The sequence below is a fragment of the Mesorhizobium sp. W067 genome (assembly GCF_054719525.1).
Genome location: NZ_JBTTII010000001.1, coordinates 4042008 through 4263691 on the forward strand (window position 1 = coordinate 4042008; position 221684 = coordinate 4263691).

General features: G+C 62.9%; 226 protein-coding genes, 4 tRNA genes, 3 pseudogenes and 1 riboswitch (1 of these 234 only partly in view). Of the genes and pseudogenes, 109 read left to right on the forward strand and 124 right to left on the reverse strand.

Annotation, left to right across the window (positions count from 1 at the left end; genetic code table 11):
• Both ACYG97_RS19620 and ACYG97_RS19625 read left to right on the forward strand, forming a co-directional pair.
• Positions 1–190, forward strand: the final stretch of a protein-coding gene (locus ACYG97_RS19620) for an ImmA/IrrE family metallo-endopeptidase (protein ID WP_198029743.1). 863 nt of this gene lie to the left of the window's left edge; 190 of the gene's 1053 nt are visible here — the last part of the coding sequence; its start codon lies off the left edge, out of view; its stop codon occupies positions 188–190.
• A gap of 2 nt (positions 191–192) precedes the next feature.
• Complete coding sequence (locus ACYG97_RS19625; protein ID WP_023734592.1) at positions 193–648, forward strand: hypothetical protein; 456 nt, start codon at positions 193–195, stop codon at positions 646–648.
• A 94-nt stretch (positions 649–742) separates the two neighbouring features.
• Here ACYG97_RS19625 and ACYG97_RS19630 read toward each other — a convergent pair whose 3' ends face one another.
• The 3 genes from ACYG97_RS19630 to ACYG97_RS19640 form a co-directional block, all read right to left on the reverse strand.
• A complete protein-coding gene (locus ACYG97_RS19630) occupies positions 743–1294 on the reverse strand; it encodes a hypothetical protein (RefSeq protein ID WP_023734593.1) in 552 nt (183 codons plus the stop codon).
• A gap of 176 nt (positions 1295–1470) precedes the next feature.
• Positions 1471–2862, reverse strand: a complete 1392-nt coding sequence (locus ACYG97_RS19635; RefSeq protein ID WP_023734594.1) for a tyrosine-type recombinase/integrase — start codon at positions 2860–2862, stop codon at positions 1471–1473.
• Positions 2863–2955: 93 nt separating this feature from the next.
• Positions 2956–3040: transfer RNA gene (locus ACYG97_RS19640), tRNA-Leu, on the reverse strand.
• A 206-nt stretch (positions 3041–3246) separates the two neighbouring features.
• On the opposite strand from ACYG97_RS19640, the gene ACYG97_RS19645 reads away from it, so the two are divergent.
• Together ACYG97_RS19645 and ACYG97_RS19650 are read left to right on the forward strand one after the other, a co-directional pair.
• Positions 3247–3831, forward strand: coding sequence for a YqaA family protein (locus ACYG97_RS19645; RefSeq protein WP_023673756.1), 585 nt, complete (start codon positions 3247–3249; stop codon positions 3829–3831).
• A 62-nt stretch (positions 3832–3893) separates the two neighbouring features.
• Positions 3894–4412: a disulfide bond formation protein B gene (locus ACYG97_RS19650; protein ID WP_023686688.1), complete on the forward strand. Its 519-nt coding sequence runs from the start codon at positions 3894–3896 to the stop codon at positions 4410–4412.
• Between the two features lie 265 nt (positions 4413–4677).
• Here the strand turns inward: ACYG97_RS19650 and ACYG97_RS19655 are convergent, their stop codons facing one another.
• Positions 4678–5235, reverse strand: coding sequence for an HNH endonuclease (locus ACYG97_RS19655; protein ID WP_023734595.1), 558 nt, complete (start codon positions 5233–5235; stop codon positions 4678–4680).
• A 128-nt stretch (positions 5236–5363) separates the two neighbouring features.
• Positions 5364–6005 carry a DNA-3-methyladenine glycosylase family protein gene (locus tag ACYG97_RS19660; RefSeq protein ID WP_023685318.1) on the reverse strand — a complete coding sequence of 214 codons (642 nt, stop codon included), beginning with the start codon at positions 6003–6005 and terminating at the stop codon, positions 5364–5366.
• Positions 6006–6079: 74 nt separating this feature from the next.
• Between ACYG97_RS19660 and gluQRS the strand changes: the two genes are divergently transcribed.
• Positions 6080–6955, forward strand: a complete 876-nt coding sequence (gene gluQRS / locus ACYG97_RS19665; protein ID WP_023734596.1) for a tRNA glutamyl-Q(34) synthetase GluQRS — start codon at positions 6080–6082, stop codon at positions 6953–6955.
• Here the strand turns inward: gluQRS and ACYG97_RS19670 are convergent, their stop codons facing one another.
• Positions 6956–7243 (reverse strand): hypothetical protein, encoded by a 288-nt coding sequence (locus ACYG97_RS19670; RefSeq protein ID WP_023671677.1) that lies wholly within the window; start codon positions 7241–7243, stop codon positions 6956–6958.
• Between the two features lie 218 nt (positions 7244–7461).
• Here ACYG97_RS19670 and ACYG97_RS19675 point away from each other — a divergent pair, with 218 nt between their 5' ends.
• Positions 7462–8337 (forward strand): DMT family transporter, encoded by an 876-nt coding sequence (locus ACYG97_RS19675; RefSeq protein WP_031202754.1) that lies wholly within the window; start codon positions 7462–7464, stop codon positions 8335–8337.
• Here the strand turns inward: ACYG97_RS19675 and ACYG97_RS19680 are convergent.
• Positions 8334–9185 (reverse strand): YihY/virulence factor BrkB family protein, encoded by an 852-nt coding sequence (locus tag ACYG97_RS19680; protein ID WP_023671675.1) that lies wholly within the window; start codon positions 9183–9185, stop codon positions 8334–8336. The genes ACYG97_RS19675 and ACYG97_RS19680 overlap by 4 nt on opposite strands.
• Positions 9186–9245: 60 nt before the next feature.
• Between ACYG97_RS19680 and ACYG97_RS19685 the strand changes: the two genes are divergently transcribed.
• The 7 genes from ACYG97_RS19685 (at position 9246) to ACYG97_RS19715 (ending at position 14668) form a co-directional block, all read left to right on the forward strand.
• Positions 9246–10112, forward strand: coding sequence for an SDR family oxidoreductase (locus ACYG97_RS19685; protein ID WP_084023796.1), 867 nt, complete (start codon positions 9246–9248; stop codon positions 10110–10112).
• Between the two features lie 24 nt (positions 10113–10136).
• Positions 10137–10328: a twin transmembrane helix small protein gene (locus tag ACYG97_RS19690; RefSeq protein ID WP_023671673.1), complete on the forward strand. Its 192-nt coding sequence runs from the start codon at positions 10137–10139 to the stop codon at positions 10326–10328.
• A 19-nt stretch (positions 10329–10347) separates the two neighbouring features.
• Positions 10348–10929, forward strand: coding sequence for a cob(I)yrinic acid a,c-diamide adenosyltransferase (locus ACYG97_RS19695; protein WP_023671672.1), 582 nt, complete (start codon positions 10348–10350; stop codon positions 10927–10929).
• A gap of 28 nt (positions 10930–10957) precedes the next feature.
• The gene (locus ACYG97_RS19700; RefSeq protein ID WP_023734598.1) at positions 10958–11758 is read left to right on the forward strand and encodes a rhomboid family intramembrane serine protease; all 801 of its coding nucleotides are present in this window, start codon (positions 10958–10960) and stop codon (positions 11756–11758) included.
• A gap of 211 nt (positions 11759–11969) precedes the next feature.
• Positions 11970–12719: an electron transfer flavoprotein subunit beta/FixA family protein gene (locus tag ACYG97_RS19705; RefSeq protein WP_023686691.1), complete on the forward strand. Its 750-nt coding sequence runs from the start codon at positions 11970–11972 to the stop codon at positions 12717–12719.
• Positions 12720–12739: 20 nt separating this feature from the next.
• Positions 12740–13669 carry an electron transfer flavoprotein subunit alpha/FixB family protein gene (locus ACYG97_RS19710; protein ID WP_023734599.1) on the forward strand — a complete coding sequence of 310 codons (930 nt, stop codon included), beginning with the start codon at positions 12740–12742 and terminating at the stop codon, positions 13667–13669.
• A 120-nt stretch (positions 13670–13789) separates the two neighbouring features.
• Complete coding sequence (locus ACYG97_RS19715; RefSeq protein ID WP_023671668.1) at positions 13790–14668, forward strand: 3-hydroxybutyryl-CoA dehydrogenase; 879 nt, start codon at positions 13790–13792, stop codon at positions 14666–14668.
• A 27-nt stretch (positions 14669–14695) separates the two neighbouring features.
• On the opposite strand, the gene ACYG97_RS19720 is transcribed toward ACYG97_RS19715, so the two are convergent.
• The 3 genes from ACYG97_RS19720 to ACYG97_RS19730 all read right to left on the reverse strand — a co-directional run bounded on the left by ACYG97_RS19720 (position 14696) and on the right by ACYG97_RS19730 (position 18024).
• Positions 14696–16630 carry a PAS domain S-box protein gene (locus ACYG97_RS19720; RefSeq protein WP_050587141.1) on the reverse strand — a complete coding sequence of 645 codons (1935 nt, stop codon included), beginning with the start codon at positions 16628–16630 and terminating at the stop codon, positions 14696–14698.
• 202 nt (positions 16631–16832) lie between these two features.
• Positions 16833–17471, reverse strand: a complete 639-nt coding sequence (locus tag ACYG97_RS19725; protein ID WP_023671666.1) for an NrsF family protein — start codon at positions 17469–17471, stop codon at positions 16833–16835.
• A 1-nt stretch (position 17472) separates the two neighbouring features.
• Positions 17473–18024, reverse strand: a complete 552-nt coding sequence (locus ACYG97_RS19730) for a sigma-70 family RNA polymerase sigma factor (protein WP_023671665.1) — start codon at positions 18022–18024, stop codon at positions 17473–17475.
• 204 nt (positions 18025–18228) lie between these two features.
• Here ACYG97_RS19730 and ACYG97_RS19735 point away from each other — a divergent pair, with 204 nt between their 5' ends.
• From ACYG97_RS19735 to ACYG97_RS19745, 3 genes are all read left to right on the forward strand, one after another.
• Positions 18229–19236: an iron ABC transporter substrate-binding protein gene (locus ACYG97_RS19735; protein WP_023685327.1), complete on the forward strand. Its 1008-nt coding sequence runs from the start codon at positions 18229–18231 to the stop codon at positions 19234–19236.
• A 154-nt stretch (positions 19237–19390) separates the two neighbouring features.
• On the forward strand, positions 19391–20965 hold the full coding sequence (locus tag ACYG97_RS19740) for an ABC transporter permease (RefSeq protein WP_023734600.1): 1575 nt from the start codon (positions 19391–19393) through the stop codon (positions 20963–20965).
• Positions 20962–22044, forward strand: coding sequence for an ABC transporter ATP-binding protein (locus ACYG97_RS19745; protein ID WP_023704309.1), 1083 nt, complete (start codon positions 20962–20964; stop codon positions 22042–22044). The genes ACYG97_RS19740 and ACYG97_RS19745 overlap by 4 nt, the downstream gene beginning before the upstream one ends.
• A 35-nt stretch (positions 22045–22079) precedes the next feature.
• On the opposite strand, the gene ACYG97_RS19750 is transcribed toward ACYG97_RS19745, so the two are convergent.
• From ACYG97_RS19750 to ugpB, 4 genes are all read right to left on the reverse strand, one after another.
• Positions 22080–23141: a sn-glycerol-3-phosphate import ATP-binding protein UgpC gene (locus tag ACYG97_RS19750; protein WP_023673333.1), complete on the reverse strand. Its 1062-nt coding sequence runs from the start codon at positions 23139–23141 to the stop codon at positions 22080–22082.
• A gap of 7 nt (positions 23142–23148) precedes the next feature.
• Positions 23149–23997: a sn-glycerol-3-phosphate ABC transporter permease UgpE gene (ugpE, locus tag ACYG97_RS19755; RefSeq protein ID WP_023694018.1), complete on the reverse strand. Its 849-nt coding sequence runs from the start codon at positions 23995–23997 to the stop codon at positions 23149–23151.
• 9 nt (positions 23998–24006) lie between these two features.
• Positions 24007–24891, reverse strand: a complete 885-nt coding sequence (gene ugpA / locus ACYG97_RS19760) for a sn-glycerol-3-phosphate ABC transporter permease UgpA (RefSeq protein WP_023685330.1) — start codon at positions 24889–24891, stop codon at positions 24007–24009.
• A 70-nt stretch (positions 24892–24961) separates the two neighbouring features.
• On the reverse strand, positions 24962–26272 hold the full coding sequence (gene ugpB, locus ACYG97_RS19765; protein WP_023734601.1) for a sn-glycerol-3-phosphate ABC transporter substrate-binding protein UgpB: 1311 nt from the start codon (positions 26270–26272) through the stop codon (positions 24962–24964).
• Positions 26273–26457: 185 nt separating this feature from the next.
• On the opposite strand from ugpB, the gene ACYG97_RS19770 reads away from it, so the two are divergent.
• Together ACYG97_RS19770 and ACYG97_RS19775 are read left to right on the forward strand one after the other, a co-directional pair.
• Positions 26458–26604 carry a hypothetical protein gene (locus tag ACYG97_RS19770; protein ID WP_023734602.1) on the forward strand — a complete coding sequence of 49 codons (147 nt, stop codon included), beginning with the start codon at positions 26458–26460 and terminating at the stop codon, positions 26602–26604.
• A gap of 147 nt (positions 26605–26751) precedes the next feature.
• The gene (locus ACYG97_RS19775; RefSeq protein WP_023734603.1) at positions 26752–29199 is read left to right on the forward strand and encodes a bifunctional diguanylate cyclase/phosphodiesterase; all 2448 of its coding nucleotides are present in this window, start codon (positions 26752–26754) and stop codon (positions 29197–29199) included.
• Between the two features lie 99 nt (positions 29200–29298).
• Here ACYG97_RS19775 and tlpA read toward each other — a convergent pair whose 3' ends face one another.
• Positions 29299–29991, reverse strand: a complete 693-nt coding sequence (gene tlpA, locus ACYG97_RS19780) for a thiol:disulfide interchange protein TlpA (protein WP_023734604.1) — start codon at positions 29989–29991, stop codon at positions 29299–29301.
• A gap of 35 nt (positions 29992–30026) precedes the next feature.
• On the opposite strand from tlpA, the gene argH reads away from it, so the two are divergent.
• The 3 genes from argH to lysA all read left to right on the forward strand — a co-directional run bounded on the left by argH (position 30027) and on the right by lysA (position 33035).
• On the forward strand, positions 30027–31427 hold the full coding sequence (gene argH / locus ACYG97_RS19785; protein ID WP_023734605.1) for an argininosuccinate lyase: 1401 nt from the start codon (positions 30027–30029) through the stop codon (positions 31425–31427).
• Positions 31428–31495: 68 nt separating this feature from the next.
• Positions 31496–31702, forward strand: a complete 207-nt coding sequence (locus ACYG97_RS19790; protein WP_023673325.1) for a hypothetical protein — start codon at positions 31496–31498, stop codon at positions 31700–31702.
• 64 nt (positions 31703–31766) lie between these two features.
• Positions 31767–33035: a diaminopimelate decarboxylase gene (gene lysA, locus ACYG97_RS19795; protein ID WP_023711723.1), complete on the forward strand. Its 1269-nt coding sequence runs from the start codon at positions 31767–31769 to the stop codon at positions 33033–33035.
• 20 nt (positions 33036–33055) lie between these two features.
• Here lysA and ACYG97_RS19800 read toward each other — a convergent pair whose 3' ends face one another.
• Positions 33056–33358: an ArsR/SmtB family transcription factor gene (locus tag ACYG97_RS19800; protein WP_023748498.1), complete on the reverse strand. Its 303-nt coding sequence runs from the start codon at positions 33356–33358 to the stop codon at positions 33056–33058.
• Positions 33359–33408: 50 nt separating this feature from the next.
• On the opposite strand from ACYG97_RS19800, the gene ACYG97_RS19805 reads away from it, so the two are divergent.
• The 3 genes from ACYG97_RS19805 to ACYG97_RS19815 all read left to right on the forward strand — a co-directional run bounded on the left by ACYG97_RS19805 (position 33409) and on the right by ACYG97_RS19815 (position 37488).
• Entirely contained in the window at positions 33409–34350 is a 942-nt protein-coding gene (locus ACYG97_RS19805; RefSeq protein ID WP_023734607.1) for a threonine/serine dehydratase, read from the forward strand.
• Between the two features lie 136 nt (positions 34351–34486).
• A complete protein-coding gene (locus tag ACYG97_RS19810) occupies positions 34487–37075 on the forward strand; it encodes a TIGR02302 family protein (protein WP_023734608.1) in 2589 nt (862 codons plus the stop codon).
• 41 nt (positions 37076–37116) lie between these two features.
• Positions 37117–37488: a glyoxalase superfamily protein gene (locus ACYG97_RS19815; protein ID WP_023685340.1), complete on the forward strand. Its 372-nt coding sequence runs from the start codon at positions 37117–37119 to the stop codon at positions 37486–37488.
• Here ACYG97_RS19815 and ACYG97_RS19820 read toward each other — a convergent pair.
• Positions 37485–38348, reverse strand: coding sequence for a LysR substrate-binding domain-containing protein (locus ACYG97_RS19820; RefSeq protein WP_023734609.1), 864 nt, complete (start codon positions 38346–38348; stop codon positions 37485–37487). The two genes, ACYG97_RS19815 and ACYG97_RS19820, sit on opposite strands and share 4 nt — an antisense overlap.
• Positions 38349–38574: 226 nt before the next feature.
• Here ACYG97_RS19820 and ACYG97_RS19825 point away from each other — a divergent pair, with 226 nt between their 5' ends.
• Positions 38575–39525, forward strand: a complete 951-nt coding sequence (locus tag ACYG97_RS19825) for a DMT family transporter (protein ID WP_023673317.1) — start codon at positions 38575–38577, stop codon at positions 39523–39525.
• Between the two features lie 6 nt (positions 39526–39531).
• Here ACYG97_RS19825 and ACYG97_RS19830 read toward each other — a convergent pair whose 3' ends face one another.
• The 3 genes from ACYG97_RS19830 to ACYG97_RS19840 form a co-directional block, all read right to left on the reverse strand.
• Entirely contained in the window at positions 39532–39903 is a 372-nt protein-coding gene (locus ACYG97_RS19830) for a response regulator (RefSeq protein ID WP_023734610.1), read from the reverse strand.
• A 64-nt stretch (positions 39904–39967) separates the two neighbouring features.
• The gene (hpt, locus tag ACYG97_RS19835) at positions 39968–40510 is read right to left on the reverse strand and encodes a hypoxanthine phosphoribosyltransferase (RefSeq protein WP_023673315.1); all 543 of its coding nucleotides are present in this window, start codon (positions 40508–40510) and stop codon (positions 39968–39970) included.
• A complete protein-coding gene (locus tag ACYG97_RS19840) occupies positions 40510–41124 on the reverse strand; it encodes a hypothetical protein (RefSeq protein WP_245260887.1) in 615 nt (204 codons plus the stop codon). The genes hpt and ACYG97_RS19840 overlap by 1 nt, the downstream gene beginning before the upstream one ends.
• A 225-nt stretch (positions 41125–41349) precedes the next feature.
• Here ACYG97_RS19840 and ftsE point away from each other — a divergent pair, with 225 nt between their 5' ends.
• The 3 genes from ftsE to ACYG97_RS19855 all read left to right on the forward strand — a co-directional run bounded on the left by ftsE (position 41350) and on the right by ACYG97_RS19855 (position 43844).
• On the forward strand, positions 41350–42009 hold the full coding sequence (gene ftsE / locus ACYG97_RS19845; protein ID WP_023685344.1) for a cell division ATP-binding protein FtsE: 660 nt from the start codon (positions 41350–41352) through the stop codon (positions 42007–42009).
• A complete protein-coding gene (locus ACYG97_RS19850; RefSeq protein ID WP_023704319.1) occupies positions 42002–42991 on the forward strand; it encodes a cell division protein FtsX in 990 nt (329 codons plus the stop codon). Before ftsE ends, ACYG97_RS19850 begins: the two co-directional genes overlap by 8 nt.
• Positions 42992–43124: 133 nt before the next feature.
• On the forward strand, positions 43125–43844 hold the full coding sequence (locus ACYG97_RS19855) for a YdcF family protein (RefSeq protein ID WP_023673311.1): 720 nt from the start codon (positions 43125–43127) through the stop codon (positions 43842–43844).
• A 98-nt stretch (positions 43845–43942) separates the two neighbouring features.
• On the opposite strand, the gene ACYG97_RS19860 is transcribed toward ACYG97_RS19855, so the two are convergent.
• On the reverse strand, positions 43943–44575 hold the full coding sequence (locus tag ACYG97_RS19860; protein ID WP_023673310.1) for a pyridoxamine 5'-phosphate oxidase family protein: 633 nt from the start codon (positions 44573–44575) through the stop codon (positions 43943–43945).
• Between the two features lie 114 nt (positions 44576–44689).
• Between ACYG97_RS19860 and ACYG97_RS19865 the strand changes: the two genes are divergently transcribed.
• Together ACYG97_RS19865 and ACYG97_RS19870 are read left to right on the forward strand one after the other, a co-directional pair.
• Positions 44690–45595, forward strand: coding sequence for a LysR family transcriptional regulator (locus ACYG97_RS19865; RefSeq protein WP_023685345.1), 906 nt, complete (start codon positions 44690–44692; stop codon positions 45593–45595).
• A 115-nt stretch (positions 45596–45710) separates the two neighbouring features.
• Positions 45711–46520, forward strand: coding sequence for a lysophospholipid acyltransferase family protein (locus ACYG97_RS19870; RefSeq protein WP_023673308.1), 810 nt, complete (start codon positions 45711–45713; stop codon positions 46518–46520).
• A 69-nt stretch (positions 46521–46589) separates the two neighbouring features.
• Here ACYG97_RS19870 and ACYG97_RS19875 read toward each other — a convergent pair.
• From ACYG97_RS19875 to ACYG97_RS19885, 3 genes and pseudogenes are all read right to left on the reverse strand, one after another.
• Positions 46590–47203: pseudogene (locus tag ACYG97_RS19875) on the reverse strand (LysE family translocator).
• Between the two features lie 83 nt (positions 47204–47286).
• Complete coding sequence (locus ACYG97_RS19880) at positions 47287–48234, reverse strand: aldo/keto reductase (protein ID WP_023685347.1); 948 nt, start codon at positions 48232–48234, stop codon at positions 47287–47289.
• A 163-nt stretch (positions 48235–48397) separates the two neighbouring features.
• Positions 48398–48931: a gamma-glutamylcyclotransferase gene (locus tag ACYG97_RS19885; protein WP_023673305.1), complete on the reverse strand. Its 534-nt coding sequence runs from the start codon at positions 48929–48931 to the stop codon at positions 48398–48400.
• A 123-nt stretch (positions 48932–49054) separates the two neighbouring features.
• On the opposite strand from ACYG97_RS19885, the gene ACYG97_RS19890 reads away from it, so the two are divergent.
• Entirely contained in the window at positions 49055–50053 is a 999-nt protein-coding gene (locus tag ACYG97_RS19890) for a DUF2125 domain-containing protein (protein WP_023734611.1), read from the forward strand.
• Between the two features lie 124 nt (positions 50054–50177).
• Positions 50178–51101, forward strand: a complete 924-nt coding sequence (locus ACYG97_RS19895; RefSeq protein ID WP_023685349.1) for a sugar kinase — start codon at positions 50178–50180, stop codon at positions 51099–51101.
• A 7-nt stretch (positions 51102–51108) separates the two neighbouring features.
• On the opposite strand, the gene ACYG97_RS19900 is transcribed toward ACYG97_RS19895, so the two are convergent.
• Both ACYG97_RS19900 and hisC read right to left on the reverse strand, forming a co-directional pair.
• On the reverse strand, positions 51109–52044 hold the full coding sequence (locus tag ACYG97_RS19900; RefSeq protein ID WP_023685350.1) for a prephenate/arogenate dehydrogenase family protein: 936 nt from the start codon (positions 52042–52044) through the stop codon (positions 51109–51111).
• A gap of 4 nt (positions 52045–52048) precedes the next feature.
• Positions 52049–53158, reverse strand: a complete 1110-nt coding sequence (gene hisC / locus ACYG97_RS19905) for a histidinol-phosphate transaminase (protein ID WP_023734612.1) — start codon at positions 53156–53158, stop codon at positions 52049–52051.
• Positions 53159–53284: 126 nt separating this feature from the next.
• Positions 53285–53362, forward strand: a riboswitch (SAM riboswitch).
• A 60-nt stretch (positions 53363–53422) separates the two neighbouring features.
• Here hisC and metX point away from each other — a divergent pair.
• Together metX and metW are read left to right on the forward strand one after the other, a co-directional pair.
• Positions 53423–54592, forward strand: a complete 1170-nt coding sequence (gene metX, locus ACYG97_RS19910; RefSeq protein ID WP_023734613.1) for a homoserine O-acetyltransferase MetX — start codon at positions 53423–53425, stop codon at positions 54590–54592.
• The gene (gene metW, locus ACYG97_RS19915; protein WP_023685353.1) at positions 54589–55203 is read left to right on the forward strand and encodes a methionine biosynthesis protein MetW; all 615 of its coding nucleotides are present in this window, start codon (positions 54589–54591) and stop codon (positions 55201–55203) included. Before metX ends, metW begins: the two co-directional genes overlap by 4 nt.
• 7 nt (positions 55204–55210) lie before the next feature.
• On the opposite strand, the gene ACYG97_RS19920 is transcribed toward metW, so the two are convergent.
• Complete coding sequence (locus ACYG97_RS19920; RefSeq protein ID WP_023694041.1) at positions 55211–55531, reverse strand: DUF1330 domain-containing protein; 321 nt, start codon at positions 55529–55531, stop codon at positions 55211–55213.
• Positions 55532–55779: 248 nt separating this feature from the next.
• On the opposite strand from ACYG97_RS19920, the gene ACYG97_RS19925 reads away from it, so the two are divergent.
• On the forward strand, positions 55780–56715 hold the full coding sequence (locus tag ACYG97_RS19925; RefSeq protein ID WP_023673297.1) for a glycosyltransferase family 2 protein: 936 nt from the start codon (positions 55780–55782) through the stop codon (positions 56713–56715).
• Between the two features lie 51 nt (positions 56716–56766).
• On the opposite strand, the gene ACYG97_RS19930 is transcribed toward ACYG97_RS19925, so the two are convergent.
• The 3 genes from ACYG97_RS19930 to ACYG97_RS19940 form a co-directional block, all read right to left on the reverse strand.
• Entirely contained in the window at positions 56767–57555 is a 789-nt protein-coding gene (locus tag ACYG97_RS19930) for a DUF1194 domain-containing protein (RefSeq protein WP_023714977.1), read from the reverse strand.
• 64 nt (positions 57556–57619) lie between these two features.
• Positions 57620–59440: an ABC transporter ATP-binding protein/permease gene (locus ACYG97_RS19935; protein WP_023734614.1), complete on the reverse strand. Its 1821-nt coding sequence runs from the start codon at positions 59438–59440 to the stop codon at positions 57620–57622.
• A 137-nt stretch (positions 59441–59577) separates the two neighbouring features.
• A complete protein-coding gene (locus ACYG97_RS19940; protein ID WP_023670688.1) occupies positions 59578–60360 on the reverse strand; it encodes a class I SAM-dependent methyltransferase in 783 nt (260 codons plus the stop codon).
• Positions 60361–60477: 117 nt separating this feature from the next.
• On the opposite strand from ACYG97_RS19940, the gene gloB reads away from it, so the two are divergent.
• Positions 60478–61245, forward strand: coding sequence for a hydroxyacylglutathione hydrolase (gene gloB / locus ACYG97_RS19945; RefSeq protein WP_023734615.1), 768 nt, complete (start codon positions 60478–60480; stop codon positions 61243–61245).
• 20 nt (positions 61246–61265) lie between these two features.
• A complete protein-coding gene (locus tag ACYG97_RS19950; protein WP_023706325.1) occupies positions 61266–61691 on the forward strand; it encodes a cupin domain-containing protein in 426 nt (141 codons plus the stop codon).
• On the opposite strand, the gene ACYG97_RS19955 is transcribed toward ACYG97_RS19950, so the two are convergent.
• The 3 genes from ACYG97_RS19955 to ACYG97_RS19965 are packed head-to-tail and all read right to left on the reverse strand — an operon-like array spanning position 61688 to position 64092.
• The gene (locus ACYG97_RS19955) at positions 61688–62362 is read right to left on the reverse strand and encodes a lysoplasmalogenase family protein (RefSeq protein WP_023734616.1); all 675 of its coding nucleotides are present in this window, start codon (positions 62360–62362) and stop codon (positions 61688–61690) included. The two genes, ACYG97_RS19950 and ACYG97_RS19955, sit on opposite strands and share 4 nt — an antisense overlap.
• On the reverse strand, positions 62359–63246 hold the full coding sequence (yddG, locus tag ACYG97_RS19960; RefSeq protein ID WP_023670684.1) for an aromatic amino acid exporter YddG: 888 nt from the start codon (positions 63244–63246) through the stop codon (positions 62359–62361). Before yddG ends, ACYG97_RS19955 begins: the two co-directional genes overlap by 4 nt.
• A gap of 45 nt (positions 63247–63291) precedes the next feature.
• Complete coding sequence (locus ACYG97_RS19965) at positions 63292–64092, reverse strand: DUF3108 domain-containing protein (protein ID WP_023711708.1); 801 nt, start codon at positions 64090–64092, stop codon at positions 63292–63294.
• Between the two features lie 259 nt (positions 64093–64351).
• On the opposite strand from ACYG97_RS19965, the gene rpmB reads away from it, so the two are divergent.
• The 3 genes from rpmB (at position 64352) to ACYG97_RS19980 (ending at position 66166) form a co-directional block, all read left to right on the forward strand.
• Entirely contained in the window at positions 64352–64648 is a 297-nt protein-coding gene (gene rpmB, locus ACYG97_RS19970; protein WP_023670682.1) for a 50S ribosomal protein L28, read from the forward strand.
• A gap of 162 nt (positions 64649–64810) precedes the next feature.
• A complete protein-coding gene (locus tag ACYG97_RS19975; protein ID WP_023734617.1) occupies positions 64811–65491 on the forward strand; it encodes a queuosine precursor transporter in 681 nt (226 codons plus the stop codon).
• 3 nt (positions 65492–65494) lie between these two features.
• Positions 65495–66166 carry a polyamine aminopropyltransferase gene (locus ACYG97_RS19980; protein ID WP_023734618.1) on the forward strand — a complete coding sequence of 224 codons (672 nt, stop codon included), beginning with the start codon at positions 65495–65497 and terminating at the stop codon, positions 66164–66166.
• 5 nt (positions 66167–66171) lie between these two features.
• Here the strand turns inward: ACYG97_RS19980 and ACYG97_RS19985 are convergent, their stop codons facing one another.
• The 4 genes from ACYG97_RS19985 to ACYG97_RS20000 all read right to left on the reverse strand — a co-directional run bounded on the left by ACYG97_RS19985 (position 66172) and on the right by ACYG97_RS20000 (position 70843).
• Positions 66172–67197: an esterase-like activity of phytase family protein gene (locus ACYG97_RS19985; RefSeq protein ID WP_023734619.1), complete on the reverse strand. Its 1026-nt coding sequence runs from the start codon at positions 67195–67197 to the stop codon at positions 66172–66174.
• Positions 67194–69092, reverse strand: a complete 1899-nt coding sequence (gene cobT / locus ACYG97_RS19990; protein WP_023699107.1) for a cobaltochelatase subunit CobT — start codon at positions 69090–69092, stop codon at positions 67194–67196. The genes ACYG97_RS19985 and cobT overlap by 4 nt, the downstream gene beginning before the upstream one ends.
• An 11-nt stretch (positions 69093–69103) precedes the next feature.
• Positions 69104–70090, reverse strand: a complete 987-nt coding sequence (gene cobS, locus ACYG97_RS19995) for a cobaltochelatase subunit CobS (protein WP_023670677.1) — start codon at positions 70088–70090, stop codon at positions 69104–69106.
• A 123-nt stretch (positions 70091–70213) separates the two neighbouring features.
• Positions 70214–70843 carry a J domain-containing protein gene (locus ACYG97_RS20000; RefSeq protein WP_032887126.1) on the reverse strand — a complete coding sequence of 210 codons (630 nt, stop codon included), beginning with the start codon at positions 70841–70843 and terminating at the stop codon, positions 70214–70216.
• A gap of 169 nt (positions 70844–71012) precedes the next feature.
• On the opposite strand from ACYG97_RS20000, the gene ACYG97_RS20005 reads away from it, so the two are divergent.
• Complete coding sequence (locus tag ACYG97_RS20005) at positions 71013–71315, forward strand: BolA family protein (protein ID WP_023670675.1); 303 nt, start codon at positions 71013–71015, stop codon at positions 71313–71315.
• 11 nt (positions 71316–71326) lie between these two features.
• On the opposite strand, the gene ACYG97_RS20010 is transcribed toward ACYG97_RS20005, so the two are convergent.
• Both ACYG97_RS20010 and ACYG97_RS20015 read right to left on the reverse strand, forming a co-directional pair.
• Entirely contained in the window at positions 71327–72880 is a 1554-nt protein-coding gene (locus ACYG97_RS20010; RefSeq protein WP_023734620.1) for an acetolactate synthase large subunit, read from the reverse strand.
• Entirely contained in the window at positions 72837–73265 is a 429-nt protein-coding gene (locus ACYG97_RS20015; protein WP_245260888.1) for a hypothetical protein, read from the reverse strand. Before ACYG97_RS20015 ends, ACYG97_RS20010 begins: the two co-directional genes overlap by 44 nt.
• A gap of 152 nt (positions 73266–73417) precedes the next feature.
• On the opposite strand from ACYG97_RS20015, the gene ACYG97_RS20020 reads away from it, so the two are divergent.
• From ACYG97_RS20020 to ACYG97_RS20030, 3 genes are read left to right on the forward strand one after another with little or no spacing between them, the layout of a single operon-like run.
• Complete coding sequence (locus ACYG97_RS20020) at positions 73418–75367, forward strand: PrkA family serine protein kinase (RefSeq protein WP_023714986.1); 1950 nt, start codon at positions 73418–73420, stop codon at positions 75365–75367.
• 17 nt (positions 75368–75384) lie between these two features.
• A complete protein-coding gene (locus ACYG97_RS20025) occupies positions 75385–76692 on the forward strand; it encodes a YeaH/YhbH family protein (protein ID WP_023734621.1) in 1308 nt (435 codons plus the stop codon).
• Positions 76693–76699: 7 nt separating this feature from the next.
• Positions 76700–78250: a SpoVR family protein gene (locus ACYG97_RS20030; RefSeq protein ID WP_023734622.1), complete on the forward strand. Its 1551-nt coding sequence runs from the start codon at positions 76700–76702 to the stop codon at positions 78248–78250.
• A gap of 41 nt (positions 78251–78291) precedes the next feature.
• Here ACYG97_RS20030 and ACYG97_RS20035 read toward each other — a convergent pair whose 3' ends face one another.
• From ACYG97_RS20035 to ACYG97_RS20045, 3 genes are read right to left on the reverse strand one after another with little or no spacing between them, the layout of a single operon-like run.
• Complete coding sequence (locus tag ACYG97_RS20035) at positions 78292–79188, reverse strand: HlyC/CorC family transporter (RefSeq protein ID WP_023670669.1); 897 nt, start codon at positions 79186–79188, stop codon at positions 78292–78294.
• Entirely contained in the window at positions 79185–80318 is a 1134-nt protein-coding gene (aroB, locus tag ACYG97_RS20040; protein ID WP_023734623.1) for a 3-dehydroquinate synthase, read from the reverse strand. Before aroB ends, ACYG97_RS20035 begins: the two co-directional genes overlap by 4 nt.
• Positions 80315–80926 carry a shikimate kinase gene (locus tag ACYG97_RS20045; protein WP_023670667.1) on the reverse strand — a complete coding sequence of 204 codons (612 nt, stop codon included), beginning with the start codon at positions 80924–80926 and terminating at the stop codon, positions 80315–80317. Before ACYG97_RS20045 ends, aroB begins: the two co-directional genes overlap by 4 nt.
• Positions 80927–81097: 171 nt before the next feature.
• Here ACYG97_RS20045 and ACYG97_RS20050 point away from each other — a divergent pair, with 171 nt between their 5' ends.
• The 5 genes from ACYG97_RS20050 (at position 81098) to ACYG97_RS20070 (ending at position 85060) form a co-directional block, all read left to right on the forward strand.
• Positions 81098–81250 (forward strand): hypothetical protein, encoded by a 153-nt coding sequence (locus tag ACYG97_RS20050; RefSeq protein WP_023670666.1) that lies wholly within the window; start codon positions 81098–81100, stop codon positions 81248–81250.
• Positions 81251–81270: 20 nt separating this feature from the next.
• Positions 81271–82182: a site-specific tyrosine recombinase XerD gene (locus tag ACYG97_RS20055; protein WP_460221605.1), complete on the forward strand. Its 912-nt coding sequence runs from the start codon at positions 81271–81273 to the stop codon at positions 82180–82182.
• A gap of 88 nt (positions 82183–82270) precedes the next feature.
• Positions 82271–83221, forward strand: coding sequence for an acetyl-CoA carboxylase carboxyltransferase subunit alpha (locus ACYG97_RS20060; protein ID WP_023685389.1), 951 nt, complete (start codon positions 82271–82273; stop codon positions 83219–83221).
• A 234-nt stretch (positions 83222–83455) separates the two neighbouring features.
• Entirely contained in the window at positions 83456–84751 is a 1296-nt protein-coding gene (locus ACYG97_RS20065; RefSeq protein ID WP_023714988.1) for a L,D-transpeptidase family protein, read from the forward strand.
• 60 nt (positions 84752–84811) lie between these two features.
• Positions 84812–85060 carry a sulfurtransferase TusA family protein gene (locus ACYG97_RS20070; protein WP_027050749.1) on the forward strand — a complete coding sequence of 83 codons (249 nt, stop codon included), beginning with the start codon at positions 84812–84814 and terminating at the stop codon, positions 85058–85060.
• A 12-nt stretch (positions 85061–85072) separates the two neighbouring features.
• On the opposite strand, the gene ACYG97_RS20075 is transcribed toward ACYG97_RS20070, so the two are convergent.
• Positions 85073–86176: a CobW family GTP-binding protein gene (locus ACYG97_RS20075; RefSeq protein ID WP_023734624.1), complete on the reverse strand. Its 1104-nt coding sequence runs from the start codon at positions 86174–86176 to the stop codon at positions 85073–85075.
• Between the two features lie 3 nt (positions 86177–86179).
• Positions 86180–87358, reverse strand: a complete 1179-nt coding sequence (locus ACYG97_RS20080; RefSeq protein WP_023694057.1) for a D-alanyl-D-alanine carboxypeptidase family protein — start codon at positions 87356–87358, stop codon at positions 86180–86182.
• A 233-nt stretch (positions 87359–87591) separates the two neighbouring features.
• On the opposite strand from ACYG97_RS20080, the gene ACYG97_RS20085 reads away from it, so the two are divergent.
• Both ACYG97_RS20085 and ACYG97_RS20090 read left to right on the forward strand, forming a co-directional pair.
• On the forward strand, positions 87592–88755 hold the full coding sequence (locus ACYG97_RS20085) for a M20 aminoacylase family protein (RefSeq protein WP_023734625.1): 1164 nt from the start codon (positions 87592–87594) through the stop codon (positions 88753–88755).
• Between the two features lie 106 nt (positions 88756–88861).
• Positions 88862–88938: transfer RNA gene (locus tag ACYG97_RS20090), tRNA-Arg, on the forward strand.
• Positions 88939–89216: 278 nt separating this feature from the next.
• Here ACYG97_RS20090 and ACYG97_RS20095 read toward each other — a convergent pair.
• From ACYG97_RS20095 to ACYG97_RS20135, 9 genes are all read right to left on the reverse strand, one after another.
• Complete coding sequence (locus tag ACYG97_RS20095) at positions 89217–89627, reverse strand: TadE/TadG family type IV pilus assembly protein (protein ID WP_023708223.1); 411 nt, start codon at positions 89625–89627, stop codon at positions 89217–89219.
• Positions 89617–90042 (reverse strand): TadE/TadG family type IV pilus assembly protein, encoded by a 426-nt coding sequence (locus ACYG97_RS20100; RefSeq protein ID WP_245260130.1) that lies wholly within the window; start codon positions 90040–90042, stop codon positions 89617–89619. Before ACYG97_RS20100 ends, ACYG97_RS20095 begins: the two co-directional genes overlap by 11 nt.
• 19 nt (positions 90043–90061) lie before the next feature.
• The gene (locus ACYG97_RS20105; protein WP_460221606.1) at positions 90062–91267 is read right to left on the reverse strand and encodes a pilus assembly protein TadG-related protein; all 1206 of its coding nucleotides are present in this window, start codon (positions 91265–91267) and stop codon (positions 90062–90064) included.
• A 379-nt stretch (positions 91268–91646) separates the two neighbouring features.
• A complete protein-coding gene (locus tag ACYG97_RS20110; RefSeq protein ID WP_245260889.1) occupies positions 91647–92225 on the reverse strand; it encodes a methyltransferase in 579 nt (192 codons plus the stop codon).
• The gene (locus tag ACYG97_RS20115; RefSeq protein WP_245260890.1) at positions 92204–92632 is read right to left on the reverse strand and encodes a methyltransferase family protein; all 429 of its coding nucleotides are present in this window, start codon (positions 92630–92632) and stop codon (positions 92204–92206) included. Before ACYG97_RS20115 ends, ACYG97_RS20110 begins: the two co-directional genes overlap by 22 nt.
• 237 nt (positions 92633–92869) lie before the next feature.
• On the reverse strand, positions 92870–94261 hold the full coding sequence (gene chrA, locus ACYG97_RS20120; protein ID WP_023734627.1) for a chromate efflux transporter: 1392 nt from the start codon (positions 94259–94261) through the stop codon (positions 92870–92872).
• On the reverse strand, positions 94258–95076 hold the full coding sequence (locus ACYG97_RS20125; RefSeq protein ID WP_023683941.1) for a chromate resistance protein ChrB domain-containing protein: 819 nt from the start codon (positions 95074–95076) through the stop codon (positions 94258–94260). The genes chrA and ACYG97_RS20125 overlap by 4 nt, the downstream gene beginning before the upstream one ends.
• Positions 95077–95215: 139 nt before the next feature.
• Positions 95216–96004, reverse strand: a complete 789-nt coding sequence (locus ACYG97_RS20130) for a 3-hydroxybutyrate dehydrogenase (protein ID WP_023734628.1) — start codon at positions 96002–96004, stop codon at positions 95216–95218.
• A 348-nt stretch (positions 96005–96352) separates the two neighbouring features.
• Positions 96353–96889, reverse strand: a complete 537-nt coding sequence (locus ACYG97_RS20135; RefSeq protein ID WP_023670057.1) for a TetR/AcrR family transcriptional regulator — start codon at positions 96887–96889, stop codon at positions 96353–96355.
• 149 nt (positions 96890–97038) lie between these two features.
• On the opposite strand from ACYG97_RS20135, the gene ACYG97_RS20140 reads away from it, so the two are divergent.
• Together ACYG97_RS20140 and ACYG97_RS20145 are read left to right on the forward strand one after the other, a co-directional pair.
• Entirely contained in the window at positions 97039–98343 is a 1305-nt protein-coding gene (locus ACYG97_RS20140; RefSeq protein ID WP_023670058.1) for an efflux RND transporter periplasmic adaptor subunit, read from the forward strand.
• Positions 98340–101423: an efflux RND transporter permease subunit gene (locus tag ACYG97_RS20145; RefSeq protein WP_023696405.1), complete on the forward strand. Its 3084-nt coding sequence runs from the start codon at positions 98340–98342 to the stop codon at positions 101421–101423. Before ACYG97_RS20140 ends, ACYG97_RS20145 begins: the two co-directional genes overlap by 4 nt.
• Positions 101424–101587: 164 nt before the next feature.
• On the opposite strand, the gene ACYG97_RS20150 is transcribed toward ACYG97_RS20145, so the two are convergent.
• Positions 101588–102049 (reverse strand): L,D-transpeptidase, encoded by a 462-nt coding sequence (locus ACYG97_RS20150; RefSeq protein WP_023670060.1) that lies wholly within the window; start codon positions 102047–102049, stop codon positions 101588–101590.
• 333 nt (positions 102050–102382) lie between these two features.
• Here ACYG97_RS20150 and ACYG97_RS20155 point away from each other — a divergent pair, with 333 nt between their 5' ends.
• Together ACYG97_RS20155 and ACYG97_RS20160 are read left to right on the forward strand one after the other, a co-directional pair.
• A complete protein-coding gene (locus ACYG97_RS20155; RefSeq protein WP_023713277.1) occupies positions 102383–102715 on the forward strand; it encodes a hypothetical protein in 333 nt (110 codons plus the stop codon).
• A gap of 33 nt (positions 102716–102748) precedes the next feature.
• Positions 102749–102919 (forward strand): hypothetical protein, encoded by a 171-nt coding sequence (locus ACYG97_RS20160; RefSeq protein WP_023670062.1) that lies wholly within the window; start codon positions 102749–102751, stop codon positions 102917–102919.
• 71 nt (positions 102920–102990) lie between these two features.
• Here ACYG97_RS20160 and ACYG97_RS20165 read toward each other — a convergent pair whose 3' ends face one another.
• Complete coding sequence (locus ACYG97_RS20165; protein WP_023670063.1) at positions 102991–103695, reverse strand: response regulator transcription factor; 705 nt, start codon at positions 103693–103695, stop codon at positions 102991–102993.
• A gap of 94 nt (positions 103696–103789) precedes the next feature.
• On the opposite strand from ACYG97_RS20165, the gene ACYG97_RS20170 reads away from it, so the two are divergent.
• A complete protein-coding gene (locus ACYG97_RS20170) occupies positions 103790–104518 on the forward strand; it encodes a response regulator (protein ID WP_023690130.1) in 729 nt (242 codons plus the stop codon).
• A 222-nt stretch (positions 104519–104740) separates the two neighbouring features.
• A complete protein-coding gene (locus tag ACYG97_RS20175; RefSeq protein ID WP_023714997.1) occupies positions 104741–106828 on the forward strand; it encodes a hybrid sensor histidine kinase/response regulator in 2088 nt (695 codons plus the stop codon).
• Positions 106829–107063: 235 nt separating this feature from the next.
• Here ACYG97_RS20175 and ACYG97_RS20180 read toward each other — a convergent pair whose 3' ends face one another.
• The gene (locus ACYG97_RS20180; protein WP_023714998.1) at positions 107064–107444 is read right to left on the reverse strand and encodes a hypothetical protein; all 381 of its coding nucleotides are present in this window, start codon (positions 107442–107444) and stop codon (positions 107064–107066) included.
• A gap of 503 nt (positions 107445–107947) precedes the next feature.
• On the opposite strand from ACYG97_RS20180, the gene ACYG97_RS20185 reads away from it, so the two are divergent.
• Complete coding sequence (locus ACYG97_RS20185; RefSeq protein ID WP_023696407.1) at positions 107948–109150, forward strand: aromatic ring-hydroxylating oxygenase subunit alpha; 1203 nt, start codon at positions 107948–107950, stop codon at positions 109148–109150.
• A gap of 15 nt (positions 109151–109165) precedes the next feature.
• On the opposite strand, the gene ACYG97_RS20190 is transcribed toward ACYG97_RS20185, so the two are convergent.
• Positions 109166–110578 carry an aminotransferase gene (locus ACYG97_RS20190; RefSeq protein WP_023734629.1) on the reverse strand — a complete coding sequence of 471 codons (1413 nt, stop codon included), beginning with the start codon at positions 110576–110578 and terminating at the stop codon, positions 109166–109168.
• A 292-nt stretch (positions 110579–110870) separates the two neighbouring features.
• Here ACYG97_RS20190 and ACYG97_RS20195 point away from each other — a divergent pair, with 292 nt between their 5' ends.
• The 3 genes from ACYG97_RS20195 (at position 110871) to ACYG97_RS20205 (ending at position 113774) form a co-directional block, all read left to right on the forward strand.
• Complete coding sequence (locus ACYG97_RS20195) at positions 110871–111788, forward strand: ABC transporter permease (protein WP_023701363.1); 918 nt, start codon at positions 110871–110873, stop codon at positions 111786–111788.
• Positions 111785–112609, forward strand: a complete 825-nt coding sequence (locus ACYG97_RS20200; protein WP_023715002.1) for an ABC transporter permease — start codon at positions 111785–111787, stop codon at positions 112607–112609. Before ACYG97_RS20195 ends, ACYG97_RS20200 begins: the two co-directional genes overlap by 4 nt.
• A gap of 91 nt (positions 112610–112700) precedes the next feature.
• Positions 112701–113774, forward strand: coding sequence for an ABC transporter ATP-binding protein (locus tag ACYG97_RS20205; protein ID WP_023715003.1), 1074 nt, complete (start codon positions 112701–112703; stop codon positions 113772–113774).
• A 40-nt stretch (positions 113775–113814) separates the two neighbouring features.
• Here ACYG97_RS20205 and ACYG97_RS20210 read toward each other — a convergent pair whose 3' ends face one another.
• The 5 genes from ACYG97_RS20210 to ACYG97_RS20230 form a co-directional block, all read right to left on the reverse strand.
• Positions 113815–115110 (reverse strand): flavin monoamine oxidase family protein, encoded by a 1296-nt coding sequence (locus ACYG97_RS20210; RefSeq protein ID WP_023734630.1) that lies wholly within the window; start codon positions 115108–115110, stop codon positions 113815–113817.
• On the reverse strand, positions 115107–116183 hold the full coding sequence (locus ACYG97_RS20215) for an extracellular solute-binding protein (RefSeq protein ID WP_023734631.1): 1077 nt from the start codon (positions 116181–116183) through the stop codon (positions 115107–115109). Before ACYG97_RS20215 ends, ACYG97_RS20210 begins: the two co-directional genes overlap by 4 nt.
• A gap of 116 nt (positions 116184–116299) precedes the next feature.
• Complete coding sequence (locus ACYG97_RS20220) at positions 116300–117382, reverse strand: ABC transporter substrate-binding protein (protein ID WP_023734632.1); 1083 nt, start codon at positions 117380–117382, stop codon at positions 116300–116302.
• 53 nt (positions 117383–117435) lie between these two features.
• A complete protein-coding gene (gene betI, locus ACYG97_RS20225; RefSeq protein ID WP_023711681.1) occupies positions 117436–118098 on the reverse strand; it encodes a transcriptional regulator BetI in 663 nt (220 codons plus the stop codon).
• Positions 118099–118125: 27 nt separating this feature from the next.
• A complete protein-coding gene (locus tag ACYG97_RS20230) occupies positions 118126–118926 on the reverse strand; it encodes a class I SAM-dependent methyltransferase (RefSeq protein WP_023734633.1) in 801 nt (266 codons plus the stop codon).
• A 202-nt stretch (positions 118927–119128) separates the two neighbouring features.
• On the opposite strand from ACYG97_RS20230, the gene ACYG97_RS20235 reads away from it, so the two are divergent.
• From ACYG97_RS20235 to ACYG97_RS20250, 4 genes are read left to right on the forward strand one after another with little or no spacing between them, the layout of a single operon-like run.
• Entirely contained in the window at positions 119129–120748 is a 1620-nt protein-coding gene (locus ACYG97_RS20235; RefSeq protein ID WP_023711679.1) for a phytoene desaturase family protein, read from the forward strand.
• A complete protein-coding gene (locus ACYG97_RS20240; protein ID WP_023734634.1) occupies positions 120735–122300 on the forward strand; it encodes a phytoene desaturase family protein in 1566 nt (521 codons plus the stop codon). Before ACYG97_RS20235 ends, ACYG97_RS20240 begins: the two co-directional genes overlap by 14 nt.
• Positions 122301–122351: 51 nt before the next feature.
• Positions 122352–123578 carry an aminomethyltransferase family protein gene (locus tag ACYG97_RS20245; protein WP_023734635.1) on the forward strand — a complete coding sequence of 409 codons (1227 nt, stop codon included), beginning with the start codon at positions 122352–122354 and terminating at the stop codon, positions 123576–123578.
• Between the two features lie 2 nt (positions 123579–123580).
• A complete protein-coding gene (locus ACYG97_RS20250) occupies positions 123581–123826 on the forward strand; it encodes a hypothetical protein (protein WP_023670081.1) in 246 nt (81 codons plus the stop codon).
• Positions 123827–123829: 3 nt separating this feature from the next.
• On the opposite strand, the gene ACYG97_RS20255 is transcribed toward ACYG97_RS20250, so the two are convergent.
• The 4 genes from ACYG97_RS20255 to ACYG97_RS20270 form a co-directional block, all read right to left on the reverse strand.
• Positions 123830–124888 carry a dipeptidase gene (locus ACYG97_RS20255; protein ID WP_023715013.1) on the reverse strand — a complete coding sequence of 353 codons (1059 nt, stop codon included), beginning with the start codon at positions 124886–124888 and terminating at the stop codon, positions 123830–123832.
• Between the two features lie 249 nt (positions 124889–125137).
• On the reverse strand, positions 125138–125437 hold the full coding sequence (locus ACYG97_RS20260) for a GNAT family N-acetyltransferase (RefSeq protein WP_023683956.1): 300 nt from the start codon (positions 125435–125437) through the stop codon (positions 125138–125140).
• On the reverse strand, positions 125430–126062 hold the full coding sequence (locus ACYG97_RS20265; protein ID WP_023734636.1) for an alpha/beta hydrolase: 633 nt from the start codon (positions 126060–126062) through the stop codon (positions 125430–125432). The genes ACYG97_RS20260 and ACYG97_RS20265 overlap by 8 nt, the downstream gene beginning before the upstream one ends.
• Before the next feature lie 4 nt (positions 126063–126066).
• Positions 126067–126999: a VOC family protein gene (locus tag ACYG97_RS20270; RefSeq protein WP_023670085.1), complete on the reverse strand. Its 933-nt coding sequence runs from the start codon at positions 126997–126999 to the stop codon at positions 126067–126069.
• A 217-nt stretch (positions 127000–127216) separates the two neighbouring features.
• Between ACYG97_RS20270 and ACYG97_RS20275 the strand changes: the two genes are divergently transcribed.
• Positions 127217–128791 carry an alkaline phosphatase family protein gene (locus ACYG97_RS20275; protein ID WP_023734637.1) on the forward strand — a complete coding sequence of 525 codons (1575 nt, stop codon included), beginning with the start codon at positions 127217–127219 and terminating at the stop codon, positions 128789–128791.
• A 44-nt stretch (positions 128792–128835) separates the two neighbouring features.
• On the opposite strand, the gene ACYG97_RS20280 is transcribed toward ACYG97_RS20275, so the two are convergent.
• A complete protein-coding gene (locus ACYG97_RS20280; protein WP_023708587.1) occupies positions 128836–130140 on the reverse strand; it encodes a PRC-barrel domain-containing protein in 1305 nt (434 codons plus the stop codon).
• Positions 130141–130397: 257 nt separating this feature from the next.
• On the opposite strand from ACYG97_RS20280, the gene ACYG97_RS20285 reads away from it, so the two are divergent.
• Entirely contained in the window at positions 130398–131318 is a 921-nt protein-coding gene (locus tag ACYG97_RS20285; protein ID WP_023734638.1) for a diacylglycerol/lipid kinase family protein, read from the forward strand.
• A gap of 26 nt (positions 131319–131344) precedes the next feature.
• Here ACYG97_RS20285 and ACYG97_RS20290 read toward each other — a convergent pair whose 3' ends face one another.
• Positions 131345–131572: a hypothetical protein gene (locus ACYG97_RS20290; RefSeq protein ID WP_023693688.1), complete on the reverse strand. Its 228-nt coding sequence runs from the start codon at positions 131570–131572 to the stop codon at positions 131345–131347.
• Between the two features lie 112 nt (positions 131573–131684).
• Here ACYG97_RS20290 and ACYG97_RS20295 point away from each other — a divergent pair, with 112 nt between their 5' ends.
• Entirely contained in the window at positions 131685–133259 is a 1575-nt protein-coding gene (locus ACYG97_RS20295) for an HWE histidine kinase domain-containing protein (protein ID WP_081731358.1), read from the forward strand.
• Positions 133260–133317: 58 nt separating this feature from the next.
• On the opposite strand, the gene ACYG97_RS20300 is transcribed toward ACYG97_RS20295, so the two are convergent.
• From ACYG97_RS20300 to ACYG97_RS20310, 3 genes are all read right to left on the reverse strand, one after another.
• Complete coding sequence (locus tag ACYG97_RS20300; RefSeq protein ID WP_023683962.1) at positions 133318–133779, reverse strand: hypothetical protein; 462 nt, start codon at positions 133777–133779, stop codon at positions 133318–133320.
• Between the two features lie 11 nt (positions 133780–133790).
• Positions 133791–134117: an ElaB/YgaM/YqjD family protein gene (locus ACYG97_RS20305; RefSeq protein ID WP_023670092.1), complete on the reverse strand. Its 327-nt coding sequence runs from the start codon at positions 134115–134117 to the stop codon at positions 133791–133793.
• Positions 134118–134241: 124 nt separating this feature from the next.
• Positions 134242–135003, reverse strand: a complete 762-nt coding sequence (locus ACYG97_RS20310; RefSeq protein ID WP_023734640.1) for a Crp/Fnr family transcriptional regulator — start codon at positions 135001–135003, stop codon at positions 134242–134244.
• Positions 135004–135342: 339 nt separating this feature from the next.
• Here ACYG97_RS20310 and ACYG97_RS20315 point away from each other — a divergent pair, with 339 nt between their 5' ends.
• Positions 135343–135660, forward strand: coding sequence for a response regulator (locus ACYG97_RS20315; protein WP_050485906.1), 318 nt, complete (start codon positions 135343–135345; stop codon positions 135658–135660).
• Positions 135661–135716: 56 nt separating this feature from the next.
• Here the strand turns inward: ACYG97_RS20315 and ACYG97_RS20320 are convergent, their stop codons facing one another.
• Positions 135717–136268, reverse strand: a complete 552-nt coding sequence (locus ACYG97_RS20320) for a sigma-70 family RNA polymerase sigma factor (protein ID WP_023670095.1) — start codon at positions 136266–136268, stop codon at positions 135717–135719.
• Between the two features lie 3 nt (positions 136269–136271).
• Positions 136272–136475 (reverse strand): NepR family anti-sigma factor, encoded by a 204-nt coding sequence (locus tag ACYG97_RS20325; protein ID WP_023670096.1) that lies wholly within the window; start codon positions 136473–136475, stop codon positions 136272–136274.
• A gap of 212 nt (positions 136476–136687) precedes the next feature.
• On the opposite strand from ACYG97_RS20325, the gene ACYG97_RS20330 reads away from it, so the two are divergent.
• The 6 genes from ACYG97_RS20330 to ACYG97_RS20355 all read left to right on the forward strand — a co-directional run bounded on the left by ACYG97_RS20330 (position 136688) and on the right by ACYG97_RS20355 (position 140165).
• Entirely contained in the window at positions 136688–137482 is a 795-nt protein-coding gene (locus ACYG97_RS20330) for a response regulator (protein ID WP_023670097.1), read from the forward strand.
• A gap of 219 nt (positions 137483–137701) precedes the next feature.
• Positions 137702–137869 carry a DUF1328 domain-containing protein gene (locus tag ACYG97_RS20335; protein WP_023670098.1) on the forward strand — a complete coding sequence of 56 codons (168 nt, stop codon included), beginning with the start codon at positions 137702–137704 and terminating at the stop codon, positions 137867–137869.
• A gap of 160 nt (positions 137870–138029) precedes the next feature.
• Positions 138030–139064 carry a sensor histidine kinase gene (locus ACYG97_RS20340; protein WP_023734641.1) on the forward strand — a complete coding sequence of 345 codons (1035 nt, stop codon included), beginning with the start codon at positions 138030–138032 and terminating at the stop codon, positions 139062–139064.
• A gap of 129 nt (positions 139065–139193) precedes the next feature.
• On the forward strand, positions 139194–139370 hold the full coding sequence (locus tag ACYG97_RS20345; RefSeq protein WP_023690108.1) for a hypothetical protein: 177 nt from the start codon (positions 139194–139196) through the stop codon (positions 139368–139370).
• Between the two features lie 142 nt (positions 139371–139512).
• On the forward strand, positions 139513–139839 hold the full coding sequence (locus ACYG97_RS20350; RefSeq protein WP_023734642.1) for a hypothetical protein: 327 nt from the start codon (positions 139513–139515) through the stop codon (positions 139837–139839).
• Between the two features lie 83 nt (positions 139840–139922).
• Positions 139923–140165 (forward strand): YMGG-like glycine zipper-containing protein, encoded by a 243-nt coding sequence (locus ACYG97_RS20355; protein WP_023670102.1) that lies wholly within the window; start codon positions 139923–139925, stop codon positions 140163–140165.
• A 39-nt stretch (positions 140166–140204) separates the two neighbouring features.
• Here the strand turns inward: ACYG97_RS20355 and ACYG97_RS20360 are convergent, their stop codons facing one another.
• From ACYG97_RS20360 to xylF, 4 genes are all read right to left on the reverse strand, one after another.
• Positions 140205–141851, reverse strand: coding sequence for a CHASE domain-containing protein (locus ACYG97_RS20360; protein ID WP_023734643.1), 1647 nt, complete (start codon positions 141849–141851; stop codon positions 140205–140207).
• A 156-nt stretch (positions 141852–142007) separates the two neighbouring features.
• The gene (locus ACYG97_RS20365) at positions 142008–142805 is read right to left on the reverse strand and encodes an ATP-binding cassette domain-containing protein (protein WP_023734644.1); all 798 of its coding nucleotides are present in this window, start codon (positions 142803–142805) and stop codon (positions 142008–142010) included.
• A gap of 12 nt (positions 142806–142817) precedes the next feature.
• On the reverse strand, positions 142818–144134 hold the full coding sequence (locus tag ACYG97_RS20370) for a sugar ABC transporter permease (protein WP_023734645.1): 1317 nt from the start codon (positions 144132–144134) through the stop codon (positions 142818–142820).
• 144 nt (positions 144135–144278) lie between these two features.
• Positions 144279–145319 carry a D-xylose ABC transporter substrate-binding protein gene (gene xylF, locus ACYG97_RS20375; protein ID WP_023683968.1) on the reverse strand — a complete coding sequence of 347 codons (1041 nt, stop codon included), beginning with the start codon at positions 145317–145319 and terminating at the stop codon, positions 144279–144281.
• 266 nt (positions 145320–145585) lie between these two features.
• Here xylF and ACYG97_RS20380 point away from each other — a divergent pair, with 266 nt between their 5' ends.
• Positions 145586–146821: an ROK family protein gene (locus ACYG97_RS20380; protein WP_023734646.1), complete on the forward strand. Its 1236-nt coding sequence runs from the start codon at positions 145586–145588 to the stop codon at positions 146819–146821.
• A gap of 30 nt (positions 146822–146851) precedes the next feature.
• Here the strand turns inward: ACYG97_RS20380 and phoB are convergent, their stop codons facing one another.
• The 7 genes from phoB to ACYG97_RS20415 all read right to left on the reverse strand — a co-directional run bounded on the left by phoB (position 146852) and on the right by ACYG97_RS20415 (position 158048).
• Complete coding sequence (gene phoB, locus ACYG97_RS20385; protein WP_031193203.1) at positions 146852–147541, reverse strand: phosphate regulon transcriptional regulator PhoB; 690 nt, start codon at positions 147539–147541, stop codon at positions 146852–146854.
• A 16-nt stretch (positions 147542–147557) separates the two neighbouring features.
• Positions 147558–148262, reverse strand: coding sequence for a phosphate signaling complex protein PhoU (gene phoU / locus ACYG97_RS20390; protein ID WP_023670109.1), 705 nt, complete (start codon positions 148260–148262; stop codon positions 147558–147560).
• 41 nt (positions 148263–148303) lie between these two features.
• On the reverse strand, positions 148304–149128 hold the full coding sequence (pstB, locus tag ACYG97_RS20395) for a phosphate ABC transporter ATP-binding protein PstB (protein ID WP_023670110.1): 825 nt from the start codon (positions 149126–149128) through the stop codon (positions 148304–148306).
• A gap of 17 nt (positions 149129–149145) precedes the next feature.
• Positions 149146–150462 carry a phosphate ABC transporter permease PstA gene (gene pstA / locus ACYG97_RS20400; protein WP_023734647.1) on the reverse strand — a complete coding sequence of 439 codons (1317 nt, stop codon included), beginning with the start codon at positions 150460–150462 and terminating at the stop codon, positions 149146–149148.
• Positions 150459–151919 (reverse strand): phosphate ABC transporter permease subunit PstC, encoded by a 1461-nt coding sequence (gene pstC, locus ACYG97_RS20405; RefSeq protein ID WP_023715022.1) that lies wholly within the window; start codon positions 151917–151919, stop codon positions 150459–150461. Before pstC ends, pstA begins: the two co-directional genes overlap by 4 nt.
• Before the next feature lie 96 nt (positions 151920–152015).
• Positions 152016–153044, reverse strand: a complete 1029-nt coding sequence (locus tag ACYG97_RS20410; RefSeq protein WP_023670113.1) for a substrate-binding domain-containing protein — start codon at positions 153042–153044, stop codon at positions 152016–152018.
• A gap of 495 nt (positions 153045–153539) precedes the next feature.
• On the reverse strand, positions 153540–158048 hold the full coding sequence (locus ACYG97_RS20415; protein ID WP_023734648.1) for a PAS domain-containing hybrid sensor histidine kinase/response regulator: 4509 nt from the start codon (positions 158046–158048) through the stop codon (positions 153540–153542).
• Positions 158049–158289: 241 nt separating this feature from the next.
• Here ACYG97_RS20415 and ACYG97_RS20420 point away from each other — a divergent pair, with 241 nt between their 5' ends.
• Positions 158290–158646: a hypothetical protein gene (locus tag ACYG97_RS20420; protein WP_023693676.1), complete on the forward strand. Its 357-nt coding sequence runs from the start codon at positions 158290–158292 to the stop codon at positions 158644–158646.
• 118 nt (positions 158647–158764) lie between these two features.
• Here the strand turns inward: ACYG97_RS20420 and ACYG97_RS20425 are convergent.
• Positions 158765–159406 (reverse strand): annotated as a pseudogene (locus tag ACYG97_RS20425) (DUF2865 domain-containing protein); the annotation flags it as partial.
• Positions 159407–159577: 171 nt separating this feature from the next.
• Between ACYG97_RS20425 and ACYG97_RS20430 the strand changes: the two are divergent.
• Positions 159578–159793 carry a hypothetical protein gene (locus ACYG97_RS20430; RefSeq protein WP_023670117.1) on the forward strand — a complete coding sequence of 72 codons (216 nt, stop codon included), beginning with the start codon at positions 159578–159580 and terminating at the stop codon, positions 159791–159793.
• Positions 159794–159927: 134 nt separating this feature from the next.
• Here the strand turns inward: ACYG97_RS20430 and ACYG97_RS20435 are convergent, their stop codons facing one another.
• The 3 genes from ACYG97_RS20435 to ACYG97_RS20445 form a co-directional block, all read right to left on the reverse strand.
• A complete protein-coding gene (locus tag ACYG97_RS20435) occupies positions 159928–160296 on the reverse strand; it encodes a hypothetical protein (RefSeq protein ID WP_023734650.1) in 369 nt (122 codons plus the stop codon).
• A gap of 215 nt (positions 160297–160511) precedes the next feature.
• A complete protein-coding gene (locus ACYG97_RS20440) occupies positions 160512–161393 on the reverse strand; it encodes a glutathione S-transferase family protein (RefSeq protein WP_023734651.1) in 882 nt (293 codons plus the stop codon).
• A 25-nt stretch (positions 161394–161418) separates the two neighbouring features.
• On the reverse strand, positions 161419–162000 hold the full coding sequence (locus ACYG97_RS20445; RefSeq protein WP_023734652.1) for a VOC family protein: 582 nt from the start codon (positions 161998–162000) through the stop codon (positions 161419–161421).
• 290 nt (positions 162001–162290) lie between these two features.
• Here ACYG97_RS20445 and ACYG97_RS20450 point away from each other — a divergent pair, with 290 nt between their 5' ends.
• Entirely contained in the window at positions 162291–162917 is a 627-nt protein-coding gene (locus tag ACYG97_RS20450; RefSeq protein ID WP_031262495.1) for a DUF5343 domain-containing protein, read from the forward strand.
• Positions 162918–162948: 31 nt separating this feature from the next.
• On the forward strand, positions 162949–163503 hold the full coding sequence (locus ACYG97_RS20455; RefSeq protein ID WP_198029749.1) for a Swt1 family HEPN domain-containing protein: 555 nt from the start codon (positions 162949–162951) through the stop codon (positions 163501–163503).
• 32 nt (positions 163504–163535) lie between these two features.
• On the opposite strand, the gene ACYG97_RS20460 is transcribed toward ACYG97_RS20455, so the two are convergent.
• From ACYG97_RS20460 to ACYG97_RS20485, 6 genes are all read right to left on the reverse strand, one after another.
• Positions 163536–164210, reverse strand: coding sequence for a hypothetical protein (locus ACYG97_RS20460; protein ID WP_023734655.1), 675 nt, complete (start codon positions 164208–164210; stop codon positions 163536–163538).
• A 204-nt stretch (positions 164211–164414) separates the two neighbouring features.
• Positions 164415–164954 (reverse strand): NYN domain-containing protein, encoded by a 540-nt coding sequence (locus ACYG97_RS20465; RefSeq protein ID WP_023734656.1) that lies wholly within the window; start codon positions 164952–164954, stop codon positions 164415–164417.
• A gap of 107 nt (positions 164955–165061) precedes the next feature.
• Positions 165062–165135: transfer RNA gene (locus ACYG97_RS20470), tRNA-Glu, on the reverse strand.
• A gap of 542 nt (positions 165136–165677) precedes the next feature.
• Positions 165678–165752: transfer RNA gene (locus ACYG97_RS20475), tRNA-Glu, on the reverse strand.
• A gap of 92 nt (positions 165753–165844) precedes the next feature.
• On the reverse strand, positions 165845–166252 hold the full coding sequence (locus ACYG97_RS20480; RefSeq protein WP_023734657.1) for a VOC family protein: 408 nt from the start codon (positions 166250–166252) through the stop codon (positions 165845–165847).
• Positions 166253–166265: 13 nt separating this feature from the next.
• Positions 166266–166646, reverse strand: coding sequence for a hypothetical protein (locus ACYG97_RS20485; RefSeq protein ID WP_023734658.1), 381 nt, complete (start codon positions 166644–166646; stop codon positions 166266–166268).
• A 25-nt stretch (positions 166647–166671) separates the two neighbouring features.
• Here ACYG97_RS20485 and ACYG97_RS20490 point away from each other — a divergent pair, with 25 nt between their 5' ends.
• Positions 166672–167730, forward strand: a complete 1059-nt coding sequence (locus ACYG97_RS20490; protein WP_023734659.1) for an RluA family pseudouridine synthase — start codon at positions 166672–166674, stop codon at positions 167728–167730.
• Between the two features lie 244 nt (positions 167731–167974).
• Positions 167975–168886 (forward strand): RNA polymerase sigma factor RpoH, encoded by a 912-nt coding sequence (gene rpoH / locus ACYG97_RS20495; RefSeq protein WP_023670124.1) that lies wholly within the window; start codon positions 167975–167977, stop codon positions 168884–168886.
• A gap of 146 nt (positions 168887–169032) precedes the next feature.
• Here the strand turns inward: rpoH and ACYG97_RS20500 are convergent, their stop codons facing one another.
• The 4 genes from ACYG97_RS20500 to ACYG97_RS20515 form a co-directional block, all read right to left on the reverse strand.
• Positions 169033–169905 (reverse strand): MBL fold metallo-hydrolase, encoded by an 873-nt coding sequence (locus ACYG97_RS20500; RefSeq protein WP_023690091.1) that lies wholly within the window; start codon positions 169903–169905, stop codon positions 169033–169035.
• Between the two features lie 145 nt (positions 169906–170050).
• Positions 170051–170710, reverse strand: coding sequence for a peroxiredoxin (locus ACYG97_RS20505; protein WP_023711663.1), 660 nt, complete (start codon positions 170708–170710; stop codon positions 170051–170053).
• A gap of 190 nt (positions 170711–170900) precedes the next feature.
• Positions 170901–171266, reverse strand: a complete 366-nt coding sequence (locus tag ACYG97_RS20510; protein ID WP_023670127.1) for a cell division protein ZapA — start codon at positions 171264–171266, stop codon at positions 170901–170903.
• Between the two features lie 12 nt (positions 171267–171278).
• Positions 171279–171551: a DUF4164 domain-containing protein gene (locus ACYG97_RS20515; RefSeq protein ID WP_023670128.1), complete on the reverse strand. Its 273-nt coding sequence runs from the start codon at positions 171549–171551 to the stop codon at positions 171279–171281.
• A 273-nt stretch (positions 171552–171824) separates the two neighbouring features.
• Between ACYG97_RS20515 and tkt the strand changes: the two genes are divergently transcribed.
• The 8 genes from tkt (at position 171825) to ACYG97_RS20555 (ending at position 181605) form a co-directional block, all read left to right on the forward strand.
• Positions 171825–173816, forward strand: a complete 1992-nt coding sequence (gene tkt, locus ACYG97_RS20520) for a transketolase (protein ID WP_023734661.1) — start codon at positions 171825–171827, stop codon at positions 173814–173816.
• A gap of 154 nt (positions 173817–173970) precedes the next feature.
• Positions 173971–174981: a type I glyceraldehyde-3-phosphate dehydrogenase gene (gene gap, locus ACYG97_RS20525; RefSeq protein ID WP_023683984.1), complete on the forward strand. Its 1011-nt coding sequence runs from the start codon at positions 173971–173973 to the stop codon at positions 174979–174981.
• 206 nt (positions 174982–175187) lie between these two features.
• Complete coding sequence (locus tag ACYG97_RS20530; RefSeq protein WP_023734662.1) at positions 175188–177074, forward strand: potassium/proton antiporter; 1887 nt, start codon at positions 175188–175190, stop codon at positions 177072–177074.
• Between the two features lie 145 nt (positions 177075–177219).
• On the forward strand, positions 177220–178422 hold the full coding sequence (locus tag ACYG97_RS20535) for a phosphoglycerate kinase (protein ID WP_023670132.1): 1203 nt from the start codon (positions 177220–177222) through the stop codon (positions 178420–178422).
• 121 nt (positions 178423–178543) lie between these two features.
• Positions 178544–179569 (forward strand): class I fructose-bisphosphate aldolase, encoded by a 1026-nt coding sequence (locus ACYG97_RS20540; RefSeq protein ID WP_023734663.1) that lies wholly within the window; start codon positions 178544–178546, stop codon positions 179567–179569.
• A 172-nt stretch (positions 179570–179741) separates the two neighbouring features.
• The gene (locus ACYG97_RS20545) at positions 179742–180482 is read left to right on the forward strand and encodes a DUF899 domain-containing protein (protein ID WP_023734664.1); all 741 of its coding nucleotides are present in this window, start codon (positions 179742–179744) and stop codon (positions 180480–180482) included.
• Between the two features lie 63 nt (positions 180483–180545).
• Positions 180546–181259 (forward strand): SGNH/GDSL hydrolase family protein, encoded by a 714-nt coding sequence (locus ACYG97_RS20550; RefSeq protein ID WP_023734665.1) that lies wholly within the window; start codon positions 180546–180548, stop codon positions 181257–181259.
• A 25-nt stretch (positions 181260–181284) separates the two neighbouring features.
• Positions 181285–181605: a hypothetical protein gene (locus ACYG97_RS20555; RefSeq protein ID WP_155922469.1), complete on the forward strand. Its 321-nt coding sequence runs from the start codon at positions 181285–181287 to the stop codon at positions 181603–181605.
• 9 nt (positions 181606–181614) lie between these two features.
• Here ACYG97_RS20555 and ACYG97_RS20560 read toward each other — a convergent pair whose 3' ends face one another.
• A complete protein-coding gene (locus tag ACYG97_RS20560) occupies positions 181615–181776 on the reverse strand; it encodes a hypothetical protein (protein ID WP_023683991.1) in 162 nt (53 codons plus the stop codon).
• Between the two features lie 204 nt (positions 181777–181980).
• Between ACYG97_RS20560 and ACYG97_RS20565 the strand changes: the two genes are divergently transcribed.
• The 4 genes and pseudogenes from ACYG97_RS20565 (at position 181981) to ACYG97_RS20580 (ending at position 185023) form a co-directional block, all read left to right on the forward strand.
• Positions 181981–182151 carry a hypothetical protein gene (locus tag ACYG97_RS20565; protein ID WP_023670139.1) on the forward strand — a complete coding sequence of 57 codons (171 nt, stop codon included), beginning with the start codon at positions 181981–181983 and terminating at the stop codon, positions 182149–182151.
• A 182-nt stretch (positions 182152–182333) separates the two neighbouring features.
• Positions 182334–182744 (forward strand): hypothetical protein, encoded by a 411-nt coding sequence (locus tag ACYG97_RS20570; RefSeq protein WP_031193200.1) that lies wholly within the window; start codon positions 182334–182336, stop codon positions 182742–182744.
• Between the two features lie 126 nt (positions 182745–182870).
• Entirely contained in the window at positions 182871–183590 is a 720-nt protein-coding gene (locus tag ACYG97_RS20575; RefSeq protein ID WP_023683994.1) for a helix-turn-helix transcriptional regulator, read from the forward strand.
• Between the two features lie 76 nt (positions 183591–183666).
• A pseudogene (locus tag ACYG97_RS20580) lies at positions 183667–185023 on the forward strand (IS3 family transposase).
• A gap of 63 nt (positions 185024–185086) precedes the next feature.
• On the opposite strand, the gene ACYG97_RS20585 reads toward ACYG97_RS20580, so the two are convergent.
• From ACYG97_RS20585 to ACYG97_RS20595, 3 genes are all read right to left on the reverse strand, one after another.
• On the reverse strand, positions 185087–185779 hold the full coding sequence (locus ACYG97_RS20585) for a DUF1013 domain-containing protein (protein WP_023670142.1): 693 nt from the start codon (positions 185777–185779) through the stop codon (positions 185087–185089).
• A gap of 326 nt (positions 185780–186105) precedes the next feature.
• Complete coding sequence (locus ACYG97_RS20590) at positions 186106–186246, reverse strand: DUF1127 domain-containing protein (protein WP_023670143.1); 141 nt, start codon at positions 186244–186246, stop codon at positions 186106–186108.
• Positions 186247–186665: 419 nt separating this feature from the next.
• Complete coding sequence (locus ACYG97_RS20595; protein WP_032887144.1) at positions 186666–187676, reverse strand: NAD(P)H-quinone oxidoreductase; 1011 nt, start codon at positions 187674–187676, stop codon at positions 186666–186668.
• Positions 187677–187822: 146 nt separating this feature from the next.
• On the opposite strand from ACYG97_RS20595, the gene ACYG97_RS20600 reads away from it, so the two are divergent.
• The 3 genes from ACYG97_RS20600 (at position 187823) to ACYG97_RS20610 (ending at position 189648) form a co-directional block, all read left to right on the forward strand.
• On the forward strand, positions 187823–188017 hold the full coding sequence (locus ACYG97_RS20600; protein WP_023670145.1) for a DUF1192 domain-containing protein: 195 nt from the start codon (positions 187823–187825) through the stop codon (positions 188015–188017).
• 96 nt (positions 188018–188113) lie between these two features.
• Positions 188114–189352: an MFS transporter gene (locus ACYG97_RS20605; protein ID WP_023670146.1), complete on the forward strand. Its 1239-nt coding sequence runs from the start codon at positions 188114–188116 to the stop codon at positions 189350–189352.
• A 32-nt stretch (positions 189353–189384) separates the two neighbouring features.
• Positions 189385–189648: an ArsR/SmtB family transcription factor gene (locus ACYG97_RS20610; RefSeq protein ID WP_023670147.1), complete on the forward strand. Its 264-nt coding sequence runs from the start codon at positions 189385–189387 to the stop codon at positions 189646–189648.
• A gap of 29 nt (positions 189649–189677) precedes the next feature.
• Here the strand turns inward: ACYG97_RS20610 and ACYG97_RS20615 are convergent, their stop codons facing one another.
• The 5 genes from ACYG97_RS20615 to ACYG97_RS20635 form a co-directional block, all read right to left on the reverse strand.
• The gene (locus tag ACYG97_RS20615; RefSeq protein WP_023715031.1) at positions 189678–190142 is read right to left on the reverse strand and encodes an SRPBCC family protein; all 465 of its coding nucleotides are present in this window, start codon (positions 190140–190142) and stop codon (positions 189678–189680) included.
• Positions 190143–190157: 15 nt separating this feature from the next.
• Positions 190158–190532 (reverse strand): nuclear transport factor 2 family protein, encoded by a 375-nt coding sequence (locus ACYG97_RS20620; RefSeq protein WP_032887163.1) that lies wholly within the window; start codon positions 190530–190532, stop codon positions 190158–190160.
• Between the two features lie 23 nt (positions 190533–190555).
• Positions 190556–190882, reverse strand: a complete 327-nt coding sequence (locus tag ACYG97_RS20625) for an ArsR/SmtB family transcription factor (RefSeq protein ID WP_023699361.1) — start codon at positions 190880–190882, stop codon at positions 190556–190558.
• 5 nt (positions 190883–190887) lie between these two features.
• A complete protein-coding gene (locus ACYG97_RS20630; RefSeq protein WP_023733049.1) occupies positions 190888–191544 on the reverse strand; it encodes a glutathione S-transferase family protein in 657 nt (218 codons plus the stop codon).
• A 116-nt stretch (positions 191545–191660) separates the two neighbouring features.
• Complete coding sequence (locus tag ACYG97_RS20635; RefSeq protein ID WP_023733048.1) at positions 191661–192494, reverse strand: alpha/beta fold hydrolase; 834 nt, start codon at positions 192492–192494, stop codon at positions 191661–191663.
• A 115-nt stretch (positions 192495–192609) separates the two neighbouring features.
• Here ACYG97_RS20635 and ACYG97_RS20640 point away from each other — a divergent pair, with 115 nt between their 5' ends.
• The 3 genes from ACYG97_RS20640 (at position 192610) to ACYG97_RS20650 (ending at position 194057) form a co-directional block, all read left to right on the forward strand.
• Positions 192610–193137: a winged helix-turn-helix transcriptional regulator gene (locus tag ACYG97_RS20640; protein ID WP_023733047.1), complete on the forward strand. Its 528-nt coding sequence runs from the start codon at positions 192610–192612 to the stop codon at positions 193135–193137.
• 79 nt (positions 193138–193216) lie between these two features.
• On the forward strand, positions 193217–193450 hold the full coding sequence (locus ACYG97_RS20645; RefSeq protein ID WP_023670152.1) for a hypothetical protein: 234 nt from the start codon (positions 193217–193219) through the stop codon (positions 193448–193450).
• A gap of 175 nt (positions 193451–193625) precedes the next feature.
• On the forward strand, positions 193626–194057 hold the full coding sequence (locus ACYG97_RS20650) for a GlcG/HbpS family heme-binding protein (RefSeq protein WP_023733046.1): 432 nt from the start codon (positions 193626–193628) through the stop codon (positions 194055–194057).
• Positions 194058–194179: 122 nt separating this feature from the next.
• On the opposite strand, the gene ACYG97_RS20655 is transcribed toward ACYG97_RS20650, so the two are convergent.
• From ACYG97_RS20655 to ACYG97_RS20670, 4 genes are all read right to left on the reverse strand, one after another.
• Entirely contained in the window at positions 194180–194581 is a 402-nt protein-coding gene (locus ACYG97_RS20655; RefSeq protein ID WP_023670154.1) for a hypothetical protein, read from the reverse strand.
• 193 nt (positions 194582–194774) lie between these two features.
• Positions 194775–195722, reverse strand: a complete 948-nt coding sequence (locus tag ACYG97_RS20660; protein WP_023733045.1) for an agmatinase — start codon at positions 195720–195722, stop codon at positions 194775–194777.
• Positions 195723–195918: 196 nt separating this feature from the next.
• Entirely contained in the window at positions 195919–196101 is a 183-nt protein-coding gene (gene rpmF / locus ACYG97_RS20665) for a 50S ribosomal protein L32 (RefSeq protein WP_008834724.1), read from the reverse strand.
• A gap of 153 nt (positions 196102–196254) precedes the next feature.
• Entirely contained in the window at positions 196255–196962 is a 708-nt protein-coding gene (locus ACYG97_RS20670) for a transglycosylase domain-containing protein (protein ID WP_050588540.1), read from the reverse strand.
• 131 nt (positions 196963–197093) lie between these two features.
• Between ACYG97_RS20670 and ACYG97_RS20675 the strand changes: the two genes are divergently transcribed.
• Positions 197094–198011 (forward strand): polyprenyl synthetase family protein, encoded by a 918-nt coding sequence (locus tag ACYG97_RS20675; RefSeq protein ID WP_023733044.1) that lies wholly within the window; start codon positions 197094–197096, stop codon positions 198009–198011.
• A 97-nt stretch (positions 198012–198108) separates the two neighbouring features.
• Here ACYG97_RS20675 and ACYG97_RS20680 read toward each other — a convergent pair whose 3' ends face one another.
• On the reverse strand, positions 198109–199110 hold the full coding sequence (locus ACYG97_RS20680) for an NADP-dependent oxidoreductase (RefSeq protein WP_023733043.1): 1002 nt from the start codon (positions 199108–199110) through the stop codon (positions 198109–198111).
• Between the two features lie 68 nt (positions 199111–199178).
• The gene (locus ACYG97_RS20685; protein ID WP_023690069.1) at positions 199179–199994 is read right to left on the reverse strand and encodes an oxidoreductase; all 816 of its coding nucleotides are present in this window, start codon (positions 199992–199994) and stop codon (positions 199179–199181) included.
• 102 nt (positions 199995–200096) lie between these two features.
• On the opposite strand from ACYG97_RS20685, the gene ACYG97_RS20690 reads away from it, so the two are divergent.
• Entirely contained in the window at positions 200097–200684 is a 588-nt protein-coding gene (locus tag ACYG97_RS20690; protein WP_023733042.1) for a TetR/AcrR family transcriptional regulator, read from the forward strand.
• A 215-nt stretch (positions 200685–200899) separates the two neighbouring features.
• Here the strand turns inward: ACYG97_RS20690 and ACYG97_RS20695 are convergent, their stop codons facing one another.
• Entirely contained in the window at positions 200900–201790 is an 891-nt protein-coding gene (locus tag ACYG97_RS20695; protein WP_023733041.1) for a LysR family transcriptional regulator, read from the reverse strand.
• Positions 201791–201944: 154 nt separating this feature from the next.
• Here ACYG97_RS20695 and ACYG97_RS20700 point away from each other — a divergent pair, with 154 nt between their 5' ends.
• The 4 genes from ACYG97_RS20700 (at position 201945) to ACYG97_RS20715 (ending at position 206876) form a co-directional block, all read left to right on the forward strand.
• Positions 201945–202778, forward strand: a complete 834-nt coding sequence (locus ACYG97_RS20700; protein WP_023733040.1) for an SDR family oxidoreductase — start codon at positions 201945–201947, stop codon at positions 202776–202778.
• Positions 202779–203017: 239 nt separating this feature from the next.
• Positions 203018–203509 (forward strand): (2Fe-2S)-binding protein, encoded by a 492-nt coding sequence (locus ACYG97_RS20705; RefSeq protein ID WP_023730815.1) that lies wholly within the window; start codon positions 203018–203020, stop codon positions 203507–203509.
• Entirely contained in the window at positions 203506–204498 is a 993-nt protein-coding gene (locus tag ACYG97_RS20710; RefSeq protein ID WP_023733039.1) for an FAD binding domain-containing protein, read from the forward strand. Before ACYG97_RS20705 ends, ACYG97_RS20710 begins: the two co-directional genes overlap by 4 nt.
• Entirely contained in the window at positions 204495–206876 is a 2382-nt protein-coding gene (locus tag ACYG97_RS20715) for a xanthine dehydrogenase family protein molybdopterin-binding subunit (RefSeq protein ID WP_023733038.1), read from the forward strand. The genes ACYG97_RS20710 and ACYG97_RS20715 overlap by 4 nt, the downstream gene beginning before the upstream one ends.
• A gap of 165 nt (positions 206877–207041) precedes the next feature.
• Here the strand turns inward: ACYG97_RS20715 and ACYG97_RS20720 are convergent, their stop codons facing one another.
• From ACYG97_RS20720 to ACYG97_RS20735, 4 genes are all read right to left on the reverse strand, one after another.
• The gene (locus ACYG97_RS20720; protein WP_050590378.1) at positions 207042–208142 is read right to left on the reverse strand and encodes an ABC transporter ATP-binding protein; all 1101 of its coding nucleotides are present in this window, start codon (positions 208140–208142) and stop codon (positions 207042–207044) included.
• A 14-nt stretch (positions 208143–208156) separates the two neighbouring features.
• Positions 208157–210361 carry an ABC transporter permease gene (locus ACYG97_RS20725; protein WP_023733036.1) on the reverse strand — a complete coding sequence of 735 codons (2205 nt, stop codon included), beginning with the start codon at positions 210359–210361 and terminating at the stop codon, positions 208157–208159.
• Positions 210362–210451: 90 nt separating this feature from the next.
• Positions 210452–211504 carry an ABC transporter substrate-binding protein gene (locus tag ACYG97_RS20730; RefSeq protein ID WP_084023702.1) on the reverse strand — a complete coding sequence of 351 codons (1053 nt, stop codon included), beginning with the start codon at positions 211502–211504 and terminating at the stop codon, positions 210452–210454.
• A gap of 34 nt (positions 211505–211538) precedes the next feature.
• Positions 211539–212372 carry an inositol monophosphatase family protein gene (locus tag ACYG97_RS20735; RefSeq protein ID WP_050587494.1) on the reverse strand — a complete coding sequence of 278 codons (834 nt, stop codon included), beginning with the start codon at positions 212370–212372 and terminating at the stop codon, positions 211539–211541.
• 218 nt (positions 212373–212590) lie between these two features.
• Here ACYG97_RS20735 and ACYG97_RS20740 point away from each other — a divergent pair, with 218 nt between their 5' ends.
• The 3 genes from ACYG97_RS20740 to ACYG97_RS20750 all read left to right on the forward strand — a co-directional run bounded on the left by ACYG97_RS20740 (position 212591) and on the right by ACYG97_RS20750 (position 216261).
• A complete protein-coding gene (locus ACYG97_RS20740; RefSeq protein ID WP_031195645.1) occupies positions 212591–213610 on the forward strand; it encodes a LacI family DNA-binding transcriptional regulator in 1020 nt (339 codons plus the stop codon).
• A gap of 37 nt (positions 213611–213647) precedes the next feature.
• Positions 213648–213833, forward strand: coding sequence for a hypothetical protein (locus tag ACYG97_RS20745; protein ID WP_023684018.1), 186 nt, complete (start codon positions 213648–213650; stop codon positions 213831–213833).
• Between the two features lie 85 nt (positions 213834–213918).
• Positions 213919–216261: a response regulator gene (locus ACYG97_RS20750; protein WP_352498104.1), complete on the forward strand. Its 2343-nt coding sequence runs from the start codon at positions 213919–213921 to the stop codon at positions 216259–216261.
• On the opposite strand, the gene ACYG97_RS20755 is transcribed toward ACYG97_RS20750, so the two are convergent.
• The 6 genes from ACYG97_RS20755 to ACYG97_RS20780 all read right to left on the reverse strand — a co-directional run bounded on the left by ACYG97_RS20755 (position 216262) and on the right by ACYG97_RS20780 (position 221548).
• Complete coding sequence (locus ACYG97_RS20755) at positions 216262–217014, reverse strand: Stf0 family sulfotransferase (RefSeq protein WP_023733035.1); 753 nt, start codon at positions 217012–217014, stop codon at positions 216262–216264.
• A gap of 79 nt (positions 217015–217093) precedes the next feature.
• Positions 217094–218224 (reverse strand): sterol desaturase family protein, encoded by a 1131-nt coding sequence (locus ACYG97_RS20760; protein ID WP_023733034.1) that lies wholly within the window; start codon positions 218222–218224, stop codon positions 217094–217096.
• 176 nt (positions 218225–218400) lie between these two features.
• The gene (locus ACYG97_RS20765) at positions 218401–218952 is read right to left on the reverse strand and encodes a chloramphenicol phosphotransferase CPT family protein (protein ID WP_023684021.1); all 552 of its coding nucleotides are present in this window, start codon (positions 218950–218952) and stop codon (positions 218401–218403) included.
• Between the two features lie 14 nt (positions 218953–218966).
• On the reverse strand, positions 218967–219824 hold the full coding sequence (locus ACYG97_RS20770) for a lytic transglycosylase domain-containing protein (protein ID WP_023733033.1): 858 nt from the start codon (positions 219822–219824) through the stop codon (positions 218967–218969).
• 3 nt (positions 219825–219827) lie between these two features.
• The gene (gene ispG / locus ACYG97_RS20775) at positions 219828–221081 is read right to left on the reverse strand and encodes a flavodoxin-dependent (E)-4-hydroxy-3-methylbut-2-enyl-diphosphate synthase (RefSeq protein WP_023684023.1); all 1254 of its coding nucleotides are present in this window, start codon (positions 221079–221081) and stop codon (positions 219828–219830) included.
• Between the two features lie 287 nt (positions 221082–221368).
• Positions 221369–221548, reverse strand: coding sequence for a YdcH family protein (locus ACYG97_RS20780; protein WP_023684024.1), 180 nt, complete (start codon positions 221546–221548; stop codon positions 221369–221371).
• Positions 221549–221684 lie beyond the last annotated feature (136 nt).

Genomic DNA, 221684 nt, shown 5'->3' on the forward strand with positions numbered 1-221684 from the left:
GACCGGTAACGGGAAAGGCGGAGGCATTCCCGCCCAAATCAGCCGCTTTGGCTACTTGCTCCCGAAAGTTTTGGGAGGCGCGGTAAACAGGAAGACGATCTCTAATCTCGATGCCTACCGGTTGACAAATTTGAAGCCGCAGACCTTCGAAGAGCTTTCAAGGATCGGTAAGCGCCGGTTGGAGAGCTGACGTTGGCCGTCTACCTGGGGGTTAAGTTCGTTCTTGATCTGGAGGCGTGCCTATATTTCGCGTCTTGCAAGAAAGTCCAGAAGACCGCCCTCTATAAGAAGGCGAGCGCGGAAAGAGTGGCAACAATAACAGAGGTGTTTTTTCAACTTCAACAAATCAACAAGGTATTCGCGGCAGAATTGAAGAAATCTGGGATAGAGATACTGGACTGCGATGAAGCCGTCTATCTGCGAACGGAGGCACTTTCAGCGCTTCTATTGGCGTCGTCCAATGCACCGCTGGGACGAGTTGAGCAAGACAAATTGGTTTTGATCGCGCTGGTAAGCTGCGCTCAAAATGGTCAACTACCCAAGTGTGTTTTGGTTACAGGCGATCCCGGCACGCACCGTGCCTCAATGAATAGTCTCTGCAATGCTCTCCAAATGAATGCTATTCAGGTCGATGGCGCTTTCGCATAGGCTAGACCGCTATGCCGTCTTCAGGGTCTTGCGTCCCTTTGGCGCTTCGGTGTTATCGCACGCGGTGCTGATCCCCTTGCGGCCCCGCTGTGCTCTAGTGCCCGAAGAGTGCTACACGGAAAGTGCTTACCCTGTCCTCCAGCGCGGCGAACTGTTCCGCCAGCCTCTTCAATTCAACGGACGAGTAAAAGTACTCCGTCATCCTCGGCTCGCCCGGCGCAAAGCGTCGTGGGTCATAGAAGCTGGGACCAAGGGCGTACTGCGTCAACGACGGTTGGTCTTTGCCGCCGAAAACGGTCAAGCGCACAACGCCGTGGGCGATGTCATTGCGGCGAGCCGAAAATCCCTCGCATGCAGTGATCAGACGGCAGAAGTTCCCTTCGTTTGTTTGTGATGGACTGGCGCGGAAATAGGTCTCTGCCTTGCTCTGCAGGATGGCTTTTCGGGCATTGAATATCGCACCGCTCCCATATTCGCGCAGGACGGAGATATCGTCGCCCTGGCCCTTGAACGCTGCATATAAGTAACAAAGCTCAAGTTCGACCTCTTCCCATCTGGACATGACGAGACCAACGGCGGCATAGGTAGTTTCTATGTCAGGGTCGCCGGTCTGTGGACCGGGCGGACGATCCCAGGGGTTCGACATGGTTGGAAGCTCCGAAGACAAAGACAGCTACGGTGACAATGAAGCGAAGCTCGTTTTAGGAGTTACCAAGGTCCGCCGTGAACACTCCGCCCGCTCCGGTTAAGAGCGTGGCCCCTACAAGGGCCTACCCGCGAAACAGAAGCGCGGCACAGTTGCATCACCAATTGCTCGCCCTATCAAGAGCTGGAAAGCGCCTTCGCCATGGCCTCCATCGCCACCCTAAGCCGCGCCTCATCGCTCCCATAGGTCTCTCCCACGCCGCCACTTGCATGCCCGAGGATCATGTCTTGGGTGACCTTAGGTACTCCCACCACCCGAAGGCGGTCCTTCATGTTGTGCCGAAGGGAATGAACCGTTGCCTTGCGGTCTGTAACGACGGCCCGAACGTGCTTCATAAGGGCCGCAGACGCGCTTGTTGGGCCACTATCGCCGCCGTAGCGAGGGAACAGCAAGGCACCCTCTCCGGCCGCCTCCAGCGCGACCTTAGCCGCCTTTAGGGCCTCTCCCACCAATGGGACCCTGCGGCGCGACGAGTGGGTCTTGAGACGCCGCCCCTCGTGCCACTGGACGCTGATATGGGGAAGCTCTCCGTCAACCATCACGTCAACAGTCCGTGCGCCCGTCACCTCTGCAAGCCGGCACCCGGTGCCCTCAAGGATGCGCCAGAGGTGCTTAAGGTCGTCGGCGCGAGATAGCGTATCGATCCGTACGCGGATGGCGGCAAGCTCCGCGTCCTTTAGGGACCGCCGCCGATCCTTCGCCGTTTCTGCTTCGTTGGCACTGACGACCACTAGGCCCATAAAGGGGTTCGCAATGTGCCTGAGGTCCATTTCTTTGAGAGCGTGGTTGATGACTGCTCGCGTGTCATTGAGGTAGCGCTCGACCGTGTTTGGGCTGTTGATGACCCGGAGCATGTGGTCCTGTACCGCGCGGGCGTCAGCTCTTCGGAGTTCGGTTAGAAGAGGGTTCTTGCCAAGGGCGTCTCTCACATAGCCCACCACCCGCTCTACTCGCTGCTCGTCCTTCTTTCTTGCCAGTTCGCTTGAGTTGGAGCGTTTGGCGCGGTCCTTCAGATAGAGCCGCTTGGCATCCTCCAGCGTCGGAAGGGGGGCCGGGCCAAGACCCGAATGCAGGGCGGCGATAAGCGCGGTCTCGGCCGGGGCAACGTCGAGAGGATGGCCTGTTTCCGGGTCAACCGGGCGGCCAACGGTCAATCTTTCTGCCACCGAGGAACGGGCGAACCACTCGGCCTCACTTATGCTGGGCGGGTCCGGGTCGAAGCCATAAGCCTTGATTGCGTCACGCGTTTTGGCGAAGTGGTCGAGCGGGGTCTCAATGCGCGCAGCGATTTGGCCTTGGGCCTCGGCGAGCCGGCGTTTCGCGTCAGTCAACGTCTGCTCTGCAAGACCATGCACTCGGCCATACCGCTTAATCGCCTCTGGCTCGCTGTCGCCTAACGGCGCTACCAGTTCACCCTTGCCGAGTATTTCGCGGAGCGGAGCGGGGACCTTGCGCCTATAGCGCCACGTCTGGCCGCGTTTCTGGACGTGCTTCAAGACCAGTCTCATTCGATTTGTACCCCTTGGTGTACCTAGAAGTGTACCTCGGGGAAAGCGAAAGCCCTTGCATTCCTTGGTTTTCAAAGGGTCTCGGGTGGGAAGTGGTGCCCCTAGCCGGAATCGAACCAGCACTCCTTGCGGAACTCGATTTTGAGTCGAGCGCGTCTACCAATTCCGCCATAGGGGCTCAGGCCCAAAGGCCTGGATGGGCGCGGACTATACGGTTGGAGGCCTGTTCGTCAACTGGCCAAATGCGCCGCCGTGCCCTGCTTGCGGCAAAAGCCCGCCTTTCTGTTTCGTGAAGCTCCTGCCATTGTGCGGCGCGGAAAATCTTTCTAGACAGACGCGCATCAAAGCGCGTTGCGTCTGGGCAACCTGCATCCAGGAGAGCCGATGCTTCGCGGACTTTACGACTGGACCTTGTCGCTGGCGGCCCGCAAATCCGCCGAATGGTGGCTGGCCTTCATCGCCTTCGTCGAAAGCTCGGTGTTTTTCATACCTGCCGACGTCTTGTACCTGCCCATGGCTTTGGCGCGGCCCGAACGCGCCTATCGCTACGCGCTGACCGCTACTGTCGCGTCGGTGCTGGGCGGCATTGCCGGCTGGCTGATCGGCTACTATGCCTACGACACGATAGCACGGCCGATGCTGGAGCACTTTGGCGGCCTTGACGCGTTCGAGAGGTGGCAGTCGGCCGGCACCGGGCTGATGCTGGTGCTGCTCGTCACATCGGGTGCCGCCCACCTGCCGCCGATCAAGGTGGTCACCATTCTGGCAGGCGCCCTCCACGTCAATCTTTTCGTCTTCATCGTCTCCGCCATCCTGGCGCGTGGCGCTCGTTTCCTGCTTCTTGCCTGGCTGCTGCGCCGCTATGGCGAGGAGATCAAGGAATTCATCGAGAAGCGTTTGGGATTGATCGTCGGCGCCGGCGCCGCCGCCCTGATTTTGCTCTATATCGTCGTCAAATACGCCTTCTGACCGCCCAAGGCGGGCGGTGGGTCAGGACTATGCCGGCGGACGGCGAATTCAACGGACGAAACATGACAGCCACGATGACAGCCGATACCGGACGCCAGCGGACGCGCACCGCTTTGTTTCTCGCCGTGGCCATGGCCGCCACGGTCGGCTCCGCGCTCGCCTTCCAGCACATAGGCGGCTACATCCCCTGCCATCTCTGCCTGGAACAGCGCACGCCCTATTATATCGGCGCCCCGCTGATGCTGCTGGCGGTGATCGCCTCGATGTTCAGCGCACCCGCATGGCTGACGCGCGGCCTGCTTGCCGTCGGCGGCCTGCTGATGCTCTACGGGCTCTATCTCGGCGTCTATCATTCGGGCGTCGAATGGGCCTGGTGGCAGGGTCCGGCCGATTGCACGGCCGGCGCCGGCCCGGTCGATACCGGCGGCAAAGGCGTGCTCGACGCGCTCGACAAATTCGTGCCGCCATCCTGCGACAAGGCAGCCCTTCGTATCCTCGGCCTGTCGCTGGCCGGCTGGAACGCCATCGCCAGCTTCATCCTCGCCGCCGTCGCCTTTCGCGGCGCGCTGGCCCGCGATTAATCAAGTGCGAGGTCGCGCCATACGGCCAGTCTCTAAATGTTGGCACCGCCCCTCATTGCCCTGCCGGGCATTTCTCCCCGTATAGTGACGGGGAGAAAGACGCAGTCATCAATGGTTTCGCCAATCCCGAACGCTGAAAGAAGGGCGCCAGATTTGCAGACAATTCCCTTCTCCCCGTCACTATACGGGGGAAGGTGGCGGCAGCCGGATGAGGGGCAGCACCTGACATCGGCGATTGCCCTGGCAAGGCCGATCGCGCCAATCCCTACGGCTCCAACTCCACATCCCAGTAGAGATAATCCATCCAGCTTTCATGCAGATGGTTAGGCGGGAACAGCCGGCCATTGTTGTGCAGGTCGTGCACGGTCGGCTGGTAGGGCTTCTGCAGCGGCCACATCTTGGCGTGCGCCGGCATCATGCCGCCCTTCCTCAGATTGCAGGGTGAACAGGCGGCCACGACATTCTCCCACGTCGTCGCCCCGCCGCGATGGCGCGGGATGACGTGGTCAAAGGTCAGTTCCTCGGGCGTGCCGCAATACTGGCACTGGAAGCGGTCGCGCAGGAACACGTTGAAGCGGGTGAATGCCGGGTGCCTCGACGGCTTCACATAGGCCTTCAGGCTGACGACGCTGGGCAGCTTCATCGAAAAGGTCGGCGAAGACACCGCATGCTCGTATTCGGCGACGATGTTGACCCGGTCGAGGAACACCGCCTTGATGGCATCCTGCCAGGACCAGAGCGACAAGGGGTAATAGCTGAGCGGACGGTAATCCGCATTCAGCACCAGCGCAGGAAGCCCATCCGGAGATACGGCAACCGTCACCTTGTTGACCTCCTCGTTTTAAAACCGATCGGCGTGGATACTGTAAGCCCGACATGACAGGGATGTGAAGCGGATTGTCATCAGCCAAACGCGGCAAAAATGCAGGGTTTTCATGCTTTTTTGCGGTTTCAGGCCGGAGGTGCTGCGTCCCGGCCCCTGGTTTCGCGATAATAGGACCAGAAAAGCCGCGATGCGACGCCTCGCCACGGGCTCCATGATTCGGCCAGAGCGATCAGCGTTTTCTCCGGCGGACGCGGCTCGATGCCGAGCGCGTGGCCGACCGCGCTCTGCAGCGCGACGTCGCGCGCGGGGAAAATATCGGGGTGGCCGGCGGCAAACAGGAGATAGACTTCCGCCGTCCACGGGCCGATGCCCGGCACCGCGATCATAGCCGCGATCGCCTCTTCGGCGTCGAGCGAACAGAGGTGATGCAGGTCGAGCCCCTCAACCACGGCCTGCGCAACCGCGATCAGACCGCGCTGCTTCGGCCGCGACAGCCCAGCCTCACGAAACATGTCCTCGCCGGCGGCAAGGATCGCCTGCGGCGTTAGCGGATCGACCAGTTTCACCAGCCGGCCGAAAATGGCATCGGCGCTCGCACGGGATACTTGTTGCGAAACGATAATGGAGGCCAGGCTTCGAAAGCCGGGCTCCGACAGCCGCAGCGGCACCTCGCCGGCCATGCCGCGCACCTTTTCCAGGCGCGGATCGATTGCGCAAAGCGCATCCAGCCCGCGCGCAATATCGTCCAGTGTCGCGATGCGTTGCATGTTTTCTTGTTCCTGAACCGACCTCACGGTAGCAATTGGCAAAACCGCTGCACAACCCGATTGCCGCTTGTGAGATGACGCTCCTGACATTCCGCTTCGCGCCGAGCCCGAATGGCGAACTGCATCTCGGCCATGCCTATTCGGCACTGCTCAACCAGCAACTGGCGCGTGCGGCCGGCGGCCGCCTGCTGCTGCGCATCGAGGACATCGACACGATCCGCTGCACGCCTGAATTCGAGGCCGGCATCTTTCGCGACCTCGAATGGTTAGATCTCGAATGGGAACAGCCGGTGCGGCGCCAGGCCGAGCATTTCTCCGACTATCAGGCCGTGCTCGACCGGCTGGTCCGCGAAGAACTCGTCTACCCTGCCTTTATGAGCCGTGGCGAGATCAGGGCCTTCATCGCCGACAGCGAAAAGCGCGGCCGCGGCTGGCCGCGCGACCCGGACGGCGTGCCGCTTTATCCCGCCGCCGACAAGGCGCTGCCGGTCAGCGAACGCAACCGCCGCATCGCCGAAAATGCGCCCTTCGCCTGGCGCCTCGACATTGATGCAGCGCTGGCGCGCGTCGGCACGGATTTGTCCTGGCGCGAATTCACCAACGAGACGCTTTCGGCGACGCAGCGTGTCGAGGCGCGTCCGCAGGACTGGGGCGACGTCATTCTGGCGCGCCGCGACATCCCGACCAGCTATCACCTGGCCGTCGTCGTCGACGACGCTCTGCAAGGCGTCAGCCATGTCGTGCGTGGCCGCGACCTCTATTCCGCGACCGGCATCCAGCGCCTGCTGCAGGAATTGCTCGGCCTCGGCCAGCCGCAGTATTTCCACCACCGTCTCATACTCGGTCCGGATGGGCGCAAACTGTCGAAGAGTTTTGCTGATACCGGCCTTGCCGCGCTGAGGCAGGCAGGCATGTCGCCGGACGAAGTCAGGCGGCTGGCCGGGCTATGACTAAAGCCGGGCCAGCCCCGCCTTGAGCAGCGCCAACGCGCCGATAAACGCGAAGGCGCCGCCCAGTCCCCAGGCAACCGCGAGCTTCAGATCTCTCAGGACGATGCCATGTTCGTTCGCGGCCATGACCGCGGCGAAAAAGCCGAGCGTGAACAGCAATGTGTTGCCGGTCGACCCAAAACCGTCCTCCTGCATGATGGCGTCGAGCGCTGAGCCGAAGAAGAAGCCGAACACGGCCACACTGGCCACCGTCATCAACAGCCAGCTTGTATCGAGATGCAACAGCATGCGCGCTCCCTGTCGAAGCCAAAACGCCATGTCGCCGGATCGATCGACAGAAGTCGATTGCCCTGACGCCGCCTTTTGAATTCGGCCACCTCCTACATCAGGATGAGCTTATGTACCGATTGTTTCACTTTGCTTGCCGGATTGAACCGCATTAGAGCAATTGCCGTATTTGTCTCTTCACCGAATCGGACCTCTCCACCGGAAACGGCTTCCCCGAAATGCACAGTCTCAAGCGGTTCATCCCCGCCTCGTTTGTCGTCCTGTGGGCGACAGGTTTCATCGGCGCGCGCTACGCCATGCCCTGGGCGGAGCCCTTCACCTTTCTGGCAGCCCGCTTTGTCATCGCCGCCTTGCTGCTTGCCGGGCTGATGCTCGTGCTTGGCTCGAAGCGAGCCACAAGGGCAGAAGCGCTTCACGCCACGGTCGCCGGCATCCTCATGCATGGCATCTATCTCGGCGCCGTGTTCTGGGCGATCCACAGGGGCATGCCCGCCGGGCTTTCGGCGCTGATCGTCGGCCTGCAACCGCTGATCACCGCCGTGCTTGCCGGCCGGTTCCTCGGCGAGGACATCCTGCCGCGCCACTGGGCCGGCCTTGCCGTCGGCCTTGTGGGAGTGATCATCGTGCTGTGGCCGAAGCTCGGCGCTCTCGGCGGCGGCGTTACGCCCGAAACCCTGACGGCGTCGCTGGTCTCGGTGCTGGGCATGAGCGCCGGGACCATCTGGCAGAAGCGCTATGCCTCGGGTGGCGACCTGGTGGCGGCGACGATGTGGCAATATATCGGCGGCGGCTCGCTGATGATCCTGGCTTCGCTGGCACTGGAGACCCACACGGTGATCATCAACGGCGAACTGATCTTCGCCATGGCCTGGCTGGTCCTGGTGCTGTCGATCGGCGCCATCTTCCTGCTGATGGTGATGATCCGCGACGGCGAGATGTCGAAGGTCGCGTCGCTGTTCTACCTGGTGCCGGCCGTCACCGCTGTCATCGCCTGGGCGCTGTTCGGCGAACGGCTCAGCCTCGTGCAGATCGTCGGCATGGCAATCGCGACGCTCGGCGTCGGGCTGGCCACGGCTCGGCCAGCCAAAACCTAGCTGCCGACACGTGCGCGCGCTTCGAGAAAGCGGCTGATCGCCGCATTGAGTTCGCCGCCGAGGATGAAGATCGCCGACAGCATATAGAGGAAAACCACGGCGATCATGATCGAGGCGAGGCCGGCATAGGTCGTCACATAGGACGAGAAATGGTCGAGGTAGGTCGCGAACATCGTCGAGCCGACAAGCCACGCAGCCAGAGTGAAGATGATGCCAGGCACCAGCGAGACAAAGCGGCGCTTGCCCGCCGGCAGCCAGTAGTGGACGGCAAACAAGCCACCAATGATGACGGTTGAGGCGATGACGTAGCGCCACAGCGTGATCGTGCCCGTATAGGGTTTGATCCACTCGAAATGAGCTTCCGCCAGCCGCGCCAGCAAAGGCGCAAAGACCAGGAGCACGCTGATCGCCAGGAAACCGGCCGTCGCGATCAGCACGAAGAAAATGCTCTGCACCCGGCGGTAGATGATGCCGCGCGTTTCGGCGACGCGGTAGGCGCGGTTGAGCGAGGTGCGCAGCGCCTCGATGCCGTTGGAGGCGAAATAGGCCGCCAGAAGCACGCCGTAGGTCAAAAGATCGGTGCGCCGCACGGTCAGCACGTTGAGCACCTCGCGCGCGATAGGCTTGGCGATCTGTTCGGGCCAGGTGTCGAAGACCAGGTGCACGGCAGTATCGGCGAACGCCTGCGCACCGAGGAAGCTCGCCAGCGTGGTGGCGAAGATCAGGAACGGGAACAGCGCCATGAGCGAAGTGATCGCCAGATGGCTGGCCATGGCCCAGCCGTCATCGGTGTTGAAATGGCCAAGCGCGTCATAGAGCACGCGGCGCAGCACGACGATATTCCGCATCAAGAGCCGCGTTCCCTTCGATTGTCTCGACGCCGCGAATATGGGAAGGGATTGTGGCAAATGGCAACCCTTGCTCAAACCACGATGCCGCCTGCCAAAGAGTTGCGCACCATCATCGTCACCGGCGCCTCGTCCGGGATAGGCGCCCACTGCGCCCGTGCACTGAAGGCGGATGGCTGGCGCGTGTTTGCAACGGCGCGCAAGCCGGATGACATAGCCGCACTTGAAGCCGATGGCATCGAGGCCTTTTATCTCGACTACCGTGAGCCGGATTCCATCGCAGCACTTGCGGCATCGGTGCTGGAGCGGACAGGCGGACGCCTCGACGCCCTGTTCAACAACGGCGCCCATGCACAGCCCGGCGCCGTGGAAGACCTGCCGGTTGCGGCATTGCGCGAGCAGTTCGAGGCCAATTTCATCGGCTGGCACGACCTCACCCGACGCATCGTACCGGTAATGCGTCGCCAGGGACATGGCCGCCTCCTTCATTGTTCCTCGATCCTTGGGCTAGCGCCGGTGCCTTTTCGCGGCGCCTACTCAGCCTCCAAGCACGCGCTCGAAGGCCTGATGCTGTGCATGCAGCAGGAACTCAGGGGCAGCGGCATCCATGTCTCGCTGATCGAACCGGGGCCGGTGACCTCGAAAATCGCCAGCAACGGGCTGTTCTGGTTCCTGAAAAACATCGACCACGAGAATTCCGTCCACCACGTCGCCTATGCCACGCAGCTGGCGCGGCTTCGGGCCGGCGGCAGCTCATCACGGCTGAAAAAGGGGCCGGAGGTGGTCTATGCGGCCTTGCGCCATGCACTTCTGTCGCGGCGCCCGCGCCCGCACTATGTGGTAACAGTGCCGGCCAGGATTGGCGTGATGCTCAAGCGCATCCTGCCGGCATCGATGCTCTACCGCGTTCTGGCCGGACGCGCCTGATCGCAACAGAACTGGGAACAGATCATGGCAACCGTCATCAAAGTCCTCCTCGTCCTCGTCATGGTCGCCGTGGTGATCGTGCTTGTCCGCGGCCTCATCAACATGATGCGCGGCGGCTCCGGTGTGAGCTCGAACAAGCTGATGCAGGCACGCGTGCTGCTGCAGGCGCTGGCGTTGGCACTGATCCTGCTGGTGGTGTATTTCACCCGCAAGTGACGGCCGTTCGGGAGGCGACGTGGTCAAGCTCAACAAGATCTACACCCGCACCGGCGATGACGGCACCACTGGCCTCGGCACCGGTGAACGCAGGCTGAAATCCGACCTGCGCGTCGATGCCTACGGCACCGTCGATGAAGCCAATGCCTGCATCGGCATCGCCCGCCTGCACACAGCGGCAAGTTATCCCGCCATCGACGCCATGCTGTCCCGCATCCAGAACGATTTGTTCGACCTCGGCGCCGATCTCGCCGTGCCCGACGACGGCAAGCCGCTGGGCTACGAGCCGCTGCGCATCATCGCCTCGCAGACCGACCGCGTCGAAAAGGATATCGACCTTCTCAACAAGGATCTGCAGCCGCTCAAATCCTTCGTGCTCAATGGCGGCACGCCGGCGGCGGCAGCACTTCATCTTGCCCGCACCGTGGCGCGACGGGCCGAGCGGATCATGGTGGCGCTGGCGCAGGACCCGGCCGAACATGTCAATCGCGAGGGGCTGAAATACATAAACCGCGTCTCCGACTTTCTGTTCGTCGCCGCCCGTGCGGTCAATGACAACGGAAATGCCGACGTGTTATGGGTGCCCGGCAAGAACCGCTGAATTTCGAAGGCGGGAAAGGGCTTGGGGCATGTTCATCCCGCTTTACGACTCCAACAGGTTGCGCCACATCCGGCTGCAATATGTGACGATCGGCCTGATCGCGGCCAACGTGTTGGTCTTTCTCATCACCACGATCGGCGGCGAAAATTTCAACAACGCAGCCGTGCTCGGCTTCGGCTTCATTCCTTCGGTTGTCCACGACACGGCAGAACTCTCGCCCCAATTCGTCGTCATTCCGGAGAGCCTGAGTTACCTCACCTATGCCTTCCTACATGCCGATATCTTTCATCTCGGCGGCAACATGCTGTTCCTGTGGGTGTTCGGCGATAATGTCGAGGACGCACTCGGCCACATCCGCTACCTCATCTTCTATCTGCTTTGCGCCATCGCCGGCGCCTTCTTGCAGGGGCTCGTCGCCTGGAGTTCGGAGGTTCCGCTGATCGGCGCCTCCGGCGCCATTGCCGGCGTCGTCGCCGCCTATCTGGTCCTCTACCCCCGGGTGAAAGTGTGGGTGCTGGTCTTTGCCCGGATTCCGCTGCGTATCCCAGCCTTCATCCCACTGATCCTGTGGATCGGCTTCCAGGTGGTGATGTTTGCCGCCGGCGGCGAAAACCAGATATCCTGGGCCTGCCATATTGGCGGCATCATTGCCGGTGGCGTGCTGGTGCTCATTATGCGCAGCCGCGGCGTGCCGCTGCTCGCCGGTGGCGACGGCGAGCCGCAACCCGCCGATCAGCCAGCCGCTTCTACTGGGCCGGCGCCAGCCGGTCCCGCTCCCGTGCAACCTGAGACGCGTTGGGGCCGGGGTGGCGCTTCCGGTCACAAGTGAACCGATTTGGGTTTGGCCGCTGCCGTGGCATATTGACGTGTTGCGTCGCCACAACTACGGAGAGCGCCACCGCTAGGCGGCAGAAGACCAGAATTCGTCCGGCCAGGATTCCGTTTGGCCGGAATTCAGTCAGGAATGTCGGCTTTCGACAACTCTGCGGAGGCGCACGCTGCTATAGCGCGCCCGGATATCTCAGGAGAGGTGACAGACAATGAAGATCCTTGTGCCCGTGAAGCGGGTTGTGGATGCGAACGTCAAGGTTCGCGTCAAGGCCGATGGTTCGGCGGTGGAACTCGCCAACGTCAAGATGGCGATGAACCCGTTCGACGAGATCGCGGTGGAAGAGGCGCTCCGGCTGAAGGAAGCCGGCAAGGCCGAAGAGATCATCGTCGTTTCGGTCGGCCCGCAGCAGGCGCAGGAAACGCTCCGCACCGCGCTCGCCATGGGCGCCGACCGCGCCATCCTGGTCAAGACCGACGAGCAGACCGAGCCGCTCGGCGTCGCCAAGGTGCTGAAGGGCGTCGTTGACGCCGAACAGCCCGGTCTCGTGATCCTCGGCAAGCAGGCGATCGATGATGACTCGAACCAGACCGGCCAGATGCTGGCCGCCCTGCTCGGCTGGGCACAGGGCACTTTCGCCTCCAAGGTCGTGATCGACGGCGACAAGGCCAAGGTGACGCGCGAAGTCGACGGCGGCCTGCAGACGGTGGAACTGAAGATGCCGGCGATCATCACCGCCGATCTTCGCCTCAACCAGCCGCGCTATGCCTCGCTGCCCAACATCATGAAGGCCAAGAAGAAGCCGCTCGACGAAAAGAGCCCGGCCGATTACGGCGCCGACGTCAAGCCGCGCCTGAAGGTGCTCAAGACCGAGGAGCCCAGCGGCCGCAAGGCGGGCGTGAAGGTCAAGAGCGTCGCCGAACTGGTCGACAAGCTGAAGAACGAAGCCGGCGTGCTCTGAGACTGGAAGGAACAGATAAAATGACCATTCTCCTCATCGCAGAACACGACAACGCAACTCTTTCCGACCAGACCGCCAAAGCGCTCTCGGCGGCGCTGCAGATCGGTTCGGACGTGCATGTGCTGGTGGCCGGCAAAGGCGCCAAAGGCGCTGCCGACGCCGCCGCCAAGCTCAAGGGCGTGAGCAAGGTGCTGCTGGCCGAGGCCGACGAACTGGCCGAGCGCCTCGCCGAACCGCTCGCCGCACTCGTTGTCTCACTGGCCGGCGCCTACGACACCATAATCGGGCCGGCGACCTCGTCGGGCAAGAACGTCTCGCCGCGCGTGGCGGCCCTGCTCGATGTCGCGCAGGTCTCCGAGATCATCGAAGTGGTTTCACCAGACACGTTCAAGCGGCCGATCTATGCTGGCAATGCGATCCAGACGGTGCAGTCTACCGACGCCAAGAGAGTCATCACTGTGCGCACCGCCTCCTTCCAGGCTGCCCCCGAGGGCGGCTCGGCAGCTGTCGAGACGGTGAAGGCCGCGGCCAATCCCGGCCTCTCCACTTTCGTCGAGAACAAACTCTCGGAAACCGACCGTCCGGAACTGACCTCGGCCAAGATCATCATTTCGGGCGGCCGCGCGCTCGGCTCCTCGGAAAAGTTCCAGGAAGTCATCCTGCCGGTCGCCGACAAGCTCGGTGCAGCCGTCGGCGCCTCGCGCGCTGCCGTCGACGCCGGCTACGCCCCGAATGATTGGCAGGTCGGCCAGACCGGCAAGGTCGTGGCGCCTGACCTCTATATTGCCGTCGGTATTTCCGGCGCCATCCAGCACCTTGCCGGCATGAAGGATTCGAAGGTCATCGTCGCCATCAACAAGGACGAGGAGGCGCCGATCTTCCAGGTTGCCGATTATGGCCTGGTCGGCGACCTGTTCGTCATCCTGCCGGAACTGCAAAAGGCGCTTTGACGCTTTCTGCCAAAGCGTATTAAATTGTGAAAGGGTGGGGTAGACGAAGCTGCCCCACCCTTTTAGTTTGCACTGCACAAAAAGCAGGCCGCAAAGGCCTTTTCGACGGGATCGCTGCAAATGGCCAAGATCGAGACGATCGGCATCATCGGCGCCGGCCAGATGGGCGGCGGCATCGCGCATGTATCAGCACTTTCGGGTTTCAAGGTGCTGATCTACGACGTCTCGCCCGACCGTATCGAGAAGGGCATTGCCACGGTCAGCGGCAACATGGCCCGCCAGGTCGGCTCCGGCAAGCTTGAGGAAAAGCTGCGTAACGAAGCGATGGCGCGCATTTCCGCAGCCCCCACCATGGCTGATCTCGCCGGTGCCGATCTGGTTATCGAGGCGGCGACCGAGGACGAGACGGTCAAGCGCAAGATTTACGCGCAGCTCTGTCCCCAGCTCAACCCGGAAGCCATTCTGGCGACCAACACCTCGTCGATTTCGATCACCCGGCTTGCCGCGCAGACCGACCGTCCTGAGCGTTTCATCGGCATACATTTCATGAACCCCGTGCCGCTGATGAAGCTGGTCGAACTGGTGCGCGGCATCGCTACCGAGGATCAGACCTTCGAGGCGGCCAAGGCCTATGTGAAACAGCTCGACAAGACCATCACCGTCTCTGAAGATTTTCCGGCCTTCATCGTCAACCGCATTCTGTTGCCGATGATCAACGAGGCGATCTACACGCTCTATGAGGGGGTCGGCTCGGTCGATGCCATCGACACCGCCATGCGGCTCGGCGCCAACCATCCGATGGGACCGCTGCAGCTCGCCGATTTCATCGGCCTCGACACCTGCCTGTCGATTATGCAGGTGCTGCATGACGGCCTGTCGGATTCGAAATATCGCCCCTGCCCGCTGCTGGTGAAATATGTCGAGGCCGGCTGGCTCGGCCGCAAGACCGGGCGCGGCTTCTACGACTATCGCGGCGAGCATCCGGTTCCGACGCGCTAACCACCAGAACGAAAGTTCCGTGCTCCCTCAGGACGCCGCTGCAAGCGGCGGCTCTGCTTGGCCTCTTGACCCGGTATCGTCAGGCGCCACGGAAACACAGCCGCGGCCGGCGGCCTTGGCCGCATAGCAGGCAGCATCGGCCCGGGCGATGATCTCGTCGACTTCACCGCTGTTGCTGTGGATTGGCGCCAGCCCGATGCTGGCATCGATCGCATGCGGCCGGCCGTCCCAGCTGAACTGCAGGCCGCGGATGGCGTCGATGACAGAGCGTGCGGCAATCCTGGCGCCGGCGCTCGGCCCGGCTTTCAGGATGACCGCGAATTCGTCGCCGCCGAGGCGGGCCACGATATCCTCCGGCCCAAGCGCACCGCGAATGGCCTCGGCAACCCGCTTCAGCAAGGCGTCGCCGGCGGCGTGCCCGCCAGTGTCGTTGACCAGCTTGAAATGGTCCAGATCGATGAACATGAAATGATGTTCGCCCGCCGACCTGGCTGTGCCGGCCTTGCGGCTCCGGTCGACCAGTTCCTCCATGGTGCGGATAAAGCTCGAACGGTTGGCAAGGCCGGTCAGCGCATCATGCGCGGCGGCATAGGCGAGCTGGCGCTGCAAGGCGCGCGCATCGGTGAAGTCCTGGAAGACGATGACAAGACCGCAGAACTCCTGGCGGTCGTTCATGATCGGCGACACCACCTGGCGGATGCTGCAGCGTGTGTCGTCGCGACGGATGAGGACGGCGCGACTGTTCTGGTCGGCAGGGCTGGCGCTGCCGAGCGCCGGCCGCGTCATGCCGATCCTTTGCCCGGTTTCTTCGTCCACCGCCCAGTAGACATGGCCAAGCGTCTTGCCGAGCGCCTCCGCGCCAACAACGCCGGTGAGCTTTTCGGCGACCGGGTTCATGAAGGTGATGCGGTTGGCGGCATCGGTGCAGATGACGGCGTCGCCGATCGACTGCAGCGTCACCCTCAGCCGCTCCTTCTCGTCGGCCAGCATTGCCGCCGATACGATGAGGCTTTCCTCGGTTTGCTTGCGCTGGGTGATGTCGGTCAGGCTGCCGATGGCCCTGACCAGCCGTCCGTCCTTGTCGCGTTCGAGCGTCTTGCCGCGGTCGAGGATCCAGACCCAGTGGCCATCCTTGTGGCGCATCCGGAACTCGGCTTCGAAGAACGGTGTCCTGCCCTCCAGATGGGCACGATCGGCTTCGGCGACGTTTTCGCGATCGTCGGGGTGGATCATCGCCAGCCAGCGGTCGGGGTCGCCGTCCAGTTCGCCATCGGCATAGCCCAGCATCTTCACCCAGGTGGCGGAGTAGGTGGTGCCGCCCTTCCGCATATCAAGATCCCAGACGCCTTGTCCGGCGCTGGCCAGGGCAAAATTCCAGCGCGTTTCGGCTTCGGCTATGCGCGCCTCGGATTGCTTGCGCGCATCGATATCCTCGATCTGGGAGACCAGGTAGAGCGGGCTCCCGCTCTTCTCGTCGCGAATGACGGAACCGGCAAGATGGGCCCATACCGGCGTGCCGTCCTTCCTGAGGTAGCGCTTTTCGAAGTGGAAGGCGTTGACGGTGCCCGCCCGCATGCCGTCCATCGTCTCACGGCCGATCTGCACATCGTCGGGATGGGTGATCTGGAAGAAGGTCAGCGCCTCGATCTCCTGCTTGCTGTAGCCGAGCATGGCGGCGAAGGCCGGGTTGGTTTCATGGATGCGGCCGTCGAGGCCGACAATGGCGATGCCGATCGCCGAATCCTCCATGGCGCGGCGGAAACGCTGCTCGCTTTCGGCGATCTGCCGGCGGTCGTCCAGTATCCGGTAAATGAACAGGGCGGCGAGAATCAGCGCAACGGCGGCGACCGGCACCGATATCTGCAAGCATAGCTTCAGCACTTCGGCGCTGACATCGAGCCGCGACAGCAGGAGCGCGACCACGGCAGCGCAAAGCCCTCCGGCCGCAAGCACCAAAGCCACGTGACTGTCAGCCCGCAGGCTTTTTCGCTCTCGCCGCATCACTGTGCATGCCACCCCATGCGCAACACATTTCTGCAAAAAACACTGGATGATCGATTTTAAGGAAAGGTTGCGCCGGAGCCACCGGCAACACGGTGAACCCGCAAACAATTGCCGGCATGATTAAGGATCGGTGATTATTGGGCGATCTTGAACGGCCCGGTCACCAGCGCACGAAGAACCGTCCCCCGAGCGCGCCCAGACCGGCGAGGACGGCGATGGCGAGCGTGTACCAGGTGGCGACGAAAAGCGGCGAATCGTCGAAGCAGTGCGCGGCGTAGAAGGTCGCCGCCAGGCCGCCGGCGAGCAGTCCCGCGACCGCCCCGGCCAACACCGGCCGCGTCGGCGCGCCATAGCGCAGCATCCACAGGAAGACGGCAAGCGGGCCGATGCCGATCAGCGGGATGAAGCCCATGCAGATCATCATGTTGGAGCCGACCATGCGCGTGCTCCACATCGGCTCCGGCACCATGAACAGTTCGAGAGCCACCGCCACGGCCACCAGCAGCGGCGCCGCCAGCATCCAGGCCGCGGCTCTTGCCGTCGAAGCGCCCGGCGTCGACAACGCCCGGACCAGGCCAAAGGCGGTGACGGCGAGCACGATGGTGAACACGAACTTCGCCAGGAACCGCATCGTGTGCATGGCGGTCATGATGTCGGGACGCGGGCCGATGGTGAGAAAGAAGACCAGAGCCGCGATCACCGCCGCGGCTGCGGCCGCCATCAACCAGGCCGAGCGCAGCGGCATCGCCTTGCTGCTTGTGTCGGCGTCGAGTGCCTTGATGAGATCCTCCGTCCTCATGTCACTGCCGCCCGAAGCGCCCCTGCCCAAATCGCTTGGCGATCGCGGCAAGCCCGCGATGCAGCGACACCCGCACCGCCGTCTCGCTGACGCCGAGCCTGGCCGCCGTCTCGCCGATGGAGCGGCCGTCGACCGAGATCGAAGAAACGACGGAACGCTGCGCAGCCGGCAGTCCGTCCAGCGCCCGGTTGATGTCGCGTTCGCTGACGGTCTCGGTTTCCGGCTCGGCAAAGGTCTCGGCGATCTCGTCGATCTCGATTTCGATGCGCCGTCCGCGCCGCCGGAAAGCATCGATCAGCTTGAAGCGGGCTATCGCATAGATCCATGGCAACACCGGCGCGTCCTGGCGCCAGGTATGCCGTTTCACATGAATGGCCAGCAAGGTTTCCTGCACGACATCCTCGGGATCGACCCCGCCCTGTACGATCTTGCGCCTCGCAAAGCCGCGAACCAGCGCGGCGATCCGGTGCAAAAAGTCGGCGTAGGCCCTTTCATCTCCCGCGATCGCGGCCCGCATCAGCCGGGAAAGCTCGGCCTCATCCTTGCCGCTCACAAGAGTTCACTCCCCGATCTTCGCGCCTCGGCATCGATTTGTTACGTGTCCGGCGAAATGATGTCCAAGCCAAAGTGCCGCAAAATCACGAAAGTTTGCGGGAGCGGCGACCGATTGAAGCAGCCGAGCAATGTTGACTACTGCTGTCAGGTATCGATAGGTGCAGCCTGCGAAACCAGAACCACCGAGATTGAGGATGACGCCATGAGATACACGCTCTCCACCCTAGCGGGGGCCACAGCGCTGGCCGTGAGCATGATCGCCGGGCCGGCGATGGCCGCGGATGCCGGCATCATCGTCTACAACGCCCAGCATGAGAGCCTGGCCAAGGAATGGGTCGAAGGTTTCACCAAGGAAACCGGCATCAAGGTCACGCTGCGCAATGGCGGCGACAGCGATTTCTCCAACCAGATCGTCGCCGAGGGCGCTTCTTCGCCGGCCGACGTGTTCCTGACCGAAAACTCGCCGGCGATGACCCTGGTCGAAGCGGCGGGCCTTTTCGCGCCGGTCGACGCCGACACGCTGGCGCAAGTCCCGGCCGAATTCCAGCCGAGCAGCGGCAGATGGGTGGGTGTCGCGGCGCGCAGCACCGTCTTTGCCTACAACAAAACCAAGCTCACGGCCGAAAAGCTGCCCAAATCGATGCTCGATCTCGCCGATCCGAGCTGGAAAGGCCGCTGGGCAGCCTCGCCTTCCGGCGCCGATTTTCAGGCCATCGTCAGCGCGCTGCTCGAGCTCAAGGGCGAAGCCGCAACCGCCGACTGGCTGAAGGCCATGAAGGAGAATTTCACCGCCTACAAGGGCAACGGCACGGTGATGAAGGCGGTCAATGCCGGCGAGATCGAAGGCGGAATCATCTACCACTATTACTATTTCGGCGATCAGGCAAAGACCGGCGAAAACAGCAAGAACGTCGAACTGCATTATTTCAAGAACCAGGATCCCGGCGCTTTCGTCTCGATCTCCGGCGGCGGCGTGCTCGCCTCGAGCAAACACCCGAAGGAAGCCCAGGCGTTCCTCAAATGGGTGACCGGGAAAGGCGGCCAGGACGTGCTGAAGACCGGCACGTCCTTCGAATACGCTATCGGCAAGGACGCGCAGTCCAATCCCAAGCTGGTGCCGCTGGCCGACCTGCAGGCGCCGAAGGTCGATCCGGCGACACTGAACTCCAAAAAGGTGACGGACCTGATGACGGCAGCCGGCTTGCTTTAGGCTGGGTTCGTCCTAAAAGGGCAACGATTGCGCTCCTGCCGGACTTTCCGCAGGAGCGCTCTGTTTTCGAGATGGCATTGTCCATGACAACACATTGCGTTTCCGGCCGCGCCTGCGGCGCCCCCGCCCCGGCGGCAGTGGCGCGGTCGAGCTGATGCAAACTGCGGTCGATCTCGCACGTTCAGGCCAGACAGTCGGGCGGTCCCGCCGGAAGCCCATGTCATCCTGGATCGCGCTTGCCGCCATAATCGTCTCGCTGCTGTCGCTGCTGCCGCTGGCGTTCATCATCTGGATCGGTGTGCAGATCGGCTGGGACACTGCTTCGGCCCTGGTCTTCCGGCCGCGCGTCGGCGAACTTCTGGTCAACACCGTGCTTCTGGTGGCGCTCACCGTGCCGATCGCCACCGTGCTGTCGGTGACGCTGGCATGGCTGACCGAGCGCAGCGACCTGCCCGGCGCCCGCCTGTGGGCTTGGCTGTCGGTGGCGCCGCTCGCCATCCCCGCCTTCGTGCATTCCTACGCCTGGATCACCATGGTGCCGACCTTGCACGGCCTGTGGGCCGGCGTGCTGGTCTCGGTTCTCGCCTATTTCCCGTTCCTCTATCTGCCGCTGGCGGCGGCTCTGCGCCGGCTCGATCCTGCTTTGGAGGACGCAGCCGCAGCACTCGGCCTTGGACCATGGCGGGTGTTTTGGCGTGTCGTGCTGCCGCAGCTGAGACTGGCCATTTGCGGCGGCGCGCTGCTGGTCGGCCTGCATCTGCTGGCCGAATACGGCCTCTACGTCTTCATCCGCTTCGACACTTTCACCACCGCGATCGTCGACCAGTTCCAGTCGACCTTCAACGGCCCCGCCGCCAACATGCTGGCCGGCGTCCTGGTGACATGCTGCTTCGTGCTGCTCGCTCTGGAGGTGCTGGTGCGCGGCGAAGAGCGCTATGCCCGCGTCGGCTCAGGCGCGGCGCGCCACCGGCAGCGCTCGAGGCTCGGGCGCGCCACGCTGGCTTGCCTGGCTCTGCCTGCCGTCACCACGCTGCTCGCCTTCGGCGTGCCCTTCGTCACCATCGGCCGCTGGCTGGTCGCCGGCGGCGCCGATGTCTGGCGTTTGGACGAGATCGGCCTGGCGCTTGGCCAGACACTGTTCCTGGCGCTGGCCGGCGCCTTGCTTGCGACCATCGCCGCCATGCCGATGGCCTGGATCTCGATCCGCGCGCCGGGACCGCTGCAGCGGCTGCTCGAAGGCTGCAACTACATTGTCGGTTCGCTGCCCGGCGTGGTCATCGCGCTGGCCTTGGTCACCATTACCGTGCGCATCGCCATGCCGCTCTACCAGACGCTGTTCACAATCCTGGTCGCCTATGCCCTGATGTTCCTGCCGCGCGCCTTGATCAGCCTCAGAGCCTCGATCGCACAGGCGCCGGTCGAGCTCGAACGCGCCGCCGCCAGCCTTGGCCGGCCGCCGCTGAAGGCGCTTTGGTCGACAACGATTCGCCTGTCGGCGCCGGGGGCTGCGGCCGGCATGGCGCTGGTCGCGCTCGGCATCATGAACGAGCTGACCGCCACCCAGATGCTGGCGCCCAACGGCACGCGCACGCTGGCCATGGCGTTCTGGTCCTATAGCGGCGAGATCGACTATGCCTCCGCCGCCCCTTACGCCTTCATCATGGTGGCGATGTCGCTGCCGCTGACCTGGCTGCTCTATGTCCAGTCGAAACGGATGGCCGGGCGATGAGCTTTCTCGAAATCAGTGGCCTCACCAAGCACTACGGCCCGGTCGCAGCCCTTGCCGGCATCGAGCTCAGCGCCGCAAGCGGCAGTCGCACCGCGATCGTCGGCCCGTCCGGCTGCGGCAAGACGACGTTGCTGCGGCTGATCGCCGGCTTCGAGGCGCCCGACCAGGGCCGCGTCGTGCTCGACGGCGAGGTGCTGGCCAATGGCGGCCATGCGGTGCCGGCGCACCGCCGCGGCATCGGCCTGGTGGCGCAGGATGGCGCCCTGTTCCCGCATCTCAGCATCGGCGACAATATCGGCTTTGGCATGGCCCGCGGCGAGGACCAGCGCGCCGAGCGCATCGCCGAGCTCGCCTATACCGTCGGGCTGGACAAGGCGATCCTCAAGCGCCGCCCGCACCAGCTCTCCGGCGGCCAGCAGCAGCGCGTGGCGCTGGCCCGCGCCATGGCGATGAAGCCCAGGCTGATGCTTCTCGACGAACCGTTCTCGGCGCTCGACACCGGTCTGCGCGCCTCGATGCGCAAGGCGGTCGCCGAACTACTCGAAGCCGCCGGCATCACCACCATCCTGGTCACCCACGACCAGGCCGAGGCGCTGTCCTTCGCCAGCCAGGTGGCGGTCATGCGCGACGGAAGGTTCTCTCAGATCGGCACACCGCGAGAACTCTATCTGCAGCCGAAAGACCGCATGGTTGCCGAGTTTCTTGGCGACGCCATCATCTTGCCGGCAAAGATTTCAGGCGGCTTCGCCACCTCCTCGCTTGGTCGCATAGCCGTCGACTCGAAGGAGCGGCGCGACATCGCCCGCATCATGCTGCGACCGGAGCAGGTGCAGGTAAAGCGCACGTCGCGCGAAGGCATGTCGGGTCCTGCGGGCACGATATTCGCCGAGGTGACGGACTCGGAATTCGCAGGCTCGATGTGCACCATTGCCGTGCGGCTGTTGAACAACCCCGATCCGCCGGACGCCGCGGCGATCGGCAGCACACCGCTGACCTTACGCAAGCCGGGAATCGACGCACCTGCCGTCGGCGAGATCGTGCGTCTGACAGTTTCCGGCAAGGCGCATGTCTTCGCCTGAACTGCCGATGCGTCGGATTGGCGCGAGCGGCTGCGTCAATCGACTCGTTTCCCAGCATTGTCGAACCAATGCAGCTTCTCGGCCCTGGCCACGACGCGCAGTTGATCGCCGGGTTTGGCCGTGGCGCGGCCGGCCACACGCACGACGATGCGGTTGCCGCCGGCGGCACAGTGAAGAAAGCTTTCGGCTCCCACAGGTTCGACCGCCTCGACCGCCGCAGGCAGAATAAGCGCGCCGGATGATGCCTCGGCACTGAAGGTGACGTCGGCATCCTCAGGGCGGAAGCCAAGCGTGGCGGCGTTCGTAGGCGCGAAGTCAACCGTCTTGCCGTCGGTCAGCGCCGGACCAGCCGGTCCTTGCGAAAGAGGCAGAAGGTTCATCGGCGGCGCTCCGATGAAGGAGGCGACGAAGGTCGATGCCGGCTTCTCGTAGATGTCGAGCGGCGCGCCCGTCTGCTCGACCAACCCGCCATTCATGACGACGAGAATATCGGCCAGCGTCATCGCCTCAAGCTGGTCGTGGGTGACGTAGACCGAGGTGACACCGAGCGAGCGCTGCAAATTCTTGATTTCGACCCGCATCTGGCCGCGCAGTTTGGCGTCGAGGTTGGAAAGCGGTTCGTCGAACAGGAAGACTTTTGGATTGCGCACGATTGCGCGACCCATGGCCACGCGCTGGCGCTGGCCGCCGGAAAGCTCGCGCGGGCGCCGGTCGAGCAGCGCCGTGAGCTCCAGCACCTTGGCGGTCGAGCGAACCCTGCTGTCGATCTCGTCCTTGGGAGTACCCCGGTTGCGCAACCCGTAGGCCATGTTGTCGTAGACCTTCATATGTGGATAGAGCGCATAGTTCTGGAACACCATGGCGATGTCGCGCTCGGTCGGACCGATCGTGTTGACGATCTTGCCGTCGATGGCGACGGTGCCGGAAGAAATGGTCTCAAGCCCGGCGATCATCCGCAGCAGCGTGGACTTGCCGCAGCCGGACGGCCCAACCAGCACGCAAAGCTCCTTGTCGGGAATGGCGATCGAGACACCCCTCACCGCCTCGACGCCGCCGGGATAGACTTTCTTCACATCCTTCAGATCGATGGTCGCCATCAGCTTCTCACTTTTCGGTATCGACCAGTCCGCGCACGAACCAGCGTTGCATCAGCACCACGATCAGGATCGGCGGCAGTATGGCCAGCATCGCGGTGACCATGACCAGATGCCATTGGGTATCGGCATCGGCGAAGGAGACCATTTTTCTAAGTGCGATGACGATGGTGTTCATGTCATTGCTGTTGGTGACGAGCAGCGGCCACAGGTACTGCGTCCAGCCATAAATGAAGAGGATGACGAACAGCGCCGCGATGTTGGTGCGCGACAGCGGCAGCAGGATGTCGAAAAAGAATCGCCATGGTCCGGCGCCGTCGACACGCGCCGCTTCCACCAACTCACCTGGGATGGTCATGAAGAACTGGCGAAACAGAAGCGTGGCGGTGGCCGAGGCGATCAGCGGAATGATCAGGCCGGCATAGGTGTCGATCATGCCGAGATCGACCATCACCTTGTAGGTCGGCAGGATGCGCACCTCGACGGGAAGCATCAGCGTGATGAAGATCAGCCAGAAGAAGACCATCCGAAGCGGAAAACGGAAGAACACGATCGCATAGGCCGAAAGGATCGAGATGAAAATCTTCCCCACCGCGATGCCGAGCGCCATGATCGTGGTGTTGAGCAGCAATCGGCCGACACTGACGCCGCCGATGCGGCCGACACCGCCGAACAGCGCCTCGCTGTAATTGTTCCAGACCTGGTCGCCGGGCAAAAGAGGCAATGGCGGCTTGAGGATGGTCTGCAGCGTCTGCGTGGAGGCAACGAAGGTGTAGTAGATCGGGAAAGCGACGATCAGGATGCCCAGGATGAGCACGGCGTGGGCGATGAGGGCGCGAAGCGGGGACTGACCAATCATCGCTCGCGCTCAACCGTAGTGGACTTTGCGTTCCACATAGCGGAACTGGATGGCCGTGAGTGAGATGACGATGACCATCAGGATGACCGACTGCGCGGCCGAATCGCCGAGGATCAAATTGACGAAACCGTCATTGTAGACCTTGTAGACCAGCGTCTCGGTGGCCTTGCCTGGCCCGCCGCCGGTGACGGCATGAACGATACCGAAAGTGTCGAACAGCGCATAGACAGTGTTGACGACCAGCAGGAAGAAGGTCGTCGGTGCGAGCAGCGGGAAGACGATGGTCCAGAAGCGCTTCGTCTCCCCGGCGCCGTCCATGGCCGCCGCCTCTATCAACGTCTTCGGCACCGCCTGCAGCCCGGCGACGAAGAACAGGAAATTGTAGCTGATCTGCTTCCAGGCAGCCGCAGATACCAGCAGGATCATGGCTTGGTTTCCGTTAAGCAAGGGATCCCAGGCGATGCCGAGACCTCTCAAGGCGTAGGCCAGCGAACCGATCGAGGGGTTGAACAGAAACAGCCACAACATGCCGGCAATCGCCGGCGCCACCGCATACGGCCAGATCAGCAGCGTGCGATAAAGGCCTTTGCCGCGCACCACCTTCTCGGCCATGACGGCAAGCAACAGGGCCACACCCATGGCGACCATCGCGGTCGCCAGAGAGAACACCAGCGTAACTTTGATCGAGTTGAGGTAGGCCGGGTCGGCCAGCACCTTGCGAAAATTGGCGAGCCCGACGAACTTGCTCTTCAGCCCGAACGGGTCTTCCCTAAGCATCGACTGGTAGAGCGCCTGCCCGGTCGGCCAGTAGAAAAAGATCAGCGTAATGGCGAGTTGCGGCGCCACCAGCAGGTAAGGCAGGGTCTTGTTGGGAAAGACGACGCGTGGAGACAGGGTGATTCCCTCGCTATTCAGGAAATCGTCCACGCGGGTCCGCGTGGACGAGGTTCAACTGACAATCGCTTCAGTTTCCGATCGCTTCCTGAATCGCCTTGTTGCCGCGTGCGACCGCGTTGTCGAGCGCCTGCTGCGCAGTCTGCTGGCCGGCCAGCATCTTCTCGAACTCCTCATTCTCGATGTCGCGCACCTGCGGCAGGTTGACGAGGCGCACGCCCTTCGAGTTCTCGGTCGGCGCCTTGCCCAGCATCTGCAGGATCGGCGTCTCACGGCCCGGGTTCTTGTCATAGAAGCCGGACTTCTTGGTCGCCTCATAGGCAGCGAGCGTCACCGGCAGATAACCCGACTTCTGGTGCAGATACTCCTGCACTTCGGTCTTGGACAGGTAGGAGAAGAACGCCGCGACGCCCTTGTATTCCTCGTCCGATTTGTTGCCGAATACCCACAGGCTGGCGCCGCCCGGCGTGGTGTTCTGGGGCGCGCCCTTGGCGTCACTATCATAGGGAAGCTGGCCGATGCCGTAGTTCATGCCCGATTTGACGATGTCACCGAGACCCCCCGACGATTCGGTGAAGATGCCGCATTCTCCGGCAAGAAAGATCTGCTTGGCTTCGGATGTACGGCCGCCATATTTGAAGGTGCCGTCCTTGGCCAGGTCGGCGAGCGCCTGGAAATGATTGACGAAGATCGGCGCATTGATCTTGAGCTCGACGTCGGTTCCGGCAAGTCCGTTCTGGTTGGTGCCATAGGAAACGTCGTTCCAGGCGGCGAAGGCCTCAAGGTGGATCCAGGTCAACCACGTCGAGGTATAGCCGCAGGAAGCGGCGCCGCTCGCCTTGATCTTCTTGGCGGCTTCCCACACCTCGTTCCAGGTCTTTGGCGGATTGTTCACGTCAAGCCCGGCCTTCTGGAAGATATCCTTGTTGTAATAGAGGATGGGCGACGAGGAATTATAGGGGAAGGACAGCATGGTCCCGTCCGGCTTCGAATAGTAGCCGACGATGCCGGGCAAATACTCGCTCTTGTCGAAGGTCACGCCGGCGCTGGTCAGCACATCGGCCACCGGCTTGATCGCACCTTCGGCGGCCATCATGACGCCGGTACCCACGTCGAACACCTGGATGATGTCGGGCGCTTGCCCCGCACGAAAGGCAGCGATGCCGGCATTCAGCGTTTCGGGATAGGTGCCCTTGAAAACAGGGAGAATTTCATAGTCGCTCTGGCTGGCATTGAAATCCTTGGCGATCTTGTCGACCACCTCGGCATTGGCGCCGGTCATTGCATGCCACCAACTGATCTGGGTGGCGGCGAAGGCGGAGGTGGTGGAAAGCAGGGTCAAGGTGGCGGCAACACCGGCCGCAAAGCCGAACAACTTCATGTTTCATCTCCCGTTTGTCATTGGCGAAAGGGGCGCTCCCGCGAACGCAATATGTGTCGCTGATGACAATCGGACAACGGATTTGTTGCTGTTTCGTGAATTTCATACCCGGCTAACTTCGCGCCCCCTCGCCTTGCAACGAGGACAGAGAGAAATGCCAAGCCGGCTCAGCGATAGAATGGGGCATGGTGGGCCTGCAAGGATCGCCGACCGCCCAGCAATGCGTGAAGGGCCCGCGTGACAGCGCCACGCACCTGCACCGTGCGGCCGCCAAACCGGCGCTCGGCCAGATCGAGATCGGCCGAGCGGCATCGCGCCAGGCGCTGCTGTAACCGTGCGTCTGGAATGAGACAGGATCGCCGCAACGTACAACCCGAAAAACCCGCTGTAGTTGTAGTTCGCATAACCGATTCTTCGTCAAGCGTGGCATACTAATCAAGTGGACGGCTTGATTGCTGTGGGAGAGCAGGTGGGGCGAGATGCTGACGGTCTATAATTGTATCGTGCATGAGCACGATCTGAGACTGGTCGCACTGGCAGCGCTCATTTGCGGTATTTCTTCCTTCTCGGCGGTCAACCTGCTTCGCCATGTCGACCGCTCGAGCGAGCGCAACCGCTATACCTGGCTGATGATAGCAGCCACTTCCACCGGCTTCGGTATCTGGGCGACGCACTTCATCGCAATGCTTGCCTTTTCTCCCGGAATCCCCAACGCCTACAATACGGAAATGTCGGCGCTTTCGCTCGCCGGTTCCGTCGCCCTGACCGCTGCGGGCATGTGGATCGCCACCTTGCGCCGGGGCATCGACTACCCTCTGGTCGGCGGCGCGGTCCTCGGCGCTGGTATCGCCGCCATGCACTATATCGGCATGGCCGCCTTCGAGGTCGAAGGGCGCATCGTCTGGAACCCGCTGCTGGTCGGCGTCTCGGTGCTGACAGGCGTCACCCTCGCCGCGCTGGCGCTGCTGGTCGTGTTGCGACGGCCGTCCATGCAGGCCACAATCGCCGCCGCCATCCTGTTGACGCTGGCGATCTGCAGCCTGCACTTCATCGCCATGGGCGCGGTGTCGATCTTCCCGGACTCCTCCATCGAGATATCGCAGTTCACGGTCGAACCGGTGTCGCAGGCCTTCGCCGCCGCTGCAGTCAGCATGGCTATCCTGGTGCTTTCAGCCGCAGCATTGTGGATCGACCTTCGCTTCCGGCGTCACAAGCTCGAGGCCGAGCGCATGCACGGCCTCGCCAACGCCGCCGTCGAGGGGCTGATCGTCTGCGACGGCGCCCGCATCGTCAGCGCCAATGACAGCATCGCGGCACTCACCGGCATTGCGCCGGAAGTGCTGAACGCGATGCTGCTTGGCGACCTCTTCGGCGAACGCACCGCGGCCGGCATGTCCGACTGCAGCGGACAGGCACAGGAAGCCGAACTCAGAGCCCATGACGGCGCCACCATCCCCGTCGAACTTATCGCCAGAAGCATCGACTATTGCGGCAAGCGGCACAGCGTGGTCGCCGTGCGCGACATCCGCGAACGCAGGAAGGCCGAGCAGGAGATACTGCGCCTCGCCCATTTCGACCCGCTGACCGGGCTCCCCAACCGCCGCAGTTTCTCCGGCCGGCTCGAGGCCGAAATTGCCGCAATGGACCGCGGCGGCAAGGGCGGGCATCTTGCGCTGCTGCTGCTAGACCTCGACCGCTTCAAGGAAGTGAACGACCTGTTCGGGCACGGCGCCGGCGATGCCATGCTGCAGAAGGTGGCGCTATGCGCCTCCGCCGTGCTCCGCCACGGACAGATGCTGGCGCGTCTCGGCGGCGACGAGTTCGCCATCATCGCTCCGAACCTTCCCGATCCGCAGGCGGCCGGCCGCATCGCCGAGGCGGTGCTGGCGGCCATGCGCGAGGAAAACCGGCTGTCGGTCGGTGGCGGGCTGGTGTCGGCCAGCATCGGCATTGCACTTTATCCGCTCGACGCCGATGAGCCGACACTCCTGGTCAGCCACGCCGACACCGCGCTCTACCGCGCCAAGGCCGAGGGCAAGGACACCTACCGTTACTTCGAGGCCTCGATGGGCGCCGAGGCGCGAGACCGGCGCGTGATGGAGCACGAACTGCGCCAGGCCATGGCGCGCGATGAGTTTCGCCTCGTTTACCAGCCACAAAAGGAGATCAGCAGCGGGCGGATGGTCGGGTTCGAAGCGCTGATCCGCTGGCGCCATCCGCAGCGCGGCGACGTGTCGCCGGCGACCTTCATCCCGGTGGCCGAAGACAGCGGCGTCATCATCCAGATCGGCGAATGGGTGCTGGCGACGGCCTGCGCCGAGGCTGCGCGCTGGAAGAACCCTCTCACCGTCGCGGTCAATGTCTCGGCGGTGCAGCTCCACAATCCGAATTTCAGCCGCAAGGTGCATGAAGTCCTGCTCGGCTCCGGCCTGACGCCCGGCAGGCTCGAACTCGAGATCACCGAAACGGCGCTGGTCAAGGACATGCCGCGCGCGCTGGCGACCTTGCGCCAGGTGAAGGCGCTTGGCGTGCGTGTGGCGATGGACGATTTCGGCACCGGCTACTCCTCGCTGTCCAATCTCCGCGCCTTCCCCTTCGACAAGATCAAGATCGACGGCTCATTCATCAAATCAGTCGACAGCAACGGCCAGGTGGCAGCCATCGTGCGCGCCGTTCTGGGGCTTGGCCGCGGTCTCGGCCTGCCGGTTCTGGCCGAGGGCGTCGAGACGCTGGGCGAGCTGAAATTCCTCGACGCCGAGGCCTGCGAGATCGGCCAGGGCTATTATCTAGGCCGGCCGAGCCCGATCGAGGCGTTCAGCGAACTGACCGGCGTCGCGGCGCCGGCGGCACAAGAGGACGCCAGCGTCAAACAACGCGGCGGCAGCATCTTGATGCTGCCGCCGGCGGCGGCCCTGCGCTCAGCCTAGAGCAATTTCAGGAAAAGTGTGAAACGGTTTTCCGTCCGAAATTGCGTCGAAACAAAAAAGTTAGCGCGGGTAGCCGTTTCGACGAAACGGTGAACCGCTCTAAGGGGCGAGTGCGGCCTCGACCAGGCGCTTGGCATCCGGTCCTGACCATTCGGCCGGTCCGTTCATATGCGCGATCAGGCAGCCTTCGCCATCGATCAGCATGGTGACGGGGAGGCCTAGCGCCAAGCCACGCGTCTTGACGTCGTTGAACAGCGCCAGCGTCGAATCGCGGTAGTAGCCGAGCGACCCGATGCCGATATCGGCGAGGAACTTCTTGGGCTTCACATCGTCGCCGGCATCGACATTGACCGCGACCACTTCGAAGGCATCGCTGCCCTTTTCCTTCTGCAAGGCGTCGAGCGCCGGCATTTCGGCGCGGCAGGGCGCGCACCACGTTGCCCACAGATTGAGCAGCACGGTCTTGCCGGCATGATCGGCGAGCGTCATCGGCTTGCCGTCGGGACCGTTGAAGGCGAGACTTTCCAGCGATTGCGGCGGATCGGCGGGCAGCAATGCCGCAACCTGGCCGGTGGCCGCGGCGGCAACTTTTTTGGCGCGGTCGCTCTTGGCGGCGCAGGCGACGTCGTCCTTGCTGTTGCCCGCGCCGGCCGCAGGTGCGCTGCCGGTGGCTGCGTTGTTGCCAGACCCGCTCTCGCTGACATATACCGCGACCGCGCCGGCCAGCACGCCCGCCAGCAAAGCGGCGAGGATCAGGCGCGGGGCCGGGAAGTATCTGTTACCGTCTGCCATTTTTCTAAGACTGCTCCGGAGCACGGGTTATAGCGATGAGCGACAAGAAGGCCAGCAACCAGATGTGGGGCGGACGTTTTGCCTCGGGTCCGGCCGCGATCATGGAAGCGATCAACGCGTCGATTTCGTTCGACCGCAAACTCTATGCCCAAGACATAAGAGGTTCGATCGCCCACAGCGAGATGTTGGCTGAAACGGGCATTATTTCGGCGGCCGATCAAGAAAAAATCGCTCACGGGCTGAACACGATCCTGAAAGAGATCGAGGCCGGCACGTTCGAGTTCTCGACCCGGCTGGAAGACATTCACATGAACATCGAGGCCCGCCTTGCCGACCTGATCGGCCCGGCCGCCGGCCGCCTGCACACGGCGCGGTCACGCAACGACCAGGTGGCGGTGGATCTCCGGCTCTGGGTCAAGGACGAGTGCTTTCGCGTCGCCGAGGCGCTGAAGGGGCTGATCTCAGCCTTGCTCGACCGCGCCGAGGAGCATGCGGCGACCGTGATGCCCGGCTTCACCCACATGCAGGCGGCGCAGCCGGTGACCTTCGGCCACCATTGCATGGCCTATGTCGAGATGTTATCGCGCGACCTGTCGCGCGTCCGCGACGCCATCGAGCGGATGGATGAAAGCCCGCTCGGCGCGGCAGCGCTTGCCGGCACCAGTTTTCCGATCGATCGCCACAAGACCGCCAAGGCGCTCGGCTTCCGCGAGCCGATGCGCAATTCCCTGGACAGCGTCTCCGACCGCGATTTCGCGCTGGAGTTTTTGAGCCTGGTGGCGATCTCCGCCACGCATCTATCGCGGCTCGCCGAAGAAATCATCATCTGGTCGACGCCGCAATTCGGCTTTGTCAGACTGTCGGACAGTTTCTCCACCGGCTCCTCAATCATGCCGCAGAAGAAGAACCCGGACGCCGCCGAACTGGTGCGCGGCAAGACCGGCCGCGTCACCGGCCATCTCGTCGGGCTGCTGACGGTGATGAAGGGCATGCCGCTGACCTATGGCAAGGACATGCAGGAAGACAAGGAATCGGTCTTCGACGCCGCCGAGACGCTCGATCTGATGCTGGCGGCGATGACCGGCATGGTGCGCGACATGACGGTCAATGCCGCCGCCATGAAGAAGGCCGCCAGCTCGGGCCACGCGACCGCGACCGACCTCGCCGACTGGCTGGTGCGAACGCTGGGCCTGCCCTTCCGTGAGGCACACCATGTCACCGGCCGCGCGGTGGCGGTGGCCGAAGAGAAGAAGGTGAGCCTTGAAAAGCTGTCGCTGGAAGATCTGCAGTCGATCAACCCCGGCATCACGGCAGACATCTTCTCGGTTCTGGCGGTGCAGAATTCGGTGAAGAGCCGCACCAGTTTCGGCGGCACGGCGCCGTCGGAGGTCAGGAAGCAGATCCGCAGCTGGAAAAAGCGCATCGCCAAGGCATGATGCCGGGGTGCAATGCGCCTAAAACTCGGTTAAAAGCGCAGCACATAAAGTTTCGGACGGATGGATCGATGACCGCAAGCAGGATTTTGGTGACGCTGACGCTGCTGACGGCGATGGCTGCCGTGACCGCTTGCGGCCGTAAGGCCGGTCTCGACACGCCCTATGAAGCGGCCGTCCAGGCCCGCAAGGACGCCGAGCGCGCCAAACAGCCGGTGCCGCCGGAGCCGGAAAAACCGGTCGTGGACAAGAAGTTCATCCTCGACCCGCTGATCTAGAGCCGATGAGACCGGCTTGGTCTTTCTGGCCAGGTCTCGTGCTCCAACTTCCGGAAACACTCTCGTGAACCATTTCGATTACCGCGACGGCGTGCTCCATGCCGAGAACGTGGCGATACCAGACATCGCCGCAAGCGTCGGCACGCCGTTCTATTGTTATTCGACGGCAACCTTGACGAGGCACTACCGGGTGTTCGCCGGGGCCTTTGCCGGGCTCGACACGCTGGTCTGTTATGCCTTGAAGGCGAATTCCAACCAGGCGGTGCTGCGAACGCTGGCAAAGCTCGGCGCCGGCGCCGACACCGTCTCGGAAGGCGAAATGCGCCGCGCGCTCGCCGCCGGCATCCCGGCCAGCAAGATCGTATTCTCGGGCGTCGGCAAGACCGCGCGCGAGATGGATTTTGCGCTCGAGGCCGGCATTCTCTGCTTCAATGTCGAATCCGAGCCGGAGCTGGAGTTGCTGTCGGCCCGCGCCACCGCGCTCGGCAAGGTGGCGCCGGTCTCGCTGCGCATCAACCCGGATGTCGACGCCAGGACGCACAGGAAGATCTCCACCGGAAAGGCCGAGAACAAGTTCGGCATTCCATGGCAAAGGGCGCGCCAGGTCTATGCCCGCGCGGCCGGTTTGCCGGGCACCAAGCCCATCGGCATCGATACCCATATCGGCAGCCAGATCACCGAGTTGCAGCCCTTTGACGATGCTTTCGCGCTTCTGGCGGAACTGGTCGGCGCGCTGCGCGCCGATGGCCACGCCGTCGAGCATGTCGATCTCGGCGGCGGCCTCGGCATCCCCTACCGCACCGACAACAGCCCGCCGCCTCTGCCCGATGCCTATGCCGAGATCGTCAGGAAGCACCTGACAAAGCTTGGAGTGAAGGTGATGTTCGAGCCGGGCCGGCTGATCGTCGGCAATGCCGGCATCCTGGTCTCGGAAGTGATATTCGTGAAGGAAGGCGACGCCAAGAACTTCCTCGTCGTCGACGCCGCCATGAACGATCTGATCCGGCCGACGCTCTACGATGCCTTCCACGACATCAAGCCGGTGGTGCAGCCGCCGGCCGACACGCCGCGCATGGCGGTCGACGTCGTCGGCCCGGTCTGCGAGACCGGCGACTATCTCGGCCTCGACCGTGACCTGCCCCGGCTCAAGTCTGGCGACCTCATTGCCGTCACCACCGCCGGCGCCTATGGCGCGGTGCAATCCGGCACCTACAACACCCGCCTACTTGTGCCTGAGGTTCTGGTCGACGGCGACCGTTTCCACGTCGTGCGCCGGCGCCAGACCTATGACGAGCTGATCGGCCTGGATTCGGTGCCCGACTGGCTTGCATAGGAGCCGCAGCGCCGGCTGCGCTACAGCCGGTTCTGGATGAGCAACCTTGCGTCGGCGATGCTGTCCTCGTCGCGGCGGTAGAACGTCCATTGCTTGATGCGCTTGGGCCGCAGCAGGCCGGCCTGGGTAAGCACGCGCATATGTTCGGAGAGCGTCGCCTGCGTAATGCCGAGCTTCTCCGCGATCAGCAGCGCGCAAACGCCATCCTCGACCAGATCGCCGTCTGCCTGGGCCGGGAAATGCGCCTGCGGATCCTTCAGCCAGTCGAGGATCTGCAGCCTGCGTTCATTGGCGATCGCCTTGAAGATTTCAACCTCTTGCATTTAGCCATTTTGCCAAGTTACTAATTGCTGTCAATCCCAAGGAGATGGTCATGACGAACGGCAACACCGTCACGCGCGAACGCATTGCCGCGATGGAATCGCGCATCCGCCGCTATATCAGGCGCACGCCGGTGCTGCGCGTCGACATGGCCGATTTCGACCGGCCGCCGCTGGCGGTCGACCTCAAGCTCGAATGCCTGCAGCATTCCGGTTCGTTCAAGGCGCGCGGCGCCTTCACCAATCTGCTCGAACGGCCGGTGCCTGCGGCCGGCGTGGTTGCGGCTTCGGGCGGCAATCATGGCGCCGCAGTCGCCTATGCCGCCATGCGGCTTGGCCACAAGGCGACGATCTTCGTTCCCGAAGTCAGCCCGGCGGCCAAGCTGCAGCGCATCCGCGGCTACGGCGCCGAACTGATCGTCGGCGGCGCCCGCTATGCCGAGGCGCTGGCCGCCAGCGAGGCTTTTGCCGAAAAGACCGGCGCGCTGCAGATCCATGCCTTCAACCAGGAGGAAACATTGGTCGGCCAAGGCACGCTCGGCCTCGAAATCGAAACCGATCTGCCAGACATCGACACGCTGCTGGTCGCTGTCGGCGGCGGCGGCCTGATCGGCGGCATCGCCGCCTGGTTTGCCGGCCGCATCAGGATCATCGCCATAGAGCCCGAAGGCGCGCCGACGCTGCATCGCGCCTTCGAAGCCGGCCACCCCGTCGATGCGCCCGCCGAAGGCGTTGCCGCCGATTCGCTGGCGCCCAAGCGCGTCGGCGAGATGATGTTCCCGATCGCCGAGGCTTTTGTCGAGCGCTCCATTCTGGTCACCGACGACGCCATCATTGCCGCGCAGAAGGCGCTGTGGGAGCGGGTGCGTATCATCGCCGAGCCGGGTGGGGCCGCTGCCTTTGCGGCTCTCTTGTCCGGCCGCTACACCCCGGCGCCGGGCGAACGGATCGCGGTCCTGGTATGCGGCTCGAACACCGATCCCACGAAATTCTAAACCTTGCTGCGACTGAAGTGGGACGCAAACCCGCCAAAGCTTTTCAAGTTTTCCGGAACCGCCTCGCCTTTGCCGTGTTTGCTGGTAAACTTCTGCTTGTTGAGTCCGGGCTATCCCGCCCGGGCAGGAAGGGCCAATGACGGAACGCCCCATTCCCAGTGGCGATCGCAGCCTGGCCGGGTGGCTTGCCCTGAGCCGGCTGGCGACACGGGTCTCGATGACGGTCGAGCGCGGCTGGCCGCTGCTTCTGCCGCTGCTCATCGTCGCCAGCCTGTTTCTCAGCCTCTCCTGGCTCGGCCTTTTCCCCCGGCTGCCTGACATTGCGCGCATTATCCTGGTCACGGCGTTCGGTATTGCCACGCTGGCGGCGCTCTACCCGCTGCGTTTCTTCAAGCTTCCATCCGCCGCTGAAATCGACCGCCGTATCGAGGCCGCCAACCAGCTGCAGCACAGCCCGGTGCTGGTGCAGACCGACCGTCCCAGCGGCAAGGAAAGCATCTTTTCCCAGGCGTTGTGGCGCGAACACCAAAAGCGCATGGCCGACAAGCTCGGCAGCCTTGGCGCCGACCTGCCGCGTACCCGCGTGCCGGAGCGCGATCCGTGGGCATTGCGTGCCGTGGCGGCGCTGCTGTTGGTCACCGCTTTTGCCTTTTCCTTCGGACCGTCCGGCGGCAGGCTGTCTGATGGTTTCAGTGCCCATGCGGCGCGCGACATCGTACCGCCGCGCATCGATGCCTGGGTGACCCCGCCGGCCTATACCGGCAAGCCGCCCATCTTCTTGACCGCGCCAGTCATCGATGGCAACGCCAAGCAGGCGGTTGCCACCTTCACCGTGCCGCAAGGCAGCGACGTCTCGCTGCGCGTGACCGGCGGCTCCGGCGAGGAAACGCTAAGCTTTGCCGACAAGGGCGGCAATGCTCGCGCCATCGACCCGTCGGGACCACAGGTGGCGGCCGTCAAGGCAGCGGCGGTCAACCCCGCGACCCCCAAGCTGCGCCAGTTCACCGTCAAGCTGACCGCCGACGGCACGCTGACGCTGAAGTCGGGCGAAGCCGATCTCGGTCGCTGGGCCTTCGCGGTGATCCCCGACAAGCCGCCGACGATCCGCTTCGTCGGCGAGCCCAAGCGCGCCGTCAACGGCGCCTTCGAGCTCAACTACCAGATCGACGACGACTATGGCGCGGCCACCGCCAAGGCGGTTTTCGCGCTGGCCGATCCGGCGGCGCCCGATGCGCATCCGCTCTACGGTCCGCCTGACCTGCCGCTGGCGCTGCCGCGCCGCGGCGGCAAGGCGAACGCCGCCAAGACCACCAAGGACCTCACCGAGCACGTCTGGGCCGGCGCCAGCATCAAGCTGTCGCTTGTCGCCACCGACGATGCCGGACACACCACGACCAGCGAAACCAAGACTATTGTGATGCCGGAGCGGCCCTTCGCCAACCCGCTGGCGCGGGCGGTGGTCGAGCAGCGCCGCCTACTGGCGCTCGACGCCAATGCCAAGCCGCGCGTGCTCGACCTGATGGACGCCATCACGCTGCGGCCCGAGGACACGTTCGACAACATGTCGCATTACCTCGCCATCATGAGCGCCCGCAGCCGGCTGAAGATGTCGGACAGCGACGATCAGTTGCGCAACGAGGTTGCCTATCTCTGGGAAATCGCGCTCGGCATCGAGGAAGGCAATCTCTCGTCCGCCGAAAAGCGGCTCCGCCAAGCCCAGCAGGCGCTGCAGGACGCCATCAAGCGCGGCGCCAGCGACGAAGAGATCGAAAAGGCGATGAAGGAACTGCGCGAGGCGATGAACGAATTCCTGCAGGAATTCGCCGAGCGCGCCAAGCAGAACCCGAACGCGCCGCAGATGCAACAGAATGGTCGCGAGCTGCGTCAGAGTGATATCGACCGCATGATGGACCAGATCGAGAACCTGGCGAAGTCGGGCGACCGCGACAAGGCGCAGGAGCTGCTGTCGCAGCTGGAAAACATGATGAACAACCTGCAGGCCGGCCGTCAGCAGGAGGGCGGCGAGCAGGACAGCGAGATGCGCCAGCAGATGGACAAGCTGGGCGAGATCATGCGCCGCCAGCAGGAGATGATGAACGACACCTACCGCATGGACCAGATGCAGCGCGGAGATAATCAGCAGCCCGGCGAAGGCAATGGCGACGACCCGGACCAGCCGGGCGTCGGCAAGGATCGCGATCCTCTCGCCCGGCCGAAGTCGATGACACCGCAGGAATTCGCCGATGCGATGAAGCAGCTGCAGGAAGGCCAGGGCCAGTTGCAGAGCGAACTCGACAAGCTGAAGAAGGGCCTGGAAGGCATGGGCATGCAACCCAATGAGGGGTTTGGCGACGCTGGCAAATCCATGGGCAATGCCGAAAAGTCGCTTGGCGAAGGCGAAGGCGACCAGGCAGTCGGCCACCAGGGTCGCGCGCTGGAAGCGCTGCGCAAGGGCGCCAAGGAGATGATGAAGCAGCTGCAGGCGATGCAGGGCGACCAGGGCGGCAGCCAGGAAGGCGGCCGCCAACAGGACGCCGGCCGCGATCCGCTGGGCCGACCGCGCGCCAGCCGCGGACCCGATTTCGGCGATTCGGTGAAGGTGCCCGACGAGATCGACGTGCAGCGCGCCCGCCAGATTCTCGAGGCGATTCGCAAGCGGCTCGGCAACGCGCTCAGCCCCGACATCGAGCGCAGCTACCTCGAGCGGCTGCTGGAGCTGAAGTAGCCTCCAAGGCAACATCCGTCGAACTGAATGGTATCAGCGCCATGCCGAAACTCGGTGCCGTCACGCCCATCCTGCGCATCTTCGACATCGCCAAGGCACGCGAATTCTATGTCGACTTTCTCGGCTTCAAGGTCGAGTTCGAGCACCGCTTCGACGACAATGCGCCGCTCTACATGGGTGTAATCCGCGACGGCTGTGTCCTGCATCTGAGCGAACATCATGGCGACGGCGCGCCGGGTATAGCCATGCGCATCAAGGTCGAGGACATCGCGGCATTGCACCGCGAACTGATCGGCAAGAGATACCGCTACGCCCGGCCGGGCCTCGAAACCACGTCGTGGCAGACCCGTGAAGTGTCGGTCGGCGACCCCTTCGGCAATCGGCTGCATTTCTACGAGGATGCAACAGACTAAGCCGGCCGGTTGACGAACGCCTCGCGTATTGCTTCCTGCATGCTGTCGATCGCCTCGCCTGAGGCATTGGGGTTGCGATGCATCACCACATTCGAGGAATCGATGTGGCCGAACCCGTCCGCGGCGGTGAGCTCGCGGCAGCCATCCGGAATGTTGCTGTGCGAGATCGGCGCGATCGCCAGGCCAGAGGTGACGGCGAGCTTCAGGCCGCCGGTGGTGTCGCTGGTATAGGCGACACGGTAGGCCAGCCCACGCTGCTCAAGCGATTTGATAGCAAAGTCCTTGCACCAGCCGGCCCGGTTGTAGAGCGCGATCGGCACCGGCCGCTCCTCATGCATGTGATGCAGGCTCGATGTCACCCACACGGTCGGATCATGCATCAGCACCTCGCCGCCGCCAGGATCCTGCCATTCGAACACCACGGCGAGGTCGAGTTCACCGGCCGCCAACGCTGCCAGCTGGGCGCCCGAATGTGCATAGCGCACGGTGACCTCGACCTTGGTGTGACGCTTCGAGAAGGCGCCGAGCGCGCGCGACAGGATGGCGTGACCATATTCCTCGGGAATGCCGATGCGCACCGGCCCGCCAAGAGGTGCCGCCGCCATCGATGCCGCCGTCTCGTCGAGCAGCGAGACGATGCGGCGGGCATTGACGATCAGCTCGCCGCCACGGCGCGTCAGCGCCACGCCGCGCGAGCCGCGTTCGAACAGGCTGTCGCCGACCAGCTCCTCGAGCTTCTTCATCTGCATCGACACCGCCGACTGGGTGCGCCCGGCCTGCTCCGCCGCCCGGGTGAAATTGCCCGCTTCGGCAATGGCGACGAAGGTGCGCAGGAGATCGCTGTCGAGGGTTGGCCGCATCAAGTCCGTCATAAGCAAATTTGATCTCTGGCATCATTCCAATTCGTTTGCAACATGTCAAACGCCGCAGCATAGTCCGCTCACCCATTGGATATGCCGCCGCGAAACCGGCTGCGGACCAATCAAAGAGTCCTCACTCATACCCGCTGCCCAAAACGGTGGCGGGTTCTTTTTACCCCATGGCCGGGCGGCTGCGGGCAGTTAAGGCAAGGGCCGGCAGAACAATATGCGCAACCGGATCGTTCTCGGCATCATCAGCCTGTGCCTTGGCGTGCTGGTGTTCTCGCTCCAGGACCCGCTGGTCAAGGCGGTGTCGGCCGGCTATCCCGTGACCGAGGTGATGTGGATCCGCTCGATCGTCGCTTTGCCGATCCTGGTCGTTCTCGTTCGCGCCGATGTCGGCCTGCGGGCCATTGTCTCGAAGCGGTTCGGCCTGCTGACGATACGCGCCTTCGTCCAGTTCTCCTCCTATACGGTCTACTATCTGGCGATCGCTGCCTTGCCGCTCGCCGACGCGGTGGCGCTCTATTTCATGGCGCCCCTGTTCATCATGGCGATAGCCGGGCCCTATCTCGGCGAGCGGGTATCCTGGCAGGCTCTCGCCACCGTGCTGATCGGCATGCTGGGCGTGGTCGTGATGCTGCGCCCGGGCGCCGGCCTGTTCGACTGGGCGGCGCTGCTTTCGTTGGGCTCGGCTTTGCTCTACGGCTTTTCACAGCTGATGGCGCGCAAGATCGGCGACACCGAATCCTCCACCGTCATGGCCTTCTACCAGAACGGCGCCTATCTGGTCGGCGCCGCTGCGGTTGCCGGCACATTCTGGCTTGCCGGCATAACCCATGCTGTCCACCCCAGCCTCGAATTCCTGGTGCGGCCGTGGGTCTGGCCGACGACCCCGGATTTCCTCAAGATGGCGGCCTGCGGCTTCGTCGCTTCGGCCGGCATGATTCTGCTGTCGCAGGCCTACAGGCTGGCGCCCGCCAACCGCGTCGCCACCTTCGAATACACCGGGATTATCTGGTCGCCGCTGTGGGGCTTCCTGTTCTTCGACGAGGTGCCGCGCTCGACCACCGCCATCGGTGCGGCGCTGATCATCGGCGCCGGTCTGCTGGCGCTCAACACCGAACGGCGCCGGAGTGCTGCGCCTGTCCTCGCCGCGTCTCAGGATGCCGCCTGAAGCGTGTCAGGCGAAGCAGGCGAGCGCCTGGTCGACCCGCGAGCGGATTTCGGCCAGCGTGAAAGGCTTTTGCACGACGTCGATAATGGCGCCGTTCAATTCCTCGGCGCGCTCGCGCTGGTCGGCATAGCCGGTCATCAGCAGGATCTTCATGTCAGGGAAAAGCCTGGCTGCGGCGATCGCCATCTCGATGCCGTCCATTTCCGGCATGCGGATATCGGAGACGACGAGGTCGTAACCGCCGCCTGCAGCACTGACCATCGCCAGCCCCTGCGCGCCGTCGGCGGCGATATCGATCGAGTGCCCGGCGCGTTCGAGCGCGCGGGCGGCGAGGGTGCGGACGGACTCATCGTCCTCGACGATCAGAAGCTTTGCCATGGGCCGGAATTTGGCGGGCAAAAGTTGACTTTTTCTGAAAATTTGAAGCGTCGTGGGCCTTTTCTCAGGCATCGCCTTTGACGACACCGACAAACGGCAGTTCGCGAAAAGCGTGAGCGACGTCCATGCCGTAGCCGACGACGAAGTAATCGGGACAGTCGAAGCCGACATAGTCGGCGTTCAGCTCGGTCTGGCGGCGCATGCGCTTGTCCAACAGCACCGCGATGGCGCAGCTTTTGGCGCCGCGCGACAGCATCAGGTTGCGGGTGAAGGAGAGCGTCTTGCCGGATTCCAGGATATCGTCGATCAGCAGCACGTCGCGGCCGGCGACCTCATTGTCGATGTCGCGCAGCACCCTCACCTCGCCGCTGGTGGTGCCGGCGCCATAGCTGGAAATGAAGATGAACTCGACCTCGGGCGACAGCCCGACATCGTGCATGGCGCGGATCAGATCGGCGGCGAAGATGAACGAGCCCTTCAGCACCGAAATCACCAGCAGGTCGTGATAGTCGTGCTCGGCGATCTCCTTGGCGAGTTCGAGATTGCGCCGCGCGATCGCGGACGCCGAAAACAGGACCTCGATGTCCTTGCCGCGCACAACTGGCATCAACGACCTTTCCAGAGAAACCGACTAGCCGGCGAAGGTGACCGCCACGGCCTTGACGCCGTTTCTAGGCACATCGAGGCGGCCGGAAAAGCCGAATCTTTCGCCGGGCGCCAGAGAACGGTTGGATGTCCCCAGAGTATAGCGGGTGATGCGGCTGTCATTGCCGGTGACACGTATCTCCACGGCGGCAATTGTCCCGCCTTCAAACCGTCATTGACGGCCTCGCCATCCACGAACAGCACCGGGGTGGGTCCTGACGCGTCGACACGCGTGGTGACGCCGGCAATGCTGAGTACGGTGCCCTCCGGCTGTTCGACTGACCAGAACGGCGTCTGGCGCACCAGCGCGTGGCCACCCGAGACCCAGAAGGCGGCAAGGGCCGCACCGATGCCGGCAATCCAGAAGATCGGCCCGCCACGCGATGCCGGCCGCCCGGCTGACGCATCTGATTTGCGCAGCATCTCCATGCCTTCGATCGACGGCGTCGCGATGTCGCGCGCCGGCGTCGGCATGGCTTCTATCAGTGGGATCAGCTGCGGCAGCACCTCATAATCCGCATCGACGATGTCGGTCGCCACAGGCCGCGATTCCGGTGCGACACTTGTCCCGGTCATGATTTCGCCGGAAACCGGGCGCGCGGTTCGTTGCTCAGCCATCATGGCCCCGCTGTTGCCTCTTCGTTTCTTTTGCGTAAATGGAAATGGTTAACGCTTCCCCACCGGAACCCTTGTGACGCACTCAAAAACAGCGAAAATTAACCGACGGTTAACCATGGCGGCCGATGGTCGTTGGACAGAAAGGGCTGGCACGCCGCCGCCACACACCTCAGGTCGTCGCACGTGATCCGCTTCGAAAATGTCGGCCTCCGCTATGGCATGGGTCCGGAAATCCTCCGCGACATCTCCCTGCACATTCCGGAGAGCTCCTTCCAGTTCCTGAGCGGGCCCTCCGGCGCCGGCAAGACGACGCTGCTGCGCCTTCTGTTCATGTCGCTGAAGCCGACACGCGGGCTGATCACCATCTTCGGCAAGGACCGCTCGCGCATCTCGCGCGCTGAACTGCCGCATCTCAGGCGCCGCATCGGCGTGGTGTTCCAGGATTTCCGCCTGCTCGACCACATGACCACCTATGAGAATGTCGCTCTGCCGCTGCGCGTGCGCGGCCGCGAGGAAGCGAGCTACCGCACCGACGTCACCGAACTTTTGAAATGGGTTGGCCTGGGCGAGCGCATGCATGTGCTGCCGCCGGTCCTTTCGGGTGGCGAAAAGCAGCGCGCGGCAATCGCCCGGGCCTTGATCGAACAGCCCGAAATCCTGCTTGCCGACGAGCCGACCGGCAATGTCGACCCGCCGCTGGCGCGCCGGTTGCTCAGGCTGTTCATTGAGCTCAACCGGCTCGGCACCGCGGTGGTGATCGCCACTCACGATCTCGGCCTGATGGAGCAGGTCGACGCGCGCCGCATGATCCTGGCCGGCGGAAGGCTGGATATTTATGACTGAGCTATCGGCCGAACAGCTGCATGAAGACGCCGCCGAGCCCGCGACGACGACGCAGCGCGTCCACCGCCGCATGGCGCCGATCGTGCCGGCGCAGAATATTGCCGGCCGCGCCCTGGTGCTGGTCATCGCCATCATGACCTTCCTGTCCTGCCTGACTTTCGGCGCCGTCACGCTGGTGCGCGACACTGCCTCGGTCTGGGAAAACCAGATCTCGCGCGAGGCGACGATTCAGATCAAACCGGTCGACGGCCTCGACATGGAGGCAGCCCTTGCCCAGGCCTCGCAGATCGTCGGCGAATTCCCCGGCGTGAAGGAAACCCGGATCATCGATCGCGACGCCACCGCGCGTCTGTTGGAGCCATGGCTGGGCTCGGGCCTGAATATCGACGAATTGCCGGTGCCGCGCCTGATCATCGTCACCATCGACGAGACCAGTCCGCCCGACTTTAGCGCCATCCGTGCGGCGCTCACGCCCAAGCTGCCGAGTGCTTCGCTCGACGATCACCGTACATGGGTCGACCGGCTGGTCGCCATGGCCCGCACCACGGTCACCATCGGCATCGCCGTGCTGGTCCTGATGCTGTCGGCGACGGTGCTGACCGTAGTGTTTGCGACGCGCGGCGCTATGGCGGGTAACGGCCATATCATCGAAGTGCTGCATTTCGTCGGCGCCGAGGCGCGCTTCATCGCGCGCGAATTCCGCTGGCATTTCCTGGTCACCGGCATGAAGGGCGCGGCCGCCGGCGGCGCAGCCGCGATCCTGGTTTTCATCGTCTTTTCCTGGTGGTCGTCGCGCAACATGGCAACGCCGCAGGCCGACCAGGCCACCGCTTTGTTCGGCAATTTCGCCATCGGATCGGCAGGCTATCTCGGCGTCGGCCTGATGGTGCTGGTGATCGGCGGACTGACGGCGGCGACCTCGCACGCCACCGTCGTCGCCTATCTCAGCGACATCGATGTCCGCCAGCCGGATGCGGGGTGAACCGTGAGGGCAGAAGCGAAAACAGTTCGGGGGCAAGGACAGGAATGGAAGGGACGATCACGGATCGAAAACCGACGTAACGCAATGTGCGCTTTTTTCCTTACCAAAAAGGCATTTCAGGATTAACCATAGGATGATGAACGCGCGGGAGTCGACCGGAACGGCTGGACAGATGCCAGTGGTGCGTTTGCGTGTGCGTACCGGGCTGGGCCGTTTGCGCACCGCCCTGCGTCTCGCCTCCCTCTGTCTACTGCTGCTGGTGGCCCTGTTTGCCGGTGGCTTCGGCTGGTTCGCCAGCAAGGTCAGCCACATGACGACCCCGACCAACCCAGCCAAGGCCGATGCGATCATCGTCTTGACCGGCGGTCAGGCCCGCCTCGACGCAGCACTCGATCTGCTTGCCTCCGGCAAGGGCGAGCGGCTGCTGATCTCAGGCGTGCATCCCTCTGCCAGCCGCCGCCAATTGCAGGCTGCTACCGGCGGCGACAAGGCGCTGTTTTCCTGCTGTGTCGACATCGACCGCGCCGCGCTCGACACGATCGGCAATGCCGAGGAAAGCGCTAAATGGGTGGAGAGCCACGCCTATGGCAGCGTCATCCTCGTCACCAACAATTACCACATGCCGCGCAGCCTGCTCGAGATGGGCCGCCTGCTGCATGGCGCCAGGCTTGAACCCTATCCGGTGGTCAACACCAATCTGGACAATGGCGACTGGCTGACCAAGCCGGAAGCGCTACGCGTGCTTCTGACCGAATACAGCAAATACCTGCTGGCGCTTGCGCGCGGCGTCGTCCCGGTCCGCCAGACTGCCGACAGCGTCGCACTGGCCGAGGTTTCGACCGCCAAGGACTAAAGCAATTCCAGGAAAAGTGTGTAGCGGTTTCCCCGGGAAAAGCACGTACGCTTTCCCTTGGGAATTGCGTCCAGACAGACGACTCTGACGGCGCTCGATTACCCCTTGGCCGTGCCGTCTTCCGCGCCACGCAGCCGCGCAATCTCCTGTTCGAGGCTTTCAATCCGCTTGTCGCGTTCGGCGAGTGCGGCCGCGACATCGGCGGCCTCGAATCGCTGCGGAATGTGTTGCGGGCAATTGGCATCCCAGGCCGAGACGGTGAACAAGATGACCTGCTCGGGGCGCGCCTTGTAGTCCTGCGGCATCAGCCTTGCCAGAAGCTCGGCATCGTCCTCGACGACGCGCGCCGTGCCCCAGATCTTGACGCGCTGGCGATGCGCATAGTCGATCAGGAACAGGAATGCCTGGTTGTTGTCGGCGAGATTCCCCTGCGTGATGAACTGCCTGTTCCCGGAGAAATCGGCAAAGCCGATGGTCTTCTCGTCCAGCACCTTGAGGAAGCCGGCTGGCCCGCCGCGATGCTGGATGTAGGGCTGACCCTCGCCATTTGCCGTCGACAGGAAGACGCTGGTCTGCGCCGCGATGAAGTCGGCGAGGTCGGGCGTCATATGGGCGCGCCATCCGCCGCGCTCCTCGGCGCTGGCATAGCCCTTGCGCGAACCTTTGCGGGTCTGGATCGCCTTGACCGTCGGCGTGAAGGCGACATCGCTGGTGAAAGTGTGAGCATTCATGGAAGCCTCCGCGAGGCCGAAACACGGCCATTGTACGCGAAGAGGTAGATCCTTCCATGTTTTGGATGTAGATGGCATAGTTGCAAGCTATCCTTCCAATTTCCGGAAGAAAGTATGGATCGTCTCGAAGCCATGTCGCTGTTCGTCGCCGCGGTGGAAGCGGGCAGCCTTTCCGCTGCCGGCCGCCATTTCGGCATTCCACTGGCAACGGTCAGCCGCAAGGTTTCCGACCTCGAAAAGCACCTTCAGGCGCGCCTGCTGAACCGTTCGACCCGGCAGCTCACGCTGACCGATGCCGGCCAGGCCTATCTCGCCGCCTGCCGCCGCATCCTCGGCGAGGTCGGCGAAGCCGAACGCACCGCTGCCGGCGAATACAGCACGCCGACCGGCGACCTGTTCATCACCGCGCCGGTCGTTTTTGGTCGCCTGCACGTGCTGCCTGTCGTCACCGAATTCCTGGCGGCTTATCCTCAAGTCAACATTCGCCTGACGCTGGCTGACCGGATAACCCAACTGGCGGAGGAACATCTCGACCTTGCCATCCGCATCGGCGAGCTTGCGCCTTCGAGCCTCATTGCCATCCGCGTCGGCGCGATCCGTCGCGTCGTGTGCGCCAGCCCCGCCTATATCGCCGCGCATGGCATGCCGCGGACGCCGGACGATCTGGCCGCGCATGAATGCATCAGTTTCGAAGGGCCTGCAGCGCTCGCCAGCTGGAGCTTTGCCGGCGACAAGGGCGAACTGATCGTGCCGATCCACTCACGGCTGCGCGTCAACACGGCGGAAGCTGCAATCGATGCCGCGATTGCAGGCGCCGGGATGACGCGGGTGCTCTCCTACCAGATCGCGGACGCAGTACGTTCCGGCGTGCTCGTCCCGGTCTTGCGACCCTTCGAGCCGCAGCCGTGGCCGGTGAGCCTCGTCCATGCCGGCCAAGGCCTGCTGGCGGTGAAACTAAGGGCGTTCCTCGATTTCGCCGCTCCGCGGCTGAAGCAGCGGCTGTTGCAGGCGACGTGGTGAGTTGAGACTGGCTTGAGTCAGTGGCGAGCCGGCCTATGTCAGGCCATTGCGGCGTTTCCTTTTTGCCCGCGCTTGGTGTAACCAACGCACACCTCCTCAACGGGCCCTTCCCCGCATGCTCTATATCCGCTCGCTGGCGTTCAACTTCGTCTTCTATGTCAATCTGATCGTCCAGATGGTCCTCTGGACCCCTTACTACTTCCTCTCGCCACGCCATCGCGCCTGGTTCGTGCCGAAATTCTGGTCGCGCACCAGCCTGTGGCTCTACGACAAGATCGCCGGCACCAGGAGCGACATCACCGGCGTCGAGAACCTGCCGGAGGGCTCTTTCATCCTGGCGCCGAAACACCAGTCGTTTTGGGACGCGATCGCTTTCTTTCCCTTCCTCCACGATCCGCTTTATATCCTGAAGCGCGAGCTGACCTGGATCCCCTTCTTCGGCTGGTACATCCTGAAGATGCGGATGATCCCGGTTCACCGCGGCAGCCGCTCCAAGGCGTTGAAGCAGGTCGTTGCATCGACAAAGCAGGAGATGGGGCGCAATCCGCGCCAGCTGATTATCTACCCCGAAGGCACGCGCCGAGCGCCAGGCGACGAGCCGGCTTACAAATACGGCATTGTCGAGCTCTATACGCAGCTTGGCGTCCCGGTGGTACCGGTCGCCCATGTCGCCGGCCTCTATTGGCCTCGCCGCAAATTTTTGCGCTTTCCCGGCACCATCAAGGCCCGCTTCCTGCCGCCGATCCCGCCCGGGCTCGGCAAGGACGAATTCATGGACCGGCTGATCGGCGATACGGAAGCCGCCTGCGACCAGCTGCTGATCGAGGCATCGCAGGCTCCTAACCCGCCGCAAATGCCGCCGACGGCGGTCAAGCGGCTGGCCGAACTCGCCGCGGCCGCCAAAGCAATTCCAGGAAAAGTGTGAGCGGTTTTTTCCGTCCTGAATCGCGCCAAAACAAAAAAGACCAAAGCTTGATCTCTTCTGCGGGCCGGCTCAAGGCCACGCCGCCAGCGCCGTGGTCAGCACCAGCGTCGCCGCGAAGGCCAGATTGATGATCCGCGACGTCAGCGGCTGGCGCAGGGTGCGGGCGAAGGCCGCGCCGGCCAGCAGCCACAGCACATGGATGGCTACGATCATCAGGGTGAGAACCGCCAGCCTGGCCGGGATGCCGAGAGCTGCGGTCGCGGAGCCAGCAAGGACCGCAGCAATCGCCAGATAGGCTTTCGGGTTGGCAACGGCGAGCAGGAAGCCGCCGAGGAAGGTCGGCAGAACCGCGCTGCTGTCACGCGCGGCCAGCGGCGGCGCTGTCGCTATTCTGTAGGCGAGGTAGAGAATATAGGCGGCTGAAGCGACCGCCAGCACTGGCGCTACGCCCGGCATCGAGGTGAGGATAGCCTTGATGCCGGTGGCCACGACCAGCAGCACCGCGACCGTGCCTAAAATGATCCCCGATGTGTAGTGAAGCGAATTGCGCAGGCCGAAGGCGGCCCCTATCGCCGTGACGCTGATCGTCGCCGGGCCAGGACTGCCCATACGACGGTTGCCGCCAGCACCAGCGCCAGCAATTGCTGCCAGGGCTGCGCCTGCGAAAGAATGTCTGCGGCCATGCTGCCTCTTCTCCACAATAATGGAGAACAGTGTGGCAAGGCGGACAGCCGTCGTCTTGAACGATCGTGCCGAACCTGCGCGGCTAGGCGCTGGCCTTGTCCAGCGCCACGAGATCCTCCGCGCTGAGCTTCAGCGATGCGGCGCGCACCAGGCTGTCGACCTGGTCCAGCGTCGTGGCGCTGGCGATCGGCGCAGTGATGCCGGGCTGCGCCATCACCCATGCGAGTGCTACTTCCGCCTGCTTGGCCGAATGGCGCGCCGCCACAGTGTCGAGTGCGGCCAGAATGCGCATGCCGCGCGCATTGAGATAAGCCTTCACGCCGCCGCCGCGTTCACTTTTGCCGAGATCGGCCTCGCTACGGTATTTGCCGCTCAAAAACCCCTTGGCGAGACTGAAATAGGTGATGACGCCGATATCCTCGGCCACGCACACATCATGCAGCGGCCCGTCGAAGGATGAGCGATCGTAGAGATTGTATTCCGGCTGCAGCACGCTGTAGCGCGGCAGCCCGCGCAGGCTGGCAACATCGAGCGCGGCGCGCAGCTGGCCGGCGTCGAGATTCGAGGCGCCGATATGGCGGACCTTGCCGGCAGCGAGCAGCTTCTGGTAGGCGCCGAGCGTCTCTTCATAAGGCGTGGTCGGGTCCGGCCAGTGCGACAAATAGAGGTCGATGACATCGGTCTGCAGTCGCTTGAGCGACGCCTCGACTGCCCTTTCGATATGGGCAGCGGACAGATCCTTCTTGCCTTGTCCCATATCCGAGCCGACTTTGGTGATGACGATGATCTTGTCACGGTTGCCGCGGCTTTTCATCCATTTGCCGATGATGGTCTCGGACTCGCCGCCCGCGTGGCCGGGCACCCAGCGCGAATAGGCATCGGCCGTATCGATAGCGTTGAGGCCGGCGCCGCCGAACCGGTCGAGCAGGTCGAAGGAGGTCTTCTCGTCCGCGGTCCAGCCGAAGACATTGCCGCCCAGGACCAGCGGCGCGATGGAAAGGTCGGTTTGACCGAGACGGCGTTTTTGCAAGACGGGGCTCCGTGGGCTGGCGGCGGGCGACCCGAATGCTTCGGGCCGCAGCTAAGCTAGGTCTCGCCGCGCCGAGGTCAAAGGCCTCAGCCAATTTTCCAGCGGGCCAGCGCTTCACAAAGGCGCGAGCGCTTCGCCTGCAGGCTCGCCGTGGTCCACTGGCTCACGAGGCGATCCGCTTCGCCACCTCTTCCAGCCAGTGGTCGCTGATACCCAGCGCCGCGAGATGCTGCAGCGTGTTGAGCACATAGTCCTCGTTGTTTCCGGACTGGCCGACGGCGCCACGGATAACACCTGCCGCATGCGCGGGGTCGAGCCCGCCGGCATACTGCTCATGCTGGCGGTCGACGATATAGGCAACCGCTTTCACTCTCTCTCCCGCGGCCGCCCCATTCCCGTCGAGGCTGATATCGAGCACACGCTCGAGGTAGACGCTGGTCACCAATTCGCGCTCGCGCAGATAGGTCAGCACCTCATCGCGCAGCTCGCCGGGCACGCGAAAGGCCAGCCCGATGCAGGAGCCGCCACGGTCGAGGCCTAGCACCAGGCCCGGCCGCTGGCGCGTGCCGCGATGCACGAAGGAATAGACGCAGAGCGACCGGCGGTAGCCGTAAAGCCGCGCGCGCCGTGTCTCGACATGGGCGAATCCCGGTCGCCAGATCAGCGAGCCGTAGCCAAAAACCCAAAAATCGCCCATATCGCCAAGCCTGATTGTACGAGAGTGACGCCGCCGCATCGGAATCGGTGCTCTTCTGTTCTTTTTGCTTTTGCGTAAGCCACAGTCCACCCGCAACACGCCCGCGTTAATGAAAGCCGCAGCATGACGTCAAGTGACGAGCGTCCGTCGAAGTTTCGCCGCCGGCTGATGTGGCTCGCTGCCTTGCTCGTTATGCTGTTCGGCGTCTACAGCGCAGTCTGGTTCTATGTCGCCGGTCGCGTCAGCAGCGAAGCCGACAAGGCGGTGGCCTCGCTCAAGGACAAAGGCATCGAGGCCGGCTGCGCCAACCTCACCGTCAGCGGCTACCCCCTGAGTTTTGCCATCTCCTGTGACAATCTGGCTTACGAGGACGACGCCAGGAACGTTGCCGCCTCGGCAGGCAGCTTCAACTTCGTTGCAGAGCTCATCCGGCCTTTGTCGCCTGCCGCCGAGTTGCGTGGGCCGCTGCGCACCTCGGTGCCGGGGATGGCGCCGCTATGGATCGACTGGGACAATCTGCAGGCCAATGCCAAGCTCTCCTGGCCCCTGCCCCGGAGCATTTCGCTGCAGGCGGAGAGCTTGTCCGGCCAGACGGATCCGGCCGACGACACTGATCCGGTTTCACTGTTCAGCGCCGGAACCGCGGCGGGCGAGTTGCGGCCCGACGGCCAGGACATCGGCTACGTCGGCAGCTTCACCGATCTTGAGATCGACGCCGACGCGATCGGCGGGCGCGTGCTGCCGCCGCTCGACGGCAGCGGCGACGCGACGCTGAAGAACGGCGTCGCGCTGATGAAGACGCAGGCCAGGAGCCTGCGCGGCCAGGCGGCCGACATCCACAAGCTCGATCTGTCGTCGGGAACCGCGCGCATCACCGTCTCCGGCCCGGTGTCGGTCGACGCCAACGGCCTGGTCAATGCCGACCTGACGATCAAGCTGCAGGATCCCAAAGCCGTGGCGGCAATCCTCGCCACCGCAATCCCCGAGCAGAAGAGCCAGATCGAGCAAGGCTTTGCCGGTCTGGCGCTGCTCGGCAACGAACCGTCGATGCCGCTCAAGGTGGTGAAGGGCAAGGTCTCGCTCGGCTTCATTCCGCTGGGCAAGATCAAGCCGCTCGATTAGAGCAATTCCAAGAAAAGTGTGAGCGGTTTTCCGTCCGGAATTCCGTTAAAACAAAGAGATAGAGCATGATCGCAAAGAGCGGGAACGGCTTTTGGGGAGAGATCATGCTCGAGCAAGCCGACGCATGAACCGACCGGTGAAACTGCTGAGCGTTGGCGCGCTGACGCTGGATACCATCCTGCGCGTCGAAACCCTGCCCACGCATCAGGGCAAGTTCATCGCCTCGGACGGCATCCAGATCGCCTCGGGCATGGCGACAAGTGCTGCCTGCGCCGCCCGCCGTCTCGGCGCCGAGGTGTTCCTGTGGGCAAGTGCAGGTGACGATGCCGTCGGCGACCAATTGCTGGCCGGCATCGAGGCCGAGGGCGTCGATTGCGGCTTTGTCCGCCGCGTCGAAGGCGCCCGCTCGGCGCTGGCCGCGATCCTGGTCGACGCTCATGGCGAGCGCATCATCGTGCCCTTCTACGACCCAAAGGCGCAGGCCGACCCCGAGGCGGTGCCTGTCGCCGATCTTTCCGGCTTCGATGCCGTGCTGGTCGATGTGCGCTGGCCGGGCGCCGCCGCTCTTGCCTTGACCGCCGCGCGCGACGCCGGTTGCCCGGCAATCCTCGACGCCGACACGGCGCCGCTGGAGGTGCTGGAGCATCTGTTGCCGCTGGCGTCGCACATCGTCGCTTCGGAGACGGCTGCACGCATTGTCTGCGGCCACGCGCTGGATCCCGAAACCGCCTGCGCCGACCTCGCCAGCCGCACAGACGCCTTCGTGGCGGTGACCGGCGGCGCCTCGGGAAGCTGGTGGCATGACCGGTCCGCCGGATGCGTGCGCCACATCGCGGCGCCGAAGGTCAAGGCGGTCGACACGCTGGCCGCCGGCGACGTTTTCCACGGCGCCTTTGCCGTTGGACTTGCTGAGGCCATGTCGGTCGAGCACGCGTTGCGCTTTGCCAGCGCGGCGGCCGCGCTCAAATGCCAGCGCTTCGGCGGCCGGCTGGGCGCGCCGGACCGGGCCGAGACAATGGCCATGGTCGCGGCGACCTGGCCCGTCTGAAACAGATTTAACTTTTCACCGGGTGCTCGACCGCCTGCCGGCCGAAATCCGGCACGTCGATATCCTGGCCGGCCTCGATGATCGAACGGCGAACGGCCCGGGTGCGGGTGAACAGGTCGAACAGCTTGTCGCCGTCGCCCCAGCGGATCGCCCGCTGCAGCGAGGCGAGGTCCTCCGAAAAGCGCGCCAGCATTTCCAGGATGGCATCCTTGTTGTGCAGGCACACGTCGCGCCACATGGTCGGGTCGGAGGCGGCCAGACGGGTGAAGTCGCGGAAACCGGAAGCCGAATATTTGATCACTTCCGACTTGGTCACCGATTCCAGATCGTCGGCCGTGCCGACGATGTTGTAGGCAATGATGTGCGGAAGATGCGAAACGATGGCCAGCGTCATGTCATGATGCTGCGGGTCCATCGAGTCGATGTTGGAGCCGCAGCGCCGCCAGAATTCCGACAGCTTTTCCAGCGCGGCCGGATCGGTTCCCGGCAGCGGCGTGAAGATGCACCAGCGGTTTTCGAACAGGTCGGCGAAACCCGCATCCGGGCCCGATTTCTCCGTACCTGCCAGCGGGTGCCCCGGAATAAAGTGCACGCCGTCCGGTACATAGGGCTGCATTTGCGCAATGACGGAGGCCTTGGTCGAACCGACATCGGTGAGGATGGCGCCCTTTTTCAGCCCCGGCGCGATCTCTTGCGCCACCTCGCCCGACGATCCCACAGGCACCGAGACGATGATCAGGTCGGCGTCGCGGACCGCTTCCCTGGCGCCGGTGGTGTAGCTCTCGCCAAGACCGAGCTCCTTCGCCCGCGCCAGCGTGGCCGGGCTGCGCGTCGCGATGGCGACATGGCGGGCCAGGCCCTCGCGGCGGATAACGCGGGCCAGCGACGAGCCGATCAGGCCGATGCCGACCAGCGCGATCTTTTCAAACATCGGTGATGTCATTGTTTCAGCTTTTCAGGAACGTCGTGAGGGCGTCGATAACGCCGCGATTGGCTTCTTCGGTGCCGACGCTCATGCGCAGCGCATTGGGAAAGCCATAGCCGGTAACGCGCCGCAATATATAGCCGCGCTGGGTGAGGTAGTCGTCCGCCGCCTCAGCCGAATGCTTCTTGTCGTCGGGAAAGTGGATGAGGACGAAATTGCCGACGCTGGGCGTCACGCGCAGCCCAAGCTTCGTCAGCTCTTCATTCAGCCAGGTAAGCCAGGTTTCGTTGTGCAACGAACTGCGCTCGACATGGGCGCGGTCGCGGATGGCGGCAATGCCGGCCTCGATCGCTGTTGCGTTAACGTTGAAAGGGCCGCGGATACGGTTGATGGCATCGACGATGTGCAGTGGGCCATACATCCAGCCGATGCGCGCGCCGCCAAGGCCGAGCTTGGAGAAGGTGCGGGTCATGACCACATTCTGTGCGCTGCCCGCCAGCTCGATGCCGGCCTCGTAGTCATTGCGCCTGACATATTCGGCATAGGCCGCGTCGAGCACCAGAAGCACGTTGCCCGGGAGCGCGGAATGCAGGCGGCGGACCTCCTGGAACGGCAGATAGGTGCCGGTCGGGTTGTTGGGATTGGCGAGGAAGATGATTTTGGTCCGCGGCGTCACCGCGGCCAGGATCGCGTCGACGTCGGCGCGCTCCTCGGTTTCCTTCACAGCAACCGGCTTGGCCCCCGCCGACTGAATGTAGATCTTGTAGACCATGAAGGCATGTTCGGTAAAAATCGCCTCATCGCCTGGCGCAAGATAGGTCTGCGCCAGCAGGCCAAGTATCTCGTCGGAACCGTTGGAGCAGATGATGTTTGCCGGGTTGAGGCCGTGCACCTCGGCGATCGCCTCGCGCAGCCGGCGGGCGGTGCCGTCGGGATAGACATCAAGCTTGCTGGCCACTTCGCGCGCGGCCTCGATCGCCTTCGGCGACGGGCCGAGCGGGTTCTCGTTCGACGACAATTTATGGACCTTGGCGACGCCGGCCGGTGCCGTGCTCTTGCCCGGTACATAGGCGTCGATGTCCATGATGCCCGCGCGGGGCGTCGGCCGTGCCTTGCCCGCTGTCTTGTCCATGTCGCAAATCCATCCAGAATGCCTCCGTCCGGAGGCCGCAGCGGAAATACAAGCCGTAGCCGCGAATGTCGAGAGGCGGGCAATAGCTGGCCGTTGACGCCGGGCCGCACGAGTTCTAGAAGAACGCAACAGTTCCGTGGTGATTTGGCCGGTCGGCTTGCAGCCACGTTAAACAACTCGCTAAAGGGCCGTTTGCGTGACGTAACCGGCTTTGCGATCGCATTGCCGGTTTTTTATTGCCTGACGGCGGGCAAGGAGAGTCACATGGCCGCGCTCCGCGCTACAAAAACCAACAACGAGGCCGACAGCCCGTCGAGCCCGGTGTTGCGTTTTGGCCCTGACAAGCCGCTGAAGCTCGACGCCGGCACGCTTTTGTCGCCGTTCCAGATCGCCTACCAGACCTATGGCACCCTCAACGATGCCCGCACCAACGCCATCCTGGTCTGCCACGCGCTGACCGGCGACCAGCATGTCGCCAACACCAATCCGGTGACCGGCAAGCCCGGCTGGTGGGAAGTGCTGATCGGTCCCGGCAAGATCATCGACACCAACCGCTTCTTCGTCATCTGCTCCAACGTCATCGGCGGGTGCCTGGGCTCCACCGGTCCGGCCTCGACCAATCCCGCCACCGGCAAGCCCTACGGCCTCGACCTGCCAATCATCACCATCCGCGACATGGTGCGGGCGCAATTGATGCTGGTCGACCATTTCGGCATCGAAAAGCTGTTTTGCGTGCTCGGCGGCTCGATGGGCGGCATGCAGGTGCTGGAATGGGCATCGTGCTATTCCGAGCGCGTCTTCTCGGCCCTGCCGATCGCCACAGGCGCACGCCATTCCTCGCAGAACATCGCCTTCCACGAGGTCGGCCGCCAGGCCGTCATGGCCGATCCGGACTGGCATGGCGGCAAATATTTCGAGCAAGGCAAGCGCCCCGAAAAGGGGCTGGCGGTGGCGCGCATGGCCGCCCACATCACCTATCTGTCGGAAGCCGCCCTGCACCGCAAATTCGGCCGCAATCTGCAGGACCGCGAAGCGCTGACCTTCGGTTTCGACGCCGACTTCCAGATCGAAAGCTATCTGCGCCACCAGGGCATGACATTCGTCGACCGCTTCGACGCCAACTCCTACCTCTACATGACCCGTTCGATGGATTATTTCGACCTCGCCGCCGACCATGGCGGCCGGTTGGCCGATGCCTTTGCCGGGACCAAGACCCGCTTCTGCCTGGTGTCCTTCACCTCGGACTGGTTGTTCCCGACCGAGGAGAGCCGCTCGATCGTGCATGCGCTCAACGCCGCCGGCGCCTCCGTCTCCTTTGTCGAGATCGACACCGACCGCGGCCATGATGCCTTCCTGCTCGATGAACCCGAACTGTTTGCCGCCATCAAGGGCTTCATCGGCTCGGCGGCCCGCGCAAGGGGGCTCGCCTCATGAGCGTCAATGGCAGCCAGCGCGTCGACCTCGAAGTCGTGGCCAACCTGATACCGCCGCAGTCGCGGGTGCTCGATGTCGGCTCCGGCGACGGCCTGCTGCTCGAACTCCTGCAGGAGACCAAGCAGGTCGACGGCCGCGGGCTGGAGCTGTCACAGCGAGGCGTCAATGAATGCGTTGCGCGCGGCCTCTCGGTCATCCAGGGCGATGCCGACACCGACCTCGAATTCTATCCGGACAAGGGTTTTGACTTCGTCGTCCTGTCACAGACGCTGCAGGCGACCCGCAACCCGAAGCTGGTGCTCGACGAGCTGCTACGAATCGGCAACCGCGCCATCGTCTCCTTCCCCAATTTCGGCCACTGGCGGGTGCGGCTGTCGCTGTTCGTCAAGGGCCGGATGCCGGTGACCGCGGACCTGCCCTATTCCTGGTACGACACGCCCAACATCCATTTCTGCACCATCCGTGACTTCGTCAATCTGGTCGAGGAACTCGGCGCTTCGGTCGAGAAAGCCACCGCGCTCGACGGCAACGGCCAGAAGATCGGCCTGTCGATGCCATGGTGGTTCTGGAATTTCTTCGGCCAGCAAGCGGTGTTCTTGCTGAAGCGGTAGTTTGCCCCTATTCCAGCACGTCCGTCGCCTTGTGCGGGTGCTGAACGCCATCGGCGATGATCACATCGGCGTGGGAGTTGTCGGTGCGCAAGGCCAGAATCTCCCGATAGGCTGATGAATCGTACCAGCCCCACGCATGCGCCCTGTCCGGAAACTCGATGACGATCAGATGCCCGGGCCATTCGTTTTCGACCACGTCCATGTCGCCGCCGTGGACAAGGAAGCGGCCGCCGAACGGCTCCAATGTGGCGTCGATCCTCTGCAGATACTCGACAATCTGCGGGCCCATTGTGACTTGACGCATATGGGCGACGGCGTAGGCGGCCATGGCTGAACTCCCTGTGAGATCGAAGCCCGACGACCGGCTTCGTTGGCGCAATCTGCAGACATGATGGCCATCGGTCGATTACGTCTGGGGTAATCGGCCGGCTTACCGGCGTCCTGGCTCAACAGTTTGTGATGACATTGCCGCTGGTTTTTTGTAGCGTCGAATCGAATGCCATCCCGGGGTAAGGCTTGGACGGCGACCATCAAAACCTCCGGCCTCCAGGCATTTCGGGGCACAATCGAAGCAACATGTCCAAGGCAACCGACCTCGCTCCGCTGATCTCGGTGATCACACCGACGCACAATCGCCGCAGCAAGGTGGTGCGCGCCGTGGAGAGCGTGCTGGCGCAGAATTTTCCCCGGTTCGAACACATTGTCGTCGATGACGGCTCGACCGACGGTACGGCAGCCGCACTTGCCGAAATCCGCGATCCACGGCTGATCTATGTTGGCTCGAAATGGCGCGGCGCCAATGCCGCCCGCAATGCCGGCATCGAGCGGGCGCAGGCGCCGGTGGTGACATTCCTCGATTCCGACGACGTCTATTTGCCGGATCGCCTGGCGCGGACGCTGGAGCAGTTCGACAACAATCCCTCGCTCGAAGTGCTGATCAGTTCCTTCGTGTCGCTGAAGGGCAATCGCCGCACCAACTGCGTCAACCGCGAAGCGCTGCTGAGCCGCGACTCGCTGGAGCGGGCCCTTGTCGCGCAGACCATCTTCATTGCCGGGTCGGCAATCACCGCCCGGCGCGAGTCGCTGCTGGCCATCGGCGGCTACGACAGTGACGTCACGCGCATGCAGGATCGCGAATTGTTGCTGCGCTTTGCCCGTCGCAGCGGCGCGCAGCTGTCCGAAGTGATCGACTGGAAAAAGTACAACTCGGAGAATTCGATCTCCGGTCGCCGGGACGGCTATGTCGAAGCCTATGCGAGCTTGATCGACAAGCACCCCTATATCGCCGACCGCTACCCCTACATTCCGCCTTACATGATCGCCCGGCAGCTCATCGCCGATGCACTCAAGGGCAGGGTTTCGCAGGCGTTCTCCGGCTATATGGCCAACCGGTCGTCGAAGGCGCTTGGCTATTCGCTGCCGCAGCTGTTGCGTGGCTATGTCGGCGGCCGGCGCTGGCGCCGCGATCTCTATGCCGAATTTCGCGACAAATACGGTGCACGGCCGGCCTGAAGTTTGCCGACAAGCCGCGCAGCGGCTTTCCCCTCCGAACTGCCTCAAACCTCATTTGTCGAGTTCCGGCAGATATGGGTCGGAATATAGCCGCCGGTCGCGTTCGCCCTGCAGGCAGTCCATGGGTGCGGCGGCATCGATCGGGACCACGGTCGCATCTGCGATGCCGCTCACCTCCAGGATCAACTTGCGGCGTATGGCGGTGGCGAATTCCGAGGCCGCATAGATCGGCAACACGAAGGAGCCGGGCCCACCGGTGACGCAGTCGTCATAATACTGGTCGAGATGGCTGAAGGTCGGCGACGGGCTGATCAGGATCGGCAGGCCGTTGATGACGATGCCCTTGGCCACCGCCGCATCGCGTGTCGTGGCGACGGGCAGCCCGGTGTTGTTGGGACCGTCGCCGGAAATGTCGATGACGCTGCGTGGCGCATCGAACCCCGTGCCCTCGAACAGCCCGGCGCCGAAGGCAAGCGCGCCCGAAATCGAGGTGCCGCGAAAGCTGCGGAACGGCCGCGCTTCTATTCTGTCGGCGAAGGCGTTGGCGCTCTCTGCGCTGTCGATCACCTGCCAGGCGATGACGCCATCCTCGCGCACGACGCCCGCCCATTCGAAATAGGCAAGCGCGATGCGCCCGGTGGTTCCCGAGCGCACGGCCTTGATGAAATCGGGATGCCTGAGCGCCTCGACATAGCCCGCGCGCTGCAGCGCGAACTCCCTCTCGTCCATCGACTGTGAGATGTCGACGGCCAGCACCAGTTCGACATCCACGGCAACGGCCGGGGCAGCCACGGGCGTGGTGCAGGCAAGGCAGGCAAGCAGGCTGAGCGCATCGAGCATGGCCGCACCACGGACGTTTGGACCCGTGAATCTTCGCCGCGATCGCGGCGAAATAAAGCCCCTTCTACTTCTTTCGCCGCACGGCCGCTTTCGGCGGCGGGTCGATGGCGCCGGTCCTGACTCGGGCGGGTTTCAGTGGCGCAGCACCCGTATCCTTCACGATGTTCAATGCGCGTGGAAAGAAATGACCATTGTGCAGTCCGCGCCCGATGTTGAGGATCGCGGTTTCCGGCAGGCGTTTCTCCAGCATGGACAGTACCCTTCGCAGCGAAGGACCATCGAACGCGTCCATCGCTTCGTCGATGATCACCCATTTCGGCTGCCGCAAGGCCAGTCTGGCGAAGGCCAGCGACCGCTGTTCGTCATCGTTGAGTTCACGCTCCCAGCGTGCGGAACGGTCGAGCGAGGATGACAGCCGCTCGAGGCCGACCTCGGCCAGCACCGCCCCAAAATCAGCATCGCCAGCCGGCGCCGAGCCATTCGGATGCAGCACTTCGCGTAACGTGCCGGCAGGAAAATACGGAACACGCGGCACGAAAATCGGCGTTTCTCCGGCCGGCAAGCCGATCCGCCCGCTGCCCCAGGGCCAAAGGCCGGCAATGGCGCGGAAGAACAATGTCTTGCCGGCGCCTGGGTCGCCGGTGATCATGACGCGCTCACCGGGATGGATCTCGACATGGCTGTCTGAAAGTTTGGTGCAGCCCTCCGGCGAGGCCACTTGGAGCTTCTCGAAGGTCAGGCTGCCATTGGCGTTATCGCCGAATTCGATGCGCTTTTCCTTGTCGTGCAACACATCGGTTTCATCGAGCGCAATGCGGAAGTCGGCAACGCGCATCAGCGTGGCGCGCCAGTCGGCGATGCCGCCGATATTGTTGATGAACCAGCGCAGCGACGAGTGCACCTGGTTGAAGGCGCCGACCGCCATCATCAACCCGCCAAAGCTGATATCGCCTGAAAAATAGACCGGCGATGCCACAAGGATCGGCGCCACCACGGTGATCCAGCCATAGGTATCGGTCACCCAGGAAAGGTTGATCTGCGCTTTGTAGATGTTTCGCATCGCGCCCAGCACCGTGCCAAGGTCGATTTCGAGCCGTCTCTTGGCATCGGCTTCGCCGTGATAGAGCGCGATGGCGTCGACATTCTCGTTGACGCGCACCATCCCGGAACGCAGCTCGGCCTCGCGGGTGTAGCGGTCGCTGTTGAGGCGGATCAGCGGCCGCCCGACCAGCCAGCTCAGCCAGGAGGCGATGCCGGCATAGAGGAACGCGGCCCAGACCATGTAGCCCGGTATCGCCAGCGACCAGCCGTTGATGTGGAAGACGAAGCCCGACGAGAGTTGCCAAAGCACGCCGACGAACGACACCAGCAGGATGAAGGATTGCAGCAGGCCGACGCCGAGGTCCGTCGACAGATCGGACAGATGCGCGGCATCCTGCTGCATGCGCTGGTCGGGATTGACGCCGATGGCGCCGGCATTGGCGAGCCGGAAGGCCCGCGCCGGCCGCATCCATTGGTCGATCAGGTCGAGCGTCAGCGCCTCGCGCAGCTTCAGCCGGATCATCTGGTTGAGCCAGGTCTGAGCGATGTTGAGCAGCAGCAGCGTGCCGGCAATCACGGCAAAGATCATCAGCTGGTGCAGGAAGGCCGCCATGTCGCGACGCGCCAGCGCATCGTAGAAGGGCTGGTTCCAGCGGTTGAGCAGAACCTGGCCGATCGACGTCGCGACGATGACCGCCATAATGCCGACCGACGTCCAGACCAGCCACTTGCGCACCGGTGAGCCTATCAGCGCCCGTTTGATCGTCGCCACCTGATCGCGCAGGCTGCTGGCATCGACGGTTACCGGCTGAGCGGCGGCGGACTTGTCCGGTTGATCAGCCATGCACGAGGTCCTTGCGTTCAGAAGCGTTGCTGAAACCAGATGGAGAGACTTGAAGGCATCCGCCGCTCAAACGGACCGCGAATGCATCTGCGACAGATAGGTGGGAAAAACCCACGCAACACCAGTTTTCATGATGATCACGAAGGTGTCACCTGACGCGTCGTCGATGTCACCCCTTCCGCCCGGCGGCCAAGCCGCGTCGCACCGTGCGGTGACAGTACCGGCACGAAGACACGGCGCGAAGCGCGCTGCGCGACCGGCACGCCCTGATAGAGCCGCTTCTGCGCCTCGACCACGATGACGCCGGAAAAGATCGGCCAGAACCGCCGGCCGGCGCGCTCCAGCACATTGTGGAACCGCATCATGAAGCGCCGCGGCGATGGCGGGAAGAACAGCGCGTCGGACCAGGAAGCCGGCGTGAAATTCGCCTCGCGCAGCAATTCTGTCAGCTGGCCGCGCGAGAACGGCCGGCCATTGCCGAACGGCGTGTGCTCGAACCGCGCCCAGACACCGCGCCGGTTGGGCACGACGATGACGACGCGCCCTGCCGGCGACAGCACCCGCCAGATCTCGTTCAGCGTCTCGCGCGGGTTTTCGACATGTTCGAGCGAATGCACGAGCAGCATGCGGTCGATGCAGGAATCGACCAGCGGCAATTCCTCGTCGAAGACCAGCGCCGTAGCCGTCGGCCCGTTCGCCGGCCAGACGACGGCGCCTTGCGTAGCAGGCATGAAGGCAAACACCCGCTCGGCATCGGTGCCGAACCGCTCCAGCCACGGCAAGGTATAGCCGAGCCCGACCAGCCGCTCATTCGGCACTGTTGCCCATATTGAGGACAGCGCCATGGTGATCGAGCGTTCAGCCAGGCGGCCGAGCGTGGTCGAATAGAAGGAGCGGAGATCGACGATATCGGAATGCATGCGCGGGACGGTAGCTGCGATGCCGCCGAAGTTCAACAAAGCCGCCAGGCTCTGCAAAGCTAGATGACATCAGCGGCCAAGCGCCCTATGTCTGCGCCAACAGATGGAGAGATGCCAATGCCGGTCGAAATCGAACAATTCATGTGCCGCAGCGACAATTTCGGTGTGCTGGTGCATGACCCGAAAAGCGGCGAGACCGCCATTATCGACGCACCCGAAGAAGCGCCGATCATTGCCGCTATCGAGCGTACCGGCTGGAAGCCGACGATGATCCTGACCACCCACCACCATGTCGACCATGTCGAGGCCAATCTGGCGCTGAAGGAGCGCTTCAAGCTGCGCATCGTCGGACCGGAGGCGGAAAAGGAAAAGATCCCCGGCATCGACGAGACCGTCGGGCAAGGCTCGGTCGTCCATCTCGGCGGTGAGCGGATCGATGTCATCGCCACGCCCGGCCACACTGCGGGCCATGTCTCCTATCATTTTCCGGCCTCGAAAGTGGCGTTCACCGCCGACACTTTGTTCGCGCTCGGCTGCGGCCGGCTGTTCGAATGCAAGCCGCCGGTGATGTATGAGTCGCTGAAGAAGCTCGTCGCACTCCCGGCCGACACGGTCATCTATTGCGGCCATGAGTATACGCTTTCGAACGCCCGCTTTGCGTTGACCGTCGACCCGACCAATTCGGCGCTGAAAGAACGCGCCGCCAAGATCGAGACCCTGCGCGCCGACAACAAGGCGACGCTGCCGACCACGATCGGCGAGGAATTGTCGACCAATCCGTTCCTGCGCTGGCACGACCCGGCGATCCGCAAGCATCTCGGTATGGAGGCGGCCTCCGACGCCGAAGTGTTCGCGGAAATCCGCAAGCGCAAGGACAATTTCTGAGCATCATTCCGGGATCAGCCATGACCAGCGCCGCTGAAATCATCGCCACGCTCGGCCTCAAGCCGCATCCGGAAGGCGGCTGGTATGCCGAGACCTTTCGCGACGGCGCCGGGCGCGGCCATTCGACGGCGATCTATTTCCTCCTTGAACAGGACCAGATTTCGGCCTGGCACCGGGTCAAGGACGCGGCCGAGGTCTGGCACTTCCATGCCGGAGCGCCGCTGGCGCTGTCGATGTGCGAGGAAGGTAGTCCAATGCTTAACCAGGTGATCGAGCAGGTGCTCGGCATTGAGCTTGCGGCGGGCGAGCGGCCGCAGATCGTCGTGCCGGCCGGCTGGTGGCAATCGGCGCGCAGCCTCGGCGAATGGACGTTGGTCGGCTGCACCGTGGCGCCGGGCTTCGACTTCGCCGCGTTTGAAATGGCCGAGCCGGGCTGGCAGCCTTAGGCCAGAAGAAAACCAAGAGTTATGCAGAGCTGGGCGGCATAGTAGAGCACCCAGACCGCATAACGGATGCCGGCGCGATAGGGTGCTATTGCCGGAAGCAGGAATTTCTCCGCGGCAAGCAGCCCGTCCGATGCCATGAACATAACAGCGCCGCCGATGACCCACGGATTGGCGAGCGTCAACGCCGAGATGCCCATCGCCAGAATGGCCGCGATATAGATGGCGATCGGCACCCGCAGGCCGGGACTGACACGGCGCCAGAGCGCCGCCAGCATGACGACTGCGAAGGCCGCCATGGCAAGCGCGATGGCGCCGCGCCATGTCTCGGTGCTGAGCACATCCAGCCCGCCGCCGCCGAGCAGGAAGAGCGGCACATAGAGGACATGCGCCGCAAGGAAGCTGGCCAGCCCGCCGAGGAAGGCCTTTTCGCCGTCACGCGACAGGAAGGCATCGCCGACGGCGCTGAGCGCCAGCGCAGAGACGAGCAACAGCGGCCCACCTTGCATGAAGGCCAGCGCCGCAAGCATGGCCACGGCCAGCGTCTTTGCCGCCGAGCGGGCCAGCGTCGGCCGCATATCCAGGGTGAAGGCGTAGATCACCGCCGCCACCAGCGAAAAAATCAATGTTGCATTTGCGTTGGCGTCGATGCCGCCGGCAAACGGCATCGTCATGCGCTTGCCCCGCCAGTTGCCGCCTTGCGCAGGAACAACGATTTCGCCGCCAGCGCCGCGCCGCCGGTGATCAGTACGCAGGCCGCCAGGATACGCAGCGACGGCTCGGCAACGCCCGCCGCGATCAGCACCAATGTCGACAGCAGTGGCGCCGCATAGCTTGCCGCGCCGAGCACCTGGATGTTGCCTCGTTTGACGCCGATATCCCAGGCGTAGAAGGCGGCACCCACCGGCATCAACCCCAAACCAACCACCGCCAGCCACTGGCCGGGGCCATCGGGCAGCACCGTCTTTTCCAGCAGAAGATGGCAGATGAGGGACAGGGCTGCCGTGGCGGCGCAGAACCAGGTGACGATTGAGGTCGGCACCGCCGGAAAGCGCCGCGACAGCAGCGAATAGGACGACCACAGCAGCGCACAGACGGCCGCCATCGCATAGCCGAAGGTGTAGCGAGCATCGAAGGCGAGGCCGCCACCCTTGGTGACGATCAGCACGGTCCCGGCGAGCCCGAGCAGCGCGCCGACGACATGGTTCCAGGCCAGCTTCTCGCCCGGCATCAGCGCTGATCCCAGCACGATCAGCAGCGGCCACAGATAGGCGATCAGGCTTGCCTCCACCGCCGGCGCGTTGCGCAGCGCGGTGAAATAGAAGAAATGGTAGCCGAACAGTCCGGCAATGCCGATCACCCAGACCTGGCGTGGGATCTTCAGGCTTTTATCGGTCGCCGGCATGAACAGCCGGGCAACCAGCCCGACCGCGGTGCCGATGGTGAAGGTGATGGCCGAGAGCAAGAATGGCGGCACGGCGCCCGACGCATCGGTGAGCAACGCCAGCAGCGCCCACATGGCGACCGCCGAGAAACCGATCAGTGTTGCGCGCCCCATGCCCGTCTCCGGCGACTCGCCCCATTTCTATTCGGGTGGGCGCGTCTATTCAGTAGCTTCGAACCGCCCCGCGCTGACAGTCAAGGTGCCGATCTGCGTCCCGACCGTGGCGTGGATCGGCGCATATATGCCGGTTTGGCCGAGCGGTGCAAACGTCACCATCATCTGGCTCTTCTTCTTCAGGTAATTCAGCGCCTTGCGGCCCTTGCGGTAGCCTGCCACCGGCTCGAAGCTCATCTTGCAGGTAACGGTGTCGCCCTTGTAGCCCTTGACCGAGATCGATCCTTTCGAGGCGTAGGTCAGCGTCAGGTCGGCGCGCATCTCGCCGTCATAGAATTTCACCTTGCGCCCACAGACCTGGTCGAGGCTGTCAGCATGGATGACGGTAGCCGCCATCGGATCGAGCACCGATGCCAGATCGTTGCTGCCCAGCGGTATCCAGTTTTTGGGATTGCGCTTTTTCGGCTCGGGAATGACCTGGGTGGCGGTCACCGCGCCATTGGCAAAGCGGATATCGACCATGGAAGCCTTCTTGCCGGACTTATAATCGGCGCGAAATACCTGCGGCTGCATCTGCTTGCCCAGGATCTTGCCCTTTGACGAGATCGTGCCGCTCGTGTCGTCGAACAAGGTGGCGAGACCCGCGCTGGAGACGGTGCCGTCTATGGAATAGCTATCGCCTTCGTAGTGGCTGGAAAATGTCGCCTTGGCCACGGAAAGGCCCAGGAACGACACCGTGTATTCGCCCTTGAAGGACTGTGCGGTGGCTGCGGGCGCGGCGGCAAGGGTTGATGTTGGCAAGGCGGCGACAAGTATGGCGACAACGGCATGTGACGGGCGAAGCATGGCGGGCTCGGTCCTTGATTTTTTTAACCGGAGGCGGGCGACTCCGGCTTGAAATGTCCCTGTCCGACCGCTTATAGGCTGAATTCCGGCCTTTATGTGAAACGCCCGTCACAGTCGTGGGCAAGCCGGAGCTTGACGCATTGGCGAAATGCAACTAAGGAACGCCAACTTTTCCATAAGGCCGCCTGACTGAAACCGCGCGCCACCCGGCGCGGGCGAACAAGGTTTGGCAGGCTAGACAGAACTGAAGGTTAGAACCATGTCCCGCACCTGCGAACTCACTGCCAAGGCAGTCCAGACCGGCAACAATGTGAGCCACGCCAACAACAAGACCAAGCGCCGCTTCCTGCCGAACCTCGTCAATGTGACGCTGATTTCGGAAGCGCTGAACCAGAATGTGCGCCTGCGCATTTCGGCCAACGCGCTGCGTTCGGTCGAGCATCGCGGCGGCCTCGACGCCTTCCTGGCCAAGGCCGACGCCAAGGAATTGTCGCAGCGCGCGCGCCTGTTGAAGAAGCAGATCGCCAAGAAGCTGGCCGACCAGCCCGCCGCTTAACGATATCAAGGCGGGGGACGACCGCCCTGAGCATCGGAGCAATCCGATGCTCAAAACTTCTAAGGCAGCAGCATCGGAGCAATCCGATGCTCAAAACTTGCAAGGCAGCGCGACCCGAACTTCGGCTAGCGCCTGGCTGGTTCCATTACCCAGGATAAAAAAATGACTTCCTTCTCGCGATATCTGCCCTTTGTGGCCGCCATGGCGCTTGTCGTCGTGGCATCGAACATCCTCGTGCAGTTCCCGATGCAGGGCCAGGCCGGCGGTCTGTCGCTGGGCGACATCCTGACCTGGGGCGCCTTCACCTATCCCTTCTCCTTCCTGGTCACCGACCTTGCCAACCGCCGCTACGGGCCGACCGTGGCGCGCCGCATCGTCCTTGTCGGCTTCATGACCGCTGTGGTCTGCTCGATCCTCGTCCCGCCCTTCCTGTTTCGCCACGGCCTGATCGAGTTCGAGACATCAGCCGACCGGCTGGTGCGCATCGCCACAGCTTCCGGCGCGACCTTCCTTTGCGCGCAATTGCTCGACGTCACCGTGTTCAACCGGTTGCGCCGGCAGAGCTGGTGGCGCGCGCCGATCGTCGGCACGCTGGTCGGCTCGGTGTTCGACACCCTGGTGTTCTTCAGCATCGCCTTTTCGGCCGCCTTCGCTTTTGCCGGCCCGAACGACAGCTTTGCGCTGGAGACGGCGCCGCTGATGGGCGTGCTGCCGGTCGAGACCATGCGCTGGGTCTCCTGGGCCCTGGGCGACCTCTCGGTGAAGCTGATCATCGCTGTTGTGGCCCTGATCCCCTACCGGCTGCTCGCCGCCCACTGGAGCCAGCCGGCCGTGGCTGTCTAGGCCGTGATCCCTTGGGTCCAGCTCGGCTCGGCCAAAACGCCTGACGGCGGACAGGAACTGCGGTTAAAGCAGCGCGGCAGCGAATTCTCGATCATGCTCGGCACCAATGAGCTGATGAACAGCCGCCTCGGCGGCTCCGAGGAAGCGCTGGCCAAGCTCTCCTGTGAAAAGATCGGCGGCCGCGCCCAACCGAAAATCCTGATCGGCGGCCTGGGCATGGGTTTTACGCTGCGCGCTGCGCTTGCCCAATTGGGCGCCGACGCAGGGATCACCGTTGCCGAGCTTGTCCCCGCCGTCATCGCCTGGGCGCGCGGCCCCATGGAAGCGGTCTTCGCCGGCTGTCTCGACGATCCCCGTGTGACGGTTCGCAAAGCCGACGTCGGGCACATCATAAGATCCGACAAGGCAGCCTGGGACGCCATCCTGCTCGATGTCGACAATGGCCCCGAAGGCATCGTCTACAAGGGCAACGACGCCCTCTATGGCGCTGCCGGCCTCGGCGCGGCGCGTGCAGCGCTCAGGCCCGGGGGCGTGCTGGCTGTTTGGTCGCAAGGCCCCGATGCCGGCTTCACACTTAGGCTCAAGCAGGCGGGCTTTGTCGTGGACGAGGTGAAGACGCGCGCCAATGGCAAGCGCGGCGCGCGCCACGTCATCTGGATCGCCACCAAGCCTTAGGGCTCTCAATCCTGGTGCAGGATGAATTCCAGATAGAGGTTGCGCTGCAGGATCGAATGGTTGTCATCCGAGATCAGCGACACCATCAGCGCTCTGTCATCGCGGGTCCAGACGTCGAGTCCTTCCATATTGTCGATCTGGTAGCCCATGTCGGCTTCCATCAGCACCGGCCCGTCGGCAACCGCGCCCTTCTCGACGCTTTCGCCATAGATGCGCCTTAGCCGCATCCTGACACCGCCGGCCATCGAGAAACTGCGCTCCAAAAGCAGCAGGTCGCCATCCGGCAGGAAGGCGCCGTCAGTGATGTCGAAATCACCGTTGCGCTTGACCGTGAAGACGCCCTTGTGCGGCCCTTCGATGATGGCGGCATAGATGTTGCCAGCCTTGTCCAAGCTCTTTTCCGAGACCACGACGAGGCCGCCCTCGTGCTGGCCGTTGGGATTGGCGTGGGTGACGGTCTCGAAACCGCGGTTCTGTCGCAGTTCGCGGGCTGGAACCAGAAAGTTCAGTTGCTTGAACGGCGCCGTCATGTTGCTGGGGTCGATCTTGAACTGGGCGACGCGGTGATCGCGCTCGAAGCCGACGGTGGCGATGCCGTCCTTGACTGCAAGGCCCTCGGCATCGACTTCCCATTTCCTGTCGATCGGCCGGCCCTTCTCATCGACCATCTGCTGCATGCGGAAATTCTGGATGCCGGACGGCCGCTTGTCGGCATCATGGGTGATAGAGCCGAAGAACCAGAAGCCCGTATCGGCGACGCCGATGAAATCGCTGCCGGGTTTGACGAACCGAAATGCCGACAGCGCGCCGAAATCGCGCGTCGTCGAGTTCATCTCAAGACCGCCGACGAATTCCAGCGGCCCAAACTGCTTGTCGGCGCTGCCGATATGGAAGGTGGTGATCGGTCGCGCCGAGACTTCGACCGGCTCGACCGCGCTTGGGCCGGCGGCGATGGCCGGCGCAAACGCCATGCCGGACAACGCAGTGACCGCGAAGAGCATCTGCCGAAACCCGCCGCGCAAAAAAATCATCCGGCGCGCCGGTAGCCGCCGCGGCGTGTATCGCGCACGTTTTCCTCGGCGAACAGCGAGGCCAGCTGCTCGGTCATGGCGCCGGCCAGTTCCTCGGCATCAACGATGGTGACGGCGCGCCTGTAATAGCGGGTGACGTCGTGGCCGATGCCGATGGCCAGAAGCTCGACCGGCGAGCGCGTCTCGATCAGCTCGATGACGGCGCGCAGGTGCCGCTCGAGATAGTTGCCAGGATTGACCGACAGCGTCGAATCGTCGACCGGCGCGCCGTCCGAGATCATCATCAGGATCTTGCGCTGTTCGGGCCGGGCGATCAGCCGGTTGTGCGCCCATAACAACGCCTCGCCGTCGATGTTTTCCTTGAGCAGGCCCTCGCGCATCATCAGGCCGAGATTGCGCCGGGCGCGACGCCACGGATGATCGGCGGATTTGTAGATGATGTGGCGCAGATCGTTGAGCCGGCCGGGGTTCGGCGGCTTGCCGTCCTTCAGCCACTTCTCGCGCGCCTGTCCGCCCTTCCACGCCCGCGTGGTGAAGCCGAGGATCTCGACCGAGACGCCGCAGCGCTCCAGCGTGCGCGCCAGAATGTCGGCACAGGTGGCGGCAACCGTGATCGGCCGACCGCGCATCGAGCCCGAATTGTCGAGCACCAGCGTCACCACCGTGTCGCGGAATTTGGTGTCGCGCTCCTGCTTGAACGACAAGGGCTGCATCGGGTCGATGACGACACGAACCAGGCGTGCCGGATCGAGATAACCCTCTTCGAGGTCGAAATCCCAGGAACGGTTCTGCTGCGCCATCAGGCGGCGCTGCAGCCGGTTGGCGAGCCGTCCGACGACGCCGGAGAGATTGGCCAACTGCTTGTCGAGGAAGGCGCGCAGCCGGTCGAGTTCTTCCTCCTCGCACAGGTCTTCCGCACCGACCGTCTCGTCGAAGGCGGTGGTGAAAACCTTGTAGTCGATCTCTTTCGGCAGGTTGGCGAAGGGGTTGTCGTTACGGCGCGCCTCGCCCGGCGTTTCGGCGTCCGCATCGTCATCGTCGGAAAGATCGTCGGCAGTGGCGTCGGAGGCCTCAGTCTCGGACGACTGTTCGTCGTCAGCCGAGGCCTCGGCATCCTCTGACTGCGACTGCTCGGAGCCGGAATCCTCTTCACCGCCCTCCTCGCTCTGCTCCTCGCCTTGCGGCTGGTTGTCGTCATTGTCCTCGGAGTCTTCGGTTTCCTGGTCGTCGCCGAGTTCCTCGGCCATCTCCATGGACGCAAGCATCTCGCGCACGACGCGGGCAAAGGCCTGCTGGTCGCCAAGCTTGGCCGACAGTCCGTCGAGATCGGCCTTGGCTTTTTCCTCGACCCAGGGCCGCCAGAGGTCGACCAGCCGTTCGCCGCTCTTCGGGATCGGCCGTCCGGTCAGCTTTTCGCGCACCATAAGCGCCAGCGCCTCCTCGATCGGCGCGTCGGCCTTGTCCTTGACGTCGACAAGGTTGGCCTTGGCGTATTTGTCCTCCAGCATCGAGCCGATATTGTCGGCGACGCCTTGCATGGCGCGGCTGCCGATCGCCTCGACGCGGGCCTGTTCCACGGCGTCATAGATCGAGCGCGCCAGCTTGCCTTCCGGCGCCAGTTTGGTGTGGATGCGCTGATCGTGGCAGGCGCGCTTCAGCGCCATGGAATCGCCCAGGCCACGAGTAATCGCGATGTCTGTCTTGGACGCTTTCTTCGGCAGTTCGGGCAGTCGGGCGCGGCTGCCGGCGAGCGCCGGGCGGTCCTTGGCGAAACCGACTTCGAGCTCCTTGTCGCCGGCGATGGCGCGCATGCAGACGGTGACGGCACGCTTGAAGCTGTCGGCTTCAGACCCCGTCTTCGACTTGTTGCGCGTATTGTCGCCCGGACCCGCCATCGAGGCTCAGCTTACCCCAGCACCACGTTGGCGGCGCTCTCGGGCAAATCTTCGCCGAAGGCGCGCTGGTAGAACTCGGCCACCACCGAACGCTCCAGCTCGTCGCACTTGTTGAGGAAGGTCAGCCGGAACGCCATGCCGATATTGCCGAAGATCTCGGCATTTTCGGCCCAGGTGATGACGGTACGCGGGCTCATCACGGTCGACAGATCGCCATTGATGAAGGCCGAGCGCGTCATGTCGGCGACCCGCACCATCTTGTTGACGATGTCCTTGCCCTTGCCGTCGCGATAGTGCTTGGCCTTGGCCAGCACTATGTTCACCTCATTGTCGTGCGGCAGGTAGTTCAGCGTGGTGACGATCGACCAGCGATCCATCTGCGCCTGGTTGATCTGCTGCGTGCCGTGATAGAGGCCGGTAGTGTCGCCGAGGCCGACCGTGTTGGCGGTCGAAAACAGCCGGAACGCCGGATGCGGGCGGATGACCCGGCTCTGGTCGAGCAGCGTCAGGCGGCCCGACGATTCCAGCACGCGCTGGATGACGAACATCACGTCCGGACGGCCTGCATCGTACTCGTCGAAGCAGAGCGCGACATTGTGCTGGTAGGCCCAGGGCAGGATGCCGTCGCGGAATTCGGTGATCTGCAGGCCATCCTTGACGACGATGGCGTCCTTGCCGACGAGGTCGATACGGCTGACATGGCTGTCGAGGTTGACTCGCACGCAGGGCCAGTTAAGGCGGGCGGCGACCTGTTCGATATGGGTCGATTTGCCGGTGCCGTGATAGCCAGACACCATGACGCGGCGATTGTAGGCAAAGCCGGCAAGGATCGCCAGCGTCGTCGCCTTGTCGAACAGATAGTCCGGATCGATGTCCGGCACATGTTCCGAGGTCACCGAATAGGCCGGCACCACCATCTTGGACTCGAAGCCGAATTTGTCTTTCACCGACACCGTCGTGTCGGGCAAATTGGCGATGTCGCGATCGACCTTGTTCATCTCTATCCAAGTCTCCACGGGCGAAATGCCTGATTTCGCCGGCAATCGATTTTGTCCGGGGGCGGTCTTAGAGCCTTTTCCACCCTTATGAAAGTTGGAAAACGACACGAACCGTTAGGTTGCTCAGCACAAACCCGCCTGCTTGAGCACGCGATAGGCCTGCAGCACATCGCGGAACCGGTCTTCCGAACCTCTATCGCCGCCATTCGCATCCGGATGGTGGCGCTTCACAAGTTCCTTATAGCGCGCCTTGATGTCCTTGCCAGTCGCCTTTGTATCAAGGCCAAGCGTTTCCAGCGCCTTGGCCTCAAGCGGCTTGGCCTTGCGTTCGCGCGCCTCGCGCGGGTCCTTCGGCCCTTTGAACAGATCGAAGGGATCGCGCATGCGGTTGTAATAGCCGGCGCGACCGGAACGCTGCTGGGCGAAATCGGGCGAGGAGCGCGTCGAGGCGCCGGCGACGCCCATCTTCCATGTCGGCCGGTGGCCGGTCATCGCTTCCTTCTGGAAGCGGGCTATCTCGGTGTCCGGCACGCCGGAGAAGTAGTTGAAACCCTTGTTGTATTCGCGCACATGATCGAAGCAGAACTGAAAATACTCGCCTTCCTTCATGCGTCCGACCGGCGCCCGGTGTGTACCGGCCTCCTTGCAGCCGTCCCACTGGCAGATCGGCGAGTGCGACTTCAGCTCCGCATCCTTGTCGGGACGGACCCGAATTTTCTCGAAATATTTGGGGTACGGTTTCATCTCACCCATTTATGGGCTGTTCGCACGTGCGAAACAAGAATTGACATTTTCGCGATCATCGCCCTAACCGCTGAATCGCTGCATAAAGCAGGGCGAATGGCAGATTTTTGAGGCGGCCCGGCGGGATCGATCCCGATTTCCCGATCACGCCTTGCAGATATGGTGAAGGGAGATGGCGATGTCCATACAGGCGACGATGGAAGACAAGCTGAACAAGGCGTTTTCGCCGGAGCGGCTGGCGATCGTCAATGAAAGCCACCTTCATGCCGGTCATCACCACCACGGCTCCGACGATCACGGTGCCTATGACGGCACCGGCGAGACGCATTTTCGCGTCCGCATCGTCTCATCCGTCTTTGCCGGCATGAGCCGCATCGACCGCCACCGCGCCGTCAACGAATTGCTCGCAGCGGAGCTGCAAGCCGGCGTCCATGCGCTGGCAATCGAACCGGCTGCACCCGGCGAAAAGACCCGTTGGTAAGTCTCTCCGCCTCAGATCACCGCTTCGATGAGAAACGGTCCCGGACGCGACAGGGCACTGTCGAGCAGCGCGTCGAACCGCTCGCACGTGTCGGCGCGGGCCGCCTCGACGCCCATGCCTTTGGCCAGCGCAACCCAGTCCAGCGCCGGATGGTCGAGATCGAGCATGCGCCTAGCGTTCTCGCCGATCTCATTGACCCCGACATTCTTCATTTCGCCATGCAGGATGGCGTAGGTCCGGTTGGAAAAGATGATGGTCACGACGTCAAGCTTTTCCCTGGCCTGGGTCCACAGTCCCTGCACCGTGTACATGCCACTGCCGTCGGCTTCGAGATTGATCACCTTGCGGTCCGGGCAGGCGATCGCCGCGCCGGTAGCCATGGGAATGCCGCCGCCGATCGATCCGCCCGTACCCATCATGTAGTCGTGAGGCGCCGCAAAGGCGGATAGCGCGAAGAACCGTCTCGCCGAGGTGACCGCTTCGTCGCAGACGATGGCATTGGCCGGAAGTTTGCGCGCTACCGACAGCGCGATGGCATCGTCCGTCAGTCTCCCGCTCAGCGTCGTTTCGTCTGGAAAGGCGGTTGCGGCGACGAATTGCTGCGTCGGCTTGATGCCGAGCTCGTCGGCCAGCGCCTCCAGCGCCGCTTTCAGATCCTGGCCATGCGCCGCCAGCGAAAGCACCTTGCAATCGTCCCGAACCAGCCGCCCGGGCTTGCCGGGATAAGCGAAGAAGGCAACCGGCTCCTTGGCGCCGACCAGCACCAGCAAATCGATATCCCGGAGCGTGGCCGTCGCCGCATCGACCGGATAGGGAATGCGGGTCGGGGCGAACCGCCCGCGGCCGCGCTGCATGCGGGCGATCAGAACCTCACTGAACAGCCTGACATCGCTTCCCGATGACATTCTCCCTGCGATTTCAAGTCCATCGGCGCGCGCCGCCTGCCCACGCACCACCATGCCGACACGGCCCGGCGCGGCGCGGATTGCTTCGGCGATCGTGCGCACAACGGCCATGTCGACGGCAGGCGGCGGCTCCAGCTCCACCTTGCCAGGTGAAATCGCAGCAACTTCGCCCCAGGCGGCATCCGCAGGCAGGATCAGCGTCGTGACGCCAGGCGGCGTGAGTGAGGCGCGGAAAGCCGCCTCTGCGGCCGGCACAATATCGGCCGGCCCCTTGACGCGGCCAACCCAGTTCGACATCGGCGACGCCAGGCCTTCTATGTCGCTGGTCAGCGGGGCATCGAGCGGCAGATGGTAGGAAGCATGGTCGCCGACAATGTTGATCATCGGGCTGCGCGCACGCCTTGCGTTGTGCATGTTGGCCAAACCGTTGGCGAGACCCGGTCCGGTATGCAGCAACGTTGCTGCCGGGCGGTCGGTCATGCGCGCATAGCCGTCGGCGGCGCCGGTCACCACGCCCTCGAACAGGCCGAGCACGCAACGCATCTGAAGTTTGCGGTCCAGTGCGGCAACGAAATGCATTTCGGATGTGCCAGGATTGGCGAAGCAGACCGTGACGTCATTGGCCAGGAGCACGTCGCATAGCAGATCGGCGCCATTCATGATTTTCTTTCCCAATCGACAATTCAGGAACAATTGCACCTGTAGGCGCCGGGTCGGCAATGTCCCGCCGGGGCTTTTGGTCTGATCCAGGACGCCTCGCGGGGATCCGGCGATCAACCGACGGTCCATTCAGGAAGGCCAGCATCGCGGCGGTCAACGCGTCGCGGTCCTCGCCGAAGTCGTGATTGATCGACATATGCGTGTAGGCGTTGCCGTCGAACAGCGTCACTTCAGTGCCGATGGCGCGCAGGCGTTTGGCAAAGCCTTCGATTGGTCGTCGCGGCCTTCGGCGCGCGAATAGGCGATGAAGGTCGGCGGATGCTTGTGTCCATCGAGATAGCTGGCCGGCGACAACGCCGCCCATCAGCGCCGCAGCGACGGGCAACCCGCCATTCCAGCCACTCCGAATGTTTCCTCCCAAGCCTTCTACCCGGATTGCAGCCACTCTCCTTCATGTGAAGGGAACCAACAATGCTTTCCGACAGTTGAAGGTGATGAGGCGATTGGAATCCAGATCGGCTCCGAGGGCAGAACATCATGCGTGCAACCCAATCCGACGTCTTCGATCTTTTTTCGGAAATTTATGCCAATGCGGCGGACGAAGAGGTCAGCATCCAACAGTATCTTCTTGCCTGTCGGGAAGACAAATCGATGTACGCTTCGGCTCCCGAAAGGATGGTCGACGCAATCGGCGAACCAAAACTGGTTGACACCAGCAAAGACGAACGGCTCGGCCGCATTTTCTCGAATCGGACCCTCAAGGTCTACCCTCATTTTTCCGACTTCTATGGAATGGAGGATACGATCGAGCGCATAGCCGGGTATTTCCGCTATGCCTCGCAGGGGCTCGAAGAACGCAAGCAGATCCTCTATCTCCTCGGCCCGGTCGGCGGCGGCAAATCCTCTCTGGCCGAGCGCCTGAAGAAACTGATGGAGCAGCGCCCGATCTACACGCTGAAGGTCGGCAACCAGATCAGCCCGGTTTTCGAGTCGCCGCTTGGGCTGTTCCATCCCGATCACATGGGTGATCTGCTAGAGGATAAATACGGCATAGCCCGGCGCCGGCTGAACGGATTGATTTCGCCATGGGCGGCCAAGCGCCTCGACGAATTGTCTGGCGACATTTCCAAATTCAGCGTTGTCAAGCTGATGCCTTCGCGGCTGCGCCAGATCGGCATTGCCAAGACCGAACCTGGCGATGAGAACAATCAGGATGTCTCGGCCCTGGTCGGCAAGGTCGACATCAGGCAATTGGAAAATTTTAGCCAGTCCGACCCCGATGCCTATTCCTATAGCGGTGGCCTGAACCGGACCACGCAAGGTCTGCTTGAATTCGTCGAGATGTTCAAGGCACCCATCAAGGTTCTGCATCCGCTGCTGACCGCGACACAGGAAGGCAGCTACAACGGCACTGAAAATTTCGGCGCCTTTCCCTACCAGGGGATCATCGTCGCCCATTCCAACGAGTCGGAATGGCAACAGTTCAAGAGCAACAAGAACAACGAGGCGTTTCTCGATCGCATCCTGGTGGTCAAGGTACCCTATTGCCTGCGGATCACCGAAGAGAGGCAGATCTATGAGAAATTGCTGCGTGAGAGCGAGTTGGCCGCCAGCCCCTGTGCCCCTGAAGTTTTGGACATCCTCAGCCGCTTTGCAGTTTCGACGCGCTTGGCCGAGCACGACAACTCGCCGCTTTACACCAAGATGCGCGCCTATGACGGCGAAAATCTGAAGGAAGTCGATCCCAGGGCAAAGTCGGTCCAAGAATATCGCGACGCCGCCGGCGTCGATGAAGGCATGACGGGCGTCAGCACGCGCTTTGCCTTTAAGATCCTTTCGCAGACATTCAACTTCGATAATGAGGAGGTGGCCGCCGATCCTGTGCATCTGATGTACATTCTGGAGGAGGCGATCAAGCGGGAGCAGTTCCCGAAGGAAACGGAAGCGGCCTATCTTGAATTCATCAAGTCGGAGCTTGCGGCGCGCTACGCCGAGTTCATCGGCCACGAAATCCAGAAGGCCTATCTGGAGTCCTATAGCGAATACGGCCAGAACCTCTTCGACCGCTACATCGCCTATGCGGATGCCTGGATTGAGGACCAGGACTACAAGGACCCCGACACCGGCCAGATCCTCAACCGGGAGATCCTGGACAACGAACTTTCGCAGGTCGAGAAACCGGCAGGCATCGCCAATCCCAAGGACTTCCGTAACGAGGTGGTGAAGTTCACTCTGCGCGCTCGCGCAAGAAACCACGGCCGCAACCCGTCATGGACCAGCTATGAAAAACTGCGCGAGGTCATCGAGAAGCGGATGTTCGGACAGGTCGAGGACCTCTTGCCGGTGATCAGCTTCGGCTCCAAGCAAGACAGCGTTACGGAAAAGCGCCATAACGAATTCGTACAGCGCATGATCGAGCGTGGCTACACAGAACGGCAGGTACGCCGGCTGGTGGACTGGTACATGCGGGTGAACAAGGCGGGTTGACAGAGCCGGATGGTTCCATGCCGATCTTCATCGACCGTCGCCTGAACCCCAAGGACAAGAGCCTTGGCAATCGACAGCGCTTCCTCAGGCGTGCTCGCGAGGAGTTGAAGCGGAGTATTCGCGATCAAATCCGCACTGGCAGGATCGCCGACGTCGATACCGAGCACGCCGTGCCCATGCCTGAAAGGAAAACGGCCGAGCCGAGCTTCAACGATGACAGGGCCAGCGGACGGCGCCGACACATCCTTCCGGGCAACAGGCATTTTTCCCCTGGAGACCTGCTCCCGAAGCCGCATGGGGCCGGCGCGGCGTCGTCGGCAGGAAACACGGCGTCGGAAGACGATTTTCGTTTCGTGCTGTCACGCGAGGAGGTGCTCGAACTCTTTTTTGAGGATCTCGAACTGCCCGACCTGGTTAAGCTCAATCTCAAGGAAATCCTTGCCTTCAAGCCGCGCCGGGCCGGCTTCGCGGCAACCGGTTCCCCGACCAACATCAATGCCGGCCGCACCATGCGCAACAGCCTAGGCCGGCGCATTGCGCTGAGGCGCCCCACGCAGCAGGAACTGGAGGCGATCCTCCGGGAAATCGTCACGCTTGAGTCGGCCCCGGCCGGCGCGGCGGTGCGCCAGCGCATCGCGGAATTACGCGACGAGCTTGACCGGCTGGAGCGACGGCGCAGGCGAATTGCCTTTGTCGATCCGGTCGATATCCGATTCAACCGCTTCGACGCCCGGCCGGTGCCGAATGCCAATGCCGTCATGTTCTGCCTTATGGACGTGTCCGGATCGATGGGCCAACGCGAAAAGGACTTGGCCAAACGCTTCTTCGTGCTGCTGCACCTGTTCTTGAAACGGCGCTACGAACGCACGGAGATCGTCTTCATCCGCCATACCCATGAGGCGCACGAAGTGGATGAGGACACGTTCTTCTACAACACGCAGAGCGGCGGTACGATCGTCTCCACCGCGCTCGACGAAATGCACCGCATTATCGGCCAGCGCTATCCTGCCAGCGAGTGGAACATTTACGCCGCGCAGGCCTCTGACGGGGACAATTTCACCACCGATTCCGAGCGGTGCATAGAGCTCATGAATGGCAAGCTCATGCGCCTGTGCCAGTATTTCGCCTATGTCGAGATCATCGACGAACGCGAGAGCCACATATTTGGTGCTACCGAAAACGGGACGTCGCTTTGGCGCGCCTACAGTACGATTGAGCTGAAATGGCCCAACTTCCAGATGAGCCGCATCGCTGCTCCCGCGGATATTTACCCGGTCTTCCACCGGCTCTTCGCCAGGCAGCCGGCGGCCATCAAGAGCGCTTGAGAGAGAGATGGTCAGGCGAGCCAACGAAACGAACTTGTTGTTTTCCGGTTCCGACTGGAATTTCGAGAAATTATCGCGGGCTTTTGAAGAGATCGAGGCGATCGCGGTCGACGAGTTGCATCTCGATACTTACCCGGTCCAGATGGAGATAATCTCCTCCCAGCAGATGCTCGACGCCTACTCATCTATCGGCATGCCACTGATGTATCGGCATTGGTCGTTCGGCAAACATTTCCTTCACCAGGAGCTTCTTTACCGTAAGGGTGGTCGGGGGCTGGCCTATGAACTGGTCATCAACTCCAATCCCTGCATCGTCTACCTCATGGAGGAAAACACCATGGCGTTGCAGGCCCTTGTGACGGCCCACGCGGCGCTTGGCCACAATCATTTCTTCAAGAACAATCATCTGTTTCAGCAATGGACCGACGCCGGGGCAATCCTGGGTTATCTGGACTTCGCCAAGGGCTACATCGCCCGGTGCGAGGAGCGGCACGGCCTTGCAGCAGTGGAGGCCATTCTCGATTCGGCCCATGCGCTGATGGAACAGGGGGTGTTCCGCTACCACCGGCCGCCAAAGCTCTCGTCGGAGCGACAGCGCGAAGGGCTTCGCGAGCGCCTCGAATACGAAGAGCGCTCCTACAACGATCTGTGGCGCACGCTGCCGCCGTCGCAGAACAAAATCAAGTCCGGCAATGAGGATCAAGGGATGGCGGAGCGCAAGAGATCGCTCAACCTGCCCGAGGAAAACCTCCTGTATTTCCTCGAGAAGAACAGCCTGATCCTGGAACCCTGGCAGCGCGAGATCATCAGGATCGTCCGCGTCATCGCGCAATATTTCTACCCGCAGCGACAGACTCAAGTGATGAATGAAGGCTGCGCCACCTTCGTGCATTATACCCTCATGAACATGCTATTCGATCGTGGCCGGATCAGCGAAGGTGCCATGCTCGAAATCCTGCGCAACCATTCGAACGTGATCTTCCAGCCGGCCTTTGACGATCCCCGGTTTTCAGGCATCAATCCCTATGCCCTCGGCCTCGACATGATGCAGGACATACAGCGCATTTCGACCGAGCCGACGGCGGAGGACCGCGACTGGTTCCCGGACATTGCAGGACATGGCAACTGGCGCGAGGTCCTGCTTGAGGCCTGGGCCAACCACCGCGACGAATCCTTTATCCGCCAGTACCTCAGCCCGAGCTTGATCCGAAAATGGCGGTTCTTCGTGCTTGGCGATGGAGCCGACAAACCGCATTTCGAAGTCGCGTCGATCCACAACGAACGTGGCTATCACAAGATACGCGCCCAGCTTGCCCACAGTTACGACCTTGGAGCGAATCGGCCGGACATCCAGGTGATTGATGTCGACCTGCTCGGCGACCGGCAGTTGCGGCTGCAACACAGGGTAAAGGATGGTGTTGTGCTCGAAGGGGCCAGCCGTGACGCGACGCTCCGCCATGTCCGCAGCCTCTGGGGCTACGAGGTCAGCCTGGTCGCAGTTGACGCTCAAACCGGTGCGACAATCCACGAACGGTCTACGAGCCAGATCGCGGCATAAGCTCGGCAAAGAGCGTCATGTGGCGGACCTGCTCGGTACCTTTAGGATTCGCCCGCCGGCCTGATCCTGATCCTGGCGATCCGGTTCTTGTCGCGTTTCATCACCACGAAGCGCTTGCCGTGGAAGGTGAAAGCCTGCTTTTCCTCGGGGATCGACTGCGTCTCGTGGATGACCAGCCCGGCAATGGTGGTCGCTTCCTCGTCAGGCAGGTTCCAGTCGAGCGCCCGGTTGAGATCGCGGATCGGCACGGTGCCGTCGACGACCACGGAACCGTCCGCCTCCTGCTTGACGCCCTGAATGTCGACGTCGTGCTCGTCGGCGATCTCGCCAACGATCTCCTCGATGATGTCCTCCAGCGTCACCAGCCCTTCGACCTCGCCATATTCGTCGACGACGATAGCGAAATGCGCCTTGGCACGCAGGAAGGCGTTGAGCTGTTCCTGCAGCGTGGTGGTGTCGGGCACGAACCAAGGCTTCGACGCGATCTTCATCACGTCGATCCGGGAAAAGTCGTTGCCGACCTCGTTCAGCGCTCGCAGCAGGTCCTTGGCGTGCAGCACGCCGACAATGTTGTCGAGAGAGCCTTTCCACAACGGCATGCGGGTGTGCGGGCTCTGCAGGATCTCGCGCACCACGGCTTCCGGCCCATTGTCGGCATTGACTGAGCGCATATTGGTACGGTGGACCATGATGTCGGAGACTTCGAGCTCGGCGAGATCGAACAGCCCGCCGACACGGTCGCGGTCCTCACGCACCATCTGGCCGTCGCGGCGGAAATCGTCGACCGCGCCGCGCAACTCGTCCTGTGTCGAGCGCTGCGGCTCGATGCGCGACAACTCATAGCCGAACATGGCAAGCAGGCGCGTGCGCACGGCCAGGACCAGCAGGATGAGGATGGCAAGGACGGCGACGACGGTCCAGCCGGGCTCGTTGATCATCGCTGCCGGCTTTCCTGGCCCGGGTGGTTCTCCCTGAGGAACGAAAGCACTTCCGACGCCGGTACATCCTTGGCAATAAAAGCCTGGCCAACGCCGCGCGTCAGGATGAATGTCAGCGCGCCGCGCGACACTTTCTTGTCCTGGGTGATGAAGCCAAGCAGCGCCTCGGCATCGGGCAACTCACCAGGGATGTCGGCCATCCGCCAGGGTAGACCTACGGCGCGAAGATGCGCCTCGACCCGCGCCGCGTCGTCCGGGCTGGCCAGATTGAGCCTTGCGGAAAAGCGGTGCGCCAGCGCCATGCCGATGGCGACGCCTTCGCCATGGACGAGGCGGGCGCCGTCATACTGTGTGGCGCCTTCCAGCGCATGGCCGAACGTGTGGCCAAGATTGAGCAGTGCGCGGTCGCCGGTTTCGAACTCGTCGCGGGCGACGACATCGGCCTTGGCGCGGCAGGCCTCGGCAATCGCCTCCGCCCGTTCCGCACCACCGGCGAACACCTTTTTCCAGTTCGCTTCCAGCCAGGCGAAAAACGCCGGTCGGTCGATCAACCCGTATTTGGCAAGCTCGGCATAGCCGGCGCGAAATTCGCGGATCGGCAGCGTGTCGAGCACTTCGGTATCGGCCAGCACCAGTTTCGGCTGGTGGAAGACACCGACCAGATTCTTGCCGCGCGGACTGTTGATGCCGGTTTTGCCACCGACCGAGGAATCGACCTGCGCCAGCAGCGAGGTTGGAATCTGGACGAAATTCATGCCGCGGCGCACGATGCCGGCGGCAAAGCCGGTGAGGTCGCCGATGACGCCACCGCCGAGCGCAATGACGACATCGCCGCGCTCCAGCTTGGCGGCGAGCACGCCGTCGACCACCTCTTCGAGATGGGCAAAGCTCTTGGTCTTTTCGCCGGCTGGCAAAGTGATGACGGCAGGCTGGATGCCGCCTGTTTCCAGACCGGCCTTCAGCGCGTCGAGATGTGCCGCCGCGACATTGTCGTCGGTGACCACCGCCGCCCTCGTGCCGGGCAGGCGGCGCGAAATCTCGGCGCCGGCGCGCGCCAAAAGGCCGGGGCCGATCAGGATGTCATAGGCGCGCTCGCCAAGGCCGACCTCGACAGTGACCTGTTCGCTCACAGCCGCACCTCGCCCGGCGCAGTCGGAGCCGGAATGCCGAAATGCCCGCACAGCGCGTCGACAACCTCCGTCGCAATGACCTCCTTGCGGTCGTCGCGTGTCGGCACGGTGATGTTGGACGTGGCATAGACCGGGTAGCGCTCGCCCATCAGTCGCTCGAGCACGGCGCGCGGATCGGCGCTTTTGAGCAACGGCCGGTTCTGCTTCTTGGACACGCGTTCCATCAACAGGTCGATCTCGGCCTTCAGCCACACCGACACGCCATGCCCGGCGATCGCTTCCCGCGTCTGCGCATTCATGAACGCGCCGCCGCCGGTCGACAGCACCTGCGGCCCACTCTCCAGCACGCGCAGGATGACGCGCTGCTCCAATGCCCGGAATTCGGTCTCGCCATAGCGTTCGAACAGTTCCGGCACCGTCATGCGCGACACGGTTTCGATCTCCTGGTCGCTGTCGACGAAGGGCAGCGACAGCATCGTCGCCACCTTGCGGCCGATCGCCGTCTTGCCGGCGCCCATCAGGCCGACAAAGACGATCGAGCGGCTTCCCAGCCTGTCGAGCAGCGCGGCATGGCTATCGCCGGGAGGATTTGCTGGTAACGCGTTCATGAGACCATGCTGTTTCTAAGCCGTCTTTGCCGGCGTATCGACATCAAAAGCCCGTTTGCGTCAAGCATAGCGCCTTTCGCACGCAGAGCCCTTCGTCCTTGAATTGACGGAATTAGCGTCCCATAAGGACACGGGCTTGGAATCGCAGAGCAAGAAGACGGGCGAAGATTGATGCCGACACTGTTCCGCTTTGTCGTGACGATGATGATTCTTGCCGGCATTGCCTATGGTACGATGGTGGCGCTGGCGATGTTCGTCGAGCCGAAAAAAGCCGAAATCACCGTGCGCATCCCACCGGAAAAGCTGAACCCCAAGAAAAACTGACCCAAACTGACCCCTGGAACATGAACAGCGCGGCTCGCATCGAAGCCTTTCTCGAGATGATGAGCGCCGAACGCGGTGCCGCTGCAAACACGCTGTCTTCCTACCGCCGTGATCTCGAAGACGCTTCGCAGCAGATTGCCGGCGGGCTTGCCGCTGCCGCCGCAGCCGACATCCGCGCCTATCTCGACGATATCGCGGCGCGCGGCTTTGCGTCGACGTCGCAGGCGCGCAAACTGTCGGCGGTCCGCCAGTTCTTCAAGTTTCTCTACGCCGAGGGCTTGCGCGGCGACGACCCGACCGGCACGCTGGACAGTCCGAAAAAGGGCCGGCCGCTGCCCAAGACGATGAGCGAGGCCGATACCGGTCGGCTGCTCGACCGTGCGGCGCTTGAGACAGGCGATGGCGTCAATGGCGACCGGGTGGCGGCACTGCGCCTGCACGCTTTGGTCGAGGTGCTCTATGCCACCGGCCTGCGCGTCTCCGAACTTGTCGGCCTGCCGGTGACCGTCGCCCAGCGTGACGACCGCTTCTTCATGGTGCGCGGCAAAGGCGACAAGGAGCGCATGGTGCCGCTGTCGGCCAAGGCCCGCACGGCCATGCGGGCTTGGCTCACAGCCCGGGCCACGGTGCCGGCTTTCGCCGACAGCCCGTTTCTGTTCCCGGCCGCCGGCGACAGCGGCTTTCTCTCCCGGCAGGTCTTTGCCCGCGACCTCAAAGGCCTTGCCGCGCGGGCCGGCATATCGGCGGCCAAAATTTCGCCGCATGTGCTGCGCCATGCTTTTGCCAGCCATCTCCTGCAGAACGGCGCTGATCTCAGGGCGGTGCAGCAGCTGCTCGGCCACGCCGATATCTCGACCACGCAGATTTACACGCATGTGCTGGAAGAGCGGTTGGTGCGGCTGGTCAACGATCATCATCCGCTTGCCGACTAGGCCTCATATCGCTATGTGAGGGCAACGTGCCCGCGCGGAGCCTACATCTGCGCGATGTTTGCCTTCCGACGCATCGGTCCGCTCAAGAATGTACAATTATCTCGATTTCGAAAAGCCGGTGCAGGACCTTGAACTCAAGATCCTCGAGCTGAAGAAGCTTGCCGAGAATGGCGAGGCGGTCGACGTCGGCGACGAAATCAGCCGGCTCGAGAAGCGCGTGCGCGACGCGCTGCGCGACATCTACAAGGCGCTGACGCCGTGGCAGAAGGTGCAGGTCGCGCGCCACACCGACAGGCCGCATTGCCTCGACTACATCAAGGGTCTGTTCAGCGATTTCACGCCGCTCGCCGGCGACCGCAATTTCGGCGAGGACCAGGCGATCATCGGCGGCTTCGCCCGCTTCCGCGGCGAACCGGTGGCCGTCATCGGCCAGGAAAAGGGCTCCGACACGGCGAGCCGGCTCAAGCACAATTTCGGCTCGGTGCGCCCTGAAGGCTACCGCAAGGCCGTGCGGCTGATGGAACTTGCCGACCGTTTCCAGATCCCACTTCTGACGCTGGTTGACACCGCCGGCGCCTACCCCGGCGTTGGCGCCGAGGAACGCGGCCAGGCTGAAGCCATCGCCCGCTCAACCTCGGCCTGCCTCGGCCTCAAAGTGCCATCGATTTCGGTCGTCATCGGTGAAGGCGGTTCGGGCGGCGCCATTGCGATCGCCACCGCCAACCGCGTCTACATGCTGGAACACGCCATCTATTCGGTGATCTCGCCGGAAGGCGCTGCCTCGATCCTGTGGCGCGACACCACGCGCTCGAAAGATGCGGCGACCAACATGAAGATCACCGCCCAGGACCTTCTGGAAATGAAGATCATCGACGCCATCATTGCCGAGCCGCTCGGCGGCGCCCAGCGCGCGCCCGAAACGGTGATCGCCGCCACCGGCGACCTCATCGCCAAGACGATGAAGGATTTTGCCGGCGCCAACACCGATTTTCGCGAACAGCGCCGCGAAAAATATCTGGCGATGGGCCGCAGCCTCTGATTTTGGCCGGCAGCGCACCGCAATGTGGCGTTAAGGAGCAATTTCGCCACAAAAATGCCGCCGCATTCGGCTCAATAAAAAATCCGTGACACCGGGCGAATTGCCGTGGGGGGCGCCGTCCGACGCTTGCGGTAAGGAATTTTCAAGGTTAACGGGCTTAGGGTCCGTCAGTGTTCAGCATGCAGGCCCGGGCGCTATCCGGCCGTGCCGCGAGAAAAAGACATAGCCGTATCCATGTTTACCAAGCTTGCCCGCACTGGACTTCTGATCGCCGCGCTTGGCGTTGCCGGCTGCAACGATTCCTCGATGAAGAATTTTGCGCCGGAAGCCAGCAAACCGCTGCCGGACAAGATCCTGGCCGACATGAAGGCCAAGGGCATGATCCGCACCTCGTCGGTGATGGCTCGCATCTTCAAGGAAGAAGGCAAGCTCGAAATCTGGAAGGCCAAGACCACCGGCCGCTACGAGATGGTCGCCAGCTACGACATCTGCAAATGGTCGGGCAAGCTCGGCCCAAAATACACCGAGGGCGACCGCCAGGCGCCGGAAGGTTTCTATACGGTCCGCCCGTCGCAGATGAATCCGCGCTCGAACTATCACCTGTCCTTCAACATCGGCTATCCCAACGCCTATGACCGTGCCAATGGCCGCACCGGCGCCAATCTGATGGTGCACGGCGCCTGCTCGTCGTCGGGCTGTTATTCGATGACCGATCCGCAGATCGAGCAGATCTACGCTTTTGGTCGCGATGCCTTCCAGGGCGGCCAGACCGAGTTCCAGATCCAGGCCTTCCCATTCCGCATGACCGCCGCCAACATGGCGCGTTACCGCAACGACCCGAACTATGAGTTCTGGAAGATGCTGAAGGTCGGTTACGACAATTTCGAGATCACCAAGGTGCCGCCGAAAGTCGATGTCTGCGACAAGCGCTATGTCTTCAACCAGGTGGCGCCCGAGGGCACGACATTCGATCCGACCGGCGCCTGCCCGGCGACCACGCAGCCGGATTCGCTGAAGAGCGCACTCAACGCCTATCAAAGCAGCTATGACGCGGCCTTCACCGGCGCGGTCAAAGCCAGCGTGCCGGCGCCCAAGCCGACCATTGCCGGCATCAAGGAAGCCGCCATCGTTTCCGAATGGTCGAAGCGCCGCGCCCGGGGCGAGCGCGTGCCGATCGAACCGCCGTCGCTGAATTCCGACGGCACGCTGACCGAGACGGCGCGCATGGGCCGCATCGATTCGCCCGCCGGCCGCAAGATGGCGGCGCTGGACGCAGAGAAGGAAGCCAAGCGCAAGGCCGAGGAACAGCGGGTTGCTGCCATCGAGGCTGCGAAAGCCGCCAAGGCCCAGGCACTGGCTGAAAAGCAAGCCGCAAAGGCCCAAGCGCTGGCCGAAAAGGAAGCAGCCAAGCAGGCCCCCCAGCAGCCGGTCGCCACTGCGAGCGTCGAGGCGGCGCCTGCAGAACCGCCGGCGGACGAAAGCCGGATGTCGAAGATCAAGAACAAGCTGCTAGGCATGTTCGGCGGCTGAGGTTTTTCGCCTTGCCGATGCATGTCGCCCAAAAGTGCGCAGCGGTTTTGGGACAAAGACATGCATGAAGACAAACAAACAAATCACACCGCGATCTATGACCTCAAGGGCCTGAACTGCCCCCTGCCCGTTCTCAAGGCGAAAAAACGCTTGGCGGCAATGCAGCCGGGCAGCCGGCTTTGGCTGGAGACCACCGACCCGCTGGCGGTCATCGACATCCCCGCCTTTTGCGCCGACGCTGGCCACCAGCTTGTTGAAACATCAGCCGTCAGCGGCGGCCACCGCTTCCTGGTCGAACGCGGCGCATAGCGAGCCTGACAATCAGCCCCCGGCTATCGCCAGCGGATTGCTCTCCAGCGCCGCGCGATCCGGCGTGTCGATCGACGGCCGGTTGGTGAAGGCGGAAAACAGCCGGCGCACATAATCTTCCGGCATATCGAGCGTGATCAGCACCAGCCTGGTGCCGCGTTGGCCGTCCGGCCAGGCCAGCAGCCGCGCCGGCGGATGCAGGATCTTCTGCACCCCGTGGACGACAAGCGGCCGCGACGGGTCATCCGCAAGCTCGATGATGCCCTTCATCCGCAAAAGCTTGTCGCCATGCGCAGAACGCAGCAGGTCGAGGAACATCTCGATCGCCGAAAACGGCACCGGGCCGTCATGGACCAGCGAGTAGGAGCGCACGCGGGAATCGTGGCGGTGGTGGTGCTCATGCTCGCCGTGGTCATGATCATGATGATGGTGGTGCTCATGGGCGGCTTCTTCGCCGAGCCAGCGCCGGACATCGGCGGATTTGGTCGCCGGATTGTAGAGGCCGCAATCGAACAGCGCCGTGACGCCGGTTCGGCCGTCGCCGGCGTCCAGCACCACGGCGCCTGGATTGAGCTGATGGAGTCGCGTTCGCAAAGCATCGACGTCGCCGGGATCGCTGGCCAGATCGACCTTGGTCAGCACGATGCGATCGGCGACCGCCACCTGCTTGACCGCCTCGACATGGCCGTCGAGCGTCGCATTGCCGTTGACCGCGTCGACCAGCGTGATGACGCCATCAAGTCGGAAGGCCTGCACAAGGGCGGGATGCGCCATGATCGACTGCAGCACCGGCGCCGGATCGGCGAGCCCGGTGGTTTCGACAACGACGCGGGCAAGGCGGGCGATACGGCCGGTCTGCAGCCGGTCGACGAGGTCAGCCAGCGTATCGACCAGTTCGCCGCGCACCGTGCAGCACAGACAGCCGTCGGACAACTGGATGATGCCGTCCGAGGCCTGCTCGACCAGCAGGTGGTCGATCGCCACCTCACCGAATTCGTTGATGATGACGGCCGTGTCGACCAGTGCCGGATCTTTGAGCAGCCGGTTGAGCAATGTCGTCTTGCCGGCGCCGAGGAAGCCGGTGACCACCGTGACGGGTATCGGAAAGCCAGCCATCGCCTAGTTCGCGGCTTTGACCAGCTGGTCGCCCTGCACCGCGGTTGCCTGGCCCACCACGGCCGGTTCGGCGCCCTTTGGCGCCGGAATGTCTGGCCGCCAGCTCGGCAGCGGCACATCGGCGTATTCCTGGCCGCCCTGGTCGAGCATCGCCTTCGGCGCCGGCCCGGTGGCGCCGCCGAGGCCGACTGCAACCAGCGTCGGCACGTGGTCGAGCTTTTCCTGATAGGGCGATTTCGGCACGTCGGCGCCCTTCGCGGCCACCGGCGGAGCCGCCTCGGACTGCTCGTGCGGCGCCTTCTTCCTGCAGATCTCATCATGCATGTCGTTGGGTGACATGGTATCGCCATAGGAAGGCATGGCCGCAACCGTGAGCCAGTTCGGGTCGGGCGTGGCAAAGCCCTGGTCGAGCAGCCTGGCGGCGGTCTCGGCACGGCTGATCGCCGATTTTTCGCCGAGCACGACCGCGACCAGCGTGCGGCCATTGCGTGTCGCCGAGCCGATCATGTTGAAGCCCGAGGGACAGACGAACCCGGTTTTCATGCCGTCGGCGCCGGGATAGCGCCCGATCAAGAGATTGTAGTTGGAGATCGCCTTCTTGCCGACGGCAAGGCCTTCGATCGAGAACCAGGGGGCGTATTGCGGGAATTCCTTGCGGATCGCCATCACCAGCAGGGCAAGATCGCGCGCCGTCGTGTACTGCTCCGGCGAAAACAGGCCGTTCGGATTGACGAAATGCGTTCCGGTCATGCCAAGCCGCGCCGCCTCCGCATTCATGCGAACGGCGAATCCGGCCTGCGAGCCGCCTATGTTTTCGCCGATGGCCATGGCGATATCGTTGGCCGATTTGACCAGCATCATCTTCAACGCATTGTCGAGCCGCATCACCGAGCCCGGCTTGAAGCCCATCTTGCTCGGCGGTTCGCCCGCCGAATGCTTGGTCACCTTGATCGGTGAATCGAGCTGGACCTCGCCGGCGGCAATCGCCCGGAAGGTGACATAGGCGGTCATCAGCTTGCTCAGCGAAGCGGGATACCAGCGCTTGAAGGCGTCCTGGTGCTGCAGAACCTTGCCGCTGTTGAGGTCGAACAGGATCACCGGATTGGCCAAAGCTGGCCCAGCCAGCATAGGTAGCGCCAAGCCGCCCGTTAGCAGTAATTTGAGGATATGGCTGTGCCGCATCATGGAATCCGAAATCGCCTCTTGCCGTAGTCGCCCCTGGCTCCGTAAGATTTCGTTACGCGATGGCCAGCATGACCTGATCCGGCCCTCAATTTCCGGATCACATTGTCTGGGGTGCTATTTACCCTATGTGACGCCAAGATGGCAAAGTGCCAAGATGGCAACAAGCATGGCAATCACAATTGCAATCAAGCAGGCCAGATCGTCTGCTCCAACAGCGAGATGGAACCATTATGCCGATTCTCAACCGCGCCGCCGAGATGCAGGATGAAGTTGCCGGCTGGCGACGCCAACTGCACCAGACGCCAGAACTGAATTTCGATGTCTTCAAGACCGCCGCCTTCGTCACCGAGAAGCTGAAGGAATTCGGCTGCGACGACGTGGTGACGGGCCTCGGCAAGACCGGCGTCGTCGGCATCATCCATGGCCGCAAGGGGCAAGGCGCGACCATCGGCTTGCGCGCCGACATGGACGCGCTGCCGATCAACGAGATCACCGGTAAGCCCTATGCCTCGACCATTCCCGGCAAAATGCATGCCTGCGGCCATGACGGCCATACGGCGATGCTTTTGGGCGCCGCCAAATATCTGACCGAAACGCGCAATTTCGCCGGCTCGGTCGCGGTCATCTTCCAGCCGGCGGAAGAGGGCGGCGGCGGCGGCAACGAGATGGTCAAGGACGGCATGATGGAGCGTTTCGATATTTCGCGCGTCTTTGGCATGCACAACATGCCGGGCCTGCCGGTGGGCCAGTTCGCCATCCGGCCGGGCCCGATCATGGCGGCGACCGCCGAGTTCACCATCACCGTGAAGGGCCGCGGCGGCCATGCGGCGATGCCGCACGGCACGATCGACCCGATCGTCATCACCAGCCAGTTGGTCGGCGCCCTTCAGACGGTCGCTTCGCGCAGCACCGATCCGGTCGAGGCGGTGGTGGTTTCGGTGACGAAGTTCCACGCGGGCGACGCCTACAACGTCATTCCCGAGACCGCCGAGATTGCCGGCACGGTGCGCACACTGAAGAAAGAGATCGCCAAGAAGTCGGAAGAGCGCATCCGCACCATCTGCGAAGGAATAGCCACCGCCTTCGGCGCGACGATCACTGTCGACTATGACGCCAACTATCCCGTGACCTTCAATCATCCGGAAGAAACGGTCTTTGCCGGCGATGTCGCGGCAAATGTCGCCGGCGACACCCAGGTCCACCGCGCCATCCAGCCGGTGATGGGCGGCGAAGACTTCTCCTACATGCTGGAAGCCCGCCCTGGCGCCTTCATCTTCATCGGCAATGGCGAGACCGCCGGCCTCCACCATCCGGCCTACGACTTCAACGACGAAGTCATCCCGCACGGCATGAGCTACTGGGTTAAACTGGCCGAAACGGCGCTGGCAGCCTGACCTGCCCCGACGAAAGGCCGGCCGATTAGCCTTCGGCCGGCCTCTTCATTGCCTTCGGCGAGCCTCTTGGCGAAACGATCGGAAGCGGCTATGTGTCGGGCCGCGTGGTCCCGTAGCTCAGTAGGATAGAGCGGCAGATTCCTAATCTGTAGGTCACAGGTTCGATTCCTGTCGGGATCACCAGCAAGATCAAAGGCCTGGTGACTGAGATAGCCTGTCGGCATGTTGCAGCACTGATGGACTGGTTTTCGGTGATTTTCACGGACGCGACCAAGCAAGCAGCCTGACTTTAGTTCCATAGAAAAAGTCCATCCCTGAGGTCTCAGGAGCGAGCTTTAAGCATCTACAGCCGCGAAGAGAATCGACCTCTTGCAAGTACAATTCCAGATCGAGCGATGGTTCCCAGTCGATCCGTTACCGTCTGAGTTCGGCGCCGCCAACTCAACGAAGCCGGCCGTATCCTAGCTGGCAACCAGGGGCACCGTGACGGTCGTGGCGTAATTTATCGGATACTGGTCGAAATACGGGAAAGCGATGACGAAGGCATAGCTGGCGGTCAGATGCGCCATCTTGAAACCGCCGCTGGCAGGGTCGGTCGCGATCGTCACAATGACGTTCTTCAGACCCAGGTTCACCAATTTCTGCGTGGCGATGGCCTGGATGTCGCTCTGCGAAAGCGTGTTGTTCAGCTGCAGCGCCCGGGAAGAGGTTTCCAGTGTATAGCGGACGGTCGACACGGCATTCATGGCCCAGCCGAAGGCGAAGATTCCGAACAAAAGCATCACCAGGAAAGGCGCGATCAAGGCGAATTCCAGCCCGGCTGCGCCGGAGCAGTCACGGCGCCACCTGGATCCGATCCTTTCAGCGGACACGGATCACCTGCTGATGACTGATCGCGCGCGGGTCCGGGAAGACACCGAAGTTAAACGGGGGCACCCAGGTGCCCGTCGCCGTTATCTGGACGAAGACGGTCGGCAGCTTCGTTCCGCCGCAAATGGTGGTCGCATCCACGACCGTGGCGCCGCACAAATAGGAGCGGACCAGTACGACCGCGGCGTCCTCGGGCTTGTCGTTCCAGCTCGAAAGCGCGACCGCCTGCGTTCCGGTGTCATTGGACGCGCCGGCCATTACGAGATTGGCCGCGGTTTTAACGCCCGCGCGCATCTGCAGGTAACTCGTTACGTAGGACCAGCCGTCGGCGATGCCGAGGCAGACGAGGCACAGGATGGGCAGCAACATGGAAAACTCGACGGCAGCTATCCCGGATTTGTCCAGGACAATGCGCAAGGTCCGCCCACCCATCCCGCTACTCGACGAGCTGAACGGATTGCGTCGCCGGAATGTTCTTCATCCCGAGGCTGGTGCAGTCCTGCTTGATGGTCGTACTGCCGGACCACTGGATGGTGTCGGCGACGACCTGAGTGCAGCCACCGTTCCCCGAGAAGTTGCCAAGATAGTTGACCTGCTGCCTGGGAAAATAGATGGCGCCGGTCAAAAGCGAGTCCGCTGTGCCATTGAAGGTGCTCTGCGCCGCAGTCCCGGTCCTGTCGCCATAGAACAGCACGCCGGAATAGGCTCCGGAGGTAGGCGCGCTCAGCGTCACCTTGGCGTTGCCGTTCATGCTGACAGTGTTGCTGCCTGCCATGAAGATGGTTACCCCGCTGCCCGCGACGACCGCGTTGGCGTTGACCTTCATACCGCCCTGCACGACGTAGACGCCGGGCTGCAGGGTGACGTTGCCGCTGAGGCTCATGCCGCTACAGTAGGTGCCAGGCTGGAGTGTTTGCGACGTCTTGTTGCCGTTGACAGACTTGCACGGGTTCCCGGCCGTCGGCGCCGCCAAGCTGGAGAAAGGATCGGCTGCCGGCAAGGCTTGGGTGATGTTGGACTTGCAGACCGTGGTCGCCGGATTGTTCAGCACCATGCCGCCGACCGTGATCAGGCAGTCGGCCTTGAGCACCGCCGAGCCCTGCGTCTTTATGGCGTCCGAGGCAATCGAGTCCGACATGACCGAACAGCCGGTGAGGTTGACGGTGGTGTTGCCGGAAAAGAGCGCAGCCTGGGAGGCCGACTGACTAAGCGCCAGCACGCAAGCCTTGGAGGCGTCATTGATCAGCGCCACCGCCCTTGCCTGTTCGGCAACGGGCGCCTGGTTGAAAATCGCCGTGAAGTAGCGATCGAGGTTCTGCTTGACGATGACCTCCACCGCCTTCTTTGCGGTGTTCGGGCCGGACAATGGCGGCGTGTTGACCTGGATCGTGCCCGGCGTGGCAAAATTGTTCGAGGTCGCGGACTGCGTGGCGGCGGCGATGATGGTCGGGTTATCGGAACCCGCGACTTTCTCGAGCGCACCGGCATAGGCCGCGGCATCGGCAACGGCCTGCAGCTTGAGGCTGCTGTAATACCAGAAGGATGTCTCCACACCGAGGCCGGCGCCGCCAACCACGACCGGCAAGGTGAAGGCAACGATGACGGCAACGTTACCGTTCGTGGCGCGCCTTAGGCGGCTCAAAGCAAACCAAATCCGGGTGAACGCGTTGGATGCCATATGTATTAGAAACCACGAATAGATAAACGAATGTCTAAAAACTCCATTCCGATTCGACGTAGTCGAACGGGCTAGCTAGGCGCAAGTTGCAGCGACCGCGCAACATCCTGTCGGAGGTTCCGCCCCAATCGACGAATGCGAAATATGCCGCTATCCCGAACTTTGTTGTCGACCAAGTGACATTTAAATGCCCCCTCTGCGAAGAAGCTATCGAGAAGACAGGGGACACCGCGCTGCCGGTAAGGGGAAAGATCGGCTCACGCCGCCTCAGGAACTTTGTGCAATCCGTCCGGGGCTGGCTCTGAGGGCCACACACGCCCGAAACCAACCACTCCAGCCACGATCAGTCCGTGAGGCGCCCACGAAACAACGTGGTGCCGTCGGTCAGCTGCGACCTGGAGATATCCCGGAACCCAGCCCCGGCCATCCACCCGCGATACTGACCTTCCGTGTACGATTCGCCCGCGCGGTAAAGGTTCAGGAAGGTGAGATTGAGAAAGACACCCTCAGGCGGGCCGAGACGGTCGTCATCGACGACACCCCACCCCGCAATTGCGATCTCGCCTCCTTGGGTGAGGCAACGCGCCGCGTTCAGGATCGAACTGCGCGCCTGGTCCGGCGGCAGGACCTGGACGACAGCCTTCAGGATTGCCAAGTCATGCCGGCCGGTCGATGGCGCGACCGTTATGTCGCCTTCTTCGACAACCACATCGCCGGCACCGTATTCCGACAGGATCGCTGGTGCGACCGCCGCGACCGTCGGGAGTTCCATCAAAGTCGCCGCAATATGCGGCCATCGCTCGCGAAGACCGACCAGAATGGTCCCGGCGCCGCCGCCGATGTCGATCACCGAACTGACCGCCGAGAAGTCCAGTTCACGGGCGAGATTTCGGCCGAAAATCACCCCTCCCGGTGCGAGCATGCGGCTGAAGGCCGCTGCGATTCTGGCCCCGCTTCGGAAAAGTCGTGCAGCGCGGCCGGCCGATTCTGCCGCAGCGACTCTGCGGTCAAAAGGTCGGCTCCCCAGAGTTCGCGCAGCAGCACATGATCGCCGCCGCGATAGGTCGGCTTGGACGCGTCAAGAAACTCCGACGCTTCGGCTCCGTTGCGAAACTGACCATCCTCGACGTCGAGGAGACCGATGCTGGCGAGCGCGTAGAGGAGCCGCGACAGACGAGCGGGCTCGACTTTGAGCGCTGCCCCAAGGCTGTCGGCAGTCGCAGCATCGCCGCCGAGCCAGGTGAAGATGCCAAGGTCCAGCCCGGCACGAAGCGCCAAGGCGGGGGGCACCCCTGCGATCAGCTTGTCGATCCGATCGGAATCCACCATGTCATATCCCGTTGTGCGATCCAGGATCGACTTTGAACAGCTCGGCCAACCTCGTCAAATCAGTTCGCCAGCGCGCCGCTCTCCGCGTCGAGCAGGTTCAGCTTGGCGGTATCGGGTTCGACGTAAAGCGTATCTCCGGGGCCAGCGCTGATCCTACCAGCGCCCGCGACCGTTGTGCGCCGGCCCGGCATACCTCAAAAATCCGGCTGTGATAATGGCTGGTCGCGCCTTCGGACGCTACGCAGGCAAGGCCAGCAGCGCCAGTCCGGCCAGCGCCGAGCCGGCCAATGTCGGCAGCATGCCGATCCTCAGTTTCAGCATGGCGACCATGGCGGCCGCCGCCAGCAGCGCGGCGCGCCAATCCAGCGACGACAGCACCGGTAGCTCCATCCCAAGACCAAAACGGTGCACCGCGCCGAAGACGACATGCAGTGCGAACCACAGCGCAAGGTTCATCACCACGCCGACCACAGCCGCCGTGATCGCACTCAGCGCCGCCGACAGCGCCTTGTTGCCGCGCAGCGCCTCGATGTAGGGGGCACCCAGAAAGATCCAGAAGAAGCACGGCACGAACGTCACCCAGACCGTCAGCAATGCGCCGAGCGATCCGGCCACAAGCGGTCCCATCGCACCGGCGTGACGATAGGCGGCGACGAAGCCGACGAACTGCAGCACCAGGATCAATGGTCCCGGCGTCGTCTCGGCCAGACCAAGCCCATCGACCATTTCACCCGGCGCCAGCCAGCCGAACGAGGTCACCGCTGCCTGCGCGACATAGGAGAGCGCAGCGTAGGCGCCGCCGAATGTGACCACCGCCATCAGGCTGAAGAAGCCGCCAAGCTGTGCCCAAACACTGGCAGGGCCGGTCAGCGCCAGGATCAGTACGACCGGCCCGAGCCAGATCGGCAGCCAGATCGCGATGGTGCGCGGCGCGTGCCATTTCGTCGGCTTGGTGTGAGCGAGGTCGCCGCGTTCGAACATGACGTCGACGGCGCCCCTGACATCGGGCAAATTGTCCTTGCCGCGTGCGGCTCCGGAAAAACGCGCCGGTGCCAGGCGGTTGCCGATCCAGCCGGTCAGCCCTGCAACCAGGATGATCAGCGGAAACGGCAGCCTGATGACATAGATGGCAAGGAACGCGGCCACCGCGATCGCCATCATCACCCGGTTCTTGAGCGCCCGTTTGCCGATGCGGAGGACCGCCTCGACGACGACGGCCAGCACCGCCGCCTTGATGCCGAAAAACAGCGCCTCGATGACGGGCGCATCATTGTAAAGCACGTAGAAGATGCTGAGGCCCAGCATGACAAACGCACCGGGCAGCACGAACAGGATGCCGGCAACGAGGCCGCCGGCGGTCCGGTGCAGCAGCCAGCCGATATAGATGGCGAGCTGCTGTGCCTCGGGGCCTGGCAGAAGCATGCAGTAGTTGAGCGCATGCAGGAACCGCTGCTCGCCGATCCAGCGGCGATCCTCGACCAATTCCTTGTGCATCAGCGCGATCTGTCCGGCCGGCCCGCCGAAGGAGAGCAGGCCGATCCTTGCCCACAGTTTCGCGGCTTGGCGGAAGGTCGGGACGATCGGAGCCTCGGTAGCCTGTGCATCGTCGTCCGCGGCGAGGGCGCTCATGGCGCTTTGCCCGCGCTGGGCCAATTGTGGGTTTCGTCAGTGGCATCGCGGCACCATCTGAAGAACGCATCGTAGAGCAGCATGCCGGCATCAAGCTGTTCGAGATCGTCGCGGAACATGCGCGACAGCCCGAGCGATGCAGCGAGGAACCCGGCCGCCTGCGGTACGAGATCGAGGCGCGCCGTATCGGCTGCACGCACGATCAGCGCAAGGCGATCGAGCGCTTCGGACCGCAACCCGAACTCTTCGATCATCGTGTCGAAGGTGCAGCGCTCGCCGCGATGGCTCCAGAACACGTCGTCGATGTCGAAGGCAACCGCCCCAAACCGATCGGCGGCCGCCAGCACTTCAGACGGCTCGACAAACAGGAACACCGCCGAGGGATCGACGAAGCGGCGGATCAGCCAAGGACAGGCGATGCGGTCGACCTTGGGGCGGGCACGCGTCACCCAGACCGTGCGGCCCTTGTCGTCGCGGGGCGGTATCTTGTCGGCCTTGACCAGAAGTCCCTTGGCCGCCTGCCACGCCTCGAAGCCGCCTTCAAGGGATTCGGCAGCAATGCCCTCATGGCGCAGCCATGCGGCAACGCCTTGCGAGAGCTTCAGCCCCTTCTGGCAGATGACGACAGCATGAGCCCCCGTGAACTCGGCCGCCCAGCTCGAAACAGACTTGAAGTCGCGCCGGCACGAGGCCGGAAGCAGCCGCGGATCGACGTCGTAGTCTTCGTCGATGCGGACATCGACAAGAACAGGCGCGTCGGACAGACCGACAAGGCGGGAAAGCTGCGCTACGGTGATTGCGGTTGTTGACGGCATGGCGTCCACCTCCAGAGTGAGAGTTTGGACGCGATCATTGGGCTGACGCCTCACGGGGTCGTCGCGAAGGAACCCCTTGCCACAATGCTGGATTGATCTTTCGTCTTTGTCAAGGAAAGAGCGGCGCCGGGGAGCGCGCCTACTGCGCCGTCCAGCCGCCATCCATCGGCAAAGTCGTGCCGGTAATCTGCCTGGCCGAGTCCGAGCACAGAAACAGCGTCAGCGCGGCGAGCTCCTCGACGGTGACGAATTGCTTCGTCGGCTGTGCCGCCAGGAGCACGTCGCGCTTGACCTGTTCCTCGGTCATGCCGCGCGCCTTCATCGTGTCGGGGATCTGCTTTTCGACCAGTGACGTCCAGACATAGCCGGGCGCGATGGCGTTGACGGTGATGCCGTCCTGCGCGACTTCCAGCGCTACCGTCTTGGTCAGACCCGCTATGCCGTGCTTGGCCGAGACGTAAGCCGACTTGAACGGCGAGGCGACCAGTGCATGCGCCGACGCGGTGTTGATGATGCGGCCCCATTTGCGCGCCTTCATGCCGGGCACCACGGCCTTGATCGCGTAAAAGGCGGCAAGCAGATTGATGCGGATGATGGCTTCCCACTTGTCGTCGGGAAACTCCTCGATTGGCGCGACATGCTGTATCCCGGCATTGTTGACCAGAATGTCGAGGCTGCCTAAGGCCTGCTCGGCTTCGCGCAGCATGGCGGTCACCGCTGCGCCGTCCATCATGTTGGCGCCGGAGTAGCGGCACTGGACGCCGAAATCCTTCTCGATGCCGGCGCGCTCCTGTTCGATCGCCGCGGCTTCGCCAAGGCCGTTGATCGTGACGTTGGCGCCCTCGGCGGCAAGGGCGCGGGCAATGGCCAGGCCAATGCCGCTGGTCGATCCGGTGACGAGCGCATTCTTCGAAGAAAGGGAACCCATGGAGATCTCGCGACTGTTAGGAGGACTACAAAGGCACATAGTTTGTGCGCCGCAACATGACAATGCCATAACCATATGCCGGCGCCATCACAGCCCTAAAACGCGCTTTGCCGGCCTCGCCGAGCGCCGTCTCAAGGCTGACACGTCAAGGCTGGCACGGCAGTGTTATGGTGCGGCGCAACATAGTCGGCCGCGCATTCGCGCAGTCATTCCTGAAGCATCGATCCAACGAATCAGGGGGGCTGTAGCTTGAAATCGCCGATGTCGTGATGCGTGCCTATGCCATGCCGCTTACTAACCGTCCTTTCCGCCCGGCCCGTATCGCTTCTTCGACCGCGACGCCCTAAGCTATCCCGCAATCTCCAGTAGGGCCGATACCAGCAAGTGGCGTTCGTCGGCGGACAGCACGTCGGAATCGAAGAGGTTCATGCTGCGCAGCCCTTCGATGGCCAGAAAGCAGACCAGCAGCGTCTTGAGGTCCGGCGTCTCGCTCTTCAGCCGCTGCAGCAGCTGTGACTTGAAGGCTTTTATCGGCGTCAGGAAATCCGGATCCTCGGCGATCGCCGAGAATATCCACGAAGCCGTCGGCTTCGGCTCCTCACAATCATCCGCCGAGAGCCGGATATAGGTGGCGAGCAGGCTCTCGCCGCTGGCGCCGGCGACACGGCCCGATTCCAGCGCCAGCTCGAACGCGCGCAGGTAATTCTCCACCAGGCCCTGCATCAGTTTGGCCTTGGTCGGAAAGTTATATAACAGGCCGCCTTTCGACACGCCGGCGCGGCTGGCGACGGCGTCAAGCGACAGGCTGCCGGGACCGGTCTCGCGTGCGACATCGGCGGCGGCGGCGAGTATCTTGTCGCGCGAATTTGCCCTTTGGGTCTTCATCGATCCCTTCCCCCGCACCAGCCTAGGCGGAATTGACAAGACCGTCCAGACGGTACAGTAAGTTCGCCGTCATTTGTAATCGGGACCTGGCGTCGATAAGTGTCCCGCTATTCGGCTATTTTGCCGGACACCGGCCGAGGGGACAGTTCGTGAAGCGCTTCATCTCTATCACCGCAATTCTGCTTCTGCTCGCTCTGGTGTGCGTCGGCGTTGTCGGCTTCAACCTGTTCCGCGACAACGCTATCAAACAGTATTTCGCCACCATGAAGCCGCCGGCGACGACCGTATCGACGGTTGTCGTCAAGCCTTCCGACTGGACGCCGGGCGTCGAGGCGATCGGCACGGTACGCGCCGTGCGCGGTGTCGACCTTACCGTCGAGACCAGCGGCATCGTCAAGGACATCCTTTTCCATGCCAACCAGAAGGTGCCGGTCGATTCGGTCCTGCTGCAGCTCGACGATGCCGTCGAACGCGCGGATCTGGTCGCGGCCAAGGCGCAGTCCGTGTCCGACAAGACGGCGCTCGAACGCGCGCTGGAGCTGCAGCGGCGCGGCGTCGGAACGGATGCCACGCTCGACACCGCTCAAGCCGCTGCATCGGCCTCCGCCGCGCAGGTCAACAAGCTGCAGGCCGTGCTCGATCAGAAGCAGCTGACGGCGCCGTTCGCCGGCACCGTGGGCATCCCCAAGATCGACCTCGGCCAATATCTCTCGCCCGGCAACGCAGTGGTGACCTTGCAGGATCTGGACACCATGCGGGTCGATTTCTCGGTACCCGAACAGCAGCTGCCGCTGCTCAAGATAGGCCAGGCGGTGCGGCTCGGCCTCGGCGGCACCGGCGGCGGCGCCGACATGCCGTTTGCCGGCTCCATTCGCGGCATCGATCCCAAGATCGACGCTTCAAGCCGCCTGGTGTCCGTCCGCGGCGAGGTCGCCAACCCTGACGGCAAGCTGACGCCCGGCCAGTTCGTCCAGGTTCGCGTCGAGCTGCCGCAGGAGAAAAACATTCTGTCCTTGCCGCAGACGGCATTGACGTCGAGCCTCTATGGCGACTTCGTCTTCGTCGTCGTTCCGGCGAAGCCGGCGGAAGGCGCCCCAGCCGCGAAACCCGAGGAAAAGCCTGCCGCGGGGGCCGACGCAGCAAAGCCGGCGGCAGATGCAAAGCCGGCAGACGCGAAACCGGCTGCCGAAGACGCCGCGGCGAAGCCCGCGGACAAGCCGGCTGTCGACCCCGCGAAGCCCGCGGCAGAACCGGAAAAGCCGGCGCTCGTGCTGTCGCAGGTGTTCGTGAAGCCCGGCCGCCGCAACGACGGCATGGTCGAGATCATCGAGGGCATCAAGGCCGGTGACGAGGTCGTCACCGCCGGTCAGAACCGTCTCTTCAACGGCATGTCCGTCGCTGTCGACAACACCATTGACCCCAGCAAGTCGGCTAACCAGCAGGCTCAGCAATGAACTTTTCCGACATCTTCATTCGCCGGCCGGTCCTCTCCACCGTCCTCGCCTGCATGATCCTGCTCCTGGGTTTCCAGGGCATCTTCAACCTGTCGATCCGGCAGTATCCCAAGGTTGACGAGACGGCGATCACCATCACCACCGCCTATCCCGGCGCCAGCGCCGACCTGATCCAGGGCTTCATCTCCGCCCCGATCGCGCGGGCCGTCGCCTCGACCGAGAACATCGACTACGTCACCTCGTCCAGCCGGCCGTCTTCGAGCACCGTGGTCGTCCAGATGAAGCTCGGCTCCAATCCGGATGTCGCGCTCACCGAGGTCCTGTCGAAGGTGCAGGGCGTACGCGGCACCTTGCCGGATGCATCCAAGGACCCGGTCATCGTCAAGGGTACCGGCCAAGAGTTCGCGATGATGTACATCTCGATGCAGAATCCGAACATGAGCAAGGAGCAGCTCACCGAATATATCGAGCGGGTGGTGCGGCCGCGCATGTCGACGGTCGAAGGTGTCGCCGACGTGCAGATCTTCGGCGCCGAGGAATATTCGATGCGGGTCTGGATCGACCCGGTCAAGCTTGCTGCGCGTGGCGTCACCGCCGCCGAAGTGCTGGCGGCGATCAACAACTCCAACTTCCTGTCGGCGCCCGGCAACACCGAGAACGAATATGTCGTCTCCTCGATCACGGTTCGCTCGACGCTGCAGACGCCTGAGGCCTTTGCCGAGCTTCCGCTGCGCTCGACGGACGGCCAGGTGGTGCGCTTGCGCGACGTGGCGCGAGTCGAGCTTGCCGCCGAGAGCACCGACACGAGGGTGAGCTTCAATGGCAAGCCCGGCACCTTCCTCGCCATCTTCCCGACGCCGGCCGCCAACCCGCTGACAACGGCGGAGGCGATCCACAAGATCGTGCCTTTGATTCAAGAGACGCTGCCGAAAGGCATGACCATCGAAATCGTCTACGATTCCACCGAACAGATCAGCGCCTCGATCGATGAAGTGTTCAAGACCATCGCCGAAGCCGTCGCCATCGTCGTCGTGGTCATCCTGTTGTTCCTCGGCTCATTCCGCTCGGTGATGATGCCGATCGTGACCATCCCGCTGTCGCTGGTTGGCGTCTGCTTCCTTTTGTTTGCGGTCGGCTATTCGATCAACCTTCTGTCGCTGCTGGCCATGGTGCTGGCCATCGGCCTTGTCGTCGACGACGCTATCGTGGTGGTGGAGAACATCCATCGCCACATGGAGGAGGACCACATGTCGCCGATGCAGGCGGCCTTCAACGGCATGCGCGAGATTTTCTCCGCCATCGTGGCCATGACCATCACGCTCGCCGCCGTGTTCGCGCCGCTGGCCTTCACCGGCGGCCTGACCGGCGCGCTGTTCCGCGAGTTCGCGGTGACGCTCGCCGGTTCGGTGGTGCTGTCCGGCCTCATAGCCGTCACCATCACGCCGATGATGGCGGCGCGTCTGCTCAAGGCGGGATCGCACAGTCGCTTCCAGCGCGTCGTCGACGGAACCTTCAGCCGTGTCGAGCATGTCTATGAGCGGGCGGTCACCGCCTCCTTGAGAAATCGACCGGTGACGCTGCTGATGGTCGTGGCGCTGGTTGCGCTCACCGGCTTCATGTTCACCAAGACCTCGAGCGAACTGGCGCCGGAAGAGGACCAGGGCTTCCTCTTGTCTATCGTGACGGCACCGCGCTACGCGACCTCGGACTACACCGAGACCTACGTCAACCAGATCCTCGGCCTGGTGAAGGACATTCCCGAAACCAGGGCGCAATTCTCCGCCGTTGCCTTTGGCGGCGCCACCAACGGCGCCTTTGTCGGCTTCGCCTTCAAGGATTGGGCCGAGCGCCAGCGCAACTCAAAGGAGCTTCAAGCCGATATCCAGGGACGCCTCGGCAAGGTGGCCGGCGTCGAGGCCTTCGTCTTCGCGCCGCCGACGCTGCCGGGCTCCGGCGGCGGCCTGCCGATCTCCATGGTGGTGCGCTCGACCGGTGGTTCCGCCGAGGTCTACGAGGCGGCCGAGCAGATTAAGAACAAGGCGCAGGCCTCCGGCCGCTTCATCGTCGTGCAAAACTCGATGTCCTTTGACGCTCCGCAGGTGACGGTGACCATCGACCGCGACCGCGCGGCGGCTCTCAACCTGCCGATCGCCGACATCGGCCAGACGCTGACGCTGCTGGTCGGCGGCGCCGAAGTGGCTCAGTTCGACCGCGACTCCAACAGCTACGACATCATCCCGCAGGTGCCGAAGGAATTCCGCGACAATCCCGAGAAGCTCGGCGAATATTTCGTGCGTAGCGTGACCGGCGAAATGGTGCCGCTTTCAGCGGTGGTGAAGATTTCGACCAACGCCGCGCCGGCCGCGATCGAGCAGTTCAACCAGCTGAACTCGGCGACGATATCAGCGCTGCCGCTTCCCGGCGTCACCACGGGCGACGGGCTGCAGACCCTGGAGAACCTTGCCAAGGAGAGCCTGCCCGATACCTTCTTCATCGATTATTCCGGCCAGTCCCGGCAGGAGAAGGAGCAGGGCAACACGATCCTTATCGCGTTCGCAGCCGCCGTAATCGTCATCTATCTGGTGCTGGCGGCGCAGTTCGAAAGCTTCCGCGACCCGCTGATCATCATGATGGCGGTGCCACTGTCGATCTTTGGCGCCATCGTGCCGCTCAATCTGGGGCTTGGAACGCTCAATATCTACACGCAGGTCGGCCTGATCACACTGATAGGTCTGATCACCAAGCATGGCATTCTTCTGGTCGAGTTCGCCAACCAGCAGCGCGAGCTGCATGGCATGAGGCGGCGCGATGCGATCGTCGCCTCGGCCAAGGTGCGCTTGCGGCCGATCCTGATGACGACAGCGGCGATGGCGCTCGGCGTCGTGCCGCTGATCGTGTCCAGTGGTGCTGGTGCGGCGGCGCGCTATTCGATGGGCCTCGTGATCTTCACCGGCATCCTGGTCGGAACCATGTTCACCCTGTTCGTGGTGCCGATGTTCTACACCTTCATCGCCAGCAAGGACCTGCCGCACCACGCCGAAAAGCCAGACCCGAAGCTGATGCCGGTGCACGCGGACTGAGCTGCGAACGGCGTTAGCGGACAAACGAAAAGAGGCCGGAAATTTCCGGCCTCTTTTTTGACTGGATTGATTTACCGCGAAGCTCTGATGGAGCTTCAGGCGGGAACTTGCGGTGCGGCATGACCTGGCCGGCTGCGCTGCACCATCGCTCCAAACGCAGTCTGCTACTTGACGATGACGATGCTGGTGTTGGTCGGGCCGAAGGTTTCGACCAACTGGTAGAAGTCGGCGGCATTGTCGGGATGCAGCCGCACGCAGCCATGCGACGCCGGCCGTCCCAGCCGCTTGATGGCGTTGGTCGCATGCACGGCGTAGCCGCCGCTGAAGAAGACCGAATGCGGCATCGGCGCGTTGTCGTATTTCTTCGAATGCCACATCTCGTGCATGCGGGTCGGCTTGAACGAGCCGGTCGGCGTGACATGCGCACTGTCGCCGGTCGAGACCTTCCAGGCGAAAGTCGGCCGGCCATCGACCAGCACTTCCATGGTCTGCTGCGACAGCGAAACACGCGCCACGATCTGGTTTGCCGCGGCATGGGCGGTGCTGTTGGCGGCGCCAAGCAGAAGCGCGGCGCCGCCGGCTGCGGCGGTGACGTTGATGAGTTTGGCGGAAATGGCTTTGTACATGATGGCTCCTCTTTGCCGGTCCTGCCGGCGTCAATTCGGTGGCCGCCTTATCCCCGCGCCATGTTTCAGACTGACTTCGCTGAGGCTCGTTTGTGTTTCGAATCTGTTTCCTCTGGTTAACAAGCAAGGTGGACAACAAGGAGCGTGCTCCCGTCTTCGCTGCGCACTCCCGATCACCCACCGCGCCCACAAACGAAAGTGCTGATGTCCTTATATGAAAGAAGATTGGCTTCGCTCGAAACCGACTTGCAACAAAGCGCGGCCTGGGCGGCATGATCTGGTTACAGGCTCGCGGCACAGTCATCCCAACGAGAACAGCCGGCGCCAACGAAAATGAGCATCAAATCGACCACCCTGTCCTGGTACTTCAGGATAAGCATCGCCGCATTTGTCGTCGGCGGCATCGGCACAGTAGCCGGCACCCCGATGACGAAACTGGCGGTGATGAATTCGGGTGAGATTTCGACGCTGCATGCCGCGCTGTTCATAGCCTTGGTCTGGATTGTCTCCAGTCTGCGCATCAACCGTCTCAGGGCCCTCTGGCGGGTCGGCCTCGGGTTGAAGTGGATGCGCGGCCCCTCCGGCAACTTGCTGCCGAGAGGACCGAAGGCCCGCGTCGCAACGGGGGGCTCCGTGGGCGACGCGGGCACTTCGGGTTTATCCTGAAGCACCCGCGGTTCTGATTTTTGGGGACAACCGATGAAGACGAAATCTGCAGCCTCCGTGCTTTCGGTACTGCTCTATGCACAAGGCCTGCTCGGCTTTGCCGGTCTCGCCACGGTTCTTCTGAAGGACCGCGCGCATGCCGCCAGCGAAATCGTAGTCGCCAGCGAATTGCCGTCGGGACCATCGCTTCTGGTGGTGCGCTGACGCCTATGCATGGCGCCCGAGATTGCGCAGCTTTTTTGGGCGAGCCGAGGAACAATCCAGCCTCCCGACCCTCAGTCGGCGCGCTGCGTCGGCGGGTCGAACCGGTAGCCTGCGCCGCGTATAGTTGTGATGGTTTCGGTGTCAAGCTTGCGGCGCAGCCGCACGATGCGCGAATCGATCGAGCGGTCGAAGGCATCGGCATTTTCGGCGGGCGCCGCCGCAATGATGTCGTCGCGCGTCAGCACCTTGCGCGGGCTGGCCAGAAACAGCCTGAGCAGCGCCACCTGGCCCGGCGACAGCTGTTCTTCCGTACCCGAACGGTGCATGACGATTGCCGACCGCAAATCGACGGTGGCATTTTCCAGCACGATCAGTTCCTGGGCGGACCTGCCGCGCCGCGTCAGCAGGCCGCCGATGCGCGCGGCAAGCTCCCTGACATTGAGCGGACTTTCGACGACATCTGCGGCGCCAAGCTCGAGCGCCAGCACCTTGTCGACCAGATCGGCCGGCCGGCAGATCAGGATGAAATCCGGCCCCGCCTTCCCGTCCGCGCTCTGGCCGCCGCCATAACGCCTGAGCAGGTCCCGCCCCTCCGCCTGGCTGAGGCTGTCGCCGACGATGACGATATCGATGCCTCCGGCCGAAAGCAGGGATTCAGCTTCCCAGGGCTGCCGCGCCTCGCGCACGTCATGGCCGCGCCGGTCGAGATGATCGGCAAGATCGCCGGCCACCACATCGGCGACGGAAACCAGCGCGATGACGGATCGTGCAGCCATGTTTTTCTTCCCGTTCCCCCGCAACCGGATATGAGTGCTGGACATCATGTTTATACCCAATCTACTTTCCGCTGAAAGCGGGAGCGAGGCCATAGTGCGGGCACGGATTGTCATCGTCGAGGACGAGCCCGATCTCCGGGACGCGGTCGCCGAGTATCTCGGCGCCAACGGCTACGATGTGACCCAGGCCGGAAGCGCGGCCGAGGCGCGCGCCTTGCTGGAGACGGAATCGTTTCATTTGGCCATTCTCGACATCGCCATGCCGGGCGAGGACGGACTGTCGCTCGGCCGCTGGCTGCGCTCGCAAATACCGGTCGGCATCATCTATGCCACGGCCGCCGGCACCGCACTCGACCGCATTGTCGGGCTGGAGCTTGGCGCCGACGACTACATCGTCAAGCCCTACGAGTTGCGTGAGGTGCTGGCTCGTGTGCGCAGCGTGCTGCGCCGCGTTCCGCAGCCGAGCCCGCCCCAGGCGGCGAAGACACAAGCCGATGGCGGCCGCCGCCTGACCTTCGGCCCGTTCCAGGCCGACCTCGACGGCAGGCTTGTCACCGGCGCCAACGGCGCCGTCATCGACATGGCCAAGAGCGAGTTCGATGTGCTGGAGGTTTTCCTGACCCGCGCCAACCGGCTGTTGACGCGATCGGCGATCTCCGAGGCGATTGGTTTTGTCGAGGATCCTGAATCGTCGCGCGCCGTCGACATTCGCATCATGCGGCTGCGCAAGAAGATCGAAACCGATCCGGCCAATCCGAAATTTTTGCGCACAGTGCGCGGCGAAGGCTATATCTTCTCGCTGCCGACCGGTGACGGGCACTAGAGCAATTACAGGAAAAGTGTACGCGGCTTCCGCCCGGAATTTTGTGAAAACAAAGAGATAGAGGCTTCTCCGTTTCCGTGAAACGGTGAAGCGCTTTAGCAATTCCAGGAACAGTGCGTAGCGATTTTCCGTTCGGGATTGCATTGAAACATGGAGCGTTTCACCTTTTTCGTGAAATGCTCCATAGCTGCCTAATTCGACGGCCCTTTACTGATGGCTGACATGACCGCTGAACCAGCACCACGTATGGACCCGCAAGGCGCTCGCCAGAGCGCCGCGATGGCGGCTGTGCGCGTCGTCCGCCGGTTGCGCGATGCCGGCGACTGGCAGCGCGAGATGGAAACCATCCTCGAAACGATCTGCAGCGCCATGAATTGCCAGCGCGGCATCCTGTTCAGGCTGCGCGAATTGCCCGGCCAGGGCTTCGCCCAATCGGTCGCCGCCTACTGGATCGATCCTCGCTTCGGCGGCGAACTGGCTTCGCCGACGGTGATCATGCAGTCGATCGTCGATACCGATCCGCTGCTGGAGCGGATTGGAGAGGACGAGCGGCAAGGCAAGATCTTCGCCGGCCATACGCGCGATCTCGACGGGTTCCTCAAGGCCGATTTCGAAAAGCAGCACATCAAGTCGTTCCTGTCGGTATCGGTGTTCGCGCACGGTCATCTGTGGGGCACGTTCGCGGTCAATGACTGCCTAAACGAGCGCGAATGGACCGAAGAGGAAGAGGCGACGATGCACATCATCGCGCTCGCCATCGGCGACGCCATCGAGCACTCGCCGTCCGACGCCCATGCCAGCGAAGTCATCCGCCGCACCATGCTGCAGGCGTCGCTCGACGCCATCATCGTCATCGACGAGACCGGCTCGATCATCGAATTCAATCCGGCCGCCGAAAAGATGTTCGGCTATCAGCGCAGCGACATCCTCGGCAAGGACCTGCTCGATACCGTGGTGCCGGAATATTACCGCAAGGGCTATGTCTCGGGCGCCGAATACATGTCGGGCCGCGGCGCGCCGATGGTTGGCCAACGGCTTGAGACCGTGACACAGAATGCGGCCGGCGAGGTGTTTCCCATCGAATTGACGGCGACCGAGATGCGGGTGGCTGACCGTCAGCTCATCTTCGGTTCGATCCGCGATCTGCGCGATAAGCTGCGCGCCGAAGAAGAGATCAACCGCCAGCGCGAAAAACTGCACCAGAACGAGAAGATGGCGGCGATGGGTTCACTGCTGGCCGGTGTTTCGCACGAGCTCAACAACCCGCTCGCCGTGGTCGTTGCGCAGTCGACGCTGCTGCATGAATTCGCCACCGACCCGCAGACCAAGGTTCGCGCCGAGAAAGTGCGCGCCGCTGCCGAGCGCTGCGGCCGCATCGTCAAAAGCTTCCTGTCGATGGTGCGCCTGCATCCGGCGGCGCAGGCCGAGACCGATCTCAACCAGGTGATCCGCGCCGCACTCGAAGTAACCGCCTATGGCGCACGCTCGAGCGGCATCATCATCGACACCGATTTCGCGCCCGGCCCGCTGCTGGCGATGGCCGATGCCGACCACGTCACGCAGGTGGCCGCCAATTTCCTGATCAACAGCCAACACGCTCTGGCCGGTATCGGCGGCGACCGCCTGATCAAGGTGCGGACATTCCGCAGCGATCGCGGCAACCCCGGGTTTTCGGTCGAGGACAACGGACCGGGCATTCCCGAGGCGATCCGCAGCCGCATCTTCGAATCCTATTTCACCACCAAGCCGGTCGGCGTCGGCACCGGCATCGGCCTGTCGATCTCGAAATCGATCGTCGAGCGCCACAACGGCAATATCTGGTTCGAGGAGGTGCTGCCGCGTGGCGCGCGCTTCGTCGTCCAGCTGCCGGTAATCACCGGCGGCGCGGCAGCAGCCGGCGACAGCCCGGCTCGTTCCAGCGGCTTGCGCCATGCGCTGATCATCGACGACGAACCCGACGTCGCCGGCTCCCTCTCCGACATCCTGGAACTGATGGGTATCAAGTCGCGGGTCGTGCCGGCCTGGACGTCGGCGGCGGCGACCTTGACCGGCCACATGCCGCCAGACATCGTCTTTTCCGACTTGCGCATGCCCGGCACCAGCGGCATTGCCATCTACCGCGAATTGCTCGCCGACAACCTGGCGCTGGCCAAACGCTTCGTGCTGGTCACCGGCGACCTGATCGGCGCCAAGGCCGAGATCGAAGCCTTGCCGGCGCCGCAGCGCCCGCAAATCCTGGAAAAGCCGTTCTCGACGCTGGACGTCCGCGGCGTACTCTCGGCAATAGCCGACCAGGTCGCCGCCGGCTAAGTTTTCGGAAGCACCCATGTAGGGTCTATCGAGATTCGGGTCAGGCCGAGTCGAGAATGGTGGTTCCCGAGAACCGGAGCGGAGCGTACTTGAAGTACGCGAGCACCGGAAGCGCAGGGAACCTCCATGCGCAGGCCGGCCTCACCCGAATATCGATAGGCCCTAAAAAAGAGGCTCCCGACCGAGGGAAGCGGCGGGAGCCAAGAACGAGCGCGGGAGGAAGCGCTCGGGAGGTTCAGAAAACGTTGGGTGTCGTGGTCAGCGGCGCTGCGTTGGCGATCATGCGGACGGAACGCGCCTTGTGCACGCCGGACTGAGCGGCGATGACGCGCAGGCACTCCGCGCTCTCGGCGCCCCAGGCCTGACCCTGGCAGGCAAAATCGATTTCCGGCTCCGGCAGCCGGGCGGTCTTGATGGTGGTCGGCGCGCCCTGGACAACATTGGCCGGCGGGTTGAGCGAAGCAAAAGCCGGACCGGAAGCCGGTGTCAGGAACATGACGGCCAGAGCGCAGGCGCCCAGCATGGAGAACATCGCAACCGGATAGTCGCTGGCGCGCTGACGCAGTGCCAGTTTGGCGCGTCGTTCGTTGCTAGTGATCTCGACTTTCGTATGCATTGCTGCTCCCCTTCGTTTTCTTATGAAACGAACCTAAGCGCGCCTGGTAACGGGCGAATGATGCGCTTGGCTTGCCCGCGTAACAGGTTTGAAACAAGAAATTCGGGCATATCCGGACAGATCCGGTCATGTGCCGACGGCAAGATGCGTTTGCGAAGCTGTTTCATGCGGGCAATCAAATGTTGACGACAGGCGGGCCGCGAACGCACCAAGCCCGCTTCCTGTCGGCCGCACTATGAACAAGCTCACACTGCGGATCGAATTTGCGGACGCCAGGTATTTTCGTCTCGGAGCGGGCCGTGTTTGCAAGCTCGGCACGGCCAAATCCGCATGCCGGACAGCTATTTCACGCCCCCGGTTAACGCCCGGATATTCCGGGGTTTTCTGGCTTTCAGCTGGTCCTGTTGTGCCGACTTGAAAAGTTGTGATTTCTACAAGCCATTGCATTTCAATGTAAAATATTGTTTTATTGAATGAGTATTCAATAAAAGAAGAGCTTTTTTATGAACCCGCATCTCCGTGACGTGGCGATCCCCAATGATTGGGACCGGCGGGGTCTGCCGGGCTGGAGTTATCACTCCGACGCGCTTCTCGAACTTGAGAAGGAATACGTCTTCCGCAACCATTGGCAGATCGCCGGCCATGTCTGCGACGTGCCGAATGCCGGCGACTATCTGACTATGGACGTGGTCGGCGAGCGGGCGCTCATCGTGCGCGGCAAGGACGGCGTCGTGCGCGCCTTCAACAACATGTGCCGGCATCGCGGCAGCCGCGTCGTCGCCGACAGCCAGGGCACCTGCAAGAACGCGCTGGTCTGCCCGTTCCATGGCTGGGTCTACAATCTCGACGGCACGCTGCGCGGCGCCGCCCGGCCGCGCTCCTTCCCCGAGCTCGACAAGACCGAATTCGGCCTGATGCCGCTCGACCTTGAGATATGGATGGGCTTCATCTTTGTCCGCTTTCGCAAGGGCGGCCCGCAGCCTTCGGTGGCCGAACTGTTGAAGCCGATCGAGGCCGAGATGGCACACTACAACGTGGCCGAGATGGTGCCGTCCTGGGGCATCTGGACACAGAAAACGCCGGTCAACTGGAAGTCGGTGCGCGACGTCGACAATGAAGGCTACCACGTCGCCATGGCGCATCCGGCGCTGCAGGATCTCTACGGCTCGACCTATTTCGACGAGCCGTTCATCAACGGCGTGTCGCGCTCGTTTGCCACCTACAATCCGCATGCCGGCCGGCGCTGGAGCGTGCGCGAATACATCAAGCTCACGCCCGATGCCTCACACCTGCCGGAGCATCTGCGCAGGGCCTGGATCTATTACGGCATCTTCCCCAACAACGCGCTGTCGATCATGCCGGAATCGGTGCAGTTCTATCAGGAGTTCCCGCTGTCGACCGGCGAGACGCTGCTGCGCGGCGCCATCTACCGCTACCCCGACGAGACCCGGGAACAGGCGGCCGCCCGCTATCTCGCCTACCGCATCGACCGCGATACCATGAACGAGGACGTGCAGCTTTCCGTCTGGTCAAACGAGTCCATGATCTCGGAGGCCTTCGAGGGTTTTTATCTCTCCGACCTCGAATACGGTGTGCGCACCCACCACGACCATCTGCGCAAGCAGATCCCGGTGCTAGGCCTGGAGACGGCGCCGGAGGAGAAGGACATGTGGAACCTCAATGAGGCTATGCGCTCGCAGGTGTAGGGGCGGAACTGCCAGTCACCCCTGCCACACGCCCTCTTTGCGCAGATCATCCATGGTCCGCGAAATGCCTTCGCGCAGGATCGCCACCATGTCGTCGATCTGCTCTCGCGTGATGATCAGCGGCGGCGACATCACGCACATGTTGATCAGCGGCCGGACCAGGAGGCCGAGTTCGTGGCAATGCGCGTCGATGCGCTTGCCGACATCCTTGTCGAGCTGCAGCGGATCCTTGCTTTCGCGGTCGGCTACGCACTCGACGCAGCCCATCAGGCCCATGCCGCGGACTTCGCCAACCAGCGGCAGTTCCTCCAGCGTCTTCAACTGCGCCTGGAAATAGGGCGTGACATCGCGCGTGTGGGCCAGCACGCTGTCTTCCAGGATATCGAGGTTCTTCAGCGCCACCGCGCAGCCGATGGGATGACTGGCATAGGTCAGGCCATGGCCGAACATCGCATCGGGATGGTTGGAACGGCGCATTTCCTGAAGCAGCCGCTCCGAGATGATGACGCCGCCAAGCGGGAAATAGCCTGATGTAACGCCCTTGGCGAAGGTGATCATGTCGGGGTCGATGCCGAAGCCATCGCCGGAGGCAAAGACATGGCCGAGCCGCCCGAAGCCGGTCACCACCTCATCGGAGATATAGAGGATATCGTTGTCCCTGCAGATTTCGCGAATGCGCTTGAGATAGCCATCCGGCGGCACGACGACGCCGCCGGATGCCTGCACCGGTTCGCCGACGAAAGCACCGATCTTCTCTGCGCCGACGCGGGCGACCGTATCGCGAAACTGATCGACCAGGAAATCGCAGAAGGCGGCGATGTCAATGCCTTTCGGCCGCCGGAACGGGTCTGGCGAGGACAGTTTGACGACCAGATCGTCGGCGCCGTCCATCCAGTCGCGGTCGCGCGGCCGGCCGTTGAGCGAGGCCGACAGATAGGTCGAGCCGTGATAGGCGCCGCCGCGGCTGAGGATCAGCTTCTTTTCCGGCCGCCCGCGCACATTGTTGTAGAACTGCATGAAGCGCAGTGCCGTCTCGACAGCCGACGATCCGCCGGTGGTGAAGAAGGTATGGCTGAGATCGCCCGGCGCATGATCGGCGAGGCGCTTGGCGAGCTCGGCCGACGGCGCATTCATCGTATACCAGGGCGTGTTGTAGGACAGCATCATCGCCTGGTCGTACATCACCCTGGCCAGCTCCTCGCGGCGGTGGCCGACATTGATGCACCACATGCCGGCCGGCCCGTCGATCAGTCGCTTGCCTGTTACATCGGTGATGTAGATGCCATCGCCCTCGCCAATCAGCGCACGCGCTTCATTGCCGACCGAGCCGGCATAAGGCCAGGGCTGGATGAGATGGCGCTTGGCCAGCTCGACCGCATCGCCACCGTCAGCCATTTCCATCGCTCTTAGGTCTCTTGCAGCCGCCATCATTGCCTCGCATCGTCTGAGCGTAATTTCACCGGGCAGAAAGCGAAGCGCCAAGGGCAGGAAAGCCGGCTTTCTTCACTTCATTTTGAATGTCCGTTCAATCAATATTACAGAAATAGCGCTTGATTTCAATGCACGGATGCGCTCATGATGAAAGAAAGCCGGCAAGCTTGGAGCGCAACCAGCAAAGCGCGCTCCGCAAAAATTGGGAACAGGCAGCCGGCCCGGTCAATGGGAGCATCATGGCGGAACAGTTCGAGCCAGCAACCGAGATCACGCCCGGGTCGCTGCAATGACGGTAGCTGCCGAAGGGGTGCCCACGCGACGCATGACGCGAGCAAGGCGAAACGCCCTTCTGCAGTCCGAATCCGTCCAGGGCCTTGCCCTGATCAGCCCGACCTTGGTCTACGCTTTGATCCTGCTGCTGGTGCCGATCCTAGTGGTCTTCGCCCACTCCTTCTGGACGCAGAACTACCTCACCATCGACCATACATTCACGCTGGAGAATTATCGCATCGCGCTGACCGAGCCGATCTACCGCGATCTTCTGTGGCGCTCGCTCTACATTTCCCTGACGGTGAGCTTTTTCACCGTCATCCTCGCCTATCCGATCGCCTATTTCATCTCGTTCCATGGCGGTCGCCACAAGAGCCTGTGGCTGTTCCTGATTACCATCCCGTTCTGGACCAGCTATCTCCTGCGCGTGATGTCATGGAAAGTCATCCTCGGCTATAATGGCGTGCTGAATTCCGGCCTGATGGGCCTCGGCATCATCGACGAACCATCGACCGCGCTACTCTACAATTCCAGCGCCGTCATCATCACGCTCACACACGCCTGGGCGGCCTTCGCCATCCTGCCGATCTTCGTTTCGCTCGAGAAGGTCGACCGCACCTTGGTCGAGGCTGCCACCGATCTTGGCGACGGCCCGCTGCGCTCCTTCCTGCGCGTGACGCTGCCGCTGTCGGCGCCGGGCGTCATCTCGGCCGCTCTCATCGTCATGATCCCCACTGTCGGCGACTACGTCACCCCAAGGCTGGTCGGCGGCAAGGATGGCGTGATGATCGCCAACGCCATCGAGTCGCAGTTCCATAAGGCCTCCAACTGGCCACTCGGCGCGGCATTGTCCGTGACCACCATGCTGGTCGTGACGCTGATGGCGGGCGCCACCGTGCTCATCATCCGCGCGCTGCAGAGGCTGGCGCGATGACGGCGAGGCGGCGCCTTTTCCCCGGCGGCTGGCTGTCCGCCTACGCCCTCCTCTACGTCGTCTTTCTCTATCTGCCGGTGATCTTCCTGCCGATCTTCTCGATCAACACCGCGCCGACGCCAAAATTTCCTCTCACCGGCTATACGCTGAAATGGTACCAAGACCTGCCGAAGACGCCGGCGCTGCTTGACGCCGCCTGGAACAGCCTGATCGTCGGTATCTCGGCATCGGTGCTGTCGACGCTGCTCGGCATCCTCGCCGCCCGCTCGATCACCCGCTACCGCTATCCCGGCCGCCGCACAATCAATGGCCTGATCATGGCGCCGCTGGTGCTGCCGGAAATCATCCTCGCCATCTCCATGCTGCTGGTCATGCTGCAGTTAGGCCTGAGCCTGTCGCTGTTCACCGTCGTGCTCGGCCATGTCCTGATCTGCATTCCCTATTCGATGACGGTGCTGACCGCCGGTTTCGAGGGCTTCGACCGCAGCCTCGAAGAAGCCTCCGCCGATCTCGGCGAGAGTGCCTTCGGCACCTTACGGCGGGTGACGCTGCCGATGGTGGCGCCGGCGATCATTTCCAGCCTCCTGGTCTGCTTCACCATCTCGCTCGACGAGTTCGTCATCGCTTTCTTCCTGACCGGCACCGAGACGACGCTGCCGATCTATATCTGGGGCCAGTTGCGCTTTGCCGCCAAGCTGCCGGGTGTGTTGGCGCTGGGCACGCTGCTGCTGGTTGCCTCTTTCGTTTTGATGACTGTTGCCGAGATCCTGCGCCGCCATGCGGCCAGACGCACCCAGAGCGAGGGAGGCCTCTATGCCTGAGCAGTCCCGGGCCGAACGGCCTCAGGATGAGCCATCCAAGCAAGATAAGTCCGAGCGGGCCCAATCTGATCGACCCCAAACCGACCGAGCAATGATCGAAATCCGCAGCGTTACCCGCAGCTATGGGGCGTTCAAGGCGCTCGACGACGCCTCGCTGACAATCAAGGAGGGCGAGTTCTTTTCGCTGCTCGGCCCTTCCGGCTGCGGCAAGACCACGCTGCTGCGCATGATTGCCGGTTTCGACAACCCGACCAGCGGCTCGATCTCGGTCGGCGGCCAGTCGATGGAAGGCATCCCCGCCAACCGCCGGCCGACTAACATGGTATTCCAGAGTTATGCCATCTTCCCGCATCTCAATGTCGAGCAGAATGTCGCCTATGGGCTGAAACGGCTCAGGCTGGGAGGAAGGGAAGAAAAGCGCCGCGTCGAGGAAGGGCTGGCGCAGGTGTCGCTCACCGGCCTCGGCAAACGCCTCGCCACCGAGCTTTCCGGAGGCCAGCGCCAGCGCGTGGCGCTCGCCCGCGCCTTGGTGATGCGGCCCAAGGTGCTGCTGCTCGACGAGCCGCTGTCGGCTCTCGACAAGAAATTGCGCGAGCAGATGCAGGTCGAACTGCGCCGCCTGCAGCAGGCGGTCGGCATCACCTTCGTGCTGGTCACCCATGACCAGTATGAGGCGCTCGCTATGTCCGATCGCATCGCCGTAATGTTCGGCGGCAAGATCGCCCAGGTCGCCTCGCCCAAGGAAATCTACCAGCGGCCGGTCAACCGCCAGGTCGCCGACTTCCTCGGCGGCATGAATTTCGTAAAAGCTGAGATCGTCGAGGAGAATGCCGCCTCGCTGGTCGTCGACACGCTGGGCTTCGGCCGCGTCCGGACCGACAAGCCGAAAGCTTTCGTGCGCAATGGCGGCGGCGCCACGCTGGGCATCAGGCCGGAGCGATTGCGCGTGCTGTGGGACAATGCGACGGCGAAATTCGAAGTGGCTGGCAAGGTGGTCGAACGCCACTATTTTGGCGAGATCACCCATCTCATCGTCGAGATACCCGGATTGGAAAAGCCACTGTCGGTCACCGAGACCAACGACTTCGGCGCCGACGATATCCCCGTCGGCACTTCGATCCGCCTCGGCTACGATCCGGAGGCCCTGGTGGCGATGGCGGACTGAGCATGATCCCGAAAAGTGGGAACCGATTTTCGGAATAAGATCATGCTCCACTAAGAATTTTAAGTTCCGTCGCGATCTGTTTGGCTGCGATCCGCCCCATCACGATGGCGCCTTCGACATAGCCCGGGAATGACGGCGACAGTTCCGACGATGCGAAATGAACAGGATCTGCGCCGGCACGGATCGTGCGCTCGGCATCCCGTGCCGTCACATCGACAATAAGGTCGCTGTAGGCGCCGCCGCTCCAGCGGTCATCGATCCAGTCGCGCTGGCTGAAATCGACAATGTCGGCCGCCTCCGGGCCAAGGGCATCAACGAGCCTTGCCGTGACCTCCGCACGCAACGCCGCGTCCGCGAGCGGACGCCAATGCAAGGCCAGCGGTCCGCCGACGAAGACGACCAGCGCAGCATGTTGCGCATCCTTGCTGGCGTCACAAGCGAACAGGCCCGGCAGGTCGCGCCACATCACCATGCCGCACAGGTCGCGCTTGCGCCAGAACGGCGTGGGATAGCGCACCAGGATCTTGATCACCGCACCGCTTTTCCAGACGCCGAGCGCCTTTGCGAGAGCTGGCGGCAGAGCGGGCGCGAAATCCAGCTTCGCGGCCCTCGCCGGCGGCAGCGCGACCAGCACTCTTCGCGCTTCGATGGCGCTGCCTGCCGAGACGGCACGAACCCCTTGCGGCCCGTGCTCGATGCGCGTAACCGGCTCGTTCAGCCGAACGCTATCGCCGAGATCTCCCGCCATGTCCTCGGCCAGCGACTGCATGGTTTCGAGCAGCGAATATTGCAGCTCGGGCACCTCGTTGGTGATGCGGCGGTCATTGTCGATGAGGTACCACAGCGGCACCTTGTCCATCGCCAGGCACCACAGGCCTTCGATCATCGAGCGGAAAGCCGTCTTGGCGTCAGTGGGATCATGCTGGCATTCGAGCCAGGCGGCAGCGCTCATGCCGGCGATCGAGGGATCGTCCGGCTCGATCGCATTCATCCGCTCGCGGATTGCCATCGCGCCATGATAGGTCCGTTCGGCCTCTTCGACCGACAGCGATGGATGGGTGATGAAATCGCCATTCACATAGGTTTCGACGAAGGCCTTGCCACGGGACGCGGCCAGCGCCGTCACCTCCGGCATGTCTTCGCAGAAAAACTGGCCGCCGCTGTCGATGCGCTCGCCAAGCCCGTTGCGAATAGCCTCGACCCTGCCGCCGACGCGGTCGCGTGCTTCGAGCAGCACGACATCGATGCCGGCCTTTCTCAGCTCAAGCGCAGCCGACAGGCCCGTGAAACCGGCGCCGACGATGACGACATCGGTTCTTTCAGTCCTGTCGCTCAATAGCCGGCCTTGATCTTCTCGAATTCCGTGACCATGCGCTGCTTGAGCTCAGGCGGCACCGGCTGCTGGAACAGCGTCTTGTCCAAGAACTTGTCGAGATTGTCGAAGCCACGGTCGCTCAGCACCTGATGGTCGATCGCGGCCATCCCGGCGCTGTTGCCGTGGCCGTAGCCGAAGGTCTTGACCAAGTAATCGGACACGGCATGCGCGTTGACCGCACTGAGGAAATCATAGGCCTGATCGAGCTTGCCCGGCGCATCCTTCATCAGCACATAGCCGCACACCCAGGTGGATATGCCTTCCCTGGTGTCGCGGTTCATGGCGATCGGCATGCCTTGGCCCTTGAGCGTCACGAAGGTCTCATTCCAGCCCCAGACGAGGTCGACCTCATTGCCGGTAAAGGCCTGGTTGAGGTCGGTGTCGTCGGTCCAGTAAAAGCGGACGTTCTTGTGGACGTCACGCAGGAAGGCGGACGCCTCCTGGAACTGCGCGTCGGTCATCTTGGTCCAGTCCTTGAGGCCGATGACCAGGCTGGCCAGCGCATAGGCGTCATCGACATTGTCGCCGATGGTGACGCGGCCCTTGAATTTGGGATCGGCGAAAATCTTCAGCGACTGCGCTTCCTCCGCGGTGACCTTGTCGGTGCGGTAGAGCAGCGAAGTGTTGCCCCAGTCGAACGGCATGAACCAGGCCTTGCCGTCGGCGGTGACGGCGAGATCCTTCATCGCCATGATGCCGGGATTGAGATCCTTCCAGCCGGCGATCCGCGAGGTGTCGAGCGGTTGCAGAATGCCGGCCGCGCGCCACTTGGTCACGCTTTGCGAGCAGGGGTGGGCGATGTCGGCCTTGAAGCCGGCGCGCATCTTCTGGAACGCTTCCTCCTCGTCGCCGAAGAAAGCAAAGGTCGGCTCGGCGCCGTATTTGGCGGTGTAGTCGGGGTGCAGCAACGGATCTTCATAGCCTGACCAGTCGAACACGACGAGGTCGCCGCCGCCTTCGGCATAAGCAAGCACGGCGCCGGCGCCGACTGTAAGAGCAGCGGCAAGGGCGAGGCGGCGAAGCATGGAATTCATGGCGCGAAACTCCTCATCGCGAAAAGCGGCCGGGCGACGTTACGGAATTTCAGCGGCCTTGGCGAGACCGTCTGCCCGGCGCACTGACAGGCAGACGGAGGAGGCCGGACAGAGCTTTAGTAGCCTGCCTTGATCTTCTCGAATTCGGCGATCATCTTGAGCTTGAGCGACGACGGCACGGGCGATTGGAACAGGGTCTTGTCGACGAATTTCTGCACGTCGTCATAGCCCTTTTCTTTCAGGATCGCCGGGTCGACGCCGGCCATGCCCTTGGCGTTGGCCTGGCCATAACCCCAGTCCTTGACCAGCACCTTGGCGGTCTCGGGATCGTTGATCGCGTTGAGGTAGTCATAGGCCTTGTCGACATTGCCGGGTGCGTCCTTGAACAGCACGTAGCCGCAGACCCAGGTCGAGATGCCTTCGTCCGTATCCTTCTTGGACTTGATCGGCACACCGGCAGCGACGGATTGTACCGTGGCATCGTTCCATGCCCAGGCGAGATCGACCTCGCCGCCGCTCAGCAACTGGACGACGTCGGTGGTATCGGTCCAGTAGGAGCGGACATTTTTGTGCACCTGACGCAGGAAGTCGGAAGCCTGCTTGAACTGGTTGTCCGTCATCTTGGTCCAGTCCTTGAGCCCGATGGCAAGGCTGGCCAGCGCATAGGCGTCGTCGACATTGTCGCCGATTGAGACCCGCCCCTTGAACTTGGGATCGGCGAAGGCCTTCAGCGACTGCACATCCTTCGCGTCGATCTTGTCGGAGTTGTAGGTGAGCTGGGTGTTGCCCCAGTCCCACGGCATGAACCAGGCCTTGCCGTCCGAAGTGGTGGCCAGATCCTTCATCGCCATGATGCCGGGATTGAGATCCTTCCAGCCGGTGATTTTCGAGGTGTTGAGCGGCTGCAGCAGCCCCGCCTCGCGCCACTTTGTCACGCTCTGCGAGCAGGGATGGCCGAGATCGGCCTTGAAACCGGAGCGCACTTTCTCGAAGGCTTCGTCCTCGTCGCCGAAGAAGGCGAAGGTCGGCGAGTCGCCGTTCTTCTCGACATATTTGGGGTGGAAGCTCGGGTCCTCATAGCCGGACCAGTCGAACACGATCAGGTCCTTGTCGGCGGCGACCGCAATCGCCGCGGCCGAACCAGCCAGCGTCGCCGTCAGCGCCAATGTCAGTGTCAGGCGTCGAGTTATTCTTTTCATGCTGTTCCATCCTCTTTGTCATTGCATTGCCGACTCGACTGGCCGGCTTCTGGTTATCCGTAGTGCTTGGGAAAGGCGGCTGCGAGGAACGCGTTGGCCGCTTGCAGCGCGGTTTCGCGCGTGGTGTCTTCGGTTCCCATCATCAACCGCAGCCACAGGCCTTCCAACATGGCTGACAGCGCCAGCGCCATCACCTGCGGCTCATAGGCATAGCCGCCGCTCTGCTTGAGCGTCGCGCAGAGGTCGATGAAGACCTGCTGGTAATATGCGTCGCGGGAACTGCTCAGCGCCTGATAGACCGGCCGCGACTTGGCCTCGCCCCAGAAAGCGAGCCAAGCGGCGAGCTTGCGCTTGTTGCAGATCGAGCGGTCGAAGTCGGCCCAAACCAGAATCTGCAATTGGCGGGCTGGGTCATCACCGGCTTTCCGCAGGGCAGCACGCCAATGTGCCGAATACTCGTCATACATATACTGCAGGGTGGCGATCAGCAGCTTCTCTTTGCTCTCGAAATGAAAGTTGACGATGCCGCGCGACAGGCCGGCGCCATCGGCGACATCGGCCATCGTCGTCTCCGCGTAGCCGCGCTTGGCCAGCGAATCGATGGTCGCTTCGATCAGCTGCTGTTGCCTGACCTCCTTCGACGCCTTGCGGCCGCGTTTTTCCGGTTCGGTTTCTCCAGACGTGTCGGAGGATCGCTCTTCGCGCGCAGCTTTCATCGGTGCCGTCATGCTCCACATTGCCGGCTATCCCACGACAGCCGGCTTCCACCCGCGAAGATGAGTGGGACGGTGCTCGCCACTGTCAAGCACCTTCTTCATGGCCTCCCAGGTCTTGATGTTCTTGTCGATATAGGCCGCTCCGACCGCGGCTGCCGCCGTCTCGTAGAGCGGGCCTTTCAGCCTTTCCAGCTCGCCGCGCGCGACCTTGCGATACCAAGAATTGCGGTCTCTGACGGCGACATCGGCAAAGCCGGCGCTGCGCATCGCTTGCGCATAGCGTGCCGACGAGGCCATGGCGAAGGACAGGCCTTCGGCCGCGACATAGGCCTTCATCTCAGATGACGGCTCGCCGTCATGGCCGATCAGCCAGTCGGATGCGGCGAGGACGCCGCCCGGCTTCAGCACGCGGAAGATTTCCGCAAACAGCGCGTCCTTGTCGGACACGTGCACCAGCGCATCCTTGGAGAAGACGACATCGAACGAAGCGTCGGCAAAAGGCAGCGGCCCCGGCGGCGCCTGGACGAAGCTGGCGCGGTCTGAAAGCCCTCGTACAGCAGCCCGCTTTCTGGCCGCCTCGATCACCGGCCGCTCGATGTCGAAGCCGGTGGCATGAGCGGCACCGTGGCGCTCGACCAGATGCAGCGCGATGCCGCCGGAGCCGCAGCCGATGTCGAGGATCGTCTTGCCCCTGAGCGACAGCCCTTCGACCACCCGGTCGACCTCGTCTGGTCCGCCCGGCGACAGATAACCCTCGCCCCACAGCGCCTCGAGGAAGCGGATCGCGGCGTCGTCATATTCCGGCTCGCCATCTGCCGTTTCGATCATCAGACCTTAAGTCCCATCAGCCGAATTGCGCAGGTTCGAATGCCGGCAAAGCGTAGCGTATTAACAGGAAAACGCAATATCATTTGTTGAACATTCATTCAGAACGGCTGGACAGAATAGCCGCTGCCGTGCCAAATTCCGCGCATTCGGCGACAAATCACGCGAAAAATGAAGGGTCGAGCACCATGAAGGCTGGGCGCGAATGAAAGCTTGGGATGCGATCGTCATCGGCGGCGGACACAACGGCCTGGTCAACGCCAGCTATTTGCAACGCGCCGGGCTCGACGTGCTGGTGGTGGAAAAGAACGACTGGGTCGGCGGCGCCGCTACCAGCCGCGAGCTGACGCCGGGCTTCCTCTACTCCAACTGCTCCTATGTCTGCTCGCTGTTTCGCCCCGAAATCATGCGCGACCTCGAACTGCCGCGCTTCGGCTTGCAGGTGATTTCCTATGAGGGCGGCGCCGTGTTCACGCGCGATGGCGACTACCTCGCCAACTACCGCGATCACGATGCGCACCGGCGCGAATTTGCCCGCTTCTCCAGGCGCGACGCCGAGGCCTATGACCGTTATTCGCGCGACGTGACGCGGCAGTGCCGCTTCATCCAGCCGCTGCTGATGCGCACCGCACCGGACCCGACCAGTCTCAAGCCGCGTGACCTCGGAGAGCTTCTCTATCTCGGCAAGAAATTCGCCGGCCTGTCATCAGAAGAAATGGCGCTGACGCTGCGCTTCTGGACCATGTCGATCTCGGAATTCCTCGACGAATATTTTGAGACCGATGTCATCAAGGCGAACTTCGCTTTGTCCGGCATCATCGGTACCGCGCTCGGGCCGATGTCGCCCGGCACAGCCTACGTGCTGCTGCACCATTATATGGGTGAGGTCGACGGCTCGGTCGGCGCCTGGGGCTATGCGCGCGGCGGCATGGGCGCCGTCACCAAGGCGCTCGCCGCTTCCTTCAAGGCGTCCGGCGGCACCATCCGTACCGGCGCCGAGGTCGACCATGTGCTGGTGAGCCGAGGCAAGGCCAAGGGCGTGGTGCTGGCTGGCGGCGAGGAGATTTACGGCAAGCTCGTCGTCTCCAACGCCGACGTCAAACGCACATTCCTGAAACTGGTCGAGGAGAAGGAACTGCCCGACATTTTCCTGCGGCGGGTCAGGAACTTCAAGATCCGCGGCTCCTCCGGCAAGGTCAACATCGCGTTGGATTCTCTGCCGGAATTCCCGGCACTGCCGAAGGATTCACCCGTTTATCGCGGCGACATGCATTTCACCGATTCCATGGAGCGCATGGAGCGCGCCTATGACGACTGGAAGGCCGGTCGCTGGTCGGCCGACCCATTCCTCGACATGGTCATCCCAACGACGCTCGACCCGACCATGGCGCCGCCGGGCAAGCATTTTATGAGCTGCTTCGTGCAGTACGCGCCGCCCAAGGTGAATGGCCAGGACTGGACCGATGCCGACCGCGACGGTTTCGCTGAAAGCGTGGTTGCGCAGATCGCGGAATACTCGCCAGGCTTCCGCGACCGCATCGTCCATATGGAGGTGCGCACGCCACGCGAGATCGAGGCCGAGGTTGGGCTGACCGAAGGCAATATTTTCCAGGGCGAGCTGACCTTCGACCAGCTGCTGTTCAACCGGCCGGTGCCGGGCTACGCACAATACCGCTCGCCGGTCGGCGGGCTCTATATGTGCGGCTCCTCGACACATCCCGGCGGCGGCGTCATGGGCGCACCCGGCCGCAATGCGGCAGCCGAGATCCTGCGCGACCTCGCCAAATCGACCTCCCATATGAGCCCGGCCCATGACGTCATTTGATGCCATTATCATTGGCGGTGGCCACAACGGCCTTGTCGCTGCCGCCACGCTGGCCAAGGCCGGCCGCAAGGTGCTGGTGCTGGAAGCCGCTGGCGATGTCGGCGGCGCGGCGCGCACCGAAGAGTTTGCGCCGGGTTTTCGGGTCTCCTCGATCGCGCATGTGCTGAACCGCCTGCACCCCGACGTGGTGAAGACATTGGAGCTGGAGAAACACGGGGTGCAGGTCACCCGTACAGACTTCATGCCGTCGGTCGCCTTGGCGAAGGACGGCCCGCCGCTTGTCCTGCATGGCGCCTATGGCGAAGTGCTGACCGGCTCCACTCCGTCCGAGCAGTCCGCCTGGAAGGAATTGCGCGCCCAACTCATGCGCTATGCCGGCATCCTGAAACCGTTCCTGTCGCGGCGCCCGCCCGATCTCGGTGGCATGTCGCTGCTTGAAACCGCAGCGCTCGGCCAGACGGTCGTGGCGCTGAAAAAGCTCGGCAAGGAAGACATGCGCGACTTCCTGCGCGTTCTCCTGATGAACGTCGCCGACCTGCTCGACGAGCAGCTTGCCGATATCAGGCTGAAGGGCCTGCTTGCCTTCGACGCCACGCTTGGTAGCCATCTCGGCCCGCGTTCGCCGACCTCCCTGCTCGGCCTCTACTATCGGCTGGCCGGCGAGACCGGCGGTGCGGCAGGGGCACAGATGCTGCCGAAAGGTGGCATGGGTGCGGTCGTCGCCGCGATCCGCGCGGCGGCGGAGCAAGCCGGCGTCACCATCCGCACGGCAGCGCCCGTGGCCAGGATAGTCGTCGAGAAAGGCCGCGCCGTCGGCGTGACCCTGGACAGCGGCGAGGTGCTGCAAGCCAGAACCATCATCTCCGCCATCAACCCGGCGACCACCATGCTCGGCCTGGTCGGGTCACGCGAGATCGGCACCGGCTTCGTGCGCAAGGTGAAGAACATTCGCATGAAGGGCGATGCGGCCAAGCTCCATCTGGCGCTCGACCGGCCGCCGCACTTCGCCGGCGTCGACGCCGCCAGCCACAAGGGCCGTCTGGTCATCGCGCCCTCGGCCGACCATGTCGAGCGCGCCTTCAACCCGTCAAAATATGGCGAGTTCTCAGCCGAACCGGTGATGGAGATCACACTGCCGTCGCTCTCCGACCCGTCGCTCGCGCCAAGCGGCGCCTACGTGCTGTCGGCGATCGTGCAATACGCGCCTTATGCGCTGAAAGAGGGTTGGGATGCCGGCAAGCCGAAATTCCTCAAGGCTGTTATGGCGCAGCTCGAAGCGTACGCCCCCGGTATCGGCAAGTCCGTGCTGCATGCCGAGCTTTTGACGCCAGCCGATATCGAAGCCAATTGCCGCATGCCGGGCGGCCATTGGCACCACGGCGAATTGCAGGCCGACCAGATGTTGATGTCGCGGCCCGTCTCCGGCTGGTCGGGCTACGACACGCCGATCGAGGGGCTGTTCCTGGCCGGCGCCGGTTCGCATCCGGGCGGCGGCGTTTCGGGTGCTCCCGGTTTGAATGCGGCGCGGCGCATCATCGCGATGAAGGGATGATCTGATGTTTCAGCCAGTCAACGCCGCACTTTACGGCGAAGGAATGCCGTCATGACGAGTCCGATCAACAACGCCGCCCGCACCACAGCGCAGTCGCATTTCCGCACACTGCGTCTCGGCACGCCGTTCCAGCCGCGCATCGATGCGCTGGCCAAAACTCAGGACTGGTACAATTGGGCCGGCTATCGCGCGCCGCGTTCGCTGTGGGACGAGGAACTCGAATATTTCGCCATCCGCAGCCAGGCGGCTTTGTTCGACATCTCGCCGATGACCAAATACCGCATCGAGGGGCCGGATGCCGAAGCCTTCCTCGATCGCGTCACGCTGCGCGATGTCACCAAGCTGAAACCGGGCCGCGTCCACTACACCGCATGGTGCGACGACGAAGGTTTTGTCCTCGATGACGGCACGCTGTTCCGGCTGTCGCCGACCCGCTTCCGCCTGTGTTCGCAGGAGCGGCACCTGCCCTGGCTGCTCGACAGCGCCATCGGTTTCGAAGTGACCGTCGAAGAAGAGACTGAAAGCGTCGCTGGTCTCGCTCTGCAAGGCCCAACCTCCTTCGCCGTGCTGCGCGAGGCCGGCTTTGCCGGCGTTGAAAAACTCAAAGTGTTCGATCTCGCCGAGTTCCCGCATGACGGTAGCACCGTCACCATCTCACGCACCGGCTTCACCGGCGATCTCGGCTACGAACTGTTCGTGCCGGCCGAAAAAGCGCTCAGCCTCTGGGACCGCCTGATGACGGCAGGCGAACTGCGCGGCATCCGCGCCATCGGCTACGCCGCCCTCAACCGCGCCCGGCTGGAAGCCGGCCTCATCGTCGCCAATGCCGACTTCACCACCGCCGAGCATGCCATTCGCGCCGACCGTCTGCGCATGCCGGACGAGATCGGTCTCGGCTTTATGGTCGATTTGGGAAAAGGCCATTTCAATGGCCGCCGCGCCATGCTCGAAGCGCGCGCCAAACGCAAGCTGCGCCATGTGCTGGTCGGGCTGGAGATCGAAGGCAACATCCCGGCCGAACACGCCATCGTCTATCACAAGAAGCATCAGGAGGTCGGGCTGGTCAGCGCCGCCATGTGGTCGCCGATGGCCAAGCGCAATAACGCCATCGCCTCGCTGACGCGTCCCTATGGTGATAGGATGGTCGAAGACCTCTGGGTCGAGATCTACGCAATGCGCGAGTTGCAGTACCAGAAGCTGATGAAGCGGGCCAAGGTGGTGGCCCGTCCCTTCATCAAGCTCGACCGCCGCACCGCCAATCCGCCGGCGGATTTCTGATCATGGCCAACGAACCGGATGATGAGGCGGAAGCCGCCGAACAGTGGCAGCTGGTCAACACGCCGCTCGGCGAAAAATGGTCGGGTCGCGCCCGCTATGCCGCCGCCATGTACTTCTACAAGCGCGGCGAAATGAGCGCCGAGACGCTCGAAGTCTACCGCATCTGCGCGCGGCTGGACTGGGAGAACCCGCTGCCGATGATCAGGGATCGCGGCGGCCAGGATTGGCTGAAGCGCATGGGCGCTTAAGCCTCAGCCTATGGTTCTTTCGAGAACGCTCAGCCAGTTGCGATAGGCGATCTTCTCGATCAACGCGCGTCCGAAACCGCGCGCGGCCAGCGCATCTATCAGCTTCGGCAGACCGGCAACGTCGCCGATGACCGCCGGGATCATGGCGCCGTCGAAATCGGAGCCGAGACCGACGCCGTCCTCGCCCAGCGCCTGCAGCAGCGAGTCGACATGGCGCACCATGATGTCGAGGCTGGTGTCCGAGTTCATCCGTCCGTCTTCACGCAGGAAGCCGGTGGCGAAGTTGAGCCCGACCATGCCGCCGGTCTCGCGGATAGCGCCGAGCTGCCAGTCCGTCAGGTTGCGCGAATGGGTGCACAGCGCATGCACGTTGGAATGAGTGGCGACCAGCGGCGCATCGCTGAGCGCGGCGACATCGCGAAAGCCCTTTTCGTTGAGATGTGACAGGTCGACCATGATCTTGAGCTGATTGCAGGCCTTGACCAGCGCCTTGCCGGCATCGGTCAGCCCCGGTCCGGTATCGGGCGACGACGGAAAGCGGAACGGGACGCCATGGCCGAAGGCGTTGGGTCGGCTCCAGACAATGCCGAGCGAGCGCAGGCCGGCTTCGTAGAGCACGTCGAGCAAGGTAAGTTCGGGATCGATCGCCTCGACGCCTTCGATGTGGAACACCGCTGCGATCGAACCTTTCGCCATCGCCTCGCGAATGTCACCGGCACTGCGGCAGACGGTCAGCGCCCCCGCTCGCTCCAGCCGAAACAGGATCGAGGCCATGCCGATGGTGGAATTGAGCGCATCAGCGCGTGGCAGTTCCGGCGGCAATGGCTCATTGTCGCTCGGCGCCGGCGGCACCGCAGAGCGTTTGCTCTTCTCGACCGGCGGTGGAAAGATCGCGAACATGCCGCCGGCAAAGCCGCCCTTCTTGGCGCGCGGCAGATCTATATGACCGCCCTGCGTCCCCTCGATGAACAGCTTTTCGACGTCGGTGTCTTTCGACTGGTACAGTCGCAGCAGCGTGTCGTTGTGGCCGTCGAAGACGGGGACGAGATCGGATTCGGTCATCAGGAAGCCATTCGGTCAGTTGGCAGGAGCGGACGAACCGCAGCGAACTGTGTACTTAGGCAAGAAGGCCGAACTGCGCAAATGCCAGAGAGGCGTTCGCTCTTGTGGCTGAGCGACTCCGACCACCTGCCGGTCCCCGCTGCTTCGCAGCGTCCCGGCGTTCGCCGGCCTTTCATCATGCCACCGGCACGATGAATTCGCCTGCGGCGAACCGGCTGCTCACCCCACAAGGGGAGAAGGGAAAAAGGTCTATTGCTTCAGCACATCCGCCCATTCCGGATGGCGGCGGAACTGGGCGTTGGCGAAGGGGCAGAGCGGGATGATCTTCTTGCCCACTGCCCGCGCGTCCTCGACGGCGCGTGTGACAAGCCGAAGGCCGGCGCCCTGGCCGCGAAACACGTCCGGCACTTCGGTGTGATCGATGATGATCTGGTGCTCGCCGACCTTGGTGAAGGTCATTTCCGCCTCGGCGCCACCGGGCCCGCGCAGGACATAACGTCCCTTCGAGCCGCGGTCCTCGAGTTCGATCTCAGGCAATTCGTCAGGCATCGCTTGCTCCTTCAACCGGCGCATCGGCAAAAAGCCGCCTCGCCGCTTCGATCTCGTTTGGTCGAATTTCGTGGCCGCCATCGTGCCACTCCACTGTGACATCGGCGCCATCGGCGCGCAAATAGGCCTCCAGCCGGGATGTCAGGTTGGGCGGGCAGATCGGGTCGCGCTTGCCGGCGGTGACCAGGATGCGGCGTCCGGCAAGGCTGCCCTGCACCTGCGGTTCGAACGGGATCAGCGGGTGCATCAGCACCGCCGCATCGAACAGCTCGGGCGCGGCGAACATTACGGACGCCAGGATGTTGGCGCCGTTGGAATAGCCGAGACCCAAGACCGAAGATGGCCTTGCCGCTATCACCTGCGCCTTGATGAAACCGGCCATCTTGGCGGTCGCCCGCGCGAGGTCGTCCATATCGTAGACGCCCTCGCCGGTGCGGCGGAAGAAACGCGCCGCACCATGCTCGGAAACATCGCCGCGCGGCGATACGATCGTCGCCTGTGGCGCGAGGTCGCGCCCGAGCGACAGCAGCTGGCTCTCGTCCGCGCCGGTGCCGTGAAAGACGAAGAGCAGCGGGCCGCCGGGCGAACCCGGCAGCGCCTTATGGATGTAAGCTTCCTTGCTCATCGTCTCAGCCTTCCAGCTTCTGCAGATGCTCTTCAAGATAGGGCCGCAGATGCTGGTGCTGCGTCGGCAGTTTCAGGGCTTCGCCGAGATGGGCGGTGTCCTCGTCGCGGTCGAAGCCCGGCTCATTGGTAGCGACTTCGAACAGCACGCCGCCCGGCGTTCGGAAGTAGATCGCCCAGAAATAGTCGCGGTCGATCACCGGCGTTACGCCATAACCCGTATCGATCAGCGCCTTGCGCACTTCGAGTTGCTGGGCGCGGTTCTCCACCGCGAAGGCGACATGGTGGACCGAGCCGGCGCCGAGATTGGCAAAGCCCGCGGTAGGCAGCGATTCGATATCGACGACATCAGCGCCGTTGCCGTTCTTGATGGCGAGCCGGCTGACACTGCCGGACTTGTCCACTTGCTCATAGCCCATGAACTTCAACAGCTCTTCCGTGGCGCCGCCATCCTTCAATCTGAGCGAGACCGAGTGGAAGCCGCGTATCGCCTCATCAGCGGGAATGCCGCCTTTCAACCATGGCGCGCGGCTGTCCGCTTTGTCTTCGACCAGCGCGAAACCGTCGCCGTCGGGACCGGCGAAGGCCAGCCGCTTCTCGCCGAACGTCTCTTCGCGGGAGACACCCGCAACGCCTTCATCGGCGAAGCGCTTTTCCCAATAGCCGAGCGTGCCGGCCGGCACCGAATAGGCCGTGGTACCGACCTCGCCGACGCCGTGGCGGCCCCTGGCAATGTCGGGGAACGGAAAATAGGTCATCACCGAGCCGGGCGTACCGTGCTCGTCGCCATAATAGAGGTGATAGACATCTGGCGCGTCGAAGTTGACGGTCTTCTTGACCCGGCGCAGGCCGAGCTTGTGCGTGAAGAAATCATTGTTCTGGCGCGCATCGCCGGCCATCGACGTCACGTGATGCAGGCCCTTGATCTGGTCGAGCATTGTCTTGCTCCTTCCCTTCGGTTTGCGGCCCTTGCCGCTGTCCACGCCTATATGAGGGGCCGCCCGGCAATGGCAAAGGCGGCAAACTCAGAATGGACTGTATCCTAATAGTGAACAGCAGGAAATTTTCGTTCACCATTTAAGCAAGACCGACAGGCTTGCGCCGCAGCCAAATTCCGGTTCATTGAACGTCTTCCCGACGTGACAGGATAGAGCATTGGCCGCGAAAAGCAGACGCCCAAACATCCTATTGATCTCCTGCGACCAATGGCGGGGCGATTGCCTGTCGGCTGCCGGCCATCCCGTGGTGAAGACGCCGAATGCCGATGCGCTCGCCGCCGAAGGCGTCCTTTTCAAGCGGCATTACGGCGGCGCGGCGCCCTGCTCGCCGGCCCGTGCGTGCCTCTACACCGGCCTCTACCAGATGAACAATCGCGTTTGCCGCAACGGCACGCCGCTCGACGCCCGCCACGGCAACATCGCGCTTTCGGCCCGCGCCCTCGGCTATGATCCGACTTTGTTCGGCTACACCGACGTCTCGCCCGATCCGCGCACGATGGCGCCGGGCGATCCCCGGCTGAAAAGCTATGAGGGCGTGCTGCCCGGCTTCAGCGTGCGCCAGTTCCTGCCTGAGCATCAGAAGCCATGGCTGTCATGGCTGAAGGCACCTGGCGTCGACACCAGCGCGGGCTCTCCCGGCATTCACCGTCCCGTGGGCGGGGAAGCGGGCGACGCCGTGACCAACGCGCCGCCTGTCTATTCCAGGGACGAGACGCCGACCGCTTTTCTTGCCGGCGAATTCATTCGCTGGCTGGACGAACAGGATGCGCCATGGTTCGCGCATGTCTCCTTCATCAGCCCGCATCCGCCCTTTGTCGTGCCGCAGCCCTACAACACGCTGTATGATCCGGCGGACGGACCGCCCTTCTGCCGTGCCGAGACTTGGCAGGCGGAGGCGCAAAGGCATCCCTATCTGGCTTACGACCTTGGTCGCCAGAAGCGGAGAAGCTTCCGCCCCGGCACCGACGGCCACGTGCGCGACTGGGGCGAGGACAACATCCGGGCCATCCGCGCGATCTATTACGGCATGATCTCGGAGGTCGACGCGCAGCTTGGCCGCATCTGGCAAGCGGTCAAGAAGGCGAATGCATGGGATGACACCATCATCGTGCTGACTTCGGATCACGCGGAGATGATGGGCGACCATTTCATGCTGGGCAAAGGCGGCTTCTTCGACGGCAGCTATCACATCCCATTGATCGTGCGCGACCCACGACGCGGCAATGCAGCCGGCTCGATCGTCAACCACTTCACCGAGGCAGTCGACATCTTTCCGACTTTGCTCGATCTGCTTGACGCCGACGCCCAGCTGCATCTCGACGGCCGCTCGCTAAAACCGTTCCTGCAAGATGAACCGCCTAAGGATTGGCGCGACGCGGCGCATTGGGAGTTCGACTTCCGCTCGATTGCCAGCGGTGAGGCCGAACGGCATTTCGGCATCGGCTCGCGTCAGTGCAACCTCGCCGTCATCCGTACGGAAAAATTCAAATACGTGCATTTCGGCGGCGGCCTGCCGCCGCTGCTCTTCGACATGGAGAAGGATCCGGGCGAACTGGCCAACGTTGCCGCCGACCCGGCCTATCTCAGCGTGCGGCTTGAATTTGCCGAGCGGCTGCTTGCCTGGCGCGCCGAGCATCTCGACCAGTCGCTGGCGCTTGCAGAGCTGACGGGCCAGGGGGTGGTAGGCAGCAGGCAGCAGGCAGCAGAATGTTTCCGGCGGCCTGATGCCTAGTCGCTTGGTTTTTCGCCTACGCCTAATCCCTACTGCCTATTCCCTTACTGTACCATCATCCGCTGCTGGTCGCGCTTCTCAGCATAGCTGCCCTTGTCATAGGCGGCCTGCGCCTGCAGCTGCTCCTTGGTGAAGTTGGTGTAGAGATATTTGTTGCCGTCCTTGTCGGTCATGAATTTGAGCTTGTCCATGCCGACCGCGACCTCCTTGGCGCCGATGCCTAGAAAGCCGCCGACATCGATGATGACGGCATCCGGCTTGCTGTCGGGCGTGAGCACGACGTCGCCGATCTCGCCGACCTTGGCGTCGTTGGCGCCATAGACGGTGGTGCCCTTCAGGTCGTCGCCTCTGATGTTACCGACCGGCATTTCGGTCAATGTGGACTTGTCGATCGCTGCCGTTTGCGTCGGATCGGTGGCTTTTGTCCCGGCCGGAGCTTCCGCGGTCTTGTCCGCTGGCTGAGCATTGTCAGCCGGTGCAACGGCCGTCGGGGCAGCCGGAGCAGTCGGCTGCGTCGCGTCGGAGGTTGTCGTCACGGGCGCCGGATCATAGGGCTTGCGGTCGAAATCAGGCTGCGCCTGCAGTTCCTCCTTGGTCGTCTGCGCCACCAGCCAGCGATCGCCGTTCTTTTCGGCCCACCGCGCCTTGGCGAAATCATAGGTGACGTTCTTTTCACCCATGCCGAGGAAGCCGCCGACGCCGATCACCAGCGACTGCGCCTTGCCATCCTTGGTCAGCACGATGTCGTTGACGTCGCCGATATTCTGGGCATCGTCGCCAGTGCCATTGTAGACATTCTCGCCGATGATGTTGGTTGCGAGATTGCCGTCAGCGCGTTTCACCGCCGGTTCTGACGGCGCGGCGTTGAGATCAACCGGCTTCTGCGGGTCGTTCTGCGCCGTGGAAGCAGGCGCCGAGGCCGGATCGTAGGGCTTACGGTCGAAGTCGGGCAGCGCCGTCAACGCTTCTTTCGTCGTCTCGGCGACGAGCCAGCGGTCACCATTCCTCTCGACCCATTGCAACTTGCCGTAGTCGAAGGCGACGTTCTTGCTGCCTATGCCGAGGAAGCCGCCAACGCCGATAATGGCGGATTTCGCCTGGCCGTTTTCATCGAGGACGACGTCGCTGACGTCACCGATCTTCTGCGCATCGTCGCCGGTGCCATTGTACACGGACTCGCCGATGATATTGGTCATCAGCGCGCCGTCGGCCTGTTGCGGCGCCGGCGCGATGGTAGCAGGGGCTTCAGCCGGCGCTGGGGTCGTCGCCGGGGCCGTCGTTGACTGCGCAAACGCACCGGTAGCGATCAGCGTTGCCAGTGCGGTCGTCGCGAACAGTGTGCGGATCATGATTAAGTCTCCTCTTGCGTGATCTCGTGCGCGCCGCAATCGGCAAACCACTTGCCGGGAGACCGAAGGCGGCGCCTCCAATGGGATCACAACGTTGTGACAAGGCGCTTGTTCCGAAAAAACGGGAGCATCGAAATATCCCGGGCAAGTCCGTGAAATCGCCCGACATTCCGCCCGGCCGATGGAACCATTGCCAAGCTTGCCCGTTTCAGCCTGCGGCTGGCATTCCGGCCGCTAAAAAGAATACGGAGTGGGGCATGCGATTTGCAGCGGTGCTGAACCGGGACGGCGGCACCTTGCGGACCACCGATCTTTCCGCGCTAACCGACCGGATGCGCCAGACGCTCGAGGCGGCTGGTCACTCCATCGAGATCGACATCGTCGCCGGCAAGGAGATTGTCGCGGCGCTCGACAAGGTCGCCGCGCGGCGCGACATCGACGTCGTGCTGGCCGGTGGCGGCGACGGCACCATTTCGGCCGCCGCGGGGCGGCTGATGAATGGCAAGAAGGCGCTGGCCGTCCTGCCTGCGGGAACCATGAACCTGTTCGCCCGCGGCCTTGGAATTCCGCAGACCATCGATGGCGCGCTGAAGTCCTTTGCCGACGGCGAGATCATGGCGGTCGATATCGCGAGCGCGAATGGCCGGCCGTTCGTGCATCAGTTCTCGATCGGCCTGCACGCCAGGATGGTGAAGCTGCGCGACAATATGGAATTCGCCTCGCGCCTGGGAAAGATTCGCGCCTCGGCCAAGGCCGCTTGGACGACGATCAACAATCCTCCCGCCATGAAGGTGACATTGAAGGTCGGCGAAGCCGAAATCGTGACCCGCATCAGCGGCATCGGCATTTCCAACAATCTGTTTGGCGAAGGCCATCTGCCTTATGCCGACAATCCTGCCGGCGGCGTGCTCGGCATCTATGTAACCGTGGCGCGGCAGCGTGGCGAACTGGTCAGGGCGCTCTTCGACATGGCTCGAGGCAGGTGGCGCGACAGCGATCATGTCGAAACTCATCAGGCCGACAAGGCAATCGTGAAAATCCATACAGGGAGCAAGAAATTCGGTGCCGTCATCGACGGCGAACTGGTCAAGCTGGAGCGTGAAACGACAATCCAGATCCACCCTGGCGCACTGAACGTCCTGGTTCCGGCGCAAGCCGCCCAGGCGAAGGCCGCCTGATGCGATTACGAATGACGCGGAAAACCCTAGCCGCCCGACTGCCCCTCGCCGGCTGGCGCGCTCTGGTCGGCCGGCGCGGTCTGGCCGGTGGGCTGCCCCTGGCTTTCAGGGGTATCTGGATCGATCTTTTGGCCATAAATCTCGGCCGCTCCCCAAGCAATGAAAGCCAGGAGCAACGCGGCGACCAATATGCGCAGGCCGTGCCAACCCCAGCGCCCCTGACGGGCTTTGTTTTCAGGGGCGATCTTGGTCATCGGCGGCGTTCCTATCGCGCAACCGGGATGGTGGATAAAACCATCGCCGGCGAAACATGGTGGGGTAACGATTGCTTGCTACAAAAGTTCCGGCGCGCGACGGCCGCGCGAGATGCGCGCCACCGCAGGTGGGGCCTGCAAGCGAGGGGGCTTGGTGGATAGCAAGGTGGCGAAGCAGGCTGGTTTGCCGGTTGAGGTCCGCCGCGCCGTGGCGGCGCCGGAGCGGGTTGCCGTACTGCATAGGCTTGACGCGATCGACACCGACTCCGATCCCGACTTCGATCGCATCACCGGCCTTGCCGCAGCCGTGATGCAGGCGCCGATCGCGCTCGTCACGCTGCTCGACACCGAACGACAGTGGTTCAAATCCTGTGTCGGCTTCAACGAGACCGAAACCGCGACCGACATATCGTTCTGCGCCCATACCATTGCCGCCGGCGACGAGCCCATGGTGGTGCCGGATGCCAGCATCGACCCTCGCTTCTCCCGCAACCCGCTGGTCACCGGCGAACACCATGTCCGCTTTTATGTCGGCGCGCCGATGGTGGTCGCCGGCGCGCGCGTCGGTACGGTGTGCGTACTCGACCGGGAGCCGCATGAATTTCCGTCCGCTGCCGCGCTCGATCATTTGAAATCGCTGGCCAGCCTCGCCGCCAGCCTGTTTACCCTCAAGGACGCCACCCGCAGCGGCGCCATTGCCACGGCTGCTTTGGCGCAGGAGGAAAAGCGCCGAGCCATAGCGCTCGATGCCGCCTCGCTCGCCAGTTGGGCCTGGGATATCCGCACCGACATGATCGAATGCGACGTGCGTTTGTCGGAGCTGTTCAACCTGCCGCGTTCGAACCGGCTGCGGGCGCGCGACATTCTGGCCGCCATCGACCCGCGCGACGTCTACCAGACCGAGACGCGCTTTCGCGATGCCCTGACCGGCAGCGACGACTATTTCGGCGAATACCGGGTCAAAGGCTTCGATCCGCCGCGCTGGATAGTCACCCGCGGCCGCGTCATCGAGCGCGACGGCGAAGGCAAGCCGACGCTGATCTTTGGCGTCAACTACGACATCTCGGAACGCAAGCTCGGCGAGGACCGGCAAAGGCTGCTGCTGCGCGAGCTCAACCATCGGGTCAAGAACACGCTGGCGACGGTGCAGGCGCTGGCGACGCAGACCGTTCGCCACGCTCGCCGCCCAAGCGAATTCCTGGAAGCCTTCGGCGCCAGGCTGCAGGCGCTGGGCGCTGCCCATAACCTGCTGTCGGATCGCGAATGGCGCGGCATCGGTATTCGCGAACTGATGCAGATCGAGGTCAAGCCGTTCGATTCGGCAGAACGGCCGCGCATCGTGATCTCCGGTCCGGATCTGCTGCTTTCGCCCGACCAGGCGGTGGGGCTCGGTTTGATCATGCACGAACTGGCCAGCAACGCGCTGCAATACGGATCGCTGTCGGTTGGCTCGGGGAAGGTCGATGTCGACTGGAAGGCGGCGGGCAAGAAAGGCGCGCGCCGCCTTGTGCTGACCTGGAGCGAAAGCGGTGGGCCGAAAGTCGACCCGCCGGAACGCCAGGGCTTCGGCTCTATCCTGATCCGCCGCAGCCTCGCCAAGGTTTTGTCGAGCGAAGTGACCCACGAATTCCGCGCCGAAGGCGTGTTCGCCGAAATATCGATGCCGCTTGAAGATCTGCCGGCTTAAAGCAATTTCAGAAGTGCGAAGCGGTTTTCCCGGGAACAGCGTATCAGCGCGACGCGCTTTAGTCGGCTTCGCTGTCTGGATCGCCCGGATCCGGTTTGACGTTCTCGCGGTAGATGGCATAGGCCGCGAGCGCGATCATCGGGCCGAGAATGACGCCCTTCCCGCCTTTCCCCTTGAGCAAGGCCGGCAGCACGGCAAGCGCCGCGGTGATACCGAGCGCCTTCAGGTCGGCATTGCGCCTTCGCGCACGTCGGCGTGCACGCGTTCCAGCCGCAAGTTGATGAATGAGCACGATAAGCCCGGCCAGTACCAGGAAACCAGCGGCGAAGCCAAGACAGGCGGCCATCGAGCCATAACGGTCAGCCGCCCAGATGTAGGCCGCCCCCAGGAGAAACCCGAGGCCGCACAGGGCAGCCACGGCGGCGAGCCCGTAGACGATTGCCGCCGTGCGCGCGCGGCGCATGGCGGCAATGGCTTCACCCGAGGCCAAGGCCGAGATAAGCGGTGCCAGCATGCCCATCTCTGTCGAAACTAGCGCCGGGCAAGAAGCGCAAACAGGAAGCCGACGCCGGCCGCGATCGCCAGTGAAGTGACCGGCTTCTCGCGCACATTGGCCGTGATCTGGGCCTCAAGATCCTTGGCGTTGCCACGCAGGCTGTCGAAGACGGCTTCGCCCTGCGCGCGCAACTGGTCGACGCCTTCGGCAGCAGCGCGCCGCGCCGTGCCGTAACCATGTTCGCCGGTCTTGGCCAATTGCTTGGTCAACTTTTCGATATCCGCCTTCAACTGCCGAATGTCGGCTTCCAGGTCGGCGTTCGTCTGACTTTCGTTGGCGGTTTTTCCTGCGGCAGTTGCCATTCTAAACTCCTTGCGTTTGCTTGGCTTCAAACGCCCGACACACGTCATGGTTCCGAAATCGGAGACCGTATCCATGAAAGGGTGTTTGCAAGTGCGAGTCCAGCCCCAGATGGAGGCCTGCCTGTCAGATCAGCGGCCGACGGCCTTCGCTTAGCCCCTCCCAGCGCGCGAGATCCTTCAGCCCCTCCCCGTCGATCACTTCGCAACCGCCGTCGCGCCAGGCGATAAGCTTGCGATCGATGAGCTTGCGGATCGTCTTGTTGGTGTGGACCAGCGACAGGCCGAGCGTATCGGCTACATGCTGCTGGGTAATCGGGATTTGCACCGGCGCCTTGCCGTTGAGCCCGACTGCCGCCGCGCGGCTGGCGATGAAGGCTATGAGATAGGCGGTGCGCTCGACCGCCGTGCGCCGACCGACGCTGAGCAGGTTCTCGTCCAGCATGCGCTCCTCGCGCGACGCCAGCCAGGTAATGTCGTAGGCAAGGCCCGGATGGTTGCGGTAGAGCTCGTGCAGGTTTTCACGCTCGAAGACGCACAACAGCATGGGCGACAGCGCCTCGACCGAGTGCTGCATTTCGCCCATCAGGCTGCCCTGCAGCCCGATAAGATCGCCGGGCATGGAGTAGTTCAGGATCTGGCGCCTGCCGTCCGACAATAGTTTGTAGCGGAAGGCCCAGCCCGAAAGCACGGTGTAGAGATGAGCACTTTGGCTGCCTTCGACCAGCACTGTGGTGCCCTTGTCGACGGCCAGTTCGCCCTTCTTGAACATGCTGACATAGGCAAGCTCCTGCTTCTCGAATTCCCGGAACACCGGCAATGGCCGAAGCGGGCAGATCTCGCATGGGTACTGACGGCTGGAAAACGAACGACCATTCTGGCCAGACATTTCGATCCCTCTTTCGAAAGTCTCTTGCCAGAGACTGAGTGCTACGCCTTTGCAAGGCCGCGGTTCCGCTGCCGATGGCATGTCTTTTTTAAATGACAGGATGGCAAATAGCGATCATGACTCGCTACACTCCACTGAGGCGAATTCGAAGCTCGCTTGTGGAGTAGAGCCGGTGGGCGAACTTTTCGGATTAAGGCCTGACCGATCCCCCAAGGTCCGCGATGCGGTTGACTGGAGTCACTGTACCCGATGCTGCAAGAATTGAGGAGAGATTGCCAAGTGCCGCCATTGCTTGAGGGATTGCGAATTCTTGTCTTGGAGGATGAATTCCTGATCGCCATGGATGTCGAGCAGCTTTGCCGCGACCATGGCGCGAACGACGTAGTGATTGCCCGCGCTCTGGCCGAGATCGATGAGCAGAAGGTCGTTGGCGAGTTCGACGCCGCTATCGTGGACCTCATGCTGGGCGGAACGTCCACACTCGATTTCGCCGCGCGGCTGCGCCAATCGGGCCTGCCGTTTGTCTTTGCCTCCGGCTATTCGGACCCCGATGAGATCAAAGGGTCTTTTCCCGGCATCCGCCTGGTCACCAAGCCCTATTCGGGGACCGATCTCGTCGAGGCTCTGGCGGCGGCCTGCGGCCGCGCGCCAGTCTGAGATATCTTCGATGCGTATGTGTAGAGAGCCCAGGCCCGCAAACGGGGCCTCCGCCGTCAGGCAGCGTTTGAACCCGTCACCTGGGACGAGATCGCGTCCGGCCCGTATTCGTCTTCGCCGGAGATTTTGAGGATCTCCTGCAACCGCGTGCGGGCCCGGCTGACCCGGCTCTTGATCGTTCCGACCGCACAGCCGCAGATTTCGGCAGCCTCTTCATAGGAAAAGCCTGAAGCGCCGATGAGGATGATGGCTTCGCGCTGGTCCTCGGGGAGTTGCTCGAGCGCGCCGCGGAAATCCTTGAGGTCAAGCTGGCCGTGCTGAGCCGGATGAACGGCAAGCCTGGCCGTCATGATGCCGTCGCTGTCCTGCACCTCGCGGCCGCGCTTGCGCATCTGGGAATAGAACTCGTTGCGCAGGATGGTGAACAGCCATGCCTTGAGATTGGTGCCGGGCTGAAAGCTCTCATGCTTGTCCCAAGCCTTGACCAGCGTCTCCTGCACCAGATCGTCGGCCTTGTCGGCATTCTGCGTCAGCGACACGGCAAAGGCCCGCAGGCTTGGGATCGAGCCGAGCAGGTCGGTCTTGAACCCTTGTGAGACAGCTGCCATGCCTCAGTCCTTCTTCTGTGCGGGTTCGGCCTTTTCCAGTTGGCTGAGCAACTGGGCAAAGCGATCCGGCACATTGTCCGAGACCAGCTCGTCATAATACTGTTTGAGTTTACGGCCAATTTCCGAATTCGCCCCGAGCGGGTCGCCGGAATTGGCCCGGCGCCTGTCAGCGGCGCCAGCCAGCGTTTCTTTATTCATGTCCTTCATTTCGCCCTTAAATCCAGCGCCCCGAGCCGCCCCATTACACAACGCAAAGCGGCCCCCTCGTCTGGTTGCCCATCGCACCACAAACGTCGCCCGTGCAGTTTCGTTCCACAAGTGTCGGAACTTTTTCGCAAAACCCGCGTTTGGGTGTTGGGGCTTGCAATCAGCTTGACCTGCAATCTATGCAATCACGTCATCTGAGGGAGACGTCTACCATGAGCCTTTCCGCAACCATCGCTCCGCACCTGCCGTTCCTGCGCCGCTTTTCACGGGCCGTATCCGGATCGCAGGAGAGTGGCGATGCGCTGGTCGCCGCGATGCTCGAAGCCATCATCGCCGACGTCGACATCTTCCCGCAAGCGTCAAGCGACCGCATCGCGCTCTACAAGGTATTCGCCAAACTGTTCACCTCCATTGCCATCCGCGTTCCGCAGGAGCAGGCACAATCGGCATGGGAGCAGCGCGCCGCCGCCAATCTGAACGCCATTGCGCCACGGCCACGCCAGGCTTTCCTGCTGGTCGCGGTCGAAGGCTTCGGTGAAGACGAGGCAGCTGAAATTCTCGATGTCGACGCCAAGGAATTCTCCGAACTGCTTGCCCAGGCGAGCAACGAGATCTCTCGCCAGGTGGCGACCGATGTGCTGATCATCGAGGACGAGCCGCTGATCGCCATGGACATCGAGGAAATGGTCGAGAGCCTCGGCCACCACGTGGTCGGAACCGCGCGCACCCATACCGAGGCGGTGGCGATGTTCGGCAAGACAAGGCCGAAGATGGTGCTGGCCGACATTCAGCTTGCCGATGGCAGCTCGGGTATCGATGCGGTCAACGAAATCCTGTCGTCGACTTCGGTGCCGGTAATCTTCATCACCGCCTTCCCCGAACGTCTGCTGACCGGCGAGCGGCCTGAACCGGCCTTCCTCGTCACCAAGCCGTTCAATCCCGACATGGTCAAGGCGCTGATCAGCCAAGCGCTGTTCTTCGACCGGCAGGCCAAGGCCGCCGCGTGAAGTAGGGCCTTCAATCTCCAACTTTTCGCCGCCTCGCAGCGTTGCCGGCACTGGCGATCGCCTAGCCCGGCGATCGGCGGCTGCCCGTCGCTCCGTATGGGGCGCACGCGCGTGAATCAATTCGCACCGGGCCTCTTCCAAAGACCTTCTTTTTCGGCAAATGGTGGAACAAACAGCAATCACTCACGTTCTTGATTCAGTATCGGAAGGAGACAGATCATGCTCTACTGGGCGCTCGTATTTCTCGTCGTGGCGATCATCGCCGGCGCGCTTGGTTTCGGCGGCATCGCCGGTACCTCGGCCGGTATCGCGCAAATATTGTTCTTCATCTTTCTCGCCTTCCTCGTCATCTCGCTTCTGGCCGGCCTGTTCAGACGGGCATCGTAGGAGCGGGCGAACACTGGAAGCCGCACCCCTCAAACGGTTTCCAGCCACCGCCGGGCGATGTCCTCCAACGGGACATCGTCCGGCGGACCTTTTCTGGGGACCTACTCAGGAACTGAGTCCAAGTGAATCGTTCGGTCCTGATCAGGTGGACAGGTGATTGATGCGTTCCATTGGCGGAGGCGAGAGCGGACAGGGCGACGAGGTGATCGCACTGCACCCGGCTGAAAGCGGAATGCAGCTTGGCCGGGCCTTGCTTCACGCTCTGCACAATGCCGGCATTTCCGTCCTCTATCAGGATCGTGAATTGAAGACTGTATGGGCCCGCAACATGCGTGCGCCGTGGGTTTCCGACACAGCCGACAGCAACGGCGCGTTGCCACCGGCGCAAGCTGAGCAAATCGCCGCCGCCAAAAGCAATGTGATCGCTTCCGGCAATCCGGAACGCCTTGAACTGAGTGTTGCCGCCGGTGATGGCATGCGCTGGTTCCAGGTATGGGTCGATGCCGATCGGGGCCATCGCGGCGACGTGCAGGGCGTCGTCACCACGATGGTGGAAACCACCGAGCAGAAACGCCGCGAACAGACGCTGAAGACGCTGTTGCGCGAAGTCAGCCACCGCTCCAAGAACCTGTTGGCCATCATCCAGAGTATTGCCACCCAGACCGGCCGCTATTCCGAGACACCCGACGATTTCCTGAAGCGCTTTCGCGGCCGCCTGCAGTCACTGGCTTCCTCGCAGGATCTGGTGACGTCGTCGAACTGGCGGGGTGCAGCACTTCGCGAGCTTATCCGCGGCCAGGTCGTCCGCTACGGCGCCGATCCCGCGCAGAGCCTGCGCTTTAATGGCGTCAACCCCTACCTCAATCCCAACGCGGCCATTCATATCGGCCTGGCTATGCACGAACTCGCCGTCAATTCATTCAGCTACGGCGCCCTGGCGCGGCCCGACGGCTTTGTCGAGGTAACCGCAGATCTGTCGAACGTCGCAGAGGCCGCAGACAAGCCGGCTTTGTCGCTGACCTGGGTCGAGGCCATTGTCGCCAATGATAACAGGCGCACCGAGAAACGCTTCGGCAGCGTTGCCCTCGAACGTGTCGTGCCGGCATCGCTGAACGGCACGGCGACGCTGGAGATCACCAGTGACCGCCTCGAATATCGCCTCGTCGTTCCGCACGGCAATTTCGAAACCGAATGAGCGGCGGGATTCCTTAACCGGCTGTTCACCATAAAATCCGATGCTGTGGTTCCCAGAGATTGCTGGATCTTGACCGATTCAACTGATGTTTCGGCCGCAGCCTGCAACGCGAGTATGGGAGGAATGATCATGACGGTTGCCGATATGAACAGGCTGGAGCAGGCCGCCCGGGTCTCGATGAGCGGCTTTCAGGATCCTGATGCTTCAGCCTCGCCTTTGCAGCACGCCTGGCATCCCTTGCTTCGCTTCGCCGCTGTCGCGCTCGTCGCCGCTGTTGTGCTGATCGTGGCGTCGCAATTGGCCTGAGCCAGATGCTCAGGTTCACGCCGCTCTCAAGCAGCCCGGCTCAGAAGCTGTCCAGTTCGTAGCCAACCAACTATTAGCACTCTTTGCGGCACAGGAACTTTGACGGCTGTGGACCGTTCTTATGGCGAGAGGACGTGTCGCCGTGGAACACATCGCCGCTTTGCTTTTGGTAATTGGCTGTTCGAACAACATGACCGAATGCCGTGAACTGCCGGTGCCGGTCAGCGTTTTCGAAACCGCCGAAGCATGCACGGCAGAACGTCCATTCGCTGCCGGCGACGTGCAGGATCAGGCCGAGCACGTCGTTGCCAAATGTCTTACGGTCGACCCCGCGCTGGAGGATGATTACGACCAGATTGTCTGGAACGTGCGCCCGGACGGTTCCCTCGACGCGTCTTTGCAGATTTCCAGTGTCGTGGTCGCGTCGAACGCCACGCCCCGCGAAAAAGACTCTCTTAGCCAACAATAAGATCGAGCGGGCAAAGGCTGCTGTTTCGTGCTAAATAGCGGCTGGAGCTTACTAAAGTGAGGACAAAAGTGAGGAGAGATTCTATGCGGAAATTGATTATTGCCATGGTTGCGGTGGTCGCCGTCAGCGGCTGCAGCACGACCGAGCAGGATGTCGGTGTCGGCGCCGGTGTCGGTGCTTTGGCCGGCGGACTGATCGGCGGCGGCAAGGGTGCGCTGATCGGCGCAGCCGTTGGCGCCGGTTCCGGCCTGCTGGTGCGCAACCTGCGCAACGGCTATTGCCAGTATCGCGACAATCGCGGCCGGCTCTACACCGCTCGCTGCTGATCCGCTTCAAAAGCGTCAGACAATCGCGACGGAGACCGGTCAGCCGGTCTCCGTTTGTTTGACTGCATCAGGCTGCGGGATCCTGATTTCCACCGTAAGCCCATCGGCGCGAAAATCTCGGGCAATCGTGCCGCGCAACTCGCGCGTGACATTGAGGTCGATCAGCTTGGTGCCGAAGCCGGTCTTCGCCGGCGCTTCGAGTTCCTTCTGCCCGGCCTCGCGCCAGTTCAGAACCAGCATCCGCTCGGACCCGCGCCCCTCGAACGACCAGTCGACCTTCAGCGCACCCACGGAATTGCCGGCCTCGCCATATTTCAGCGCATTCGTCGCCAGTTCGTGAAAGGTCAGGCCAAGCGCCTGCGTCGTCCTCTCGTCGAGCAGCACCTGAGGCCCTGACAATATCCCTTCCGGAAGCTCCTTGCCGAATACCTGGCCGAGCTCGATGCGCAGCAGGTCGCCAAGATCGGCCTTCTGCCAGCGCGAACGCGTCAGCATGTCCTGGGAAGCCGCCATTGCCTGCAGGCGGGCCGAGAAGGAAGTTGAGAACTCCTGCACGTCGGTTGCTTGCGCCGCCGTCTGGCGCGCAATCGCCAGCACCCGCGTGATCGAATTCTTGATTCGATGCTTCATCTCCTGCAGCATCAAATCCTTTTCGAGCAGGCTTTTTTCCGTCGTTTCATGCAGCAGCGACTTGGCGTCGTAGGCGCGCTCCTGGTAGCGGGCCACCAACGCTATGGCGCCGGCCAGAAGCAGGCCGAACAGCCCGAGCATGACCGGAATGGCGCGCGAGGACGGTTGCGAAAATGCACTTGTCGGCCGAAACAGCACCGTCCAGGGCCGACCGGCGACGATGATCTTGCGCGTCACCAACAGCCTGTCGCCAAAGCTCGCAACCGGCGGCGTCTCCGACTGGAACAGAAGATTGTCGGCGTCGGCCGTGCCGTCATAGATCGCGGTGTTGACCGGCAGCAAAGGCGTGCGGCTGAGCGCGGTCTGGAACAGGTCGCGGGCGCGGAAGGCCGCGTAGAGAAGGCCTGATGTCGATGATCTGGACGCATTGATACCATCCGGCGCGGTTTCGACATTGAGCCTGACGAAGACCAGGAAACCGGTAAAGGTCTGCGCCGCGCCAGTGTCCTGGCCGAGCTGGACCAGACCGCTTGCGTGCTGTGCGTCATCGGCCATCGCCTTTTCGATCGCCTCGCGCCGCACCGGCTCGGTGAACATGTCGTAGCCGATGGTGGATTCGTTGGCAGGGTCGAGCGGCTCGAACAGCACGACGGGCGTGCGCCATGGCTGTGTCGTGTCCGGATAGACCGTGGGGGCGGCGCCGCGGTCGCGCAACATGTCGCGCTCGACCGCCGCTTCGTCACCGGTCTTGGCCAGCCTGAGATAGCCGATGCCGCGCAGGCCGGCGAAATTGTTATCGACATCGAGGGCGCTGAAGAAGGCCTTGAATTCGCTACCTGAAATCTCGCCATTGCGGGCGTCGAACAGCGCCTGCGTCGAGCGCAGCAGTGACAGATGCAGATCGATACGGCTTTCGATGCGGTTGAGCGCGTCGTCGGCCGTCGCCTCGAACTTGATGCGCGCCGCTTCCTGGGTCGCGAAATAGGCGAAGCCCGCCATCGTCAGGCTGATCAGTGCAACGGCAATGAAGGCAAGGATCGGGAAAAACTTCTTCAACGCAGGCCCATGGACGGTTCGGGACCTTTATGGGCAAGTCGCCGCGGCAAGACAATGGCGCGGCCAAGCCATAATGACAGCTGGCATATCATGCATATTTAGCCGGCTTATCGATCTCGAGCATCAGTGAATACGACAGCTGACGATAGCGTGGTTTCAGGCCGCGATCTTCAGCGCACCCGGACCGGGAATGGCGCCGGGCGGGCACTTTCCCAGGATGATCATGCCGAGCACTTCGTCCTGGGTCACATCGGTGGTGCGCGCGGTGCCGACGACCTGGCCGTTCTTCATTACGCAGACTCGGTCGGCAAGCTCGAACACGTCGTGAATGTCGTGGCTGATCAGGAAAATGCCGATGCCGTCGGCCTTGATCTGCTTGACCAGTTCGCCGACCTGCGCCGTCTCCTGCGGCCCAAGCGCGGCCGTCGGTTCGTCCATGATCAGGATGCGGGCGTTGAACAGGATGGCGCGTGCGATCGCCACCGACTGGCGCTGGCCGCCCGACAGCTTGATTACCGGCTCCTTGAACCGCTGGAAGCGCGGATTGAGCCGGCTCATCACCTTGCGCGCCTCGGCCTCCATGGCGACATCGTCGAGTGTCCCCCACGCGGTCATCAGTTCGCGGCCAAGGAAGAGGTTGGCGGCAGCGTCGACATTGTCGGCCAGCGCAAGCGTCTGGTAGATCGTTTCGATGCCGTATTTCTTGGCGTCGCGCGGAGTGGAGATCGAGGCCTCCTGGCCGTTGACCAAGATCTGGCCGGCATCGCGCTTGTAGGCGCCCGACAGGATCTTGATCAGCGTCGACTTACCGGCGCCGTTGTGGCCAAGCAGCGCCACCACTTCGCCCGGGAAAAGATCGATGGACGCATCGTCGACGGCGCGAATGCCACCGAACGCGATCGAGATGTTGCGCATGTCGATCAGTGGCGTACCAGTGGGAGCAGTTTTTTCCATAATCGTTCCTCCCTAGACGCGCTTGCGGTAGACGGTGTCGAGCCAGACGGCGATGACCAGGACAGCGCCAACGACAATGCTCTGCAGCGGCGAGTCGATGCCGAGCAGCACCATGCCGGATTGCAGCGACTGCATCAGAAGCGCGCCGAGCATGGCGCCCATCACCGTTCCGGCGCCGCCCGCGAGCGACGTGCCGCCGATGACAGCGGCCGCGATCACCAAAAGCTCGTCCAGTGTGCCCAGCGCATTGGTTGACGCATTGAGACGGGCCGACGAGATCGCCGCGCTGATTGCAGCCAGCACACCCATGATCATGAACACCTTCATGGTCACCCAGCGCGTGTTGATGCCGGCGAGTTCCGCTGCCTCCGGATTGCCCCCGATGGCGAAGACATAGCGGCCGAAACGCGTGCGCTTGGTGATGAACGTCATGATGATGCCGACAATCACCGCCATCAGCACCGGTATGGCGATGCCATGCGCGATGAACAGCCCGCCTTCGGGAACGGTGATGCCGTTCTGCTGTGCATACTGGCGCACGATGCCGATCGGCCATGGATAGGAATTGGCGATCCACACGGCGCCGAGGATGGCCGCGCAAGCGACCACGCCAAGCAAGGTCTCGGCCCAGACGGGGCGCAGTGGAAAGCTGAAGCGCTTGCGTTGCGAGCGGCCGTTGAGCAGCGCGAAGGCGACCGCTGCGCCGGCGACGATGCCGACGATCCAGCTGGCAGCGGCGCCAATCGAGCCGCGTGGTCCGCCGCCCATCAGCTGGAAGGTGGCGTCGAGTGGCGCGACCGTGCGCCCGCTGGTGATGAGCCATGCCATGCCGCGCCAGACCAGCAGGCCACCAAGCGTCACGATGAAGGCCGGAACCTGCATATAGGCGATGATGAAGCCCTGGAACGCGCCGATCAGCAGACCAAGCACCACGCCGGCGGCAAGCGCGATGATCCAGAGCCAGGGGTTTCCAAGCTGGAAGCCGATGATGCGAATCAGGAATTCGGCCTGTGCCACGCCCATGATCATGCCGATCACGCCTTCGGCGGAGCCCACCGAAAGGTCGATGTTGCGCATGACGATGACCAGTACCATGCCGGTCGCCATGATCGCGACCGAGGACGTCTGCACCGACAGGTTCCAAAGATTGCGCGGCGTCAGGAAAAGCCCACCCGACAGGATATGTATGCCGACCCAGATGACCAGCAGCGCGCCGACCATGCCGAGCATGCGCGTGTCGAGCTCGGTCGCTTTCAGGAACCGGGCGACCGCGCCGAGTTCAGACGCTCGTGCCGTATCGGCCTGCGGATTTGAGGTCGTGTCGGTCATGATGTCCTCCAGCGGCTTGCCGTCTGGCGCGGATGCCGGACCACAGCCTAGAAGTTTGCCGCCGATGGCGGAAACACACAATTCTCGTAGAGAAAACGCCGCGGCTTGACAGCCGCGGCGCCTCATTTCTTCAAGTCGTCGAGATCAGTTGCAAGCCGCGACGCTGCCGGCGGCGACGCCCGTGCAGACTTCGTCCTTCTTGATCCAGCCGGCGTCGATGACGACGTTGAGGTTGTCCTTGGTGATCGCGACGGGGGTCAGGAACAGCGACTTGACGGTGTTGCCGCCAGGCGTGGTGAAGTCCTTGGCGCCGGCAATGTCGCCCGTCTTCTTGCCATCGGCAAGCTGCGAGGCGATCTCGGCGGCGTTCTTGCCGAGTTCGCGCGCGTCCTTCCACACCGACACCGTCTGCGTGCCGAGCGCGATGCGGTTCAGAGCGGCATGGTCGCCGTCCTGGCCCGAGACCGGAACCGTTCCGGCAAGGCCCTGCGCCGTCAGCGCGGCGACAACGCCGCCGGCTGTGCCGTCATTGGCCGCAACCACGGCATCGACCTTGTTGTCATTGGCGGTCAGGAACTGTTCCATGTTCTTCTGGGCATTGGCCGGCAGCCAGCCATCGGTATAGGCCTCGCCGACATTCTTGATCTTGCCCGAGTCGATGGCTTCCTTGAGCACTTCCATCGAGCCCGAGAACAGGAAATCGGCATTCGGATCCGAGCCAGAGCCCTTGATAAAGACATAGTTGCCCTCGGGCTTCGCCTTGAACACTTCGCGGGCCTGCATGCGGCCGACTTCTTTGTTGTCGAAGGTCAGGTAGAAGACGTCCTTGTTCTCGATCAGGCGATCATAGCCGACGACCGGAATGCCTTCGTCCAGCGCCTTCTGCACCGCCGGGCCGATGGCCGAGGCGTCCTGCGCCAGGATGATCAGCGAGTTGGCGCCCTGCGAGATCAGGCTTTCGACGTCGGTCAGCTGCTTGCCGGGATTGGACTGCGCGTCGGCCGAAATGTACTTGTCGCCGGCGGCTTCGATCGCCGTTTTCATCGCCGCCTCGTCGGTCTTCCAGCGCTCTTCCTGGAAGTTCGACCACGACACGCCGATGACCTTGTCCTTCGCCTGCGCGACCGACATCAGCGCCAGCGACATGGCGACACCCGCCAGCATGGCGGCTGCAAATCTGTTCATTATAACCCTCCCTGCGCCGCCCACGGCGCGACAAAACCGGCCCGAAGGCCTGCACAAAGAGGCTCCATTTTTTCGAGCCTCGAAAAAATACTGGTTCAATGATAAGGCACTGTCAACATCGATTATGATGGATTCTGATGGCGTTGCCGAATTTTTTCGAGCTCCGCAATAAACAATGACAGGGCTGCCGGCGTCTGCCAATATTTGGCTGGTGCCGTCGAACGCCTTCACTATCATGAGGCGCGAGGAGGCCGGGAGGAAAACAAATGTCGGTTGGGATCCGCCACGACGATCTGCGCCGTCGCAACCGTGCGATGGTGATTTCGGCCGTGCGCCGGGCCGGCCAGCCGTCGCGGACCGAGATTGCGGCGACCACCGGCCTCAGCCATTCGACGATATCGGCAATCTCGTCTGATCTAATTCAAGAAGGCATCCTGATTGAAGGCAAGCCTGGCGAGACCGGCTCGCTGAAACGCGGCCGGCCGCAGGTCGGCCTTGGCCTCAACCCGGAAGCGGCGGCGGTCATGACCGTGGTGCTGTCGCTGAACTTCCTCTCCGTCACCGTCATCGACTATGCCGGCCAGGTGGTCGCGGAAGAACAGCGCCGGCTCGACACGCTGACCATGCCGCGCGACGAGCTGATCGGCGAATGCGTAGCAATCGTCGGGCGGCGTCTCGCGGACCCGGACCTCGATGTCCAGAGCATCGCCCGCATTGCCATGGGCATCCAGGGCATCACCGATTCGCAGGCGCGGGCCATGCTGTGGTCGCCAATCACGCCACTGACCGACATTGCCTTCGCCGACATGTTGGAAGCGGAATTCGGCATTCCTGCCACCATGGAGAACGACTGCAATATGATGGCGGTGGCCCTGCAATGGCGCCAGCCCGAGCGCTACCGCGACAATTTCATCGCGATCCTCTTGTCGCACGGCATCGGCATGGGGCTGGTGCTGAAAGGCGAACTGTTCACCGGCACCCATTCCTCGGGCGGCGAGTTCGGCCACATGATCCACCGTCCGGGCGGCGCGCTCTGCCGCTGCGGGCGGCGCGGCTGCGTCGAGGCCTATGCCGGAAACTACGCCATCTGGCGCAGCGCCAAAATGATGGGCGAGGATGCCGAGCCGGTCGATATCGGCGACGCTGATATGCGCGCACTCGCCGCGCGCGCCCGCGAAACCGATGGCCCGGAGCGCGAAGCCTATCGCAAGGCCGGTGAGGCGCTCGGCTTCGGCCTCGGCAGCCTGTTTGCGCTGATCGACCCGGCGCCTGTCGCCATGGTTGGCGTCAGCGCCGCCGCCTTCGACCTGATCGAGCCGGCATTGCGCGAAGCGATCGCCCAGACCGCCGGCGGCCAGCATTCGAAATCGATCTCCTTCGACACCGAGCCCAACGAGCTGCCGCTGATCCGCGAAGGCTGTGCCATGCGCGCGCTCGGCTTCGTCGATCAGGAGATTTTCGCGCCGGGCATTCAGGCCAAATCCGGCAAGCATGTCGCCTGAATGGCCGGCAACGGCGCGACGCGCAGCATCCTAGTCTTCCCTGATCGCGTAGCCGGCGCCGCGAATGGTACGGATGACATCCGGCATGCGGCCGTTGTTGACCGCTTTGCGTAAGCGCCCGACATGGACGTCGACGGTTCGCTCGTCGATGTAGATCGTCTCGCCCCAGACATTGTCGAGCAGCTGGCTGCGCGAGAACACGCGGCCGGGATGGCGCATCATGAATTCGAGCAGCCGGAACTCGGTCGGTCCGAGCCTGATCTCGCTCTTCTTGCGGTAGACACGGTGCGACTCGCGGTCGAGCACGATGTCGCCGACCTTGAGCACGCTGGACAGCACTTCCGGCTTGGCCCGGCGCAGCAGCGCCTTCACGCGCGCCATGAACTCCGGCGTCGAGAATGGCTTGACCAGATAGTCGTCGGCACCGGTGGACAGGCCGCGCACGCGATCGCTTTCCTCACCGCGCGCGGTCAGCATGATGATCGGCAGCCGCTCGGTTTCGGGCCGCACTCTAAGCCGCCGGCAGAGCTCGATGCCGGAAACAGCGGGCACCATCCAGTCGAGCACCAGGAGATCGGGCACGTTTTCCTGCAGGCGGATCTCGGCCTCGTCGCCGCGTGTCACCACCTCGACGTGATAGCCTTCGGATTCGAGGTTGTAGCGGAGGAGCACGCCTAGCGGCTCCTCGTCCTCCACGACCATGATGCGTGGCGCGATCATAGGCAGTTCACCCTCATCAGGCCGGCGTGGCCATCGCCGTCTCGTCCTGCTTCGGACGATTGGCGGGCAATTGCTGGCCGGTCAGCACATAATACGCATTTTCGGCGATGTTGGTGACATGATCGCCGATGCGCTCAAGATTCTTGGCGCAGAACAAGAGATGCGTGCAGGCGGTGATGTTGCGAGGGTCTTCCATCATGTAGGTCAAGAGCTCACGAAACACGGACGTGTATTTGACGTCGATGCGCTCGTCGTCATTCCTGAGTTTTGCAAGAGCTGCCGCATCGGTGGCGGCATATTCCTCGACGACGCCTTGCACCTGGATCAGCACCAGCTGCGCCATGGCGTCGATGGAGTGCGAGAGGTCGCGCGGCGTGACGCTCAAGCCCACGGTGCCGACGCGTTTGGCGATGTTCTTGGCGAGATCGCCGATGCGCTCGAGGTCGCCGGCCATGCGGATCGAGCCGACCACGGCGCGCAGATCGTTGGCCATCGGCTGGCGCTTGGCGATCAGCGTGATGGCGCGGTCGTCCAGTTCGCGCTGGCGCGCATCCATGATGGCGTCGTCGGAAACGACACGCTGTGCCAGCGCATTGTCCGAATTGAGCAGCGCCCTGGTCGAGCCGCTGACCATCGAGCCTGCCAGATCGCCCATGTCGCGGATCAGCTTGCTGATCTGCCCGAGCTCTTCATCGAAGGAGGCGACGGTATGTTCACCCATGATCTTGGTCCTCGTGCCTGAAAATTCACCCGCCGGACGGCTCAGCCGAAGCGGCCGGTAATGTAGTCCTGGGTGCGCTTGTCGTCGGGGTTGGTGAACATCTTGTCGGTGGCGCCCTCCTCGACGAGATAGCCGAGATGGAACATCGCCGTGCGCTGCGACACGCGCGCCGCCTGCTGCATCGAGTGGGTGACGATGACGATCGTGTAGTTCTGGCGCAGTTCGTCGATCAGCTCCTCGACACGGGCGGTGGCGATCGGATCGAGCGCCGAGCAGGGCTCGTCCATCAGGATCACCTCCGGCGACACGGCGATGGCGCGCGCGATGCACAGGCGCTGCTGCTGGCCGCCGGACAGGCCGGTGCCGGGCTCCTGCAGGCGGTCCTTGACCTCGTTCCAGATCGCCGCCTTCTTCAGGCTCTGCTCGACGATCTGGTCCATGTCGGACTTGCGCTTGGCCAGCCCATGGATGCGCGGGCCGTAGGCGACGTTCTCGTAGATCGACTTCGGGAACGGGTTGGGTTTCTGGAACACCATGCCGACGCGGGCGCGCAGTTCGACGACATCGATGTTCTTGTCGTAGATGTCGTCTTCATCGAGCGTGATCTTGCCGGTCACCCGCGCCGAATCGATGGTGTCGTTCATGCGGTTGAGGCAGCGCAGGAAGGTCGACTTGCCGCAGCCGGACGGGCCGATCAGCGCCGTCACCTGGTTCTGGCGGACGTCGAGATTGACGTCGAACAACGCCTGCTTCTCGCCATAGAACACGCCGACCTTGTCGCCGCGCATCTTGATGACTTCGTTCGACTTGGCGTTCATTTTGTCGCCCACTGCATTCTCAAGGGACTGTTCGGTCATGATGTTCATACCAAATTGCCTTTTTTCTACCAGCGCCGCTCGAACCGGCGCCGGAGCACGATCGCGGTGATGTTCATGGCCATGAGGAAGACGAGCAGGATGATGATGGCGCCGGACATGCGCTCGACAAAAGCGCGCTCAGCCTCGTTTGCCCACATATAGATCTGAACCGGCAGCGCGGTCGCCGGATCGAAAGGCGTCGTCGGATAATCGGCGACGAAAGCGACCATGCCGATCAAGAGCAGCGGTGCTGTCTCGCCGAGCGCACGCGCCAGGCCGATGATGGTGCCGGTAAGGATGCCTGGGGCGGCAAGCGGCAGGATGTGATGGAACACCATCTGCATCTTGGAGGCGCCGAGACCTAGGGCCGCCGAGCGGATCGACGGCGGCACCGCGGCAAGGGCGGCGCGCGTGGCGATGATTATGGTCGGCAATGTCATCAAGGTCAGCACCAGGCCGCCGACGAAGGAAGCCGAGCGCGGCATGCCGAGGAAGTTGATGAACACGGCAAGGCCAAGCAGACCGAAGACGATCGACGGCACCGCCGCGAGATTGTTGATGTTGACTTCGATCAGGTCCGTAAAGCGGTTCTTCTTGGCGAACTCCTCCAGATAGATGGAGGCGGCGACGCCGATCGGCAGCGCCAGCAACAGCACGATCACCATCATGTAGAACGAACCGATGATGGCCACGCCCATGCCCGACGTCTCGGGCCGGCTGGAGGCGCCATAGCTGAACAGGCCGGTGTTGAAATGCTCGGCCATCACGCCGTCGGCTTTAAGCTTGTTCATCCAGTCGATCTGCTGGTTGGACACCTTGCGGCGCGCTTCATCGACGCCGAGGTCGATCTGACCCTTGAAGGCCGAGTCGAGGTTCGCGGCAGCCAGGATGTCGACGTCACGCGTCCTGCCGATCACCGACGGATCGGCGGAGACGATGTCGCGCAGCTGGACGCGGGCGCCTTCCGACAGGAAGCCCTTGAGCTTCAGCATCATCGGCCTGTTGGCCGGATCGATGCCGAGCTTGGCCACCAGCGCGTTTTCGGCGAGCTTGGGATAGTTCGCCTTGATCAGCACGGTAGGGTCGGTGGCGCGCTTGCCGGAGGGATCGATCACCTTCTCGTCGAAGGTGACCGGCAGCGTCACCGTCGTCTGCCAGAAGGCGGTGTAGCCTTTCGAGACGATGGTGATCAGCATGATGGCCAGGAACGCCAGGCCCACCGAGATCGCAATCACGCCATAGATGCGGAACCGGCGTTCGGCGGCATAGCGCGCCTTCAGCCCGATGTCGCGGCGCGGACGCGCGACGGCACCCGCCATCGTGTCCAGGGGGATGTCGGTCATTCGTACTGCTCCCGGTACTTGCGCACGATGTAGAGGGCGACGATGTTCATCACCAGCGTCAGCGCGAACAGCGTCAGGCCTAGCGCGAAGGCGACCAGCGTCTGCGGCGAGTTGAACTCGAGATCGCCGGTCAGCTGGTTGACAATCTTGACGGTGATGGTCGTCATCGCCTCGAACGGATTGGCCGTCAGATTGGCGGCGACGCCCGCCGCCAGCACGACGATCATCGTCTCGCCGATGGCGCGCGACGCCGTCAACAGGATGGCGCCGACGATGCCGGGCAGTGCCGCCGGCAGGATCACCCGCTTGATCGTCTCGGAGCGCGTGGCGCCGAGGCCGAGCGAGCCGTCACGCATTGCGCGCGGCACCGCGGTGATGATGTCGTCGGACAAAGAGGACACGACCGGGATCAGCATGACGCCCATCACCAGACCGGCGGTGAAGATGCTCTGGCCCTGGATGAAGGGCGAGCCGCCGGTGAGTGCCGCCGACAGGTCGCGCAAGAACGGTCCGAGCGTGACAACGGCGAAGATGCCGTAGACGATGGTCGGAATGCCGGCCAGCAGTTCCAACGCCGGCTTGACCACCGAGCGCACACCGCGCGAGGCATATTCGGACATGTAGACCGCCGACATCAGCCCGACCGGCACTGCCACCAGAAGGGCGACGGCGGCGATGTAGAGCGTGCCGGCGAGAAGCGGGATCAGGCCGAACTGACCCTGGCTGCCGCCGGAACCGGCGGCGGCGAAACGCGGATCCCACACCGTGCCGAAGAAGAAGCTCATCGGCGACACGCTCTCGAAGAAGGTGATGGTCTGGAACAGCATCGACAGCACGATGCCGACCGTGGTCAGGATGGCGATGGTCGAGGCCGCAAGCAGCCCCCACAGCATCAGCTTCTCGACGTTGTTGCGCGCCCTGGCGCGCGGCGCGATCTGCCTCAGCGCATAGAAGGCGCCGGCGACCGACAGCGCGAAGGTCAGCACGGCGCTGAACAGGCCGAGCCGGTCCTGGACCTGGTTCGCCTCGACCGCGATCGGGATCATATAGTCCTGGGTGTCACTGGCCAGTGCCACGCCCTTGGCGGCGAGCAGCGGCTGCAATTCGGCGAAAGTAGCGGGAAGTGCGGTATCGCCATCGAGCCGGCGCAGGCCCTTGGCCAGGCTCTTCACCAGGCTGGCGTCGAGCGCTTCGCTGGCCACCTTTGTGTCGGCGGTGCGCTCGGGCAAAGCGGCATGGATATGCCGGTCGAGATAGAAGGAAGAGCCGATATCCCAGACGGCGAGCAAAAGGACGGCAGGCAGGACCGCGAGCAGAAAGGCCCACCAGCCATGATAATGCGCGCGCGAATGCGGCTTGACCTTGCCGGTATCCTGCGCCGCTGCGCGCTGGCGGCCGATCACAAAAGCGACCACGCCTATGGCGATGACTATGGCGAGTACGAGCAAGGACGACATCACCCACCCCAGGGAAAATTCAGATCGCCGCCACCGTTGCGGCAAGCGGCGAAATCAGGGCGCGGATTTGGTCCGCGCCCTGATCCGGTCGGTTGATTACATCGTCTTTCCGGCGGCGAAGGCGTCGCGCTGGCCCTGACGTTCGGCGTCGGGAGCGGAAACCAGGCCGTACTGGGCGAGCGGGCTTTCCGGGCCGATCATCTGGTCATCAAGGAAGAACTCGACATATTCCTTGAGGCCGGGAACGACGCCCAGATGCGCCTTCTTGACGTAGAAGAACAACGGCCGCGACACGGGGTACGTGCCATCGGCGATGGTCTGCGTCGAAGGCACGATGCCTTCCACGGTAGCGACCTTCAGCTTGTCGGCATTGTTCTCGTAGAAGGCGAGGCCGAACACGCCAACGCCGGTCTTGTTGGAGTCGATGCGGGCCAGCGTCTCGGTGTAGTCGCCATCGATGTCGACAGCCTTGCCGTCCTTGCGGATGGCGATGCAGGTCTTGCCGATTTCCTTGTCGTCGGCGATGCCGGCAGCCTTCAAAGCGGCCTTGTCGCAGCCGGCGTCGAGCAGCTTGGTCTCGAACACTTCACGGGTGCCGTGCTTCTCACCCGGGATATAGGCGGCGATATCCCAGTCGGGCAGCTTCGGATTGACCTGGTTCCACTTGGTGTTCGGGTTGTCGACCAGCTTGCCGTCGACCACCAGCTTGGCGGCGAGCGCCTTGTAGATGTCGGCGGGAACCAGCGCCCAGTCCGGACCCTTGATGTCGGTGGCAAAGACGATGCCGTCATAGCCGATGCGGACTTCCTGGACGTCCTTGACGCCGGCGTCGGCGCAGGACTTCAGCTCGTCCTTCTTGATCGGGCGCGAGGAGTTGGCGATATCGATCGTGTCTTCGCCGACGCCCTTGCAGAACTCCTTGATGCCGGCGCCGCTGCCGCCGGACTCGACCACCGGGGTCTTGAAGTTGGTGAAGGTTTCGCCGAACTGCTCGGCGACGATCTTGGCGTAAGGCAGCACGGTCGACGAACCGGCGACCTGGATCTGGTCACGCGCAGCGGCGACACCGGACGATGCGGCGAACGCTACCGCCACGGCCGATGCCGTAACGAGGAATTTCTTCATGTGGCAGCTCCTGTTCGGAAGATGGTCTCTTGGCGCCCTCTTCAAACCGGCGCCCGCTGAGGCCAATAGCCTTCGATTATTACAGTCGCATGACAGTTTCGTGTCAGCCCGGTAACGTCGCACAGACGTCTTGTGGGCCGCACCCTTTAAGCCGGTTTGTGGGAATGGAAGTTGCCGCTGGAATCAGACGCTTGCGCAATTCGTGCTGGCATCAAGTCCCGGCACACCGCAGGCCGCGATGCCGAGAAAGAAAAACCGGACGGGAGCGCGTTGCCCGTGACCAGAGCGAATCTTGGCCGAGCCATCGCCAAAAACAGGTCCGTTGGGGTAGATTCGACGCTGTTTCTTGTCGGCGGTCGCTTGCTCCCGCCCGTAACTGAATGAGCGGTTTCGTTGCGACCATTGTCCTGACTGGGCGCCAGCTTTGATATGGTGCGATCGCACCATATCCTTGGCTGTTGCGGCGCGGCCGAATCCCGGCGGCGCCGCAGGTTGCTATCCAGCGTCTCGTTGGGCTTCGCCTGATATGCCGACCCAGCGCTCGACCTTTTCGAGCAGCGCCCTGGGGCTGATCGGCTTGGGCAGATAGTCGTCCATGCCGGCTTCCAGGCAGCGCTCACGGTCGCCCTTCAAGGCATGCGCGGTGACGCCGACGATCGGGATATGCATACCCGTATGTTCTTCCAGCCGGCGAATTGCGGCGGTGGCCTCGAGCCCGTTCATCTCCGGCATCGAGACGTCCATCAGGATCATGCGCGGATTAAGCCGGCCGAAGGCGTCGAGCGCCTTGCGGCCGTTGCCGACGATTTCGAAACTGTAGCCGGTTTCGCCGATTATCTGGGTGAACACCATCTGGTTCACCTCATTGTCCTCGGCAACGAGAATGTCGAGCCGGCGTTCATCCCCGGCGGCCCGGGCGCGGGCACGAACCGGCGGCGGTTGCAGCAAGGCGCGTTCCGATGCAGCGAGCGGCGGCTTTGCCGGCGACGGTTCGTTCCTGCCGCCGCCGGAACCGCTGCTTGCCGCCGGCAGCACACGGCCGTCCGTGATATTGTGATGGTGCCGCTGGATGGTGGCGACCAGCGTTTCCAGAAGCACCGAGGAACGCGCCGGCTTGATCAGCTGGGCGTCGATGCCGAGATCGCGATAGCTGGTGTTGGCGAGCGACTGGTCGACCGAGGTCAGCATGATGATCGGCGTGTCGGCCAGCCCTGCGGTGTTGCGCACGACGCGCGCCATTTCGGCGCCGCTCATCCCCGGCATCTGATAATCGAGCACGACGCAGTCGACCGGCACGCCGTAGGCAGCCGCGGCGACCAGCACCTTGAGCCCTTCGGGTCCGCTTTCGGCGGCGCAGGAATCGAAGGTCCATGACGTCATCTGCTCGCTCAGGATCGATCGGTTGACGGCATTGTCGTCGACGATCAGCACCCGTGAGCCGGTCACGTCGACCGGCATGATCCGCCGTCCGGTCTGTTCCTCGGCCCTGGGCAATGTCACGGTGAACCAGAAGGTCGAGCCCTTGCCTTCGGCGCTCTCGACACCGATCTCGCCGCCCATCAACTCGACCAGCCGCGAGGTGATGGCGAGCCCGAGCCCTGTGCCTTCGTGGCGTCTGGTCGACGAGGTGTCGGCCTGACTGAATTTTTCGAAGACGAGCTTTAATTTCTGCTGCGGAATGCCGATGCCGGTGTCGGTGACCGAAACGGTAAGCTTTGTCCCCGTCGGCCCCCTTTGTCCGGTCACGTCGACCAGCACGTGGCCTTCGTCGGTAAACTTCACCGCGTTGCCGACCAGATTGGTGACGATCTGCCTGACGCGACCGACATCGCCGACGAACAGGCTTTCCAGGCCCGGCTCGACGCGCACGATGAGCTCGAGGTCCTTCTCCTTGGCGCGCGTCGATATCAGCGTCGCCACATCCTCGATCGCTTCGGGCAGGTTGAAGGGCGCAGGGTCGAGCACCAGCTGTCCGGCATCGATCTTGGAGAAGTCCAGTATGTCGTTGATGATGGTCAAGAGCGCGTTACCCGACTTGACGATGATATCGGTGAACGTCTTCTGCTTGGGATCGAGGTCGGATTTGGCCAGCAACTCGGCCATGCCGAGTACGCCGTTCATCGGCGTGCGGATCTCGTGGCTCATATTGGCCAGGAATTCCGACTTGGCGCGGTCGGCCAGCACGGCGCGCTGGCGCGCCTCGCGCAGTTCGGCCTCGCGCAGCTTCAGTTCGGTGATGTCGGTGGTCGACCCAATCAGATAGAGCGAACCGTCGGACGCGATCATCGCGCCCTTGCGGGCGAACTGGTGGCGCACGCTGCCGTCGGCAAGCGTCACCGTTTCCTCGATCTCCTGTGTATCGCCTGTGCGCAGCACGGCGAGATCGCTGTTGACGAAGGCTTCGCCGTCTTCGCCGAAAATCTCGATGTCCGTCTTGCCGATCGCGTCTTCCCTGCGGAGGCCGGTGAGGTCGCACCAGCCCTTGTTGACGTAGAACTGCCTGAGGTCGGAGCGCTTGGCGTAGATCGACACCGGCACGTTGTCGATGAGATTGCGGAACACCTCGTTCTCGCGCATGCTCTCTTCCAGCGCCTGCTCGCGCGCCTTGACGTCGGTGATGTCGGTGCTGGAGCCGACAAGGTGCACCGACCCATCGAGCGCCACCAGCCGGCTCTTGCGCGTCATCAATTGCCGCACCGTGCCGTCGCGATGGGTAACGGGCTCCTCGATCTCGCGGCCGCGGCCGGTGACGACGACCTCGGTGTCGTCATGGGTGTAGGTTTCGGCGTCGTCGATGCCGAAAAGCTGGAGATCGGTCCGGCCGATGACTTCCTCCTTGGGGATGCCGGTCAGCGCGCACCAGGCCTTGTTGACGAATTCCATGCTCAGATCCTGCGCCTTGATGAAGGCGGCGACCGGCAGTTCGTCCATGACGTGGCGGAACAGGTCGATCTGGCGCATGCTTTCCTGCAGCGCCTTTTCGCGGCTCTTGATCTCCGAGATGTCGACGCGCACGCCGATGAAGGTGCCGTCCTCGGTGCGCATATCGTAGACCTGATACCAACGGCCGTCCGCATTGAGGCGCTCATAGGACGAGTTGGGCAGGCGATAGCGGGCGAGGATGGCATTGAGCCAGACATCGGGGTCGCCTTCATAGAGCCTATCGATTTCTCGATCGCCGCTCGATCGGAAATAGCCGACCGAATGTCCGAGTTCCAGGGCCTCGCGGAAGCTGCGGCCGGGCTGCCATGCCGGTTTCAGCTCCGGCAGCGTGTCCTGCAGCTTGCGGTTTGCAAAGACGAACTTGTCGTCGCGGTCATAGATGATGACGGCCGCCGGCAGCGACTCCAGCACCGTGGTGAGGTTCTTGCGGGCGTCCTCGGCTTCGGTCTCGCGGCGCTTCATGTCGGAGATGTCGAACAGGAAACCGGCGACATAGTTGCGGCCGCTGGGCATGCCGACGCGGTTCTTGCGCACGATGCGCGAGCGGCTGGCGCCCTCGGCGTCGAAAGTCTCCTCGACCTCGTAGGGCGTGCCGGTCGCCAGCACGGCGCGTTCGCTGTCTTCGAATTGCGCGGCGTCCTTTTGCTTGAGGAAGTCGCCGCCGGGCCTGCCCAGCATCGCTTGCGGGCTCTGTCCGAACAGTGCCGAAAACGCCTCATTGACGAAGACGAAACGCAGATTGTCGTCCTTGACGAAGATCGGGTCCTTGACGCCGTTGATCACCGCCTCGGCCAGCCGCGATTTCTCCAGCGCTTGGGCGAGTTCAGCCTCGCGATCCTTCATGTTGGTGACGTCGACATAGGAGATCAGCCTTTTGCCGCCGGCGAGCGGCGCCAGCGAGGCAATCAGCGTACGGCCGTCATTGCGTGGCAGTTGCCTGGAGCCCACCAGGCCGGCCGAGATTTCTGCTTCGCGCTCGGCGATGTGGCCCTGCCATTCGGCATCGTCAGCACCGTAAGGGTCCATATCGCGGCTGGCCTGCATCAGTTCGCGGAAGCCGCAGCCGATGCCGGCGCGTCGGGGATCGATTTCCCAGAAATCATAGAAGGCGCGGTTGATCACCTCCGCGCGCATCTCCGCATCGAGGACGAGCACGCCGATCGGCATCTGGTCGACCATCGTGCGAAGATTGGCGAAGGTCTCCGTAATTTTGGCGTTGGCACTCTCGATCTCGGCGTCGCGACGCTTGAGCTCGGAGACGTCGTAGTAGGTCAACAGCCGCTTGCCGCCGGACAACGCCGTCACGGAGAACATCATCGTCCTGCCATTGGCATGGAGAAATTCGCGTGGCGCAACCGAGCCGGCGCTGATCTCCTCGATGCGGGTGGCTAGGTAGTGCTGCCACTGCTGTTCATCGAGATCGCCGTAGATGCCGTTGCGGCGGTTGAGTTCCATCAACAGACTGAACGGCGCGCCGACAGTGACGGCGCCATCGGGAATCCTGGAGAGCTCGCGATAGGCCTTGTTGACGATGAGTGTGCCGAGCTTTTCGTCAAGCAGCACGACGCCCATATGCATGGCATCCATCGTCCGCTCGAGATCGGCGAGGTGCTGCGTGGCCTCGCCGGCCGGCGGATCGCTCTCCTCCTCCCGCAGTTCGTCCAGCGCACCGGCCAGTGCCGTGACGTTGCGGCCGATGCCGCGATAGCCGATGAATTCGCCTTCGCCGTCGAACCGCGGGGAACCGGTGATCGAAACCCAGCGGCAGCCGGGACGGCCGCCCTTCAACTCATAAACAAAGTCGCGAAACGGCCGATGCGCCTGCAGATCCTCCAGATGCGCGGCGGCGTGTCGATTGCCGTGCACCATCTGCTTGAGGAAATCGAAGCGGAAACGGCCAAGAATGCTGGCCGGATCGATGCCGGTGGCGGCCTGGTAGTTCTCCGAAAGCCAGGAAAAGCGCAGCTCGGCGTCGGTCTCCCAGACCCAGTCGGCGCCGGCCCCGACCAGTTCGCGCAGCGCTTCGGGCGAAACCCCGACGGACGTATCCTGGCCGTTCACCACCCCTTTTCGGGAACCGCGTCCGCCGCGTGTTCCAACAGTCCCGTCAGCCATCCCGTTCCCACCCCGAAAGCCAAGGCCGAATCCCCTCAGCGGTTCGCCGGCGGAATGTGCCCGAGAAGCATTAATGATCCGCTAACCATAACCATCCAGACTGCGGCCAGAGCCACATTGCCCTGCGGTATTCCGCCGGTTGTCGGCGGAACCCCGGCCGGGCTATAAGTCGGCGGGGGTGTTGCTGATGACCGGTTGGATCGTGCCTTGTTTCCTGTGCCTGGCGCTGCTTGCGGGCAGCGGCTGCGCACGCAGCTATGACGGCACGGTGGTGATCCCGAAGCCGCTCGATATCAGGCGGGTCTGGGATCGCGATCCGTCGCAGACTGAGGCCAGCCGGATGCAGGCGGCAGCCGGTGTGTTTCCGACGCCGCCGCCGCAGGAGCCCTACCGGCCCGCGGCACGCAGGCACACAACACAAATAGCTGCGCCAAGGCGGCACGTCAGGTCCAGCCCGCCCAGCATGGCTTCCGAACCGGCCAATCCGCTCACCTGCAAGAATGTCAGCGAACCAGGCAAACGCTACAGGATGGTTTGCGAATAGCTGGTACTAGAGCAATTCCAGGAAAAGTGTGAAACGGTTTTCCGTCCGGAATTGCGTAAAACAAAGACATAGAGCGGTTCGCCGTTTCGGTGAAACGGTGAAACGCTCTAGGCGCAGGTTACTCCGCCGGGAAGAAAGCCGGCCCGACCACCCTGACCGGCCGCGAGCCGGCCAATGGCTCGACCGGTTGTCGCTGGGCGGCGCCCCTCGCCTCTGCAGCGTCTGCGCCAGGCTGGGGAAGTTGCGCCACGGTGCCAAGATCCGGCTTCGCTGACGGCAAAGGAATGATCGCGTTGGCCATATTGGCTGGCGTCACCGTGCGCGCTCTCAGATCGGCAACGCGCTGGTGATAGCGCTTGAGGTCGCAGGCCCTGAAGTTCGCATCATTGCGATATTTGAAGGCCGTCGGCAGGTCCTTGTAGGATGTGCGCGTATCGAGCGCGACCATCTTTTCGGTTTCAAGGCTTGGGTCCCTGAGCGTGTACAGGTCGACGCCGGCATCGTCGCAGATGTAGCGGCACTGGTCGACCATCTCCTTGACATCGCCGCCTTGCACGAACTGCGATTTCGGCGCCGGGAAGAAATAGCCGTCGGTGAGACGAACGCAAAACAGCATCGAATTGCTGCCGATCATGGCGCCAGCCGGACGCTGTCTTTGTTGCCCGGCGGCGGGCGTGCAGCCGAGCGCGACGAGCCTGGCCTGCAGTCCGGACGTATCCCGGCGCGAAATCGCGGCGCCGGCGATCTGGCGTTGCACCCGAGTGTATTATGCCGGTTCCTGTAAATTCGCTATTACACTTTTGTTTCAAGATCAGACGAAGCCAAGCTCGGGCGAGCCAGGCCGCCCGCAACCATCGATCCCGCGTTATCGGCCCTTGCGGATGAAACCTTTCTCCGGTGTCTCGCGTTGTGTCGGGCAAAGGAGACGAAGATGTCTATTCACTTCACTGTCTCTGGCCTGACCAGGAACCTGTTCCACTCGCTGGGGCTGGACCATGAGCGGGCGCCGAGAGCGCTCGATCCCGAACAGAGCCTGCTGCTGGAATGCTATCTGGCCGGACAGATTCCGGAATCCGCCTGGGCCGACTACGTCTTCGAGGCGCCGGAACTGCAGCGGCATGTCGATATCAGACGCCCGCACAACTGATCAGAGCAATTTCAGGAAAAGTGTGAGTCGTTTTTCCGGGAAAAGCGCGTAGCGCTTTCCCCTGGGAATTGCGTCAAGACAACGAGAGAGGGGGTCGCCGTTTCTGTGAAACGGTGAAACGCTCGCCCGCTCGCCTACTGCTTGGGCGAAGCGAATTGCACGGTGAAGACATTGCCCGCGACGCCTTGCGCCAGCGTCGGCGAGAAGCTCAACGGCAGGCACTTTTGCAGGGCAGTGGTTGCGGCGTCGACGAACGACTTCCTGGTATCCGCATCGCCATCGACCTTGATCGCCGTCGGCCGCGGCGGACCGATCAGCGTGCCGTCGCGCTTGAAGCTGAAGCTCAAGGTGACGCTGGCATTTCCAGCACCCGCCGGCGGCGTCCAGCACGCCTGGATGGCATCGCCGACCTCCGCCATCGTGTCGAGCGGCGCGGCATTGCACGGGTAGCCTCCGACCGACACAACACCGGCAATCGCAAACACTCTCGCTACGCCCTTCATCGCAAAGCTCCTCGTGTGTCGTCCGCCGACCATGATGGTAGGGTCGAAGCAGACGATGGCAATATGCCTGATGTCTTACAGCATGAGGCGCGCCTGATGGCGCATCGGCGAAAAGCAAAAGGCCGGCATTGCGCCGACCTTTCCCTTCACCCTTGCGCCAGTACATCCGTGGTCGCGCGGTGCCCTCAATAGACAGCGTTCTGGTTAATGAATCCTTAGCTTTGCGCGCTGGCCTGCGACTTCACATAGGCGATGTAGCCGCGCACGTCGCCGGCCGGCTCGGCATAGGCCTGGCCGAGTTTCTTCTCCATCGCCGCGACATACTCCTTGGCCCATTTTGGCAGCGCATAATCGATGACGGCCAGGAACTCCAGCGTCGATGCCAGGCGTATGTCGGCGATCGACGGGTGCTTGCCGCCGATGAACGGCTTGCCGTCCCTGAAGAAGGAGTGAAACACCTCCAGCGGCTCGGCAATGGCGGCCATGGCGGCCTTCTGCGCCTCGGACTTCTTCTCCGGATGAGCGTCGCTATGGCCGACCTCGCCGGCGTAATGCGGAAAACCCAGCGCCGGATAGGTGGCGCGCGCCACATACGGGTAGAGCGTGCCGATCAGGTAGAACATGGCGCTGTCGACCATCGCCCGCTTGGCCGGCGCCTTGGGATAGAATTTCTCCAGCCCGTGCTTGTTGGCGAGATACTGCATGATGGCACAGCTCTCCCAGAGCACGCCGCGCGGCAGCCCCTTGTCCTCGATCATCGGCGTCAGATGCGCCGGATTGCGCGCCATATATTCCGGCGACCGGGTATGGCCCCAGGCGTCGGTCTCGGCGGCGTCGAACCCGGCCGCACGGGCAAACACCCGAACGGTCATGTTGTTGACGCTTGGCTTCAGCATCGAGAGCTTCAGCGCCGGTTTTTTCGCCGCCTTGGCCTTCGGCGCGGATTTCTTGGCAGCCGGCCTCGTCGCGGTTTTCGCGGCCGGCTTTGCGGCTGCCTTCGGCGCGGCCTTTACCGCCGCTTTTGCCGCCGGCTTCGCAGCCGCTTTTGCCGCAGGCTTGGGCGCTGATTTGCCAGCGCTCTTAACTGTCTTTGCCATTGTGGTCCTCCCCTTTTGCTGGCCGTCAGTATGGATTCTTCGGCGTCCGGTCGTCCGACAAGGTCGCGCGCGACCGTTCGACCAGCGTCTGGATCGCGTCGGCAAGGTGCACTTCGGCGATGTTGTAGTCGCCGCGCGCAACGCGCAGCTTGTGCGCCTGCATCAAGACGTCGGCATGGGTGAAGCCGGCCGGCGGCTCGAAGCGGTAGGACGCCAGCTCGATCAGAAGGCCGAGCGGATCCTCGAAATAGATCGAATCCATGAAGCCGCGATCCTTGACGCCGCTGTGCTTGATGGCGCGCTCGTCGAGCCGGGCCACCGCCTGCAGGAAAGTGACGCGCGACACCGAGAACGCAATATGATGGACGCAGCCCGGTTCGGTCGGCGTGCGCCGCTTGACCGGCGTGCGGCTCTCATCGGTGAAGATGGTGATAAGCCTTCCATCGCCGGGATCGAAATAGAGATGGCTTTCACTTGGCTTGTCGAGATTGGGCTGCTCGAAGATGAACGGCATGCCGAGCACGCCCTCCCAGAAATCGATCGAGGTCTGGCGGCCGGCGCCGACCAGCGTGATGTGATGGACGCCCTGCGATTGCAGTTTCTGCATCGGTCTCCTCTCAAGGCATCGACTGCCCGTCCGAATCCGCCCAGCGTTTTTCGCACTGCTAAAGCCGTGATCAAGGACCCATGGTGCAATGCTAATGCAATCGGCCCTTCCGCGCTAGAAGCGGCGAACGCGGCCATGATTGGACGATTGTAAAGACGGAACGATGCCTTGGATGACTAAGGCTGGATTGGCTCTCCTATCCGATCGACTCAGCGATCCACTTAGACAGTCGCTTAGTTGCGCTCCCTGCAACTTCGGCTATCGTGGAGCCCTGTCGCCAGGAGGGGATCGTGCCTGCAACATTGCCATACTTATCAGCGCCTGGGTCGATTAAGACGGCCTTCGAGAAGATCAAGGCCGCCGCGACGCCCGAGCGTGTCACGGGGGATTTTGTCACGACGAAACTTCAATTGAAGGGGGGAACGGGCGCTGCTATGCTGCCGTTCCTGAAGAGGATCGGCCTTGTGGCCTCTGACGGAAGTCCAACTGATCTTTATAAGCAGTTCCGAAACAATATGACTGACAAGGCCGCTGTGGCGGCGGCAATAAGGCACGGCTACAAGCCCCTATCCGATGCCAACGAGTATTTCTATGATCTATCAGATTCAGCCCTTCTGTCCCTGATTCTGCAGGTCACTGGAGCAGCTGCGGAAGGCCAAGTCCCCAAGCTGACCCTTTCAACACTGAAGATTTTGAAGAGCTACGCAAACTTCGATGCCGAGGATGCACCTGCGGCTCAAAATGTTCCGGCCAAAGACGTCCTGCCGATGGAAAATCTCCAATCAATGCCGCGAAGCGGATTGGGCTTGAACCTGTCGTACACCATCAATCTCAATCTGCCGGCTACTTCAGATCAAGCCGTTTTCAACGCGATATTCAAAAGCCTGAAGGAGCATCTGCTTTCGGAAAATGAATAGATCTGTCCTAGACAAGATAAAGGCGTTCGGAATGACCAATCAGATGGTTGCCGAAGACCTATCCCGGATTGCCATTCAGTATGGCCTTGAGCTTGGTCATCTACCCGCCATTTCCGCTGAGGTAAACGAAAAGTACTACCCGCAGATCGACATGGCTATTCGCGCAGAGGCGAAAGCAATGTCCCACCACTACGAAGTTTTCTACTCCCTAGAAAAATCCATCAGAGGGCTCGTCTCTGAGGTGATGGAAGCGGCTGAAAAGACGGCGGACTGGTGGCAGACTGCTCGCGTTTTGCCTAACATTAAGACGGAAGTTGCCAACCGAATACAAAAAGAGCTCGATGCCGGTGTAACGCGCCGCTCCTTTGACGAACTGGACTACACTACCTTTGGCGAGCTCTCCGGGATAATCACCGCTAACTGGGATATCTTCGGCGGGCTTTTCTCTAGCAAACGGGCAGTCGAGAAGGTAATGGCGAGCCTCAATGCGCTACGAAATCCTATAGCGCATTGCAGCCCGCTTGCTGAAGACGAGCAATTGCGCCTTCAACTTACGATGCGTGATTGGTTTCGGCTCATGGAATAAATCTGCCCACGTCCGGCCGGCGTGTCTAACAGTCACAACTTTCGCAAGCTTAGAAACGATCTTCCCTCGGCGAGGGCACCCGCCATAACTGTGCGGATGTTGCGGCGCGGATTGATCACGCTTTCGCAGGTCCGCTCGATTTTTGCGACCATCGCGTCGATGCGGCGCTTGAGCAAATCCGGGTCCTCGGCACCCTCCCAGAAAACGGCCTCGGCCTTATGCATTCGCTCGAGATGTTTTTCGAATTCCTCCGGCGACATTGGTCTTCGCCCTTGATCACGCCAAGATCGGGAAAGCTGGCGCGATGCTAGAAATATCTCGTTTATTATGCTGGTAAGCTCCGTGAAAGGTTCCGCAGTCTCCTTGCCGAAGTAAAGGCTGAAACGGTGCTTAAGGGGGATCAGCTTTGAGAACACCTCAGCCTTGTTGTTGTACCTCTCGATTGCAACGTAGGCATTGTTGAGGAGCTGGGTTTCCTCCTCAGTTTCCCCCTCTCGCTTATTTCTGGTCGAGCCTTCGCCTCCATATCCGAAGGGCGATCGAATGTGGCTCAAAGCGTCCCTAGCCTCCAAGAAGAGTTCGTAGACCCGCTCAGCGAGCTCAAAACGTTTTTGGCCAAGTGCTGATCGCCGCCATGCGGTAACGCCTATGGCTACGGAAATCGCTGCGATTACAACCGATGCTGTCTGTAAGAATGATGCCAGCATTTCATCCCCTAAAGTACATCATTGGAATCGGCTTCCATGCAGCGGCGAAACGCTTTTTGGCGCGCCTAGATTCTTCACCCGCTTCCTCGACATCGACGACGAGCGTTCCGCCCTCGGCATTCGCGAAGGCCACCACTCGGCGAGCAACTGGCGAGAGCTTTGACCTGCGCGGACTGAGTCCTCCACCCTCTCCAAGGTGTTAGCTTACATTCGCAGCGTCTCTAAATACTTGTCCAAGCCGATGAATTTTGTCGCCACCTGCGCCAGCTCGCGCGAGGCGTGGTTCCAAAATACGACCTCGACCTTATAACCATCTTCCTGAAGTGCTTTGATGGTCGGCACATAATCTGCATCGCCCGCAACAAGCGTAAAGATATCCTTTTTCGGATCACCAGACTTGTAAGCGTCCTTCGTCAATAGCGTGGCAATACCAGTATCAATTTTCTTTTCCTTGTTGGCATAATTTCGGTCTTCGAGGTGAACATCGAAGCCGGCTTTCTTGGCAAACTTCCAGATTCCGTCATTAGGAGGCGGGCGCGATCCGAAGAGCGCAGCACGTTTGATTTGGCGATTGTTCTGCCCAAAGAGAAATTCGTGCAGTTTGCCAAAGCTAATCTGGTAGCCGTGATCAAGGACACCACTGTTCATCGCCTCTTTGATGTCCTTCGCAAGCCCCTGCTTAACTGCACTGACACGACGACCTTCGATATAAAGATTGGAATTGTCGACATAGACGTAGTCCATTCCATCACCCTCTCATAACCCCAACGATCCAACTATGGCCCAGTCTAGGGTGAAAAGGCATAGACGTTGAATGGAAAAAAATACTATTGGCTAAGTGCTGAAATCCTTGGTACGCCCAAGGGGAATCGAACCTTGGTCCCGTCGTGAGTGGGCGGTGTCCTGACCGCTAGACGATGGGCGCGTTCAAGAACAGCGATAGGCTTCGTACCATCACGCTAGGGCAATCAACGGCGACGCGCGCCAGAAGCGACGGCCCCTCCGGCGTTTGGCAGTGGAAGAGACTTAAGGTCACTACACCCCAATTAGGCGACGGCTCTAAGTTCGGCCTCCGCCAGCGTGCCCAGGCCCGCGCATTCGGCGCATGCCATGGTCTGCCCCGGACAGCCGGCCCGATGCGTGCCTTGCGGGCAGCAATGCCCTTTCGACTCACGCCATTTCAAGCAATCGAAAACCTGCCCGCTGCCGTGACAGCACGGGCATATGATTTTTGCCGAACTCATACCTGCTATGCCCAACCAAATCCGCGCTGCCGCAGATGCTGTCCCCGCACCGCAAGTAACAGAGATTGCTACGCTTTCAAGCGTCGCGGCCTGACTTAAATTGGGTGTATCCGGGTACGCGGACTTGCCGGATTTTCGCTGATGCCGCCGACCCTCACGGCCGAACGCGATCCGCGCGGGGCTTGTCTGAAATGTGAATGAAAGAAACGGCCCAGCCGATACTTGGTACGCCCAAGGGGAATCGAACCCCTGTTCCCGCCGTGAGAGGGCGGTGTCCTGACCGCTAGACGATGGGCGCGTTCAAGAACCGGCGATATAGGCTGACGGTTTGGAAAAAGCAACTGGGCTTCGAACGGCCGGGCCGCTTCTGTGGAATGTCGGTTTGCGGACCTAACGTTTCGGCTCGATCAAATCCCACAGATTGCCGTAGAGATCGGCGAACACGGCCACCGTACCATAGAGCTCATGGCGCGGCGCTTCGCGGAAGTCGACGCCCTTTGCCGACATTGCTCTGTGGTCGCGGGCAAAGTCGTCGGTTTCGAGGAACAGGAAGACGCGGCCGCCTGTCTGGTTGCCGATGCTCTTCTCTTGCGCCTCGCCGTCAGCCTCGGCCAGAAGCAGCCTTGCGCCGTGACCGTTCGCCGGCGCCACCGTTACCCAGCGCTTGCCGCCGCCGAGATCGACATCTTCGGTCAGCAGAAAGCCGAGCCGTTCGACATACCAGGCAATCGCCTCGTCATAGTTGGCGACGACCAGCGCGACGGTCGCGACCCGGCGATGTCTGGCAAAGCCGCTCACAATTGCCGCCCGCTCATTTGTTGCGGATGGCAAAGCGGCCGATGAGGCGGCGCTCCGTCATGTCGTAGACGAAGATGGCGCGGCTGCCATCGGCAAGCTCGGTGTCGATTGAAATTCGGTTTCCCGACAGCGACTGGCTGATCACCTTGGCCCCGACCGGCAGCACGATGTCCTCGGCCAACGGCTCGCCACCCGGCACCTGGATGTCACTGGCGAGCGGCGGGTTCGCGGGCGGCGCTTTGCGCGATTTGTAGACAATGGCCGCGATCACCACCATAAGGGCCAGCAAAAGCAGGCCGAGATTGATGGCCATGAAACGGATGAGCCTGCCGCGCACCTTTTCGATCTCGGGATCGAGCGGCTTTTCTTCTTCGTCGGCAACGGGCCGGGCCATGGCAGAACTTTCCGGAACTTTTTCGATGAGCGCTCATAACGAAGAGACCCCTGAATTGATAGAGGCTGGACAATTCATAGAGGCGGCGCCGACCGTGCTCGAAGCCGGCGCGGAAGCGGCCGGCCAACGCCTCGACCAATGGCTGGCGAGCGCCCTCGGGCCTGACATGTCGCGCAGCCGGGTGCAGATGCTGATCCGGCAAGGTGCCGTTTCGATCGACGGCAAGCCGGTCGACGAGATCAAGCGCAAAATGAGTGCCGGCGAGCGCGTATCGGTCGTCATGCCCAAGCCCGAACCGGCCGAACCGCAAGGCGAGCCCATCGCGCTCGACGTGCTTTATGAGGACGACGAGCTGATCGTCATCAACAAGCCGGCCGGCCTCGTCGTCCATCCCGGCGCCGGCAACTGGACCGGCACGCTGGTCAATGCCCTGATCCACCACTGCGGCGACAGTCTTTCAGGCATTGGCGGCGTCAGGCGGCCGGGCATCGTCCATCGGCTGGACAAGGAAACCAGCGGCGTCATGGTGGTGGCCAAGACCGACCGCGCCCACAAGGCGCTGTCGGAGGCCTTTGCCGACCACGGCCGCACCGGCGACCTCGAACGTGCTTATTTGGCGCTGGTCTGGGGAATCCCGTCGCGGCCGACCGGAACGGTCGACGCGCCGCTTGGCCGTGCCGCCGACCGCGTGCGCCGCGCCGTCGTGCCGGAAGGCCGTGACGATGCCCGCCACGCCGTGACCCATTTCACCGTCAAGGAGCGTTTCGCCGAGGGCCAGCAGGCGTTCGCCACCGCCAGCCTGGTCGAATGCCGGCTGGAAACCGGCCGCACCCACCAGATCCGCGTTCACATGGCTCATATCGGCCATCCCGTCATCGGTGACCCCGATTACGGCCAGGCCTTCCGCACCAAGGCCAACCGGCTGCCCGAACTGCTGAAGGGTCAGGTCAAGGCATTTTCCAGGCAAGCTTTGCATGCCTGGCTTCTTGCATTTCGGCACCCGGCTACCCATTTATCGATGAGGTTCGAGGCGCCGATACCGGGGGACATGGAGGAACTCGTCGGCGGCTTCCGCAAACTCTGAACCCGAGCAATTCCAGGAAAAGTGTGAAACGGTTTTCCGTCCGGAATTGCGTTTAAACAAGCCAGCTAAAACCTGAGCGGCATTGTTCACTTCAGCGTGACACACTGTTTCGAGTTGAACAAATGCCTGTCTTTTCTGGTTTTGTTCCTATATAAATCAGTTACCGCGGGCGAGCCTTTTGGTGCTCGCGTCACATGCCCGCCGCGTTTCGGGGGCATCACTCCAATAGAGAGGGGGCGCAATCATGGCCCAGTCACTACCCAGTATTGTTTCCGGCGAAGGCGGCCTCAGCCGCTACCTGGAAGAAATCCGCCGCTTTCCGATGCTTCAGCCGCAGGAAGAGTACATGCTCGCCAAGCGCTACGCCGAGCATGAAGACACTTCCGCTGCGCACAAGCTCGTCACCAGCCATCTTCGGCTCGTCGCCAAGATCGCCATGGGCTATCGCGGCTACGGCCTGCCGATCGGCGAAGTGATCTCGGAAGGCAATGTCGGCCTGATGCAGGCCGTCAAGAAATTCGAACCCGAGCGTGGCTTCCGCCTCGCGACCTACGCCATGTGGTGGATCAAGGCCTCGATCCAGGAGTACATCCTGCGCTCGTGGAGCCTGGTCAAGATGGGCACGACCGCCAATCAGAAGCGCCTGTTCTTCAACCTGCGCAAGGTGAAGGGCAAGATCCAGGCGCTGGACGATGGCGACCTCAAGCCCGACCAGATCACCGAGATCGCCACCCGGCTGAACGTGTCGGAAGCTGAAGTCGTGTCGATGAACCGCCGCCTGTCCGGCGACGCGTCGCTGAACGCGCCGATCCGCGCCAGCGAAGGTGAATCCGGCGAATGGCAGGACTGGCTGGTCGATGACCACGAAAGCCAGGAAGACATGCTGATCGAGCAGGACGAGCTGGAAAACCGCCGCGGCATGCTGTCGGGCGCTCTGGCCGTGCTCAACGATCGTGAGCGGCGCATCTTCGAGGCCCGCCGCCTCGCCGAGGAGCCGCTGACGCTGGAAGAACTGTCGTCCGAGTTCGACATCAGCCGCGAGCGCGTGCGCCAGATCGAGGTGCGCGCCTTCGAGAAGGTGCAGGACGCGGTCAAGGCCGCCGCCAAGCGCCAGATGCAGGCGCTGCGCACGATCGAGGCGCAGCCGGCGGCCTAAGGCTGGGTTCGGTTAAGGAACAGAAGGCGGCGTCGGGAAACCGGCGCCGCCTTTTTTGTTTTGTCGTCCGTCGGCGGTTAGCGAAAGTCGGACAACAGCTGATCTCCCCCCTTGAGGGGGAGATCGGCAGCTTCGCCACTGCCCTCTCAAAGCCCATCAAGCGGAAACTTCAGATACCGCCTCCCATTGGCCTCCGGTTCCGGCAGCCGTCCACCATTCATGTTGACCTGCAGCGCATGCAGGATCAGCCGCGGCATCGGCAGTGTCTTGTCGCGCGCTTCGCGCAAGTCGACGAACTCGGCTTCGCTGCGCGCCGCAACGAGGTGGATATTCTTTGCCCTCTGCTCGGCGACCGTGCTCTCCCAGCACGGCTCGCGGCCGCCGGCCTGATAGTCGTGGCCGACGAACACGCGCGTATCGTCCGGCAGCGCCAGAATGCCCTCAATCGAATGCCACAGCCGCGCGGCACTGCCGCCGGGAAAGTCCGTCCTTGCCGAGCCGCTGTCGGGCATGAACAGCGTGTCGTGGACGAAGGCGGCGTCGCCGACGACATAGGTGATCGAGGCGAGCGTGTGGCCGGGCGAGAACAGCACCTTGACCGGCAGGTTGCCGATCATGAACGTTTCGCCTTCCCCAAACAGCCGGTCCCACTGCGAGCCGTCTGCGGGGAAATCCGGCCAGTTGTAGATCGCCTTCCACAGCGCCTGGACTTCGATGATCCTGTCGCCGATCGCCGTCGGCGCGCCGGTCTTTTCCCGGAGATAGTGCGCCGCCGAGAAATGATCGGCATGCGGATGGGTGTCCAGGATCCACTCGAGCTCCAGCCCGTTTTCGCGGATAAAATCCAGCAAGGCGTCGGCATTCTTCGTCGCCGTCGCGCCGGATTTTTCGTCGAAATCGAGGATCGGGTCGATGACGGCGCAGCGTCTCGTCACCGGGTCGGTGACGACATACTGGATGGCGCCGGTCGGCTTGTCGTAGAAGCCGGCGACCTCAGGTTTGGCCGAAGCGATGTCCAATGTCCGGCCCCCCTGCCCCTTGCCCGACAGGAACCGTTTTCTCCGTCGGGTTGAACAAGAGCATGGTCATCTGGCAAAGCGCGCCGGTCAAGCACGCCTTGCCACAAATAGGACTGAAGCCCCAAATAGCTCCGACGGAGAAAACCTAGGCTGACGGCTGCTTGGTCTTCCTGAGATAGGGCAGGATCGTCTCGAAAGCGCCAAAACGCTTGACCGCATCTTCGTTCGAAACCGCGGCGGTGATGATCACATCCTCGCCCTGCTTCCAGTTGGCCGGCGTCGCCACCTGGTGCTTGGCGGTCAGCTGCATGGAATCGACCGCGCGCAGGATCTCGTCGAAGTTGCGGCCCGTCGTCATCGGGTAGGTCAGCACCAGCTTGATCTTCTTGTCCGGCCCGATGACATAGACCGAGCGCACCGTGGCGTTGTCGGCCGGCGTGCGGCCTTCCGACGTCTCGCCGGCGCCCGCCGGCAGCATGTCATAAAGCTTGGCCACCTTGAGGTCCTTGTCGCCGATCAGCGGGTAATTCACCGTCTGGCCGGTCGCCGTCTTGATGTCGGCCTGCCACTTGTCGTGGCTCGCAACGGGATCGACGGAAATGCCGATGACCTTGACGTTGCGCTTCTTGAACTCGCCTTCGAGCCCCGCCATCGTGCCCAGCTCGGTGGTGCAGACCGGGGTGAAATTCTTCGGATGGCTGAACAGGATCGCCCAGCCGTCGCCGATCCAGTCATGAAACTTGATCGGCCCTTGCGTGGTATCGGCGGTGAAGTCAGGCGCGATGTCGTTGATACGAAGGCTCATGGCATTATTTCCCCAGCAACAGATTTCGTCAGGAGCGGCCGTGGACGGCGTCAACGCTCCGGCATTCCCGCATCTTAGCGCAAAAATCGCGGCTGCAGGACAATAGGAAACTATTATTGGCGACGGAACGAGCACTTTCGTTCTACGGACCGACGTTGGGCCGACAATCTTTCGTTTGTGCGGGGAAGGCTCAGGCCTTGTTGACCGCCAGCGACGTGGCCAGGTCTTCCATGCGCTGGGCGAGCGCGCCGAGCGCGCTGGTCAGCACGGTGTCGTTCTTGTCGGCCTTGGTCAGCGCTTCGTCGCGCGTCTTGCGCAGCGTCTGCACTTCGGTCTCCATGCCCTTGACCCGCTTCTGCAGCTCCGAAAGCTCGTCCATCACCATGATACCGGCCATCACCGTCAGCCGCTGGTCGCCGATCTCGCCGAACGAATCCTTCAGATGCGAGACATAACGGTCGAACCGCTCGGCGAGGTCGATCAGGTGCTCCTCCTGACCCTCGTCGCAAGCCATGCGATACTGCTTGCCGTCGATGGAAACCGTGACCTGTGCCATGGCCTGCAGCTCCTACCTGTCCAGCACCGCGCGGATGGTTTCCATGGCGGTCACCAAGCGGCGCGACACTTCCTTGTTGGCATCTTCCAGCCGTTCGGCGCGGGCTTCGGAATTGTCGAGTTCCTGCGCCAGCCGTGAACGGTCGGCGTTCATGCGCTGCACCTCAGCCTCGGCTTCGGAATAGTCGCGCTCGTGCTCGAGCTTGGCCGCGACGGCGTTTTCCAGCCCCTCGATGGCCTTGCCCAGCCTGTGGATGACTTCCTTGAGTGTGGTTTCGCCGGTCATGGCCTTCGTCCTGTGCCCTGCCCATCACCGAATCGCTTCGCGTTCAGAACGCGTTAACAAGGAAACATTAGGCACCGGGTGAAGGCAACGTCAACAAAGCTCTCGCGACTGTCCCCCGCTAACGCTAATGTAGGTCGCCCCATAAGGTCTCAAAGCCATCACAAGACCGGCAAATGTGCTGCCGATTTGTTGACTAAAAGCCCGTGGCTGCTATGTGTCGCGCACTCTTTCCTGGGCTCTGCCAAGCCCACAAATTCCCACCCCGGAGGTACCATGACGTCGCGTGAACAACATGACCGGATGGCCAATGCGATCCGTTTTCTCTCCATGGACGCCGTCGAGAAGTCCCAGTCCGGCCATCCCGGCCTGCCCATGGGCTGCGCCGACATCGCCACAGTGCTGTTCACCCGCTTTCTGAAATATGATCCGAAGAACCCCCATTGGCCGGACCGAGACCGCTTCATCCTGTCGGCCGGCCATGGTTCTATGCTGCTCTACTCGCTGCTGCATCTGACCGGTTACGAGGACATGACCCTCGACCAGATCAAGCATTTCCGCCAGCTGGGTTCCAAGACTGCCGGCCATCCCGAATACGGCCATGCCACCGGCATCGAGACGACGACCGGCCCGCTCGGCCAGGGTCTCGCCAATTCGGTCGGCTTCGCGCTCGGCGAGCGCATCATGAACGCCGCCTTCGGCAACGACCTCGTCGACCACTACACCTATGTGCTGGCCGGCGACGGCTGCCTGATGGAAGGTGTTTCCCAGGAAGCCATCGCGCTGGCCGGCCACCTCAAGCTCAACAAGCTGATCGTCTTCTGGGACAACAACAACATCTCGATCGACGGTCCGGTTTCGCTTGCAGACAACACCGACCAGGTCGCCCGCTTCCAGGCCTCGGGCTGGAACGCCAGCCACATTGACGGCACCGACCCCGAGGCGATCGCCTACGCCATCGAAGCCGCCCGCCATTCCGACAAGCCGACGATGATCGCCTGCAAGACGACCATCGGCTTCGGCGCCCCGACCAAGGCCGGCACCAACAAGGCCCACGGTTCGCCGCTCGGTGCCGACGAGATCGCAGGCGCGCGGAAATTCTTCAACTGGGACTCGCCGCCCTTCGAAATTCCGGCCGACATTCTCGACGCCTGGCGCACCGCCGGCAAGGCCGGCGTCAAGCCGCGCACCGACTGGGAAGGCCGCCTGGCCAAGGCCAAGCCTGAGTTGAAGACCGAGTTCGAGCGCCGCCTCGCCGGCAAGCTGCCGTCGAATTTCGATGCCGTCATTGCCGACTACAAGAAGAAGCTGTCGGCCGACAAGCCGAAGGTCGCCACCCGCAAATCGTCGGAAATGGCGCTGGAAGTCATCAATGGCGCGGTGCCGGAAACCATCGGCGGCTCTGCCGACCTCACCGGCTCCAACAACACCAAGACCAGCCAGACCAAGAACATCACGCCGGACGATTACGGCCAGCGCTATGTCCACTACGGCATCCGCGAGCATGGCATGGCGGCCGCCCTCAACGGCCTGACGCTGCATGGCGGCCTCATCGCCTATGGTGGCACCTTCATGTGCTTCTCCGACTATGCCCGTCCGTCGATGCGGCTGGCGTCGCTGATGGGCATCCGCTCGATCTTCGTCATGACCCATGATTCGATCGGTTTGGGCGAAGACGGCCCGACCCACCAGCCGGTCGAGCACCTGGCGGCGCTCCGCGCCATCCCCAACCACAATGTCTTCCGCCCGGCCGACGCGGTGGAAACCGCCGAATGCTGGCAGATCGCCATTGAATCGGAAAAGACCCCGTCCACCCTGGCGCTCACCCGTCAGAACCTGCCGACGGTGCGCACCGAGCACTCGGCCAGGAACCTCTCGAGCCAGGGCGCCTATGAACTGGCCGCGGCGAGCGGCGAAGCGGCGGTGACGATCTTCGCCACCGGCTCCGAGGTCGAGATCGCGCTCGGCGCCCGTGATTTGCTTGAAAAGCACGGGCACCCGACCCGCGTCGTCTCGGTGCCTTGCTTCGAACTGTTCGACCAGCAGAGCGACGCCTACCGCAAGGAGACGATCGGCAACGCGCCGATCAAGATGGCGATCGAGGCTGGCATCCGTCAGGGCTGGGATCACCTGATCGGCTCCGACGGCATCTTCATCGGCATGACCGGCTTTGGCGCTTCCGGCACCATCGAGCAGCTCTACCCGCATTTCGGCATCACCGCCGAAGCCGCGGCCAAGGCGGCGGAAGCCCGCCTGCACGGCCAGTAAGATCAGGGTCAGTCCCGCGCACCTCCGAGGCGGATTCGCGGGGTGGACCAACCTAATCGATTTAAATTCGGCCTTCTGCGGCTGGATTCTTGTGCCATCCGCCGCTATGAAGCTGCGGACCCATCTGCCGCCTCCAGCTCCCAGGGAGAGTAAAATGACCGTCAGAGTTGCCATCAACGGATTTGGCCGCATCGGCCGCAACATCCTGCGCGCCATCCATGAATCCGGCCGCAAGGACATCGACGTGGTCGCCGTCAACGACCTCGGCCCGGTCGAGACCAACGCGCATCTGCTGCGCTATGACAGCGTGCACGGCCGCTTCCCGCACGAAGTGTCGGTCTCGGGCGACCAGATCACCGTCGGCAAGGAGACCTTCAAGGTCACCGCGATCAAGGACCCGGCGCAACTGCCGTGGAAGGAACTCGGCATCGACATCGCGCTCGAATGCACCGGCATCTTCACCGCCCGCGACAAGGCTGCCGCGCATTTGACCGCCGGCGCCAAGCGCGTCGTCGTCTCCGCGCCTGCCGAAGGTGCTGACCTCACCGTCGTCTACGGCATCAACCACGACAAGCTGACCAAGGACCACATCGTGATCTCGAATGCGTCCTGCACCACCAACTGCCTGGCGCCGCTGGCCGCAGTGCTGCACGAGACCGTCGGCATCGAAAAGGGCATGATGACGACGATCCACTCCTACACCGGCGACCAGCCGACGCTGGACACCATGCACAAGGATCTCTACCGCGGCCGCGCGGCTGCCCTGTCGCAGATCCCGACCTCGACCGGTGCGGCCAAGGCGATCGGCCTGGTGCTGCCCGACCTCAAGGGCAAGCTCGACGGCATCTCGATCCGCGTGCCGACCCCCAACGTCTCGGTTGTCGACTTCAAGTTCATCGCCAAGCGCGCCACCACCGTGCAGGAGATCAACGAAGCGGTGATCGCCGCCTCCAACGGCAAGCTCAAGGGCATTCTCGGCGTCACCCATCATCCGAATGTGTCGATCGACTTCAACCACGATCCGCGCTCGTCGATCCTGGCGCTCGACCAGACCAAGGTCATGGACGGCAACTTCGTTTCGGTGCTGTCCTGGTACGACAATGAGTGGGGCTTCTCCAACCGCATGGCCGACACCTCGGTCGCCTTCGGCAAGACCATCGCCTGACCTGAAGGCATCGTCTTGCAGCTTCGAACGCCCGGCTTTGCCCGGGCGTTTTTCGTCAGCGCGCCGGGCAAGGCGCGCCGAGCCGCCAAACGCCGGAAAATCAGCGGCATAAGGCAAAAAGCCACCCTTGCGCCTTGCACCGGCCATGCCTTCGCCCCACTCTCCCGTGAATCGGTAGAAAGAGGAATTCGAGGGGCAAATCACGGATGGAGCATGCGATCTATCTCGTCACGCTGGTCGGCACAGCGCTAGTCGTCGCCGCAGCGTTCTCGAGCCTGATCGCCTTTCGCTTCGGCGCCCCTTTGCTGCTGCTCTTCCTCTGCATCGGCCTCGCCAGCGGCGTCGATGGTCTCGGCATCGAATTCGACAATGCGCGCGTGGCATATTTTGCCGGCTCACTGGCGCTGGCGGTCATCCTGTTCGATTCCGGTTTCGGCACGCCGCTCAACGCGCTGCGCCAGGCGGCCGGACCGGCGCTGTCGCTGGCGACCTTCGGCGTAATCCTGACCACTGGCCTGTTCGGCGCCGCCGCCTATTACCTGCTCGACCTCAGCTGGCTGGAATCCTTCCTGCTTGGAGCTGCCGTCGCCTCGACCGACGCGGCTGCGGTGTTCTTCCTGCTGCGCGCCGGCGAGATCAATCTGCGCGAGCGCGTGCGCGCGACACTGGAAGTCGAATCCGGCACCAACGACCCGATCGCCATCTTCCTGACCATCACGCTGGTCGAGATCATCGCTGCCCACGCCAATCCCGAGACCCATGTGCTGGTCACCGACCTGATCCTCGGCTTCCTGCTCAATATGGGGCTCGGCGCCGTCGTCGGCGTGCTTGGCGGGCTCGGCATCGTGCGCCTCGTCGACCGGCTCAACCTCGACCATGGCTTGCTGCCGATCTTCGTGCTGACCCTGTCGCTGATGGTGTTCGCCGCCGCCGGCGCCATTGGCGGCTCGGGCTTCCTGGCGGTCTATCTCGCCGGGCTGATTGCCGGCAACTCCGACATCCGCGCCGTCACCATCCTGAAGCGCTTCCAGGACGGCATGTCGTGGCTGGCACAGATCATCATGTTCCTGATCCTCGGCCTGTTCGCGACACCCTCGCAGTTTCCGGCGATCATGGTGCCGGCGGTGCTGCTCGGCCTGTTCCTGATGTTTGTCGCGCGCCCTGTCGCCGTCTGGCTCTGCCTGATCCCGTTCCGCCTGCCGCGTCCCGAGATCGCCTTCGTCTCCTGGGTCGGCCTGCGCGGCGCCGTGTCCATCCTGCTTGCCATCACCCCACTGCTCGGCGGACTGGAGAACGGCCGCACCATCTTCAACGTCGCCTTCATCATCGTGCTGGTATCGCTGGTGGTGCAGGGCTGGTCGGTCGGTCCGCTGGCGCGCCGGCTCGGCCTGATCGTGCCGGCGAGACTCGGGCCGCTCGACAAGGTCGAACTCGAACTGCCGGGCTCCGCCCACCACGAACTGCTCGCCTACCGCGTCGCGCCCGGCAGCCCGGTGGCGCGCGGCGAGCGCATCCCGCGCTGGGCACGGCCCTCGCTGGTGCTGCGCGACGGCCGCTCGATGCGTTTCCAGGACATGGGCCGGCTCGCGGCCGGCGACCAGGTCTACATCTTCGTGCCCGACCGCTATCCGCGCCTGCTTGACAAGCTGTTTGCCAGCCGCGCCGTAGTCGACCCCGAGGATGCCGACTTCTTCGGCGCCTTTGCCGTCGATCCCGCCCGCTCGGCCGCAGAGCTCGAGGCCGCATACACTCCGGGATTGAGCGAAGCCGAGCAGAAGCTCACCGTCGGCGCGCTGGTGACGGCGCGGCTCGGCGGCCATGCCGAATATGCCGACCGGGTGCTGATCGGCCCGATCGAATTGATCGTCCGCGACGTCGACGACAAGGGCAAGATCACCGGTCTCGGCCTCTCCTTCGAGCCGACCGCGCCGGTGGCGCGGGTTCCGGTGTTCCTGAGCGCCGGCGAGATCGGCGATCGGGTCTCCGCCTTCATCCGCAACTGGCACCAGCCGACCGAGACGCAGACTGCAGAGGCGATAGCCAATGAGAAGGCCCTTGAGCCGACGGCGGAAAAGATAACGACCGAAGGCTGACAAGCGATCGGTTCACGCTGACGTCCCGCATCATCACGACAGCCTTCGCCTTGATCTCAAAATTTAGCTCGCACCCCGGCTCAAGCCTTGCATCGTCATCGATGCGAGGTATGGTCCCGGCGATTTTTCACGGAAAGGTATCAGCATGGCCGCCTTCAAGACACTCGACGATATCGGCAATATCAGCGGCAAGCGCGTGCTGGTGCGCGTCGACCTCAACGTGCCCGTCGCCGACGGCAAGGTCACCGACGCCACCCGCATCGAACGCATTGCGCCGACCATCGCCGAACTGTCCGGCAAGGGCGCCAAGGTCATCCTGCTCGCGCATTTCGGCCGCCCGAAGGATGGTCCCTCGCCCGAATTCTCGCTGGAGCCGATCGCCAAGGCTGCCGCGGAGGTGCTTGGCCGCCCCGTCGGCTTTGCCGGCGACTGCGTCGGCGACACGGCGGGCAGTGCGGTCGCCGCCATGAACAAGGGCGATGTGCTGCTGCTGGAAAACACCCGCTTCCACAAGACCGAGGAGAAGAACGACCCGGCCTTTACAGAGCGGCTCGCCGCCAATGGCGATATCTTCGTCAACGACGCCTTTTCCGCCGCCCACCGGGCGCACTCCTCGACCGAAGGCCTGGCGCGGCTGTTGCCGTCCTATGCCGGCCGCACCATGCAGGCCGAGCTCGAGGCGCTGGAGAAGGGGCTCGGCAATCCGGTCCGCCCTGTCGTCGCCATTGTCGGCGGCGCCAAGGTGTCGACCAAGATCGACTTGTTGATGAACCTGGTGAAGAAGGTCGACGCGCTGGTGATCGGCGGCGGCATGGCCAACACTTTTCTCGCCGCGCGTGGCACCGCTGTCGGCAAGTCGCTGTGCGAGCATGACCTTGCCGCGACCGCCAAGCAGATCATGATCGAGGCCGCCGAAGCCGGCTGCGCCATCATCCTGCCTGTCGACGGTGTCGTCGCCAAGGAATTCAAGGCGGGTGCCGCCAGCGAGACCGTTGCCATTTCGGATGTCCCGGCTGACGGCATGATCCTCGATGTCGGCGAAAAGACCGTGAAGACGATCGGTGAATGGATCGACCGCGCCGCGACGCTGGTCTGGAACGGCCCGCTCGGCGCCTTCGAGATCGAGCCTTTCGACCACGCCACGGTGGCGGCGGCCAGGCACGCGGCGGCCCGCACCAGGGCCGGCAAGCTGGTCTCGGTCGCCGGTGGCGGCGACACGGTGGCCGCCCTCAACCATGCCGGCGTCGCCGACGACTTCACCTATGTCTCGACCGCCGGTGGCGCTTTCCTGGAATGGATGGAAGGCAAGCCGCTGCCCGGCGTCGACGTCCTGAAGAAGCAGGCCTGATCGGGACGAGGGCGTCAAACGAGGCGCTGGAAACTTTCAATCGATTCGAGCTTTCCGATGCCATTCCTTTGGCGGTAGACTTCCCTTAAGCGCGGAACAACACCGTCAAGGAGAAGCAAAAATGAGCGAACGTCTCGAAGACATTGCCGCCGCGATGGTGGCCGGCGGCAAGGGCCTGCTGGCCGCCGATGAGAGCTCCGGCACCATCAAGAAGCGCTTCGACGTTATCGGCGTCGAATCGACCGCCGATAGCCGCCGCGACTACCGCGAGATGATGTTCCGCGCCAAGGACGCAATGACGAAGTACATCTCCGGCGTCATTCTCTACGACGAGACCATCCGTCAGAAGGCTGCCGACGGCACGCCTCTGGTCGACATCATCAAGGCGGCGGGCGCCATTCCCGGCATCAAGGTCGATGCCGGCGCCAAGCCACTCGCCGGCTTTCCCGGCGATACCGTTACCGAAGGCCTCGACGGCTTGCGCGAGCGGCTCGCGGATTATTACAAGCTCGGCGCCCGCTTTGCCAAATGGCGCGCGGTGATCGACATCGACACCGGCAAGGGCGTGCCCTCGGCCAATTCGATTGCCTCCAATGCTCATGCGCTGGCCCGCTATGCCGCACTGTGCCAGGAGGCCGGCATCGTGCCGATCGTCGAACCGGAAGTGCTGATGGACGGCGCGCACGACATTGCCACCTGCTACGACATCTCGAAGGCAACGCTGATCAAGCTCTATGACGAGCTGCATGCGGCGCGCGTTGTGCTGGAAGGCACCATCCTGAAGCCGAACATGGTGCTGGCCGGCAGGAAGTCGGGCAAGGTGAGCAGCCCCGAAGAGGTCGCGGAAAAGACCATAAAACTGTTTCGCGAAACCGTACCGGCAGCGGTGCCGGGCATCGCCTTCCTTTCGGGCGGGCAGTCGGACGAGGAGGCTACCGCCAACCTCAACGCCATCAACGCCATCGGGCCGCATCCGTGGAAGCTGACCTTCTCCTATGGCCGCGCCTTGCAGGCCGCCCCGCAAAAGGCCTGGAGCGGCAAGGCATCGAACGTCGCCGCCGGCCAGGCCGCCTTCACCCATCGTGCCCACATGAACCATCTGGCGGCGCTGGGACAATGGAAGGCGAGCCTCGAACAGGCCGCCTGAGCGCAGTCCTCCCGTTGTCATACAACCCGGGCCGATGCGCCCGGGTTTGTTTATGCAAAGCCCGGCTTGGACGGAGTTCGTCCATCCTTATCTCCTTTTCGGCAAAAGCTGACGGCGATGTCGGTTTCTGCCCACCCCAAACGTCCTTGGGTGAACAGACAGGGAGAACTTCATGGCTCGCAGCAAGGTGGTTTCGCGTGAAGACTGGTTTGAGGCGCACAAGGCGCATCTGGCGCGCGAGAAGGAATTGACACGGTTGCGTGAGCGCATCGCCGCCGAGCGGCGTGAACTGCCCTGGATGAAAATCCGCAAGGACTATGTCTTCGAGACCGAGCAGGGTCCGAAGAACCTGGCCGGACTGTTCGGCGCCAACAGCCAACTGATCGTCTACCACTTCATGATGACGCCAGGATCGAACCATCGCTGCGAAGGCTGCTCCTTCCTTGCCGACCATATAGACGGCGCCGATCAGCATCTCAGGCACCACGACGTGTCGCTGGTGGTGGTTGCGCGCGCGCCGCTGGCGGAACTGCTGCCTTACAAGCAGCGTATGGGCTGGAAATTCGACTGGGTGTCGTCCTACGCCTCGGATTTCAACTTCGACATGCAGGTCTCCTTCACCGACAAGCAGATCGCGGGCGGCGACACCACCTACAATTTCGAGACGCGTCCGCGCACGTCAAAGGACCTTCCCGGCACCAGTGTTTTCTACAAGGAAGAGAACGGCGACATATTCCTTACCTTTATGTCGCGCGCCCGCGGCGGCGAGGCCCAGATCGGCACTTACGACTATCTCGACATGACACCGAAGGGCCGCGGCGAAAATGGCCCTTATCATAGCCTGATGGACTGGGTGCGGTTGCATGACGAATATCAGGACAAGCAGGCGGACAAGCCGAACTGCTGCGACTAGAAGCTCGTTCACCTCAGGCGAAACTTGCGCTAAGGCTGCCGCTGATCTCTAAACGGTATCGCCATGCGCTTCCCGGCCCTTCTTACCTGGCTCGCCTACCCCGTTTATGTCTGGCAGGGCCTCGGCGTGCGCCGCCGCACCACCCGCATGCTGCCGGCACAAGGGCCGGTCATGCACGAAATATCGGGCAAGGCGCCGGCCATCTCGCTGCTGGTGCTGGGCGATTCCTCGGCCGCTTCCGTCGGCATCGGCAATTCCGAGAACGGGCTTGCCGCGCAGCTTGCAATGCTGGTCGCAAAACGAACCGGCCTTGCCGTGCGCTGGCGCGCCGCCGGATTCAACTCGGCAACGTCGGGCCAGATCCGCGACCATGTGCTGCCCAATCTGTCGGCCGATCGGTGGACGCACATCGTGCTCGCCATCGGCACCAACGACACCAAGAATTTCCACTCGGTACCGCGCTTCAAGAAGGAGTTCGGTGGCCTGCTCTACGCCCTGCGTGCCAAATGGCCGGAGGCGCGCGTGGTGTGGTCGCCGGTGCTGGAGTTCACCCGCGCGCCGGCCATGCCGCCACTGCTCGGCAAGATTCTCGAAATCCGCGCTACCGCAATGAACCGCATGGGCGAGCGCCTGTGTTTCGAGCGCGGCGCCATGCCGGCGCCACGGCTGCCGATCACCAACCCTGAGGCCGGCTTTGCCTCCGATGGCTTTCATGCCTCGGAAGCCGGTTACCGCGCCTGGGCCGAACATCTGGTCGGATGGGTGCTCGCCGATTGACCTGAGGGGGCACAAGCTCGGACTGGTGGGCTTCAGAGAACTGACGCGAGTATTTCCAAATACTGTTGATTGCAGCCTGCTTCCAATGGATCTGAGCCAGAATATCATCCAGCAGCAATGGATGAGCTACGGCCTGGATTCCGAAACCGGCAACGACACCTGCACGCTGACCGGCAACCGTGCCGAATCGAGCAAGCATGTCATTCCGGCCGGCCCGGCCAACGCCACGCCTTTTATTGCGGCGAACCTGCCGGAATTCATGACGACGCGCGGTGGCGATTACTTCTTCGTGCCCAGCCTCAACGCCATCCGGATGATTGCCATGGGAACGGTGGACCCGACCTGACCCTCAAGGCTATGCCCAGTGCCCCAGCGCACCCGCCAGCGCGATGGCCGCCATGGCGATCAGGGCCAGCTTCCAGAAATCGCCGCGCCGCTTCAGGCCCGGCCAGCCGAGCGGCTTGATCAGCTGAATGGCCATCATGCCGATGATGACGAGCGCGAGGAGTTTCGACATGCCCGCCTTTGAGCAGCATCGCGACAGGCTGTCAAAGCGGTTCTTGCATGGTCTCGGTCGACTTGGCCATTCCTGACAAAAGGCTCGTTTCCGAACCGACCGCCAAGCACCTCGCAGCTTTCTTCAACGACCTGACATGCTCCTGACAGACTGCTGTCAGGAGGGGTATGCGATAGTGTCTCCATCAGAGAAGAGGAGATGGTCATGAACAGCTTTGGTATTTTGAACAGCGTACAGCACTATGTCGGCAAGATCCGCACGATGCGCAATGAAGTTCGTACCCAGCGCTTCCTGAACTCCTTGCCGGCGGACATCCGCAAGGACATTGGCTGGCCGGATATGTATGAGGGTCACAGCCGCATTCGCGAGATCTGAGGCGTTTTACATGACAATGCTTGGATGCGGACCCCGCAACGCCCGGATCATTGACATCGACCCCCGGGCGGCGACCCCTCGGGCTGGCGCAAAGACTTTTGGCGCCTGCTGCGGACAATGCTGAAGGCTCCTGACAGAATGCTGTCAGGAGCACCATGCCATAAACGTGTCAGGAGACATGAATGGTGAAAAGCTGGAACGACAGGCTGAACACGCCGGGCGTCAACGGCGTGAAGCCGACGCCACGCACAATGGGCGACGTCGTCGAGGGCCAGCCGATGCTGGTGCCGACGGCCCGTCAGGTCGATGATTTCATTCGCACGATCCCCAACGGCGTCGAGATGGATGTACGCGCCTTGCGCACCGCCCTCGCCATCGAGCATGGGGCGCAAGTGACATGTCCGGTCACCATCGGCTATCATCTGCGCACCGTCGCCGAAGCCGCCAATGAGGATCTCGAACGCGGCATGACGCTGAACGATATCACGCCGTACTGGCGTGTGCTCGACGTGAACACGCCGACAACGAAGAAGTTGTCCTTCGGCGCGGAATTCGTCGCCGTGCAGCGCAAGCGCGAAGGACTTAAACCATAATGCGTGTCGCCCAAAAGTGCGCAGCGGTTTTTGGGAGAACGACAAGCATAAAACAGGACATGGATGTCACCCGGAACCGGTTTTGGGACCATGACATTCATAGACAAGCAGCCGAGGGACCATACGATGCGACGTGCCGACAGGCTCTTTCAGATCGTGCAGCACCTGCGTGGCGGCCGGCTGGTCACCGCCCAGAAGCTCGGCACATGGCTCGAGGTTTCCGAGCGGACCATCTACCGCGATATCGCCGATTTGCAGTCGACCGGAGTGCCGATCGACGGCGAGGCCGGCGTCGGCTACATGATGAGGGAGGGTTTCGACCTTCCGCCGCTGATGTTCACGCGTGACGAAATCGTCGCGCTGGTCGCTGGCGCCCGCATGGTGCGGGCCTTTGGCGGCGCTGCTATGGCGCGAGCGGCCGACGAGGCGCTGGTCAAGATCGGCGCCGTCCTGCCCGACGCCGAGAAGGACCGCATCGCCCGCACCGAGATCCACACGCCGATGTGGGTGGTGAGCGACGCCGCGCGTGAGGCGATCGACGTGATCGAGCGCGCTGTCGAGAAGCGACAGGTGCTGACCATCGACTACCGCGACGAGGCCGGCCGCGGCACCGGGCGTGACATCCGTCCGCTCGGTCTGTGGTTCTGGGGCAAGGTATGGACGCTGGTTGCCTGGTGCGAGATGCGCGACGATTTCCGCGCCTTCCGCATCGACCGCATCGCCTCGGTGGTCATCGCCGGCCGCATCTTCAAGCCGGAGCGCGGCAAGCAGCTTGCCGACTTCTACCGCGCCGTCGAACGCTCGGAGGACTATGGCATGACGCCGGACCGGGCGGCGCGCAGCTGAGACTTCGACAATCAATGAAAAAGCCCGCTCGATGAACTGACCCCCGAAAGTTGGACACAACCTTCGGGGGTTTTGCATGTCCAGACACGGCGAGAGTTTCAAGCGCTCGGTTGTCGATAGCTATTTAGGCGGGGATGAGAGCTACGCGAGTGCGGCGTCGATGCATGGCGTTGATGCGGCCACTGTTCGCAAGTGGGTTGCGTTGTACCAGGCGCATGGCGATGCCGGGCTATCTGGTAAGTACGGTCGTTACGACGCGGCGTTCAGGCTGTCGGTGCTTGAGCGAATGTGGGAGGAAGGTCTGTCGTATCGGCAGACGGCTGCATTGTTCAATATCCGCAATGCCAGTTGCCTGACGGGCTGGGAGAAGCGCTATCATGCGGGCGGGATAGAGGCGCTCGGCCCGCGTCCCAGAGGACGACCCATGTCAAAGCCGCCGTCCCCCGCAGTGCCTGTTGCAGCCAGTGACGAGGCCAAAAGCCGCGAAGAACTGCTGGCTGAGCTGAAGCATCTGCGGATGGAGAACGACTACCTAAAAAAACTGGAGGCCTTAACGCAGGGACATGCGCTCAAAAAGCGCAAGCCGTCCAGGCGTTAAGGCCGTTGCATTCGCTTGAGGGGCTGCTCGAACTGGCGAAGCTTGCGCGCAGCACGTTCTATTACAGACAGAAAGCAGCGAAGCGCTCGGACCGCCATGCGGCGCTGAAGGCGGCGATCAAGGCCATCTTCGACAGCCACAAGGGTCGCTACGGCTATCGCCGGGTGACTGCGCAACTGCACCGGTTGGGCCGGCGCGTCAACCACAAGACCGTCCAGAGCCTGATGGCCGGGATGGGGATTGAAGTCGCTGGTCAGGCCGAAGAAGTATCGCTCCTACAGGGGTGAGGCTGGGCGGACCGCTCCCGATCTGTTGCAGCGCAAGTTCGGCGCCGACCGCGCCAACCGCAAATGGGTGACCGACGTGACGGAGTTCAGCCTGGCCGGCGACAAGCTCTATCTGTCCCCGGTCATGGATCTCTACAATGGCGAGATCGTCGCGTTCGAGACGGCGCGGCGGCCACGCTTCAAAATGGTGGACAATATGCTGACCAAAGCCCTCGCCCGGCTTGGTGAGAACGAAAGGCCGATCCTGCATTCCGATCAGGGATGGCAGTATCAGATGTCGGCATTCCAACGCAGGCTGGAAGCCAGAGGCCTCCAACAGAGCATGTCACGCAAAGGCAATTGCCTCGACAACGCCCCCAATGGAGAGCTTCTTTGCCATCCTCAAATCCGAGCTCTTCCATCCCGGAACCTTCGACACCGTTCAAAGCCTGGACGACGCCATCACGGACTACATCGACTATTACAACCACCGCCGCATCAAACTGAAACTGAAAGGGCTGGCCCCTGTGCAATACAGGAACCAGCCCTTAAACCTGCCAACTCAATGAACCGTCCTACTTTATGGGGTCAGTTCACTCGCGCCGGGCTTTTTTGATGAACTGTCGCAAACCTTACTCGTCGTCCGCATCTTCCTTCTTGGACTTGAGCGCCGAGAGCTTGGCGAACACGGCGTTTGCGTCGAGCTCGGCATCCTCGTCCTTCGGCTTCTCCGGCGCCGGCACCAGGCGCTCGGTCACGGCAGCCGGCAGCAGCGTGTCGCCGACAGGCTGCGCCTGCTCGCGGCCGCGCGAGGCGCGGTTGACTTCCATGTCGAGGTCGATCTGCGAAGCGAGACCCAGCGTCACCGGGTCCATCGGCTGCAGATTGGCCGAATTCCAGTGCTTGCGCTCGCGGATCTGTTCGATCGTCGACTTGGTCGTGCCGACCAGGCGCGAAATCTGCGCGTCCTTCAATTCCGGATGGTTGCGGACCAGCCACAGGATGGCGTTGGGCCGGTCCTGGCGCTTCGACAGCGGTGTGTAGCGGGGACCCTTGCGCTTGGATTCCGGCACCCGCACCTTGGGGTCGGACAGTTTCAGGCGCTGGTTCGGATCCTTCTCGGCGCGCGCGATCTCGTCGCGGGTCAGCTGTCCGGTCATGATCGGATCCATGCCCTTGATGCCCTGCGCCGATTCGCCGTCGGCGATCGCCTTGACCTCGAGCGGATGCAACCCACAGAACTGCGCGATCTGCTCGAAGGAAAGCGCGGTGTTGTCGACCAGCCAGACGGCGGTCGCCTTGGGCATCAGCAGCGTATTGGCCATTTCAAAAATCCTTCTCGTTCGCCCGCGTTCCCGCGCGGGCGGTGGTTTAGAGCCACCAAAATGGGAAATTCGCGGCCTGTATAACCGCTCCGCTGCCGTTTCGCAATGTTTTTGGCGCAGGGCGCAGCCGTCGGACACCGGACAGCGGGGGAGGCCAGGAGGACCTCGGCTCCGGCGATCATTGATGCCGAGTTGTACAGGGGGTCCAAAACGACAAAACCCGCCGGACAGGGTCCAGCGGGCTCGGAACCGGCGACGGGATACCGTCTGCGGCGGCTCTTGCTTCTGCCGCGTGGTCAGGCCTCATCGGCCGACCAGGCTTCGAATTAGATGGCCTTGCGGGCAATCCTCTCGATGTCGCCGCGGCTGATGCCGAGGTCGCTGAGCTGACGGGCGTTGAGCTTGTTCAGCTCGCGCACGGTTTCGTTGTACATACGCCAGTTACGGAAAGCGCGGATCGGGTTCATGGTTGTCCTCCAGTTGTTGGATCAAATCGTTTCGATGACGCTTAGATAGGCAGTGCTGCCCACGAATTGAACAGACGTCTTTGCATAGCCGCAATGCAAATGCTGCATTTCAGCATTAAGCTTCTGTTCATCTTGCCGACAGGCTGAGCGCGGAGCATGGCGCGAGGTTCAGGTCAGGCCGAGCAGAGAATGGCGGCTCCCGAGAACCGGCCTACGCCCGCCGTAGCCTTCATAGAGCGGAGGCATTTATGACGGCTTCGGCCGGCGAAGGCCGGAGCGGAGCGTACTTCAGTACGAAGCCCGGCCTACGCCGGCCGTAGCCTTAACTGCCGCAACCCCTCTGAGGGCTTCGGCCGGCGAAGGCCGGAAGCGCAGGGAGCCGCCATTCGCAGGCCGGCCTCACCTGAATCTCGCCCCAACTAGCCGACGTCGAGAACGATCTTGCCTATATGCTCGCCCTCTTCCATGCGCTCATGCGCCCGCCAGGCGTCGGTCAGCGGGAAGATCATGTCCATCACCGGCGCTACCTTCCGGGTGCCGAGCAGCGGCCACACCTGTGCTTCCAGTGCGGCGGCGAGCGCCGCCTTGAATTCGACCGTGCGAGGCCGCAGCGTCGAGCCGGTGTGGGTCAGCCGCTTGACCATGATTTTCGAGAAATCGGCGCTCGCCACCGCGCCGGCCTGGACGGCGATCTGGACGATCCTGCCCTCGACCGCGGCGGCCTCGTAGTTGCGCGCGATATAGTCGCCGCCGACCATGTCGAGAATGACGTCGGCCCCCTTGCCACCGGTCGCATCCTTGACCGCCGCGACGAAATCCTCCTCGCGGTAGTTGATCGCCCGGTCGGCGCCGAGCTTCAGGCAGGCGTCGCATTTCTCCTTCGAGCCGGCGGTGGTGACGACATACGCGCCGAAGGCCGACGCCAGCTGGATCGCCGTGGTGCCGATGCCCGATGAGCCGCCATGGACCAGCAGCGTCTCACCCTTTTTCAAGCCGCCGCGCTCGAACACATTGTGCCAGACGGTGAAATAGTTTTCCGGAACCGCGGCCGCCTCCGTGTGGGTGAAGCCGGCGGGCAGCGGCAGCACGCTGCCGGCATGAACCTTGACATATTCGGCATAACCGCCCCCCGGCGTCAGCGCGCAGACCCGGTCGCCGATGCGCCAGCGCGATATCTCGTCGCCAAGGGCGGCCACTTCGCCCGATGCCTCGAGACCGGGCAGGTCGGAGGCGCCGGGCGGCGCCGGATAGGCGCCCTTGCGCTGCTGCACGTCGGGGCGGTTGACGCCGGCCGCACGCACCCGGATCAGGATTTCGCCGGGACCAGGCACCGGCACGTCGCGCGTTTCCGGTTTCAGCACCCGCGGCCCGCCCGGTTGCGAGATTGCGATGGCCGTCATCGTGGCTGGAATTTTATGTCCGCTCGCCATGAAATTTCCCGTCTCGGTCCGCCGGTCTGTCGCCGGCTGCCACCTTCTTGCCGGCTGTTTGCATCTGCGCCCCTGCCCTATGTATGCTGATTGCCGGATCAGGCAAATGGCCAAATCAGCCCAATACTGAATAGGGAGGAGCGACGATGGCGATCTTCGACGACGAACCCAAAAAGAAAGCCCGCCCGCATGAGATCGGACAGGATCTGTCGCTGCTTTCGGTCGGTGACCTTACCGAACGGATCAGCATCCTGCGCGAGGAGATTGCCCGGCTCGAAGCCGAGCTCCAGACCAAGGGCAGCACCAAATCGGCGGCCGAAGCCCTGTTTCGCCGCGGCTAGTTTTCGCGTTAGTTTCGGCGTTGAGCATCCGCCGCCGAAAAGCCCGAATGCGCCTGTCTTCAGACCCCGCCACCGAATCTCCAGACGGATCAAACAATGTTTGCAAGCTACAGGCCGATCCTCTCGCTGCTTCGCGGCACCGCTTTCCTGCTTGCGGCGTCGGGATTGCACGGCCTGTTGTTGCCGTTGCGCGGCCAGATCGAAGGGTTTTCGACCGCATCGCTCGGCCTGATGGGCACGGCCTGGGCCGGTGGCTTCGTCACCGGCTGCTTCTTCGCACCGCGCCTGGTGCGCCGCGCCGGCCACGTCCGGGCGTTCGGCGCCTTTGCCGCTTCGGGCGCCATCGTGGCGTTGCTTACCGGCCTGATCATCGACGAATATGTCTGGATCCTGCTGCGCGCCTTCACCGGCTTCACCATGGCCGGAGCCTTCATGGTCATCGAAAGCTGGCTGAACGAGAAGGCCACCAACGAGAACCGCGGCACCGTCTTCGGCCTCTACATGATGGTCACCTATGCCTCGATCATGGGCGGCCAGATGATCGTTGCGGGCGGCGACGTCAGATCGGCGTCGCTGTTCATGATCACCGGCATATTGTTCTGCCTGTCGCTGATCCCGACCGCGGTGTCGTCGGCTTCGTCTCCCAAGCCTTTGCAGGACGTCAAGCTCGATGTCAAAGGTCTCTACGCCAACTCGCCGGTGTCGGCGATCGCCTGCCTGTTGGTCGGCATCGCCAATGGCGCCTGGGGCACGCTTGGCGCCGTCTACGGCGCCCGTATCGGCATCTCCACCGCCCAGATCGCACTGATGATGAGCCTTGTCGTTATTGCCGGCGCGGCCATGCAGCTTCCGGCCGGACGCCTCTCCGACAAGACCGACCGCCGTTTCGTGCTGGCGGGCGCGGCTTTCGGCGCCGCACTGTTCGCCATCCTGATCTTCCTGTTCGAACCGCGTTCCGCCGTCCTCGTCATTGTCTTCGCCGCCGCCTACGGCGCCTTTGCCTACACGCTCTATTCGATCGCCGTGGCGCATGCCAACGACCACGCCCGATCGGAGGATTTCGTCAAGGTCTCGGGCGGCCTGCTGCTTCTGTATGGCTTTGGAACCATGATCGGGCCCTTGCTGGCTGCCGCCCTGATGGGCTGGCTCCGCCCCGAAGGCCTGTTCCTGGCCACCGCGCTGGCGCATCTCAGCCTCGCCGCCTACACGTTGCTGCGCATCAGCCGCCGCGCGCCGGTGCCGATCGAAGACCGCGATGCCTTCAAGACCCAGCCGGCCGATCGCTCGGTCACCCCTGAAGCACTGCGGCTCAGAAAAGCGGAAGCCGACGGTTGAGATTTGAAAAGCTTTGCCCCACAAGTATAGGCATGATCTTTTCTGACGCCTTCATGGCGATTGCCGACCCCAACCGGCGCTATCTTCTGGAAGAGCTCCGGCGTGGCCCGAAAACCGTCAACGAACTGGCTTCGGGCCTGCCAGTCTCCCGCCCGGCCGTGTCCCAGCATTTGAAAGTGTTGCTGGACGCCGGTCTGGTTCAGGCCAAGGCTGAGGGCACGAGGCGGGTCTATACAGTCAGCAGTGGCGGCTTCCTCAAGCTCAATATTTGGCTTGATCAGTTCTGGGAAGCATAGGCCGCGATTCCAGCTCGCCTCCCTGGCTTTCAAGTGTCCGTTGCCAGCGCCTTGCCCAGCGCATCGAGCAGGAATCCGGTACCATGCTCGCGCGATGACGGTGTGTCGTGCCCATCGAGAAACGCGCCCTGCTCGGTCAGCACCAGACGCGTGCCCGTGCCTTCCGGGCGAAGCTCAATTGTCGCCAGCGAAACCGAGATTCTGACATCACCGAACAGCATGTCGTAGCTGTAGACGATGCGCTGGTTGGGCACGATGTCCTGATAGGTGGCGGTATAGGTGTGGATCGGCCCGTCCTTCGGCCCGCCGGCATTGACCTCCTGGCCGCCAACGCGAAAATCCATTTCGTGCCTGTGGGTCATCGGGTTGTCGGGGTCGGCGAACCAGCGCCGCTTGGCGGCCGGATCGCTGAGCGCGAAATAGACTTTCGCCGGTGCAACTGGATAGAGGCGCTCGAGGACGAAGGTGGAGTGGACGACGGATCGTTCGGCCATGTCAGGTCCTCTTGGTCAGCTTGATGGTTTCTGCGCGACGAAGACGCCGTCGCGATAGGACGCGCCGAAATAGACTTCGACGGCGCGCAACCTGTCGTCATGGAACAGATGCAGTTCAGTGTTGCGGAAGGTCTTTCCGTCCGCCGTCTCGCAGCGATAGAGGACAAAGGCGGCGTCCTCGTCCTCGCATATCCGCTCGATGACGATCGAGCTGAAGGCCGGGCTGTCAGGCCAGCAGCGCTCGAAATAGGTCGCACGGTCGATGGCGTCGTCATAGGGGCTGGTGAAGGTGAAATCGTCGGCGAGCACCGCCGCGACGGCAGCCTTGTTATTCGCCTGGTAGGCGGAAAAATAGCCGCGGATCAACTCCGCTCTGCTTTTGCCGGGCATGGTCATTTCTCCTCTGCTTCAGGTCATTCGGTCCCGGCGAGAAAATCGCCGAGCCGGTCGAGCCGACGCTCCCATGTCAGCCGCCGTTCGTTGATCCAGTGTTCTGCGCTGCGCAGCGCCTGCGGCGCGATCTGGCAGGTGCGCACGCGGCCGAGCTTTTCCGAGCGCACCAGCCCGCTTGCTTCGAGCACGTTGAGATGCTGGACGACGGCCGACAGCGACATCGCCAGCGGTTCGGCCAACTGGCTGACCGAGGCTGGCCCACGCGACAGCCGCTCGACCATGCTGCGCCTGGCCGGGTCCGCGAGCGCCTGGAACATCAGGTCGAGCTGGGCGGGATCGTGCAGCATCGCGATCAGCCGTTATTGTAGGGAAAGAACTTGAAGTAGGGCTGCGCCTCCTCGACCACCCGGGCGAAGGACGGCCGCTTGAGCAGGCGGTCGTGGTAGTGTTTCACGGCCGGATAGCTGTCGCCGAACGGCTCGACCTTGTTGGCGTAGAACAGCGCCGGCGAGGCCGCGCAGTCGGCCATGGTGAAGGTAGGGCCGGCCGCCCAGATTTTCGAACGCATCTCCTCCTCGATGATCGCATAGGCGTTGCGCAGTTGCGCGCGCGCCTCGTCGACCCCGAACGGGTCGGTCTTGTCCTGCGGGCGCAACCTGTCGCCGACGATCTTCTGCATCGGCGCCTGCACGTAGAAATCGTAGAAACGGTCGGCCTGGCGGACCTGGAGGGCAAGGTCGGCCTCGGCCGGGATGAGCTCGACCGGCCCGGGATAATGCGCGGCCAGATATTCGATGACGATGGTCGATTCCAGCACCGTGCGGTTGCGTGCATCGTCACGCAGCGCCGGCATCTTGCCGGTCGGCGACACCTTCAGGAATGCTGCCCGCGACTGCTCGTCGCCGAGGTCGACGATAACCGGCGTAAAGCGCGTATCGTTCTCGTAAAACGCAATCAGCGGTTTCCAGCAGAACGATGCCAGCGGATGGAAATGGAACGTCAGGGACATTTTTTGCTTGTCTGTTTGCGGTTCGTCGATGCTGGAGCGGTGCCAGCCAGCGCCGACACTGAAGCATTTACTTAACTATTTCCATGAGGCGAATGTGTCAAGGTTCCAGACTGCCTTCAGGGTTCGGTATGCGCCACGATGGCGGCGACGATCGTGCCCCAGTCGTCGGGATGCAGTTCGTGGCCACCGCCTTCGACGCGGACAAGCCGCCCGCCGGCAACAGCGTCGGCAAGGACTGCGCCATGCTCGACCGGAAAGATCGGATCCGATGTCCCGTGAATGACGAGCAGCGGAACTTTGATCTCGCGCAGGCGTCCTTTCAGATCCTCGCCGCCCTTCAGCATGAAATGGTTGGTCGCGCTCAGGAAGCCGCCGGATCGGTCGTAGTCCTGTTGGACGAACGCCCGCATCGCCTTCTCGTCGAACGGATGCGCGGTGCTGGCGATCGCACGCGCATCCTTGACGACGAAGCCGATCACCTGGTCGCGGTCCGACCAATCGACCTTGGCGCCATCGGCCGAGTGCTCCATATAGGCCTCGGTCGTCGCCGGCAGGTGCGATGTATCGATCCCCACCGGCGAACTGCTGATCACCGTCAGTGTGATGACACGCGAGGGATGTCTCAACGCCAGTCGTTGCGCGATCATGCCGCCCATTGACATCCCGACCACATGCGCCTTGCCGATGCCGCAACCGCCGAGGACGCGCACCGCATCGTCCGCCATGTCGTCGAACGTATACGGCGGCTCGCCCGTCGCATATTTGGTCGACAGGCCGGTATCGCGATTGTCGTAGCGGATCACGAAACGGCCCTCGCCGGCGAGTTTTTTGCAGAGCGCCTCCGGCCACCAGAGCATCGAGGCCATGGCGCCCATGATCAGCAGAATGGCTGGATCTCCGGGATCGCCAAACGTCTGGGAGACGATTTCGGGTGCTGCGGCCCTTGTCATGGGACTCTCCTCCTATCGGCCAATCAAAGGCCAATCAAACTGGTTGCATTTTGCAATCGGTTGCACGATAATAAAACTGATACGATTATGCAACCGGTTTTTTGAGGAGAGTCGGATGAACACCGAACACCGCTCGGGATGCCCGATCAATCTGTCGCTGGAAGTGTTCGGCGATCGCTGGAGCCTGATCATCCTGCGCGACATGATTTTTGGCGGCAAACGCCACTTTCGCGAACTGCTCAACGGCTCGATCGAGGGCATCGCTTCCAACATCCTGGCCGACCGGCTGAAGCGGCTGATGGAACTCGCCATGCTGACCAAGGCCGACGACCCCTCGCACAAGCAGAAGGCGATCTACAGCCTGACCGAGATGGCCATCACGCTGGTGCCGATCATGGCGCATCTCGGCGCTTGGGGCCGCGTCTGGCTGCCGGTGAGCGAGGAGCTTTCGATCCGCGCCGAACTGCTGGAGAAAGGCGGGCCGCCAATGTGGGAGCAGTTCATGGACGAGTTGCGCCACGACCATCTGGGCACGCCTGTCGCCACACCCGCGGGGCCTTCCGTCCGCGCTACATTGCAGGCCGGATATGAGGCGGTGGTCGCCCGCAAGGCGTCGAGCGGCATCGAGGCCCCGGCCGCTTGACCAACTTATTTCCCCATTATCAGGTCGGCTCTGCTATCAAGGGGCTGAAAAACATAATTTATGGGATTGGATAACGCTCTTGGTCGAGAACTCTAAGGATACTGCCCGCGCCCGGGCAGATATGCGTTTCAAGAAGCAGGAAGAGGCAGCCACGGTGCGGCAAAAGGCGATGGCGGAGTATGTCGCCGAGGCCGACGCCCGCCAGGCCAAGACCAACAAGCTCCGGGCATTGCGCCTTGCCAAGGAAGCGGAAGACCTCGCCAACGCACCCGCCGCTCCGGTCAAGAAAGCGGCCCGAGCCAAGAAAAAATAACGCGGTCTCTTCATCGACGCGCCATCTGGATGCCGGCGGATCGTATCCGCCATGTGCCACGATCAGCAATGCCCGCCATTTCCGCTTTCCCGCACGAAGCAATTTCAACCGCAACCGGGATTTCGCATCCCGCATGTCAGGTCGATGATTGACGCGTTTTGATCAGGAGACAGCCATGACCGCACTGACCCTCGAAAAAGCCAAGCACATCATCGACGCCGCCTTCGCCAAGGGCGCCGAGATGAAGCTCAAACCGCTCGGCGTTTCCGTGCTGGATGCCGGCGCGCATCTCGTCGCCTTCCAGCGTCAGGACGGCGCCTCGTTCCTGCGCCCGCAAATGTCGGCCGGCAAGGCCTATGGGGCGCTGGCCATCGGCATGGGTTCGCGCCGTGTCGAGGCTTTCGCCAAGGAGCGGCCGCATCTCGTCGCCGGCATTTCCGACGTCTCGGGTGGACGCGTATTGCCGGTCGTCGGCGGCGTGCTGATCCGCGACAAGGCAGGCGCCGTCATCGGCGCCGTCGGAATTTCGGGAGATACGTCGGACAATGACGAAGCCGCCGCCATCGCCGGCATCGAAGCCGCCGGCTTCACTGCCGATCCGGGCTGAGGGGGAGCTTCGTCATCCCAGGGCGAAGCAGGAGCGAAGCTACGCGGCGCAGACCCCGGGATGACGACCAGAAAGAGCAGCCACGCCAATCGCGAACGGATGCGACCATCCAACGAAGGCGGCTAGTTCAAATTTATGTCTCTACTCGCCGACCGCATCGACACCGAAAACCCGGCCAGCACATCGAACAGGGCGATCACCATCAGCGTGAAGAAGACGGAGTGCGCCGCGCCCTTCACCAGCAGGAATTCGACCAGGAACGCCACGAAGACCAGCGTCGACAACAGATGGTCCATGATCGAGGCGTTCGTGGTGCGCACCGACTTCACCATTTCCAAGAACAGGAAGATCAGCCCGATCACCACCATCAGGTCGCCGAGCGTCATCGAGAACACCCCGCCCGACATCATGCTGAACGAGAAGATCTCGGTCGCCCACGGATCGTCGCCGCTGCCGAATATTCCGAGGAGTCCGAGATTGTAGGCCACGAAGGGCACGATCAGCAGCGGGATGGCACCGAACATCAGGCGTCTCCTCTAGCAATTCCAGGAAAGCGGTTTCCCAAGGAATTGCCTAAACAATGGGGGCACCTTCTGTAGAATGCCCCGCAGGCACGCCGTCAAGATTTTTCGCTAGCGCCCGCAAACACGGAAAAAGACCGCGCGAAACAACCCTGTCAGCCACAGTTGCCCCGGCTGACCACCGACACGCCGGGATTCAGCGCTTGAACTGGCCTGTCCGCACGGCGGCGCCGATAGCGTTGAGGATGAAAAGGCCGGCGGTCATCGAGGTGATCTCGTTGACGTCGCGCGCCGGCGCGATCTCGACGATGTCGATGCCGACGACACGTCCCTTGGCGAACAGCCCCTTGATCAGTTCGATCGTCTGCCGGTAGCTGATGCCGCCAGGCGCCGGGCCTTCGACCGCCGGCATGACAGCGGGATCGAGACCGTCGGCATCGATGGTCAGGTAATAGCGGCCACGGTCCGGGATGCGCTTGAGCAGCGCCGCCGTACCGATATCCTGCCATTCATTGGCGGTGACGATGTTGGAGCCGTAGGCGCGGGCCGCCTCGACCTCCTCGAGCCGGGCGCTGCCCTGGCCGCGGATGCCGAGCTGGAAAATCCCGGCTATATGCGCCATCTCCGAAGCGCGGCGGATGGGGCTGGAATAGCCTTCCCTGACCCCGTTGACATTGTCGCGCCAGTCGAGATGGGCATCGATCTGAACCAGGGTGATCGGCCCTTCGCCGTCAAGCGCCCGCAGGATCGGGATCGGAATGCCGTGATCGCCGCCAATGGTGATCGGCAAGGCGCCGGCGACGCGGATCTTTCGGATCGCCGCTTCGGCCAACCTGTAGTGGCCGCCGGCGGCATCGCCGGGGACATCGCCGACATCGACCACCTTGACGTCCTGCCCGTCAAACAGGGTTCCGCCAATGTCGAAATCATAGCGGTCGAGCCCGAGGCTGATGCGCTGCGAGGCGCGCCGCACCGCCGTCGGCGCGTTGGTCTGGTCGTTGACCAACTCGTCGATCGTGTAGGGACTGCCGTAAGGCATGCCGATGATGGCGACATCCGCCTTCAGCGCATCGAGGTCCTCGACCAGCGGGAAGTTCATGAAGGTCTGGAAGATATCGCGCGGTGCTGTGGTGAGCTTGGTCATGCGGTCCCTCTGAAGCCGGCCGATCATCGCGCGGAAGCGCCGCGACAAGGCATCACTCAATACAGCACCGCCGCCGCAGCTTGTATCGCCACGGACGCCCGGTCTTTGGCATAGTTGGCGGCGCGACGCGCACCAAACGCAAAAAAACCGGCCAATGGCCGGTTCTTTTGGCATTCAAACCCTTCGAAAGCCGGTCTCAGCTTTCCTTGGGCGTCAGCACCTGGCGACCGCGATACATGCCGGTCTTCAGGTCGATATGGTGCGGGCGGCGCATTTCGCCGGAATTCTTGTCCTCGACATAGGTCGGGGCCTTGAGAGCGTCGGCCGAGCGGCGCATGCCGCGCTTGGACGGAGAGGTTTTTCGTTTCGGAACGGCCATGGATATGCTCCACTACATGGTCAAAATGCCCCGATAGCCCTCGTGAAAGGGCCGCGTCAGGGCCATAATCTGAGAAAGTCGGGTGCCTATACACGCCCTGCGCCGTTTTGGCCAGCACCGTGGCGATTTTTTTTGAGCCGGCAGCGGTTCGACCTAATCAAGACAACCGACATACGCGCCCGAACGGCCGGCGCGGCGTTCGATCAGCGACGCCAGCCGCCGCAGACCCGGACCGGGCTTGGCCGGATTGCGGGCGATCGGATTGGGCAGCGAGACGGCCAGCAATGCCGCCTGCCGCCGCGACAGCTGCTTGGCCGAAACGCCGAAATGATGCTGGGCCGCCGCCTCGATGCCGTAAACGCCCGGCCCCCATTCGGCGATGTTGAGGTAGATCTCCATGATCCGCCGTTTCGACATCACCGCGTCGAAATAGACGGCCAGCGGCAGTTCGACCACCTTGCGCACCGAGCCCAGCGGCCGCGACCACAGGAAAAGGTTCTTCACCGTCTGCATGGTGATGGTCGAGGCGCCGCGCGTCGCCTCGCCGGCCAGCGCATCGTCGACGACGCCGCGCAATTCGCCGAGATCGATGCCGCGATGGAAGCAGAACTGACCGTCCTCCGACATGATCACCGAATTGGCCAGCACCGGCGACACATCGTCGATCGACACCCAGCGCCGGTCGTAGCCGGAAAATGTCGCGAGGTCTTTGACCATCAAGGTCGATATCGGATGCACGAAGGACGGCAGATAGAGGAAGGTCAGCCCAACGGGTATCGCCGCCAGCACGGCGGCGACGACCAGGCAACGCCGGGCGAGGCGCTTCAGACCGGCGCGGTTCACGCGCCTCGGTCGCGCCATCTCAAACCCCTCGGTTTCATGATCGACGATCGGTTCCGTCAAGCCGCCCCACCCGCGCCATTCTCCCGCCTCCGGCATAATGGCGCGGGGCTTCTTGCGCAACGTCTGAGTGTCGGCTACCGCTCCCGGCCATGACGAAAGACGAGCAATTGGCCTTTGAGGCCGCACTTCTGGGGCGGGCGGCGGCTATCGAGGCCGGGCTCAGGCTGCTGCTGGACGGCCGCACGCTTGCCGGCGAGATCGCCCGGCCGGAGCGTCTGATGGCGGCCATGCGCCATGGCGTGCTGAACGGCGGCAAGCGGCTGCGCCCCTTCCTGGTCATGGAAAGTGCCGCCCTTTTCGGCGCCGATGGCGAGGCGGCGATGCGCGTGGCGGCGGCGCTCGAATGCGTGCATTGCTATTCGCTGATCCATGACGATCTGCCTGCCATGGACGACGACGATCTGCGCCGCGGCCAGCCGACCGTGCACAAGGCCTTCGATGAAGCTACCGCCATACTTGCCGGCGATGCGCTTCTGACGCTTGCCTTCGATGTCCTCGCCGATGAGGCGACGGCGCTGCCGGCGGAGCGCAGGGCGGCGCTGGTGCTGGCGCTGGCGCGCGCGGCTGGCACCGGGGGCATGGTTGGCGGGCAGACGCTCGACCTCGAAGCCGAGCGCAACAGGCCGGACGAAGCCGGCATTATCCGGCTGCAGGCGATGAAAACCGGCGCGCTGATCCGCTTCGCCTGCGAAGCCGGCGCGATCATTGCCGGCGCCGCACCGCAGGACCGCGACCGGCTGGCCGAATTCGGCTCGGCGGTCGGGCTTGCCTTCCAGCTTGCCGACGACCTGCTCGACCTGACCGCCGATGCCAGCCAGATGGGCAAGGCGACCGGCAAGGACGCAGCCGCCGGCAAGGCGACGCTGGTGGCGCTGCATGGCGCGAACTGGGCGCGCAGCCAGCTCCATGGGCTGGTCAAGCAGGCCCATGAATTGCTCGAGCCTTACGGTGAACAGGCAGCCTTGCTGAAGGCAGCGGCAAGCTTCGTTGCAATCCGCAACAACTGAGGTTTGGGCGATCGGATGCCGAACCGTTTTCGGAATTTGTCGGCCTTGCGCTGCCTTGCTTTGGTGTCTCTCAATGCCCCCAAAGCAACTGGGCGCGCTATCTGACCTTGACGACGACCTTGCCCTTGGCGCGTCCTGTTTCGACGTAAGCCAGCGCCTCATTGGTCGCTTCAAAAGGAAAGACCCTGTCGACGACCGGGCGAATCGCCCCATCTTCGATGAGGGACGTGATTTTGCTCAGTTGCTCACCTTGCGCCGACATGAACAGGAACGAAAATCCCACGCCCCGGCGCTTGGCTTTGGTCTTGATACCACGGCTCAGCAGCCGCAGCAGCAGCCTTAGCACCACGTTCAGTCTCTGTTTCCTGGCAAATTCGGGATCCGGAGGACCGGAAATCGAGATGAGCTTCCCACCCGGTTTCAGCACAGTCAGGGATTTCTCAAGCGTCTTGGCGTCCTGGCTGTTCAGGACGACGTCGTAGCCCGACAGGATTTTCTCGAAGTCGTCCTTCCTGTAGTCGACGACGACATCGGCGCCGAGATCCCTGACCAGATCGTTGCTTGCCGCGCCCGCTGTTGTCGCAACGATCGCGCCGAGATGCTTTGCCAACTGGATGGCGAATGTCCCCACGCCGCCGGAGCCAGCCTGGATGAAGATCTTCTGGCCTGTCTTCAGACCCGCCCTCTCGATGAGAGCCTGCCAGGCGGTCAGACCGACCAGCGGGATCGAGGCCGCCTCTTCCATGCTGAGGTTCGCCGGCTTCAGCGCCACGTCGGCTTCATCGATTGCGATGAATTCGGCGAATGTCCCGATCCGGCCGTCGCGCGGCCGCGCATAGACGGCGTCGCCGGGTTTGAATTTGCGGACTTTCGAGCCCACCCTGACAACCCTCCCGGCAACGTCGTGACCGAGGATGAAGGGCCGGCGATAGGGAAGGACGAGTTTGAATTCGCCGGTTCTGATTTTGGAATCCAGCAGGTTCACCCCGGCGGCATGGACCTCGACCAGGACGTCATTGTCCAGCAGCTCCGGCTCCGGCATCTCGGCCAGCCGCAAAATGCCTTTCTTGCTATATTTATCGACAACGAATGCCTTCATGGCAGTGACTTTCTGAAAGTGTCTGTTGGCCTGCTGTCTGTGCGTGAAATTCTCCGTCCCGCCGTTGTTCAGACCGGCAAGCGGAACTGCTTGCGCAAGGTCTTGTCGAACATCTCCGCGGGGGCGAAGCGGCGCAGCAGGCTGACCTGGCGCGCTGCCTTCCCTGCGGTATAGCGCCGTCGCGGACGGGCGTCGGTCGCTGCCTTGACGACCACATCCGCCACCACTTCCGGCCGATCGGCTTTGGGCATCACATCGGCAAGCAGCGCCTTGAGACCGGCGCGCGCCTGATCGTAGTCCTTCAACAGGGAATCCGGCTCGATGCCGTTCTGGTCGAAGACGGTGCGCACGAATGCCGGCTCGATGACCGAGACGCGAATGTTGAAGGCGCGAACCTCATGATCGAGCGATTCCGAATAGCCCTCCAGCGCGTGCTTGACCGCCGAGTAGTGCGCTGAGTATGGCGCGGGCACCAATCCCAGAATCGAGCCGATGTTGACGATGCGCCCTTGGCCGCGGCGCCGCATCGACGGCAACACCGCATTGGTCATGCGCATGACGCCGAACAGATTGACGTCGAACAGAGCCTGCACCTGTGCGACCGAAGATTCCTCGGCACCGCCAAGCAGGCCGACACCGGCATTGTTCACCAGCAGATCGATACGACCGGTCTGGGCCAGCACGGTTGCAACGAGGGCGCTGACCGACTCCCCGTCGGTCACGTCGCAGGTCAGCATGGACACCTGCGCCGGGCCGTTGCCGGCCTTGCTGCGGCTTGTCCCGAAGACGGTATACCCCGCCCGCGCCAAGGCCTCGGCACTGGCGCGGCCGATGCCCGAAGAGGCTCCGGTCACGACTGCGGTTCTTCCCGAAAGGGTACTCATTTGATACTCCACAGACATGAGGGCTAGCTTTTTGCCGTTGATTGAATTATGATCGTAATATCACATTACACCTATAATGCAATAGCAGAAAGGAAAAGCGCCATGCGCTACGAAAAGGGCCGAAAGGACGCCTCTCGCGATCGCATCGTCGAGGTCGCAGCCCAGCGTTTTCGCGGTGACGGCATCGCCGCGTCCGGACTGGCAGCCATCATGGGCGACGCCGGACTGACGAACGGAGCCTTCTATCCGCATTTCCAGTCCAAGGCGGAGCTTGTGCGTGAAAGCCTTGTAGCGGCACTGGAGGCCCAGTCGCAGCAACTGCAGGAGGTATTGGCAGCCGGTGGTCCGGAGATGGGCATAGCGGCGTATCTGTCAGCTGAGCACCGGGACAATCCGGGAGCCGGCTGCGCGTCGGCCGCCCTGTTGCCGGAACTCGCGCGTCAGCCGCCCGAAACGCGCCAAGTCTATACCGAACGCTTGCTGGTTCTGGTGCGCCAGTTGTCTGCAGTACTTCCGCAGACCAAGGACCCGGAAGCCGCCGCCCTGGGCGTTTTTGCGACCCTCATAGGCACGCTTCAGCTGGCCCGCGCGGCAGCGGGGACGGAATTGTCGGATCGCATCCTTGCGGCAGGAGCAGACGCCGCGCGCAGCCTGATCCAGCCACGTGAGGGCGAGAAGGCATCCATTTAGAGATAGAGCGGCAGCAGCAAAGAGCCTGACATCCTCATCATGGCGGGCCGCATTACAAGAAGGGTCGCTTTGCCTAAAGTCATGGGCCATTGCCAGCACGAGGCCATCTCAACCTGCATCAGGGAATGACCGCATAAGGGCCGGAAGCGACTTGTGCTGATGAGGGAGGGATAACTCACTTTGCCAAGTTAGAGCGGCGTGTTTTCGCCCTTCCGTCACGCCTTGAGACGGAGTGCCTCCACAAGAAGAGCGAACGCTGCAGTGTGCTGGCGTCGGCTGGGATAATAGAGGTGATAGCCCGGGAAGGGTTGGCACCAGTCTTCCAGCACCCGGATCAGGCGTCCGTCTGCGACGAACGGAGCGACCTGGCTTTCAAATGTGTATGCTAGTCCGAGCCCGTCGAGGGCCGCAGCCTCCAGCATTTCCCCGTCATTGATAATGAGTGGGCCATTCATCCTGACTTCAAGTTCCTCACCGCGTTTTTCGAACTGCCAGGCAAAGAGCCCGCCGCCGGTCTTCTGACGGTAGCTGATGCCTTTGTGTTCCCCAAGTTCGCGCGGTGTCTTTGGAACCGTTCGGGTTGCAAAATACGACGGTGATCCAACTACCGCCATACGCAGGTCCGGGCCGATCCTTACTGCCACCATGTCCTTCTGGACCTGCTCGCCGATCCGGATACCGGCGTCGAATTTGTTTGCAACGATGTCAACCAGACCTTCGTCCAGGCTCAATTCCACTTCGATATCCGGATACTCCAGAAGGAGTCTGGCGATGACGGGCCACAGTACTTTGGCAGCATACCGGAACGTCGTCAGGCGAATGAGGCCAGTGGGCTTGTCGCGCAGGGCGGCGACGGCGGCGATCTCGCTTTCGATGTGATCGAAGGCCGGTCGCAGGCTTCGCAGCAAGCGCTCTCCAGCTACCGTCACGGACAGGCTGCGGGTGGTGCGTGAGATCAGCCGGACTCCCATGCGCTGTTCCAGCGTTCTGACAGCGTAGCTGAGCGCCGACTGCGATAGACCAAGCTTTGCTGCGGCGCGCGTGAAGCTGCCCGCCTCTGCTACGGCGATGAAGACTGCCAGCTCGCTGAAATCTCCGCGCCTCATTTATCAATCCCATTTCTAACTTCATGCAGATTATAGAGGCTAATCGTATCGAGTCCTATTCCCTATGTCACCTGGCAGACAACGAAACGCTGAGACGGACGTGCCAAGCCAACGCGGCATAAACTGAAAGATACCGACCAGGAAGGATACGACTATGAGTAGAGTATGGATGATCACCGGCGCAGGGCGAGGCATGGGCCTCGACTTTGCCAAAGCGGTCCTGGCCATCGGCGATAAGGTCGTTGCGACCGGTCGTAACCCAGATCGGGTCGCCAAGGCGATCGGGCAGTCGGACAATCTTTTGGTCGTCACGTTGGACGTGACCAAGCCGGCCGACGCCGACGCCGCGGTGAAGGCAACCCTGGACCGCTTTGGTCGCCTCGACGTGCTCGTCAACAATGCCGCGGGCTTCTATGCCGGCTATTTCGAGGACCTGACTCCGGCCCATATCGAACTTCAGCTCGCGTCCACCCTGACCGGCGCCATGAACGTCACCCGCGCAGTCCTGCCGGTCATGCGCGCGCAGGGTTCTGGCAAGGTCATTGCCATCTCATCGACGGCCGGCCTGGTCGGCTTTGAGTTCTGTTCTGCATACGCCGCGGCAAAGTTCGGCGTTGATGGCTGGATCGAGTCACTGCAAGCCGAGGTGGCGCCGTTCGGCATTGAAACGATGATCGTGAACCCCGGATTTTTCCGCACGGAGCTGCTGACGGACGAATCCACTCAATATGCTCCGTCATTCGTCAGCGATTACAGCGAACGTCGCGCCCAGCAGATAACGGGCTGGAAAGCCGCGAACGGCCAGCAAATCGGCGACCCCGCCAAACTCGCGCAGGCGTTGATCACTCTGGTCGACAAGCCGGAGCTGCCCCGTCGGTTCATCGCCGGTGCCGATGCTCTTGCAATGGTCAGGCAGAAACTCGCTCTGCTGCAGCAGCAGGTCGATGCCCATGAGGAGCTATCCGGCTCACTAGCCTTCGACAGCTGAACGTCGCATCCAGCACTGCCGTCGTCGCAGGTCTATTTATGAGCGCCATCGATAGGCTCATGCGAATTCTGGGGGCTAATCCGAATGTCGCGCCCGTGCTCTCCTGAGGGTTGACCGTTGGGCAACCGGCCAACGACCGAACTTCGGAATGGACGTTCCCTTTCCCACTGATGCCGCCAGGCGTCGTCGGTCCGATTAGCTTCGCGTCCTATATCCCGCCCGCCACTCGAGGAGACGACATGCCAGAGCCCCGACAGCTAGCCTTGGACATCAACAGCCGGCGCCACCAGTTCAATCTTGATGTACGCGTGACTCTGCTGGATGCACTACGCGAGCATGCCAACCTGCCCGGCACGAAAAAAGGCTGTGATCATGGGCAGTGCGGCGCCTGTACCGTCCACGTCGACGGCGAGCGGGTATTGAGCTGCCTGACGCTGGCGGCCCAGGTCGAAGGCCGTCAGGTCACGACGATCGAGGGCCTCCAGGCTGCCGACGGCGTGATGCACGCAGTCCAGACCGCGTTCATCGAGCACGATGCATTCCAGTGCGGCTATTGCACCCCCGGTCAGATCATGTCGGCCGTTGCATGCATTCGTGAGGGCCACGCCGATACGGACGAGGACATCCGCGAATACATGAGCGGCAACATCTGCCGGTGCGGCGCTTACCCCCATATCGTCGCCGCGGTGCGCGATGCCGCCAGCCGCCTGAAGAAGGAGGCAGCACTATGAGACCTTTCGAGTATCTCCGCGCCAAAGATGCCGCGAGGGCGCTTGCCGAGGCTGCCAAGCCAGAGACAAGATTTCTCGCCGGTGGGACCACGCTTCTTGACCTCATGAAGCTGAATGTCGAGCGTCCTGCGCGGGTGGTCGACATCACGCGCCTTTCCGGCCTGGACACGATCGAGGTATCGGCGGATGCCATTCGCATCGGTGCGCTCGCCAAGATGAGCAAGGTCGCCGACCACGCCGATATCAAGCAGGCTGCGCCGGTGCTTTCCGAAAGCCTGTGGCGCGCTGCCTCGGCACAGCTGCGCAACATGGCGTCCATCGGTGGAAACTTGATGCAGCGAACCCGTTGCACCTACTTCCGGGACCCGGACGCTTATTCGAACTGCAACAAGCGCAATCCAGGTTCCGGATGCGCTGCCCTTGGCGGCGTCAACCGCAACCACGCGGTGCTCGGCACGAGTGACGCGTGCATAGCAATCTACCCCGGAGATTTTGCGGTTTCCCTGGTGGCATTCGACGCCACGGTCATCATCCGGGGAGCTTCCGAACGCAAAATTCCCGCCGACGAATTCTTCCTTCTCCCTGGCGATACCCCGCACCTTGAGCATGAGCTGTCGGCCGGCGAGATGGTCGTCGGGATCGAGATCCCGCGTTCGGCAGCCCTGGAACGCTCGCATTATCTCAAGGTCCGGGATCGCGCGTCGTACGAGTTCGCCGCGGCCAGCGCTGCTGTCGGAATCGAATTGGAAGCCGATGGCAAGACAATTCGCGAAGTACGCATCGCGGTCGGCGGCCTCGCCACCAAACCCTGGCGCCTGCGCGCCGTCGAAAATTTGCTCAAGGGAAAGACGCTCGACGAGGCGACGATTCGTAGCGCCTCGTCAGCCGCCGGCGACGGCGCGAAGTCGAGCGGACATAACGCATTCAAGGTTGAACTGGCACCGAAGGTCGTGGCCCGCGCCCTGATGACGGTAGGAGGTATCGCATGACACATGGTAACGCGTTCGAACTCAACCGCCGCACCGTCTTGAAGCTCGGCGCCGGCGTAGCCGCTGTCGCTGGCGCCGCTGTCGATCTCTCGTCAAAAGCCGTTGCGGCTGAGACCGTCCCCGCCAAGGCGCCAGCTCTCGGTGCCAGGCTTTCCCGCGCCGAAGGCCCGTTGAAAGTAACCGGGCAGGCTCGCTATGCGATCGAGCAGAAGCTGGAGAACCTGGCCTATGGCGTAACTGTCCAATCGACGCGGCCGGCAGGGCGTATCGTCAGTATCGATACGTCGGCCGCCAAGGCTCTACCGGGTGTCCTGGATGTCTACACCGCGCAGAATTCCCTGAAGCTCAACAAGCCGACCGTCTACAGCAAGGGCGGCGGAGCGACCGAGGAATTTACCCCAATTCAAGACGATGTGGTCCGTTTCAACGGCATGCATATCGCGCTCGTGGTCGCAGAAACCTTTGAGCAGGCAACGGAAGCGGCAAGTCTTCTCAAGATCGAATATGAGGACGGCGACCCTATTCTCGACATCAACGATCCCAAGGCAAAAGTGCAGCCCATCGATGAGATGGGTGCCGCGTGGGGCGATGCAGCGACAGCGTTGGCCAATGCCGAGGTCAAGGTAGACGTCACTTACACGACGTCACGCGAATACAATGTGCCGATGGAGCCGCATGCGTGCATCGCTTCCTGGGACAACGGGAAAATCACCGTCTGGGAGCCCAGCCAGTGGGTTGGCGGGGCACGGAGCGTCGTGTCGGAATGGCTCGGCATCGACATCGAGAATGTGCGGGTGATCTCGCCCTATGTCGGCGGTGGGTTCGGGTCCAAGATCGGGGCACATCCGCATGTGGGGCTGGCTTGCGCGGCCTCGCGGAAACTGGGCAGGCCGATCAAGGTTTCTCTCACGCGGCCGCAGACCTTTACCGGCCTTGGCGGCCGACCGGCGACACGGCAGACACTCTCAATCGGAGCCTCGAAGGACGGAAAGATAAGCTCGATCGTCCATGAGAGCTGGAACGAGACGGCGATTGACGAAGTCCATATCGAGGCTTGCAACAATGTGACGAAGATCATGTATGCGACGCCGAACTTTTCTTCACGTCTCAACGTCGTCCCGGTCAATACGGTCCAGCCCGGCTGGAAACGGGGCCCCGGCGAAAACCCCAGTGCCTATGCTGTGGAAAGCGCGATCGACGAGCTGGCGTACGCGCTCAGCATGGATCCGGTCACGCTGCGCCTTGCCAACTGGGCGGAGACGGATCCCAGCAATGGGATGAAGTGGAGCACTCGACAGTTACGCGAAGCCTATGCCGTGGGCGCGGAAGCCTTCGGCTGGTGGAACCGGAACCCGGCCCCTCGCTCGATGCGCGAAGGCCGCGAGTTGATCGGTTATGGAATGGCCGCCGGGTCATACCCCATGATCCGTACCGCGAGCGAAGCCAAGATCGTACTCCATGCCAGTGGACAGATCGAAGTCCTCAGCGCGGGCACCGACATGGGAACGGGGACCTATACCATTCTCGCCCAGACAGCGGCTGACGCATTGGGCGTTCCTGTTGAGACAGTCGCGGTGCGGCTGGGCGATACCCTCCTCCCCAGATCGGCGCTCGCAGGCGGTTCCCAGCAGGCCAACAACCTGACGGGAGCGGTGGACAAGGCGGCCAGGAATGCACGGGACGCCTTGCTGGCGCTTGCCGCATCCGATCCGAAGTCGCCGCTGGCAGCCTCGAAGGCGACTGACCTCACGTTCGAAAACGGCTCGGTGCAACCGACCCGACGGCCGAACGGCGGTATCGGCATCGCGGAACTCTTGAAGGCAGTGGGCAAAGACAAACTGGAAATCGAGGGTAACACCTTTGCTCCCGGCGCCACCGAGGAGATGAAGAACGGAGCTGACCGCAGTTTTGCACAGTTGAAGGGCGCTGTGGAAGGAGGCGTCTCGGCCCATAGCTGGTGTGCGCATTTCGTGGAAGTTCGGATCGATGAGGATTTTGGCACGATCCGCGTCAAGCGCATGGTCTCGGCATTCGATAGCGGCAGGATCTTCAATCCGAAGCTTGCGGAAAGCCAGTGGATCGGCGGTATGGTCATGGGTCTCGGGCAGGCTCTCCTGGAAGAAGGTTACGTCGACCAGCGAGACGGGCGCACCATCAACGCGAATTTTGCCGACTATGCCGTCCCGGTTAACGCCGATGTGCCCGACATCCAGGTGATTTCGGTTGGAATTCCGGACATGCAGGCAACCGCTCTTGGCGGCAAAGGCGTCGGCGAGATCGGTGTCGTAGGGGTCGCACCTGCGATCGGTAATGCCGTCTTCCACGCGACCGGCAAACGCATTCGAAGCCTTCCGATCACGCTGGAAAAGCTCGTTTGAGTTCGGTCGATGCGCCCTGGTGACCCTCAGGCTCGCAAATAGGCGAGCATGCAAAAACAACGATTCTAAACCCAAGGCAAAACTGGGTCGCTAATCCCTGGTCGCCGCCTGTTGTAACGTCACCAAGCAACGCCGGGAAAGTGTGCAACGGTTTTCCCGGCGCGTTCAATCGTCTTTGATCAGCACGATCTTCGCCGGATCGAAATCGATCCCGACCATCGTCCCTTCCGCCACGGCGGGTGTGACATCAGGCGATGTCGCGAACAGTTCGACCGCCGGATCGCTGATCGCGATGCGGTATTCCATGTGGTCGCCGAGATACGAGCTCTTGACCACCCGGCCCTTCATGGTGCCCGCTGGCTGGCCGGGCAAGATGCGCACGGCATTCGGGCGCACAGCGAGCATCGCCGGCCCCGGAGCGTTACCGCGACCCGGCATGTCGAGCAGCAAGGGTCCGACCTTGACCCTTGCACTGGTCGCATTGCTGGAAAGCACCTCGACGTCGAGCAGATTGGCGTCGCCCATGAAGTCGGCGATGAAGCGGTTGGTCGGCTCGTTGTAGAGGTCGCGCGGCGTGCCGTCCTGGGCGACGCGAGCGGCGTTCATGACGATGATGCGGTCGGAGACGGCGAGCGCCTCTTCCTGGTCATGCGTGACATAGACCATGGTCAGCGCCAGATCTTGCTGGAGACCCCGGATTTCGTCGCGCACGCGCCGGCGCAGCTTGGCGTCGAGATTGGACAGCGGCTCGTCGAACAGCAGCACCTTCGGCTCCAGTACGATGGCTCGCGCCACCGCGACGCGCTGCTGCTGGCCGCCGGACAATTCGCTCGGCTGGCGCTTCTCGTAGCCGGACAGGCCGACAAGCGACAGCTTTTCGGCGGCGCGCTCGGCTGCCTGCGCCTTGCCAAGCCCCATAGCCCGCAAGCCGTAGCTGACATTCTCCATCACGTTCATGTGCGGGAACAGCGCATAGGACTGGAACACCATGGAGACATCTCGCTCGGCGGCGGACAGCAAGGTGACGTCCTTGTCGTCGATCAGGATGCGCCCGGTGCTGGTCTGTTCCAGCCCGGCGATCAGCCTGAGCGTCGTCGTCTTGCCGCAACCCGAGGGCCCGAGCAGCGTCACCAGGCTGGCCGGCGCGATGTCGAAGCTGACATTGTCGACGGCGATCACCGCGCCGTATTTCTTGGTGACGCCCTCGAACCGCACGGCCGGCCTGTCCGTGACAACCGGGACAGCATTCTTCGCCGTCTGATCCACGCCGCTTCTCCCCATCAGATTGCTGCCACCACGGCTTCCGCCCCAGGCCGGCGCCGGCCGAGCCGGCGTTCGCCGACCAGCAGCTGGATGCCGATGAGGATGACCATCATGACAACGATCATCACCGCCGAATAGACAATCGCGATGCCGTATTCGCCGACATCTGCGCGCCCGACAATGTAGACCGTGGCGAGATTGAACCGGCCGCTCGCCAGGAAGATGACGGCGCTGACCGCCGTCACCGCGCGCACGAAACTGTAGATCATCGCGGTCACGATCGCCGGCTTCAGGATCGGCAGGATCACCCGCAGCAAGGTAGCAAAAGACCGCGCCCCAAGCGTCAGCGATGCCTCGTCCAGGCTCTTGTCGATCTGGCCCAGATTGGCGAGCCCGGCACGGATCGCCACCGGCATATTACGGAAGATGAAGGAGATGACGATGATCAACCCGGTACCGGTCAACTGCACCGGCGGCACGTTGAAGGCAAGGATATAACTGACGCCGATCACCGTGCCGGGAATGGCGAAACTCATCATGGCCAGGAACTCGAACATGGTGCGCCCGGCGAAACGCTGCCGGTCGAGCAGATAGGCCGTCAGGATGCCGAGCGCCGCAGTGAACGGCATCGCCACCAGCGCCAGGCCGATGGTCATCAGCAGCGACGGCCAGGCCGAGCCGCTGAAAAACCAGCCATTGACGCCTTTCTCGATCGAAAAGGCGGTGAGGAAATACTCGAGCGTCGGCGTGTTGTCGCGCCCGATCGATTGCACGAAACCGCCGCCCAGGATGATGCCGTAGACCACGATGGTCAGAACCAGCCACGGAACGACGGCGGCGTAGCAGCCGATCCGCAAGGCCTTGGGCAGCGTCGCCGGTACGCCGCCATCGCCCTTGCCTGCGACGGTGACGTAGCTGCGGCTGCCGATCCAGCGGCGCTGGATGACGAAGGCTGCCAGCGTGAACATCAACAGCACGATCGCCAGCACCGCCGCGCGGCCCTGGTCGTGCGCCGCACCGACCACTGCAAAGAAGATGTCGGTCGACAGCACGTTGAAATTGCCTCCCAGCACCAGCGGATTGGCGAAATCGGCCATGCTCTCGATGAACGAGATCAGGAAGGCGCTGGCCAGGCCCGGCCGGATCAACGGCCAGGTGACGGTGCGAAACGTCCGCCAGCGGCTGGCGCGCAAGGTCTGCGACGCCTCCTCCATGCTCGGGCTGACCCCTTGCAGCACGCCGACCAGAACCAGGAAGGCGATCGGCGTGAAGGCCAGCACCTGCGCGATGGTGATGCCGGCCATGCCATAGATCCAGCGGCTGCGCGGAATGCCGAGATGCACCGACATGAGGTTGGTGACGATGCCGGCGCGGCCGAACAGCAGGATCAGGGCCAGGCCGATGACGAAGGGCGGCGTGATGATCGGCAGGATGGACAGGCCGCGCAGCAACCATTTGGCCGGCAGCTTGGTGCGTAGCGCGATCAGCGCCAGCGCCAGGCCGAGCGCCGTGCAGAAAAAGCCGACGAGGACTGCGATCGCCACCGTGTTCCACGCCACGCCGCAGGAGCCCTCGCCATAGAGGCAGCGCAGGCTCCATATGTTGGCGCTGAAGATCTTTTCGAAGAACAGCGCCGGCACGACATTGCCGTCATTGTCCTTGATGGCCGAGGTGAGGATCGACAGCAGCGGATAGGCGACGAACAGGATCAGCGAAGCAATCACGATTGAGAGCGAGCCGACGACGAAACGGTCGCCCTTGCACCAGCCGCGCGCGGCGAGCGCCTCGGCGATGAACATCAGCATCGCCACGGCATAGAGCGCCGCACCCCAGCCGAGCCCCGGCTGTATCGGTCCCGGCGTGCCGGCGATCTGGGTAAGCAAGCCAAATCCCCAGCCCGAATGGATGATGGAAAAGCCTTCGATGGCCAGCCACAGCAGGCCCGCCGCGCCTGCAACCGCAAGGCTCTTGGGGTTGTTGCGCGCCACCAGCCAGCTCGCCAGCAGAAGCGGCAGGACAAGCGGCAACAGCCAGGGCCGGCCACCGAGCGCCAGGATGATGGCCGGCGTCGCATCCGCCGGCTGTGCCAGCCAGTCGAACGACAGGAAGCCGCCTTCGACCTTGTACCAAGGCAAGAGCACGAAGCTCGCCCACGCGGCCATTACCCAGGCGAGCGCGCTGCGTCCAGGAGCGGAACTGACCATGGAACCGGCCGCGGCCATTCAATGTCTTTCTGTGCCAAAGGATGGTGCGCCGGCTGCCGCGAGGGGCAGCCGGCGATCAGATGCTAGAGTGAGCGCGAAAGAACGCGCTCAGCCGCCATTGCGGACCTCATCGGTGAACTTCTTCAACAGCCGCTTGCGTTCGGCCGACGAGCCGTATTTGGCGAAGTCGTAGTCGATCAGCTTGATCTTCGAGAGGTCCGGCGCCTCGGGCGGCACCGGCGTGGCGGTGTTCGACGGGATCTGGAAGCTGCCGTTCGGCGCCGCGAGCTTCTGCGCTTCCGGGCTCAGCGCCCAGTCGTAGAATTTCTGCGCCTCTTCGACATGCTTGGCGCCCGTCACGATGCTCATCGAGCCGATCTCGAAGCCGGTGCCCTCGCAAGGCGAAACCACCTTCACCGCCGGGTTCTGCTTGGCCGCGTTGATGACGTCGTGCTGGAAGGAGATGCCGATCAGCGTCTCGCCCTTGCCGACGGCGAGCGCCGGCGCGGCCCCTGCCTTGGTGTATTCGGCGATGTTCTTGTTGAGCTGCTTGAGATAGTCGAATGCCTTGTCCTCGCCCATCAGCTGGACGATGGTGGCAAGCATGGTCCAGGCCGTGCCCGATGAATTCGGGTCGGCCATCTCGATCTCGCCCTGGAATTCCGGCTTGACCAGATCGGCCCAGCACGCCGGCGCGGTCAGCCCGCGCTGCTTCAGATCTTCCTCATTGTAGCCGTAACCGAGCGCACCGAGATAAATGCCGACCGTGCGGTTCTTCGACCTGTCGGCCTGCTTCAGCGCCCAGTCGCGCAAGTTCGCCAGTTGCGGCGACTTGTATTCCTGGGTGAGGCCCTCTTCCGCCGCCTGCAGATGCGGGTCGCCGGTGCCGCCCCACCAGATATCGGCTTGCGGATTGTCCTTCTCGGCCCGGAGGCGGGCGTAGATTTCGCCGGCGCTCATGCGGGTCATGTCGACGCTGACGCCCGTCTCCTTCTGGTAGGTGGTCGCCATCGCCCGGCACCAGGCCTCGTCGACGGCGCAATACATTGTGAGGCTGCGGTCGGCCGCCTGGGCGGCACCCGCCAATCCGAACATGGCCAGCGCCGCGCCAAGGCCAAGCCAGGCGGCGCGCAAGCCTTGCTTACTGTCAAATGTCTTCATCGATATTCCTCCCTGTCTTCTCACTGGAAACGATCTACCCGTCGTCGAGCGGCACTCCGATCACCTGGGACAATGTCGCCGCGACACCGGGTGCTGCCGCAAGCACGGGATTGCCCTTCGCCATGCCGTCGCCGTCGAGGAACCGGTTCACACGGCCGCCGGCCTCCTCCACCAGCAGCAATCCGGCCAGGCAGTCCCACGAATTGATGTGCAGCTCGGCATAGGCATCCGAGCGGCCGTCGGCCACATAGGCCAGCCCAAGCGCTCCGGAGCCGGAGCGCCGCACATTGGCGCCGAGTGCCCAGACAAGGCTCACCTTGTCCAGATAGTCGCGATTGGGAATCCTGGGCGACCAGCCGAACTCGACAAAGGCGCGGTCGAACGCTTGCGTCGGCGACACATGGATCGGCGCGCCATTGCGCGTCGCGCCGTGCCCGCGACGGGCAAAGTACGTTTCGCCGATGGCCGGATTGGCAATGCCGCCGATCTCGCTGCGGCCGTCCTCGACGAAAGCTATCGAAATGCAGAAATGCGGAATACCGCGCATGAAATTGGCGGTGCCGTCGATGGGGTCGACGACCCACATGCGGGCAGAGCCGATGCCACCGCCTTCCTCGCCCAAAAACCCGTCCTGCGGAAAAGCCTCTGCCAGCGTCGCGCGGATGTGCTCCTCGACCTTGCCGTCGGTTTCAGTGAGAAAATCCTGCGGGCCTTTCATCGCCACCGGCTGGACGGCGCCCTGCCGGGCATAGCCTTCCATCGCCAGTTGCCCGGCCGTGACAAGCAGTTTCCGGCAGACCTCGGCACGCCTGTCCATCTCGGCCTCGGACAGCCGGTCCGCCTTCGGATGCGCCGCCGCCCTGCTCATGCAGCCGGTCCGGACAATCGCGCCCTCAATGCCGTCTTCGGCGAAATGGACAGGGTATTCCTCCGATGCCACTCTTGAGCCGGCTTGTATTGCACGGCTGTGCAAAGCTGTTGCATTCGGCCATGCCTGTCAAGTGCGGTGGGTGGCAATGGCAGAAGAGTTGCATTACATTGCACTGGCGTGCAAAGAATCACGAAAACAGCAGCGAGAGCGTTCGCTTGACGGTTCCGAGAATCCGCACCGGTTTTTCCAGCGCCCAGCAGGTTGCCGACCTCGCCGGGGTTTCACGTTCGGCGGTGTCACGTACCTTCACGCCCGGCGCTTCCGTTTCCGGGGAAACCCGCGAGCGGGTGATGCTGGCCGCCGAGCAACTCGGCTATCACGTCAACCATCTGGCTCGCGGCCTGATGCGGGCCTCGACCGGCATTGTCTGCCTCATCGTTGCCGATGGCGACACGCCCTATCATGCCCGCCTGCAGAAGGCGCTGACCCAACATCTGCGGGACGCCGGCAAAATGGCCATGGTGTTCAACACCTCCGGCCCCAGCCACCATGTCGACCAGGCGCTGCGCAACACGCTGAACTATCGCGCCGATGCGAGCATCGTTCTGTCCGGCTCGCCGCCGCAGTTGCTGATCCGCACCTGTCTTGAGAACGGCCAGCGGCTGGTGCTGATCAATCGCGATGACCGCTTCGACGGCCCGCACAATATCGGTGTCGACAACGCTGCAGCCGCAGAGGCAGCGCTGCATGCCTTCATCCGGGCCGGCTGTACCCGCCCCGCTTTGGTGACCTCGGCTGCCGGCACGCCCAGCCTGCTCTCCCGCGAAACCGCCTTCCTTACCGCCGCGCAGAAGGAAGGGCTGGAGGTGACCGTGTGGCGCGAGGGCCGCACCGGCTATGCCACCGGAGCCGATGGCGCTAGGCGACTCTTTTCCGGCCGGCAGCGGCCGGATGCGGCGTTCTGCGTGACCGACCTGATTGCGTGCGGCTTTCTCGATGCGGCCCGCCACGAGTTCGGCATCAACGTACCCCGCGATCTCTGCGTCATCGGCTTTGACGACATTGAACAGGCCGACTGGGCCTCTTACCGGCTGACGACGTTCTCGCCGCCGATCGAGGAGATCGCCAGGCGCGCCGTGCGGCTCGCGACCGGCGCGCGGGAGGAGGCTGGCAGCCGCCTGATCTGCCATGCGCCCATGGTCTGGCGCAGCACGGTGAGGCCGGGCCAGGGCTGATGCGAAACATGTGTCGGTCAAAACGGGAAACGTACTGATGTCCAAGAAAAAGGCCAGGAAGACCCGCCAGGCGGCAAGACCGGTGGAGATAGCTGTAGGCCCCGAAATCCGGAGCATGATGCGCAAGTTCGGCCTGACCGAGGAAGAAGCACTGCGCATGATGCGCGAATGCGATGCCACCCTCTATGGCGCCAACTCCGGGCACGTGCAGCCAGGATCTTGACGGCCCGCCAGGCGCGAACGGAATTTTAATGTAAATCAAGCGTAATCCCGACCGTTAAAATGATGCGTATGTGTTGGGGTTGCGCATGCCGGAATATTCTTTCTTCATCCGCTCGATCCGGATCCGCTACATCTCGGGATTGCTCATCTTTGCGCTGGCTTCCACCGCGGTGATGTTTGCGCTCAATCGCGTCAATTCCTTCCGCCACGACATCGACGCGCTGAGCAGCAATCTCGTCGTCTTCACCCGCGACCTGCGCAACGCCTCCAGCTTTGCCGAAACCGCCAGCACGACCTGGCGCACCGAAACCCGTGACGGCCTTGCCGCCGCCGCGCGCGGCCATTCGCAACGCCTGACCAGCGAGATCGAAACACTGTCCGCGGAGTTGGCCGCGATCAAGCCGAGCCTATCGGCCAAAACGCTGGACGAACTCTCGTCGGCCGCCGTCAACGGCGACCTGTTCTGGTCGTCGCGCGACATCGTGCGCAACTTCAACCTGATGTCGGCGGCGCAACAGACCGACGAATGGAGTTCGCGCGAAATCCTCAACCAGAACGACCTGTTCGTCCAGCCGATGCTGGTGCGTGTGCGTACCGCCATGGATGGCGAACGCCATCTGGCCGACGCCTCCAGCGACAGGCTGCTGTTGTGGGCAAGCGGCCTTCTGTTCGCGGTTCTTGCCATCGTCGCCCTCTGGATCTTCCGGCCGATGGAAAAGGCAATCCGCCGCGCCTTCACCGAATCCGCCGCATCCTTGTTCAAGGCCGAAGCGGCCGACCGCGCCAAATCGGAATTCCTGGCCAATATGAGCCATGAGATCCGCACGCCGATGAATGGCGTGCTGGGCATGGCCGAACTGCTTGCCAAGACCGAGCTTAACGCACGCCAGAAGACCTTCACCGAAGTGATCGTCAAGTCCGGCAATGCGCTGCTCACCATCATCAACGACATCCTCGATTTCTCCAAGATCAATGCCGGTCAGCTGACGCTCGATCCTGCACCCTTCCGGCTTGCCGAAGCGGTCGAGGACGTGGCCACACTGGTGTCGGCGCGCGTCGCCGAAAAGAACCTCGAGCTGATCGTGCGCGTCGACCCGCGCCTGCCTGCCCATGTCGTCGGCGATGCCGGACGGTTCCGTCAGATCGTCACCAATCTGCTCGGCAATGCGGTGAAGTTCACCGAGAAGGGCCATGTGCTGATCGATGTCGGCGGCGAGGTGGTCGACGGCATGGTCCAGCTCAAGGTCCGCGTCGAGGACACAGGCATCGGCATTCCTGCCGAGAAGCTCGAGAACGTGTTCGAGAAATTCGCGCAGGTCGACGGCTCGTCGACGCGCCGCCATGAAGGCACCGGCCTCGGCCTTGCCATCGCCGCCCGCCTCATCGATCTGATGGGCGGCAAGATCGGCGTCGAAAGCGAGATCGGCCGCGGCTCGGTGTTCTGGTTCGCCGTGCCGCTGCCGGCGCATCAGCAGGACACGCGCAACGAGATCGTGCCGGTCGACGTCACCGGCGCCCGCGTGCTGGTCATCGACGACAACCCGGTCAACCGCGAGATCTTGCTGGAGCAGCTCAGAAGCTGGAGCTTCGACTGCGCGGCCGCCGAAAGCGGCGCCGTCGGCCTCGCCTTCCTAGACCGGGCCAGCCAACTCGCTGCTGCGGTCGACTGCATCATCCTCGACTACCAAATGCCCGGCATGAACGGCGCCGATGTCGCCAAGGCGATTTCCGCCGACAGCCGTCTCTCCGCTATCCCGGTGGTGCTGCTGACCTCCGTCGACCAGGTCGATTTCGGCAAGATGGTCATCGATTTCGGCATCGCCGCGCATCTCACCAAGCCGGCGCGCTCGGCCGTCCTGCTCGGCACCGTCATCTCGGCAATCCAGAAAGCGCGGGCCCAGATCGGCAAGGCCCAGTTCGTTCGCGAGCCTGTTGTTCCGCAGGCGGCACCTGTGGCGCCACCCGCCTTCACCGTCATTCGCGGCCCGGCAATTCCGGCGGCCACAGTGCCTGAATCGATCGCCACGCCAAACGGCCCGATCGATATTCTGATCGCCGAGGACAATGACGTGAACCAGCTGGTGTTCGGCCAGATCCTCAATGGGCTTGGCCTCAGCTACCGCATCGCCAGCAATGGCCGCACGGCCGTCGAGATGTACCGGGCGCTGCGACCGAAGCTGATCCTCATGGACGTCTCCATGCCGGAGATGAACGGCTACGAGGCGACCCGCGCCATCCGGGCGGCGGAGGCAGCGAGTGGCAATCACACACCAATCATCGGCGTCACCGCGCACGCACTGAAGGGCGACCGCGACAAATGTATCGAGTCCGGCATGGACGACTATCTACCCAAGCCGGTGTCGCCCGACCGTCTCGGCAGCAAGATCGGCACATGGCTCAGCGAAACGGTGGCGGTAAAGAGGGCTTGATCAAATCGCCGCGTCCAGACGATAGCGGCGCATCCAGTCCAGACTAATCTCGTCCGAGAGCTTGGCGACGCCCGGCTTTACGTCGGCGGCATTCGGCGCCGGAACGCCCAAGGCCTCGCAGATGGATGCCAATGCCGCTGCCGGATCGGCTGACAGGCGCTCATAGCCGATACGCAGCGGGACGATCCCCTGCTCAGCGAACCAGACGTTCCAGGCCGCGTCAAAGGCTTCGAGTTCGGCAAGCTCGCGCTGGATCCGCTTGAAGTCGTAGCGGGGTTCCTGCGGCGGTGCGGCCCGTTCGATCTCCGTTCCGTCGGGCGCGATGTGCCAAAGCCCGGTCTGCTCGGCCTTGATCAGCGACACCGCCTGCGCCAGCTTGTTTTCGCGCGAAAGATGGATGTAGAGGACCCGCCCGAAGGCCTTTTCAAAGCGTGCTTTGTCCGATGGCAGGTCTGGGTAGATCCGGTCGAGGATGGCCGAGAGTTCACCCAGGTTCTCCCGCATCAGGCGCAAGCCGAAGACGGCTGTTCCGCCCTTTCCCGCGCTGATTGCCGCCTTGAGGTAGGCGACATCGAAGTCATGCGCGCTCATCGTATCGGGATGCGGCAATTTCCACTCTTCTGCCCATTCCGCCTTGTCCTGCCGCCGGCAGAACGAGTGCGGATCGCCGGCTGTTTTCGTCGAGGCCAGAAGGCCGCACAGCAAGGTGCTTCCGGTTCTCGGCGTGCCGCAGATTATGTAGCCGTCACGCATCTCGGGGCTCTGTCGCTTGTCATGGATTGGGCTAACCTCGCCAGGCGCGGTGACACGCGCGCTTCGGAAGGACTCCAGTCTAGCCGCGCCGGAAGGGATAGAGGAATTGCTGCCAATATCCGTTCGGAACGGGATGTCCGTGAATGCCGTAGCCGTTCGGCCAGCGCCCTTCGGGCATATGGTGGGTACCGAACAGCCGGTCGAGCAGCGGGAAATGGATGGCGAAATTTACGTCGATCGCTTCTTTCTCGAGGCCGTGATGCCAGTGGTGGTAACGCGGCGACACCAGCATCTTTTCGACTGGACCGAAACTGGTCCCGATGTTGGAATGGATGAAAGACGAATAGACGTAGACGATCAAAATATACGTCTGGATAGCCGATTCATCGAACCCCAGCACGAACATCGGGGTTGCCGTCAGGCTGCGCAGCATGATGATTTCCAGGAAATGCATGCGCGCACCGGCAATCCAGTCCATCGACTTGGCGGAATGGTGCACGGCATGGAACTTCCACAGCCAGGGAATGCGATGAAAGGCCCGATGCACCCAATACTGGGCAAAGTCGGTCAGGAACATTACCGCCAGCAGTTGCACCAGCCACGGCAAGCCGTGGACCCAGGCGCGCACCGAACCAAGGGCGCCCTGTGCATTGACGAAGTTGGACGGCGCCAAGGTCAGGTAGGTCAAAATCTGCACCAGCAGCGACGAGACCAGATAGTAGAACAGGTCCTCGCGCCATTCGTCGCGGAACACGGTCTGATCCTTGTTGCGCGCGAAAAGACGTTCGAGCGGGACGAACAGCACACCCATGAACAAGGCGTTCAGGATGAAGAAATCGAGCCCGAAGAACACCCCGTCGATGTGCAGTTGATGGCGCACCGGAAGCATGCCGACCAGCGACGCCAGCAGCACAGTGAACATCGCTGCCGCGCCGAGCGTCTTTTGCCTGCGCAGCGTCATGCTGAGGATCGCCAGGATATAGCCGGAGATGAGGACGAAATAGAGCACCGGCTTGAAGAACAGCATCTGGTGGATGGGGGCCAGATCCGGCATCGATGTAAGCGACGGGTAGCGCAGCACGATGACCATCAGCAGGGCGGTGACCCCGGCAAGCAAGCCAATCGAGCCGGACAGCCAGCCAGAACCGAACGGCCGTTTGGCGCGCGGCGTTTCAAGTTCACTTACAACGCGTCTAAGGAAATTTGCCACCGCCCCCTATGCCCCGCCTTTTTGACGATCGCAAAAAAGCTCTCGTCGGAGATATCGACCTCTTTTGCTACAGCAGGGCTCATTAATATTTAATCGCCACGACCCTGCACATGACGGGTGACTATCGCTTTTGGGCGATTGGAAGAGCCATGATTGCAACAAAAGAACACCGGCCACTATAGTCGGAATCTTTCCTGGATGCGACGGGCGCATTCAAGCGGCGTCAGCCGGCTGGTGTCGACTTCGAGGTCGTAGTCTATGCCGTTGTGGACGCGTCCATATTGCCAGCGCGCCAGGCCAGGCAGCCTGTCGGCGCGCGCGGCCTCGCGCGCTCCCAGCACCTCCAGCGGCGCCATGACGCCGACCAGATGCAGGTCGAAACCCGACAGCAGCATGCGGTGCTCCGCTATCTCGTCATTGAAGATCACGTCGTCGACAATGAGATTGTTGCCTTGCCCGGCCATGGCGGCGATGGCATGGCGCATGCCGCGCATGGCTCGCGCGCCGACCGGCCCGCTCCTGATCACCACCGACGGCTTGCCGTCTTCCAGCACGGTCTCAAAGGAAAACCCGTCGGCATGATCCTGCAGCGCCGGCGGCAGCATGTCGATGAAAGCATCCATCTGGACATGCAGGAAGGGCTCGGTGGCGATTGTTTGCAGCGCCCTGGCGATCGAGCTTTTGCCGGCGCTGCCGACGCCATTAAGCAGGACGATTTTGGCCGTCATGTCGCCCCCTCGGCCTATCGGTTGCGCAAGACGATACAGGCGCCGCCGACGCTTTGCAGTTTCTGGCAGATGACGTTGGCGGCGGCACGGTCGTCGACGCCGATCCTGACGGCGTAGATGCCGCGTCGGCCGATCGGCGTGCGCACCCGGCTGACCACCGGGTCACGACCGGAAAGCAGCGCCGGAAACCGGCTCCTGACCCGCAGCCACTGATTGATCGCCGCGCCCCTGCGGAAATTGCCGGCCACCTGGACGCCCCATGGCTTCACAGTGATCGAGGCCATCGCCACGGTTCTGGACATGATCACCGGCAGCTTGCGGCAGGCGACGGGAAAGCTGGTTTTCGCGTCGAGCGGCTCGACCGTCCCGGCGTAGGCGCTGTCGGAAAACTTGTCGGCCGGTTCGCCCATGATGTCGAAGACGTAGCTCTCGGTCTCCATCGGCAGGAAACCGCCGGAATCCAGCCAGCGCGAAACGCGGCTCTCGCCGGCATTGTAGGCAGCCGCCGCCAGGCCGAGATTGCCGAAGCCGGTCTTCATTTCGGCGAGATATTTCGCCGAAGCCGGGATCGCCTGGTCGATGTCGAAAGGATCGGCCAGCCCGCGCATCTTGGCGGTGCCCGGCATGAACTGGGCGATGCCTTCGGCACCGACCGGGCTCACCGCATTGGGGTCGAAGCGGCTTTCCTTCCAGATCAGCCGGGCGAAGTAATCCTTCGGCAGGCCGTTCCGCTCGGCATGCGTCTCGATCAGGTCACAGACACGGCCGATCAATCGTTTCGCCGCCGAGCGCGATTGCGGTGGATCGGCGAGCGCCTGTCCGGCACCCAGCCCGCAGAGCAGGATCACACCGGCTTTGAGCAGCCCCCGCATGGCTTATTCGGCCGCAGCCTTGCCGTGCTGGCCAAACCGCTGCTCGATATAGTCGGCAACCATTTTTTCGAAATCGGCGGCGATCGACGGACCGCGCAGCGTCGCCGACTTCTTGCCATCGACGAAGACGGGCGCGGTCGGCGTCTCGCCGGTGCCGGGCAGCGAGATGCCGATATCGGCGTGCTTGGATTCGCCGGGGCCGTTGACGATGCAGCCCATCACCGCGACCTTGAGGTTCTCGACGCCGGGATATTTCTCCCGCCAGACCGGCATGTTCTTGCGCAAATCGGCCTGGATGTTCTGGGCGAGTTCCTGGAACACGGTGGATGTCGTGCGGCCGCAGCCGGGGCAAGCGGCGACGATCGGCACGAACTGACGGAAGCCCATGGTCTGCAGCAGTTCCTGCGAGACCTGCACCTCGCGAGTGCGATCGCCATTCGGCTCCGGCGTCAGCGAGATGCGGATGGTGTCGCCAATGCCTTGCTGCAAGAGGATGCCCATGGCCGCTGACGAGGCGACGATGCCCTTGGAGCCCATGCCGGCTTCGGTGAGGCCGAGATGCAGCGCATGGTTGGAACGCGTGGCAAGCTCGGTGTAGACGGCGATCAAATCCTGCACGCCGCTGACCTTGGCCGACAGGATGATCTTTTCGCGGGCGAGGCCTATCTCTTCAGCCATTTCGGCCGACAGGATCGCCGACTGCACGATCGCCTCGCGGGTTACTTCCTGCGCCGTCAGCGGGAAGCCTTGGCGCTGGTTCTCGTCCATCAGCCGGGTGAGCAACTCCTGATCGAGCGACCCCCAATTGACGCCGATGCGCACCGGCTTGTCATGCCTGATCGCCATTTCGACGATCGCCGCGAACTGGCGGTCCCTCTTGTCCTTGAAGCCGACATTGCCGGGATTGATGCGGTATTTGGCCAGCGCCTCGGCGCAGTCCGGATGGTCGGCCAGCAGCTTGTGGCCGATATAGTGGAAGTCGCCGACCAGCGGCACGTTGATGCCGAGCCGCTCGAGCCGTTCGCGGATGCGCGGCACGGCGGCAGCGCTCTCGTCACGATCGACGGTGATGCGCACGATCTCGGAGCCGGCGCGATGCAAAGCCGCAACCTGCGCGACGGTCTGGTCGATATCGGCCGTGTCGGTGTTGGTCATCGACTGCACGACGACCGGCGCGCCGCCGCCGACGACCACGCCGCCGACATCGACGCCGACCGATGTCCGGCGCGCAAAGGGGGAGGAAAAATACCCGGTCATGCCGGCAGCCTCTTGATCACCCGAGCGACATACGTCCACGTCGACGCACGCTCAAACAGCTATCAGCGCATAGCGCTGAGGTTCGGGCATGAGGTGGAGGAGCAAAGATGGCTTGTCAATGGCGACAGACAAGCAGAGCCGCCAAATCGCAGTAGCGCGGCGATCCCACAGACGGGTTTCGCCGGCCAACAGTATCGGAACCAGTAGCAAAAACAGGCCTCCGGCGGCATGTCGCCACCGGAGCGATAGTCACGCGCCAAGGCGGCGCGTCTAATCCTGGAAGGGTGTCAGTGTCTCGTCGGTTTCGCCTTCAGTTTTTCAATCTCGTCCTTGAGTGCCAGCTTGCGTCGCTTCAGATTCACGATTTCGAGGTCGTCGACCGATGGATGGTTCATCGCATCGTCGATCTCGCGTTCGATATCACCGTGTTTCCGCTGCAACTCATCAAGATGGGATGCAAGAGACATGATTGGTTCTCCCTTTCATGGTTTCCTCGATTGCAGCCGTCAAAGGCACGTCCACCGCAGGTCGCATCTGTGACGGCACCATGACAGTCTGCCACCATCCGGCTGCGATGTCGAATGCTGCGTGGTAGCATTCCAC

Coding starts and splice junctions, on each gene's coding strand:
- ACYG97_RS19630 (WP_023734593.1), bottom strand. CDS start 1,294: ATGTCGAACCCCTGGGATCGTCCGCCCGGTCCACAGACCGGCGACCCT.
- ACYG97_RS19635 (WP_023734594.1), bottom strand. CDS start 2,862: ATGAGACTGGTCTTGAAGCACGTCCAGAAACGCGGCCAGACGTGGCGC.
- ACYG97_RS19645 (WP_023673756.1), top strand. CDS start 3,247: ATGCTTCGCGGACTTTACGACTGGACCTTGTCGCTGGCGGCCCGCAAA.
- ACYG97_RS19650 (WP_023686688.1), top strand. CDS start 3,894: ATGACAGCCACGATGACAGCCGATACCGGACGCCAGCGGACGCGCACC.
- ACYG97_RS19660 (WP_023685318.1), bottom strand. CDS start 6,005: ATGCAACGCATCGCGACACTGGACGATATTGCGCGCGGGCTGGATGCG.
- gluQRS (WP_023734596.1), top strand. CDS start 6,080: ATGACGCTCCTGACATTCCGCTTCGCGCCGAGCCCGAATGGCGAACTG.
- ACYG97_RS19670 (WP_023671677.1), bottom strand. CDS start 7,243: ATGCTGTTGCATCTCGATACAAGCTGGCTGTTGATGACGGTGGCCAGT.
- ACYG97_RS19675 (WP_031202754.1), top strand. CDS start 7,462: ATGCACAGTCTCAAGCGGTTCATCCCCGCCTCGTTTGTCGTCCTGTGG.
- ACYG97_RS19680 (WP_023671675.1), bottom strand. CDS start 9,185: ATGCGGAATATCGTCGTGCTGCGCCGCGTGCTCTATGACGCGCTTGGC.
- ACYG97_RS19685 (WP_084023796.1), top strand. CDS start 9,246: ATGGCAACCCTTGCTCAAACCACGATGCCGCCTGCCAAAGAGTTGCGC.
- ACYG97_RS19690 (WP_023671673.1), top strand. CDS start 10,137: ATGGCAACCGTCATCAAAGTCCTCCTCGTCCTCGTCATGGTCGCCGTG.
- ACYG97_RS19700 (WP_023734598.1), top strand. CDS start 10,958: ATGTTCATCCCGCTTTACGACTCCAACAGGTTGCGCCACATCCGGCTG.
- ACYG97_RS19705 (WP_023686691.1), top strand. CDS start 11,970: ATGAAGATCCTTGTGCCCGTGAAGCGGGTTGTGGATGCGAACGTCAAG.
- ACYG97_RS19710 (WP_023734599.1), top strand. CDS start 12,740: ATGACCATTCTCCTCATCGCAGAACACGACAACGCAACTCTTTCCGAC.
- ACYG97_RS19715 (WP_023671668.1), top strand. CDS start 13,790: ATGGCCAAGATCGAGACGATCGGCATCATCGGCGCCGGCCAGATGGGC.
- ACYG97_RS19725 (WP_023671666.1), bottom strand. CDS start 17,471: ATGAGGACGGAGGATCTCATCAAGGCACTCGACGCCGACACAAGCAGC.
- ACYG97_RS19735 (WP_023685327.1), top strand. CDS start 18,229: ATGAGATACACGCTCTCCACCCTAGCGGGGGCCACAGCGCTGGCCGTG.
- ACYG97_RS19740 (WP_023734600.1), top strand. CDS start 19,391: ATGCAAACTGCGGTCGATCTCGCACGTTCAGGCCAGACAGTCGGGCGG.
- ACYG97_RS19745 (WP_023704309.1), top strand. CDS start 20,962: ATGAGCTTTCTCGAAATCAGTGGCCTCACCAAGCACTACGGCCCGGTC.
- ACYG97_RS19750 (WP_023673333.1), bottom strand. CDS start 23,141: ATGGCGACCATCGATCTGAAGGATGTGAAGAAAGTCTATCCCGGCGGC.
- ugpE (WP_023694018.1), bottom strand. CDS start 23,997: ATGATTGGTCAGTCCCCGCTTCGCGCCCTCATCGCCCACGCCGTGCTC.
- ugpB (WP_023734601.1), bottom strand. CDS start 26,272: ATGAAGTTGTTCGGCTTTGCGGCCGGTGTTGCCGCCACCTTGACCCTG.
- ACYG97_RS19770 (WP_023734602.1), top strand. CDS start 26,458: ATGGTGGGCCTGCAAGGATCGCCGACCGCCCAGCAATGCGTGAAGGGC.
- ACYG97_RS19775 (WP_023734603.1), top strand. CDS start 26,752: ATGCTGACGGTCTATAATTGTATCGTGCATGAGCACGATCTGAGACTG.
- tlpA (WP_023734604.1), bottom strand. CDS start 29,991: ATGGCAGACGGTAACAGATACTTCCCGGCCCCGCGCCTGATCCTCGCC.
- argH (WP_023734605.1), top strand. CDS start 30,027: ATGAGCGACAAGAAGGCCAGCAACCAGATGTGGGGCGGACGTTTTGCC.
- ACYG97_RS19790 (WP_023673325.1), top strand. CDS start 31,496: ATGACCGCAAGCAGGATTTTGGTGACGCTGACGCTGCTGACGGCGATG.
- ACYG97_RS19800 (WP_023748498.1), bottom strand. CDS start 33,358: ATGCAAGAGGTTGAAATCTTCAAGGCGATCGCCAATGAACGCAGGCTG.
- ACYG97_RS19805 (WP_023734607.1), top strand. CDS start 33,409: ATGACGAACGGCAACACCGTCACGCGCGAACGCATTGCCGCGATGGAA.
- ACYG97_RS19810 (WP_023734608.1), top strand. CDS start 34,487: ATGACGGAACGCCCCATTCCCAGTGGCGATCGCAGCCTGGCCGGGTGG.
- ACYG97_RS19815 (WP_023685340.1), top strand. CDS start 37,117: ATGCCGAAACTCGGTGCCGTCACGCCCATCCTGCGCATCTTCGACATC.
- ACYG97_RS19820 (WP_023734609.1), bottom strand. CDS start 38,348: ATGCGGCCAACCCTCGACAGCGATCTCCTGCGCACCTTCGTCGCCATT.
- ACYG97_RS19825 (WP_023673317.1), top strand. CDS start 38,575: ATGCGCAACCGGATCGTTCTCGGCATCATCAGCCTGTGCCTTGGCGTG.
- ACYG97_RS19830 (WP_023734610.1), bottom strand. CDS start 39,903: ATGGCAAAGCTTCTGATCGTCGAGGACGATGAGTCCGTCCGCACCCTC.
- hpt (WP_023673315.1), bottom strand. CDS start 40,510: ATGCCAGTTGTGCGCGGCAAGGACATCGAGGTCCTGTTTTCGGCGTCC.
- ACYG97_RS19840 (WP_245260887.1), bottom strand. CDS start 41,124: ATGACCGGGACAAGTGTCGCACCGGAATCGCGGCCTGTGGCGACCGAC.
- ACYG97_RS19850 (WP_023704319.1), top strand. CDS start 42,002: ATGACTGAGCTATCGGCCGAACAGCTGCATGAAGACGCCGCCGAGCCC.
- ACYG97_RS19855 (WP_023673311.1), top strand. CDS start 43,125: ATGATGAACGCGCGGGAGTCGACCGGAACGGCTGGACAGATGCCAGTG.
- ACYG97_RS19860 (WP_023673310.1), bottom strand. CDS start 44,575: ATGAATGCTCACACTTTCACCAGCGATGTCGCCTTCACGCCGACGGTC.
- ACYG97_RS19865 (WP_023685345.1), top strand. CDS start 44,690: ATGGATCGTCTCGAAGCCATGTCGCTGTTCGTCGCCGCGGTGGAAGCG.
- ACYG97_RS19870 (WP_023673308.1), top strand. CDS start 45,711: ATGCTCTATATCCGCTCGCTGGCGTTCAACTTCGTCTTCTATGTCAAT.
- ACYG97_RS19885 (WP_023673305.1), bottom strand. CDS start 48,931: ATGGGCGATTTTTGGGTTTTTGGCTACGGCTCGCTGATCTGGCGACCG.
- ACYG97_RS19890 (WP_023734611.1), top strand. CDS start 49,055: ATGACGTCAAGTGACGAGCGTCCGTCGAAGTTTCGCCGCCGGCTGATG.
- ACYG97_RS19895 (WP_023685349.1), top strand. CDS start 50,178: ATGAACCGACCGGTGAAACTGCTGAGCGTTGGCGCGCTGACGCTGGAT.
- ACYG97_RS19900 (WP_023685350.1), bottom strand. CDS start 52,044: ATGACATCACCGATGTTTGAAAAGATCGCGCTGGTCGGCATCGGCCTG.
- hisC (WP_023734612.1), bottom strand. CDS start 53,158: ATGGACAAGACAGCGGGCAAGGCACGGCCGACGCCCCGCGCGGGCATC.
- metX (WP_023734613.1), top strand. CDS start 53,423: ATGGCCGCGCTCCGCGCTACAAAAACCAACAACGAGGCCGACAGCCCG.
- metW (WP_023685353.1), top strand. CDS start 54,589: ATGAGCGTCAATGGCAGCCAGCGCGTCGACCTCGAAGTCGTGGCCAAC.
- ACYG97_RS19920 (WP_023694041.1), bottom strand. CDS start 55,531: ATGGCCGCCTACGCCGTCGCCCATATGCGTCAAGTCACAATGGGCCCG.
- ACYG97_RS19925 (WP_023673297.1), top strand. CDS start 55,780: ATGTCCAAGGCAACCGACCTCGCTCCGCTGATCTCGGTGATCACACCG.
- ACYG97_RS19930 (WP_023714977.1), bottom strand. CDS start 57,555: ATGCTCGATGCGCTCAGCCTGCTTGCCTGCCTTGCCTGCACCACGCCC.
- ACYG97_RS19935 (WP_023734614.1), bottom strand. CDS start 59,440: ATGGCTGATCAACCGGACAAGTCCGCCGCCGCTCAGCCGGTAACCGTC.
- ACYG97_RS19940 (WP_023670688.1), bottom strand. CDS start 60,360: ATGCATTCCGATATCGTCGATCTCCGCTCCTTCTATTCGACCACGCTC.
- gloB (WP_023734615.1), top strand. CDS start 60,478: ATGCCGGTCGAAATCGAACAATTCATGTGCCGCAGCGACAATTTCGGT.
- ACYG97_RS19950 (WP_023706325.1), top strand. CDS start 61,266: ATGACCAGCGCCGCTGAAATCATCGCCACGCTCGGCCTCAAGCCGCAT.
- ACYG97_RS19955 (WP_023734616.1), bottom strand. CDS start 62,362: ATGACGATGCCGTTTGCCGGCGGCATCGACGCCAACGCAAATGCAACA.
- yddG (WP_023670684.1), bottom strand. CDS start 63,246: ATGGGGCGCGCAACACTGATCGGTTTCTCGGCGGTCGCCATGTGGGCG.
- ACYG97_RS19965 (WP_023711708.1), bottom strand. CDS start 64,092: ATGCTTCGCCCGTCACATGCCGTTGTCGCCATACTTGTCGCCGCCTTG.
- rpmB (WP_023670682.1), top strand. CDS start 64,352: ATGTCCCGCACCTGCGAACTCACTGCCAAGGCAGTCCAGACCGGCAAC.
- ACYG97_RS19975 (WP_023734617.1), top strand. CDS start 64,811: ATGACTTCCTTCTCGCGATATCTGCCCTTTGTGGCCGCCATGGCGCTT.
- ACYG97_RS19985 (WP_023734619.1), bottom strand. CDS start 67,197: ATGATTTTTTTGCGCGGCGGGTTTCGGCAGATGCTCTTCGCGGTCACT.
- cobT (WP_023699107.1), bottom strand. CDS start 69,092: ATGGCGGGTCCGGGCGACAATACGCGCAACAAGTCGAAGACGGGGTCT.
- cobS (WP_023670677.1), bottom strand. CDS start 70,090: ATGAACAAGGTCGATCGCGACATCGCCAATTTGCCCGACACGACGGTG.
- ACYG97_RS20000 (WP_032887126.1), bottom strand. CDS start 70,843: ATGGGTGAGATGAAACCGTACCCCAAATATTTCGAGAAAATTCGGGTC.
- ACYG97_RS20005 (WP_023670675.1), top strand. CDS start 71,013: ATGTCCATACAGGCGACGATGGAAGACAAGCTGAACAAGGCGTTTTCG.
- ACYG97_RS20010 (WP_023734620.1), bottom strand. CDS start 72,880: ATGAATGGCGCCGATCTGCTATGCGACGTGCTCCTGGCCAATGACGTC.
- ACYG97_RS20020 (WP_023714986.1), top strand. CDS start 73,418: ATGCGTGCAACCCAATCCGACGTCTTCGATCTTTTTTCGGAAATTTAT.
- ACYG97_RS20025 (WP_023734621.1), top strand. CDS start 75,385: ATGCCGATCTTCATCGACCGTCGCCTGAACCCCAAGGACAAGAGCCTT.
- ACYG97_RS20030 (WP_023734622.1), top strand. CDS start 76,700: ATGGTCAGGCGAGCCAACGAAACGAACTTGTTGTTTTCCGGTTCCGAC.
- ACYG97_RS20035 (WP_023670669.1), bottom strand. CDS start 79,188: ATGATCAACGAGCCCGGCTGGACCGTCGTCGCCGTCCTTGCCATCCTC.
- ACYG97_RS20045 (WP_023670667.1), bottom strand. CDS start 80,926: ATGAACGCGTTACCAGCAAATCCTCCCGGCGATAGCCATGCCGCGCTG.
- ACYG97_RS20050 (WP_023670666.1), top strand. CDS start 81,098: ATGCCGACACTGTTCCGCTTTGTCGTGACGATGATGATTCTTGCCGGC.
- ACYG97_RS20055 (WP_460221605.1), top strand. CDS start 81,271: ATGAACAGCGCGGCTCGCATCGAAGCCTTTCTCGAGATGATGAGCGCC.
- ACYG97_RS20060 (WP_023685389.1), top strand. CDS start 82,271: ATGTACAATTATCTCGATTTCGAAAAGCCGGTGCAGGACCTTGAACTC.
- ACYG97_RS20065 (WP_023714988.1), top strand. CDS start 83,456: ATGTTTACCAAGCTTGCCCGCACTGGACTTCTGATCGCCGCGCTTGGC.
- ACYG97_RS20070 (WP_027050749.1), top strand. CDS start 84,812: ATGCATGAAGACAAACAAACAAATCACACCGCGATCTATGACCTCAAG.
- ACYG97_RS20075 (WP_023734624.1), bottom strand. CDS start 86,176: ATGGCTGGCTTTCCGATACCCGTCACGGTGGTCACCGGCTTCCTCGGC.
- ACYG97_RS20080 (WP_023694057.1), bottom strand. CDS start 87,358: ATGCGGCACAGCCATATCCTCAAATTACTGCTAACGGGCGGCTTGGCG.
- ACYG97_RS20085 (WP_023734625.1), top strand. CDS start 87,592: ATGCCGATTCTCAACCGCGCCGCCGAGATGCAGGATGAAGTTGCCGGC.
- ACYG97_RS20110 (WP_245260889.1), bottom strand. CDS start 92,225: ATGCTCGCACCGGGAGGGGTGATTTTCGGCCGAAATCTCGCCCGTGAA.
- ACYG97_RS20115 (WP_245260890.1), bottom strand. CDS start 92,632: ATGGTGGATTCCGATCGGATCGACAAGCTGATCGCAGGGGTGCCCCCC.
- chrA (WP_023734627.1), bottom strand. CDS start 94,261: ATGAGCGCCCTCGCCGCGGACGACGATGCACAGGCTACCGAGGCTCCG.
- ACYG97_RS20125 (WP_023683941.1), bottom strand. CDS start 95,076: ATGCCGTCAACAACCGCAATCACCGTAGCGCAGCTTTCCCGCCTTGTC.
- ACYG97_RS20130 (WP_023734628.1), bottom strand. CDS start 96,004: ATGGGTTCCCTTTCTTCGAAGAATGCGCTCGTCACCGGATCGACCAGC.
- ACYG97_RS20135 (WP_023670057.1), bottom strand. CDS start 96,889: ATGAAGACCCAAAGGGCAAATTCGCGCGACAAGATACTCGCCGCCGCC.
- ACYG97_RS20145 (WP_023696405.1), top strand. CDS start 98,340: ATGAACTTTTCCGACATCTTCATTCGCCGGCCGGTCCTCTCCACCGTC.
- ACYG97_RS20150 (WP_023670060.1), bottom strand. CDS start 102,049: ATGTACAAAGCCATTTCCGCCAAACTCATCAACGTCACCGCCGCAGCC.
- ACYG97_RS20155 (WP_023713277.1), top strand. CDS start 102,383: ATGAGCATCAAATCGACCACCCTGTCCTGGTACTTCAGGATAAGCATC.
- ACYG97_RS20160 (WP_023670062.1), top strand. CDS start 102,749: ATGAAGACGAAATCTGCAGCCTCCGTGCTTTCGGTACTGCTCTATGCA.
- ACYG97_RS20165 (WP_023670063.1), bottom strand. CDS start 103,695: ATGGCTGCACGATCCGTCATCGCGCTGGTTTCCGTCGCCGATGTGGTG.
- ACYG97_RS20175 (WP_023714997.1), top strand. CDS start 104,741: ATGACCGCTGAACCAGCACCACGTATGGACCCGCAAGGCGCTCGCCAG.
- ACYG97_RS20180 (WP_023714998.1), bottom strand. CDS start 107,444: ATGCATACGAAAGTCGAGATCACTAGCAACGAACGACGCGCCAAACTG.
- ACYG97_RS20185 (WP_023696407.1), top strand. CDS start 107,948: ATGAACCCGCATCTCCGTGACGTGGCGATCCCCAATGATTGGGACCGG.
- ACYG97_RS20190 (WP_023734629.1), bottom strand. CDS start 110,578: ATGGCGGCTGCAAGAGACCTAAGAGCGATGGAAATGGCTGACGGTGGC.
- ACYG97_RS20195 (WP_023701363.1), top strand. CDS start 110,871: ATGACGGTAGCTGCCGAAGGGGTGCCCACGCGACGCATGACGCGAGCA.
- ACYG97_RS20200 (WP_023715002.1), top strand. CDS start 111,785: ATGACGGCGAGGCGGCGCCTTTTCCCCGGCGGCTGGCTGTCCGCCTAC.
- ACYG97_RS20205 (WP_023715003.1), top strand. CDS start 112,701: ATGATCGAAATCCGCAGCGTTACCCGCAGCTATGGGGCGTTCAAGGCG.
- ACYG97_RS20215 (WP_023734631.1), bottom strand. CDS start 116,183: ATGAATTCCATGCTTCGCCGCCTCGCCCTTGCCGCTGCTCTTACAGTC.
- ACYG97_RS20220 (WP_023734632.1), bottom strand. CDS start 117,382: ATGAAAAGAATAACTCGACGCCTGACACTGACATTGGCGCTGACGGCG.
- betI (WP_023711681.1), bottom strand. CDS start 118,098: ATGAAAGCTGCGCGCGAAGAGCGATCCTCCGACACGTCTGGAGAAACC.
- ACYG97_RS20230 (WP_023734633.1), bottom strand. CDS start 118,926: ATGATCGAAACGGCAGATGGCGAGCCGGAATATGACGACGCCGCGATC.
- ACYG97_RS20235 (WP_023711679.1), top strand. CDS start 119,129: ATGAAAGCTTGGGATGCGATCGTCATCGGCGGCGGACACAACGGCCTG.
- ACYG97_RS20240 (WP_023734634.1), top strand. CDS start 120,735: ATGACGTCATTTGATGCCATTATCATTGGCGGTGGCCACAACGGCCTT.
- ACYG97_RS20245 (WP_023734635.1), top strand. CDS start 122,352: ATGACGAGTCCGATCAACAACGCCGCCCGCACCACAGCGCAGTCGCAT.
- ACYG97_RS20250 (WP_023670081.1), top strand. CDS start 123,581: ATGGCCAACGAACCGGATGATGAGGCGGAAGCCGCCGAACAGTGGCAG.
- ACYG97_RS20255 (WP_023715013.1), bottom strand. CDS start 124,888: ATGACCGAATCCGATCTCGTCCCCGTCTTCGACGGCCACAACGACACG.
- ACYG97_RS20260 (WP_023683956.1), bottom strand. CDS start 125,437: ATGCCTGACGAATTGCCTGAGATCGAACTCGAGGACCGCGGCTCGAAG.
- ACYG97_RS20265 (WP_023734636.1), bottom strand. CDS start 126,062: ATGAGCAAGGAAGCTTACATCCATAAGGCGCTGCCGGGTTCGCCCGGC.
- ACYG97_RS20270 (WP_023670085.1), bottom strand. CDS start 126,999: ATGCTCGACCAGATCAAGGGCCTGCATCACGTGACGTCGATGGCCGGC.
- ACYG97_RS20280 (WP_023708587.1), bottom strand. CDS start 130,140: ATGATCCGCACACTGTTCGCGACGACCGCACTGGCAACGCTGATCGCT.
- ACYG97_RS20285 (WP_023734638.1), top strand. CDS start 130,398: ATGCGATTTGCAGCGGTGCTGAACCGGGACGGCGGCACCTTGCGGACC.
- ACYG97_RS20290 (WP_023693688.1), bottom strand. CDS start 131,572: ATGACCAAGATCGCCCCTGAAAACAAAGCCCGTCAGGGGCGCTGGGGT.
- ACYG97_RS20295 (WP_081731358.1), top strand. CDS start 131,685: ATGCGCGCCACCGCAGGTGGGGCCTGCAAGCGAGGGGGCTTGGTGGAT.
- ACYG97_RS20300 (WP_023683962.1), bottom strand. CDS start 133,779: ATGGGCATGCTGGCACCGCTTATCTCGGCCTTGGCCTCGGGTGAAGCC.
- ACYG97_RS20305 (WP_023670092.1), bottom strand. CDS start 134,117: ATGGCAACTGCCGCAGGAAAAACCGCCAACGAAAGTCAGACGAACGCC.
- ACYG97_RS20310 (WP_023734640.1), bottom strand. CDS start 135,003: ATGTCTGGCCAGAATGGTCGTTCGTTTTCCAGCCGTCAGTACCCATGC.
- ACYG97_RS20315 (WP_050485906.1), top strand. CDS start 135,343: ATGGATGTCGAGCAGCTTTGCCGCGACCATGGCGCGAACGACGTAGTG.
- ACYG97_RS20320 (WP_023670095.1), bottom strand. CDS start 136,268: ATGGCAGCTGTCTCACAAGGGTTCAAGACCGACCTGCTCGGCTCGATC.
- ACYG97_RS20325 (WP_023670096.1), bottom strand. CDS start 136,475: ATGAAGGACATGAATAAAGAAACGCTGGCTGGCGCCGCTGACAGGCGC.
- ACYG97_RS20330 (WP_023670097.1), top strand. CDS start 136,688: ATGAGCCTTTCCGCAACCATCGCTCCGCACCTGCCGTTCCTGCGCCGC.
- ACYG97_RS20335 (WP_023670098.1), top strand. CDS start 137,702: ATGCTCTACTGGGCGCTCGTATTTCTCGTCGTGGCGATCATCGCCGGC.
- ACYG97_RS20340 (WP_023734641.1), top strand. CDS start 138,030: ATGCGTTCCATTGGCGGAGGCGAGAGCGGACAGGGCGACGAGGTGATC.
- ACYG97_RS20345 (WP_023690108.1), top strand. CDS start 139,194: ATGACGGTTGCCGATATGAACAGGCTGGAGCAGGCCGCCCGGGTCTCG.
- ACYG97_RS20355 (WP_023670102.1), top strand. CDS start 139,923: ATGCGGAAATTGATTATTGCCATGGTTGCGGTGGTCGCCGTCAGCGGC.
- ACYG97_RS20365 (WP_023734644.1), bottom strand. CDS start 142,805: ATGGAAAAAACTGCTCCCACTGGTACGCCACTGATCGACATGCGCAAC.
- ACYG97_RS20370 (WP_023734645.1), bottom strand. CDS start 144,134: ATGACCGACACGACCTCAAATCCGCAGGCCGATACGGCACGAGCGTCT.
- xylF (WP_023683968.1), bottom strand. CDS start 145,319: ATGAACAGATTTGCAGCCGCCATGCTGGCGGGTGTCGCCATGTCGCTG.
- ACYG97_RS20380 (WP_023734646.1), top strand. CDS start 145,586: ATGTCGGTTGGGATCCGCCACGACGATCTGCGCCGTCGCAACCGTGCG.
- phoB (WP_031193203.1), bottom strand. CDS start 147,541: ATGATCGCGCCACGCATCATGGTCGTGGAGGACGAGGAGCCGCTAGGC.
- phoU (WP_023670109.1), bottom strand. CDS start 148,262: ATGGGTGAACATACCGTCGCCTCCTTCGATGAAGAGCTCGGGCAGATC.
- pstB (WP_023670110.1), bottom strand. CDS start 149,128: ATGAACATCATGACCGAACAGTCCCTTGAGAATGCAGTGGGCGACAAA.
- pstA (WP_023734647.1), bottom strand. CDS start 150,462: ATGACCGACATCCCCCTGGACACGATGGCGGGTGCCGTCGCGCGTCCG.
- pstC (WP_023715022.1), bottom strand. CDS start 151,919: ATGTCGTCCTTGCTCGTACTCGCCATAGTCATCGCCATAGGCGTGGTC.
- ACYG97_RS20410 (WP_023670113.1), bottom strand. CDS start 153,044: ATGAAGAAATTCCTCGTTACGGCATCGGCCGTGGCGGTAGCGTTCGCC.
- ACYG97_RS20420 (WP_023693676.1), top strand. CDS start 158,290: ATGACCGGTTGGATCGTGCCTTGTTTCCTGTGCCTGGCGCTGCTTGCG.
- ACYG97_RS20430 (WP_023670117.1), top strand. CDS start 159,578: ATGTCTATTCACTTCACTGTCTCTGGCCTGACCAGGAACCTGTTCCAC.
- ACYG97_RS20435 (WP_023734650.1), bottom strand. CDS start 160,296: ATGAAGGGCGTAGCGAGAGTGTTTGCGATTGCCGGTGTTGTGTCGGTC.
- ACYG97_RS20440 (WP_023734651.1), bottom strand. CDS start 161,393: ATGGCAAAGACAGTTAAGAGCGCTGGCAAATCAGCGCCCAAGCCTGCG.
- ACYG97_RS20445 (WP_023734652.1), bottom strand. CDS start 162,000: ATGCAGAAACTGCAATCGCAGGGCGTCCATCACATCACGCTGGTCGGC.
- ACYG97_RS20455 (WP_198029749.1), top strand. CDS start 162,949: ATGACCAATCAGATGGTTGCCGAAGACCTATCCCGGATTGCCATTCAG.
- ACYG97_RS20460 (WP_023734655.1), bottom strand. CDS start 164,210: ATGCTGGCATCATTCTTACAGACAGCATCGGTTGTAATCGCAGCGATT.
- ACYG97_RS20465 (WP_023734656.1), bottom strand. CDS start 164,954: ATGGACTACGTCTATGTCGACAATTCCAATCTTTATATCGAAGGTCGT.
- ACYG97_RS20485 (WP_023734658.1), bottom strand. CDS start 166,646: ATGGCCCGGCCCGTTGCCGACGAAGAAGAAAAGCCGCTCGATCCCGAG.
- ACYG97_RS20490 (WP_023734659.1), top strand. CDS start 166,672: ATGAGCGCTCATAACGAAGAGACCCCTGAATTGATAGAGGCTGGACAA.
- rpoH (WP_023670124.1), top strand. CDS start 167,975: ATGGCCCAGTCACTACCCAGTATTGTTTCCGGCGAAGGCGGCCTCAGC.
- ACYG97_RS20505 (WP_023711663.1), bottom strand. CDS start 170,710: ATGAGCCTTCGTATCAACGACATCGCGCCTGACTTCACCGCCGATACC.
- ACYG97_RS20510 (WP_023670127.1), bottom strand. CDS start 171,266: ATGGCACAGGTCACGGTTTCCATCGACGGCAAGCAGTATCGCATGGCT.
- ACYG97_RS20515 (WP_023670128.1), bottom strand. CDS start 171,551: ATGACCGGCGAAACCACACTCAAGGAAGTCATCCACAGGCTGGGCAAG.
- tkt (WP_023734661.1), top strand. CDS start 171,825: ATGACGTCGCGTGAACAACATGACCGGATGGCCAATGCGATCCGTTTT.
- gap (WP_023683984.1), top strand. CDS start 173,971: ATGACCGTCAGAGTTGCCATCAACGGATTTGGCCGCATCGGCCGCAAC.
- ACYG97_RS20530 (WP_023734662.1), top strand. CDS start 175,188: ATGGAGCATGCGATCTATCTCGTCACGCTGGTCGGCACAGCGCTAGTC.
- ACYG97_RS20535 (WP_023670132.1), top strand. CDS start 177,220: ATGGCCGCCTTCAAGACACTCGACGATATCGGCAATATCAGCGGCAAG.
- ACYG97_RS20540 (WP_023734663.1), top strand. CDS start 178,544: ATGAGCGAACGTCTCGAAGACATTGCCGCCGCGATGGTGGCCGGCGGC.
- ACYG97_RS20545 (WP_023734664.1), top strand. CDS start 179,742: ATGGCTCGCAGCAAGGTGGTTTCGCGTGAAGACTGGTTTGAGGCGCAC.
- ACYG97_RS20550 (WP_023734665.1), top strand. CDS start 180,546: ATGCGCTTCCCGGCCCTTCTTACCTGGCTCGCCTACCCCGTTTATGTC.
- ACYG97_RS20560 (WP_023683991.1), bottom strand. CDS start 181,776: ATGTCGAAACTCCTCGCGCTCGTCATCATCGGCATGATGGCCATTCAG.
- ACYG97_RS20565 (WP_023670139.1), top strand. CDS start 181,981: ATGAACAGCTTTGGTATTTTGAACAGCGTACAGCACTATGTCGGCAAG.
- ACYG97_RS20570 (WP_031193200.1), top strand. CDS start 182,334: ATGGTGAAAAGCTGGAACGACAGGCTGAACACGCCGGGCGTCAACGGC.
- ACYG97_RS20575 (WP_023683994.1), top strand. CDS start 182,871: ATGCGACGTGCCGACAGGCTCTTTCAGATCGTGCAGCACCTGCGTGGC.
- ACYG97_RS20585 (WP_023670142.1), bottom strand. CDS start 185,779: ATGGCCAATACGCTGCTGATGCCCAAGGCGACCGCCGTCTGGCTGGTC.
- ACYG97_RS20590 (WP_023670143.1), bottom strand. CDS start 186,246: ATGAACCCGATCCGCGCTTTCCGTAACTGGCGTATGTACAACGAAACC.
- ACYG97_RS20595 (WP_032887144.1), bottom strand. CDS start 187,676: ATGGCGAGCGGACATAAAATTCCAGCCACGATGACGGCCATCGCAATC.
- ACYG97_RS20600 (WP_023670145.1), top strand. CDS start 187,823: ATGGCGATCTTCGACGACGAACCCAAAAAGAAAGCCCGCCCGCATGAG.
- ACYG97_RS20605 (WP_023670146.1), top strand. CDS start 188,114: ATGTTTGCAAGCTACAGGCCGATCCTCTCGCTGCTTCGCGGCACCGCT.
- ACYG97_RS20610 (WP_023670147.1), top strand. CDS start 189,385: ATGATCTTTTCTGACGCCTTCATGGCGATTGCCGACCCCAACCGGCGC.
- ACYG97_RS20615 (WP_023715031.1), bottom strand. CDS start 190,142: ATGGCCGAACGATCCGTCGTCCACTCCACCTTCGTCCTCGAGCGCCTC.
- ACYG97_RS20620 (WP_032887163.1), bottom strand. CDS start 190,532: ATGCCCGGCAAAAGCAGAGCGGAGTTGATCCGCGGCTATTTTTCCGCC.
- ACYG97_RS20625 (WP_023699361.1), bottom strand. CDS start 190,882: ATGCTGCACGATCCCGCCCAGCTCGACCTGATGTTCCAGGCGCTCGCG.
- ACYG97_RS20630 (WP_023733049.1), bottom strand. CDS start 191,544: ATGTCCCTGACGTTCCATTTCCATCCGCTGGCATCGTTCTGCTGGAAA.
- ACYG97_RS20635 (WP_023733048.1), bottom strand. CDS start 192,494: ATGACAAGGGCCGCAGCACCCGAAATCGTCTCCCAGACGTTTGGCGAT.
- ACYG97_RS20640 (WP_023733047.1), top strand. CDS start 192,610: ATGAACACCGAACACCGCTCGGGATGCCCGATCAATCTGTCGCTGGAA.
- ACYG97_RS20650 (WP_023733046.1), top strand. CDS start 193,626: ATGACCGCACTGACCCTCGAAAAAGCCAAGCACATCATCGACGCCGCC.
- ACYG97_RS20655 (WP_023670154.1), bottom strand. CDS start 194,581: ATGTTCGGTGCCATCCCGCTGCTGATCGTGCCCTTCGTGGCCTACAAT.
- ACYG97_RS20660 (WP_023733045.1), bottom strand. CDS start 195,722: ATGACCAAGCTCACCACAGCACCGCGCGATATCTTCCAGACCTTCATG.
- rpmF (WP_008834724.1), bottom strand. CDS start 196,101: ATGGCCGTTCCGAAACGAAAAACCTCTCCGTCCAAGCGCGGCATGCGC.
- ACYG97_RS20670 (WP_050588540.1), bottom strand. CDS start 196,962: ATGGCGCGACCGAGGCGCGTGAACCGCGCCGGTCTGAAGCGCCTCGCC.
- ACYG97_RS20675 (WP_023733044.1), top strand. CDS start 197,094: ATGACGAAAGACGAGCAATTGGCCTTTGAGGCCGCACTTCTGGGGCGG.
- ACYG97_RS20680 (WP_023733043.1), bottom strand. CDS start 199,110: ATGAAGGCATTCGTTGTCGATAAATATAGCAAGAAAGGCATTTTGCGG.
- ACYG97_RS20685 (WP_023690069.1), bottom strand. CDS start 199,994: ATGAGTACCCTTTCGGGAAGAACCGCAGTCGTGACCGGAGCCTCTTCG.
- ACYG97_RS20690 (WP_023733042.1), top strand. CDS start 200,097: ATGCGCTACGAAAAGGGCCGAAAGGACGCCTCTCGCGATCGCATCGTC.
- ACYG97_RS20695 (WP_023733041.1), bottom strand. CDS start 201,790: ATGAGGCGCGGAGATTTCAGCGAGCTGGCAGTCTTCATCGCCGTAGCA.
- ACYG97_RS20700 (WP_023733040.1), top strand. CDS start 201,945: ATGAGTAGAGTATGGATGATCACCGGCGCAGGGCGAGGCATGGGCCTC.
- ACYG97_RS20705 (WP_023730815.1), top strand. CDS start 203,018: ATGCCAGAGCCCCGACAGCTAGCCTTGGACATCAACAGCCGGCGCCAC.
- ACYG97_RS20710 (WP_023733039.1), top strand. CDS start 203,506: ATGAGACCTTTCGAGTATCTCCGCGCCAAAGATGCCGCGAGGGCGCTT.
- ACYG97_RS20715 (WP_023733038.1), top strand. CDS start 204,495: ATGACACATGGTAACGCGTTCGAACTCAACCGCCGCACCGTCTTGAAG.
- ACYG97_RS20725 (WP_023733036.1), bottom strand. CDS start 210,361: ATGGCCGCGGCCGGTTCCATGGTCAGTTCCGCTCCTGGACGCAGCGCG.
- ACYG97_RS20730 (WP_084023702.1), bottom strand. CDS start 211,504: ATGAAGACATTTGACAGTAAGCAAGGCTTGCGCGCCGCCTGGCTTGGC.
- ACYG97_RS20735 (WP_050587494.1), bottom strand. CDS start 212,372: ATGAGCAGGGCGGCGGCGCATCCGAAGGCGGACCGGCTGTCCGAGGCC.
- ACYG97_RS20745 (WP_023684018.1), top strand. CDS start 213,648: ATGTCCAAGAAAAAGGCCAGGAAGACCCGCCAGGCGGCAAGACCGGTG.
- ACYG97_RS20750 (WP_352498104.1), top strand. CDS start 213,919: ATGCCGGAATATTCTTTCTTCATCCGCTCGATCCGGATCCGCTACATC.
- ACYG97_RS20755 (WP_023733035.1), bottom strand. CDS start 217,014: ATGCGTGACGGCTACATAATCTGCGGCACGCCGAGAACCGGAAGCACC.
- ACYG97_RS20765 (WP_023684021.1), bottom strand. CDS start 218,952: ATGACGGCCAAAATCGTCCTGCTTAATGGCGTCGGCAGCGCCGGCAAA.
- ACYG97_RS20770 (WP_023733033.1), bottom strand. CDS start 219,824: ATGCGGGGGCTGCTCAAAGCCGGTGTGATCCTGCTCTGCGGGCTGGGT.
- ispG (WP_023684023.1), bottom strand. CDS start 221,081: ATGACCGGGTATTTTTCCTCCCCCTTTGCGCGCCGGACATCGGTCGGC.
- ACYG97_RS20780 (WP_023684024.1), bottom strand. CDS start 221,548: ATGTCTCTTGCATCCCATCTTGATGAGTTGCAGCGGAAACACGGTGAT.